General features: G+C 51.2%; 236 protein-coding genes, 5 tRNA genes, 12 pseudogenes, 1 riboswitch and 1 other annotated feature (2 of these 255 only partly in view). Of the genes and pseudogenes, 108 read left to right on the top strand and 145 right to left on the bottom strand.

Features of this window, described 5'->3' with window-relative positions:
* Together IEW70_RS06245 and IEW70_RS06240 are read right to left on the bottom strand one after the other, a co-directional pair.
* Nucleotides 1-926 carry the 5' portion of a benzoate-CoA ligase family protein gene (locus tag IEW70_RS06245; RefSeq protein WP_188647048.1) on the bottom strand. It extends 655 nt beyond the left edge of the window, so the window shows 926 of its 1,581 coding nt (coding positions 1-926); it begins with the start codon at nt 924-926; its stop codon lies off the left edge, out of view.
* A gap of 117 nt (nt 927-1,043) precedes the next feature.
* Nucleotides 1,044-1,844, bottom strand: a complete 801-nt coding sequence (locus IEW70_RS06240; RefSeq protein ID WP_188647047.1) for an enoyl-CoA hydratase/isomerase family protein — start codon at nt 1,842-1,844, stop codon at nt 1,044-1,046.
* 311 nt (nt 1,845-2,155) lie between these two features.
* Here IEW70_RS06240 and IEW70_RS06235 point away from each other — a divergent pair, with 311 nt between their 5' ends.
* From IEW70_RS06235 to mdcH, 26 genes are all read left to right on the top strand, one after another.
* Nucleotides 2,156-3,097 carry a Phenylacetic acid catabolic protein gene (locus IEW70_RS06235; RefSeq protein WP_188647046.1) on the top strand — a complete coding sequence of 314 codons (942 nt, stop codon included), beginning with the start codon at nt 2,156-2,158 and terminating at the stop codon, nt 3,095-3,097.
* Nucleotide 3,098: 1 nt separating this feature from the next.
* Nucleotides 3,099-3,422, top strand: a complete 324-nt coding sequence (locus IEW70_RS06230; RefSeq protein ID WP_188647045.1) for a metal-sulfur cluster assembly factor — start codon at nt 3,099-3,101, stop codon at nt 3,420-3,422.
* Nucleotides 3,422-3,634: an adenylyl-sulfate kinase gene (locus IEW70_RS18460; RefSeq protein ID WP_188647044.1), complete on the top strand. Its 213-nt coding sequence runs from the start codon at nt 3,422-3,424 to the stop codon at nt 3,632-3,634. The genes IEW70_RS06230 and IEW70_RS18460 overlap by 1 nt, the downstream gene beginning before the upstream one ends.
* A complete protein-coding gene (locus IEW70_RS06220; protein WP_229751846.1) occupies nt 3,634-4,272 on the top strand; it encodes a Phenylacetic acid catabolic protein in 639 nt (212 codons plus the stop codon). The genes IEW70_RS18460 and IEW70_RS06220 overlap by 1 nt, the downstream gene beginning before the upstream one ends.
* Complete coding sequence (locus IEW70_RS06215) at nt 4,262-4,441, top strand: PaaD-like zinc ribbon domain-containing protein (protein WP_188647042.1); 180 nt, start codon at nt 4,262-4,264, stop codon at nt 4,439-4,441. The genes IEW70_RS06220 and IEW70_RS06215 overlap by 11 nt, the downstream gene beginning before the upstream one ends.
* Nucleotides 4,442-4,576: 135 nt before the next feature.
* Entirely contained in the window at nt 4,577-6,076 is a 1,500-nt protein-coding gene (locus tag IEW70_RS06210; protein WP_188647041.1) for an aldehyde dehydrogenase family protein, read from the top strand.
* Between the two features lie 522 nt (nt 6,077-6,598).
* Nucleotides 6,599-6,784, top strand: coding sequence for a hypothetical protein (locus IEW70_RS18455; RefSeq protein ID WP_188647083.1), 186 nt, complete (start codon nt 6,599-6,601; stop codon nt 6,782-6,784).
* Nucleotides 6,785-6,818: 34 nt separating this feature from the next.
* Nucleotides 6,819-8,138, top strand: a complete 1,320-nt coding sequence (locus tag IEW70_RS06200; protein ID WP_188647040.1) for an MFS transporter — start codon at nt 6,819-6,821, stop codon at nt 8,136-8,138.
* 24 nt (nt 8,139-8,162) lie between these two features.
* Nucleotides 8,163-8,363: a hypothetical protein gene (locus tag IEW70_RS06195; RefSeq protein WP_188647039.1), complete on the top strand. Its 201-nt coding sequence runs from the start codon at nt 8,163-8,165 to the stop codon at nt 8,361-8,363.
* Nucleotides 8,364-8,741: 378 nt separating this feature from the next.
* Nucleotides 8,742-9,347, top strand: a complete 606-nt coding sequence (locus IEW70_RS06190; RefSeq protein WP_188647038.1) for a hypothetical protein — start codon at nt 8,742-8,744, stop codon at nt 9,345-9,347.
* 1,104 nt (nt 9,348-10,451) lie between these two features.
* Nucleotides 10,452-10,928, top strand: coding sequence for an Lrp/AsnC family transcriptional regulator (locus tag IEW70_RS06185; protein WP_229751845.1), 477 nt, complete (start codon nt 10,452-10,454; stop codon nt 10,926-10,928).
* A 31-nt stretch (nt 10,929-10,959) separates the two neighbouring features.
* Nucleotides 10,960-11,901, top strand: coding sequence for an ABC transporter permease (locus tag IEW70_RS06180; protein ID WP_188647037.1), 942 nt, complete (start codon nt 10,960-10,962; stop codon nt 11,899-11,901).
* Nucleotides 11,902-11,916: 15 nt separating this feature from the next.
* Nucleotides 11,917-12,822, top strand: coding sequence for an ABC transporter permease (locus IEW70_RS06175; RefSeq protein WP_188647036.1), 906 nt, complete (start codon nt 11,917-11,919; stop codon nt 12,820-12,822).
* Between the two features lie 23 nt (nt 12,823-12,845).
* The gene (locus tag IEW70_RS06170; protein WP_188647035.1) at nt 12,846-14,375 is read left to right on the top strand and encodes an ABC transporter substrate-binding protein; all 1,530 of its coding nucleotides are present in this window, start codon (nt 12,846-12,848) and stop codon (nt 14,373-14,375) included.
* A gap of 12 nt (nt 14,376-14,387) precedes the next feature.
* Nucleotides 14,388-15,392 (top strand): ABC transporter ATP-binding protein, encoded by a 1,005-nt coding sequence (locus tag IEW70_RS06165; protein WP_188647034.1) that lies wholly within the window; start codon nt 14,388-14,390, stop codon nt 15,390-15,392.
* On the top strand, nt 15,370-16,338 hold the full coding sequence (locus tag IEW70_RS06160; RefSeq protein ID WP_188647033.1) for an ABC transporter ATP-binding protein: 969 nt from the start codon (nt 15,370-15,372) through the stop codon (nt 16,336-16,338). Before IEW70_RS06165 ends, IEW70_RS06160 begins: the two co-directional genes overlap by 23 nt.
* On the top strand, nt 16,328-16,924 hold the full coding sequence (locus IEW70_RS06155; protein WP_188647032.1) for a chromate transporter: 597 nt from the start codon (nt 16,328-16,330) through the stop codon (nt 16,922-16,924). The genes IEW70_RS06160 and IEW70_RS06155 overlap by 11 nt, the downstream gene beginning before the upstream one ends.
* A complete protein-coding gene (locus tag IEW70_RS06150; RefSeq protein WP_188647031.1) occupies nt 16,921-17,451 on the top strand; it encodes a chromate transporter in 531 nt (176 codons plus the stop codon). Before IEW70_RS06155 ends, IEW70_RS06150 begins: the two co-directional genes overlap by 4 nt.
* A 41-nt stretch (nt 17,452-17,492) precedes the next feature.
* Complete coding sequence (locus IEW70_RS06145; RefSeq protein ID WP_188647030.1) at nt 17,493-19,100, top strand: gamma-glutamyltransferase family protein; 1,608 nt, start codon at nt 17,493-17,495, stop codon at nt 19,098-19,100.
* 240 nt (nt 19,101-19,340) lie between these two features.
* Nucleotides 19,341-19,997: a GntR family transcriptional regulator gene (locus IEW70_RS06140; protein WP_188647029.1), complete on the top strand. Its 657-nt coding sequence runs from the start codon at nt 19,341-19,343 to the stop codon at nt 19,995-19,997.
* Nucleotides 19,998-20,093: 96 nt separating this feature from the next.
* Nucleotides 20,094-21,749: a malonate decarboxylase subunit alpha gene (mdcA, locus tag IEW70_RS06135; RefSeq protein ID WP_188647028.1), complete on the top strand. Its 1,656-nt coding sequence runs from the start codon at nt 20,094-20,096 to the stop codon at nt 21,747-21,749.
* Complete coding sequence (locus tag IEW70_RS06130) at nt 21,749-22,645, top strand: triphosphoribosyl-dephospho-CoA synthase (RefSeq protein WP_188647027.1); 897 nt, start codon at nt 21,749-21,751, stop codon at nt 22,643-22,645. Before mdcA ends, IEW70_RS06130 begins: the two co-directional genes overlap by 1 nt.
* Nucleotides 22,646-22,670: 25 nt before the next feature.
* Nucleotides 22,671-22,964, top strand: a complete 294-nt coding sequence (locus IEW70_RS06125) for a malonate decarboxylase subunit delta (protein ID WP_188647026.1) — start codon at nt 22,671-22,673, stop codon at nt 22,962-22,964.
* Complete coding sequence (locus IEW70_RS06120) at nt 22,961-24,670, top strand: biotin-independent malonate decarboxylase subunit beta (RefSeq protein WP_229751844.1); 1,710 nt, start codon at nt 22,961-22,963, stop codon at nt 24,668-24,670. The genes IEW70_RS06125 and IEW70_RS06120 overlap by 4 nt, the downstream gene beginning before the upstream one ends.
* On the top strand, nt 24,661-25,296 hold the full coding sequence (locus IEW70_RS06115) for a malonate decarboxylase holo-ACP synthase (RefSeq protein WP_188647025.1): 636 nt from the start codon (nt 24,661-24,663) through the stop codon (nt 25,294-25,296). The genes IEW70_RS06120 and IEW70_RS06115 overlap by 10 nt, the downstream gene beginning before the upstream one ends.
* Entirely contained in the window at nt 25,296-26,213 is a 918-nt protein-coding gene (gene mdcH, locus IEW70_RS06110) for a malonate decarboxylase subunit epsilon (RefSeq protein WP_188647024.1), read from the top strand. Before IEW70_RS06115 ends, mdcH begins: the two co-directional genes overlap by 1 nt.
* Nucleotides 26,214-26,364: 151 nt before the next feature.
* Here the strand turns inward: mdcH and IEW70_RS06105 are convergent, their stop codons facing one another.
* Complete coding sequence (locus tag IEW70_RS06105) at nt 26,365-27,669, bottom strand: SLC13 family permease (RefSeq protein ID WP_188647023.1); 1,305 nt, start codon at nt 27,667-27,669, stop codon at nt 26,365-26,367.
* Between the two features lie 724 nt (nt 27,670-28,393).
* Between IEW70_RS06105 and IEW70_RS06100 the strand changes: the two are divergent.
* The 29 genes and pseudogenes from IEW70_RS06100 to IEW70_RS05965 form a co-directional block, all read left to right on the top strand.
* Nucleotides 28,394-28,726 (top strand): annotated as a pseudogene (locus tag IEW70_RS06100) (acyl-CoA dehydrogenase family protein); the annotation flags it as partial.
* Nucleotides 28,727-28,728: 2 nt separating this feature from the next.
* On the top strand, nt 28,729-29,727 hold the full coding sequence (locus tag IEW70_RS06095; protein WP_188647022.1) for a phosphotriesterase family protein: 999 nt from the start codon (nt 28,729-28,731) through the stop codon (nt 29,725-29,727).
* Between the two features lie 85 nt (nt 29,728-29,812).
* On the top strand, nt 29,813-29,938 hold the full coding sequence (locus IEW70_RS18450; protein WP_188647081.1) for an SDR family NAD(P)-dependent oxidoreductase: 126 nt from the start codon (nt 29,813-29,815) through the stop codon (nt 29,936-29,938).
* Between the two features lie 103 nt (nt 29,939-30,041).
* Nucleotides 30,042-30,379, top strand: a pseudogene (locus IEW70_RS18445) (SDR family NAD(P)-dependent oxidoreductase).
* A 95-nt stretch (nt 30,380-30,474) separates the two neighbouring features.
* Nucleotides 30,475-32,100 (top strand): long-chain-fatty-acid--CoA ligase, encoded by a 1,626-nt coding sequence (locus IEW70_RS06080; protein ID WP_229751856.1) that lies wholly within the window; start codon nt 30,475-30,477, stop codon nt 32,098-32,100.
* Between the two features lie 10 nt (nt 32,101-32,110).
* Nucleotides 32,111-32,875 (top strand): 2-phosphosulfolactate phosphatase, encoded by a 765-nt coding sequence (locus IEW70_RS06075; RefSeq protein ID WP_188647020.1) that lies wholly within the window; start codon nt 32,111-32,113, stop codon nt 32,873-32,875.
* Nucleotides 32,865-33,925, top strand: a pseudogene (locus IEW70_RS06070) (phosphotransferase family protein). Before IEW70_RS06075 ends, IEW70_RS06070 begins: the two are co-directional and overlap by 11 nt.
* Before the next feature lie 400 nt (nt 33,926-34,325).
* Entirely contained in the window at nt 34,326-35,729 is a 1,404-nt protein-coding gene (locus tag IEW70_RS06065; protein ID WP_188647019.1) for a sigma-54 interaction domain-containing protein, read from the top strand.
* A gap of 242 nt (nt 35,730-35,971) precedes the next feature.
* Nucleotides 35,972-37,660 carry a long-chain fatty acid--CoA ligase gene (locus IEW70_RS06060; RefSeq protein ID WP_188647018.1) on the top strand — a complete coding sequence of 563 codons (1,689 nt, stop codon included), beginning with the start codon at nt 35,972-35,974 and terminating at the stop codon, nt 37,658-37,660.
* A gap of 16 nt (nt 37,661-37,676) precedes the next feature.
* Nucleotides 37,677-38,909, top strand: coding sequence for an acyl-CoA dehydrogenase (locus tag IEW70_RS06055; protein ID WP_188647017.1), 1,233 nt, complete (start codon nt 37,677-37,679; stop codon nt 38,907-38,909).
* Between the two features lie 272 nt (nt 38,910-39,181).
* The gene (locus tag IEW70_RS06050) at nt 39,182-39,925 is read left to right on the top strand and encodes a 2-phosphosulfolactate phosphatase (RefSeq protein ID WP_188647016.1); all 744 of its coding nucleotides are present in this window, start codon (nt 39,182-39,184) and stop codon (nt 39,923-39,925) included.
* 201 nt (nt 39,926-40,126) lie between these two features.
* Nucleotides 40,127-41,200: a phosphotransferase family protein gene (locus IEW70_RS06045; RefSeq protein ID WP_188647015.1), complete on the top strand. Its 1,074-nt coding sequence runs from the start codon at nt 40,127-40,129 to the stop codon at nt 41,198-41,200.
* A gap of 287 nt (nt 41,201-41,487) precedes the next feature.
* On the top strand, nt 41,488-42,264 hold the full coding sequence (locus IEW70_RS06040) for an SDR family oxidoreductase (protein ID WP_188647014.1): 777 nt from the start codon (nt 41,488-41,490) through the stop codon (nt 42,262-42,264).
* Nucleotides 42,265-42,459: 195 nt separating this feature from the next.
* Nucleotides 42,460-42,630 (top strand): annotated as a pseudogene (locus IEW70_RS17810) (thiolase family protein); the annotation flags it as partial.
* 167 nt (nt 42,631-42,797) lie between these two features.
* Nucleotides 42,798-43,688, top strand: coding sequence for a 3-hydroxyacyl-CoA dehydrogenase family protein (locus IEW70_RS06035; RefSeq protein WP_188647013.1), 891 nt, complete (start codon nt 42,798-42,800; stop codon nt 43,686-43,688).
* Nucleotides 43,688-44,467 (top strand): enoyl-CoA hydratase, encoded by a 780-nt coding sequence (locus IEW70_RS06030; protein ID WP_188647012.1) that lies wholly within the window; start codon nt 43,688-43,690, stop codon nt 44,465-44,467. The genes IEW70_RS06035 and IEW70_RS06030 overlap by 1 nt, the downstream gene beginning before the upstream one ends.
* A 251-nt stretch (nt 44,468-44,718) precedes the next feature.
* Entirely contained in the window at nt 44,719-45,288 is a 570-nt protein-coding gene (locus tag IEW70_RS06025) for a TetR/AcrR family transcriptional regulator (protein ID WP_308423134.1), read from the top strand.
* 338 nt (nt 45,289-45,626) lie between these two features.
* Complete coding sequence (locus IEW70_RS06020) at nt 45,627-46,382, top strand: SDR family NAD(P)-dependent oxidoreductase (RefSeq protein WP_188647011.1); 756 nt, start codon at nt 45,627-45,629, stop codon at nt 46,380-46,382.
* Between the two features lie 20 nt (nt 46,383-46,402).
* Nucleotides 46,403-47,383, top strand: coding sequence for an NADPH:quinone oxidoreductase family protein (locus tag IEW70_RS06015; protein WP_188647010.1), 981 nt, complete (start codon nt 46,403-46,405; stop codon nt 47,381-47,383).
* Between the two features lie 130 nt (nt 47,384-47,513).
* Entirely contained in the window at nt 47,514-49,265 is a 1,752-nt protein-coding gene (locus IEW70_RS06010) for an AMP-binding protein (RefSeq protein WP_188647009.1), read from the top strand.
* Nucleotides 49,266-49,573: 308 nt separating this feature from the next.
* Nucleotides 49,574-50,448: pseudogene (locus IEW70_RS06005) on the top strand (branched-chain amino acid ABC transporter permease).
* Nucleotides 50,436-50,849 carry an ABC transporter permease subunit gene (locus IEW70_RS06000; RefSeq protein ID WP_188647008.1) on the top strand — a complete coding sequence of 138 codons (414 nt, stop codon included), beginning with the start codon at nt 50,436-50,438 and terminating at the stop codon, nt 50,847-50,849. The pseudogene IEW70_RS06005 and the gene IEW70_RS06000 overlap by 13 nt, the downstream one beginning before the upstream one ends.
* A pseudogene (locus IEW70_RS05995) lies at nt 50,749-51,438 on the top strand (acyl-CoA dehydrogenase family protein); the annotation flags it as partial. The gene IEW70_RS06000 and the pseudogene IEW70_RS05995, both read left to right, overlap by 101 nt.
* 100 nt (nt 51,439-51,538) lie before the next feature.
* On the top strand, nt 51,539-52,537 hold the full coding sequence (locus IEW70_RS05990; RefSeq protein WP_229751843.1) for an MBL fold metallo-hydrolase: 999 nt from the start codon (nt 51,539-51,541) through the stop codon (nt 52,535-52,537).
* Between the two features lie 47 nt (nt 52,538-52,584).
* The gene (locus tag IEW70_RS05985) at nt 52,585-52,887 is read left to right on the top strand and encodes a hypothetical protein (protein WP_188647007.1); all 303 of its coding nucleotides are present in this window, start codon (nt 52,585-52,587) and stop codon (nt 52,885-52,887) included.
* Entirely contained in the window at nt 52,850-54,115 is a 1,266-nt protein-coding gene (locus IEW70_RS05980) for a Gfo/Idh/MocA family protein (RefSeq protein ID WP_188647006.1), read from the top strand. Before IEW70_RS05985 ends, IEW70_RS05980 begins: the two co-directional genes overlap by 38 nt.
* Nucleotides 54,116-54,299: 184 nt before the next feature.
* A complete protein-coding gene (locus IEW70_RS05975) occupies nt 54,300-55,271 on the top strand; it encodes a heme-dependent oxidative N-demethylase family protein (RefSeq protein ID WP_188647005.1) in 972 nt (323 codons plus the stop codon).
* A complete protein-coding gene (locus IEW70_RS05970; RefSeq protein ID WP_188647004.1) occupies nt 55,255-55,773 on the top strand; it encodes a dimethylamine monooxygenase subunit DmmA family protein in 519 nt (172 codons plus the stop codon). Before IEW70_RS05975 ends, IEW70_RS05970 begins: the two co-directional genes overlap by 17 nt.
* Nucleotides 55,770-56,723: a PDR/VanB family oxidoreductase gene (locus IEW70_RS05965; RefSeq protein ID WP_188647003.1), complete on the top strand. Its 954-nt coding sequence runs from the start codon at nt 55,770-55,772 to the stop codon at nt 56,721-56,723. The genes IEW70_RS05970 and IEW70_RS05965 overlap by 4 nt, the downstream gene beginning before the upstream one ends.
* Before the next feature lie 356 nt (nt 56,724-57,079).
* Here IEW70_RS05965 and IEW70_RS05960 read toward each other — a convergent pair whose 3' ends face one another.
* Nucleotides 57,080-57,493, bottom strand: coding sequence for a YkvA family protein (locus IEW70_RS05960; protein WP_229751842.1), 414 nt, complete (start codon nt 57,491-57,493; stop codon nt 57,080-57,082).
* Nucleotides 57,494-57,608: 115 nt separating this feature from the next.
* On the opposite strand from IEW70_RS05960, the gene IEW70_RS05955 reads away from it, so the two are divergent.
* From IEW70_RS05955 to IEW70_RS05945, 3 genes are all read left to right on the top strand, one after another.
* Entirely contained in the window at nt 57,609-57,797 is a 189-nt protein-coding gene (locus IEW70_RS05955) for a hypothetical protein (RefSeq protein ID WP_188647002.1), read from the top strand.
* Nucleotides 57,798-58,140: 343 nt separating this feature from the next.
* Complete coding sequence (locus IEW70_RS05950; protein WP_188647001.1) at nt 58,141-59,208, top strand: Gfo/Idh/MocA family protein; 1,068 nt, start codon at nt 58,141-58,143, stop codon at nt 59,206-59,208.
* 56 nt (nt 59,209-59,264) lie between these two features.
* Entirely contained in the window at nt 59,265-60,404 is a 1,140-nt protein-coding gene (locus IEW70_RS05945) for a Gfo/Idh/MocA family protein (protein ID WP_188647000.1), read from the top strand.
* Nucleotides 60,405-60,456: 52 nt separating this feature from the next.
* On the opposite strand, the gene IEW70_RS05940 is transcribed toward IEW70_RS05945, so the two are convergent.
* From IEW70_RS05940 to IEW70_RS05930, 3 genes are all read right to left on the bottom strand, one after another.
* Entirely contained in the window at nt 60,457-60,930 is a 474-nt protein-coding gene (locus tag IEW70_RS05940; protein ID WP_188646999.1) for a FixH family protein, read from the bottom strand.
* Between the two features lie 183 nt (nt 60,931-61,113).
* The gene (locus IEW70_RS05935; RefSeq protein ID WP_188646998.1) at nt 61,114-61,686 is read right to left on the bottom strand and encodes a DUF2087 domain-containing protein; all 573 of its coding nucleotides are present in this window, start codon (nt 61,684-61,686) and stop codon (nt 61,114-61,116) included.
* Nucleotides 61,687-61,869: 183 nt separating this feature from the next.
* Complete coding sequence (locus IEW70_RS05930; protein WP_188646997.1) at nt 61,870-63,033, bottom strand: CapA family protein; 1,164 nt, start codon at nt 63,031-63,033, stop codon at nt 61,870-61,872.
* 158 nt (nt 63,034-63,191) lie between these two features.
* Between IEW70_RS05930 and asnS the strand changes: the two genes are divergently transcribed.
* The 5 genes from asnS to IEW70_RS05905 all read left to right on the top strand — a co-directional run bounded on the left by asnS (nt 63,192) and on the right by IEW70_RS05905 (nt 68,635).
* On the top strand, nt 63,192-64,481 hold the full coding sequence (gene asnS, locus IEW70_RS05925; protein ID WP_188646996.1) for an asparagine--tRNA ligase: 1,290 nt from the start codon (nt 63,192-63,194) through the stop codon (nt 64,479-64,481).
* Nucleotides 64,482-64,578: 97 nt separating this feature from the next.
* On the top strand, nt 64,579-65,304 hold the full coding sequence (locus tag IEW70_RS05920) for a DnaD domain-containing protein (RefSeq protein WP_229751841.1): 726 nt from the start codon (nt 64,579-64,581) through the stop codon (nt 65,302-65,304).
* A 238-nt stretch (nt 65,305-65,542) separates the two neighbouring features.
* A complete protein-coding gene (locus tag IEW70_RS05915; protein ID WP_188646995.1) occupies nt 65,543-66,850 on the top strand; it encodes an ammonium transporter in 1,308 nt (435 codons plus the stop codon).
* On the top strand, nt 66,850-67,914 hold the full coding sequence (locus IEW70_RS05910; protein WP_188646994.1) for a DUF294 nucleotidyltransferase-like domain-containing protein: 1,065 nt from the start codon (nt 66,850-66,852) through the stop codon (nt 67,912-67,914). The genes IEW70_RS05915 and IEW70_RS05910 overlap by 1 nt, the downstream gene beginning before the upstream one ends.
* 4 nt (nt 67,915-67,918) lie before the next feature.
* On the top strand, nt 67,919-68,635 hold the full coding sequence (locus IEW70_RS05905; protein ID WP_229751854.1) for an exonuclease domain-containing protein: 717 nt from the start codon (nt 67,919-67,921) through the stop codon (nt 68,633-68,635).
* A 76-nt stretch (nt 68,636-68,711) separates the two neighbouring features.
* Here the strand turns inward: IEW70_RS05905 and IEW70_RS05900 are convergent, their stop codons facing one another.
* The 3 genes from IEW70_RS05900 to IEW70_RS05890 all read right to left on the bottom strand — a co-directional run bounded on the left by IEW70_RS05900 (nt 68,712) and on the right by IEW70_RS05890 (nt 71,851).
* Nucleotides 68,712-70,070: a UDP-N-acetylmuramoyl-tripeptide--D-alanyl-D-alanine ligase gene (locus IEW70_RS05900; protein WP_188646992.1), complete on the bottom strand. Its 1,359-nt coding sequence runs from the start codon at nt 70,068-70,070 to the stop codon at nt 68,712-68,714.
* A gap of 348 nt (nt 70,071-70,418) precedes the next feature.
* Nucleotides 70,419-71,084: a TerC family protein gene (locus IEW70_RS05895; RefSeq protein WP_188646991.1), complete on the bottom strand. Its 666-nt coding sequence runs from the start codon at nt 71,082-71,084 to the stop codon at nt 70,419-70,421.
* A 335-nt stretch (nt 71,085-71,419) separates the two neighbouring features.
* Nucleotides 71,420-71,851, bottom strand: a complete 432-nt coding sequence (locus IEW70_RS05890; protein WP_188646990.1) for a GNAT family N-acetyltransferase — start codon at nt 71,849-71,851, stop codon at nt 71,420-71,422.
* A 730-nt stretch (nt 71,852-72,581) separates the two neighbouring features.
* Between IEW70_RS05890 and IEW70_RS05885 the strand changes: the two genes are divergently transcribed.
* Together IEW70_RS05885 and IEW70_RS05880 are read left to right on the top strand one after the other, a co-directional pair.
* Entirely contained in the window at nt 72,582-73,028 is a 447-nt protein-coding gene (locus IEW70_RS05885) for an SRPBCC family protein (protein WP_188646989.1), read from the top strand.
* 130 nt (nt 73,029-73,158) lie between these two features.
* Complete coding sequence (locus tag IEW70_RS05880; protein ID WP_188646988.1) at nt 73,159-73,722, top strand: GNAT family N-acetyltransferase; 564 nt, start codon at nt 73,159-73,161, stop codon at nt 73,720-73,722.
* A gap of 250 nt (nt 73,723-73,972) precedes the next feature.
* Here the strand turns inward: IEW70_RS05880 and IEW70_RS05875 are convergent, their stop codons facing one another.
* Entirely contained in the window at nt 73,973-74,737 is a 765-nt protein-coding gene (locus tag IEW70_RS05875) for a MerR family transcriptional regulator (RefSeq protein ID WP_188646987.1), read from the bottom strand.
* A 369-nt stretch (nt 74,738-75,106) separates the two neighbouring features.
* Here IEW70_RS05875 and IEW70_RS05870 point away from each other — a divergent pair, with 369 nt between their 5' ends.
* Nucleotides 75,107-75,718: a TetR/AcrR family transcriptional regulator gene (locus tag IEW70_RS05870; RefSeq protein ID WP_188646986.1), complete on the top strand. Its 612-nt coding sequence runs from the start codon at nt 75,107-75,109 to the stop codon at nt 75,716-75,718.
* Between the two features lie 22 nt (nt 75,719-75,740).
* Nucleotides 75,741-77,768: pseudogene (gene ppsA, locus IEW70_RS05865) on the top strand (phosphoenolpyruvate synthase); the annotation flags it as partial.
* Between the two features lie 141 nt (nt 77,769-77,909).
* Here ppsA and IEW70_RS05860 read toward each other — a convergent pair.
* A complete protein-coding gene (locus IEW70_RS05860) occupies nt 77,910-78,263 on the bottom strand; it encodes a transcriptional regulator (RefSeq protein WP_188646985.1) in 354 nt (117 codons plus the stop codon).
* A gap of 299 nt (nt 78,264-78,562) precedes the next feature.
* Nucleotides 78,563-78,745, bottom strand: coding sequence for a DUF896 domain-containing protein (locus tag IEW70_RS05855; RefSeq protein ID WP_188646984.1), 183 nt, complete (start codon nt 78,743-78,745; stop codon nt 78,563-78,565).
* A 76-nt stretch (nt 78,746-78,821) separates the two neighbouring features.
* On the opposite strand from IEW70_RS05855, the gene IEW70_RS05850 reads away from it, so the two are divergent.
* The 4 genes from IEW70_RS05850 to IEW70_RS05835 are packed head-to-tail and all read left to right on the top strand — an operon-like array spanning nt 78,822 to nt 81,544.
* The gene (locus IEW70_RS05850) at nt 78,822-79,484 is read left to right on the top strand and encodes a YneB family resolvase-like protein (protein WP_188646983.1); all 663 of its coding nucleotides are present in this window, start codon (nt 78,822-78,824) and stop codon (nt 79,482-79,484) included.
* Between the two features lie 23 nt (nt 79,485-79,507).
* Nucleotides 79,508-80,593, top strand: a complete 1,086-nt coding sequence (locus IEW70_RS05845) for a M42 family metallopeptidase (RefSeq protein WP_188646982.1) — start codon at nt 79,508-79,510, stop codon at nt 80,591-80,593.
* Between the two features lie 52 nt (nt 80,594-80,645).
* On the top strand, nt 80,646-80,951 hold the full coding sequence (locus tag IEW70_RS05840; protein ID WP_188646981.1) for a DUF3817 domain-containing protein: 306 nt from the start codon (nt 80,646-80,648) through the stop codon (nt 80,949-80,951).
* 20 nt (nt 80,952-80,971) lie between these two features.
* A complete protein-coding gene (locus tag IEW70_RS05835) occupies nt 80,972-81,544 on the top strand; it encodes a hypothetical protein (protein ID WP_188646980.1) in 573 nt (190 codons plus the stop codon).
* 95 nt (nt 81,545-81,639) lie between these two features.
* On the opposite strand, the gene IEW70_RS05830 is transcribed toward IEW70_RS05835, so the two are convergent.
* The 3 genes and pseudogenes from IEW70_RS05830 to asnB form a co-directional block, all read right to left on the bottom strand.
* Nucleotides 81,640-82,485, bottom strand: a complete 846-nt coding sequence (locus IEW70_RS05830) for a family 1 encapsulin nanocompartment shell protein (RefSeq protein WP_188646979.1) — start codon at nt 82,483-82,485, stop codon at nt 81,640-81,642.
* A gap of 17 nt (nt 82,486-82,502) precedes the next feature.
* A pseudogene (locus IEW70_RS18670) lies at nt 82,503-83,087 on the bottom strand (IMEF encapsulin system ferritin-like cargo protein).
* Nucleotides 83,088-83,216: 129 nt separating this feature from the next.
* Nucleotides 83,217-85,040, bottom strand: a complete 1,824-nt coding sequence (gene asnB, locus IEW70_RS05815; RefSeq protein WP_188646976.1) for an asparagine synthase (glutamine-hydrolyzing) — start codon at nt 85,038-85,040, stop codon at nt 83,217-83,219.
* A gap of 179 nt (nt 85,041-85,219) precedes the next feature.
* On the opposite strand from asnB, the gene IEW70_RS05810 reads away from it, so the two are divergent.
* From IEW70_RS05810 to fdhD, 5 genes are all read left to right on the top strand, one after another.
* Entirely contained in the window at nt 85,220-85,825 is a 606-nt protein-coding gene (locus IEW70_RS05810) for a TetR/AcrR family transcriptional regulator (protein WP_188646975.1), read from the top strand.
* Nucleotides 85,826-86,625: 800 nt separating this feature from the next.
* On the top strand, nt 86,626-89,598 hold the full coding sequence (fdhF, locus tag IEW70_RS05805; protein WP_373285914.1) for a formate dehydrogenase subunit alpha: 2,973 nt from the start codon (nt 86,626-86,628) through the stop codon (nt 89,596-89,598).
* Nucleotides 89,598-90,077, top strand: a complete 480-nt coding sequence (locus tag IEW70_RS05800) for a helical membrane plugin domain-containing protein (protein WP_188646973.1) — start codon at nt 89,598-89,600, stop codon at nt 90,075-90,077. The genes fdhF and IEW70_RS05800 overlap by 1 nt, the downstream gene beginning before the upstream one ends.
* A gap of 87 nt (nt 90,078-90,164) precedes the next feature.
* Nucleotides 90,165-90,518 carry a Na-translocating system protein MpsC family protein gene (locus IEW70_RS05795; protein WP_188646972.1) on the top strand — a complete coding sequence of 118 codons (354 nt, stop codon included), beginning with the start codon at nt 90,165-90,167 and terminating at the stop codon, nt 90,516-90,518.
* A gap of 32 nt (nt 90,519-90,550) precedes the next feature.
* Nucleotides 90,551-91,345, top strand: coding sequence for a formate dehydrogenase accessory sulfurtransferase FdhD (gene fdhD, locus IEW70_RS05790; RefSeq protein ID WP_188646971.1), 795 nt, complete (start codon nt 90,551-90,553; stop codon nt 91,343-91,345).
* A gap of 391 nt (nt 91,346-91,736) precedes the next feature.
* On the opposite strand, the gene IEW70_RS05785 is transcribed toward fdhD, so the two are convergent.
* Nucleotides 91,737-92,018 (bottom strand): hypothetical protein, encoded by a 282-nt coding sequence (locus IEW70_RS05785; protein WP_188646970.1) that lies wholly within the window; start codon nt 92,016-92,018, stop codon nt 91,737-91,739.
* A 254-nt stretch (nt 92,019-92,272) separates the two neighbouring features.
* Complete coding sequence (locus IEW70_RS05780) at nt 92,273-93,391, bottom strand: mandelate racemase/muconate lactonizing enzyme family protein (protein ID WP_188646969.1); 1,119 nt, start codon at nt 93,389-93,391, stop codon at nt 92,273-92,275.
* 98 nt (nt 93,392-93,489) lie between these two features.
* Here IEW70_RS05780 and IEW70_RS05775 point away from each other — a divergent pair, with 98 nt between their 5' ends.
* The 4 genes from IEW70_RS05775 to IEW70_RS17805 all read left to right on the top strand — a co-directional run bounded on the left by IEW70_RS05775 (nt 93,490) and on the right by IEW70_RS17805 (nt 94,891).
* Nucleotides 93,490-93,642: a hypothetical protein gene (locus IEW70_RS05775; protein ID WP_188647087.1), complete on the top strand. Its 153-nt coding sequence runs from the start codon at nt 93,490-93,492 to the stop codon at nt 93,640-93,642.
* Nucleotides 93,643-93,795: 153 nt separating this feature from the next.
* Nucleotides 93,796-94,572 carry an SDR family oxidoreductase gene (locus IEW70_RS05770; protein WP_188646968.1) on the top strand — a complete coding sequence of 259 codons (777 nt, stop codon included), beginning with the start codon at nt 93,796-93,798 and terminating at the stop codon, nt 94,570-94,572.
* Nucleotides 94,569-94,733: a MerR family transcriptional regulator gene (locus IEW70_RS18440; protein WP_373285913.1), complete on the top strand. Its 165-nt coding sequence runs from the start codon at nt 94,569-94,571 to the stop codon at nt 94,731-94,733. The genes IEW70_RS05770 and IEW70_RS18440 overlap by 4 nt, the downstream gene beginning before the upstream one ends.
* Nucleotides 94,697-94,891 (top strand): MerR family transcriptional regulator, encoded by a 195-nt coding sequence (locus tag IEW70_RS17805; protein WP_373285912.1) that lies wholly within the window; start codon nt 94,697-94,699, stop codon nt 94,889-94,891. Before IEW70_RS18440 ends, IEW70_RS17805 begins: the two co-directional genes overlap by 37 nt.
* A gap of 242 nt (nt 94,892-95,133) precedes the next feature.
* On the opposite strand, the gene IEW70_RS05760 is transcribed toward IEW70_RS17805, so the two are convergent.
* Complete coding sequence (locus tag IEW70_RS05760; RefSeq protein WP_188646967.1) at nt 95,134-95,469, bottom strand: hypothetical protein; 336 nt, start codon at nt 95,467-95,469, stop codon at nt 95,134-95,136.
* Nucleotides 95,470-95,820: 351 nt separating this feature from the next.
* On the opposite strand from IEW70_RS05760, the gene IEW70_RS05755 reads away from it, so the two are divergent.
* Nucleotides 95,821-96,087, top strand: coding sequence for a metal-sensitive transcriptional regulator (locus IEW70_RS05755; RefSeq protein WP_188646966.1), 267 nt, complete (start codon nt 95,821-95,823; stop codon nt 96,085-96,087).
* Between the two features lie 33 nt (nt 96,088-96,120).
* Here IEW70_RS05755 and IEW70_RS05750 read toward each other — a convergent pair whose 3' ends face one another.
* On the bottom strand, nt 96,121-96,678 hold the full coding sequence (locus tag IEW70_RS05750) for a helix-turn-helix domain-containing protein (RefSeq protein WP_188646965.1): 558 nt from the start codon (nt 96,676-96,678) through the stop codon (nt 96,121-96,123).
* Nucleotides 96,679-96,786: 108 nt separating this feature from the next.
* Between IEW70_RS05750 and IEW70_RS05745 the strand changes: the two genes are divergently transcribed.
* The 3 genes from IEW70_RS05745 to IEW70_RS05735 all read left to right on the top strand — a co-directional run bounded on the left by IEW70_RS05745 (nt 96,787) and on the right by IEW70_RS05735 (nt 98,859).
* On the top strand, nt 96,787-97,497 hold the full coding sequence (locus IEW70_RS05745; protein WP_188646964.1) for an AzlC family ABC transporter permease: 711 nt from the start codon (nt 96,787-96,789) through the stop codon (nt 97,495-97,497).
* Entirely contained in the window at nt 97,494-97,799 is a 306-nt protein-coding gene (locus tag IEW70_RS05740; protein ID WP_188646963.1) for an AzlD domain-containing protein, read from the top strand. Before IEW70_RS05745 ends, IEW70_RS05740 begins: the two co-directional genes overlap by 4 nt.
* Before the next feature lie 67 nt (nt 97,800-97,866).
* Nucleotides 97,867-98,859: a zinc-binding dehydrogenase gene (locus tag IEW70_RS05735; protein WP_188646962.1), complete on the top strand. Its 993-nt coding sequence runs from the start codon at nt 97,867-97,869 to the stop codon at nt 98,857-98,859.
* Nucleotides 98,860-99,471: 612 nt separating this feature from the next.
* Here the strand turns inward: IEW70_RS05735 and IEW70_RS05730 are convergent.
* The 3 genes from IEW70_RS05730 to IEW70_RS18430 all read right to left on the bottom strand — a co-directional run bounded on the left by IEW70_RS05730 (nt 99,472) and on the right by IEW70_RS18430 (nt 100,239).
* Nucleotides 99,472-99,627 (bottom strand): hypothetical protein, encoded by a 156-nt coding sequence (locus tag IEW70_RS05730; protein WP_188646961.1) that lies wholly within the window; start codon nt 99,625-99,627, stop codon nt 99,472-99,474.
* Nucleotides 99,628-99,694: 67 nt separating this feature from the next.
* A complete protein-coding gene (locus IEW70_RS18435; protein ID WP_188646960.1) occupies nt 99,695-99,901 on the bottom strand; it encodes a CGNR zinc finger domain-containing protein in 207 nt (68 codons plus the stop codon).
* Nucleotides 99,902-99,921: 20 nt separating this feature from the next.
* On the bottom strand, nt 99,922-100,239 hold the full coding sequence (locus tag IEW70_RS18430; RefSeq protein ID WP_373285920.1) for an ABATE domain-containing protein: 318 nt from the start codon (nt 100,237-100,239) through the stop codon (nt 99,922-99,924).
* A gap of 80 nt (nt 100,240-100,319) precedes the next feature.
* Between IEW70_RS18430 and IEW70_RS18085 the strand changes: the two genes are divergently transcribed.
* Together IEW70_RS18085 and IEW70_RS18080 are read left to right on the top strand one after the other, a co-directional pair.
* Complete coding sequence (locus IEW70_RS18085) at nt 100,320-101,225, top strand: MFS transporter (RefSeq protein WP_188646958.1); 906 nt, start codon at nt 100,320-100,322, stop codon at nt 101,223-101,225.
* Complete coding sequence (locus tag IEW70_RS18080) at nt 101,125-101,664, top strand: MFS transporter (protein ID WP_308423133.1); 540 nt, start codon at nt 101,125-101,127, stop codon at nt 101,662-101,664. The genes IEW70_RS18085 and IEW70_RS18080 overlap by 101 nt, the downstream gene beginning before the upstream one ends.
* Before the next feature lie 168 nt (nt 101,665-101,832).
* Here IEW70_RS18080 and IEW70_RS05705 read toward each other — a convergent pair whose 3' ends face one another.
* From IEW70_RS05705 to IEW70_RS05675, 7 genes are all read right to left on the bottom strand, one after another.
* The gene (locus IEW70_RS05705; RefSeq protein WP_188646956.1) at nt 101,833-102,780 is read right to left on the bottom strand and encodes a hypothetical protein; all 948 of its coding nucleotides are present in this window, start codon (nt 102,778-102,780) and stop codon (nt 101,833-101,835) included.
* 140 nt (nt 102,781-102,920) lie between these two features.
* The gene (locus IEW70_RS05700) at nt 102,921-103,082 is read right to left on the bottom strand and encodes a hypothetical protein (RefSeq protein ID WP_188647086.1); all 162 of its coding nucleotides are present in this window, start codon (nt 103,080-103,082) and stop codon (nt 102,921-102,923) included.
* A gap of 110 nt (nt 103,083-103,192) precedes the next feature.
* The gene (locus IEW70_RS05695) at nt 103,193-104,155 is read right to left on the bottom strand and encodes a site-specific integrase (protein ID WP_188646955.1); all 963 of its coding nucleotides are present in this window, start codon (nt 104,153-104,155) and stop codon (nt 103,193-103,195) included.
* An 88-nt stretch (nt 104,156-104,243) separates the two neighbouring features.
* Entirely contained in the window at nt 104,244-104,435 is a 192-nt protein-coding gene (locus IEW70_RS05690) for a hypothetical protein (protein ID WP_188646954.1), read from the bottom strand.
* A 12-nt stretch (nt 104,436-104,447) separates the two neighbouring features.
* Entirely contained in the window at nt 104,448-106,166 is a 1,719-nt protein-coding gene (locus tag IEW70_RS05685) for a M28 family peptidase (RefSeq protein WP_188646953.1), read from the bottom strand.
* Between the two features lie 41 nt (nt 106,167-106,207).
* Nucleotides 106,208-107,650: a YfcC family protein gene (locus tag IEW70_RS05680; protein WP_188646952.1), complete on the bottom strand. Its 1,443-nt coding sequence runs from the start codon at nt 107,648-107,650 to the stop codon at nt 106,208-106,210.
* Complete coding sequence (locus tag IEW70_RS05675) at nt 107,647-108,852, bottom strand: M20 family metallopeptidase (RefSeq protein WP_188646951.1); 1,206 nt, start codon at nt 108,850-108,852, stop codon at nt 107,647-107,649. Before IEW70_RS05675 ends, IEW70_RS05680 begins: the two co-directional genes overlap by 4 nt.
* 265 nt (nt 108,853-109,117) lie before the next feature.
* On the opposite strand from IEW70_RS05675, the pseudogene IEW70_RS18425 reads away from it, so the two are divergent.
* Together IEW70_RS18425 and IEW70_RS05665 are read left to right on the top strand one after the other, a co-directional pair.
* Nucleotides 109,118-109,312: pseudogene (locus IEW70_RS18425) on the top strand (IS5/IS1182 family transposase); the annotation flags it as partial.
* Between the two features lie 352 nt (nt 109,313-109,664).
* The gene (locus IEW70_RS05665) at nt 109,665-110,564 is read left to right on the top strand and encodes a LysR family transcriptional regulator (RefSeq protein WP_188646949.1); all 900 of its coding nucleotides are present in this window, start codon (nt 109,665-109,667) and stop codon (nt 110,562-110,564) included.
* A gap of 21 nt (nt 110,565-110,585) precedes the next feature.
* Here IEW70_RS05665 and IEW70_RS18420 read toward each other — a convergent pair whose 3' ends face one another.
* The 3 genes from IEW70_RS18420 to IEW70_RS05650 all read right to left on the bottom strand — a co-directional run bounded on the left by IEW70_RS18420 (nt 110,586) and on the right by IEW70_RS05650 (nt 112,466).
* Entirely contained in the window at nt 110,586-110,663 is a 78-nt protein-coding gene (locus IEW70_RS18420) for a sigma 54-interacting transcriptional regulator (RefSeq protein WP_188647076.1), read from the bottom strand.
* Between the two features lie 128 nt (nt 110,664-110,791).
* Nucleotides 110,792-111,007, bottom strand: coding sequence for a hypothetical protein (locus tag IEW70_RS05655; RefSeq protein WP_188646948.1), 216 nt, complete (start codon nt 111,005-111,007; stop codon nt 110,792-110,794).
* Between the two features lie 70 nt (nt 111,008-111,077).
* Nucleotides 111,078-112,466, bottom strand: coding sequence for an amino acid permease (locus IEW70_RS05650; protein WP_188647075.1), 1,389 nt, complete (start codon nt 112,464-112,466; stop codon nt 111,078-111,080).
* 494 nt (nt 112,467-112,960) lie between these two features.
* Between IEW70_RS05650 and IEW70_RS05645 the strand changes: the two genes are divergently transcribed.
* From IEW70_RS05645 to hemY, 4 genes are all read left to right on the top strand, one after another.
* Nucleotides 112,961-114,040: a tyrosine-type recombinase/integrase gene (locus IEW70_RS05645; protein WP_188646947.1), complete on the top strand. Its 1,080-nt coding sequence runs from the start codon at nt 112,961-112,963 to the stop codon at nt 114,038-114,040.
* A gap of 376 nt (nt 114,041-114,416) precedes the next feature.
* Nucleotides 114,417-115,454 (top strand): uroporphyrinogen decarboxylase, encoded by a 1,038-nt coding sequence (hemE, locus tag IEW70_RS05640; RefSeq protein WP_188646946.1) that lies wholly within the window; start codon nt 114,417-114,419, stop codon nt 115,452-115,454.
* A gap of 9 nt (nt 115,455-115,463) precedes the next feature.
* Nucleotides 115,464-116,405, top strand: coding sequence for a ferrochelatase (hemH, locus tag IEW70_RS05635; RefSeq protein ID WP_188646945.1), 942 nt, complete (start codon nt 115,464-115,466; stop codon nt 116,403-116,405).
* Nucleotides 116,357-117,811, top strand: a complete 1,455-nt coding sequence (gene hemY / locus IEW70_RS05630) for a protoporphyrinogen oxidase (protein WP_229751840.1) — start codon at nt 116,357-116,359, stop codon at nt 117,809-117,811. The genes hemH and hemY overlap by 49 nt, the downstream gene beginning before the upstream one ends.
* A gap of 776 nt (nt 117,812-118,587) precedes the next feature.
* On the opposite strand, the gene IEW70_RS17795 is transcribed toward hemY, so the two are convergent.
* Entirely contained in the window at nt 118,588-118,965 is a 378-nt protein-coding gene (locus IEW70_RS17795; protein WP_229751839.1) for a WGxxGxxG family protein, read from the bottom strand.
* A gap of 330 nt (nt 118,966-119,295) precedes the next feature.
* Nucleotides 119,296-120,378, bottom strand: a complete 1,083-nt coding sequence (locus IEW70_RS05620) for an NADH:flavin oxidoreductase/NADH oxidase (protein WP_188646944.1) — start codon at nt 120,376-120,378, stop codon at nt 119,296-119,298.
* Between the two features lie 764 nt (nt 120,379-121,142).
* Here IEW70_RS05620 and IEW70_RS05615 point away from each other — a divergent pair.
* On the top strand, nt 121,143-121,604 hold the full coding sequence (locus IEW70_RS05615; RefSeq protein ID WP_188646943.1) for a hypothetical protein: 462 nt from the start codon (nt 121,143-121,145) through the stop codon (nt 121,602-121,604).
* Between the two features lie 43 nt (nt 121,605-121,647).
* On the opposite strand, the gene IEW70_RS05610 is transcribed toward IEW70_RS05615, so the two are convergent.
* Nucleotides 121,648-121,914, bottom strand: a complete 267-nt coding sequence (locus IEW70_RS05610; protein WP_188646942.1) for a LysM peptidoglycan-binding domain-containing protein — start codon at nt 121,912-121,914, stop codon at nt 121,648-121,650.
* A 189-nt stretch (nt 121,915-122,103) separates the two neighbouring features.
* On the opposite strand from IEW70_RS05610, the gene lexA reads away from it, so the two are divergent.
* A complete protein-coding gene (gene lexA / locus IEW70_RS05605) occupies nt 122,104-122,730 on the top strand; it encodes a transcriptional repressor LexA (protein WP_188646941.1) in 627 nt (208 codons plus the stop codon).
* 245 nt (nt 122,731-122,975) lie between these two features.
* Here the strand turns inward: lexA and IEW70_RS05600 are convergent, their stop codons facing one another.
* The 8 genes from IEW70_RS05600 to IEW70_RS05565 all read right to left on the bottom strand — a co-directional run bounded on the left by IEW70_RS05600 (nt 122,976) and on the right by IEW70_RS05565 (nt 132,221).
* Nucleotides 122,976-124,154, bottom strand: coding sequence for a pyridoxal phosphate-dependent aminotransferase (locus tag IEW70_RS05600; protein WP_188646940.1), 1,179 nt, complete (start codon nt 124,152-124,154; stop codon nt 122,976-122,978).
* Between the two features lie 56 nt (nt 124,155-124,210).
* Entirely contained in the window at nt 124,211-125,410 is a 1,200-nt protein-coding gene (locus tag IEW70_RS05595) for an acetate/propionate family kinase (RefSeq protein ID WP_188646939.1), read from the bottom strand.
* Nucleotides 125,407-126,300, bottom strand: coding sequence for a 3-hydroxyacyl-CoA dehydrogenase family protein (locus tag IEW70_RS05590; protein WP_268234825.1), 894 nt, complete (start codon nt 126,298-126,300; stop codon nt 125,407-125,409). The genes IEW70_RS05595 and IEW70_RS05590 overlap by 4 nt, the downstream gene beginning before the upstream one ends.
* 40 nt (nt 126,301-126,340) lie before the next feature.
* A complete protein-coding gene (locus IEW70_RS05585; RefSeq protein ID WP_188646938.1) occupies nt 126,341-127,846 on the bottom strand; it encodes an AAA family ATPase in 1,506 nt (501 codons plus the stop codon).
* The gene (locus IEW70_RS05580; protein WP_188646937.1) at nt 127,839-128,369 is read right to left on the bottom strand and encodes a hypothetical protein; all 531 of its coding nucleotides are present in this window, start codon (nt 128,367-128,369) and stop codon (nt 127,839-127,841) included. The genes IEW70_RS05585 and IEW70_RS05580 overlap by 8 nt, the downstream gene beginning before the upstream one ends.
* Before the next feature lie 144 nt (nt 128,370-128,513).
* Nucleotides 128,514-129,179 carry a hypothetical protein gene (locus IEW70_RS05575; RefSeq protein ID WP_188646936.1) on the bottom strand — a complete coding sequence of 222 codons (666 nt, stop codon included), beginning with the start codon at nt 129,177-129,179 and terminating at the stop codon, nt 128,514-128,516.
* 650 nt (nt 129,180-129,829) lie between these two features.
* Nucleotides 129,830-130,867, bottom strand: coding sequence for a cytochrome d ubiquinol oxidase subunit II (locus IEW70_RS05570; protein WP_188646935.1), 1,038 nt, complete (start codon nt 130,865-130,867; stop codon nt 129,830-129,832).
* Entirely contained in the window at nt 130,851-132,221 is a 1,371-nt protein-coding gene (locus IEW70_RS05565) for a cytochrome ubiquinol oxidase subunit I (protein ID WP_188646934.1), read from the bottom strand. Before IEW70_RS05565 ends, IEW70_RS05570 begins: the two co-directional genes overlap by 17 nt.
* 247 nt (nt 132,222-132,468) lie before the next feature.
* On the opposite strand from IEW70_RS05565, the gene uvsE reads away from it, so the two are divergent.
* Complete coding sequence (gene uvsE, locus IEW70_RS05560) at nt 132,469-133,434, top strand: UV DNA damage repair endonuclease UvsE (protein ID WP_188646933.1); 966 nt, start codon at nt 132,469-132,471, stop codon at nt 133,432-133,434.
* A gap of 38 nt (nt 133,435-133,472) precedes the next feature.
* Here uvsE and IEW70_RS05555 read toward each other — a convergent pair whose 3' ends face one another.
* A complete protein-coding gene (locus IEW70_RS05555; RefSeq protein ID WP_229751838.1) occupies nt 133,473-133,763 on the bottom strand; it encodes an SPOR domain-containing protein in 291 nt (96 codons plus the stop codon).
* 473 nt (nt 133,764-134,236) lie between these two features.
* Here IEW70_RS05555 and IEW70_RS05550 point away from each other — a divergent pair, with 473 nt between their 5' ends.
* The gene (locus tag IEW70_RS05550; protein WP_188646932.1) at nt 134,237-134,437 is read left to right on the top strand and encodes a hypothetical protein; all 201 of its coding nucleotides are present in this window, start codon (nt 134,237-134,239) and stop codon (nt 134,435-134,437) included.
* A gap of 83 nt (nt 134,438-134,520) precedes the next feature.
* On the opposite strand, the gene IEW70_RS05545 is transcribed toward IEW70_RS05550, so the two are convergent.
* Together IEW70_RS05545 and ligD are read right to left on the bottom strand one after the other, a co-directional pair.
* Nucleotides 134,521-135,777: an amidohydrolase gene (locus tag IEW70_RS05545; protein ID WP_188647070.1), complete on the bottom strand. Its 1,257-nt coding sequence runs from the start codon at nt 135,775-135,777 to the stop codon at nt 134,521-134,523.
* Nucleotides 135,778-135,883: 106 nt separating this feature from the next.
* Nucleotides 135,884-136,783 (bottom strand): non-homologous end-joining DNA ligase, encoded by a 900-nt coding sequence (gene ligD, locus IEW70_RS05540; RefSeq protein WP_373285911.1) that lies wholly within the window; start codon nt 136,781-136,783, stop codon nt 135,884-135,886.
* A 107-nt stretch (nt 136,784-136,890) separates the two neighbouring features.
* Here ligD and IEW70_RS05535 point away from each other — a divergent pair, with 107 nt between their 5' ends.
* Entirely contained in the window at nt 136,891-137,139 is a 249-nt protein-coding gene (locus IEW70_RS05535) for a hypothetical protein (RefSeq protein WP_188646930.1), read from the top strand.
* Nucleotides 137,140-137,171: 32 nt separating this feature from the next.
* Here the strand turns inward: IEW70_RS05535 and IEW70_RS05530 are convergent, their stop codons facing one another.
* Nucleotides 137,172-138,077, bottom strand: a complete 906-nt coding sequence (locus IEW70_RS05530) for an ATP-dependent DNA ligase (protein ID WP_188646929.1) — start codon at nt 138,075-138,077, stop codon at nt 137,172-137,174.
* Between the two features lie 103 nt (nt 138,078-138,180).
* Entirely contained in the window at nt 138,181-138,480 is a 300-nt protein-coding gene (locus IEW70_RS05525; RefSeq protein ID WP_188646928.1) for an Mpo1-like protein, read from the bottom strand.
* 119 nt (nt 138,481-138,599) lie between these two features.
* On the opposite strand from IEW70_RS05525, the gene IEW70_RS05520 reads away from it, so the two are divergent.
* Complete coding sequence (locus tag IEW70_RS05520; RefSeq protein ID WP_188646927.1) at nt 138,600-138,923, top strand: hypothetical protein; 324 nt, start codon at nt 138,600-138,602, stop codon at nt 138,921-138,923.
* Nucleotides 138,924-138,935: 12 nt separating this feature from the next.
* On the opposite strand, the gene ku is transcribed toward IEW70_RS05520, so the two are convergent.
* The 11 genes from ku to IEW70_RS05465 all read right to left on the bottom strand — a co-directional run bounded on the left by ku (nt 138,936) and on the right by IEW70_RS05465 (nt 149,194).
* Entirely contained in the window at nt 138,936-139,736 is an 801-nt protein-coding gene (gene ku, locus IEW70_RS05515; RefSeq protein WP_188646926.1) for a non-homologous end joining protein Ku, read from the bottom strand.
* Between the two features lie 17 nt (nt 139,737-139,753).
* Nucleotides 139,754-141,133: a tetratricopeptide repeat protein gene (locus IEW70_RS05510; protein ID WP_188646925.1), complete on the bottom strand. Its 1,380-nt coding sequence runs from the start codon at nt 141,131-141,133 to the stop codon at nt 139,754-139,756.
* Nucleotides 141,134-141,283: 150 nt separating this feature from the next.
* Nucleotides 141,284-141,667 (bottom strand): aspartate 1-decarboxylase, encoded by a 384-nt coding sequence (gene panD / locus IEW70_RS05505; protein WP_188646924.1) that lies wholly within the window; start codon nt 141,665-141,667, stop codon nt 141,284-141,286.
* A complete protein-coding gene (panC, locus tag IEW70_RS05500) occupies nt 141,652-142,521 on the bottom strand; it encodes a pantoate--beta-alanine ligase (protein WP_188646923.1) in 870 nt (289 codons plus the stop codon). The genes panD and panC overlap by 16 nt, the downstream gene beginning before the upstream one ends.
* Complete coding sequence (gene panB, locus IEW70_RS05495) at nt 142,508-143,377, bottom strand: 3-methyl-2-oxobutanoate hydroxymethyltransferase (RefSeq protein WP_188646922.1); 870 nt, start codon at nt 143,375-143,377, stop codon at nt 142,508-142,510. Before panB ends, panC begins: the two co-directional genes overlap by 14 nt.
* Before the next feature lie 242 nt (nt 143,378-143,619).
* Nucleotides 143,620-144,591 (bottom strand): biotin--[acetyl-CoA-carboxylase] ligase, encoded by a 972-nt coding sequence (locus IEW70_RS05490; RefSeq protein WP_188646921.1) that lies wholly within the window; start codon nt 144,589-144,591, stop codon nt 143,620-143,622.
* A complete protein-coding gene (locus IEW70_RS05485) occupies nt 144,572-145,804 on the bottom strand; it encodes a CCA tRNA nucleotidyltransferase (protein ID WP_188646920.1) in 1,233 nt (410 codons plus the stop codon). Before IEW70_RS05485 ends, IEW70_RS05490 begins: the two co-directional genes overlap by 20 nt.
* 10 nt (nt 145,805-145,814) lie before the next feature.
* Nucleotides 145,815-146,936, bottom strand: a complete 1,122-nt coding sequence (gene bshA / locus IEW70_RS05480) for an N-acetyl-alpha-D-glucosaminyl L-malate synthase BshA (protein WP_188646919.1) — start codon at nt 146,934-146,936, stop codon at nt 145,815-145,817.
* Nucleotides 146,937-146,974: 38 nt separating this feature from the next.
* A complete protein-coding gene (gene bshB1 / locus IEW70_RS05475) occupies nt 146,975-147,673 on the bottom strand; it encodes a bacillithiol biosynthesis deacetylase BshB1 (protein WP_188646918.1) in 699 nt (232 codons plus the stop codon).
* Nucleotides 147,674-147,678: 5 nt separating this feature from the next.
* On the bottom strand, nt 147,679-148,101 hold the full coding sequence (mgsA, locus tag IEW70_RS05470) for a methylglyoxal synthase (RefSeq protein ID WP_188646917.1): 423 nt from the start codon (nt 148,099-148,101) through the stop codon (nt 147,679-147,681).
* A 259-nt stretch (nt 148,102-148,360) separates the two neighbouring features.
* Nucleotides 148,361-149,194 (bottom strand): hypothetical protein, encoded by an 834-nt coding sequence (locus IEW70_RS05465; RefSeq protein ID WP_188646916.1) that lies wholly within the window; start codon nt 149,192-149,194, stop codon nt 148,361-148,363.
* A gap of 391 nt (nt 149,195-149,585) precedes the next feature.
* On the opposite strand from IEW70_RS05465, the pseudogene IEW70_RS05460 reads away from it, so the two are divergent.
* Nucleotides 149,586-150,184 (top strand): annotated as a pseudogene (locus IEW70_RS05460) (LysE/ArgO family amino acid transporter).
* A gap of 132 nt (nt 150,185-150,316) precedes the next feature.
* Here the strand turns inward: IEW70_RS05460 and IEW70_RS05455 are convergent.
* The 5 genes from IEW70_RS05455 to IEW70_RS05435 form a co-directional block, all read right to left on the bottom strand.
* On the bottom strand, nt 150,317-151,318 hold the full coding sequence (locus IEW70_RS05455; protein ID WP_188646915.1) for an ornithine cyclodeaminase family protein: 1,002 nt from the start codon (nt 151,316-151,318) through the stop codon (nt 150,317-150,319).
* Nucleotides 151,319-151,354: 36 nt separating this feature from the next.
* On the bottom strand, nt 151,355-152,677 hold the full coding sequence (locus IEW70_RS05450) for an MFS transporter (RefSeq protein ID WP_188646914.1): 1,323 nt from the start codon (nt 152,675-152,677) through the stop codon (nt 151,355-151,357).
* 426 nt (nt 152,678-153,103) lie between these two features.
* Nucleotides 153,104-154,090, bottom strand: a complete 987-nt coding sequence (locus IEW70_RS05445; protein WP_188646913.1) for a 1-aminocyclopropane-1-carboxylate deaminase/D-cysteine desulfhydrase — start codon at nt 154,088-154,090, stop codon at nt 153,104-153,106.
* A gap of 13 nt (nt 154,091-154,103) precedes the next feature.
* Entirely contained in the window at nt 154,104-154,907 is an 804-nt protein-coding gene (gene dapB / locus IEW70_RS05440; RefSeq protein WP_188646912.1) for a 4-hydroxy-tetrahydrodipicolinate reductase, read from the bottom strand.
* A gap of 62 nt (nt 154,908-154,969) precedes the next feature.
* Nucleotides 154,970-155,284: a nucleotide pyrophosphohydrolase gene (locus IEW70_RS05435; protein WP_188647069.1), complete on the bottom strand. Its 315-nt coding sequence runs from the start codon at nt 155,282-155,284 to the stop codon at nt 154,970-154,972.
* A 244-nt stretch (nt 155,285-155,528) separates the two neighbouring features.
* On the opposite strand from IEW70_RS05435, the gene IEW70_RS05430 reads away from it, so the two are divergent.
* Nucleotides 155,529-156,386 (top strand): YitT family protein, encoded by an 858-nt coding sequence (locus IEW70_RS05430; RefSeq protein ID WP_188646911.1) that lies wholly within the window; start codon nt 155,529-155,531, stop codon nt 156,384-156,386.
* Here the strand turns inward: IEW70_RS05430 and IEW70_RS05425 are convergent.
* From IEW70_RS05425 to IEW70_RS05245, 36 genes and pseudogenes are all read right to left on the bottom strand, one after another.
* On the bottom strand, nt 156,352-157,194 hold the full coding sequence (locus IEW70_RS05425) for a sporulation protein YpjB (RefSeq protein WP_188646910.1): 843 nt from the start codon (nt 157,192-157,194) through the stop codon (nt 156,352-156,354). The genes IEW70_RS05430 and IEW70_RS05425 overlap by 35 nt on opposite strands.
* Before the next feature lie 162 nt (nt 157,195-157,356).
* The gene (locus tag IEW70_RS05420) at nt 157,357-157,971 is read right to left on the bottom strand and encodes a DUF1405 domain-containing protein (RefSeq protein WP_188646909.1); all 615 of its coding nucleotides are present in this window, start codon (nt 157,969-157,971) and stop codon (nt 157,357-157,359) included.
* Between the two features lie 76 nt (nt 157,972-158,047).
* The gene (locus IEW70_RS05415; protein WP_188646908.1) at nt 158,048-158,860 is read right to left on the bottom strand and encodes a menaquinol-cytochrome c reductase cytochrome b/c subunit; all 813 of its coding nucleotides are present in this window, start codon (nt 158,858-158,860) and stop codon (nt 158,048-158,050) included.
* Between the two features lie 27 nt (nt 158,861-158,887).
* Complete coding sequence (gene qcrB, locus IEW70_RS05410) at nt 158,888-159,559, bottom strand: menaquinol-cytochrome c reductase cytochrome b subunit (protein WP_188646907.1); 672 nt, start codon at nt 159,557-159,559, stop codon at nt 158,888-158,890.
* Nucleotides 159,560-159,564: 5 nt separating this feature from the next.
* Nucleotides 159,565-160,083, bottom strand: coding sequence for a Rieske (2Fe-2S) protein (locus IEW70_RS05405; RefSeq protein WP_188646906.1), 519 nt, complete (start codon nt 160,081-160,083; stop codon nt 159,565-159,567).
* 153 nt (nt 160,084-160,236) lie between these two features.
* Entirely contained in the window at nt 160,237-160,671 is a 435-nt protein-coding gene (locus IEW70_RS05400) for a DUF2487 family protein (RefSeq protein WP_188646905.1), read from the bottom strand.
* 53 nt (nt 160,672-160,724) lie between these two features.
* Nucleotides 160,725-161,282, bottom strand: coding sequence for a ReoY family proteolytic degradation factor (locus IEW70_RS05395; RefSeq protein WP_229751837.1), 558 nt, complete (start codon nt 161,280-161,282; stop codon nt 160,725-160,727).
* A gap of 123 nt (nt 161,283-161,405) precedes the next feature.
* On the bottom strand, nt 161,406-162,539 hold the full coding sequence (locus tag IEW70_RS05390) for a hypothetical protein (RefSeq protein WP_188646904.1): 1,134 nt from the start codon (nt 162,537-162,539) through the stop codon (nt 161,406-161,408).
* A 498-nt stretch (nt 162,540-163,037) separates the two neighbouring features.
* Nucleotides 163,038-163,448 carry a hypothetical protein gene (locus IEW70_RS05385; RefSeq protein ID WP_188646903.1) on the bottom strand — a complete coding sequence of 137 codons (411 nt, stop codon included), beginning with the start codon at nt 163,446-163,448 and terminating at the stop codon, nt 163,038-163,040.
* A gap of 71 nt (nt 163,449-163,519) precedes the next feature.
* Nucleotides 163,520-164,407 (bottom strand): annotated as a pseudogene (locus IEW70_RS17785) (amidase domain-containing protein).
* A gap of 585 nt (nt 164,408-164,992) precedes the next feature.
* The gene (locus IEW70_RS18415; protein ID WP_373285910.1) at nt 164,993-165,259 is read right to left on the bottom strand and encodes a zinc ribbon domain-containing protein; all 267 of its coding nucleotides are present in this window, start codon (nt 165,257-165,259) and stop codon (nt 164,993-164,995) included.
* Between the two features lie 44 nt (nt 165,260-165,303).
* Nucleotides 165,304-165,786: a hypothetical protein gene (locus IEW70_RS05365; protein ID WP_188646900.1), complete on the bottom strand. Its 483-nt coding sequence runs from the start codon at nt 165,784-165,786 to the stop codon at nt 165,304-165,306.
* A 186-nt stretch (nt 165,787-165,972) separates the two neighbouring features.
* Entirely contained in the window at nt 165,973-167,256 is a 1,284-nt protein-coding gene (gene aroA / locus IEW70_RS05360; protein WP_188646899.1) for a 3-phosphoshikimate 1-carboxyvinyltransferase, read from the bottom strand.
* A gap of 9 nt (nt 167,257-167,265) precedes the next feature.
* Entirely contained in the window at nt 167,266-168,393 is a 1,128-nt protein-coding gene (locus IEW70_RS05355; protein ID WP_188646898.1) for a prephenate dehydrogenase, read from the bottom strand.
* Nucleotides 168,390-169,499 carry a histidinol-phosphate transaminase gene (gene hisC, locus IEW70_RS05350; RefSeq protein ID WP_188646897.1) on the bottom strand — a complete coding sequence of 370 codons (1,110 nt, stop codon included), beginning with the start codon at nt 169,497-169,499 and terminating at the stop codon, nt 168,390-168,392. Before hisC ends, IEW70_RS05355 begins: the two co-directional genes overlap by 4 nt.
* Nucleotides 169,500-169,696: 197 nt before the next feature.
* A complete protein-coding gene (gene trpA, locus IEW70_RS05345; RefSeq protein WP_188646896.1) occupies nt 169,697-170,512 on the bottom strand; it encodes a tryptophan synthase subunit alpha in 816 nt (271 codons plus the stop codon).
* A complete protein-coding gene (gene trpB, locus IEW70_RS05340) occupies nt 170,499-171,725 on the bottom strand; it encodes a tryptophan synthase subunit beta (RefSeq protein WP_188646895.1) in 1,227 nt (408 codons plus the stop codon). The genes trpA and trpB overlap by 14 nt, the downstream gene beginning before the upstream one ends.
* Entirely contained in the window at nt 171,706-172,374 is a 669-nt protein-coding gene (locus tag IEW70_RS05335; RefSeq protein WP_188646894.1) for a phosphoribosylanthranilate isomerase, read from the bottom strand. Before IEW70_RS05335 ends, trpB begins: the two co-directional genes overlap by 20 nt.
* Nucleotides 172,359-173,156: an indole-3-glycerol phosphate synthase TrpC gene (gene trpC, locus IEW70_RS05330; protein WP_188646893.1), complete on the bottom strand. Its 798-nt coding sequence runs from the start codon at nt 173,154-173,156 to the stop codon at nt 172,359-172,361. The genes IEW70_RS05335 and trpC overlap by 16 nt, the downstream gene beginning before the upstream one ends.
* Nucleotides 173,146-174,180 (bottom strand): anthranilate phosphoribosyltransferase, encoded by a 1,035-nt coding sequence (gene trpD / locus IEW70_RS05325; protein WP_188646892.1) that lies wholly within the window; start codon nt 174,178-174,180, stop codon nt 173,146-173,148. The genes trpC and trpD overlap by 11 nt, the downstream gene beginning before the upstream one ends.
* A 17-nt stretch (nt 174,181-174,197) precedes the next feature.
* Nucleotides 174,198-175,718 (bottom strand): anthranilate synthase component I, encoded by a 1,521-nt coding sequence (trpE, locus tag IEW70_RS05320; protein ID WP_229751836.1) that lies wholly within the window; start codon nt 175,716-175,718, stop codon nt 174,198-174,200.
* A gap of 180 nt (nt 175,719-175,898) precedes the next feature.
* On the bottom strand, nt 175,899-176,303 hold the full coding sequence (aroH, locus tag IEW70_RS05315) for a chorismate mutase (RefSeq protein WP_188646890.1): 405 nt from the start codon (nt 176,301-176,303) through the stop codon (nt 175,899-175,901).
* Nucleotides 176,300-177,397 carry a 3-dehydroquinate synthase gene (gene aroB, locus IEW70_RS05310; RefSeq protein ID WP_188646889.1) on the bottom strand — a complete coding sequence of 366 codons (1,098 nt, stop codon included), beginning with the start codon at nt 177,395-177,397 and terminating at the stop codon, nt 176,300-176,302. Before aroB ends, aroH begins: the two co-directional genes overlap by 4 nt.
* Before the next feature lie 2 nt (nt 177,398-177,399).
* Nucleotides 177,400-178,563, bottom strand: a complete 1,164-nt coding sequence (gene aroC, locus IEW70_RS05305; RefSeq protein ID WP_188646888.1) for a chorismate synthase — start codon at nt 178,561-178,563, stop codon at nt 177,400-177,402.
* Between the two features lie 366 nt (nt 178,564-178,929).
* On the bottom strand, nt 178,930-179,376 hold the full coding sequence (gene ndk, locus IEW70_RS05300) for a nucleoside-diphosphate kinase (RefSeq protein ID WP_188646887.1): 447 nt from the start codon (nt 179,374-179,376) through the stop codon (nt 178,930-178,932).
* A 126-nt stretch (nt 179,377-179,502) separates the two neighbouring features.
* Nucleotides 179,503-180,474: a heptaprenyl diphosphate synthase component II gene (gene hepT, locus IEW70_RS05295; RefSeq protein WP_188646886.1), complete on the bottom strand. Its 972-nt coding sequence runs from the start codon at nt 180,472-180,474 to the stop codon at nt 179,503-179,505.
* 40 nt (nt 180,475-180,514) lie between these two features.
* Complete coding sequence (locus tag IEW70_RS05290) at nt 180,515-181,237, bottom strand: demethylmenaquinone methyltransferase (RefSeq protein ID WP_188646885.1); 723 nt, start codon at nt 181,235-181,237, stop codon at nt 180,515-180,517.
* Nucleotides 181,238-181,243: 6 nt separating this feature from the next.
* Nucleotides 181,244-181,984, bottom strand: a complete 741-nt coding sequence (locus IEW70_RS05285) for a heptaprenyl diphosphate synthase component 1 (RefSeq protein WP_188646884.1) — start codon at nt 181,982-181,984, stop codon at nt 181,244-181,246.
* A gap of 81 nt (nt 181,985-182,065) precedes the next feature.
* Complete coding sequence (locus tag IEW70_RS05280) at nt 182,066-182,578, bottom strand: hypothetical protein (protein WP_188646883.1); 513 nt, start codon at nt 182,576-182,578, stop codon at nt 182,066-182,068.
* A 61-nt stretch (nt 182,579-182,639) separates the two neighbouring features.
* Complete coding sequence (gene mtrB, locus IEW70_RS05275) at nt 182,640-182,861, bottom strand: trp RNA-binding attenuation protein MtrB (protein WP_188646882.1); 222 nt, start codon at nt 182,859-182,861, stop codon at nt 182,640-182,642.
* A 131-nt stretch (nt 182,862-182,992) separates the two neighbouring features.
* Nucleotides 182,993-183,069 (bottom strand) — tRNA-Pro (locus IEW70_RS05270).
* Nucleotides 183,070-183,172: 103 nt separating this feature from the next.
* The gene (gene folE / locus IEW70_RS05265; protein ID WP_188647067.1) at nt 183,173-183,736 is read right to left on the bottom strand and encodes a GTP cyclohydrolase I FolE; all 564 of its coding nucleotides are present in this window, start codon (nt 183,734-183,736) and stop codon (nt 183,173-183,175) included.
* Between the two features lie 193 nt (nt 183,737-183,929).
* The gene (gene hbs / locus IEW70_RS05260) at nt 183,930-184,208 is read right to left on the bottom strand and encodes a non-specific DNA-binding protein Hbs (RefSeq protein WP_188646881.1); all 279 of its coding nucleotides are present in this window, start codon (nt 184,206-184,208) and stop codon (nt 183,930-183,932) included.
* Between the two features lie 187 nt (nt 184,209-184,395).
* Entirely contained in the window at nt 184,396-185,874 is a 1,479-nt protein-coding gene (gene spoIVA / locus IEW70_RS05255; protein ID WP_188646880.1) for a stage IV sporulation protein A, read from the bottom strand.
* A gap of 351 nt (nt 185,875-186,225) precedes the next feature.
* Nucleotides 186,226-186,942, bottom strand: a complete 717-nt coding sequence (locus IEW70_RS05250) for a YphF family lipoprotein (RefSeq protein WP_188646879.1) — start codon at nt 186,940-186,942, stop codon at nt 186,226-186,228.
* A 16-nt stretch (nt 186,943-186,958) separates the two neighbouring features.
* Entirely contained in the window at nt 186,959-187,120 is a 162-nt protein-coding gene (locus IEW70_RS05245) for a hypothetical protein (protein ID WP_188646878.1), read from the bottom strand.
* A 331-nt stretch (nt 187,121-187,451) separates the two neighbouring features.
* On the opposite strand from IEW70_RS05245, the gene IEW70_RS05240 reads away from it, so the two are divergent.
* A complete protein-coding gene (locus IEW70_RS05240) occupies nt 187,452-187,763 on the top strand; it encodes a hypothetical protein (protein WP_188646877.1) in 312 nt (103 codons plus the stop codon).
* 154 nt (nt 187,764-187,917) lie between these two features.
* On the opposite strand, the gene IEW70_RS05235 is transcribed toward IEW70_RS05240, so the two are convergent.
* From IEW70_RS05235 to IEW70_RS05165, 15 genes and pseudogenes are all read right to left on the bottom strand, one after another.
* Complete coding sequence (locus tag IEW70_RS05235) at nt 187,918-188,949, bottom strand: NAD(P)H-dependent glycerol-3-phosphate dehydrogenase (RefSeq protein WP_188646876.1); 1,032 nt, start codon at nt 188,947-188,949, stop codon at nt 187,918-187,920.
* Nucleotides 188,950-188,960: 11 nt separating this feature from the next.
* On the bottom strand, nt 188,961-189,557 hold the full coding sequence (gene plsY / locus IEW70_RS05230; protein WP_188647066.1) for a glycerol-3-phosphate 1-O-acyltransferase PlsY: 597 nt from the start codon (nt 189,555-189,557) through the stop codon (nt 188,961-188,963).
* Nucleotides 189,558-189,591: 34 nt separating this feature from the next.
* Nucleotides 189,592-190,908 carry a ribosome biogenesis GTPase Der gene (der, locus tag IEW70_RS05225; protein ID WP_188646875.1) on the bottom strand — a complete coding sequence of 439 codons (1,317 nt, stop codon included), beginning with the start codon at nt 190,906-190,908 and terminating at the stop codon, nt 189,592-189,594.
* 96 nt (nt 190,909-191,004) lie between these two features.
* Complete coding sequence (locus tag IEW70_RS05220) at nt 191,005-191,460, bottom strand: DUF3189 family protein (RefSeq protein WP_188646874.1); 456 nt, start codon at nt 191,458-191,460, stop codon at nt 191,005-191,007.
* Entirely contained in the window at nt 191,461-191,829 is a 369-nt protein-coding gene (locus IEW70_RS05215) for a hypothetical protein (protein WP_188646873.1), read from the bottom strand.
* On the bottom strand, nt 191,826-192,023 hold the full coding sequence (locus IEW70_RS05210; protein WP_188646872.1) for a capping complex subunit for YIEGIA: 198 nt from the start codon (nt 192,021-192,023) through the stop codon (nt 191,826-191,828). Before IEW70_RS05210 ends, IEW70_RS05215 begins: the two co-directional genes overlap by 4 nt.
* Before the next feature lie 14 nt (nt 192,024-192,037).
* The gene (locus IEW70_RS05205; RefSeq protein ID WP_229751834.1) at nt 192,038-192,409 is read right to left on the bottom strand and encodes a YIEGIA domain-containing protein; all 372 of its coding nucleotides are present in this window, start codon (nt 192,407-192,409) and stop codon (nt 192,038-192,040) included.
* Nucleotides 192,410-192,549: 140 nt separating this feature from the next.
* Nucleotides 192,550-193,158: a YphA family membrane protein gene (locus tag IEW70_RS05200; protein ID WP_188646871.1), complete on the bottom strand. Its 609-nt coding sequence runs from the start codon at nt 193,156-193,158 to the stop codon at nt 192,550-192,552.
* Nucleotides 193,159-193,288: 130 nt separating this feature from the next.
* Nucleotides 193,289-194,440, bottom strand: a complete 1,152-nt coding sequence (gene rpsA, locus IEW70_RS05195) for a 30S ribosomal protein S1 (protein ID WP_188646870.1) — start codon at nt 194,438-194,440, stop codon at nt 193,289-193,291.
* Between the two features lie 73 nt (nt 194,441-194,513).
* Complete coding sequence (locus IEW70_RS05190) at nt 194,514-194,795, bottom strand: hypothetical protein (protein WP_188646869.1); 282 nt, start codon at nt 194,793-194,795, stop codon at nt 194,514-194,516.
* A complete protein-coding gene (locus tag IEW70_RS05185; RefSeq protein ID WP_188646868.1) occupies nt 194,792-195,382 on the bottom strand; it encodes a lysophospholipid acyltransferase family protein in 591 nt (196 codons plus the stop codon). The genes IEW70_RS05190 and IEW70_RS05185 overlap by 4 nt, the downstream gene beginning before the upstream one ends.
* A 3-nt stretch (nt 195,383-195,385) precedes the next feature.
* Entirely contained in the window at nt 195,386-196,066 is a 681-nt protein-coding gene (cmk, locus tag IEW70_RS05180; RefSeq protein WP_188646867.1) for a (d)CMP kinase, read from the bottom strand.
* A 281-nt stretch (nt 196,067-196,347) separates the two neighbouring features.
* Complete coding sequence (gene ypeB, locus IEW70_RS05175) at nt 196,348-197,694, bottom strand: germination protein YpeB (RefSeq protein ID WP_229751833.1); 1,347 nt, start codon at nt 197,692-197,694, stop codon at nt 196,348-196,350.
* 24 nt (nt 197,695-197,718) lie between these two features.
* Nucleotides 197,719-198,075, bottom strand: a pseudogene (locus IEW70_RS05170) (cell wall hydrolase); the annotation flags it as partial.
* Between the two features lie 235 nt (nt 198,076-198,310).
* Entirely contained in the window at nt 198,311-198,484 is a 174-nt protein-coding gene (locus IEW70_RS05165; RefSeq protein WP_188647085.1) for a hypothetical protein, read from the bottom strand.
* Nucleotides 198,485-198,604: 120 nt separating this feature from the next.
* On the opposite strand from IEW70_RS05165, the gene IEW70_RS05160 reads away from it, so the two are divergent.
* Entirely contained in the window at nt 198,605-199,606 is a 1,002-nt protein-coding gene (locus IEW70_RS05160; RefSeq protein ID WP_188646864.1) for an asparaginase, read from the top strand.
* A gap of 64 nt (nt 199,607-199,670) precedes the next feature.
* Here IEW70_RS05160 and IEW70_RS05155 read toward each other — a convergent pair whose 3' ends face one another.
* Nucleotides 199,671-200,636, bottom strand: a complete 966-nt coding sequence (locus IEW70_RS05155; protein WP_188646863.1) for a YpdA family putative bacillithiol disulfide reductase — start codon at nt 200,634-200,636, stop codon at nt 199,671-199,673.
* Between the two features lie 81 nt (nt 200,637-200,717).
* Nucleotides 200,718-202,001, bottom strand: a complete 1,284-nt coding sequence (locus IEW70_RS05150) for a Glu/Leu/Phe/Val family dehydrogenase (RefSeq protein ID WP_188646862.1) — start codon at nt 201,999-202,001, stop codon at nt 200,718-200,720.
* Nucleotides 202,002-202,134: 133 nt separating this feature from the next.
* On the opposite strand from IEW70_RS05150, the gene IEW70_RS05145 reads away from it, so the two are divergent.
* On the top strand, nt 202,135-202,836 hold the full coding sequence (locus IEW70_RS05145; protein ID WP_188646861.1) for a PIG-L deacetylase family protein: 702 nt from the start codon (nt 202,135-202,137) through the stop codon (nt 202,834-202,836).
* A 37-nt stretch (nt 202,837-202,873) separates the two neighbouring features.
* Here the strand turns inward: IEW70_RS05145 and IEW70_RS05140 are convergent, their stop codons facing one another.
* From IEW70_RS05140 to IEW70_RS05110, 7 genes are all read right to left on the bottom strand, one after another.
* Nucleotides 202,874-203,470 carry a genetic competence negative regulator gene (locus tag IEW70_RS05140; RefSeq protein WP_188646860.1) on the bottom strand — a complete coding sequence of 199 codons (597 nt, stop codon included), beginning with the start codon at nt 203,468-203,470 and terminating at the stop codon, nt 202,874-202,876.
* A 191-nt stretch (nt 203,471-203,661) separates the two neighbouring features.
* Nucleotides 203,662-203,735, bottom strand: a tRNA-Cys gene (locus IEW70_RS05135).
* A gap of 58 nt (nt 203,736-203,793) precedes the next feature.
* Nucleotides 203,794-203,870, bottom strand: a tRNA-Met gene (locus IEW70_RS05130).
* 15 nt (nt 203,871-203,885) lie between these two features.
* Nucleotides 203,886-203,978: transfer RNA gene (locus tag IEW70_RS05125), tRNA-Ser, on the bottom strand.
* Between the two features lie 14 nt (nt 203,979-203,992).
* Nucleotides 203,993-204,084, bottom strand: a tRNA-Ser gene (locus IEW70_RS05120).
* A gap of 44 nt (nt 204,085-204,128) precedes the next feature.
* Nucleotides 204,129-204,551 (bottom strand): hypothetical protein, encoded by a 423-nt coding sequence (locus tag IEW70_RS05115; RefSeq protein WP_188646859.1) that lies wholly within the window; start codon nt 204,549-204,551, stop codon nt 204,129-204,131.
* Nucleotides 204,552-204,583: 32 nt separating this feature from the next.
* Nucleotides 204,584-205,162: a CPBP family intramembrane glutamic endopeptidase gene (locus IEW70_RS05110; protein WP_188646858.1), complete on the bottom strand. Its 579-nt coding sequence runs from the start codon at nt 205,160-205,162 to the stop codon at nt 204,584-204,586.
* 140 nt (nt 205,163-205,302) lie between these two features.
* On the opposite strand from IEW70_RS05110, the gene IEW70_RS05105 reads away from it, so the two are divergent.
* Nucleotides 205,303-205,512 (top strand): ferredoxin, encoded by a 210-nt coding sequence (locus IEW70_RS05105; RefSeq protein ID WP_188646857.1) that lies wholly within the window; start codon nt 205,303-205,305, stop codon nt 205,510-205,512.
* A gap of 30 nt (nt 205,513-205,542) precedes the next feature.
* On the opposite strand, the gene IEW70_RS05100 is transcribed toward IEW70_RS05105, so the two are convergent.
* A complete protein-coding gene (locus tag IEW70_RS05100; RefSeq protein WP_188646856.1) occupies nt 205,543-205,872 on the bottom strand; it encodes a rhodanese-like domain-containing protein in 330 nt (109 codons plus the stop codon).
* A 200-nt stretch (nt 205,873-206,072) separates the two neighbouring features.
* Here IEW70_RS05100 and IEW70_RS05095 point away from each other — a divergent pair, with 200 nt between their 5' ends.
* Nucleotides 206,073-206,564, top strand: a complete 492-nt coding sequence (locus tag IEW70_RS05095; protein ID WP_188646855.1) for an inorganic diphosphatase — start codon at nt 206,073-206,075, stop codon at nt 206,562-206,564.
* Between the two features lie 47 nt (nt 206,565-206,611).
* Here the strand turns inward: IEW70_RS05095 and IEW70_RS05090 are convergent, their stop codons facing one another.
* The gene (locus IEW70_RS05090) at nt 206,612-208,756 is read right to left on the bottom strand and encodes an ATP-dependent helicase (protein WP_188646854.1); all 2,145 of its coding nucleotides are present in this window, start codon (nt 208,754-208,756) and stop codon (nt 206,612-206,614) included.
* Nucleotides 208,757-208,910: 154 nt separating this feature from the next.
* Nucleotides 208,911-209,139 (top strand) — a binding site (T-box leader).
* 61 nt (nt 209,140-209,200) lie between these two features.
* Between IEW70_RS05090 and IEW70_RS05085 the strand changes: the two genes are divergently transcribed.
* The 3 genes from IEW70_RS05085 to IEW70_RS05075 all read left to right on the top strand — a co-directional run bounded on the left by IEW70_RS05085 (nt 209,201) and on the right by IEW70_RS05075 (nt 212,789).
* Nucleotides 209,201-210,373, top strand: coding sequence for a pyridoxal-phosphate-dependent aminotransferase family protein (locus IEW70_RS05085; protein ID WP_188646853.1), 1,173 nt, complete (start codon nt 209,201-209,203; stop codon nt 210,371-210,373).
* The gene (serA, locus tag IEW70_RS05080) at nt 210,342-211,922 is read left to right on the top strand and encodes a phosphoglycerate dehydrogenase (protein WP_188646852.1); all 1,581 of its coding nucleotides are present in this window, start codon (nt 210,342-210,344) and stop codon (nt 211,920-211,922) included. Before IEW70_RS05085 ends, serA begins: the two co-directional genes overlap by 32 nt.
* A gap of 159 nt (nt 211,923-212,081) precedes the next feature.
* Nucleotides 212,082-212,789, top strand: a complete 708-nt coding sequence (locus IEW70_RS05075; protein ID WP_188646851.1) for an SDR family oxidoreductase — start codon at nt 212,082-212,084, stop codon at nt 212,787-212,789.
* Between the two features lie 35 nt (nt 212,790-212,824).
* Here the strand turns inward: IEW70_RS05075 and IEW70_RS05070 are convergent, their stop codons facing one another.
* From IEW70_RS05070 to IEW70_RS04985, 18 genes are all read right to left on the bottom strand, one after another.
* Nucleotides 212,825-214,636: an ATP-binding protein gene (locus IEW70_RS05070; RefSeq protein WP_188646850.1), complete on the bottom strand. Its 1,812-nt coding sequence runs from the start codon at nt 214,634-214,636 to the stop codon at nt 212,825-212,827.
* Nucleotides 214,633-215,349 (bottom strand): response regulator transcription factor, encoded by a 717-nt coding sequence (locus IEW70_RS05065; protein ID WP_188646849.1) that lies wholly within the window; start codon nt 215,347-215,349, stop codon nt 214,633-214,635. Before IEW70_RS05065 ends, IEW70_RS05070 begins: the two co-directional genes overlap by 4 nt.
* 71 nt (nt 215,350-215,420) lie before the next feature.
* On the bottom strand, nt 215,421-216,629 hold the full coding sequence (gene ccsB / locus IEW70_RS05060; protein ID WP_188646848.1) for a c-type cytochrome biogenesis protein CcsB: 1,209 nt from the start codon (nt 216,627-216,629) through the stop codon (nt 215,421-215,423).
* Nucleotides 216,629-218,221: a cytochrome c biogenesis protein ResB gene (locus IEW70_RS05055; RefSeq protein WP_188646847.1), complete on the bottom strand. Its 1,593-nt coding sequence runs from the start codon at nt 218,219-218,221 to the stop codon at nt 216,629-216,631. Before IEW70_RS05055 ends, ccsB begins: the two co-directional genes overlap by 1 nt.
* A gap of 90 nt (nt 218,222-218,311) precedes the next feature.
* A complete protein-coding gene (locus IEW70_RS05050; protein WP_188646846.1) occupies nt 218,312-219,040 on the bottom strand; it encodes a pseudouridine synthase in 729 nt (242 codons plus the stop codon).
* 412 nt (nt 219,041-219,452) lie between these two features.
* Nucleotides 219,453-219,986 carry a spore maturation protein gene (locus tag IEW70_RS05045; RefSeq protein ID WP_188646845.1) on the bottom strand — a complete coding sequence of 178 codons (534 nt, stop codon included), beginning with the start codon at nt 219,984-219,986 and terminating at the stop codon, nt 219,453-219,455.
* A gap of 33 nt (nt 219,987-220,019) precedes the next feature.
* Complete coding sequence (locus IEW70_RS05040; RefSeq protein WP_188646844.1) at nt 220,020-220,601, bottom strand: nucleoside recognition domain-containing protein; 582 nt, start codon at nt 220,599-220,601, stop codon at nt 220,020-220,022.
* Nucleotides 220,602-220,604: 3 nt separating this feature from the next.
* Nucleotides 220,605-221,741 carry a D-alanyl-D-alanine carboxypeptidase family protein gene (locus IEW70_RS05035; RefSeq protein ID WP_188646843.1) on the bottom strand — a complete coding sequence of 379 codons (1,137 nt, stop codon included), beginning with the start codon at nt 221,739-221,741 and terminating at the stop codon, nt 220,605-220,607.
* Nucleotides 221,742-221,843: 102 nt separating this feature from the next.
* A complete protein-coding gene (gene ytfJ, locus IEW70_RS05030) occupies nt 221,844-222,305 on the bottom strand; it encodes a GerW family sporulation protein (protein WP_188646842.1) in 462 nt (153 codons plus the stop codon).
* Complete coding sequence (locus IEW70_RS05025; RefSeq protein WP_188646841.1) at nt 222,275-222,943, bottom strand: DUF2953 domain-containing protein; 669 nt, start codon at nt 222,941-222,943, stop codon at nt 222,275-222,277. The genes ytfJ and IEW70_RS05025 overlap by 31 nt, the downstream gene beginning before the upstream one ends.
* Nucleotides 222,944-223,050: 107 nt before the next feature.
* Nucleotides 223,051-223,695 (bottom strand): SMC-Scp complex subunit ScpB, encoded by a 645-nt coding sequence (gene scpB, locus IEW70_RS05020; protein ID WP_188646840.1) that lies wholly within the window; start codon nt 223,693-223,695, stop codon nt 223,051-223,053.
* A complete protein-coding gene (locus tag IEW70_RS05015) occupies nt 223,685-224,458 on the bottom strand; it encodes a segregation and condensation protein A (protein ID WP_188646839.1) in 774 nt (257 codons plus the stop codon). Before IEW70_RS05015 ends, scpB begins: the two co-directional genes overlap by 11 nt.
* Nucleotides 224,459-224,482: 24 nt before the next feature.
* Nucleotides 224,483-224,965, bottom strand: coding sequence for a 6,7-dimethyl-8-ribityllumazine synthase (ribH, locus tag IEW70_RS05010; RefSeq protein ID WP_188647065.1), 483 nt, complete (start codon nt 224,963-224,965; stop codon nt 224,483-224,485).
* A 28-nt stretch (nt 224,966-224,993) separates the two neighbouring features.
* The gene (locus tag IEW70_RS05005) at nt 224,994-226,193 is read right to left on the bottom strand and encodes a bifunctional 3,4-dihydroxy-2-butanone-4-phosphate synthase/GTP cyclohydrolase II (RefSeq protein WP_188646838.1); all 1,200 of its coding nucleotides are present in this window, start codon (nt 226,191-226,193) and stop codon (nt 224,994-224,996) included.
* A gap of 13 nt (nt 226,194-226,206) precedes the next feature.
* Nucleotides 226,207-226,854 (bottom strand): riboflavin synthase, encoded by a 648-nt coding sequence (ribE, locus tag IEW70_RS05000; protein WP_188646837.1) that lies wholly within the window; start codon nt 226,852-226,854, stop codon nt 226,207-226,209.
* A 13-nt stretch (nt 226,855-226,867) separates the two neighbouring features.
* The gene (gene ribD / locus IEW70_RS04995; RefSeq protein WP_188646836.1) at nt 226,868-227,959 is read right to left on the bottom strand and encodes a bifunctional diaminohydroxyphosphoribosylaminopyrimidine deaminase/5-amino-6-(5-phosphoribosylamino)uracil reductase RibD; all 1,092 of its coding nucleotides are present in this window, start codon (nt 227,957-227,959) and stop codon (nt 226,868-226,870) included.
* Nucleotides 227,960-228,186: 227 nt separating this feature from the next.
* Nucleotides 228,187-228,321, bottom strand: a riboswitch (FMN riboswitch).
* A 62-nt stretch (nt 228,322-228,383) separates the two neighbouring features.
* On the bottom strand, nt 228,384-229,316 hold the full coding sequence (locus IEW70_RS04990; RefSeq protein WP_188646835.1) for a COX15/CtaA family protein: 933 nt from the start codon (nt 229,314-229,316) through the stop codon (nt 228,384-228,386).
* Between the two features lie 380 nt (nt 229,317-229,696).
* Nucleotides 229,697-230,686 carry the 3' portion of a murein hydrolase activator EnvC family protein gene (locus IEW70_RS04985; RefSeq protein ID WP_188646834.1) on the bottom strand. The gene runs 96 nt beyond the window's last position, so 990 of the gene's 1,086 nt are visible here — the last part of the coding sequence; its start codon lies off the right edge, out of view; its stop codon occupies nt 229,697-229,699.

Genomic DNA, 230,686 nt, shown 5'->3' with positions numbered 1-230,686 from the left:
TTCCATCCCTTCATTGTGGACGGGGGAAGGGGTTCCCCAGCGGAGACACAGATTCGCACGGAAGAAAGATCGTAGGGTTGATCGGTTTTTTCATCCAAATTCAGCATGGACTGATAAAGCGTGGGGACGCCAAAAAAAATCGTCGGTCTGTATTTTTCGATTGTTTGAAACACATTTTCCGGGATAGAACGCCCCGGCATTAAAATGGTGGCCCCCCCACATCCTAGAGGGAAGTAGGCACCGTTTCCCAAACCATAGGCAAAAAATAGTGGCGAAGCGGAAAATGTGAGGTCGTCCTGTGTTATCTCCAGAATGTTTTTTGCGTAGTGCTCGTAAGCATACTCCATGTCATGTTGCAAATGTATGATCCCTTTGGGATTACCGGTGCTTCCGGAGCTGAACAACCAAAAAGCGACGTCATCCGAAGAGGTGTGGGCCGGACTCAACTCGGTTGAGGATTGGTTGGACCACTCTTCATAGTTCACCTCCCCTTCCTCTGTTAGGCCGTCAATGACGATGACGTGATGCAAGTAGACAAACTGCTTTCGCAAGTGGCGAATCTTCGACCAAAGGTCTGAATGGGCAATTATAACTTTGGCTCGACTGTTGTTTAAGTAATATTCATAGTCCTTGGGATGCATCATAGTGTTGACAGGAACGGGAACGGCTCCAATTTTAATCGCGCCGAAAAAAGAAGCTATGAACTCGGGAGAATCATGGCAGAGGATGAGTACCCGGTTTTCCATTTCCACGCCTAAATCTCTTAAACCGTTGCCGGCTCTGTTGACCATTTCCTTAAGATCTTGGTAATTAATTTGACGTTTATGGTAGTAGATGGCCACTTTCTGGCCAAGTCCACGATCAACGTTATCATCGATGAATCGGGTAGCAGCATTGTAAGGTCTCCCGATTCCTCTTACATCCATTTGAACACCCCCTGTTTTGGTGGCGTGGAACCTGTGATAGCGCTTACAATATAAAATTTAGTAAAACCGGCTGTAATTCATATTCCTTACAGCCGGTTTTATTTGTCCTCTTTTCAGTCAGACACCCTTCCATTGCGGTTTCCGTTTTTCCTGGAATGCGCTCAGACCTTCTTTCGCATCCTCGGAGCGGAATAGCAGGTTTTGCAGTTCGCCTTCGTAGCGGATAGCCACATTCAGAGGCATTTCTTTCCCGTTCATAATTGAAAGTTTTATGTTAGAGACGGCGTACGTCGCACTGTTCACGATTTTTTCCGCGTACTGCCGTGTCTTTTCCCGTACCTGGCTTTGGGGGAATACTCGGTTGATTAGTCCGGCATCCAACGCTTCTTTAGGGGTGAGAAGTTGACCCATGATGTTCATGTCCAGGGCTTTCGAATAACCTACCAACCGAGACAAACGCTGAGTGCCACCGGTTCCTGCAAGGACCCCGAGAGTCACTTCGGGAAGACCGATTTTGCCTGCTTCGTCTCCCATAAATCGAAGATCGCAACCCATTGCCAGTTCGAGTCCTCCCCCGACGGTGTGTCCTTCCAGGCAGGCGATATAAATTTGGGGAGAACGGGCGATTTTGTCCAAGGTTTCGTTGCAGAATAAGCAGAACTGGGTTTTGGTGTGAGGGTCGGTAGATTTCAGGAAGTCGACATTAGCTCCTGCGGAAAAGAACTTGGGCGTATCACTGACCAAAATCACCACTTTGATCTCGTGGTCAAAACGAATGTCATCAATCGCGTCATTCAGTTCTCTGTAAAAATCGAGATCATACGTATTCGATTTGTTGATGCTGAAATGGATTTCCGCTATCCCGTTCTCTTTTTGCACCGTTACATACTTGGTACTAGCCGTTGTTGGGGAAGTCATAAAACGTTCCTCCTTAATGTTTTTTAAACTAACGTACTTAATACGTAATATACATATATGGGTTATGTTCATCAATGGTCAGAATATTATATTTAGTGTGATGATTATGCGATTATCGCCGCTATTCTCTCGGTTTCGTACGATTCCTTTATTTTAGGAGAAGGGAAGGAGTACTTAGGACCCAGATGAATTCGCTTTTTAAAAGATCACCCGATACTAAATCGTTTTAACTTGACAGAAAAGACGAGGTTATATATATTCCCTTATAAACACCAACGAAAATAAAACATAATAAAGAGGGAGGTTCAACCATGTCATTATCAGAAAAGAATGTATTGATTGAAAAGGTGCAAAAAGGGTTCGTTGTGGAAACGCTCGGAGACATGAATGAGGAATATCTAAAAGCTTTGAAACAGACTTTGGTAATTGTCGGGGATACAGAACTAATGAGTGTCCCGACATTGCTGACTGTCTATAAAGAAGCCCCCACTCTAAACAGCAAAATCACGGCCCTAGCCATTTTGCAGGACGAGATCGGTCACGCCCATATCGCTTATCGCTTGCTCGCCGATTTAGGAGTTGACACAGAGGAGCTGGTTTACCAACGGAAAGAAAACAAGTGGAAAAATCCCTATGCCTTTGATTTTCCTCTCTCCAACTGGGTGGAATTGGGCGTGTTCAATGCATTCTTTGACCGTGCGGGTTATACCCTTCTAGGCGATGCATTTGAATACACCTCATATGGCCCTTGGAAAAGGGCCTTAGTGAAAGTGGATAAAGAAGAGTTGTTCCACCTTCGAAACGGCGAGATCATTATGAGAAAAGCAATGGAGAAAGAAGAGACGAGAGAGCAATTGAAGCATGCGGTAGAGTGGATGTTTCCGATGGCACTAGAATTTTTTGGTGTAGCTGACGAACTAAAATCTCGCTCCGCCCAGCTTGACTATCGTCTCAAGGGAAAGTCGAATGATGAATTACGTCAGAAGTGGCTTTCAACAGCCGTTCCTTTTTGCGAATCAATCGGACTGAAAGTGCCAGCTCACTATGACAAAGAGAAAAACAAATATGTACTAGACTTTCCGTTTCCCTGCAAGTTTGATGTAAAAAACAAAAAATGGCTCTTTGATCAGCCGGATACCTGGGATAACATGATCGCCCGGTTTAAACAGCGCGGTCCGAAAAACAGAGAATTTGTGAAACGCATCCAACAGGGATATCACTACATGAAAGCCTTGCGAGAAGAGGTGGTTTGAGATGGGTTCTGACTACTTGCAGGAACAGCATTTATGGCAGGCACTGAAAGAGGTGAGCGATCCTGAGTTTCCGCTTAGCATCGTGGATATGGGTTTGATCTACGATGTACAGGTAGAGGGTGGAACTGTCAAAGTTAGAATGACCTTCACGTCAACGGCTTGTGCTTGTATGCAATGGATCGAACAAGATATCCGGGATCGATTGTTGAAAGAACCGGATGTGAAAGAAGTGGAGATCCAAGTAGTTTGGGATCCTCCCTGGACCAGTGATCGGTTGACGAAAGAGGGACGCGAAAAATTAGCGAAAGCGGGGGTAAGCGTGTAATGGAATACGATGTCTTCGCGCGGATCGACCGGGGGGAACGTCTCATGTGTATTGGTTCCGTCACGGCCCCAACAGATAATTTGGCCCGGTTTTATGCAAAGCATGTGTATGACGAAGAAAATTGGGTGGAACTGTGTGTGGTCGCTAGACAGCATATATGCTGGGAACGACTGCCGAAAGGGCTCTACGAAAAAGAGGAGGTTGGGGTGTAGTGGGACATCAGCTGGGGTTTCCATTGTTCCTGGAATTAGCTGAGTCGATAGCCGATAATAAGTTCGTTTTAGGAGATCGTCTTGTAGAAGTCGGATTCAGCGGTCCCACCCTGGAAGCGGCACTCTCAGCTATTGCAATGGCGCAAGGGGAATTGGGGCATGCGAGAACTTTGTATAACTGGACATCGAAACTGCAGGGAAAACCCATTCGGGACGTACGTAGTCAAACGGGAAAAGCGTTAAACAGCCTAGTAAAAATCGATAACTGGTTGGAATTGATTGCAAGTCTTTATACGGTAAATATCGCCCACGATCTTCTGCTGAATTCGGTTCTGAAGGCTCGGCCCGATGAAGCGGCGGCTTCGATCCGTAAATTGGTAGAAGAGCAAAAAGAGCATATGGTCTATTCCCGGGAATGGGTACAGCAGTTGTTGCAGGATGAAGGAGCAATTCCGGGTAAATTCTTGCAGGCTTTGTCCCAGGTGAGAGGTGAAGTGACGGATTGGCTTCGAGAGATCGATTGCACCCATGAACTGGTGGAAGTGAATTATTTAAAAGATACGGGGTTAGAGGAGAAATTCAACAAGGAGGTCAACCTCTGCTTGGGGGAACAAGGAGCTGCATCCCATGTCGGATGACCGTTCAAGCAAACCAGAATGTCCCTTCTGTCGTTCTATAGATGTTTCTCTGTATTCCCCGTTCGGGACAGCCCAACTGGTTCGCCAATACTACTGCCAATCCTGTCGCAGTGTGTTTGAAGCAGTGAAGTGGAAAAAACGGGACCGGGAAGGAACCGGTTACTCTTAATAAGTGATAAATCTCATTGATGGACGGTGAGTGGGTAAAAGATTCAGATTTGCCCCAGGGGAACCAGGAGCTGATGGATACCACACTGGGTTGGCGGTTTGTCAACCCGTGGCAGTCATAAAAGGAGGGTCTTCGATGTTAAAAGAAAAAGTGGCACTGCTCAAAGACGAATACAAGCTGTTGATTAACGGGGAACATGTGGATAGCTTATCTGGCGAAACCTTCAATACCTATAATCCTGCCACGGGAGAAATCCTGACCCAAGTGGCCAAGGCGACGCGGCAAGATGTCGACAAAGCGGTTGAAGCAGCACAGAAGGCCCTGGATGAGGGGAAATGGGCTCGCTGGCCGGCGGTCCGCCGGGGTCAGGTCCTGAATCGGATCGCGTCGATCATGCGAGAACGATTCGATGATCTTGTTAAGCTGGAAGTGGTCAACAGTGGGAAAGCTCTGTCTGCGGCGAAGGGCCAAGTGATGCAGGCAATCGAGGATTTTGAGATGTACGCCGGTGCAGTCTACACCTTGTCTGGGAGCACCAAGCCAGTACCGAAAGGTTTTTTCCACTACACAAAAAAAGAACCGGTTGGTGTATGCGCTCAGATCGTGCCATGGAATTATCCCCTCATGATGGCGGCATGGAAGCTGGCGCCGGCCCTGGCAGCGGGATGCACTATCATTTTGAAACCGGCCTCCCTAACTCCCATCACCGCATTAACCTTGGCGGATATCTGCCTTGAAGCGGGTGTCCCCGCCGGTGTGGTCAATGTGATCACTGGAAGCGGAGCCGATATCGGTTCTTACCTGGTGGAACACCCCGGAGTGGATAAAGTGGCTTTCACCGGGGAGACGACGACCGGGAAGGATATCATGGCCAAGGCTTCCGAAACTCTAAAGCGCGTCACCCTGGAACTTGGCGGAAAATCCCCTAATATTGTGTTTGAAGATGCCGATTTGGAAAGCGCAGTAGTCGGCTCGGTATTCGGGATCTACTACAACACTGGTCAATCTTGTGAAGCCCGCTCCCGCCTATTTGTTCACGAATCCATCTACGAAGAGTTCGTGGAAAAGTTCATAGAAAAAACAAAACAGCTGAAGTTGGGTGACCCCCTGAGTCCGGAAACCCATGTGGGAGCGATCATTTCGGCTGGTCAGCTAGATACGATTCACTCATACGTCGAGCTGGCAAAAGAGGAGGGGGCCCAGGTGGCCCTTGGAGGTCAGCGCCCGAAGGGTGCAGAATTTGAAAACGGCTATTGGTATCAGCCAACGGTGATTGTGGATGCAACCAATGATATGCGAGTAGCCCGGGAAGAGATCTTTGGTCCAGTTGTAGTGATTATAAAATTTAGCGACGAAAAAGAGGTCGTCCACCAGGCCAACGATTCCATCTATGGACTGGCTGCAGCGGTCTGGACACAGAACCATAGCCGGGCACACCGCATCACCGAACAGTTGAAAGCTGGAATCATAATGGTGAACAACCCGATCTCGACATTCCCGGGTCTTCCTTTTGGAGGGTATAAACAGTCTGGGTTTGGTCGCGAACTGGCCATCGAATCCCTCGACTTATATACAGAAACTAAGAGTGTGGTCTCTTATGTCGGTTCTAAATCGATAAATCCCTTCGGAATTTGATCAAACCGGACAATAATCAGTTATATAAAGAATGAACCATGGAAAAAGGGGGTAGGGGGGCTATCTCCTTCTTTCCATGGTTCATTTTGTTGAAAGCCGTCTGAAACGTAACATGGAAGGATTTTTGTGAAAAACAAGAAAAACCGCTCCAAACCCTGGTATAGCAGGCGAGGGCGGTTTTTGTATAAGGATTTATAACGCAACAAGATCGACGAAAGGTGAGGTCGTAACAAAACGAGGGAAATGTCGGGGAGGGAATGTATTCCCCAGGTTTTTTAGTTGACGATGAAAGAGAGATATGTTACATTTTTTTGAAATATAATTTTTAAAAAATACCGAATACTCGTAAATTTTTTATCGACAATCGACCCAAATAAATGAAAGGAGCTGATCAAAATGGTGGAATGAATCGGGGTAGACTTCATTATTCGGGGAGATGCCTCCAGACCTTGAGCACACTTTCAAAGCTTAGGAGGAGGATCACTGAGCATAGAATTGGTCACAAACATCGTGCTTCTGATCATGTTCGACATTGGCTCGGTCTTGCCGGTCAACCTCGGCCTCATACCATGGGTCATGTTTGGTCTGTGCACCATGCTCACCAGTGTTGGGACGTTAGGTCCTGCTGCTGCTGCGATCCTCGCCCCAATCGCGTTACGGTTTGCTACTAAGTTTTCTGTTTACAAAAAGAAAACTGCATTTATGTAAGCAAATTCAAAATTAGAAGTGAGGAGATGTGTCGATGAGTGGAAAATACCGTTATGTCATTATGACGATGATTGTGTTGATGACGATCATCAACTATGTTGACCGAGGCGCGATTTCTTATGCTCAAGCTTCCATTATCAAAGAATTTGGTTTGAACCCTAAGACTTGGGGAGAAATATTAGGGTATTTTGGGTACGGTTATATGTTCGGAGCCCTGTTTGGGGGTGCCCTTGCCGATAAAAAAGGACCTAAATTTGTTTGGTTGTTGGCGGGAACGGCTTGGTCTCTTTTTGAAATGGGAACGGCTTTTGCTGGCAATATCGGGTTAGCTCTTTTTGGTGGATCTGCTTTAGCGGGATTTGCATTGTTTCGTGTTCTATTTGGATTTGCTGAAGGCCCGTTGTTCTCTACCATCAATCGCACGAATGCAAACTGGGCAGCGCCAAAAGAAAGAGGATTCGTCACTTCTGTTGGGCTTTTGGGAACGCCCCTAGGAGCAATGTTAACCGCGCCAATCGCTGTTCTATTGTTATCGTTTGTGGATTGGAGGATGATGTTTATCATCCTAGGGTTCCTTGGTTTGATCTGGGTTGTGGTTTGGGCAAAGATGTTTACGAATCGTCCTGAAGACCACCCAAAGGTCTCGAAAGAAGAAATAGCGGAGATTCGAACCACCCAGGGCTTGTTGAAAACCGAAACCACCTTGGTGGAGGCTGAACAGGTTCACGTTCCCTGGTATTACTTTTTTAAAAATACTACGCTGGTCCTGAATGCAATCGGATATTTTTCTTTTCAATACGTCAACTTTTTGATTCTAACCTGGACTCCTAAATATTTGCAAGATACGTTTCATTTTGAGTTGGCATCTCTTTGGTATCTGGGGATGATCCCTTGGATCGGTGCTTGCTTTACCGGTCTGCTGGGCGGTAAGATTTCAGATGCCCTTCGCCGTAAAACAGGAAGTCTTCGAATCGCACGATCCGGTTTGGCTGTAGGCTCTTTGATGCTGACAGCTCTTTGCTTTATGTTAATCCCGACTGTGAACAGTGTGGGAGCAGTCCTTGCTCTCATGGCGATTGGAAATGCCTTTAACTTTTTGCCCAATTCCGTTTATTGGACGGTTATCATTGATACAGAACCATCAAAGGCGGGAACATTTGGTGGAGTCACTCACTTTATCACCAATATCGCAACAATTGTTGCTCCGACTTTAACGGGAGTCCTCGTAGCGAGCAGCGGATATACAGCCATGTTCGTTGCGGCTTCCGTTGCAGCTGGGATCGGGATGCTGGCCATGTTGTTTGTTAAACCTGGTAGATTCAAACAATTCACACAAAGGGAAATAGGAATCTGATTTTATATCGGGAGGAAGATCCATGTGTCATGCTTTGAACTGTTAGAGTTAAACATTACTGCCCTCTCAGCAAAAATTAAAAACAAACAGGTTTCACCTGTCGAAACTACGCATCAATTATTGACGAGAATCGAGAAATTAAACGAAAAAGATTCTCTTTATATTAAAGAGGAGAGGGCGGTTTTTCGTACCCCTAAAAAGCAAGTTTGGTATTATATGATTTAACAAATACATTCCATTCTGAGAAAGCCGCCGTTTTGGGCGGCTTTCTTCGTTTTTAACCCCTTGGTACGAACATAGCCTAACATACGCTAAAACGGTAAGATCCGATATACTAATCGTTGGTGCATATGACAAAGAACACGGCGGACGGATTAACTCCCACCGCGTCATGCCAAATTCTTAATGACGACTGAAACCATAGCTGGGGACACTCTTGAGCAGTATCTGGAATATCGTCAACCGGGTGGCCGATATAACAAGGAGAGCCATTACCAATCCCTGCAAATCGCTTGGTTCTTGGATGGTGGGTGGAAAGAGAGAGACTTATTAAAGGAGCGAATTGAATGGATTATAACGGGGATATCATCGGATTTCTCTCGTGTGAGGGAAGTCATCCAGCAAGAGCGAGAGCGACGGTTTGACGAGATGATTGAAAGGGTGCTCCTCTTTACCGAACGGGAGACCAACTTGCGTGAAAAAGTGAGAGCACGCCACCTGTTCTCCCGTTTGACAGAGGTTTCCTCTCAGGAGAACCTGACCGGGAGACAGGAGGAATTATTCCGGATCTGGTATGTGTTGGACTATCTGAACATCCAGGGTACACGAAACCTGGACCGGTTCCTCGCCAAGTACCGTTCCGAGTTGTCCGGAAAGGAGATAGAGCTGGTCGGTTCACTCCTGGCTTCTTATTTTTCCGTGTTCAAACGGAAAGGGGTGGGGGAGAATCCTGTGCTGGAAAGTGTTTCCATGGCTCACCTTCCCATCTGTTGGAGCTGGAAGACGGGTATCTCCCTGATGTGGAGTCTTCCTGTTACTTCCTTCGTCCGGTCAAGGTGGGACTCCATTATGTCTCTTTGGGCCCGGTGGTGCCTGTTACGGAAGAGAGGGTTGCCGGTATGGAAGGTTGGCTGCATCAGGTCCTTCCAACCGATCACCTTGGGGTCCTACCATGGCGGGTGGGGATGCAACATTGGGGAGTTGGGCTGATTCAATTTTTGAGCTGAGGTACTAGCGAAGCTGTCTTTAATCAGAGTGAACCTTGGACAAACCACCCACCTATTATTTTTCCTTGGGAACAGTGACCACATGAGCATGAATCTCTGGGATCCGATCCACTAACCTCGGGAAGTGAAGTAGGTTCCCCGCCATCACCAACGTAAAAAACTATTGGAACAAAGACCCAAAACCATACAGGTGCATAAGCTGTGGACATATGACAAAACTTTATATCTCCTTTCGAAAGATAAACGCAAGTATCCCCGTGTAAACCACGGGGATACTTGCGTCTTCAGAAACTAAAAGCGAAATATGGAGCCACTCTTTTTTGTATACATTCTTACCGGGCCGCCCATCCGACACCAGATGGAGGCCACTACCATCGGCTTTTTTGAGAAAAGGGAGGAATCGGTGGGTGGCCCAGTAACGCCAGAGAAATGGTGGACATGACCACGTCAAATGTAGTGGTCCCTCAATATTCGTGGACAGGATTTGGTACGTCCGGTGCTGGTGCGGTCACTCCGCCCAAGCGGTGTCGATAGCCAACAACAAATGAGGTAATTCCCTGATACCCGTGACGATGGGGATATGGTCTCCTGATGCCGGGTCCATCCTCGAAAAAAAACAACTGGAATTGATGATCATGGGACCCGTCATTGATCCGGATATTCGTGTTTTTGGTTTCGTCAATATAATCCCTCCCTTCAATGCTCAAATTTTCTCTTCCCTATCGGGTGTGGCTTAACGTCTTCATTCCTTTGCGATAATGATCGATTTGTTGGCAGACCCAATGACCTCCTCCTTGGTGTCAAATTTTAGTGGCAACAAGGCCAAATGTTTCTTCCTGCGTGATGGCCATAGAGTGATTTACATCGGTGAGTACGGTTGGTAACCGCGATCTCTGTTGCGGTTTCCCCGGTGACGAGCATTGCCCCCTTAGAAACAGCTGTAAATATTCCTCGATTTCATACTTGAAATCGAGGAATATTTTGTTTATTCTAATTTAAAGGAAAAATCGAAATAGAAATAAAAAAATCAATCGGATATCGTACTCAATCAAAGAAATCATTCCGAAATTATTCGAGGGGGGGTTTTGTGGAGGATATCAAGAACAATTCTTGGTGTCACGAATTGGACGAAATCGATCGTCAAATCGTGATCTTCCTGGAAAAGAACGCCCGGATGCCATTTACGAAAATTGCCGAAAAGTTGGGCGTTTCCGAACGGACCGTCCGCATTCGGGTTGCCCAGATGCAGGAAGACGGAATCTTAAGCTTGGTCGGTGTCGTGAACCCGATCAAAGTCGGCTTAAATGTGCAAACTTTTGTTCATTTATCCGTTCAACCCAACCGCATCGAAGAGGTGGTGTCTCAGCTGAAGGAGATGGAGGAGGTCCGGTGGATTGCCTTGACGACGGGGGAGTATCCGTTGATGTTGGATGTGCTGACCCGAGACTACGATGATCTGTCCGACTTTGTTATGAACAAGCTGAATAAAATCGAGGGGGTAGACCGGACGAACGTTGTTAACGTCTTGAAGAAAATGAAGAGCCGCTTCAATTTTATGCGGTAAAAGGAACGCTTTTTGGAAAGGAGGGGCATCGATGGCGAACTTGATTGTTCGTAGGCTGCTGCAACTTATCCCCCTTCTGCTCGGGATCTCTTTCATCGTCTTTATCTCACTCCATCTCGCGCCCGGGGACCCCGCCAGTATGATCGGGGGGCCGACCGCGACCAAGGAGGATCTCGCATCGATCCGGGAGGACCTCGGGTTGAACGATTCTCTCTTCACGCAATATCTCCGCTATATAGGCGGAGTTTTGCAGGGGGATTTGGGTTATTCGTACCAAACTCAGCAGTCTGTGACGGAAGCGATCATGATTCGTTTCCCCAATACGTTTAACCTCTCTGTCGCCAGTATCATAGTAGCTACGGTAATCGGCGTGGGAGCGGGGATTATATCCGCTATCAAGCAAAACACCTCGTTAGATGTCCTGAGTACGGTCGGGGCGCTAGCGGGGATCTCCATCCCTAATTTCTGGCTGGGAAGCATGCTGATTCTGTTGTTTGCGGTGTATTGGCAATGGTTTCCCGTGGCGGGTATAACATCGCCTCCCTGGACCATGCAGGGGATCAAAGAATTGGCATTGCCTGCTATCACTTTGGGTACGGGTTCGGCCGCCCTGATCGCTCGGATGACGCGCTCGGCCGTTTTGGAGGTGATCCGACAGGACTACATCCGGACAGCGAGAGCGAAGGGTGTTAGGGAAAAGAATGTCATCCTGCTCCACTGCATGCGTAATGCCATGATCCCGGTGATCACCGTCATCGGTTTGAATTTTGGATTCCTTCTCGGCGGGACGATCATTACGGAACAAGTCTTTGCCATCAACGGCGTTGGCAGGCTGCTGATCCAGGCGATCGCGGCACGGGATTACACTATGGTCCAGGGGGCGGTTCTCCTGATCGCGACGCTGTTCGTCCTGGTCAACCTACTGGTCGACATCCTGTACGCTCTGGTCGATCCACGGATCCGTTATGAATGAAGAAGGGGGAATAACATGGCGATGGATACCGCCGTATCAACCGGGGGTGTTCCGGTCGAGGCACCGAGCCCGGAGCAGCCTAAACGACTGGCGTCCACATGGAAACGAGTAATCAAAAACAGGTTGGCGCTCGTCGGGCTCATCATTATCGGCATGCAGGTGATCATGGCTGTTTTCGCGCCGCTGATCACCACCTATGATCCTGCGGTCCTGGATTTATCGGTTAAAGAGTTGCCCCCCGGTTCGAAAGGGCATTGGCTGGGAACCGACGAGTACGGCCGGGACATGTGGAGCCGCATCGTGTACGGTGCCCGCATTTCCCTGGTGATGGGCATCTCGTCGGTGGCATTGGGATTGATCGGGGGGGTGGCCCTAGGGCTCTTGGCGGGCTATTACCGCTGGCTGGACGGGCTGTTGATGCGGGTGGTGGACCTGATGTTTGCCTTTCCGGGGATTTTGTTGGCAATGTTGATTATCGCCATGCTGGGGACAAGCCTGGTCAACGTAGTGATCGCCATCAGTATTTGGTCGATACCCTCCTGTGCCCGCATTGTCAGAGGGAGCGTGCTGTCTCTTAAGAACCGGGAGTTTGTGATGGCCTTGCGTTCCATCGGGGCAAGCGATATCCGTATCATGTTAAAGCATATCCTGCCCAATTGTACGGCACCGATCATCGTTTTCGGAACCATGCGGATGGCGACGGCGATCCTGTCGACTTCCGCTCTCAGCTTCCTCGGTCTCGGCGCGCAGCCGCCGACGCCGGAATGGGGGGCGATGATCGCAGCCGGCCGCGACTTCATGTGGACTTCGCCCCATATGACGGTCATTCCCGGGATCGCCATCATGCTGGTCGTCTTTGCCTTCAATGTGTTGGGTGACGGATTGCGCGACGCGCTGGACCCCAACATGGAAACCCGTTGATCTTATATTAGGAGGGATTTGCCATGAAAAGAAAATGGCAAGGATGGGTCGCCCTTTTTCTTGCTTTGTCTTTGGTTACTGCCGGCTGTACGCCTCCTCCGCCTAATGCCGGCTCAGCCGGTAACCAAACGTTCGTCTATGCTTCGACGGCGGATGTCGTCGGTCTCTCTCCCATCAAAACCAACGATTCTGCGTCGGCCCGTGCCATCGATCAGATCTACGAAACTCTATTTGTCAGAGACCCCGAGACGATGGACATCAAACCAAAACTGGCCCGATCCTATGAAAACCCCGATCCCAATACATGGGTGATCCACCTAAGAAAGGGGATCCAATTCCACGACGGGATCCCTTTTAACGCCGAGGCCGTCAAATACACCTTCGATAAATTCCGCGATCCGAAGACCGCTGCCCCACGCGCCTCGCTGTTAAAACCGATCGACAAAGTGGAAGTAAAAGATCCATACACCGTTGTGATCCGAACGAAAAAGCCTTACGGTCCCATGCTGGCCGCACTGGCCCATTCCAATGCATCCATCGTCAGTCCGATAGCTGACAAGAAAGGCGATCTGATGAAAAAACCGGTGGGGACCGGCCCGTTCAAGTTCAAAAAGTGGGTCCAGGGGGACAAATTAACCTTGGAAGTCAACGAGAACTACTGGGATGGCAAGCCTCAGCTGAAAGAAGTGGAGTTTCGCGTCGTGCCGGAGGTTTCCACCGCAATCTCCCTGTTGGAGACGGGTGAGGTCCATTTGATCGATACGCTGCGGCCCGAGAACCTGGACCGTCTGAAGAACAGCAACAAAGTGAATGTAAAGACGAAGGAAGGGACTCCCGTCACCTATCTTGGTTTTAATATGAAAAAAGGGCCGGGGAAGGATTCGGATTTTCGCCGAGCCGTTGCCCATGCCATCAATCAGGAAGAACTTGTGGACGCCTTAAAAGGGGTGGCCCATCCTTCCAAGGGGATCATCGGACCCAAAGTGTTTGGATACAATCCGGAGATAGAAAAAGCAGGATATGATTACGACGTAAAAAAAGCGAAAGATCTCTTCAATAAAGCGGGAATGGACGGCAAGAGCGTAACGATCATGACAGCCAACACCAAAAATTACCCGAAGCTGGCGGAGTTGGTGCAGGGGCAGCTCGCTAAAGCGGGATTGAAAGCCGATATTCAAACCCTGGAATTCGGAGCTTACCTGGATCGGAATCGCAAGGGTGATTTTGAGATGGTGATCGGCGGATGGACCAACAGCACGGCGGACGGAAGCGAGCTTCTCTATCCCCAGTTGCACTCGGATAATATTGGGGCGACCAACGGTACCCAAACTTCGATACCGGAAGCGGATAAACGGATCAATCAATCCCGGACGACCACGGACAAAGAGAAGCGGCTAAAGGTGCTCCACGAAGCGAATAAACTGCTGGTCAAAGAAGCGCCTTGGGTGCCGCTATGTCACGACTTCATCGTAACGGCTACGACGAAAAACGTCCAAGGGTTGGAAGTCGATGCAACGGGACAGTGGACTCTCAAGAACGTCTCTTTGAAATAAGGTGGGATTTTGATGCAGGATCAGAATTCGGTATTGGAAGTGGAAGGATTGGGAGTCCGGTTCCGAACGGAGGAGGGGGATGTCCCCGCCGTCCAGGGGGCTTCCTTTTCCGTACAGCGGGGAGAAGTGCTCTGTATCGTCGGAGAATCCGGATGCGGCAAAAGTATCACTTCCTTATCCGTGATGGGGTTGTTGCCGGACTCCGCCAAAGCCGAAGGCTCTATCCGTTTTGACGGGAACGATCTACTCGCCATGAGCCAGGAAGAGATTCGGCAGATTCGTGGAAATGAGGTCTCGATGATCTTCCAGGAGCCAATGACCTCGCTGAACCCGGTGTTCACCGTCGGGTTCCAAGTGATGGAACCCCTTGTGATCCATCGGAAGCTGTCGAAAAGAGAAGCTTATGAAGAAGCGGTTCGGTTGCTGGAACAGGTGGGGATCCCCGACCCGCGCAAGCGGATGGAGCAGTACCCCCACGAGCTCTCCGGTGGGATGAGGCAGCGGGTGATGATCGCCATCGCCTTATCCTGCCAACCGAAGCTCCTGATCGCGGACGAACCGACCACGGCCTTGGATGTGACGATCCAGGCCCAGATCCTGGACCTCATCCTGAAATTGAAGGAAGAGACCGGGATGGGTGTGGTCCTCATCACCCATGATATGGGTGTCGTGGCGGAAACGGCAGACCGAGTGGTGGTCATGTACGCGGGCAAGGTCGTGGAGGAAGCCGATGCGGAGACGCTGTTTCAAGATCCGAAGCATCCCTATACAAAAGGGCTGCTTCGGTCGATGCCCAGCGTGGATGACGAAACCTATGCGCTGGAGCCGATTCCCGGTAAGCTGCCTAAGCCGGGGGAAATGCCACAGGGATGTCCCTTTCATCCCCGGTGTGATGATGCGATGGATCGCTGCCGAGTGGAATCGCCCAGAGTATTCACGGTTGGACCAGGTCACACGTCGCGCTGCTGGTTGGGAGAGGAGGAGAAACAAAACCATGCCGGAAAAAGTGTTGGCTAAACTGGAAAACGTCAAAAAATATTACCCGGTACGGCGCGGTCTGCTTAATCGGGTCGCCGGGCAGGTAAAAGCGGTGGACGGGGTGTCCCTCGTTCTCCACAACAGAGAAACCCTGGGTGTGGTCGGCGAGTCCGGGTGCGGGAAATCGACCCTCGGTCGCACGCTGCTCCGGTTGGAGAAACCCACAGAAGGCCGCCTTTATTTTAACGGCACGGATATTTCCTCACTTTCGGCCAGAGCCCTTCAACCCTTCCGGAACAAAATGCAGATGATTTTCCAGGATCCCTTTGCTTCCTTGAACCCCCGCCAACGGATTGGAGATGCTCTCGAGGAGCCGCTTGTGATTCACACTCAGCTGAATCGAGAGGAAAGGCGGGAACGGGTGATGGGGTTACTGGAGGAAGTGGGTCTGAGGAGGGACCATTACGACCGGCTGCCCCATGAGTTCAGTGGGGGACAGCGGCAGCGGATCGGAATTGCCCGCGCGCTGGCTTTAAACCCCTCCCTCATCGTTTGCGACGAACCTGTTTCCGCACTGGACGTTTCTGTCCAGGCGCAGGTCCTGAAACTACTTCAGTCGCTGCAGGAGAAGCATGGGTTGACTTATTTCTTCATTTCTCACGACCTGGGGGTGGTGCGCCATCTGTGTGACCGGGTATTGATCATGTACCTTGGTCAGACGATGGAGTTGGCGCCGGTCAAGGAGTTGTATAAGAACCCGGTCCATCCGTATACGGAAGCGCTCCTGTCAGCGATCCCGCGTCCGGTGCCGGGAAGGAAGCGGGAGAGGATCATCCTTAGCGGCGACTTGCCCAGTCCGGCGAAACCACCAAAGGGGTGCCCCTTCCACACCCGCTGCCCAGAGGCGATGACTGTCTGTAAAGAAATCCGGCCGGAGTGGAAAGAGGTCGCGCCGGGACACCAGGTGGCTTGCCATGTCCGATAAATCCGGTTCGAAGTGGAAGAAGGCGGTTCAGGTCTTTACTGCATTTTTCAAGGTGGGCATCCTTGGTTACGGGGGAGGTCCCTCTTCCATTCCCCTCGTCCACCAAGAGGTTGTGAAAAAGTACCGGTGGATGAATGATGGGGAATTTAGCGATGTGCTCGCTCTGGGCAACGCGTTGCCCGGACCCATTGCCACGAAAATGGCGGGCTATATCGGTTACCGAGTGCTGGGCATAACAGGATGCATCTTGGGAGTGCTGGCGATGGTGCTGCCGACGGTATTGCTGATGGTCCTTTTCCTCAGTTTGCTGTCGGCGTATAAGGCTTCCCCGAAAGTCCAAGGGATGACCGGGGCGGTCACCCCGGTGGTGGGGGTGATGCTGGCGGTGTTGGCCTACTCCTTTTTCAAAAAATCCTGGGAGAAGAAAGAAAAATCTGTAACCGTTACCGTGGGCCTGATCAGTGCTGCGGCAATCGGCCTCCTGGATATTCATCCAGCCGTGATCATCGGGGGTACGCTCTTGTTTGCCCTGTTTTCGAAAGAAAAGAAACCGGTTACCGGGGAGAAAGAAGGTAAAGCGTCGTGATTTATTGGAAGCTGTTTGTTGCCTTTTTTATTCCTGGAATTGTGGGGTACGGCGGAGGCCCCGCTTCTATCCCACTGATCCAGAATGAAGTGGTCAACCGCTACCATTGGATGACGTTGGAACAGTTCGGAGAGATTTTGGCCTTGGGCAACGCCTTGCCAGGTCCCATCGCCACCAAGATGGCGGGGTACATCGGATACGAGGTGGGCGGTTTTCTGGGGGCTATCGTGGCCCTGTTTGCCACCGTGGGTCCTTCGCTCCTGGCGATGATCCTCTTTTTGTCTCTGCTGTACCGTTACCGAAACTCCCCCAAGATCCAGAAGATGACCGCGATGATCCGGCCGGTGGTAGGAATTCTCCTGGCCGTGATTGCCTTTCAGTTTTTCCAAAGTTCTTGGGAGGATATTGGGATACTTCAGACCGTGGTTCTCATCCTAGTCAGTCTGTTGCTGCTGGAAAAGTGGAAGGTCCACCCGGCTTGGGTCATCTCCGGATCCCTCGTTTATGGCGTTCTGTTTTTAGCCTGAATACACGATTTTATATCTCGTAAAATATGGAGGCTGTTTCCATGAACTTCGATACGTTGCACAATCCCTACCCCTCCCAGAGGACGACTGTCTTTTCAAAGAGGGGGATGGTGGCGACCTCTCAGCCTTTGGCCGCCCAGGCCGGTTTGGATATGTTAAAAAAGGGTGGGAATGCCATCGATGCCGCTGTGGCTGCCGCGGCCAGCCTGACGGTGCTGGAGCCGACTTCCAACGGGATCGGCGGGGATGCTTTCTCTTTAGTATGGTACCAGGGGCGCCTGCACGGCTTAAACGCCAGCGGCCCGTCCCCGAAAAATATCACCTTGGAGAAGGTGAAGAGCAGGGGAGTTGACGCCATTCCCCCATACGGGTGGTTGCCGGTTACCGTCCCGGGTGCGCCGGCGGCTTGGGTGGAACTGTCGGAGAAGTTCGGCAAGCTCCCGCTGACACAGCTGTTGGAGCCGGCGATCCAATACGCGGAGGAGGGATACCCCCTCTCCCCGGTATTGAGCAAATTTTGGGGCAACGCCGTAGACAGGTACCGTCAGCTTCTGAAGGGGCCGGAGTTTGAACCGTGGTTCTCTACTTTCGCTCCCGGGGGAAGGGCGCCCCGTGCCGGAGAGGTGTGGCGTTCTCGGGATCACGCCGCCACGTTGCAGTCGATCGCGGAAAGCCGGGCTTCCTCTTTTTATCGTGGGGAGCTGGCCGAAAAAATCGCCTGGTTTGCCAAGCAGCACGGTGGTTTTCTAACCGAAGAAGACCTGGCAGCTTACACGCCGCAGTGGGTGAACCCGATTAAGGTGAACTACCGCGGGTATGACGTATGGGAGATCCCCCCCAACGGCCAGGGACTGGTAACGCTGATGGCGTTTAATATCTTGAAGGGCTTCGAATTCACGGAAAAAGAGTCGGAGTTGACCTATCACAGGCAGATGGAAGCCTTAAAGCTGGCTTTTACCGACGGGAAAAAATATATCACCGATTGGGATCACATGTCTGTTTCGGTAGAGGAGCTGCTGTCGGATACATACGCGGAGGAGCGGAGAAAAGAGATTGGCGATACGGCTCTCGTTCCCACTCCCGGCAAACCGCCCTCCGGGGGGACGGTTTACCTGGCGACGGCAGACGGCGCAGGGAACATGGTCTCCTTTATCCAGAGCAACTATATGGGCTTTGGGTCCGCGTTGGTGGTACCGGGGACCGGAATCAGCCTCCAGAACCGGGGACACACCTTTTCCCTCAACCCCGGGGAGGCCAACTGTCTAGCACCGGGTAAGAAGACCTACCACACGATCATTCCCGGGTTTTTGACCAAAGACGGCCAGCCCATCGGTCCCTTCGGCGTTATGGGTGGGTTTATGCAGCCCCAAGGTCATCTCCAGATAGTCATGAACACGGTGGACTTCGGTTTAAATCCGCAGGCCGCCCTGGACGCACCGCGGTGGCGATGGACCGAGGGAACAACGGTCGAAGTGGAACGCGGTGTTCCGGACAACATCGTCCAGTCCCTCATCCGGAAAGGACACGAGATCCGCGTGGCGGCGGAATCGGGCGGATTTGGCCGCGGACAGATCATATGGAGAAGCGAAGACGGAATCCTGGCAGGGGGGACGGAGCCCAGGGCCGACGGTTCCGTCGCCGCCTGGTAAACCGATTGGCTACACTCTTTGCAGGAGCTGTATTCTAAAACCGGTTCCCGAAAAAATCCCGATAACCCCGGTTGGATTCAGGAGTTTCGGGATTTTTTCGAACCATCAAATCATAAAATTGACTAAATATTAGTATGAAATCAAATATTATATCTTCACAATTAAACCAAGGTGTGCTATTGTCACAGTAGATAGTCGACAATCGACCATGATAAACGTGAAAAGACTAGGTGATTGGCAATGACCACGAAGATGCGGATAGACACTTCCCTTCCCAACCAAATCGCCAATTTTATTATTGAACAAATCGTAAATAACCAGTTTGGACCGGGTGAACAACTACGGGAAGGTGAATTGGCGGAACAATTCGGCACGAGCCGTGCTCCTGTCCGAGAAGCGTTTTATATCTTGGAAGTAGCCGGTCTGGTGGAGCGAAAGCCCCGCCGGGGGTCTTTTGTTAAAGAATACTCGAAGGCGGAATTGATTGACTTGCTTGAGTTACGCAACTTGATGGAACTGATGGCTTTGGAACGTTTCGACCTCAGGCGGTCGGCAACTCCCTTGCACGAAATGCAGAGGATCGTCGCCTCGATGCGGGAGCTTGTCGCACAAAGAGATAAGGCGGGATATTCCCACTTGAACCAGCAATTCCACGAATGCATCATCCGTTTTGCCGGCAGCAAGCTGATTGAAACGCATTATGACCGCCTGACTACACCGCTTCGTGTTTTGATTAAACTTTCCTGGGAGAACAACACCTTGGATCGATCGCTTGAAGATCACCAGCAAATTGTCGACGTCTTGCTTCGGGAAGATGCCGGGGAAGCCAAGCGGCTTTTGGATGCACACAATCGTGGGACCATTCACCGACTGGAGGTATACTTCCAGTCATCCTGATTCGGATCACCAGAACCCCTGAATGGAGGGTTTTCGCTGTTATTTTGATAGCGCTTCCAACTGGGGACCCATACAAAAGGAAAGGGGAGGCGTCGGATGTCCAATTTGACCCGGGACTTGCAACGCACGTGGACGAAACGGCGGGATGAAAAGGCGCGTCGACTTGCCAAAGTCGAACGCCTCGCGGAGGGTCGGGTTCTGCCGACCGAAAGTATCGTCGAAGCCCTTCAGGCGCTTCTTGCACCCGGTGACCGGGTGGTGCTGGAAGGAAACAACCAGAAACAGGCGACCTTCCTGTCGGCGGCCCTGAATCAGGTCGACCCAGCCAAAATCAACAACCTCCATATGCTCATGTCCAGTATTTCGAGACCCGAGCACCTCGACATTTTCGAGAGGGGGATAGCGAAAAAGGTCGACTTTTCCTACGCCGGGCCTCAAAGCCTCCGCGTAGCACAGATGCTGGAGGATGGAGTGCTCGATGTTGGTGCCATCCATACATACCTCGAGTTGTACGCGCGACTGTTCGTTGACCTCATCCCTACGGTGGCCCTCGTCGCTGCTGATAAGGCGGATGCGGCCGGTAACCTCTATACCGGTCCGAACACGGAGGAGACTCCGACCATCGTGGAGGCGACCGCATTCCGTGACGGAATTGTCATCGCCCAGGTCAATGAATTGGTCGATGAGTTGCCCCGGGTGGATATCCCGGCTTCCTGGGTCGACTTTGTCGTCGTCGCGGATAAACCCTACCAACTCGAACCGCTGTTCACCAGGGACCCCCGCCACATCACCGAGGTCCAGATTCTGATGGCGATGCTGGTTATTCGCGGGATCTACGAGCGTCACCAGGTGACTTCTCTCAACCATGGGGTCGGTTTTAACGCCGCGGCTATCGAATTGCTGCTTCCCACGTACGGCGAGTCACTCGGACTGCGCGGAAAGATATGCAGGCATTGGACTCTCAACCCGCACCCCACCCTCATCCCCGCGATCGAGAGCGGCTGGGTGGAAAGTATCCACTGCTTCGGGAGCGAAGTGGGAATGGAGGACTACATCGCAGCACGTCCGGATGTCTTCTTTACTGGACACGACGGCAGCCTGCGGTCCAACCGCTTGCTGTCGCAAGTGGCGGGTCAGTATGCCGTCGATCTCTTCATCGGGTCCACCTTGCAGATGGATGGTGACGGCAACTCCTCGACCGTTACGCTGGGGCGACTTGCCGGATTCGGCGGCGCCCCGAACATGGGGCACGACCCCCATGGCCGCCGGCACTCGACTCCTGCATGGCTCAGCCTGATTACTTCAGAAAGTCCGACCGTTCGTGGACGCAAGCTGGTCGTACAGATGGTCGAGACCTTCCAACGGGGAAATGCCCCGACGTTCGTGGAATCCCTGGACGCGATCCAGGTCGGTCGGGACGCGGTTCTGCCGGTCACCCCGGTCATGATTTACGGCGACGACGTCACCCACGTCGTCACAGAAGAGGGGATCGCTTATCTATACAAGGCACGCGACCGGACAGAGCGCCGTCAGGCACTGGTTGCGATCGCCGGGGTCACTCCGGTTGGGAGGCAACATGACCCTCGTCTCAACGGGCGATTACGCCGCGACGGACTGGTCGCCTTTCCGGAAGATCTCGGGATCCGTCGCACCGATGCCAAGCGTTCCCTGCTGGCGGCCAAGAGCATCGAAGACCTTGTGGACTGGTCCGGGGGACTGTACAAACCACCGGCGCATTTCCGCAGTTGGTGATGAGTGTGGAACGTCAGCCCTTGTGGAACGACGCTAAGGAATGCAGCGAACGGATCGCGAATTTGGCAGTGACTGCTCTCATCGACGAAGCCGGACTCACCCCGAAACCGGCCCTCGTCGACAGACACAGCTCCGGGGCCCACACCGACCTGGACTTTGGGCTGATGTGCCGCTCTGCACAAGTGCTGCGCGGCACCTTTGCCCAGATCGCCCTGGCGGCGTTCCGCCAAAGGCCCAGTCAGGTTCTCCGTGAACGACTCGCTGTGATCGGCCGCGACGGGGAGAAGGTGATGATGGCAGCGACCGGTGGCACCAATACCCATCGGGGGGCGATCTGGGCGCTCGGACTGCTCACCGCGGGGGCGGCGATGAGCGGGCCCGGGACATCCGCGCGACAGATCGCTGCGCTTGCAGGTGAGATCGCCCGTTATCCCGACCGGTTTTCACCCGAAAAGAGGTCATCCAAGGGTTATCGCGTGCGGCAGTACTACGGTGTTCCAGGGGCAATCGGCGAGGCCCGGCAGGGTTTTCCACATGTAGTCGATGTGGCTCTGCCGGCTCTGTACGCCGCCCGCAGCCGCGGCATTTTAGAACCCTTCGCAAGGCTTGATGCCCTGATGGCCATCATCGCCCGCCTCGATGACACTTGCTTGTTGCACCGCGGGGGTGCTGAAGCGTTGATGGCAGCCAAGGACGGCGCAAGGGCCGTCATCGTTGCCGGCGGAACATCCACCCGGTCCGGGTGGAATGCTCTTCACCGGTTAGACGCGGAGTTGGTAGCCCGGAACGCTTCGCCTGGCGGCAGTGCCGACCTACTCGCCGCCGCATTGTTTCTCGACAGCCTGGATCCTGTCGTCCAACGTGATGGCACGCTTGCCCGCGTGATCCGACCATGATCCGATATTTTGGAGGTGACCGGGTGTGGAAATATTGACCTTTGAATACACGGCGGCAAAGCCCCTGCCCCGCCGCGCGCATGTCGGCGTGGTCAGTTCCGGGGATTTAGAGATCCTGTTCGAGCCGTCGCCTGACCAGCGGACCCATGTTGTCGTCAGGACCCGGTTCGACGGGTACGGGGAAATATGGAAGGCGGTGCTGGACCGGTTCTTCGCACAACATGATGTCGCCGCAAAGATCGAGATCAACGACTTCGGGGCCACCCCTGGTGTCGTCTCGCTCCGGCTGGCACAAGGATTGGAGGTGAGCCGGTCTTGATTGCCAAAGTACCGCTCAAAACCAGCTTCATCGAACTCCGTGCGCGAGACCGTGCCGCAGCGATACTGGATACGGGTACCTTCCAGGAAATACTCGGCCCCTTTGATCGTTTGGAGTCGCCGCATTTGGCGCCACAGAATATCGTTCCGCAAAGCGATGACGGTGTCGTGGTTGCACAGGGGTTGATCGACGGCGAGTCAGCCGTCGTCATTGCGATCGAAGGCGCATTCCAGGGGGGTGGCATCGGCGAGGTGTCCGGTGCGAAGTTTGCCGGCGCCCTGGAACTGGCGTTGCGGGACAATGAGCACGGCAGGCGCACCCGTCCCGTTTTGCTCTTCGACACCGGCGGAGTGCGGTTACAGGAAGCTAACTACGGGCTGCTCGCCATCGCCGAAATCGGATCGGCCATGGTCGCCCTGCGCCGTTATGTCCCCGTCGTCGGTGTCATCCCCGGGATGGTGGGGTGTTTCGGCGGAATGTCCATCACAGCAGGCCTTTGCAGCACCCTGATCATGACCCGGGAAGGCCGGCTCGGGTTGAATGGCCCCGAAGTCATCGAGCAGGAGGCCGGGATCGGGGAATTCGATGCCAGCGACCGGCAACTGATTTGGAACACGGTCGGCGGGGCCCAACGCCATGCGACCGGTTTTGCAGACGTTCTGGTCGAGGATGACGTCACTGTCGTCACCGGGGCAGTGCAAGACGCCTTCCGTCGTGGAGTCCCCGCCGAACACCGCAGCGCGCAGGTGGATCGCTACCTTTCCCGACTTGCCGGAATCGACCTCAAACACCTTGACGGGCCGATGCTGCGCGAGCGGTGGGGGAAAGAAAGAGGCGAAGAGCCCGAGGAACTCCTCAAAAGCCCGGATGGGCAGGGGGGACAAACCGGAGAAAAAGGACCCGTGAGCAGGGGAAGGGTGTGGTTGGAAGCCCTGTGTGGAGGATCACAGCTACCGATGACCGGGTCGTCATCGGTGCTGTGTACCGATTCTACTTTGGGAGACGAGCGTGTTCGCTACATTTCGGTCGTGCCGGATCCGGACAACCGCTTCCCCCGGGCCCGCCAGGGCGAGGTGGGACTGAACGAAGGTTGGACGCTCGCACGAGTAGTCCGGGATGCGGTCGACGAAGATGTGGACGGGGAGCGCCGTGCCATTGTTGCCATTGTCGACGTACCCAGTCAGGCGTACGGATATCGCGAGGAACTGCTCGGGATTCATCAGGCATGCGCCGCGGCCGTAGATGCGTACGCGACAGCGAGACTTGCCGGACATCCGGTGGTCGCGCTCATTGTCGGAAACGCCATCTCGGGAGCCTTCCTGGCCCACGGTCTGCAGGCCAATCGGATCCTCGCGTTGGACGCTCCAGGCGTACAAGTGCAGGTCATGTCAAAGAAGTCGGCGGCAACAGTCACCCGCCGCAGCATCGCCGAGCTAGAAGAGATAGCGAAGAAAGTGCCGGGGGCTGCCTATGATATCCGATCGTTCGCTTCCCTGGGGGCGGTACATGGGCTCATGGGCGGCATCGATGCCGATGCTCCCGGGGACAAAGAGATTCAACGGATACTAAACGCGTTGTCCGACGCGATTGCTGCGGCCCGTTCCGGTCCACGGGATCTGAGCAACCGGCTCACTTCCGTTGAGGCCCGCACCGGTCGGTCCGCCTCGATCCTAGTGCGCGAGCGTATGACCGAGCAATGGAACTAGCCCCGCACGACCTGTTACGGATCCGGGACCGCAGCGGCCTTGTCTGCCGTTTACCGCGCCCCCTATGGGTTGACGAGACGCTTGATCGGGCACCGCTGGTTGTCGTCCGCCGCGCTCCGCTGGTTGACGGCATGGTGCCGGCAGGGGTTCGCGGGCGGACCCGGGACCTGCGGTTCGCCGCCTATATACCGACTCACGCGATCGTGGAACGGATCACCCCCGAGCAGCTAGCCGCCAAGAAGATATGGAGGACCTGTCCACGAACCCGTCAAATCGGGGCGTTGGGCGTACTGGAGTCGGTCGATGAGCTTTTGACCGCCCGCGGGCTCACTTGGGGTCCTACAGGCAGTGTCGGGTTCGAGCTCGCCAGCGGTGTGCCGACCGCCACTGCTACCAGCGACTTGGACCTCGTGATCCGGGTTACAAACCACCTCTCTGTCGAGATGGCCCGCCAGCTCGTCCAAGCGTTCACCCGGTTGCCCGTGCGCGTCGATGGTCAACTGGAAACCCCCGGTGGGGCGGTTTCACTAGCCGAATATGCACGCGGGGAACCACCGGTGCTGTTCCGGACCCGGACGGGTCCACGCTTGGTTAACACCCCCTGGATGGAGATGGGAGGGATTTGATGAGTGTCGCGTTCCTGTTTCCCGGCCAAGGCTCCCAACAGCCCGGCATGCTTCACGAGCTGCCGGATCATCCCGTGGTTAGCGGGACACTCGAAGAAGCGAGCGCGGTGCTCGATAAGGACGTCCTCTCCTTCGACACCGATTCCGCGCTATCATCCACCACTGCGGTGCAGATCGCTCTGCTTGTCGCTGGAGTTTCCACGGCTCGTGCGTTGAAGAGCGAAGGAGTGATGGCGGACATGGTCGCCGGCCACTCGGTCGGGGCGTTCGCTGCCGCCGTTATCGCCGGTGCGCTGGATTTCCGGGACGCGCTCTCACTGGTCAAACTGCGCGGCGAGCTAATGGAGAACGCTTTTCCACAAGGCTACGGGATGTCTGTCGTTATCGGGCTTGATGAACGGCGTTTGGCCCCGCTTATCGGGCAAGCCGGGGAGCCGGTGTTCATCGCCAACCTGAACGCGCCAGATCAGATCACGATCGCTGGCTCCATCCCTGGGATCGACGCGGTATTGGCCATGGCACGCGCCGCGGGTGCGTACAGGGCGGAGATCCTGCGCGTGAGCGTCCCATCCCATTGCCCGCTGCTTCAGCATGTATCCGGCCGGCTCGCCCGTGCCCTCGACGAAGTCCCCTTTCGCGAGCCGGCCGTTCCATATGGCGGCAACCGCAGGGCGCGCGCATTGCGGGATCCCGAAGCGATCCGGGAAGATCTCGCGATAAGTGTCTCTCACCCGGTTCGCTGGCATGAAGTCACAACGCTGTTCTTCGAACTTGGCGCCCGATTGTTCCTGGAGATGCCGCCCGGTCACGTACTCACTGATCTCGCCGCGGCCGCATTCCCCGCCGCCCGTTCCATCTCCATCACGAACAGCGGCCTCAACTCTGCGGTCATCCTTACCCGACGGGAGAAGGGCTAGACATGGTGATCGGTGGCGGGACACTGTACCTAATCGAGCTCGTGACCGGCACAAAAATCCCGTCCCTTCTACAGTAAGGGGCCGGGATTTTTCGGTGGGTTCCAGGCCGACTTTGTGAAACAGTGTGGTTCAGTTTGCACCAGGTCGGTGATCATATGATTCCGATCAACACGAATCCGAGCCAAGCGAGCCCTGGTCCGAGAACGACAACGATCGCGGAAACGAGCAAGAGCTGCCTGAAAAACACACGCTCTTTCACCCCTTGCACGTTCGCGAGCAGCAACGCCCCATTTGTGGAGAAGGGGCTTATGTCAACAATGCTGGAGGCAATAGCGATCGCTGAGACTACACCGATGGACGAAATGGTCGGGTCCTGCAGGATGGGAGCCGCGAGAGGGATGATGGCCGCCAGAAAACCTGTTGTCGAGGCAAAGGCCGAGACAACCCCTCCCACGTAGGACGCCGTAAGAGCTGCCATCACGGGGTTACCCACCCTGGCGATCAGCTCGGTTACGTAGTCAATGGTACCAGTTTCCTCCAGTACTCCCACGTATGTCACGATTCCCGTGATCAGAAGGATCACCGACCATGGCATGCGCCCGAGGACTCCGGCTTGCTTCCTGGGGGCGATCAGGGCCAGCGCCAAACCTACGGCGAACGCCGCAAAGCCAATATCTATGTCAAACCCAAGAGCCAGTACGACAAGGAGGCCTATGCCCGCGAGCGTGACACCTTTATACAGGGTCAACCCATCTTCTTGCCTTTCTGTACGGTCTCCGGAATTGTCATTCTTGTCCGCAGGGATGCCCTCCATTGTTGCCGCTACGTACATCTGAGAAGTGTCCTGCCTTTGCAGCAAGCGAAGCCCGCCGAGAACGACGAATATGACCAACGAAACCACTATGCTATAGAAAAAGGCGTTTACAAAGAGCAATCCCGGCGAATGGGGTAAATCTCTCGTTTGCATCACACCGTTGACGATCACGCCATAGGGATTCAGCGGCGAGAAGGAACCCGCAGTGGATCCCGTAACAACCAATATGCCCATCAGGAGAGGACTAATGTGGTATCGGGCAGCGAACCGTAACGCGATCGGGGCGAGGATCGCAACAGCAGCAGGACCCAACGTCCCAACGCTGGTGAGTAGGGTGCACAGACCGAACATGACCCATGGTATGAGGCCGAGGTTACCTCTGACCAAGCGAAGGCCCCAGCCAGTGATCAAGTCGACGGTTCCATTGTTCTGCACAATAGCGAATAAGTAGGTGACTCCTGCAAGAGTGACGAATAGATTCGCCGGAAATACGCTATAGATTTCGTCAACGCTCAGGCCGCTTACGAAGGTACCGACGAGAAATGCGGCGACAAAGCCCAAAACGCCGAGGTTGACCGGCAAGACCGAGCCAATAACGAACATGATCAGAAGCACGATGATGGTGACCAATTCTATGCTCATGTGATCCTCCTCCTAAGCTTTGAAAGTGTGCTTAAGGTCTGGGACATCTCAACAAATAATGAGGTCCACCCCGATTCATTCCATCATTATCCCTCCTTAATTTTAGTCGATTGTCGACAACTAATTTTTAAGAGTATTAACTATTTTCGGAATATAGATAAATGATAGCGTTTTCAAAAATGTAACATACCTCTCTTTCATCGTCAATTAAAAAACCCAGAAACGTTTTTTCTCAGGAGTTCCGGGCTATTGATCGGTATGTATCAGACAATATAAACCTTATATCTGACTTCAAGGTCAAGAGACAAATGAGCCCTTAGCAACGTATGATAAAAAGGCTCTTACAACTCAACAGATTCATTCCCGGCTTTTTCTGTATACTTTCTGATTCGTCTTCTATACGCCTTTTTTGCTAATACAATTCCTTCAGACTGTCGTTGCCGTATTAAGTTACTTGCTAGTTGGGACACTCCAGCCATATTACTGTATGGGTTCTCCGTAAACAAAATTTGTTTCTAAAAGAAACATCTGAGAGAAAGAAGCACAACACTGTCGTCTTTTCAGTTACTTCCGTCGACGGGGACCTTTTTGTGTACATTTAACACAATTTTCTGTTAATGTTCCTCCTGGAACGCTGTAAATAGACTGGCATTCATCTTGCTTATATATTTGGGTGAACGACAATGCAACGTCCTGAGAGAAGAGGAGGTGTGCATTCAAAGGGGAATGGATCGCTGATTCCCGTATCGAGATCGAACAAGCCCGCCTGTTGACGCTGAAAGCGGAAGACATGATGGATACCGTAGGCAACAAAGCAGGGAGAAGAAGATCGCCATGATCAAAGTAGTCGCTTCCAACATGGTTCTCAACGTCATCGATCGTGCCTTTCAGGCCTTCGGTGCCGTCGGTATAAGTGAAGATTTCCCCCTCGCCTACATGTGGGCCAATGCCCGCACCCTGCGCTTAGCCGACGGGCCCGAGGGTGCACCGCCGGGCTGTAGCTGTCTGGAGCTTAGTGTCGAGTGAAAAGGACAAATTCCAAAAAGGAGAGGGATGAACATGGAAAAAGTGGTGAACACCGTTCGTGGGCCGATCGCTACGGAGGAATTGGGAAAAACCTTGATCCATGAGCATTTTGCCTTCGGTTACCCCGGTTTTGACGGCGATGTGACCTTAGGAGGGGTCGATTGGGAGGCGGCCCTGCAGACGGGGATCGAGGTGGCCGAAAAGGCGAAAGCCCACGGCGTAAAGACGATCGTGGACGCCACCCCCAACGATTGTGGCCGGAACCCCGAATTATTAAAGGAGATTTCCGAGCGAACGGGGGTCAACATCGTCTGTTCCACCGGGTACTACTACGAAGGCGAAGGGGCACCCAACTACTTTAAGTTCCGCAATGTGGTATCGGATGCAGAGCAGGAAATCTACGAGATGTTTATCAGGGAGATCACCGAGGGGATCGGCAAAACCGGCATCAAGGCCGGCGTGATCAAGCTGGCCTCCAGCAAGAACGAGATCACCGATTATGAGAAGATGTTCTTCCGGGCGGCGGCCAAAGTGCAACGGGAGACGGGGGTGCCTCTCATCACCCACACTCAGGAAGGGACCATGGGACCGGAGCAGGCGGAGTTTCTGGTTGCCGAAGGAGCGGATCCCAGCCGCATCCTTATCGGCCACATGGACGGGAACACCGATGTGGGCTACCACATCCGCGTGTTGCAGACGGGCTGCTCCGTTGGTTTTGATCGCATGGGCATCCAAGGTTTCGTCGGGATGCCGATGGATTCCGAGAAGCTCGTCGTCCTGTTGGGGCTGATCAATGCAGGCTACGAGGAGCAGATCCTCCTTTCCCACGACACGGTGAACGTCTGGTTGGGCCGCCCCCCGGTCTGGCCGGAGCAGCTGGCCAAATTGTTGGAAAACTGGCATATCACCTACGTCTTTGACACCATCATTCCACAATTGAAGGAAAAAGGGGTCACCGAGGAGCAGATCGATCAGATTATGGTGAAAAACCCGGCGCGGATGTTCGGCGTCCACACCAAGGTGGAAGTGTAGCCGAAGCCTTCGACCCCCGTACCCGTGCGGAGGATCTTTCTCTATCCGTTGCAGAAAAAGCGAGGTTCAATCGATGCAGTAAAAAATTGTCACCGGTGGAGCGAAGGGGATCGGTAGGTCTGCCGCCAAAGAGCTGGCCCGGAAGGGAGCCAAGGTGGTTGTGGCGGATCTCGACCAGGTTCAACAGAGAGCGGACAGTGGCCGAGATTGAAGCCAAGGGGATCTGCCCGCTTCTTTCAGGCAGACACTTCTCTTTATGACAGCGTGAAGGCGTTGGTTCAGATACCCTCCACGCATTCGACAAGCTGGACATCATGTTCAAACGCCGGTTGTCGGCAACCGTAAACATTTTTCCCTATCATGCCAGCAAGGGCGCCGTGGTGATGATGACCAAAGCGGCGGCCTTAGAGCTGGCACCCTACAACATCCGCGTCGTGGCCATCGCTCTGGGGCTGGTGGATACGGAGAACGTCCAGTCGTGGAAACTGCGCTCCAAAGTTTGGAAAGCGGTGAAAAAGCGCAAATGCGCGGCAGGGCGGCAAAGCCCGGGGAAGTGGTTAAGGTGGTGGCTTTCCTCGCCAGCAATGACGCTTCCTTTGTCAACGGATCCGTCCTGTTTGTGGACGACGGAGCGGCCGTCTTTAAACGATGAAAACAGGAGGGATCAACATGTCTTCTCCTTACACGGACAAACCTTGGCTTGCGTCTTACGCACCTTATGTTCCTCAGGAGCTGCCTCTGCCGAGGATGAGCATGATCGGTTATTTCGAAGAGTCGGTGAAACGGTATCCCTACCGGGCCGCCGTCCACTATTTTGAACGCTCTATCTCCTATAAGGATCTGGATGGCATGGCGGAGGCTTTCGCCGTTCTCCTGGCAGAGTGGGGGGTGGGCAAAGGGGACCGGGTGGCTGTCTATATGCAGAACAACCCCCAGTTTCTTATCGCTCAGTACGGCGCCTGGAAGCGCGGCGCGATCATCGTTCCCCTCAATCCGATGCTCAAGGAAAAGGAGCTGGAGTACCACTTAAACGACTCCGGAGCAAAGGTTCTGGTCTGTCTGGAGTCCCTCTACGCCGTGGTGGCCGAGGAAGTGGTGGCGAAGACCAAGGTGGAACACGTGGTCACCACCAATGAGGTGGACTTGCTCCCGAAGGGGATGAAGGAGACCGTCAGCTTGCTCAAAAACTCTGATAAGCAGCGGTTTGCCGACACCACCGACATGATGGAGTCAGTGCAAAAGAGGTTAAACCGCCGGCTCCCCCGGGAGAAGGTCACCCCTGAGGATGTTGCCTACTTGGTGTACACCTCCGGCACTACGGGTCTTCCTAAGGGGGCGATGAGCCTGCACAAGAACATCGTCTTTAACGCCGAGGTGTACCGCACTTGGATGCAATTGGGAGACGAGGACTGCGTGTTGGGTATGGCTCCCTTGTTCCACATCACCGGCATCGTGGGCCATATCGCCGTGGCGGGCCTTGCCGGAATTCCCCTGGTGCTGTTCCATCGCTTTGACGTCAAGGAGATGCTGCGACTCGTCGAAAAGTGGCGGCCTACCTTCACTGTCGGCTCCATCACCGCCTATATCGCCCTTATGAACCACCCCGATGTTGAAAAGCACGATCTCTCCTCCCTGAAAAAATGCTACAGCGGCGGTGCTCCCATCGCCCCCAGCATCACCGAGCAGTTTATGGAGAAGTTCGGCATTTACATTCACAATATTTACGGGCTGACGGAGAGCAACTCCCCTACCCTCGTCGTGCCCTTCGGTGCCCGGGCGCCGGTGGATCCGGAGAGCGGAGCCCTGTCGGTGGGCATTCCCGTCCCCAACTGCGAAGCGAAGCTGGTGGACCTCGCAGACCCCTCCAAGGAGGTCGCTCCCAGGGAGACGGGAGAATTTGCTGTGCGGGGCCCGATGATCTTCGCCGGCTACTGGGAAAAACCCGCTGAGACGGAAAAAGCCTTCCACGACGGCTGGTTCCTCACCGGGGACGTGGTCAAGATGGATGAAAAGGGCTGGTTTTACGTCGTCGACCGGAAAAAGGACATGATCATCGCTTCCGGTTTCAAGGTGTGGCCCCGGGATGTGGAGGACGTCCTATATAAGCATCCCGCCGTGAAGGAGGCGGCGGTGGTCGGTGTTCCCCACCCCTACCGAGGGGAGACCGTGAGGGCTTACGTTTCTCTCAAGGAAGGGTTTGAGGTGACGGAGGAGGAGATGATCCAATTCTGCAAGGAGCGGATAGCGGATTACAAGTACCCCCGGGAGGTCGTCTTCCTGAAGGAATTGCCCAAGACCGCCACGGGCAAATTCCTGCGCCGGCAGCTTAGGGACCAGGCGAGGGAGGCAGCTTTGAAGCAGCAAGACGCGTAACAGGAGCTGAATGACTTCGACGAAGAAAATGCGTGTTTGGCTGAAAAAAGAAGAGATCGATGCCGCCAGGCTGACTGGGGCAATGGCTGTCGTCATGGATGCCCTCTTGGCGACAACGACGCTCCTTGCCATCGTGGAGGCTGGCGCTCGCAGGATCTTGCCCGCCGGCAGCCTGGAGGAGGCGCGCCGGTTGGCGGATGAGCTGGACTCCCCTCTTCTCCTGACCGGAGGAGAGGAGGGGGGCGTCTCTGTCGACGGGTTCGACTGCGGCCCCTTCCCCGATGAATATCCCGCGGAAAAAGTGAAGGGGAAAGATGTCATTTTTCTCACCACTAACGGCACACGGGCGATTCACCGAGCCAAAATAGCCGAGGAGCTGCTAATCGCCTGCCTTCGCAACGCTCCGGCGGTGGCCCGTTATCTGCAGGAGGTGGAGAAGGAATCCGTCTGGCTGATCTGCGCGGGCTCCCAGGGGCGGTTTTCCCTGGAGGATACCTTGTGTGCCGCAGTTATCTTGGCGGAGATGGACCTCACCGGGTGGGATTTGGACGATGCCAGCCTGGTGCTGCAGCAATGGGGCGTCAGCCACCGGGGAGACATCCCTTCCCTTTTGAATAAGGGGCGGGTGGGCCGGTGGTTTGAACAAGAAGGGCTGACCCATGTCCTCCGTTATACAGGGGAGGTAGGGGCCAGCGATACCTTGGTCGTCTTACAAGACGGGCTGCTTGCACCGCTACAGAGCAAAGTGGGTTGGAGGGAGGCGCATGGAAGATAAGACGATTCCCGTTCGGGAAGGGGAGGAATTTGACCGGGAAAAGGTGGCTTGTTTCTTAAGAGAACACATCGACAGTTTGGCGGATGTCCCCATGGAGGTGCGGCAGTATCCCACCGGGGCTTCCAACCTGACCTATTTTATCCGGATCGGGGAGTGGGAGGCGGTGCTGCGTCGCCCCCCTTGGGTCCGTTGCCGCCTAAGGCCCACGACATGGAGCGGGAGGCAATGCTCCTGGAAAAGCTCCATCCCGTTTTTTCCCTGGCGCCGAAGCCCTATGTCATCTGCCGGGATGCTTCCGTCTTGGGGGCAGTTTTCTATGTGATGGAACATCGGCGGGGTGTCGTCATCGATGATGCCTTCCCCCCAGGGGTGAAGCCGACACCGGATCTCTGCCGGCGGATTTCCGAGGCGACGGTGGACACCTTGGTGAAGCTCCATGATATCGATTGGCGGGAAGCGGGGTTGGCCTTCATGGGCCGCCCCATGGGATTTTTAGAGCGGCAAGTGAAAGGGTGGATTGCGCGGTACGACAAGGCGAAGACCGACGATATCCCGGAAGTGGAGCCTCTCGTCCGCTGGCTGTTGGAAAATGTGCCTGAGAGTCCCGCACCGACAGTGATCCACAACGATTTTAAGCTGAACAACATGCTGTGGGATCTGGAGGATGTGGCCAAGCCTTTGGCGGTGCTGGATTGGGAGATGACCACCATCGGGGACCCCCTCTTTGACCTGGCTGTGGCATTAGGCTACTGGGCACAGCCGGATGATTCCGAGGAGCTAATCCATGTACTGCCCACGGTGACACACTACCCCGGCTTTATCTCCCGGGAGGAATTTATAGAGCGATATGCCCAAAAGAGTGGCCGTGACCTCTCTTCTATGCACTTTTACATCCCCTTCGCCTATTTCAAAATGGCGGTGATCCTGCAGCAGATCTTCGCCCGCTGGAAAAGGGGACAGACGAAGGATAAGCGATTTGCCTCCTTCGGGGAGCGGGTGCGCCATCTGATCCGATACGCCGATGGCTTGGTTCGGGCGGGAAAACGGTAGACCGGCAACGGCGAATAAGTGTGCGCTATAGATGAGCGGGTCTTTGACATATTTGTAAATTGGACAGAAAGGAGCCTGATCCATGTTTTAAGACGATCTCTTTGAAAAAGAGGATCAGATTAATGACAACCTCTTACAGGCAGAGGTGTCGGCCCGAAAATTGATCGGTGGCATGCCGCAAGGGGAAAAGCTAAGGCGCGCAACGGATTGGCTCCGCCGCGCATTCATCCGTTCCAACCCGAAGGGAGCGTCCTACGCAAAAGCCACATCGCCGATATTGTATAAAGGGGAAAGGTTCCCATCCCCCCGACTGCCGAAGGAAAACGCCTAATGTTGACACTATTCAGAATGAATGAAAAAATAAAAAACAACAACTTATCAGCTCTTTCGGGGGTAAAAGATGGGCAAAAACCAGCAGGTTTTGCTAAAAAATTGGTTCAGCATCTTGGACCATTTGGATGAGATTTTCCTGTTTATCGGCAACGATACGGAGATTCTTCACGCCAACAGCGCCTATTCCCGACTGATCGGTGTTCCCAGGGACAAGGTGATCGGAAGGCGCTTATCCGACATCGAGCCCAAGGCGCGGATCATCGAGGTGCTGGAGTCGGAGCGGCCGGTCTATCACGATTACTCCTATATCGAATCCGTGGGCATGGATATCGTGGCCAATATTTTTCTCGTCTATGACGAAGGGGAAAAAGTGGGGGCGATCGGCATTTTTCGCCCAGTTTCCCTGTTCTCCGCCGATTTCTCCCTCCCTTCCGCCCCCGCATGGTGCAAAAATGAAAAGACGGCAAAGGGGGGAGACCCCTTCAGCCGTTTGGTCGGCGAGAGCAGGGAGCTGAAAAATGTGATTTACATCGCGAAAAAGGTGGCCCAGACGGACACCACCGTCCTCCTTAGAGGAGAGACCGGGGTAGGTAAAGAGGTGTTTGCCAAGGCGATTCACGAAGCCAGCCCCTTCTCTGACGGCCCCTTTATCGCTCTCAACATGGCATCCATCCCGGAGACCCTGATCGAATCGGAGCTTTTCGGCTATGAGGCCGGTGCATTCACCGGGGCACAAAAGGGTGGAAAACCCGGTTTGATTGAGTTGGCGGAGGGGGGGACGCTGTTTTTGGACGAAATCGGCGAAATCAGCCCCATGCTCCAATCCAAGCTGCTTCGAGTGCTCCAGGAGCGGGAAGTGATTCGGGTGGGGGGGATCAAGGCTTGCCCTGTCCGCTTCCGCCTCATCGCCGCCACCAACCGCGACCTGGAGTCCATGGTGGAAAACGGGAAGTTCCGCCCTGATTTTTATTACAGGATCAGCGTCATCCCTATCCATCTCCCGCCCCTTAGGGAACGTTCCTCCGATGTGCTCCTGTTAGCCGAGCAATTCAATCGGCAATTGGAGAAGCGCCACGGCCGGCAGAAAGCTTTCTCTCCGCGGGTCCTGGAAATGATCAAAAGGTATTCCTGGCCCGGCAACGTGCGGGAGCTGCAAAGCTGCATCGAGTATATGTACGTCCTCTCCGAAGGGCAGCTTCTGGATGTTCAGCACCTGCCGCAGCACATCTGGGAATCTGTCAAAGGCGGACAAGACGCCATTGGCGAGAGCGGAGAAGAATCCCCCGCCTCTTTTCCGAAAAGGGAAGTCTTCGCTAAAGCGAACCTGAAAGAGGTCGTGGAGCAGGTGGAGAAAGAGATGATCATCAAGGCCCTACGGGAATCCAGGACCAAGACGGAAGCCATCCAACGTCTGGGAATGAGCCGCAAGGGATTCTATATGAAGCTGAAAAAATATCAGCTCACCTTTTGAATGTATATAGAGGAAACAACTTTGTGTAAAAGTAATTTGAATAGTCATACATATCATGCTAAAATGAACATACTAACCGGTTGGTATATCCCGAAAATGAAGACGAAACCTATGCAAACTTTTCCGACTTGGACGGGTGATGGGCCTTCATGTTCCCTATTGGGTGGTATGTGTTCTTATGATGATCGGTGAATTTCGAGTTAACAAGTTAAATAGCACGAAACGGTTTTGGGGGGATTGTGATGACTGATCGTCATTTTGATTTTTGGCCGGACCGGATGCCTGTCACATTGGATATCCCCCGGACGACGGTCTGGGATAACCTGGCCGTGTCGGCACGGAGGTATCCGGACCGTACGGCAATCTATTACTATGGACAGCCCTTGTCATATCAGCTTTTGCTGGAGGAAGCGGAGGCATTGGCCGGTTTTCTGCAGCGTAAGCTCCATGTGTCCAAAGGGGATCGGGTTTTGCTGTTTTTACAAAATTCCCCTCAGTTTATCCTCTCTTTTTATGCGATCTTGCGGGCGGACGCGGTTGTGGTTCCGTTGAACCCGATGAACGTGACGGAGGAGCTCGCCTTTTACATCAAGGATTGCGAGCCGAAGGCCGCGATTGTCGGCCAGGAGCTGTACGACCGGATAGCACCCTTGAACGGAAGCGGTTCGCTGAATCACATCATCGTTGCCGCCTATTCGGACTACCTTCCTTCTTCTCCCGTCGTTCAGCCGCCGAAGGAAGTAGTCGCTCCTCGCGTTGCGATCAGGGATGACGGTGTCACCCTTTGGTCAGAAGCCCTTACCTCCGGGAATTTGCCGGGCCCTCACAACGCTCGGTCTGATGATCTGGCGGTGCTGCCCTATACCTCGGGAACGACGGGCAGACCAAAGGGTTGCCTGCACACCCACTACACCGTGCAGGCAACATTGGTGGGTGCCTCTACATGGGTGAATCTCACCCCCAATACCGTGGCCTTGACTACCTTGCCCCTGTTTCACGTCACGGGGATGCAGCACAGTATGAACGCGCCGATTTTTACCGGGGGTAGCATGGTATTGATGACCCGTTGGGACCGGGATACCGCCGCAGAGCTGATCCAAACCCACCGATGCACCCATTGGACCGGGATTAGCACGATGGTGGTCGATTTTCTGGCTAATCCCGACTTGGCGCAGGATGAGTGCGGATCCCTCCAGTTTGTCGGGGGAGGAGGTGCGCCTCTGCCTGAAGCGGTGGGAGAGGAGCTCTACCGGCGGACGGGATTGCGCTTTGTGGAAGGGTACGGTTTGAGCGAAACGATGTCCCAAACCCATATCAATCCCGTTCACCGACCCAAGCTGCAATGTCTGGGCATCCCATCCTTTGACGTGGACGCCTGCGTGGTGAATCCGGATACTTTGCAACGGCTGGGGCCCGGGGAGGAAGGGGAACTCCTGGTTCGCGGCCCGCAGGTTTTCAAAGGATACTGGAACCGACGGTCCGAGACGGAGGAAGCCTTTGTAAACCTCGACGACGGGGATCCCTTTTTCCGAACGGGGGACATCGCGAGAGTGGACGAAGAGGGATATTTTTTCATCGTGGACCGGCTCAAACGAATGATCAACGCGTCGGGGATGAAGGTGTGGCCGACGGAAGTGGAGAGCTTGTTGTATCAGCACCCGGCTGTCAAGCACGCATGTGTGATCGGTGTACCCGATGATCGGCGGGGTGAAACGGTCAAGGCGTTTATCGTCTTGAAGTCATCGGAACATGGCAAGGTCAGCGAAGAGGAGATCATCCGGTGGTCGAAGGAGCGGATGGCGGCCTACAAATATCCGCGGATCGTCCAGTTTATCGATCAGCTTCCGATGACGGGGAGCGGAAAAATCCTGTGGCGCAAGCTGCAGGACGAAGAGCGGCGTAACCGGAAACGGGCTGAAAAGATGCGCTAATGAAGGGGTGGTTCTCATGAATTTTGAATACTCGGAGAAAGTGAAAGAGCTGCGGGAGAAATTGTTGTCGTTTATGGAGGAGGTCGTGTACCCCAACGAAAGCGTCTATGCGCAGCAGTTGCAGGAGGGGACGGATCGGTGGTCGATTCCACCGGTGATGGAGGAGATGAAGGCGAAGGCGAAACAAGCAGGGCTTTGGAACCTGTTTCTGCCGGACAGCGAACGGGGCGGCGGGTTGACCAACCTGGAGTACGCCCCCCTTTGTGAAATCATGGGCCGATCCCCCATCGCACCCGAGGTGTTCAACTGTTCCGCTCCGGATACGGGGAATATGGAGGTGTTGGAACGGTACGGAACGGAAGAGCAGAAAGAACGATGGCTGAAACCCCTGCTCGAGGGAGAGATCCGCTCCTGTTTTTCCATGACGGAACCGGATGTCGCTTCTTCCGACGCGACCAACATGGAGGCGACCATCACGCCTGACGGGGACGAATACGTCGTCCACGGTCGCAAGTGGTGGTCCTCCGGAGCGGGGGATCCACGGTGCAAAGTGGCGATCGTCATGGGAAAAAGCAATCCGGATGCGCCCAGGCACGCCCAGCACTCGATGATTCTCGTTCCACTGGATACACCCCGGGTCCACGTCGAGCGGATGCTTCCGGTATTCGGCTATGACGATGCCCCCCATGGCCACGCGGAAATCATGTTCGATCAGGTTCGCGTGCCCAAGTCCAACATCATTTGGGGGGAAGGGAAAGGCTTTGCCATCGCACAGGGGCGCCTGGGACCTGGACGGATTCATCACTGCATGCGTCTGATTGGCGCGGCGGAGCGGGCGTTGGAATTGATGATCAGCCGCGTTAAGGAACGGGTCGCCTTTGGCAAGCCTTTGTCCGAGCAAGGGGTGATCCGGGAGTGGATCGCCGATTCCCGGATCGAGATCGAGCAAGCCCGCCTGTTGACGTTGAAAGCGGCTTACATGATGGATACGGTGGGGAACAAAGTCGCCAAGAAGGAAATTGCGATGATCAAAGTGGTCGCTCCCAACATGGCTCTGCGCGTGATCGACCGGGCGATCCAAGCCCACGGAGGTGGGGGAGTGAGTGAGGATTTCCCCTTGGCTTCCATGTGGGCCGGCGCGCGCACCCTCCGCCTCGCCGACGGCCCCGACGAAGTTCATCGCCGTTCCATCGCCAAACTGGAGTTGGCCGGCGAGACCGGGAGGGAAAGGATCTTCGCAGACAGGTGATGGTTTTTTCAGGGAACGGGAAGAGACCGGCTCCGGAGGGGAAAAGCTAGTGCCCCTTCTAAAAACCTTCCTTGTTTTTCCTTAGGGGGCACAGGGGTGGTTCTTCCGTTGGAGGTCTTGTCTTTGCATGGACCGAAGACGAAAGACCCCCCCGACCGCTCCCGTGACAATTCCTTCAAAACATCGATTATTAAGAAAAACAGAACCATTTTTATCAGATGGGGTACTGGTTTAAAACCAGTACCAGCGGATCGGGAGATGAATGGTGGAAGATGAAAAAACTGGTGGTCTTGATGCGAAAAGAGGAGATTGACTCGGAAGCGTTGTCCAGGAGCACGGCCGTGGTCATCGATGTCCTGCTGGCTACCACCACCCTTCACGCCATTGTGGAAGGCGGGGCCCGCCGCGTGTTTCCGGCGGGGAGTATGGAGGAGGCCATCAGACTGCGGGAGTCTTTGGCTTCGTCCTTGGTATTAACAGGGGGAGAAGAGGACGGGCTGTTGATCGACGGCTTCGATTGTGGTCCGTTTCCCGATGAATTCAGCCCGGAAAAAGTGGCGGGAAAGGATGTCGTCTTTTTGAGCACCAATGGCACCCGGGCCGTCGCGAAAGCCCGCTCGGCATCCCGGCTTCTCCTCGCCTGCCTGCGCAACGCGCCGTCGGTGGCCCGATATCTCCGGGCCGCGGACTCCGGCGACATTTATTTGATCTGCGCGGGGTCCAAAGGGCATATCTCCCTGGAAGATACCTTGTGCGCCGCCGCGATTCTGTCCCGGATGGACACCAGGGGCTGGAAGCTGAACGACGCGGCTTGGCTGGTGCGGGAGTTCGGCCGGACACAAAAGCAAAAGACCGAGGATATTCTCAAGGAGGCTCGGGTGGGCCGTTGGTTCATCAAAAACGGGAAAGCCGACCTCCTTCGCTACGTAGGGGAAATCGGGGCGAGCGACTCGCTGGTCGAGGTGAGGGACGGGAAGTTGCAGCCTCTCCGTCCCCATCCCCGGACCGAACCGTGAGAGGAAAACGATCCAAACCGAGTTTGATGGGAGAGAGGAGGGGACGATTTGCAGGCGAGGGACTAATGTTGTCCTTTGAGATCAACACGAACAACGTCTCTGAACGTTGATTGCGAAACGACCAAAGCGAGGCTTAAGATTCGTCCGTGGACGAAAGGACTTTGTTAACAGATGAAATCGTTGATGCGAGGTGAGTTGCCCATGTCCAAGCAAAAGGGAACCGAGACGATCCCCGTGCGCCCCGGGGAAGATTTTGACCGGGAGCGGTTGTCCCGCTACCTTCGGGAGCAGCTGGAGGACCTGCCGGAGGGGCCGTTGGAGGTGCGCCAGTTTCCCTCCGGGGCCTCCAACCTGACCTATCTCATCCGGGTCGGGGACTGGGAAGCGGTGCTGCGCCGCCCGCCGTTGGGACCTCTGCCTCCCAAAGCCCACGATATGGAGCGGGAGGCAACTTTGTTGGAGAAGCTGCACCCCGTCTACCCCCTGGCACCCAAGCCCTATCTTCTCTGCACCGATCCCGGGGTGCTGGGTTCTACTTTCTATGTGATGGAACGGAGAAAAGGAGTGGTATTGGACGGGGAATTTCCAGCCGGTGTCGATGTGACGGAGGATTTCTGTCGACGCCTATCGGAGACGATGGTGGAGACTCTGGTTCGATTGCACGCTCTCGACTGGAGAGAAGCTGGACTGGAATCATTCGGCCGTCCGGAGGGTTTTTTGGAACGGCAGGTGAGAGGTTGGGTCCATCGCTATGACAAGGCGAAAACCGATGACATTCCCCAAGTGGAACCCTTGACCCGCTGGCTGGCGGAACATATCCCTGCGAGTCCGGCTCCGACCATCATTCACAACGATTTCAAGTTGAACAATATGTTGTTGGACCCGGCTGATCTGTGCTCGCCGGTCGCCGTTGTGGATTGGGAGATGACGACCATCGGGGATCCTCTCTTTGACCTGGCCGTTACTCTGAGTTACTGGGTCCACTCGGATGACCCGGAGGAATTGCGGGATATTCTGCCCTCGGTGACCAAAAGGTCCGGCTTTATCTCCAGGGAGCGATTTATGGAGATGTACGCAGTCAGGAGCGGCCGGGACTTATCATCGATGCACTTTTACATGACCTTTGCCTATTTCAAGTTAGCGGTGATTGTCCAGCAGATTTACGCCCGCTGGAAAAAGGGGCAAACCCGGGACCCCCGCTTCGCCTCCTTCGGCGGACGCGTACGGGGCCTCATCCGGTATGCCGCCGATTGTACCTTAATGGGACGGGTTTAGGGATCGGGCTTAAGATAGGATGCAGACGGAAACATGGGGGATGAGGATGTTAGAAACGATCTGTTGTGAACAACGGGAAGGAAAAGCCACGATCCCCTTGAACCGGCCGAATCGGTGAACGCCTTCAACGAGCAGATACATGAGGAAGTATATGAGGCGGTTAACCGGGCTACGGAAGGCGATGAGGTACGCTGTGTTGTCTTTCGGGGAAGAGGGCGGAGTTCAGTAGTAGAGTCCTTGTTCTTTTTGGAGGGAGAAAGATAACGAACCCTGAAAGGATGGTTTCATTGAACATTCAGGATTTGTTTCGTCTGGACGGAAAAACGGCCATTGTCACCGGAGGGGGGAGAGGGTTGGGTCAGTATATGGCGGAAGCCCTGGCGGAGGCCGGGGCGAAGGTGGTTTTGTGTTCCCGGAAATTGGAGGCTTGCGAGCAGGTGAAAGATGGGATCGAAGCCAAAGGGGGAGAAGCCCTCGCCCTCGCCTGCGATGTCACCCGTCCCGAAGACGTGGAGCGGGTGGTGGCGACAACGGAGGAGAGCTTCGGCAGCGTGGACATCGTTGTCAACAACAGCGGGGCCACCTGGGGAGCGCCGCCGGAGGAAATGCCCGTTGACAAGTTCGAGCGGGTGATGGATGTCAACGTAAAAGGGGTCTTTTTGATGTCTCAGGCGGCGGGGAAACGAATGATCGCCCGGGGAAAGGGAGGAAGGATCATCAATATCGCCTCCGTTGCCGGGTTGGTCGGCGGCCACCCCGAATACATGCAAACCGTCGGCTACAATTCCAGCAAGGGGGCCGTCATCACCATGACCAAGGATCTGGCAACCAGCTGGGCCCGCTACGGGATCCAAGTGAACGCTATCGCTCCCGGCTGGTTTCCCAGCAAAATGTCGCGGCCGCTCCTGGAGAAGTTTGGGGAAAAGATGCTCTCCCACATTCCAATGGCTCGGTTTGGGCAGCCGGATGATATCAAGGGAATCGCCGTGTTCCTGGCTTCCCCTGCCGCCGCCTACATGACGGGGCAAGTCGTGGTGGTGGACGGCGGAGCGACGGCTTGGTGAGATCGTGTCGGATTTACAGGCGGGACCTTCCCCCGCCTGGTTTACAAAAAAGGGATTAGTTTGGCGCCGATAACCATAGGTCCGTTTGAATAGTTTGACATATAGTGGTAAAAATGAAAATACCAACCGGTTAGTATTTTTTGAAATGGACGCATAAACCCGTCTTTCTCCCCTCTATTATGCCGCCGAAGTGATCGACGTTCCAACCTGAAGCCGGAAATGATCGATGATGTCATCCTGGAATGTTCTCAGCGGCGGAGGGAATATCGCTCGTCTATCGGCTCTCAAGACGGGCTTGTCTTTGGAGATTCCCGACTGACGGTGGACCGGCAGTGCGGGTCGGGGATCAACGCGGAAAATCTAGCGGAGAAATATGGGATCAGCTGCGAAGAACCAAAGCGGTATACGAATTGAAGCGGATCTAGGCCCGCTATGCTTTGCTGACGGCCTGTATCAGGGGCGGCCAGGGGATCGCGACGATTTTGGAACGGGAATGAGAGACAAACCAATCATGACGGAAGGATGGATTCATTATGCATATCGACGATGTAAAAAACATCTGTGTGGTCGGCAGCGGTTCCATGGGACATCAAATTGCCATGTTGTGCGCTTTGGGAGGGTACAACACAACGGTACAGGACATCGATGAGGAATCTCTCCAAAGAGCAAAATCTACACTGGAAAAGCTGATGGATCGATGGGTTTCCAAAGGAAAGTTATCTGCTGAAGCCAAAGGTAAAGCCTTTAACCGATTAACCTTCACCACCCGTTTGGAGGAAGCCGCATCGGATGCCGACTTCGTGATTGAAGCCGTTGTGGAAAAGCTGGAGGTCAAGCGGGAGGTTTTTGCCCGTCTGGACGAAATCGCTCCCCGTCACGCCATCCTGGCGACGAACAGCTCCACCATTGTCAATTCACTGATCGCCGATACCACCCAGCGTCCGGAAAAGGTTTGCAACATGCATTTCTTCTATCCCGCCCTCGTCATGGATTGCGTCGAAGTGGTAATGAGCGAACAGACCTCCGAAGAGACGGCCCAGGTGGCCCTGGATTTATGCAAGAAAATCAACCGTACCGGCATATTGCTACGCAAGGAGATTTCGGGGTTTGTGGCCAACCGGATCCTGGGGGCTCTGACCGCGGAAGCGGTCAAGCTCTATGAACAGGGAATCGCGGATTTTAAAGATATCGACACGGTTTGCAGGAAGGCGCTGAACCATCCGATGGGTCCGTTTCAGATCATGGACCTCTCCGGGATCGATGTCGGGTATTACGTACAGCAGCAGCGTTACGCGGAGACCGGGGACCCCGCCGATAAACCGCCGGCGTGTGTCGAGGAAAAAGTGAAAGCCGGACACCTCGGTCGGAAGACGGGAAAAGGCTGGTACGACTATACCGACGAGCGGGAAAAGGAGCGGGTGTGATGGGCGAATTCGTCCGTTTTGAAAAGGAGGAGGGGATCGTCGTCGTTACGATCGACAATCCTCCAATGAACGTGTTGAGCAGTCAGGTTGTGAGTGAATTGGGAGAGATCTTTTCAATAATTGCCGAAGATCCGGAAGCGGTTGTCGTCATCCTGACTGGCGCGGGCAACCGGGCCTTTATGGCCGGTGCCGACATCAAAGAATTTCCGCAATTGATCGAAAGCGAAAACAAAAAAGAAGTCGTGATGAGGTCTCACCATGTTCAGAATCAAATCGATTTTTTGCCCAAGCCGACGATCGCCGTCCTGAACGGGATCACCTTCGGTGGAGGGTGTGAACTGGCCCTTACCTGCGACCTGCGGGTGGCCGAAGCCCATGCACAGATCGGGCTGCCGGAAATCAAACTGGGAATTTTTCCGGGCGGTGGGGGGACGCAGCGCCTGCCGCGGTTGATCGGCGAAGCCAAAGCCAAAGAACTGATGTATACGGGAGAACCGATATCCGCGGAAGAAGCGGAACGCATCGGATTAGTCAACCAAGTGCTTCCCAGCGGCGAAGGGATGGAGGCGGCACGCAAGCTCGCCAAAAAAATAGCTGGCTACTCCCTGCCGGCCCTGTCTCGGATCAAGCGGGCGGTCGATGAAGGAGCCGAACGAGGCTTGAAAGAGGGGATCGACCGGGAAGCGGATCTGTTTACGGAAGTGTTCCAAACAGAAGACGCTAAGGAAGGGGTTCAGGCGTTCATCGAAAAACGTGCCCCCCGATTTAAACACCGTTGAGGGAGGAAACCTCGGCGGGCGACGTTACAATATGACATGGGAATATGTCATTAGAGACATCGTTTCAAAAAGAAAACGATGTCTCTCACTTTTTGGTGATTTTCTCTTTTACAGGGATTGATGTCCATGCGAATTTTTTTCCCAACGAATTTCTATATAATAATTAGTCCAGATGACTGGATCTGTACTGTTTATTATTCTGAATCAGTATCAGGTGGATGGGCTGTTTTGAGGAGGAAGGGGTATGTTGGGTGAATGTGAAAAAGAAGATTGTGGAACAGAGTATTCAATTATTTGAAATGAAAGGGTTCAGCGAAACATCGATTCAGGATATAGTGGAAGCGCTGGGTGTCACAAAAGGGACTTTTTACTATTACTTTGATTCAAAAGAACAATTGTTAAAGGACATTCATTTGACGTATATCGATGATCTCTTAAAACTCCAGGAACAGATTATCGGAAATTCGGATATGAATTATAAAACCAAATTATTTGAAACCGTTAAACTGTTGATTACGCAAATCAAAGTAACCGGCCGCCCCGCAAGAGTTTTTCATAGGGAGATGATGCACCTGAAACCGGAGAGCGTTTCGATGGTGAAGCAAAAGAGAAAGATGTTTCGGCTGAACATGCAAAAGATCATCGAATCGGGGATTGAAAGCGGCGAATTTCGGAAGGATTTACGGGCGGACCTCGTCACCTTTGCCATTCTAGGAATGTGCAATTGGAGTTACAATTGGTTCGATCCAAACGGTCCCGTCACCGATGAAGAACTGGTTAAGACGTATATGGAGACCCTATTGAATGGAATTTCGAGTTAATGCAGATGGGGATCATGTTAAAGCCGGGCATCACCCGGCTTTAACATGACTTCTACTTTTTCCTCCGGATTACAGTGTGTCAGCCTGTTAATCGCAACCCTTGTTTTCATTTCGACCAGTGGGCAAAAATAGTTTGAATATACTTATAAATTGAAATATAATAAGAAATAGATACTAACCGGTTGGTATGTAAAACCGATGAGCCATGTTCCGAAGGATACTCCGATGGGACGTAACTTCCCCGCACGGGAATTAGCAGAACAGTCTCCATGCAGTAGGAGGAGCGGACTGATGTCGAAGTGATTGGATTTTTGGGATGAATGAAACGGGGGATGGAGATGAGGTTGGCGAACAAAGTGGCGATTGTAACCGGGGGCGGAAGCGGGATTGGCCGTGCGGCTGCGCAAAAATTTGCCCGTGAAGGGGCAAGGGTGGTGGTTGCGGATGTCAATCCCGAATCGGGAGCAGATACAGCCACCGCTATTAAAAAACAGGGAGGGGAAGCTGATTACATCGTCGTTGACACCTCCTCCTATGAAAGCGTTGAATCGCTTGTCCAGCAGACACTGGAACTTTACGGGAAATTGGATATCATGTTCAACAATGCAGGTGTCGTAGGTGAACGATATTCTGTCCATGAGATGCCGGTTGAAGAATATCACCGGACGGTGGCGGTGAATCAACATGGGGTATTTTACGGGATAAAGACCGCGGGAAACGCGATGAAAGAGAACGGAGGCGTAATCATCAACACAGCCTCCATCTATGGATTGATTGCCGATCGCAAACATTTTCCCTACCACGCCAGCAAAGGGGCGGTGATCATGATGACAAAATCAGCTGCCCTTGATTTGGCCCGCTTTAACATCCGGGTGGTCGGGATTGCACCCGGTCTGATCGAAACCGGCATTGTAAGTGGGTTGAGAAATAATCCGGATCTTTGGCACAAGATTGAACGGGCGCAGATGAGAGGCAAGGCGGGTACACCGGAGGAAGTGGCCAATGTGGCGGCCTTTCTGGCCAGCGACGAAGCTTCTTTTTTGAACGGCCATGTTTTTTGCGTGGATGACGGAGCGTCTTCATTCAAGCGTTAAAAAGTAAAGGGGGAAATATGATGCGGGCATGGCAGGTGAAAGAACTGGGTGACCCGAATAAGGCCTTACATCTGGTGGAGTTGTCCAAACCAAGCCCGGGTGCGGGAGAAGTATTGATCAAAGTTGAAGCTGTTGCTCTCAATTTTTTTGATATCTTGCAGTGCCAAGGTAAGTATCAGGAGAAGCCGCCGCTGCCGTTTACACCCGGGGCGGAGATCTCCGGAACGATTACCGCGGTTGGTGAGGGTGTTTCTCTGAAAGCGGGGCAGCGGGTGCTGGCCACGCCGCCATTGCCGCGCGGAGGTCTCGCAGAATGGGTCTCTGTACCGGAGGAATCTGTCTATCCCATTCCGGACTCGTTATCCTGGAATGAGGCTGCGTCGATGTTTATCACCTACCAGACCGCTTACTATGCTCTGCATCGATGCGCCGGAATACAGCCCGGCCAAGTGCTGTTGGTCCACGCCGGGGCCGGAGGAGTGGGGTCTGCCGCGATTCAATTGGGATTGGCGGCCGGGGCGCGGGTGATCGCCACCGCGGGGGGTCCGGAAAAAGTGAATATTTGCAAAGAACTGGGTGCCGAGGTGGCCATCGATTATCGTGCAGAGGATTTTGTACAGATCGTGAAGGAGCTCACGGAGGGCCGCGGAGCCCATGTGATTTTTGATCCGGTTGGTGGTGATACCTTCGATCGTTCCCGAAAATGTATCGCATTTGAAGGGCGGCTGCTCGTCATCGGCTTCGCCGGGGGCCGCATCGCGGATGCTCCGACGAACCACGTGCTGGTCAAGAATTATTCCGTGGTCGGGGTTCATTGGGGATTATTCCGCCGGCTGATGCCGGAACGGGTGGTGGAAGCCCATCGCGAGCTGATGGCCTTGTACGAACAAGGTGCCATCCGCCCTGTTCTATATAAGGAGTTTCCTTTTGAGGAACTGCCGCAAGCCCTGGACCTATTGGCGGATCGAAAGACATGGGGAAAACTGATCGTCAAACCGTAGACGGGTCACTTGCGAGAGGGTTGTTGGGGTATCCATTTCAATCAGTGGGGGTGATTGCGCCCGATCCTTTTGACGGACCTTCCCACGGACGGACCGGGGTCTGTCAAATTTGCCTGAGGGGTGAAGTGTGTTGAAGGAACAACAATACCTTAAACAGCTCCGCCAGTTGTGGGAAAAAAATTGGCCTTCCGAACTGCCGAAAGAGCCTCATTATCCCTTTGGAGAAGTCCAGTTGACGGAATATTTGCGAAAATGGGCGCAGATAAACCCCGATAAGCCGTGCATTATTTACTACGGGGCTGAGCTGACCTTTCAGGAGTTGGATGATTTAAGTGATCGGTTTGCGGCTTTTTTGTACGACAGAGGCTTGAAAAAGGGAGACCGGGTGGCGGTCTTTCTCCCCAACTGTCCTCAATATCACATCGTCTTTTACGGTGTCCTCAAGCTGGGCTGTATTCTGGTACCTGTCAATCCGATGTTTAAAGCGCAGGAGTTACTTTACGAACTGAACGACACGGAGGCAAAGGTGATTGTCACACTGGATCAGTTGTTTCCTATTGTTCAATCCGTCAAGGAGTGGACGCACCTGAGCGTGGTCTTGACTACCCATTTCGCCGATTATTTGCCGGAAGAGCCGGCTTTTACGGTACATGAATCCCTTTTGTCCCCGAAAACCCCCTGTCCCGATACGATGGACTTGCTGTCCCTCCTCGCTGAACAAGACTCGGGTTACCCGAGGATGGACGTCGGTCTCGACGATGTCGTCGCTCTCAACTACACCAGCGGAACGACCGGGTTTCCAAAAGGTTGTGCCCATACGCAACGGGATATGATTTATACGGCGGCGACTACGACTACCTTTGGATTGAATATCACTCCCGATGATATGGGGTTGGTTTATTGGCCCATTTTCTGGATAGCGGGTGAAGACACCGGTGTGATTGTACCGGTGTTCAGCGGTACCACGCACATTTTACTGGCGCGTTGGCACGCTCAATCCATGCTGGAAGCGATTGATCGCTACCGTCCCACGTTTACCTGCGGGATCGTCGATAACTTCGTCGAACTGATGGAGCATCCCGATGTGGACAAATACAATCTGCATTCCCTCAGAAGCACGACCGTCAGTTCCTTTATTAAAAAGCTGAATCCGGAGTATCGACGCCGTTGGCGGGAGCTGACCGGCAGTATCATGCGCGAAGCCGCTTACGGCATGACGGAGACCCACACCGTCGATACGTTTACCACCGGTCTCCAAGAAAATGACAGGGATCTTAAAAGCCGCCCGGTTTTTTGCGGCTTACCGATGCCTGAAACCGAATTGAAAATCGTGGATTTCGAGACTGACGACCTGGTTCCCCTGGGAGAAGAAGGGGAAATCGCGATCCGGACGCCTTCACTATTTAAGTTTTATTGGAACAAACCCGAATCGGAGCGGGCGTTGAGAGACGGCTGGCTATACACAGGGGATCTCGGTGTCCTTGACGAGGAGGGATTCTTGCACTTTCTGGGCCGAAAGAAGGAGATGTTGAAAGTGAAAGGTATGAGTGTCTTTCCTGCCGAAATCGAGGCTCTGATTTGCGGGCATGAGGCGATCGAAGCTTGCGGTGTCGTCGGGCGATCCCATCCGGAAAAAGGAGAGGAACCGGTGGCTTTTGTCCAATTGGTTTCGGGTTATAAAGGCAAACTGAGTGAAGTCGATCTGGAAAAATGGTGTCGCGAAAACATGGCCGGCTACAAGGTGCCGGTGATTCAAATCATCGAAGAGCTGCCGTTGACGGCAACCGGTAAAGTGAAGAAAGAAGAGTTGAAAAACAACTGGTTTATAGATCTTAGTCAACCATTGCCAAGCGTAAAAGAGGGGAGATCTGGTCTTGTCTGATAAGGTGTCCGGGGCGGTTATGTAAGGAGTGGTTGTTGCCGGAATATTGGCTGCGGTGATGGAAAAATAGGAGAATCCGGCTTAAACTTCGATGCAATAAAGACTTAAATCATACAACTTTGACTCCTATATAGAGCGCCTCTACTCAGGGCTTTTGATCCTGGTAAGTCTAATCTGAATTTTTCCGGGTTGGGATAAAAAAGTCACCTTGCGGCGGCTGTGGCTTGGCATCGTCATTGCAATATATTTTTGAAAGATTCAATCCTATGTGACTGGGGATTCGGCGATACAGGAGGAGGGGATGAAGCGTGGAGTTGTTTTTGCAACAGCTGTTAAACGGCTTGTCGACAGGGAGTGTCTACACTCTTGTGGCATTGGGTTTGACCATGGTGTTTGGCGTGTTGCACATACCCAACTTCGCCCATGGTGCCTTTTATATGATCGGTGCTTACGTTGCGCTCACGGTGATGACGATTTTTGGGGTCCATTACTGGATCGCCATGTTCGTTTCCATTCTCGTGATCGCGATGCTGGCGACCCTTGCTGAACGGCTTGTCTACCACCCGCTTCGGAATGCTTCGCCTCTGCAACATATGATCGCGGCCGTCGGTATTTTGTTGTTTTTGGAAGCGCTCGCACAGGTTTTGTGGGGGGCCGATTACCGCCGAATGGAAACGTCTTATGATGAAGTCGTCAATATTTTCGGGCTGACGGTGACCGAACAGAGGCTGCTGATTCTGATTGCCGCCGTCGTGATCATGACGATCCTTCATTGGTTCCTGCGGAAAACGATGATCGGTGCGGCGATTATCGCCATGGCGCAAAACCGGGAAGGAGCCTACTTGGTCGGGATCAACGCAAACGTGATCGCCGTCTTGACCTTTGCCATCTCGGGGGCCATGGCAGCGGCGGCCGCATCGCTGGCCTCCCCGATCACCCTCATTTTTCCGGCGATGGGCAATCTCGTGATCATGAAAGCATTTGTCATCATCATTATCGGTGGGATGGGGAGTATACCGGGGGCCATTCTGGGGGGTATATTTTAGGGTTGGCGGAGAGTTTTGGCGCTACTTATGTCTCCGGTGATTATAAAGACATGATCGCCTTCGCGCTGCTAGTGATCATCCTGACTGTCAAACCGACGGGCTTGTTTCCGGGGAGGGTACACGGATGGATTCAGTGATCAACAAAAGAAACGGCGTGGTTCTCGTTTTGATCATCGCGTTGCTACTGCCGTTGATTGTGCAGAACCAGTATGTACTGCACGTCATTACGCTGGCGTTTATTTGGGCCATTAGCATATACGGATACAACATGAACGTCGGTTACACAGGCTCTTTATCCCTTGCCCATGTCGGTTTTTTTGCCATTGGCGCTTACACACTCGGCCTGTTGACCGTGAAAGCTGGTTGGGATTTTTGGCTCGCCTTTGCGGCAGCGCTTGTGCTTCCCGCGCTGATCGGCTGGCTTATCGGATTGGTGCATCACCAACGGAAACGAAGCAGACTTCGCCATGGTTTTTGCTGTCACGGACAAAGAGAAAAAGGGTCACGGAGGGGTGACGTGTTTTCTCGTCGATCGTGATATGGGATGGAGGTCGGAATACATTCACACGATGGGAGAATGGGGTCCGGCTTCTCTCATTTTCGACAATGTCCGCGTGCCGGAAGAGAACATATTGGGGGAACTGCATGGCGGGTACCGACTCGGGTTGGAGTGGATCGGATTTCACCGGTGGATGGTTGGTGCCCGGGCAGTAGGCAGCGCGGAACGGTTGCTGCAGATGGCGATCGATTATTCCAAGCAGAGGATTACCTTCGGGCAACCGCTGGCGGAAAGACAGGCGATCCAATGGCAAATCGCCGATTCGGCCGTTGAGATCGAAGCGGCAAAGTGGTTGGTCTTCCATGCGGCGTGGATATTGGATCAAGGAGAGGACAACCGACACCTGGCTTCCATGGCCAAGTTATTCGGGGCGAACATGGGAAATCGCGTCGTAGACCGGGTGCTGCAAATCCATGGGGGAATGGGGTATACGAAAGAACTGCCTATTGAACGTTGGTACCGGGAAGCGCGGCTGTGGCGGATTTATGACGGTACCGACGAAATCCAGAGGATGATTATCGCCAGGAACCTTCTGAAAGGTCATGTCAAACTGGGGGATTTCATCTAATATGATGCCGGCTGATCGGTGATGAGAGGGGGATGCGATGCTTGTCCAGCTCATCCGGTATAAAAAATGAATGACTACCTACTAAAAGGGAGGTGAAGATTTGAAAAGCTACTTGCAAAGGGCTCGGGATATTATTACCTTTAAAGTTCCCACGCCCTTCCCCGTTGGACCGGTCAATGTTTATCTCATCGAAGACGATTTGTTGACATTGATTGATGCCGGGCCGAAATCGGAAGAGGCGTGGGCCGTATTTAAACATCAACTGAAAGATGCCGGGTACGTTCCGGCGGATATCGATCAGGTTGTATTAACGCACCACCACGTGGACCATGCGGGACTTTTGGACTACCTTGCGCAGGAGAGCGACATTAAAGTGCTGGGACATTGGCGGAACGAGCCGTGGATCAGCCGGAACCCCGCCTTTTTTGAAAATGGGCGGGCCTTTTTTGCGAAACTGTATCGAGCCTTCGGTATAGAGGAACGGTTTTTTCCCTATTTGGAAAAGATGTTTGACAGCATTTACCGATATGGCTGTCAAACTAGTCTGGACGTGGTGTTGAAAGACGGCGACCATCTGCGGGGCATGGCGGGCTGGCAGGTGATAGAGACGCCGGGACATGCACAAAGCCACATAGTCCTTTACCGCGAACGCGACCGATTGTTGATCGGCGGCGATCACCTACTCGCACACATCTCCTCCAACGCGATCACCGAGGCCCCGTACCCGGGGGAAGCGGAGCGCCCGAAGACGTTGCTCCAGTACCGGGAGTCCCTCACAAAATTGCTTCCTCTGAAATTATCGCGTGTGCTCCCCGGTCACGGGGAAGAGGTGGCTCATGTCAATCCACTGATTAACCGACGGTTGCATGAGCAGGATGAACGGGCTTCCGCGATTCGCGCTGTTTTGAAATCGGGTCCGCTTTCGGGCTTCGACATTTGCAAAAGATTGTTTCCCTCCAAGTACGAACGTGAACTGGCGCTGGTATTGTCGGAGACGCTCGGCCATCTCGATTTGCTCGAATCGATGGGAGAAGTGGAAGTGACGGAAGTAAACGGTGTCTATTGCTACTCGGCTGATGGACGGGATCAAAAAAGCTGAACCACCTACGGAAGTCTCGTCCCTGCCTTCACAGCGGGCTAAAGGCAGTGCCCGCAAATCTGAAGCATACATATTGTATCGGGATCACTTTCGGGGAAGTGGTTGGTTCGGATCCGGTAAAGAAGGAGGGGTATGGCAGTGTCTCCGACGGGATGCATTGCCCCGCCCGGGGCAGCGTGGTAAGTGAAGAAAACTCCATTCTAAAAAACGAGAAGAGGGATTACATGGTAAATGTGGTCAATACCGTTGGTGGCCCGATTGTTGCGGAGGAATTGGGAAAAACGATCAGACGAGTCAGGAGGAGGGAGTTCATTGAAACAGGTGAAGGCGATTGTATTGGGAGCGGGTGACCGGGGCACCCGGGCATATGCCCCGTATGCCCTTCAATTTCCACACGAACTGGGAATCGTGGGTGTAGCGGATCCCAACGAAGAACGGAGAAAGCAGTTTGCAGAACTCTATGGACTGAAGGTTACCCAGTGTTACGCTGACTGGGATGACCTGCTTCAACAGTCAAAAATGGCGGATGTAGCCATTATCACGACCCAGGATCAGTTGCACTATGAACCTACTATGCGCGCCCTGGAGAAGGGGTATCATGTGTTATTGGAGAAGCCGATGTCTCCAAATCCGCAGGAATGTATTCGGATGGAGCAAAAGGCAAGAAAAAAGGGGCGGCTGCTTACCATCTGTCATGTCCTGCGATATACTGCGTTCTGGTCAGGAATCAAGCGGGTGATCGACGGAGGAAACATCGGGGATGTCGTATCCATCCAGCTGAATGAAAATGTGGGGTTTTATCATTTTGCCCATAGTTTCGTCCGGGGCAATTGGAGACGTAAAGATCTCTCCAGTCCCATGATTTTGGCGAAGTCTTGTCATGATCTGGATATCCTCGCATGGCTGGTTGGTTTCCCCTGCGAACGGGTTAGCTCGTACGGTTCGTTGATGCACTTCCATGAGGAAAATGCACCGGCAGGCGCTCCCAAACGTTGTCTGGAGGGCTGCCTTGCAGAACAACAGTGTCCCTATTACGCTCCCCGATTCTATTTGGGTGAAGGAAAGAAGTGGGCCCAAAAAATAACGGAAGACTTTTCGGAAGAAGGCATTTTAAAAGCCCTTCGTACAGGTCCTTATGGTCGGTGTGTGTATCGAAGCGACAATGATGTCGTGGATCATCAGGTGGTGAACATGGAGTTTTCCAGTGGAGCAACGGCCATGTTGAGCATGTGCGGGTTCACTCATGACATCACCCGGATTGTACAAATCATGGGAACCAAAGGGGAAATCCGTGGGGATCTCATCAAAAACTGTTTCACGGTTTACGATTTCCTGACTCAGCAACAAAGCGAAGTTCGTGTACATTCTCCGGTGGACAGTCACGGGGGAGGAGACTTTGGAGCCATTCGTCAGTTTCTGCATGAGGTCCGTCACTATAACGGAACCGAAAGCCTCACCTCTGCGAAAGCATCTGTACAAAGCCATTTGATGGCTTTCGCGGCAGAGGAATCTCGCCTGAACAAAGGGAAATCCATCGAACTGCAAGAATATTATAGTCAGGTGATGCACATCCAATAAGATTGAGAGAAACCCCCACGCATTTCCGGCATCATCGGAGATAAAAACGGCGGATTGACCGATATTTGTTCCAACATACGTAAGGGGTAAAGGAGTCCTTCAGGGCTCCTTTTGATTGTGGATCACAACCGAGTTGACCCATGTTACACTTTTCAGTGAAATCTTTTTGGAAAGGAAGGGTTGGATGAACGACGCACTTTCGCGTTTTCCTTTTCCGTTCAAAAAAGGTACATACGATTATTATGCCAACAATTCCATACCGCTTCAGCCGCCGTACAGCATCGAGGTGACACCAGCGTATCAACATGAGATTCATCTGAAACGCCGTTTACTGAATAAGGCCCATTCGCGTTGTTACCAGTCCCTTTCCCACACTGAGGAGGCCCAGTGGGAAGTAGTGGAATTGGTACTGCATCATTTAACCGCTGCTTATCCAAAGGAGTTCCTGCTGCATAAAGAAAAAGATAATTGGACTTTCATCAATCAGCTGACGGGTGAGGAAGAGCGGTTTGTATTTGGTGATGCCGCCTCACTTCCGTTTGAGCCTTTGGATTTTGTCGGACGGCATGTTCAGGAAGATCTCATCCTGATGATGCAAAGAGATGCGGAGTTGTTTTTGGAAGCGGGGCAATTGTGTTTCCCTGGTAATTGGTCCCTGGTATTCAAGCTGGGAATGACGTTTCATGAAATTCACGAACCGATTCCAGGTTTTTTTGAAAGAGGAGCCGCAGATAAGATTCGAACGTTCCTCCTTCACATGGAAGCCGGCAGACCTTGGATGCGAAACAATTGGTCATTAACCGCAGGAAACTTTCTGGATACCTTTCCCGAGACGTATCACGAATGGGGAATCCATCGGCATCGGGTGACCGTGGACAATGCGGGTTCACTGATTCATTTGCGGGTGGAAGTTCAGAAGTTGTTTCGCCTTCCCGGAACACAAGGAATCTTGTTTACCATTCATACCCATATGCTACCGCTGAAACAGCTGGTCCGACAACGGGAATGGCTGCACCGTTTTACACAGGTGGTAACTCAGTTGCCGGATGAGATCGCCGATTATAAAGGAATCACACCTTATAAACAACCCTTGTTCGCGTATTTGCATAAACAAATGGAGGGGGAGAAAGAGGAGAAGAATGAAATCAGACAATGAGAAAATCGTAAACAAGTTTGTAATACAAACAAAAAGGCGAAAATTTACATTTGTACCCAACCGGCGCAAATCTATCATTTTAGCGGAAGAGACGAATTTGGAAGCGGTTGATGAGCTTTTAAGGGAGGTAAAGAATAGAGGAGCCGCTTATAGTTTGATCGATGCTGGGGAGAAGAAGGAGATTGCCGATTTATTCGCCCGCCAGAAAATCGGTACCTATTTGTATCTTGCCGGAACACCGCAAAGAATCAAGGAATGGACGGCAATGGCAGTAAAAGCGGGATTTACCGAAGAAGAGATGCAGATCGTGTGTTACGGGGCAGAAGAGCAGCGGTTGTTTTGCGCACACTGTCACCATATCCAAACCATCGGAAAAGAAGACGCTGTCCAATGTGCTCATTGCGGGATGCAGTTAGAGGTGAGCTCCCACTATTCCCGCCTTCATGATGCTTATTATGGATATATTCAGTTGCCTTGTTCGGACGGAGGGGAGAGTAGATGATTCACGGTACCCCTATTCAAACAGTGGTGAAGGAGATTGAGCAGGTAACCCCCCGAGTCAAGCGTTTCACCCTTGCGCCTGCGGATGGCAGGGAGCTGCCCCGGTTCAGCGGCGGAGCCCATATTCTCACCCGTGTAGGGGTCGGTGAACAGGTATGGCAGCGGCCCTATTCTTTATGCGGGGACCCTCACATCAGGGCGGTTTACCAGATCGCCATTCGGTTGCAGAAAAATTCCCTAGGAGGTTCCGTTTTTTGGCACCATCAAGTCCGGAAGGGACAGAAGGTAACGATCAGCTGGCCGCAAAATCATTTTCCCATGAGTCACCGGGCGAGGCATCATGTGTTTTTTGCAGCGGGTATCGGAATTACTCCCTTTCTTCCCATGATGGCGGATGCGGAAGAGAGAGGAGAGACGTTTGAGCTGCACTATGCGGCTCCCACCCGAGAGCAGTGTGCTTTTTATGATGAGATCCAAAGCAGGTATAAAGGGTGTTGCCGCTTTTATTTTTCACAGGAAGGAAAGCGCATGCGGCCGGATGTGATGAAGGATCAGTCTGTCGGCACCCATGTCTATTTCTGCGGACCGGCTGCCATGGTGGAAGCATACAGAAAAGCAGCTATCTCATACGGATACCCGCAAAAAAGTATTCACTACGAGCTTTTTATCCCTCCGGCAGTAGAAGATGCGAAACCCTTTGAGGTGGAATTGCGTCACAGCGGGAAAACGCTTCAGGTGCCGGCAGAGAAAACATTATTGGAGGTGTTGCTGAATTCCGGTGTGGAGGTCCCCTTTGCTTGCCGGATGGGGCGGTGCGGTACCTGTGCCGTTGGGGTGGCTGCAGGAGAGGTGAAGCACCGGGATGTGATTCTCAGCGACGAAGAGAAGAAGACGAAAATCGTAAGCTGTGTCTCTCGAAGCACCTCGACAAAGTTGGTGTTGGATTTTTGAGACTCCACACGCTGAAGCCGTGGGATTCTTGGGTAGTTAGCGCCCTCAGTCCTTTTCTGTTTCGGACAACTCCCAAGTTCAGGGCTGTCTCATCAGCCCATCCCATGCCGTTAGAAATGTACCCACATGGGCGGCGTACCTGCGACCAACGGAAGTGCCCGTGGTATTACCAGTACGCTAGTTCCTCTATCTTACTCTCATGGTTTTACCCAGTAGGAGAGATTGGTTCGCTACTGGAACCCCATACCATGGAGTTTACAAGGAACGAACCCACTACCCGTGGGATGAGCACCGCTCATACGTTCGATTATACCCGGTATTGGTTGCTCTTTCCACCCGAAAAGGGGTTTGAGTAACTATAAAGTGGGGTGTTCATGAGCCAGCTGCTGATAGACAATGTAGAGAAGGGCAAGGATGCCCAATATCCAGACGAGAAGAATAAGGACCCCCGCAATCCAATTCCGCGGCTTTTTCGCGAGCTGTGAATAAGCTTTCCGCCTGCTGTCCTCTAATACAGGTTCAGGGATCATCCGGATAGCAAGTGCAATTCCGAGAGGAATCAATATCAAATCATCGAGATACCCCAACAAGGGGATAAAGTCCGGGATAAGATCCACCGGGCTGAAGGCATACGCCACTACAACCACTGTCACGGCTTTGGCCCAAAAGGGTGTCCGGGGATCCTGACAGGCAAAGTATAAGGCAAACACTTCCCGCTTCATCTTTCTGGCCCATCTTTGCAAGGCTTTCATCTCCATGGTTCCTTTCATGCAGCATTCGTTCCACATTATACATGAGATACAGGGAGTGAAGGGCCAGGTATATATTCTACCTGCGTGGAAACAATGGAGATTGCCGATGCCTTTGTCGTTTGGAGGGTTTCTGATGGAAGGGATGATGTCTCACTTGGAGTGGTGGTTTGTCTATCAGGAATCGAGTCAACGGTGGAATTTGGTCAGTGTGGACAAGAACTTTTTCATGGGTGATTTGCAATTATACGATGCGGATACCGATGTGCCGCAGGTAATCAGCTGGGAAGAGTGGTATCAGCTGTACAAGTACCGGTTTGCGTGAAAACCTTCCCGAGTGGACCAGATGCCCGAAGAAACGAAGGAGCAGATCCTGAAGGATTTTGCATGTGGCCAAAACAGCCTCCGATACCTTGGCGATTAACAAACCGCCGCAGACACGGGAAGAACATCTGCTTCGCAAGTTGTGGTAGGCGGAGATGAACAGGAAGAAAACATCGCTTATTTCTGGTAAAAATGATGGCCGGGCATCATAAGACCGTAACACAACCAGCCACAGGGAGGGCTGGTTTTTTATTTTTGCTCTTGAAGAACGACCAGGTTCCTGCTAACGTAAAAATCGAAAACTTCAAACTGAAGGCAAGTGTTTATACGAGAGGATGAAACCGATGGGTACAAAGCTGAGAGTGGGCGTGATTGGAGCTGGCGGAATTGCCACCCAGGTGCATATGCCCAACTATCAACAATGCGAAGAAGCAGAGATTGTTGCAGTGGCAGACATCCATGAAGCGAAAGCACAAGCGGCAGCGGAAGAATTTCAGATTCCCCGTGTATACACGGATTACCGGGAGATGTTGGCTCACGAAGATTTGGATGCAGTGAGCGTCTGTACCCCGAATAAGTTTCACGCACCGGCGACGTTGGCGGCGCTGGAGGCGGGCTGCCATGTACTGTGTGAAAAGCCGCCGGCGATGACAACCGCGGAAGCGGAGGAGATGAGAGACACAGCACGCCGAACAGGAAAGCTTTTGACCTTCGGCCTACATTATCGTCAGAGCAGCGAAGTGTCCACGTTGAAACGGTTTGTCGACGAGGGAGAGCTGGGGAAAGTATATGCTTCCCGTGTTCATGCGGTGCGCCGCCGGGGCATTCCGGGTTGGGGTGTTTTTACCAACAAGGAGTTGCAGGGCGGAGGGCCCCTGATCGATATCGGGGTGCATATGCTGGATACGGCTTTGTATCTGATGGGGTATCCCCAGCCGACGACGGTGTTTGGAGTGACGTATCAAAAACTGGGCAATCGAAAAGGGGTCGGTCTGTTCGGGGAGTGGGACTGGCAAAATTATTCCGTTGAAGACATGGCACGCGGGATGATTACCTTCGAAAACGGAGCCTCTATTCTGCTGGAGTCGGCTTTTGCAGCGAATGTGCAGAAAGATGACGAAATGAACGTTTCTCTGATGGGAGAGCAGGGCGGTGCCGATGTTTTTCCCCTTCGCCTGTATCAAGAGAAGCATGGAGCATTGATCGATGTCACCCCGGCGTATTTGCCGGAAACGAATGCCCATAAAAATGTAGTCCATCGGTTTGTGAAAGCGTGCCAGGGACAAGCCCAGCCTTCTTTGTGCACGCCGGAACAGGGGGTAATTTTGCAGCAAATCATTGAAGCCCTGTACCGATCAGCGGAAGAGGGAGAGCCGGTAAAGGTGAGCGCCTTCAAGCCGTCTCGTGGATAACTTTCGAGGGGGTTGACTCTGGTCCTTTTTTTCATCTACGAAAGGAGGTTGTTTTCATGAAGATCGGTATTGTTGGAACCGGTTTCTCAGCACGTGCCCATGTGGAAGCGATTCGTCGCATTCCGGGCCTTGAGGTGGTTTCGGTGGTTTCTCGGTCCAAAGAGCGGGCGGAAGCGTTTGCCCGGAAGTTCGGCATTCCAAAAGCCCTAGACGGTGTGCAAGAGTTAATCGCTGATCAAGATGTGGATGCAGTGCACAATTGCACCCCCAACGACCGCCATTTTGTTGTGAATCGAGCGGTATTGGAAGGGGGGAAACCGCTGTTATCGGAAAAGCCCTTGGCCATGACTAGTGAAGAAACAGCGGAGCTGGCAGCATTGGCGGAACGCGCGGGAGTGGCGGCGGGAGTTTGCTTCAACTACCGCCATTATCCACTGGTGCGTCAGATGAAAGAGAGTATCCGGGCAAACGAGATCGGAAAGGTGCATTTGGTTCACGGCGGCTATCTGCAAGACTGGCTACTCTATGACACGGATTACAACTGGCGTCTCAGCCGGGAACAGGGAGGAGCTTCCCGGGCGATTGCGGATATCGGATCCCACTGGTGTGATACGGTCCAGTATGTGCTCGGCCAAAAAATCACTGAAGTGTTTGCCGATCTGAAAACCGTTCATCCTGTACGCTATCGGCCGCAGGAGGATGCGTCCACTTTCTCTTCTTCCAAGGAGATGGAGCAGAGTGAGGCAGTGGATATCGATACTGAGGATTGCGGCCATGTACTGGTGCACTTTTCCAATGGAGCGACCGGGGTTTTTACTGTTTCGCAAGTGAGTGCCGGCCGCAAGAACAAGCTCCACTTCGAGATCGCCGGACAACACGGGACCTTCGCCTGGGATCAGGAGCGACCCAACCAGCTGTGGATGGGGAAACGAGATGAGGCCAACCGCGTCCTGATGCGGGATCCGGCATTATTGCGGGCGGAAGCGGCAGAGATGGCCCATTATCCGGGTGGACATGAAGAAGGCTGGCCCGATGGATTGAAAAACCTGATTGCCAACTTTTATGCCGCAGTACGAGGAGAATCAAGCCAGGAAGTAGCTTCCTTTTCTGATGGACACGCAATCATGAAGATCATCGAGGCGATCCTGCAAAGTCATCAGACCCGGCAATGGGTCTCGATAGAAGGGGGGAAATGAGCTAGAACAAACCCGCCGTGTTTACGGCGGGTTACGGCGGGTTTCTGTGTACTTACTTCACTTCAACAGAGATCTCGTGGTGATCATGGATGTGATCTTTCTCCACGTGCAGTTTGACGTGATAGTTTCCTGCGGAGGGGAAGCGAAGGTTAGACGCGTAGATTCCTGCATCCGTTTCTTTCGCGTCGATATAGGTGTGCTTGGTTTGGTTATCTTTCCAAAATTCAAACTGGACATTTGCGTCTTTCAGCGGTTTCCCTTCCTGCTTCACTTGGGCGCTCCACTGAGTATTTTTTCCTGCGGTCGTTGAATCCGGCGTCTGTATGTTGATTTCCACGGAATGGGCATGTTCGCCATGATGCGCATGATGATCGGAAGCATGTTCATGATGCTGGTTTGTTTTCGGTTGCGTCTGTGAGGGTTCTTTCTGCTGCTCTTGATCCGGCGAACAGGCGGATGAAAAGGCGAGTACAGTGAAAGCCGTCAAGGATAAAAGCAGCATACGAATGGTTTTGGTCCCGTACACATCGATCGCTCCTCTGCAGCATGGCTAAATCATAGTGGCCGGGACGGTTGGCAGACCCTTCTGTTATATTCACGTAGTCGGGGTTGGAGAGATAGACGGGCAGCAAATCGGTCAGGTCTCTCTCATCCGCTTCCCGAATGATGAAGCGGGATGTGTGTAAAAGAAACATGGAAGTCAGCTCCTTTATCCTGGCATTTCAGACCACAACTCGGGCGGATTGGGCTGGTAGATACCTTTTTCCCGGTACATGAAGTGGTGAATGATGAGTTCCCGACGCAAAGTGGCGACATCTTCGTGGTATTTTTTTAATCGCTCATTGATGGTTTGTTCTGTGTAAGTTTCTCCGGGCGGGAATTCCCGCATCAAGTATTTGAGCACCATCCACCGTTTTTTTCGTTGTGCAGGGAGATGTTTCAGCTGTCCTTGCGGTGTGAAGAAGTGACGCACAATTTCCCATTCTTGCGAAGACTCTTTCATCGGACTCTCCCTCTCGACGTATTCCAGGATTGCGACGGCTTTACGCTGAAGGGCCGTTTTTTCCAAATGAAAGTAAATCGTGTTTTTCTCTCTCTTTTCCTTAACCAGCCCGGCTTCCCGCAATTTACTCATGTGGTGGGTGATGGTCGGTGGTTTTACCCCCAGCTTTCCTGCTAAAGCCTGGCCATGGAGGGGCGAGCGGGCGAGCAACGCCAGGATGCGTACACGTGTCGGGTCGGCAAGGGCTTTATGAAAAGAGACTAAGCGATCCAGTTGCATTTCGTTCCCCCTCTAATTCGATAAATAACTAATTAGATTATCATCTAATCTGAAAGCGGGGTCAAATGAAAATAAGTAAACAAGTTTGTAATACAAACCTCTTTCGATAAAAAATGCAAAGCACATATCTGCAAAAGATATGGCAAGGTAAGCAGAGAATACTCTTTTGAAGCCCTATTCGGCTTACTTTTCTTGAAAAATGGGAACCTCCTGATACCGATTGAGTACTTCCAGGGTGTTGCCGCGGGATCGGTCCATGGCGGCTTTGTTGATGCCGTGGCGGGAGGGAAGCCGGGCTTCAATGGTTTCTTTACTCCCTTGGAGGGGGAGAATGGAAAACTGCTTGTTTCCCGCTTTCAGGTATTTGTATGTGAAGGTCGGCAGGAAAGAAACGCCGTTTAGCCTGGTTTCCTTTCCCTTTTTTACGATGTCCAGATACAGCACGGCTCCGTCATTGGTGTAGGGCTTCTGCTGATCGGAGATAAAGTTGCCCAATGAGTAGGCAATCAGCTTGGTCTTGCCGTTGTGATTGATGGTTTGAAGGGGCTGCAATACATGGGGGTGGCTCCCAAGCACCACATCCGCTCCGGCCTTCAGCGTTTTGTTGGCGATATCTTTTTGCTCTTGGGAAGGCGTGCGGGCATACTCCTTGCCGAAATGGAATTGAACGACGATAAAGTCAGCGCCTTTCCTTTTGCTTTCTCGGATGTCCCTCTGAATATGGTTGAAATCGATCCTGTTCACCAGGTATTTCTTGTTACCGGGTACCGGAATTCCATTGGTCCCGTAGGTGTAAGCGGAAAAGGAAAAGCGAATGCCTGATTTGTCTACGATAACGGGTGTTTGCTGTTGCCTCTTCGGTGCTGTTCCAACCGGGTGGATCCCCCGTCGGCTCAGTTCTTGCCATGTATGCCGGACACCGGATATTCCGCCGTCCATGGCATGGTTATTGGCAGTGGAAAGAAGATCGAATCCGGCATGTTTCAGCGCATCGGCATAGGCAGCCGGTGAGCGGAACTTCGGGTACCCGGTATAGGGCGGGGCAGGGGCTAGGGTGGTTTCTAGGTTGCCGAGGGTAAGATCCGCTTGTTCCAAGTATGGGCGGATGTGCCGGAAAAAGGCGTCATACCGGTGGACACCATCTCCGGCTCGGATTTGCCTGTCATGCATCATGATGTCACCTACGGCAGCAATGCGCAGACGAATCGGTGCGGGTGCTTTTTGCTGTTGCTGAATACGGTTGCCGGAAGACAGCTGTGCGGGTTCGGATTCCATCGCCTGCAACTGTGAACCCGCAAGGAAGAGGATGAGTGCAAAAGCAGAAAGGATGGATCTGGAATTAGTCACCGGAATCACCTGCTTTTTGTCGGATTATCTTTAACATATCCAATCCGAGTCGGAAAAAGAAGGGATGAGATCATAAGTGCTTTTTCACCGCCGCGTTGACTGTCCATTCGGCACAAAGGTATAATGGACAAGTCATAAAAGGGATGGAGGGTTGAAGTTTGGTCACAACCATCAATAAAATCTCCGAGTATGTCGGACAAGAAGTAAAAATCGGCGCATGGCTTTATAATAAACGCTCCAGCGGTAAAATCCAGTTTCTCCAACTGCGGGACGGCACCGGGTTTATTCAAGGGGTGCTGGTGAAAAAGCAGGTAAGTCCGGAAGTATGGGAGCAGGCGCAAAACTTGACTCAGGAAAGTTCGCTCTACGTCACCGGGACGGTTCGACAAGATGACCGGGCGCCCAGTGGGTATGAGTTGGATGTTACCGATGTGGAACCGATCCAGGTGGCAGAAGAGTACCCCATTGCGTTGAAAGAGCACGGAGTGGAGTTTCTGATGGATCACCGTCACTTGTGGATCCGTTCACCACGGCAACGGGCGATCCTGAAGATCCGGGCAGAAATCATCCGGGCAATTCAAGATTGGCTCAACAATGAGAGCTTTACATTGGTGGATCCGCCGGTGTTGACACCGTCTTCCTGTGAAGGAACGACCAACCTCTTCCATACGAAATACTTTGATGAGGATGCTTTCCTCACCCAAAGTGGTCAGCTCTATATGGAGGCTGCTGCGATGGCGTTGGGCCGGGTCTACTCCTTCGGGCCGACGTTTCGCGCGGAAAAGTCCAAAACCCGCCGTCATTTGATCGAGTTTTGGATGATTGAACCGGAGATGGCCTTCTGTGCTCACGAGGAGAGCCTCAATATCCAGGAAAATCTGCTCTCTCATGTAGTACAGCATGTATTGAAGCATTGCGAAGCCGAATTGAAGCAGATTGGCCGGGACACGAAGCCGCTTGAAAATGTGACTGCTCCTTTCCCGCGCATTACGTACGATGAAGCGGTGGAGCTTCTCAATAAAGAGGGGATGGAGTTCAAGTGGGGTGAAGACTTCGGTGCTCCTCATGAAACGAAGATCGCGGAAAGCTTCGACAAGCCAGTCTTTATCACCCACTATCCGGTGGAAGTGAAGGCCTTTTATATGAAGCCGGACCCTGAGCGGCCGGAAGTGGCGTTGTGCGCCGACTTGATTGCCCCTGAGGGGTACGGGGAAATCATCGGCGGTAGTCAGCGGATCGACGATCCGGAATTGTTGAAACAACGCTTTGACGAACACAGGCTGCCGAAGGAAGCTTATGAATGGTACATGGATCTGCGCCGTTACGGTACGGTGCCGCATTCCGGTTTCGGATTGGGATTGGAACGGACGGTCGCCTGGATTTGCGGACTGGACCATGTGCGGGAAACGATCCCCTTCCCGCGGATGTTAAACCGCCTGTATCCGTGAAATAAGAAAAGCATCGGTGATTCACCGGTGCTTTCTCTTTTCAAGACTGTTTTTCATTGGACGAGGTTGATATAGTAGGGAAGAGAGGTGGATGGAAATGGATCGGAAAATGTCCCCCCACACTGCATTGGTACATCTGTTGGAACAGGGGTCGGTTGCCCTTCCCGTTATGCTGTTCACCGAATACAAGCGTTTGGGGCTGAGTGAAGGGGAAGTGATGCTCCTCTTGCACATTCTCATTTTCGCTGAAAAGGAAGGGACGCCGTTTCCGACGGTCAGTCAGTTGGAGGAGCGGATGAGCGTTTCTTCCGATCAGGTGGTTCGTTGGTTGCAGTCATTGGTCCGCGGCGGTTTTTTGCAGATCGAAGAGGCGGTGGAGCCGGGCGGCATCCGCAGCGAGCGCTACTCTTTATCCCCATTGCTGCAGCAATTGGCTGCTTCCTACCTCGAACGGGAAGTGAAGGCATCGACAGAAGAAACCGAAGAAGAGACTTATCAAACCTTATTCTCGCTGTTTGAACAGGAATTTGGACGTCCTTTGTCCCCGATGGAATGTGAGACGCTCACCCAGTGGCTGGATGAGGATGGTCATTCAGAAGAGTTGATCCTGGCGGCGTTGCGGGAAGCGGTGTTTTGCGGTAAGGTGAGTTTCCGTTATATCGACCGGATTTTATTGGAATGGCAGCGCAATCACATTCGCACGCCGGAAGAGGCAGTGGAACATTCCCGGCGTTTTCGACAGAAAGGCATACTCTATCAAGATAAGAAACTGGAAAAAAATACGGACTCGTTTTCGTTATACAATTGGGTGAACCAGAATTGACGGAAGCACTTGTGCTTTCGTCTATTTTTTCGTGTCATAGACATCGTGGATCTCTTCTTTGGACGCAAACCTGCCTACTATCATCCTCGGCGAAGATCGGACTTCGTCAGCAATCTCTTGCCCGTAAGGGCTCTTTTTTTGCGACAAGCGACCCGCCTTATTGTAAGAAAAGTTAACATATGTCTTTTCATATCCATATATGTATGGTATTATACCTTTAAATGTTAAGTAATATAACATGGAGGTGGCAGCTTTGGCGGTTTCTTTATCAGTGGATGCAGTATGGGTCATGCTTTGCGCAATCTTGGTCATTTTTATGCAAGCAGGGTTTGTCTTGTTGGAAACGGGTTCGACACGGATGAAGAATGCCGGACACGTGGCAGGCAAGCAGCTGCTGAGCTTTTCCGTAGCGGCACTGGCTTTTTGGGCTGTAGGATATGGATTCACTTTCGGGGAAGGCAATACATGGATCGGTTTGGAAGGATTTTTTCTGAAATTACCGACGGATCCGAAAAGTATTCCGCTGGAAGTGTCGTTTCTCTTTCAGCTCTCCTTCGTGGCTGTCTCTTTGGCAATCGCATGGGGAGGGTTTGCTGAACGGGCGAAGTTGAGTGTGTATGTGATTTTCGGTGCATTGTACACGGTGTTGATCTATCCGGCGGTAGGTCACTGGGTATGGGGAGCTGGCTGGTTGCATGAGTTGGGAAAACAAGACTTTGCCGGCTCCACGGTGGTTCATTTGCAGGGAGCAGTTGCGGCCTTTGTTGCCACTGTGATGTTGGGGCCGCGGATTGGAAAGTTCAATAAAAACGGCACCCCCAATCTGTTACCGGGGCACAATCAGGTGTACACCGTTCTGGGGGTGCTGATCATTTGGCTTGGATGGTTTGGATTTAACCCCGGCAGCACCTTGACGGCAAAAGACGGATTTTTCGGTTTTGTCGCTCTCACTACGAATCTGGCGGCGGCAGCTGGTTCCTTGACCGCCTTGGTTACGGTGCGTGTAATGACCGGAAAAGCAGACGTTACAATGATGCTCAATGGTGTGTTGGCCGCACTGGTAGCGATCACGGCTTCTTGCGCTTTCGTTGAGCCGTGGGCGGCAGTAGTGATCGGCGGCGTAGCAGGATCATTAGCGGTGTTTGCTGCGTATTCCTTCGAACGCAAAGGGATTGACGACCCGATCTACGCCTGTTCTGTGCACGGTGTCGCAGGAATCTGGGGCACGCTGTCCACGGGGATTTTCGCCTCCCCCCGCCTGGTGGAGAAAGTGGGTATCGGCGGTCCGGGATTGTTGTACGGAGGCGGGTTGAAGCAGTTGGGAGTGCAGGCATTGGGTGTGACAGCAGCTCTTCTGTATGTGGCTGTGGTTTCCTTTGTCATCCTGTGGGTCATGAAGAAAGCGATCGGTCTCCGTGTCACAGAGGAGGAAGAAGTGATGGGGCTGGATCTGAGCGAACACGGTGCTTATGGATATCCCGAACAGTTGCAGCCGCCTAAGGGAGCGATTGGGGAGCCATTGGCTGATACCGGAACGGAATCTTGATGAGCGGGATTCTGGATCGGGGGCTCTCGAAAGCCCGTCAAAGGGTGGAGGCAGGCCTGGACCTGAACGGCCTGAGAGAGATTCATCACAGTATGAGAGATGAAGCGATACAATGGCTGAAGGCGGGTTGCTCTCCCATCCAAGTGACGGAAGCTTTATCTCAGTGGCATGATTGGATTATGCAGCGGGTTATCCGCATGGCAGAAGAAAAGGAGCACGGGCCTCTTCCACGTTATTGTTGGCTCCTGTTGGGGAGCGGCGGAAGGAGAGAGGCGACTTTTTGGACCGATCAGGATCATGCATTGGTCTATGAAGCTGTAAATTCCGGGTCGGATGAGCGGTTTGCCCGATTGGCCGAAGAGGTGGCCCGCGGACTGGAACGGGCGGGGTACCCGCTATGTGAAGGAAATGTAATGGCCTCCAATCCGCGGTGGCGTGGAACGGTGGAGGAGTGGTCCAAACGGATCGATGCTTGGGTTGAGACCCCGTCTTTGGACCATACCCGGTTTTTGATGATTCTGGCTGATGGACGCCCTGTTTACGGAGCAGAGGAATTGGCTTTCCGTTTGCTGCGAAAAATGACGACGGGCATACAGCAAAATCCCGCCGCCCTCGGCAAAGAGGCGGAGCGAGCGGCTCACCAGCCGATTCCTTTGGGATGGTTTCATCATTTCTATCGGGAACGTTACGGTCCCTATGCCGGCTGTATCAATCTCAAAGCGGGAGGCTATCTGCAAATGCTGGAGGCAGTCCGGATCTGGGCCCTCCATCATGGATTGGATGCGGCTTCCACAAAGGAGAGGGTGGATCAGTTGGTGGCCAAGGGTCATTGGGAACAGGGCAAAGGAGAAGAGGTACTCCGTGCTTTTGATACCTTTCTGCAGTTTCGTCTGCGTCTGCATGCAGACCAAGAAAAACCCGCAGTAACCCCTCATCATTATTTAAATCCTACCGTGCTGTCACGGGATGAAAACAAGCAGCTGACAGATGCGATGAGGGCAGCGCGGCTGTTGCAGAAGGAGCTGCAACGAAATCGAAACCGGTGGAACAAGGGAGACAGTTGATGTGATGGATTGGAATCATCCCGTCCTGCGGTGGGTTCGCAAACGGGGGCTCTCTTTGGGAGGAGTCAACAGCGGAGATTGGAATCAGGAGGCCTTTATCCGTTCTACCATTAAAGATGCAAAAAATAGGATCGATCTCGCAACCCCGTTGAGAGAGACTCTTTTTGTAGTAGTGGACCTGGAAACCACAGGTTTTGATCCGGCAGGCGGGGATGAAATCATTGCCATTGGTGCAGTGAAAGTGAAGAATGGATCGATGCAGGATGCTAATCGCTTTCATACGCTCGTGCACCCCGGCTGTGAAATCCCCAGCCGGATCACCCGTCTCACCGGCATTTCCGATGTGGATGTGCAGGATGCTCCGTCGATTCGCACAGCGTTGGAGTCCTGGCTCCGTTTTGTCGGGAATGGAACCTTGGTTGCTTATGGAGCCCACCATGATCAAGCATTTATTCAGTCAGCCATGATGCGATGCTGGGGAACCCGCCTCAATCATCGGATGATCGATGCTTGGAGGGTGGCGCAATGCCTGCATCCGGAATGGCAGGAACACACGTTGGACTACGCCTTGGCGATGTATGATATCCCGATTCAGGGAAGGCACACAGCAGACGGCGATGCATGGATGACCGCCCGATTGTGGGAAGGGTTTATCCAGCGGTGTTCGGAGTTGAATCTGAAGATGTTGGAGGACTTGTATGCACGAATTGCCGCAATTTAACATACTAGTTTATATCACAAACAAAAACCGACTGTACACACATTCAACCAAATCAGTAAAAAACAACACCGGCGGCTCAGGTAGAGGGTAGCCGGTGTTTCAATTCCTCGATTAATTTTTCAAAACGGGATTTCCGGGATGCTTTAAAGTAGATCACCGAATGGCTGGGCAAACGATCCAGATACCTTAATAAGGCGGTACGGTTGGTGAAATGGTGAACGCAGGAACGAGTCATTCCGTTGGCAATGGCGGTTTCAGCAATGGTCCGCGCGAATTTTCCATAAGTGATCAGTTTGTAAAGCGGGAGTTTGGCGGCATATCGTCCTACCAGTCGATGGGCTGGGCGGGTGTATGAACCGAGTTCTAACATATCTCCCAGTACTGCGGTGATCGGGCGCTTTTTGGCAAAGTGACTGAGTACAGATAGTCCGGCTTTCGCCGCAGTAGGATTGGCATTCCAGGCATCATTGATAAAGAGGCTTTTGCCCGGACCTTGTATCAGTTGCAATCGCATTTTTGGAGGGGAAAAGCGAGCCAGGCCGGTCTGAATCTGCTCGGTGGTGCACCCCATGGCTCGAGCCATTCCAATAGCTGCCAAGGCGTTATAGACGTTGTGGGTGCCGAACGTTGGGATTGTAAACGTATACCGTTTCCGATCCAATCGGACATCAAACAACATGCCTCTTTGACCGAAACGGATATTCTCCCCGCGAATACTGGCAGGATTCTTGATTCCAAATGTGTGTAATTTGCCTTTGAAGCGCTTGGTGGAGAGACGGCGCGAGCGTTCACAGTCCGCATTGAGAAACAAGGTACCGCCCGGTTTCATTCCGTCGACCAGTTCCTGTTTGGCTTTGATTACCACATTCAGACCGCCCAAGCTTCCTGCATGAGCTTCGCCCACATTGGTTACGGCTCCTACATCCGGGGGAACGACTTGGCATTGGCGCCCGATATTGTTGAGGGAATTCATGCCCATTTCCAATACCAACAGTCGATGACCCGGCGACAAACGCAGCAGGTGGATGGGGAGTAGATTGTAGGTATTCAGATTGCCCAGCGTCTTCATCAAGGAAAATTTTTGTTTCAAAATGGAGGAGACCATTTCCGTTGTAGTGGACTTCCCCGCACTCCCTGTGATGCCAACTACTGGGGTGGGGAGTTGCCTCCGATTCCATAAAGCCAAACGCCATATGGCTTGATAGACATTAGATACGACAATAATTCCGGTTTCTCTGGGTATAGAGGAGGAGATCAGGCTTTTAGGGATGACGACGGCAGCGGGGCGGACGCGCTGGATCACGGCGAGTTGATCATTCCAGGATTTCGATTTGGAGTAAAAGTAAACATGGTCTTTCTTCAGGTGTTTCGGCTTCCCGATAATGGCTCCCTTGATAAGACGGCTGGAATGGCCGCGGACAAGGTTTCCGCCCATGATTCTGGCGCCTTTCATAAGGGTGACGAATTTCGTAAGAACCGCCTCCTCTGCGGGATACTATCCATCCGTGGGATACCCCCTTGGACGCATAATACATGTTTATTCGTGACAAAGGGTTTTGGCATCAGTTAGGTGCCCATATCTTGATTGAAAACACTTCCGAACACCGTACAAAGGCTCAGGGAATATACCTGAGCCTTTCCTTTGGAACCAACAAAGTGGATTGGCTGCTGCAAGTTGAATTTGGACGTTAATGGGGGCGCTTAAAGTTCTAGACTAACTTCGTGAACAGAAAAATGAAAAAGCCTGTTGCATATATGCAACAGGCTTTTTCTGGTATTAAAATTAGGTGGTTTTGTTCTTTTTCAAGTAACCTGCCAAAAGCACTCCGCCGATAATGAAGAGGATCAATCCCCATTTCAATACCGGGTTGTCTTCAAAAAAGGGCTTGGTGAATTTTTCATCCGTAATCATTTTCCCGGCAGTCCAAGCCAGCACAGCGGACCCGATATAGATGATGGATGGGTAGCGGTCAATCCATTTCAGGATAACGGTACTGCCCCATATAACTACCGGCACGCTGATCAATAAGCCGAGGATGACCAAAACATAATTGCTGTGAGCAGCTCCTGCGATGGCGAGAACGTTGTCAAGCCCCATAACGGCATCTGCAATGATAATGGTGCGGATGGCACCCCACATGGTGTCGCTGGCTTCTACGTCTTCATGATCTTTTTCTTCCACCAGCAGTTTATAAGCAATCCAGATCAGCAAAATGCCGCCAGCCAACAATAATCCTGGGATTTTCAACAACCAAACAACAGCCAGGGTAGCGGCTGCCCGAATAACGATGGCACCGACGGTTCCCCAAATAATGACCGGTTTTTGTTGATGACGCGGAAGATTTCTAGCTGCCATACCGATGACGATAGCGTTGTCACCAGCCAACACCAGGTCAATGATTACAATGGACAGTAAAGCTTGCCAAAACTCTAACGACAGTAAATCCATAGTCCCAACCTCGCTTCTCCATTATAGTATGTTTTTGACAAAAGAAAAAGACCCCTACCAAATAATGGTAAAGGTCTTGCTAACAACGTTAACGTTGCCAACAAAGCCGGGGAACATTCCCGTAATGACGACTTTGTTGTACAGCTACTCCCCTTTATCAAGGCAAAAAGGACCAATGCAATTGTAGTTTTATCATAATCCACCCCTCCATGACCGTCAAGTTAAATTTTTGAAAACAAGTTTGTATTACAGACCCATTCCCACCATGCTCGTCAGTTGCGATTTCCAGCCCAAATGATGTAACAGAGACGTATCATGTATTGGAATTTGCTTGCTTATAAGCTTTTACTTAAAATAAGCTTAGGTTCACCTTTATGATCGGTGTAAGTTCCTATAATATCAAACCCATGTTTTAAGTTAAGGATCAGCATGTTTCTCCATTTGTTTTTTGTTTTTGTCATGATTTCGGTGTATCCATTTTCTTTACACCATTGATGCTGTGTCCGCATAAGTGTAGAAGCTATACCTTTCCCTCGGTAAGCCGGGCTTACACCACCGATCCAGCTGTAAAACCGCCCTCGTTTTTCCTCATATCCGATTTTGTACCCAACAACGCACGCATCCTCCTCGGCGATTTGGATCAATGGAGATTCTTTTGTTTGAAGTACCTCCCAGGGGAGTGGTTGCTGAAAAATAGAATAGTGGAGGCTGCTTATCTCTTCCTTGACTTTTTGAGTCGGAAGTGTTTCAAATAAACAAAACTTCAAAGAGCTAAACCTCCTCTTCCGTTACCTGTTCTGGGATGAGATTCTTACACGGTTAAAAGCTTTTCGACATACTTAGCACCAAGTCCTTCAGCGTGATGAAAAATTGTATAACGCCTTTCCTTTAGTTTGTATATTTTCCGAAGTGCTGTGTGAAGTTTGGACACAAGTGATCCGATCAGAAAGGATTAGTGCTACTCATGAATCAGGTCCATACGGGATTGCAGTAGGGATTGACGGAGCGCTATGGTTACTGAGAACAAAGGATATCGAATCGGAAGAATGGTTCTCCTACATCAGATGCTGGACTCTTATTATCGTATCTGGAGCCAGCAGATAGGGAGGATAACAATAAAAGGTGAAATAACTGATTACTCGTTCCTCTTGCTAATTCAGGCCCGTTTGGAATAACAGGAGACCGGATGGTGCACTTTGGGTTTACGGAGTGGGGAAGCAACCAGATTAGCCGAATTGCGCTGGATGGAGAAATAACGGATCCAGTCAACCTGGAGTCTCCAAACATCTTCGGCTTCTTCACGAAACCGGCTTGGTTGAGGTTCGCCGAAGAGCGCAAAAACACGTGTACCAGTTACATGCCGAACCAATAGCAGAAAATCGATAATAGGCTTAAGCCGTATCGACAGTTCTGTTCCGACAGACTGGATGCTCTTGAAAAACTTCCAATCCAGACTTTACCTCAGTAGAGACGCCTGAAAAAGAAAGGATGATTTGGATGAACTCTGAATCACATGTCAATGTAAGGGTTACTCGTCAATTTAGCGTATCTCCTGAGCGAGTCTTCGACGCTTGGCTGGACCCTGTGATGATCGGCAAATGGATGTTCGGCCCTGCTTATCCTGAACGTGAAGAAGAAGTCGTGTGCATCTCTCTCGATCCGCGCGTGGGAGGCTCGTTCTCTTTCGTTGTGCGTCGACAAGGACAGGAAATTGACCACGTAGGGGAGTATCTTGAAATCGATCGGCCTCGCCGCCTCGTGTTCACCTGGGGGGTGGCGGGCGAGGAGGGAAGCAGTCGCGTGATCATCGACATCGTACCGCTGGAGAAGGGGTGCGAGCTCACCTTGACCCACGAATTGCACCAGGACTGGGCGGACTACGTGAGCCGAACCGAGAACGCCTGGACCAAGATGCTCGACGTGCTTGCCGCGACACTTAGCTAAGGGATGCAATATACCACCCGGGACCTTTAACGTACAGGGTACCGGGTGGTTATTGCATGAAATAAAGATGACAATCTACAAAAGTAAGTATTAAGCTAACGAGTGCAGGTTAGTCAAGGAGTGATTTTGGGTGTATAACATTGAGATAAGAAGACCACGAATTGAGGACACTAAAGAGCTAAATCAATTTTTTAGTACAGTCATTAAGGATACATTTGCTAGAGAAGGTTTATCGGAGTTGCTTGATGATATAGAAAATGAAATTGAAAATAAGAAACAATACTTGAAATGTGACTTTGATAGCAATGGGAAGAGTCGATATTTTTTGATATCTTCAGATAAAAATTGCAATAAAGTTATCGGTACAATTGAATATGGTCCTGCTAGTGAGCTGATTAATGTTTGCACAGATGGAGCATTGAAAGAGTTGTATGAGATAGGAACTGTATTTGTACATCCAGATTATCAAAGACGTGGTATAGGGACTTTACTTTTAAACGTAATGTTTCTTACCTTTCTGAATAGGGGAATCAAAGAATTTTGTCTGGATAGCGGATATAACAATACGCAGAAGATATGGAAGAAGAAATTTGGAGAGCCTGATTATTTGCTGAAGGATTATTGGGGTGAGGGGTGTGATCATATGATTTGGAGGAGATGCACTAATGATATGTCCATAATATTTAGTAGATGATTAAAGTTCGCTTTGAGAATATTTCATTGGCGACAAAATCGGGCTTCGCTACCTCCATCCCATGTATGAGAAACTCTAGGATCAGTCATGTGTAATGGAAAAGTCCCTGGAACATATCCAAGGACCTTATCACATCTTTATTCAATTCCGTCAAACTCTTGTTCCATAACATAGGTCATGTATTCCATAAGGTAGCGGACATTTTTCTTTTCTGTAGTAAACTACTGATGAAAATTCGATGGTGTTCACCTTATGATCTGTTTCCACCTGTATAGATGTGAATCGCGTCTCTCAGGAATTTGGTCATACCAGGCCGCTTTTCATAGTACGCCTTAAACCGTTCATCCTCTACATACATTTGGGCAAGGTTTGCGTGTGCTTCTTTGCTGTATTCGCTCCAGTAATACATCAGCCACTGCTTATGCAATTCAGCCGTTTTTTGAGCCAAGTCGCTGGCAGGATCACCGGTTTTGAACGCTTCGGCTAAAGTGGCGGTCACTTCATTCGCCAGACGCGCGGCCTCTTCAAACTCTTTTTGAGTCATGTTCTTCAGCTTTTCATTGGACTTATCAATGGCGTCGTCGCCATACTTCTCCCGAATCTCTTTCCCGTACTTTTTTTCGTTCTCATCAATCATCTGCTGCTTGAAACCTTCAAACTTCTCTTTATCGGTCATGATGATTCTCCCTTCCATTGAAGCAATTGTTTTTTCCACATTGGCGATCAGCACATCCAACCGCTTTCTTTTGTCGAGGAGTTGTTCACGGTGTTCCCGAAGAGCTTTGGCTCCGTCGTAGGAAGGGGAAGTGATGATTTCTTTAATCACCTCAAGACTGACTCCTAATTCCTTGTAAAACAGGATTTGCTGTAAACGGTCTACTTCCGCCTGACCATAGATCCGGTATCCCGACGAGTTGATTCTTGCCGGCTTCAGAATCCCGACCTCATCATAATACCGAAGCGTTCTGGCACTGATTCCCGCCAACTGGGCCAGCTTCTGCACGGTGTATTCCATGTGTTCACCTCCTGACACCATAACTGTACACCTTTACGCATACGTCAATGTCAATCCTTTTTTGGGGGAGTGTGCCCTTTTTTTAAGGGCAAACAAAAGCCGATTTCCCTTTAACAGGAAAATCGGTTCTCTTTCGGTAAAGGTAATGGGATCGGCCCCGAATTTCGTGAATCGTTAACCGTACCCCTCTAGGGGTTACCGAAAAAATTTGTACTTTAAGACGTTTGACGGCCATCTGTTCGGCTCATGGAGGGCGATGCACACATGAATTATTCAGTTACTCTCAAATAAAATATATTGACCGATTAGTCAGCATGAATTATAGTTATACTGACTTCATGGTCAGCATAATGAAAGGAGATACAGCCATTGCCTCTACAACTTTATGAAAAAGAACATATCTTGGACGCCTGTTTGGCTGTATTCGCCCATCACGGATATGAAAAGACCTCGACTGCGATGTTGGCAGAGGCGGCCGGCATATCTAAAGCCCTGATTTTTCATCATTTCAGGAGCAAGAAGGAATTGTATTTCTGTGTTTTGGATCGATGCATTGAAAAAATGAAGGCTGAACTTCGCTTTGACGATCTACCGGAATACGAGGACTTTTTTGAAGCCATAGACCGATTCAGCCGCATCAAACTTGATTACTGTAAAGAAAATCCCGAGGAGTACAAAGTGTTGACGGAAGCCTTTTATGCGACGCCGAAAGAACTGAAGGCGGATATTGAAGAAAAAATGGGTTCACTGATGGCCAACAGGAATAAGGTTTTGGAACGTTTGTTTGAGAAAGTCACTCTCAAAGAAGGTGTGGACCGCAGTCAGGCATTTGAACTGATCTGGATCATATTGAAACATTTGGAAGACAAGCTCTTAACGGAGGTAGCGGATAAAACCAACTTGGATGAAAAATATATGGAACGCATTATCGACGAGATGAACCGTTTTCTAGCCATGATCCGATATGGAATAGAACGGTAAATACAAAGGAGAGATATCGCGTGCCAACCGGAAGGTATTGTCCATCGATGCCAGCTTTGGACTTGGCGAGGCGCTCGTTTCCGGCTTGGTGTCTGCAGATAACTAAAAGGTTTGGGAGGGAGGGTTGTTGAGAAGACGATCTCCACCAGAAACTGGCCGTATATGCCTTACAAGAAGGGAGCACAGAGGAACGGGAGATCGATCTAGAGCGGCAGAACAGGCAGACGCTGACGGATGACCAGATTTTGCAGCTGGCCTGTATAGGTCGAAAAATCGAAGCCTATTTTGCCTGCCCCCAGGACATCGAATGGTGCCTTTTTGAGGATACGTTCTATATCGTGTAGAGTCGCCCGATCACCACTTTATACCCGATCCCCGACGTGGACGATGGGCGGAACCGTGTCTATATGTCGTTCGGCCATCAGCAGATGATGACAGATGCCATCAAACCATTGGGGATGTCCTTCCTTCGGTTTTTGTCGGATGATGTTCCAACGGTCTGTGCCGGTGGAAGGCTGTTTGTTGATCTCACCCACGATCTGGCTTCGCCCATCGTCCGAAGGATCGTACTCAGTACGATGGGTAAGAACGATCCTCTGATGAAGAACGCGATCTTGAGTTTAATGAAGCGAAAATCGTTTATGAAAACACTGCCTCGCGGCAAGAGGGTTTTCAGCATGGGTAGAAAGGGACTATCCTGGGCACTTCTTATTCATCCCACCCAGATCTACCGAAAAAACGACCCAGCGATCATTCAACAATTCATTTCCCGTAACAAGGCGTCCATCAAAGATCTGCAGCAGAAGGTCGCAAACGTATCCGGAGATGAGTTGTTTGCACTTATTTTACAAGACCATAAGCAATTAAAAGAACTCCTGTATGATCCACGGAGTTTGGGAGCGATCATGGTTGGGGTGTTCGCATCGAACTGGATCAATAAGAAAATGGAGAAATGGTTGGGAGAAAAGAACGCGGCCGATACGCTTTCCCAATCGGTAGCCAATAACGTTACACCTGAAATGGGTCTAGCCTTATTGGATGTAGCGGACGTGGTCCGGCAATATCCGGCGGTGATAGAATATTTTCATCATGCCAAGGATGGACCTTTTTTGAGGATCTGGCCCAACTGGAAGACGGCGATGCGGTCATCAAAGCCCTGAGAGCATACCTTGAAAAATACGGCATGCGTTGTCCCGGGGAAATTGATATCACCAAGCCCCGGTGGATTGAACAGCTAACCGCACTGATCCCCATGATTCTCAATAACATCAAAAATTTTGAACCGAATGCGCGCAGCGTCAAATTTGAGCAAGGACGATTGAGAGCCGAGCTGAAGAAGCAGGAGCTTTTAAGCCGCTTGAAGCAATTGCCGGGCGGCACACGAAAGGCCAAAAAAACAAAGAAGATGATCAGCGTTTTGCGCCATTTTATTGGCTATCGGGAATATCCCAAGTATGCCTTCATCAGACGTTACTACATTTATAAGCAGGCCCTGCTGGAGGAGGCAGCTAAGCTGGTACAAAAGGGTATCATCCGGGAGAAGGAGGATATCTACTATCTAACCTTTGAGGAATTTAGGGAGGCTGTTCGCACAGGCCGGCTGGATTACAGCATCATAACCGAGAGAAAAGAGGATTACTCGATCTATGAGAAGTTGACGCTCCCGCGGATTATGACATCCGAGGGAGAGGTCCTATTTGGCGAATACAGCACGAATAATATTCCTCAAGGGGCTTTGGCGGGCCTTCCCGTTTCATCCGGCATGGTCGAGGGCCGCGCACGTGTCGTTTTAAAGATGGAGGAAGCCAACATAGAGGATGGCGATATCCTGGTTACGGCATTTACTGATCCCAGCTGGACGCCGTTGTTTGTATCTGTCAAAGGCTTGGTGACGGAAGTAGGCGGGCTGATGACCCACGGTTCCGTCATTGCACGCGAATATGGTCTTCCGGCAGTCGTAGGGGTGGAAAACGCCACGAAACTGATCAAAGACGGACAGCGGATCCGTGTGACCGGAACAGAGGGGTATGTAGAACTGGTTGTAACTTAGAATGACCGCTAACGTACCGTTAGCGGTCATCCATCCCTGGGTTCTCCCACGAACAAGTCCGATAAGGTACAGAGTAACAGGGATAACCCATGTCCGCCAATGTCTGACCGTAGATATGTATAAAGAAAACCGGAACGCTCCTCATCGTACTTGGGGAGTGTCCCGGTTTTCTTTATGTGCGCCCTGGCGCTGGATCTCAGATTGAATCCGCTCTAAGTGCTCCCAGTGTTTCTGTACGGCTGCCCGACCTTCGGATGTAATCCGTATAGTGGTTTGGGGAATCTTTTTTCTCACAAAATGCTTATCGATAACCACAAGTCCAGCTTTTTCCAGTTTGGCCAGATGACAGGACATATTCCCCTTGGTCAATCCGGTCAATTCCTGCAAGAACAGGAATTCCGCCATGGTACACGCCGACAAGGCGGTTAATATCGAGAGTCGGGCGGGCTCGTGCACTAATTTGTCCAATTTGGCCAATTCTTTAAAAGGCAACAATGGCCATTCCACCTTCACATCGGAAAATTCAGCATCATTATACGATACAAATGGGTTCTAAGCAACAACTGGTTTGTAACAAAAACACAATCTACCTCCATATATAAAAAATGAATCTCCTTTACCAACGGATCATCGAAAGTCAACTAATTTTCCAACAAATCAAACCCTTGCACATCTGTGTTGAAGAAGGGGAGATACTGAATAGAGATAAACAATGCAAAAAAGCCAGCACAGTACCTGCTGGCTTTTTTGACAATATCACATCGCGGATTACTGGTTTATAATAAAAGAGCGGCTTATTTTTGTCTGTCTTCCACAAAGCGAATACGGTCCAGCTGATTTTTCACTTGACCGCGGATCGCTTTGAGGTATTGTTGCCGCAACTGTTGCTGCTCGAATTTTTCCTCCGGTGTCAAACCTTCGGCCTTTTGTTTGCGGGCCAGGTGATTGATCCGGTTGATCAGTTCAGTGGTGATCACGCCACATCCCTCCTCCTTTGAACACTTTAGCCGACACGGACCGTTTTGACAAGTCCTGAAGGAGGTGAACCGATGGATGAAGGGAGTCATCTATGCACGGGTAAGTACCAAACGAAACGAGCAGGAAACCAGTCTGGAACGCCAACAACAGTCCCTGCAAGAATGGGCGGTCTCACTTCCGTGTGAAGTCGTAGAAGTGATTGCCGAGCAACACAGCGGCTTTGATCTGAATCGCCCAGGGCTATATCAATTGCTAAAAATAGTCCGGGAAAAGAAAGCAGATACCGTCTTAATCCAGGATGACACCCGCCTGGGCAGGGGAGAGACCAAGCTGGCGATCATCCATCAGCTTTACCGCATGGGCTGCCGTATTTTCAGTCTACAGCACGAAGGGGAGCTGGAATTGGAGGCGGGCGAATCGACGGTTTTACATATCATAGCCAAAGTGGAAGAGTTACAGCGAAAGCTGATGCGACAAAAGATCAGCTGGGGAATGCAGCGGGCAATTCAAAATGGGTATCAGCCGCAGTATAACCTGAAAAACCAGGGCCAAGGAGGACGAGAGAAAAAAGAGGTGCCCATCGAGCAAATCGTGGCGTTGAAAGACAAGAAGTTGACCTTCGAGGAGATTGCAGCTACACTGCAAGGGTTCGGTTATCAGGTGTCCCGTGCGACGGTTCACCGTCGCTACCGGGAGTATCTCGCCGGATTAGAGCAAGAAGTAAAAATGGATACATAGCGATCAAAGGATGAGGTGATACGATGTCCATCAATTGGAAACGGATGGAGGAGTTGACCCAATTGCCCGGTGTGCCCGGAGCGGAAGGGGAAGTTCGGCAAGCTCTCCGAAAGCACATCATGCAGTACACTGAGGAAACCGTACAGGATCATTTGGGCAGTCTGTTCGGTGTGCTACGGGGCAAGGAAGACGGGCCGCGCATCCTGGTCGCCGGCCATATGGATGAGGTCGGATTTATGGTGACCCGCATTACAGATCAAGGCTTTCTCAAATTTCAGCCCTTGGGCGGATGGTGGAGTCAGGTGATGCTGGCCCAACGGGTGGAAGTAGTCACCCGCTCAGGCAAACGGATTCCGGGGGTGATCGGGTCGACACCGCCACATCTGCTTTCCCCCGATGCCCGCAAAAAGCCGGTGGAAGTAGAGCAGATGTTTATCGATGTGGGGGCTTCAGACCGAAAAGAGGTGGAAACCTTCGGGATCCGACCGGGAGACTCCATCGTTCCCGTCTGTCCCTTTGTAGAGATGGAAGGGGGCAAACGGTTGATGACGAAAGCGTGGGACAACCGTTTCGGCTGCGGCCTGGCATTGGAACTGCTGGAGGATTTGCACCAAGCGGAACATCCCAATGTGGTGTACGCCGGAGCAACCGTACAGGAAGAAGTGGGTTTGCGCGGGGCTGTCACTGCAGCCAACACGGTGGAACCGGATGTGTTTTTCGCAGTGGATGCTGGGCCTGCCGGAGATACACCGGGAGTTAAAGACGGCTTCGGAGAACTGGGTAAAGGCGTAGTGATTCGCCTTGTTGACCGGTCCATGGTTCCTCTGCCTGCAATGCGGGAGTTTCTGATTAAAACAGCGGAACAAGAAGAGATTCCGTACCAGTTTTTCGTGTCCCAAGGCGGTACGGATGCCGGTGCGGTCCATCGTACCGGAAAAGGAGTACCCTCTGCCGCCATCGGTATTTGTGCCCGGTATATCCACTCCCATGCCGCGGTGGTGGACAAAGGGGATATCGAAGCGGCAAAGGCTTTCTTAAGAGCATTGGTCAAGCGATTGGATACGGATACGGTGGCTATGTTAAAAGGAGATGAAGGCATATGTCGCTGAACCGAAGGGTAAGGTCGCTCTAGTGATATTTCAACCGTCTGGAGATGATATTATGTTGGACACCCCGATTGGGCGTTTGCGTATCATCGCCTTGATGGAAGGGATCTCCTTCCTCGTGCTTCTCGGAATCGCCATGCCTCTGAAATATTTTGCGGGACTGCCGGTGGCTGTCATGGTTGCCGGCTCGATTCATGGTCTGCTGTTTGTCCTGTATTTGGCCGCAGTCGCTCACGTAACCATCGTACACCGCTGGTCAATGATGCGCGTGCTTGGTGCGTTCATCGCATCCGTCATCCCCTTTGGCAACTTTGTTCTGGATGCACGGCTGCGCCAGGATCAGGAGATGATCTCTTCATAAAAAGTAGCAGATCCCACCCCTTGAATAAAGTGGATATTGAATGGGATAGAATACCAATTGATTATCTTTCTCAATTAATCTACAATACAAATGATAATGAGAAACGATATCAATGGGGTGGGTTGGCCATGCGCTATCAAATCAAAGGCCTGTCGGATATATGCACCGTTTTACTTAACCAGCGAAATCTGGGAGGAGCAGTGGAGGCGGAATTGATTCGCCTACGAACCGGTGAGGAATACCAGTACCCCGTCATTGTATCGTTGGAGCGAGCAGGTGACCAATTTTATTTGATAGGGCTTGTTACCTTTGAAGGAAAACACATGATCGTCCACACAGGAGAAGTGGGACAGATTCATCAGGTACGCCATGTTGATTTAAAGGATTTACATAATTCCGTTTATCGGCAACAACGCCAACAGGAATTGTTAAGGTATCTCGATCGGTTATGCGAAGTGAACAGCGGTTTTATTACCGATACATTTCGAAAGGAAGCTCTTCGTATTGTGGAGGATATCGGATGGGAAAACATTGAAGAACGGGAACATTTAAATTTTATCCGAAAAGACCTCCAAAAGCGACGGGTCTCGTAAGAACACAGGTTTTCCCATATAGAAAAATAAAACAGGCATCACTAGAAGCAATGCCCGATCCAAAGCGGAAATCGTTTATTTTCCGCTTCATTTTTTTATTGGGGGTCTTCCAGCGTGCAGACGGCTGTTGGTCGTTTAATCCGGGGGACGAGGGCTTCGTAAACCCGGAAATGGTGGTTCATGTCTTCGGAATCCAGGTAGGCCGTATCAAAGTCTTCTGCCACAGCCAAATCTAAATTCTGTTCTCCAGTCTCCACCAATACTCCGGCGTGCCCCTTGATTACAGGGGATTGGTAAACGCCGTCTGTCACCAGTTCCCTCACATGTTCGATTTCGAAGACGTGGGTTTCCGGATGGACCCGATGCAAAAGGGAGTACAGATAGGGAGACAATACCAAAGCATAGGGTCCGGAATGCCCGGATGAAAGCAGCTTGTTGCGTGCTTCAACAACATCTTGGAATGCGTTGCCCGCCTTCATCCAGTCCTCCCGGATCTGGGTGTGTCGCCCTTTCACATTCATCAATCCCGGGATATCCAAGGAATCCTCCCCGTTGAAGATCAGATCGTCTTCCTTTAAAGCCACGTAGGAAGCGGCATCGGCTGCTGCACTAAAATCAATGGGAGTATTCAATTTATCGGACAGATCCAGATCCCGCCAATACACGGTGAAGTCCTTATATAGTATCGGGATATTTAAGTTTACCCGGCGAGAGGGCTGCGTCGGGTTACTTGATTCTCCCGTCAAATCCAACTGGCCCGGTTTTGGAGCATCATAAATAAAATGGGGGACGCTTTGGATCCCAGCCCCCAAGGGACCGTACAGTGGAGTAAACCGGCGACCTACGAGCTGGCGTCGAGCTGTTTGAACCACTGTGGTTTCCAGTTCGGCCCAGTCGTCCGGGGAAAATGGAGCATCCTGGTATTTTTTCGTTTTGTCCATGCTATTTCATCCTCCGATTAAAGGGTAGATGACCGGTTGATCATATTGCCAACCGTAAAACGCCGTTTGGAATTGAAAGCAGTTATGGGTTCTGATTTACCTGGTTCAAGATCTTGGTTAAAGGCTTCGTTCAGCATCGAGACGATTTCTTTTACACGCTCATAATCCCGTTGGGAGATATCCCGCAGTTCCTTTAACGTTTGCACAATAGATTCATCGGGAAGCTCGAATTTGGCTAAATCCAAGTGCTCGATGAAATTATGTAAACCAAACTTTTCGAGGTTGATATCCTGCAGTAATAGCAAAAAGTCGCGGCGATCCATTTTCTACTCTCCTTTAAATCGAAGGTTCCCGACTGACCAGGGAGACAACTTTGAGTGTTGCACGGGGATATTCGAATCGACAAGCTTCTCTAGTCTGGGCAGAAGGGTTTCCAGGCGTTCCAGACGCTGTTCTTCTTCTTCGATGATATGGTGAAAATACAGTCGTTCCTTTTCAGTCGCTGCCTGCTCCACAACAGGTTCCAACATCTGCACGAAGGTCTCAATTGATGCTTTGGTACGTGAAAATATGGGATGCAATTCGGAAAAGACTTTATCCATTGTTCGTGTAACCCCTTTAAAAAGGATAGAAAACATTCTTTCCTTAACGTGTGTTTTTTATAACCTAAGAAACCAACCCCTGCTTAGGGGTTGGTTTCTAGGGGGCTTCGCGCGAAAAGGCCCATTAGGTTAGCGAATGGTAATGCCGTATTCTTTGATCCAAGTATTTACTTGAATGAGATACTCCAAAGCTTTTACAACTCGGCCAGGATCGAGATGTGTTTTCCCATCAATCACGGCTTGCAATTTCTTTTTATCGATCAGAGAGCAGACGGGAGAATTAGGATCAGCTAAGATATCCTTCATCCAGCGGCTGACCGCTTGGTAATAAACAGGGTTTTGCACTGTTGGATAGGCACTTTTTTTACGATAGAGCACATCGTCCGGTAAGTAGCCTTTCAGTGCACGCCGTAAAATCCCTTTTTCGATGTCGTCTACTTTTTTCACCCGGTAAGGCACATTCCAAAGGTACTCGACCAAACGGTAATCGCAGAACGGTACGCGGACTTCGAATCCGGTGTACATGCTGGTACGGTCCTTGCGGTCGAGCATGAATGGCAGGAACCGGGTGATGAAAAGATAAGACATTTCCCGTTGCCGCGCCTCGAGAGGGTCTTCCCCTTCAAGCGCGGGCACTTCGGCGATCGCTTCTTCATATCGTGCTTGTACATACTCCTCTGGACGCACGTGATTGAGAGTCTCTGGGGATAATAAATGAGTCAGATTCCCGGTGCTGCTCACTCGCCATGGAAATGTGCCTGCATTTAAGAACGCTTCCTGATGGAACCAAGGATATCCGCTAAACACTTCGTCTGCCGACTCACCAGACAAAGCGACCGTAGCGTCTTTTTTCATTTCGCGGAAAAGAAGATAAAGAGATGTTTCCATCTCTCCAATTCCCGGTAAGTCGCGCGCCCTTAGTGGAACGAGCAAGTTTTCAATCAGTTCTTCGGAATCCAATACAATGGTGTGATGCTCGGTTTTCACATAATCGGAGACCCGTTTGACCCACGGCGCATCGAGATCGAGGTGCAGTAAATCTTTTTGGAAGTCGTGGTCGCTGCCGACAAAGTCGATCGAATAGGTGTGAAGGGTCCGCCCCTCTTTCGCAAATTCTTTCCCGGCGATCGCCGTCAGACCGCTCGAGTCCAGTCCGCCGGAAAGCATAGTCACCACCGGCATGTCGGAGATGAGCTGCCGGCGCACGGTATCTTCTAAAATATCGCGAATTTTTGCTACTGTTGTCTCTACATCATCCGTATGGGGTTCACTTTTTAGATTCCAATAACGAGTCACCCGTTTCCCTTCGCGGGTGAACAGGATGGAATGGCCGGGACGAACCTCTTTGATCCCTTTGAATACACCAACCCCGGGTGTACGCATCGGCCCGTTCCCAAATATCTCTGCCAATCCCTCAGCATCAATTTCCGGTTTTACCTCAGGATGCGCTAAGATTGATTTCAACTCGGACGCAAACAGGATCATACTCCCGCGTTGGGTATAAAACAGCGGTTTGACACCCAAATGGTCCCGTCCCAAAAACAGTTTTTGTTTCGCCTCGTCCCAAATGGCAAAAGCGAAAATCCCATTCAGGTGCCTTACGCAATCTTCTCCCCATTCGAGATACGTATGCAGCAATACTTCGGTATCCGAATGGGTTTTAAACACATGACCACGTTCTTGCAGCTCTTTTTTCAGTTCGAGATAGTTATAAATCTCACCATTGTATATCATTGCATAACGACGATCTCCCTGCTGTACGATCATCGGTTGGAGACCGCCTTCCGGGTCGATCACAATCAAGCGGCGATGGGCCAAAGCCGCCCGGGGCGAAAACCAGAAACCTTCCGCATCGGGTCCGCGGTTTTGGATCGCTCGAGCCATATCTTTCAATATTTCCTTTTGACCAGAAAGGTCGTTTTCCCAATCGATCCAGCCGGCAATTCCACACATGTCTACCATCTCCTGTCGGTTATCAGCTTTATTGACAGTTCGTTTGTTAATCAACACATTGTTGATTATAATAGGATTAGGTAGGATTTCAACAAACAAATCCGCATAATCTGTTGATTACTCAACAAACAGGGAAGCATTGATTATAAATCCACTAAAAATTCATAGGAAGATGAAAGATGTCAAACAAACGGAAAAAACTAGATCCCAGGGTTGTTCGTACGCGCCAAATGCTAAGAAACGCTCTGATCGAACTCATCGGGGAAAAAGGATATGACTCGATCAGTGTACAAGATATCACACAGCGAGCTACTCTTAACCGAGCGACTTTTTATCTCCATTACCGCGATAAGGAAGATCTTTTAAACCAAAGTATCAAAGATATTTTGACGGAACTGGTCAAAGGGATGAAAAAAAGCCGCCTCATCGATGAAAACATAACCGATTCGAATGGAAATGTTATTCGTCCGCTTTCCGACTTGGTCTATGTCTTTGAACATGTAGCTCAGCACGAGCAGTTTTATAAAGTGATGCTCGGCAATAAAGGACAACAGCGATTTTTATTCCGCTTACTCGATGTATTTGTCGATGTATTAAATGAACGCCTCACACATAGCATGTCCAATGATATAAGGCCGGCCATTCCCAAAGAGATTCTCATCCAATATGCCGCTTCCGCCTATCTCGGTGTTATCGCTTGGTGGCTGAGAAACGATCTCCCTTACACTCCCGAATACATGGCCACTCAATTGACGCGCCTTAGAGTGCAACACATACAAACCTAGCCATCGTCAAGTATTGGGATGGGGTCGATGGGTCGAGAGAAGGGAAAACCGCAACGGTTTTATGAGTTGCAGAGAAGAAGACGGAGAAGAGCCGCCGTTTAGGAGCTGTATATAAAGGAGCAAGGAAGAGAGCTGGAGCCAGAGGAATATCTATTTAAGTCCCGGCGGGGATTTGTCAGGGGTGATATATCAGGCTTTTTCCTAGTTATACATCTGAATACCCTTCCTAGTCCCCTCCCGCAAAGGTGCTATCGAAGTCGATCTCGACGGTAAGCGCGTCTTTTTCCAAGATAGAGCTGGAACGTCATGTTGAAGCGGGAGAAGTGCCCGGATTGCCAACGCGACTTGAAAAAAGGCTGTTGACACCGGTTAACGGCCTTTTTTCATCCTATGGTCCCGGTTCCCGGCAGGTATCCCTTTCAATATTCCTTCCGGTTCATAGGATATTACGAGATGAAAGGGGGATCGCGATGTCTATCCTGTTAATCGGGTTCGGGATTTTTTTATTGTTTTTGCTGGTGATCGCGTTTATCTTCTTCGTTCTTTGAAGTGGAAAGTACGAGTATGGGACATTTGAAGGATCGTCCTTGTAGAGTTGATTGGTTTTCTCCAGTCGATTATAATAAAAGATATTTAAGGAAGTTCATTGACATGGGGTAACAACAAATTGCCCAATGATCCTGTTCTTCCTTTTAAGCTATGGCGGGATTGATGACTGGCATCGAGATATGCTTAGGAATTAACCCACCATAAAACAATCTGTGCCAAAAACGCACAAATTGTTTTATGGTGGGTTTTTTTTGTGTGAGAGGAGGTCCACAGTGAACCGAAAAATCGCATTTACAATCAATGGAATCGCGCATGAAGCGGAAGAAGGCACGAGGATTCTCGATTACCTTCTCAAACAAAACATAGAACATCCTCATATTTGTTATTCACCTGATTTAGGTCCCATCCAAACATGTGACACTTGCATGTGCGAGATCGATGGAAAAATTATGAGAGCCTGTTCGACGCACATTCAGGAAGGGATGAGCATTTTCACGTCGTCGGAACGGGCCAAACGGGCACAAAACGAAGCAATGGACAGGATTTTGGAAAATCATATGCTTTATTGCACGGTTTGTGATAACAACAACGGAAATTGCAGGATCCACAATACCGCAGAACTCCTCGAAATCGAACATCAAACGCGACCGTTTCGGGAGAAACCGTACGAAGTGGATATGTCCCACCCATTTTATCGCTACGATCCCGATCAATGCATCTTGTGCGGACGATGTGTGGAAGTGTGTCAGGATGTCCAGGTCAATGAAACGCTTTCCATTGATTGGGAGCGTAACATCCCCCGTGTCATCTGGGATAATGACGTGCCGATCAATGAATCTTCCTGTGTTTCTTGTGGACAGTGTATAACCGTGTGTCCGTGCAATGCACTGATGGAAAAATCGATGCTGGGTAATGCAGGCTTCATGACGGGTATGGATAAAGATCTGTTGAATCCCATGATTGATTTTGTAAAAAAAGTGGAGCCTAGTTATACTGGGATTTTTGCTGTTTCCGAAGTGGAAGCTGCGATGCGTCAAACCCGCATAAAGAAAACAAAAACCGTCTGTACATTCTGCGGTGTCGGCTGTTCCTTCAAGGTCTGGACAAAAGACCGCCAAATCTTGAAAATCGAGCCTGTAGAAGATGCTCCCGTCAACAGTATTTCCACTTGTATAAAAGGGAAATTTGGATGGGATTTTGTAAACAGCGAGGAGCGCATCACCACTCCGCTGATCCGGAAAGGCGATCAGTTTGTCCCCGCCACCTGGAAAGAAGCGCTCAGTTTGATCGCGGATAAGATGGGATCCATCAAAAAGAAAGAGGGCGGAGACGCAGTCGGGTTTATCTCTTCGTCCAAAATCACAAATGAAGAGAATTACCTGATGCAGAAGCTGGCCCGACAGGTATTTGGAACCAACAACGTTGACAACTGTTCCCGTTACTGCCAATCCCCCGCCACCGACGGGTTGCTGTCAACGGTGGGCTACGGTGGGGACGCGGGAACGATCCGGGACATTGCTGGAGCGGGCCTTGTCATCATTGTCGGTGCTAATCCGACAGAAGGCCATCCGGTACTAGCAACCCGGGTAAAACGAGCCAAAAAATTGAACGGTCAAAAATTGATTGTTGCAGACCTCCGTAAGCACGAAATGGCGGAGCGTGCCGATCTTTACTTACATCCGAAACAAGGTACGGATTTTGTATGGATCACCGCTGTTGCAAAATACATCATCGATCAAGGGTGGCATGATGAAGAATTTATCAAGGCCCGCGTAAACAACTATCAAGAATATCTCCAATTACTTCAACGTTATACACTTGAGTATGCGGAGAAAGTAACCGGCATTTCCAAAGAACAATTGATCGAAACAGCAAAAATGATTCATGAAGCGGACGGTACCTGCATCCTGTGGGGAATGGGCGTCACACAGAACACAGGCGGTTCCCATACCTCCGCCGCGATTTCCAACCTGCTGCTGATTACGGGCAACTACGGCCGTCCGGGGGCGGGTGCGTATCCGCTGCGCGGGCACAACAATGTACAAGGAGCCTGCGACATGGGCACTTTACCCGCATGGCTGCCTGGGTATCAACCCGTCACCAACGATGAGGACCGTGAAAAATTTGAACAGGCATACGGTGCATCTATTCCCGCACAGCCCGGCCTCGACAACATCCAGATGCTTGAAGCGATTGAGGAAGGCAAGCTGAAAGCAATGTATCTGGTCGGAGAAGATATGGCCTGGGTCGATTCCAACGCGAACCATGTCCATGAAATTCTGTCCAAACTCGATTTCTTTGTCGTGCAGGATGTATTTTTCACAAAGACAGCGCAATTTGCGGACGTTATTCTGCCGGCCGCTCCTTCCCTCGAAAAAGAAGGTACCTTCACCAACACGGAACGGCGTATACAACGTCTATATCAAGCCCTTGATCCGTTAGGGAGTTCGATGCCCGACTGGTGGATCATTCGGGAGATCGCCAAAGCGATGGGAGCCGATTGGGACTATGAGGGGCCCAGTGACATCATGGATGAGATCGCGAGCCTGTGTCCGAGCTTTGCAGGGGTTTCCTACGAACGCCTCTCGGGGTGGAACAGCTTGAATTGGCCCGTTCAGGAGGACGGGACCGACACTCCGCTTCTTTACAGTGAACAATTTAACTTCCCGGACGGAAAAGCCCGACTTTCCCTTGTAGATTATGTTCCGCCTGTCAATATGGCGGCAGAATTCGATTTGGTCTTAAATAACGGCCGCCTGCTGGAGCATTTCCATGAAGGAAACTTAACCAGCAAATCGGAGGGGATTCAGTATAAATTCCCCGAAGTGTTCGTGGAAGTATCCCGAAAACTGGCAAAAGAACGCGGCGTAAAAGACGGTTCCCTCGTTCGCCTCTTATCCCCCTACGGTCGGGTTAAAGTACGCGCGCTGGTGACCGATCGTGTTCACGGAAACGAACTGTACCTTCCCATGCACTCTGCCAGCCATCAGCATGCGGTCAACCTGCTGACAGGCAACGCGGTGGATGTCCGCACAAATACGCCAGCGTACAAGCAAGCGAGGGTTCGGATGGAGGTACTCGAGAAAGACGGCATCATCCCTTTGCCGAGGTACAACCCCCGGTATGCGACCCGGAACCCTCAAGTGGGTGTTCAGGTAGAGCGGAAATGGGCCCGTAAAGATTATGAACCAATCGCGGACGTAAATCTGGCAGGTGATCAATAATGGCAAAACCAATCACAAAGATCGAACAGCCCACTCTTACTGAAAAAGAAATGCAACAACGTTCACTTGAAAAAGTGATCAAAGATGTAGCCGACAACGCTGAAGGTATCCAACAGACGATTCAACTTCTTCAAGAACTCCACAATAGTGGAGTTCTTGAAGCTGTTAAAGCGTTGTTCGAAGCGAAAGAAAAAATAACAAAAATCGCCGTCGGGCAGCTTTTAAACCCTCCTGTAACTCGAGCTATCAACAACGTAATGGCTGCAGCCGAAGCACTGACAGAACTAGATCCGGAAATGACCAAAAAATTGACGGGCAGTGTGGTAAAGGGTCTGAAGAAAGCAGAAGAAGACATTGAAAATAACACCCAAGTGGGCATTCTCGATTTGTTGAAAGCTTTGAGAGACCCGGATATTAACCGTGCGATGGGGTTTAGCCTCCGTTTTTTAAAAGGAATGGGAGAAGGTTTGAAAGATTAATCTGGAAAGTTGGAGGCCCACCGTTGAGTTGTGATTTATTCCGAGGGAAGTATCCTTATGTTAATATTAATCTGAAGGGTGTATTTTATGAAAAGCTTAGAACATCAATTCAGTATGTTGGTTCGTGAAATACGTAAAAAATATGTCGGGAACGGGCCCAAAGAAATCAAAACTCGAATTATGGGTCCATGGGTAATCAGTGAAATGAAAGGGAATTTGACAAATGTAGAAGAGTTTATGATCCATTCGGAAAATGGAAAGAAGATGGTCCATGAAGCCCGAACCACATTAGTGAAAGATATTTATAAAGATAAGGAAGTCGTAACAAAACTTGAAGAGCTTGTAGACGCAAAACTTGTGACTATCTTTACGGACATCAATTTAGATCTTGATATCGCGATGACAGTTTATGTTTTTAATAAACCTATTGAGTCTAAATAACTACTTTGTAAACCTAATCGGTGGTGAGCCTTGTGCTTCAACCAATTCAATTATCACGACAAATTCTACGTTATGAAAAGGGTTACATCCATCAGTCCGAAGATACAGTCGTTACTGAGTATCCCATTACAATCATGCTAAACAATCAAGAGTTCGCAACAATGGTATGTACACCCGAACACATGGAAGATTTGGTCATTGGTTTTTTGGCATCGGAAGGTATCATCAGCAGTTACGAAGACATAAAACAAATCCGTATTATAGAAACAACCGGGAAAGCCTATGTAGATACCTTTAAGGTGAATAAATTTAACCAGATGTTTCATTCCAAGAGGTATGTTACCTCTTGTTGCGGAAAAAGCCGACAGAGTTTTTATTTCTACAGTGATGCCAAAACGGCAAACACATTTACTTCCGCCAAGGTGAAAATCTCATTTCAGGATTGCTTTCGATTGATGGAGTTAATGCAAAAATCCGCGACGACATTTCAAAACACAGGAGGAGTTCATAACACTGCACTTTGTGATCGCAATGGGATCGTTATATCAAGAATGGATATTGGACGGCATAACGCCCTCGATAAAATTTACGGGTATTGTTTGAAACATACCATTCCCATGAATGACAAAATCATTGTGTTCAGTGGGCGTATCTCTTCAGAAGTATTGTTGAAAGTTTCCAAAATCGGATGTGAGATTGTGTTATCTAAATCAGCGCCTACCGTACTGGCATTACAGTTAGCGGAAGAGTTGGGGATTACAACGGTAGGATTTATCCGAAATCATTCTTTAAATGTATACACACATACCGAGCGTATTCATAGTTGAGTGGTATGGTTGCCTAAGTTATTGACGATGAAGTCTAGCCGTTCCGAGTCCGGGACGGCCTTTTTGTGTAGCTCCTGAAAAGGAAAACATCCCTCAGGAAGTTCTAAAAGTGGGGTGTATGATGTCCAAGCTTTGCAATGACGGTTAAGTAAACAGCGCCTGCTGTCCAAGGACAGCAGGCGCTGTTTTTATACCCTGTTTTCATCATCGGTTCCCTGAGAATAAGAGATCGAAGTAGTCGATAGTTCTCGGATCCAGGATATAAGTACCATGGCCATCCCAACGGACACGATATCTAGGAAACCGATCATCAATAGTGGGCTTTCAGGAGCCACCATCACACCCAACATGGGTCCCATCAAGCCACCCATGAATCCCGCGAGCATACCGTCTAAAGAAGCCAAACGGTGAACGGGTCTCCCCGCGAGATAACCCATTGCCATACCCAGAGTAACAGAAATGTGGTGGGCCAAGTCATCTGAACCCACAAGATCCCCAGAAGCGTTCCAATGAGAACGCTGAGGATCATGGCCAACCCCATGGCGATCCACATCCCTGCCATGGAGGACAGAGCGTTACGGTGCCGATTGACCACAATGAGTACATACGTGTAGATAACGGCCACTAAAACAAAGCTACTCACATAGACCCCCAAAAACACACCCCCGTCCATTTTATTCTCCACCTAGATCTTATGTGGAGCAAGGGGGATTATGTTTTGAGTTCGGTTAAAAAAATACGTAACCATTTGCGATATAATCCTACTTCGGTAAAGATTATTAGTAATAAGAAGGGTTACGTGCTTGTGACTTGAACAGCGTTTTTCGGTTGGTATAATTTTCTTATCTTGAAAAATCCCCGGATATCCCCGCTCGGTGAGGAAAAAAAGAGGTGCATAATGGTGGAGAGGAGGAAGCCAGTTATTTTTTACGAAAACGACCTACCATCCCATTTCCACCGTTCCCACTCCCGGATATCCCAATCCACGCCAATCCCCACGCCTTCCGGAATCGGAATCACACCGTTTATCGGTTGGATCGGCCAACCTTGATTCCACGGACACTCCATCACGTCCCACTCGACGGGTTCTACCGTTTCTCCCTTCATTTTGCTCCAAGAACCGAGGCAGCTTTGGGCCAGGATGGCATACCAACCCGAAAGAAATCCGTCAAAGGTATGCGGAGATACGCGAATACCAAAACTACGCCCCATCTGCAGGGTATTGCGATACTCATTCATCCCGCCCATGTGAACGGGATCGGGTTGGATAAGATCCAATCCTTTCTTCCGTAAAAACGGCAAGAAGTCTTCCGGCTTGACCAGGTTTTCTCCCCCGGCCAGAGGAATGGAGCATCGGCTGGACACCTTTTCATAAGCTTTCACCTGAGCGAGGGGCATGGGTTCCTCCAGCCAGAGCCAATTGCCCCACCGGTCAAATACGGGATTCCACTGTATCGCAGTAGCTGCATCATAGCTTTGGTTGGCATCGACAGCGACCTGTACGCTACCATCCACCATTTCCATCAGGGACTGGATGTGCTCCTGATCTTCCGCCAGCGGTCTCCCCCCGATTTTCACTTTGATCTTCGAAAACCCCCGGGATACCGCTTGTTCTATATCCTTCAGGGACGCTTTCTTCCAATCGGGCTGTTCCCGATACGATTGAAAAGATGCATAGACCGGGATGGACGCATGCTGTTTTCCTCCCCAAAGATCACAGACCGATACACCTGCTTTATGGGCAAAGATTTCCGTTAGGGCCATACTGACACCCGCTGCAATGCGGCGGTTCCAGGTTTGGATGTAGGTTGTCATCTTCAGGTGTTCATTTGCTTTTTTTCCCAGGAGATAAGGGATGACCCGATCCCGAAACTCCCGTTCCAATCCGGGAAGCCATCCGGTACATTCTCCCCATCCTACCAGTCCCGATTGCGTCCGGATCCGAAAAAGATAACAGGAACGGTAGGTTTTATACCCATTGGCATCTCCATAGGGCCGGGGCAAAGAATAATAAAGCGGAAAGGTATCTATTTGCCGAATGATCATGTTGTCACAGCCTCTCATCTTGAACATGCGATGTATGATACTTTGAAAAAATACCTAATTGATAAACGAACTAAATGGAAAGGGGAGACACCCGTGATTTGGACAGAGTGGCCTTGGAACGCATGTTGATCCTGTTTGTCAGTTTGGCTTTTTTAATGATTTTCATCCAGGTGACGATGTATCATTACCGGCAAAACTTTCAAAGGATCGACCCACATGAAGAGTTGGTGGAAGCCTGGCGACAGGAGTAAGCAGTTCATACGGTCGGTCCGTCAATACGGTGGAACAGTACATTAACGATGTGAAACGGTTATTCAGAGCAGGCTTGTCATCCCCAAATATTTCTCTATACTGATAATTGTACAAAAAGAGGAAAAAAACTCATTTTGACCGAGGTGAACACGATGACTCAACGATGCTCCCGGATCGCCATCGTTACCGGCGCCACCCGCCGCAAAGGAATCGGTGCGGCGATCTGTCGGGCACTGGCTCAAGAAGGTACCGATATCTTTTTCACCCATTGGCATCCTTATGACCAACAGATGGCATGGGGAATAACGGAAGAAGAACCGCTCGCATTGGAAAGAGAGTTGCGCCAAGCCGGAATACGTGCAGAAAGTCTCTCCATCGACCTGTCCGATCCCGCCGCTCCCGCCCGTGTGTTGGATGAAGCGGAAAAGCGCTTGGGGACACCTGCCATCCTGGTAAATAACGCAGCTTATTCTCTGCGGGATATTCATTTTGATAAGCTGACCGCAGAGATTCTCGATGCCCACTATGCCGTAAATATGCGCGCAACACTCCTGCTCAGCAGTTTGTTTGCCCAAAGGTGTCCGACCGGGTGTGACGGCCGCATCATCGCGATGACCTCAGGCCAGTCGCTGGGACCGATGCCTGGAGAGCTGGCCTATATCGCCACCAAAGGAGCGATCGAAGCTTTCATCCGAACACTTGCAGTGGAAGTGGCTTCCAAGGGAATTACGGTTAACGCTGTTAATCCCGGCCCAACGGATACCGGCTGGATGGATGAGGTGATCAAAAAGGAGTTACTGCCCCGATTTCCGATGGGACGGGAAGGACGTCCGGAGGATGCAGCTCGTTTGATTGCCTTTTTAGCCCGAAAGGAAGCCGGATGGATCACAGGACAAGTCATCCATTCCGAAGGAGGGTTTATCCGATGAAAGAAATAAAAAAGGGCTTGAAGCTGAAGTTGCGTCACCTTTTATACGGGGGGCAAAGGAGGGACACCTTGAAACCGCTCACGTATAAAACCAGTCAGTTTGCTAATCAGGCTTCGGTAACGGTGTGGACACTCCGATACTACGACAAGGTCGGTCTTTAAAGCCGTCTTTTCGCACCGACACCGGCCACCGCCTGTATACGGAAAAGGACTTGTTCCGATTGGAACAAGTCCTCGTCTTGAGGTTTCTGGGTTTTTCTCTTCAAGAAATCCGGGCTTGCCTGACTGAAGGACCGCAGACACTGCAAGGTATTCTGTAGATGCTTAAGGCGTTAATTGAACTGACAATTCACAAAGTCTAGTAGTAACAAGGGTGACAACGATTCGTGGAATTTGGAGCCATTTTGGAAAAGAGTGTTAACATCATGCCAGTAATCATTTACTAGCCTACTTAAGGACTTTTACTTCCAGTAACACGTAGAAATCAACTCATTAACAGTCCGATTTTCTTACCAGTAACGTTAAACTCTGTTTTTGGTTCCACTGCTCCCTATAGACAGGCTTATCTTCCAATAAATAGGCAGTTTGCGGCTATTGTAACATTGCTGGTTTTACCCCTTTTTGGTCTAAACCAGCGCCACCCCAGCCATCCCAACAGTGCAGACACCCCAATAACCCCTGCCCATTCAACAGTACGATCTCGACTAGCTTCCTGTTGTACGGTTTTCTTAAATGTATCCCGGCGATTGACATTCATTTTTTGATACTTAACATCCTTATGATCCACATCGTACTCATCAGAATAGGCATAAGCTGCAAGGGATTGAGATTGAAATTCGATGATCAATGATGGAGAGCCGGAGAGAAGAAGGCAGGTAATCATGGTGATGTGGTTCATCTATAACGTTATAACACCCGACACTGTAACGATCAAAAAAAGGAGCGTAAATCACGCTCTTTTTTTGATTAATGGACAGTACATTCCTATAGTAAAAACGACGTTCGCGAAAGGGCTAAGGAAGTGCGGCTTTAGTGGACAACCGTGTCACAGAAGAGTATCATCATAGGAAGGAGTTGCTGCACCCAAGTTTCAGACAGCAATCCGAGAACAACCGGGGTTATTGGTAGATGTTCGGCAGCTCCACAATATGAACAGTTTATCACCTGGTGCGGGGCGGAATCCTGTACTGGCCGGACAGGGATATCCAACGGTAGAGTGAAGCAAGATAGGGAAAGGAGGCTGGCCGATATGGAATACCGTGACGATATGAAAAAAAGAATGCGTCGGATCGAAGGACAAGTCCGCGGTGTATTGCGGATGATGGAAGAGGGGAAAGACTGTAAAGAGGTCGTAGCACAGATGTCGGCTGTCCGGTCTGCAGTAGACCGCGCTATTGCCATTATTGTCGGCACCAACTTGGAGCACTGCATCCGTGAAGAGATCGCCAAAGGGGAAGAGGGCGATTCCGCCAAAGTGGTACAGGAAGCCATTCAGCTGCTCGTCAAAAGCAGATGACCACACGTGAAAGAGCCGTGGAAGGGCTCTTTTTTATTTGTAGTGAATCATCGTCAACAAGCGGCAATCCCGGTTCGTTTCGTTGATATATGTATGACTGACATTCGCGGTAAAGCGGATGCTTTCCCCTTTCTTCAATGTGTAGCTCATCTCCTCGATCTCAAGGATCATTTCTCCCTCCTCGATAAAGTTGTACTCTTCCACTCCCTCTAAATGAGGTGCCGACACATAGTGACACCCCGGCTTCAAAGTCAGCGCATAAATCTCAAAAGGATTCCCCGAAGCAAGAGAGAAGAGAGGCACCACCAACATGCGTCCCTCATCCTCTTTTAACGGTTCGATCGAGTCACGGTCTACCTTTTTAACTTCCGGATGGCGCTTTTCCAAAAACGTACTAAATGGTACACCCAACCCGGCTGCGATTTTCCATAAAGTACTAACAGTAGGATTGGACTCCCCCTTTTCAATTTGAGCCAGCATTGGTTTGCTGACTCCGGTAAGAGCGGCGGCATTATCCAAACTCATTTTTCTTTCGGAACGGATCCTTTTCAACGTACTGCCGATGAGACGATTCAGATCTTCTTTATTCATAGAACATCTCCTATTTTTTGTATTGATTTACTCCCGCCATTCGTTTAATCTGTATAATATATTTAACATATTTGTTCGTTATATACAACAAATCGGGGTGATGCGGATATGAAAGCAGTCGTTTCTCCGCCTGCACAGACTCCTTTTCGCAAAGGTCTTCAGGCAGGGGCAGGGGTTGCTGTAGGGTATTTTCCTGTTTCATTGACATTTGGGTTAACAGCGAAAAGTACCGGACTCGGACTGACAGAGTCGATGTTGATGTCCCTGCTGGTTTTCGCCGGTGCGTCGCAATTTCTTGCATTGAATATGATTGCAGCTCACGCCGGAGCCTGGGAAGTGATCTTTTCCGTCTTTGCGGTCAACTCCCGCCACTTTTTGATGAGCCTTGGACTCAGGGACAAAGTGGAAGAGGATCATCCCTGGAAAAAAGCGTTATACGCATTCGCCATCACCGATGAGACTTTTTCCGTTTCCGCCATGGAAAAAGGAAGGGTATCCACTGCTTTCTTATACGGTCTCTGCTTTCTATCATATATCATTTTCGCCGTCGGTACAGGATGCGGATACTTGATCGGTTCCATGTTGCCTCCTGAATTGGAAGCAGGGATGAACTTTGCGCTGTATGCTTTGTTCATCGGTTTGCTGGTCCCTGCCATGAAAACCAGTGTCAAGGTGTTATTGTTGGTCATCCTGTCCGGCATCACTCACTTTTTGTTGCTGCGATGTGGATTGGACAGCGGATGGTCTTTCATCAGCGCGGCTCTGTTGGCTTCGCTAATCACGGAAGGTTTTTCCCGATGGAGAGGTGTCAAAGCATGAATTCATCTTTGTACTGGATCATCTTCGGTATGGCAGTGGTTACTTATTTGCCCCGGATGGCACCGTTGGTTTTCATAAATGGAAAAGGGATCCCGAGCAGTTTGAAAAGGGTGATGGAAAATGTTCCTTACGCCTTATTGGGAGCGCTTTTATTCCCCGGCATCCTGCATATCAAGCCGGAAGATACGGGATTCGGTTTGGTCGGCGCGGTAACAGCCATCACTTTGGCTTACTTTGGCCGCCATCTCATTGTTCCTGTTCTGGGTTCCGTCTTGGCCCTCATACTGTATCAAATGATGTAAAGATGGAGGTTTGACAGACAGGACATAGTGGAACGAAGTGAATAACGACAACACAAGGGGGATGATCATGAACGCAGTTGTACATCATGGACCCGGCGGTTTTGACAGCTTGGACTTCCGGCAAATGGAGGAACGGGAACCCGGTCCGAATGAAGTAAAAGTGCGCTTGAGGTCCGCCGGTCTCAATCACCGGGATATTTGGATGCTGTTTCGCGAAAGAGAACACGAAGATCCGGTAATTCTCGGGTCGGACGGTGCCGGTATTGTCAAAGCTGTCGGCGAAAATGTCACAAATGTTGCGGAAGGCGACAAAGTGGTGATCAACCCCAGCCTGAACTGGCCCCGCCAAAGTGATGCACCGCCGAAAAACTTTGAGATCCTGGGTGTGCCTACTGCCGGGACGTTTGCGGAAAATATCGTGATTCCCGCAGAAAATGTGGAGAAAAAACCGGCGCATTTGAATTGGGAGGAAGCGGGAGTATTGCCTTTGGCTGCTCTGACGGCTTATCGGGCGCTGTTTACCCGGGCCAAAATCCAACCGGGCGAGCATGTACTGATTCCAGGGATCGGCAGCGGGGTTGCTACATATGCTCTCCAATTTGCCAAAGCTGTCGGCGCAAAGGTGACCGTCACTTCCCGAAGCAAAATGAAAAGAAATCGTGCGCTGGAATTGGGAGCGGATCACGCAATCGACAGTCATGGTGACTGGGAGGAAGCCATGAAAGGGGAGAAGGCGGATGTGGTTATTGAAAGCATCGGACCGGCGACTTTCTTGAAATCCCTGTCCCAGCTCCGCCCCGGGGGAAGAATGGTAACTTATGGCGCCACAACAGGAGATGAAGTCACCCTTCCGCTGAGGGAGTTTTTCTACGGCCAATTCAACTTGTTGGGAACAACCATGGGCAGTGCTGAGGAATTCCGTGCAATGCTGGACTTTGTCTGTAAACAGAAAATTCACCCGGTCATCGATAAAGTATATCCGTTGGCCGAAGCGGCGAAAGGTTTTCTCCGGATGGAGGAAGGAGAGCAATTTGGAAAAATATGTTTTATCACGGAGTAAACCAAACATACTGCGGCCCTTATACAGGGTCGCTTTTTCATATGACTGAAAACACGGCCAAGAGTGAATCCAGAACCATCATTTATGAGGGAGAGGAAAGATGGAGATGCACCCCGTTGATGATTGTGATTTTTCCCCGCTGAAAGAAGAACTCCATCATCAACTTCCATCGGTGAAGAAACCTTCGCAATGATCGTCCAATTATTTCCTGTTTATGTGCCCAACCGTTAGAAATACTCACATTACCATAAAATGGGCGTAATCAAACGTCGTATAAGGCCCCCGAAATCCCAACCGAAGGGTAGAGGTCCTATTGGGGGTACGATTCAATAGAACCCCTTTAGATTCGTTGTAATAGGCAGTCCCATAAAAAGTATAATTTTAAACTCATCCAAAACCTAAAAAAAGGAAAATAAACCGATAAAAGAAATCGAATCTGTATGACAACATGACACAAAATTTCTGTCTTGGTTTTTCATAATATCTCAAAACTCAAGTTAACTTTATCTAATGAGATATCACAGGGATAAATCCATAAAAACACCTTAGTATAACGTTACAAAATATTTGTTTTGGGAGGTTAAATGAAAACGCAAATAAACAAGCGGCTGATCAGCCTCTTTCAAAGCCTATGACCAAATTCCACTGCTCCATAAAAATCAAATCATTACGGTGCGTAAATAGCTTCAAAGCATTATCCCGTTCGATGAAGATGAACAGGTTGACCTTTCTCGCAGCCCAGCTGTCAGAACCGCTTTTCCAGTTCATCCAGCAGGCCTTTTCCCCCTCAATGGATGATCATTCTATCCGATCCACTTCCTTATTTCGTACCATTCTAAACACCCCTTTCCATACGCTTCCTTTCTCTGAATTTACGCACGTTCATCCGGTTGCCGCAAGTTCGGTGATCACACCAGCGTCGACTCCGGTTTCGGCTTTCGTCATAAAAAACCCAAAGACAGTATTGGTTTTCGCAGATTCGAATCCGATCAGGATCATGATGGATGAGTAAATCGGCAAAGGAAGAAACAATTTCGATCATGATCCAGTCCCAGTTCTTCTTTACAGGTATAAATTCGAACTGATATTGGTTTTTATAACAACCTTCCGATGGACGGACACCTTTTGTAAGTATTGATTGATTTGCTTTACATCTTCCTGGTTAAGCGAAATCTTATTTGTCAACTTCACAACGAGATCGTATAGCCAAGAGCGAAGCTCTTTTAGTTTTTTTAGCTCCACTTTGTTTGGCGACCTGTCGATAGTAATATTCCAGTTGGTAAGTTTGGCTTCCAGCCAACCCGGCTTATCCAATCGATCGACTAACGATTCGGTGTGTACCCCATCTCGCCATAAGCTGTTCAGAAAATCGATGAACAAAAAATTCAAAAAAACATCTACTCCTTGTTTGATTAGTAAAAATATGATAACTTTCTTTGTAAGCAGTATATATTATTTAGATGATTACAATCAAGATGACGAAAGGGCGGGTGATTGATTCGTGGGGGCTTTGTCCAATCGTTTCGGAGGATTGTAGGCGCAACTCCGACTTTATGAAACTGTGGGTCAGTGAAACGGTGTCACTGTTCGGTACACAGATCACCTTCGTGGCTCTTCCTCTAACGGCGGTCGTCTCGCTGCATGCAACAGCGACACAGATGGGTTTTTTGAATGCGTCTCAACATGTGCCGTACCTACTGGTGACTCTGTTTGCGGGAGTCTGGATTGACCGAACCCGTCGTCTTCCCATTATGATTGGGGCGAATATCGGCCGGGCTATATTGTTCGGTCTCATTCCGTTGAGCTTCTTCTTGGGTGTTCTCCAAATGGAGTCCCTCTACGTGATCGCCCTCCTGGCCGGTGTACTCACCGTTCTCTTCGATGTGGCGTATCAGTCTTATTTGTCTTCTTTGGTCAAACGTACGGAGTTGGTGGAAGGGAACAGTAAACTTCAGACCACCGCATCCATTGCTCAGGTCAGCGGACCGAGTCTGGGCGGTATACTGGTCAGCCTGCTAACAGCTCCTGTCGTTATTATTTTTGATTCCATTTCCTATATCATTTCCGCCTTTTCTCTCTCCTTGATCCGCAAGAGAGAACCGAAGACAGAATACCGGATGGAACGCGGGACAGTGTTTCGAGAAATGAAGGGTGGTTTTCGCCTCGTTTTGGTTAACCCTTATCTACGTGCGATCGCCGGGGAAGCAGCCACCTATAATCTTTTTTATACAGTGGTTTGGACGGTCATTTTTATTTTCATGACACGTGAACTGCAATTCGGACCCGGCCTGGTTCGTCGTGACAGCTCTAAGTATTGGGGCACTTCTGGGTTCTTTGACCGCCAGCTATTTTGGGAAACGCTTTGAGATCGGTCCTACTATAATCGGTTCAATGATCATCGGTTGCGGTGCTTACTCACTGATCCCCCTAGCCAGCGGTCCTGGTTACGCAGCCTTGTCAATAATGATCCTCTCCTTTTTTCTAATCGGGTTCGGTGTGGTTATATCCAACATCCATGTGATCAGCTTGCGTCAATCGATTACTCCTCAGCATTTACTGGGTCGTATGAATGCCAGTTACCGGTTCGTTGTCGCAGGTACGACTCCCATCGGCTCCCTCCTGGGCGGGTTACTCGGAGATATGATCGGTCTTCGCCCCACACTGTTGATTGGATCTGTTGGCACACTATGCGCACTATTGTGGATCCTTTTTTCTCCCATTTCCAAACTTCGTGAAATCCCGACACAAATGCAACAAGCGGAAGAAAAAAACAAAACGTCTGCCACACCGGATCATCCCGCTTAAGCAGAAATAAAGATCTGTTAAAGTATGACCTCCTTCTCCCTATTTCCCAAATAAGGGCAGAGAATGAGTTAATTCGGTACCATCTACCCAACAAAAAACAGAAAAATGACTTGAGCTTTGATTCTCAAGTCATTTTGTTGACTTAAAAACGCTTTACAGAACGATGAACTATTCTACATATCCATTTCGTAAATATGCCGTCCTAAAGTTTCCCAATCCATCAAAATAAACATCTGTCAGATGGGCCGGATCGACAGCCATTTCCCCTGCGTATACTGGGCCGTCATCATGATCATCCCATGCCCAGGCGGTATGAGCAGCATTATCTTTTCCGTTGTCCCCGAGGAATGTACCCCAGGCAGCAAATGTTTGGGGATCGTTCCGATGGCTCCACAGTCCTCCTATTGCAAAAGTATCCACCAAGCGATATTTCACGCTCCGGTCATTACCGGAGGAAGGCACTTCTCCTTCATACTTGTCCGGATAGTATACGACCCCGTCACCTCCCGGGAAATCAGCACCATCCCATGCTTTTAGGCCATGCCCTTTCGCTTCTTGGAAGGTGGCGGGTCGCGTATCATCCCCTGTTGTAATCATGCGCACGGCCCCATCTATATTTTCGTTGCCGCTGGTCAAGGGGCTTCCTACCGGTGTGTAAGAGTAAAAGTCCAGGTGCGACACCGTCACCATGCCTTCCAAATTCCCGTATGGGCTACCGTCCTTGCGCACCACCATCATAACGCCTTCCATGTCGTTTTCGTGGCTATCCAGACCAAAATCCGGATAATCCACCCAATCCCGCGGATGATAGAAGCTGTATACCAGGTACCAGTGTGTAGAAGTTTCGGTAACGGAGTAATAGACAGTGCCCTTCAGCCAATGGATATCGTCATCTTGGTGCTCCCAGTTGTTTTGCGTATTCCAATCCCCGTCATAATCGACTGCAGTCAAATAGTCCACATCCGCATCGGAATCATCCGTATCCTGATAATGGACCGGCGCCCATCGGTAAGCCAGATCCAAATCACTGGCCGCCTGGGCTTTTACAGGAAATCTGCAAAAAAACATAATGGAAACCAATAGGACAAACATACTCCCCAACCGAATTCCCTTCATTCAAATCCCCTCCTCGATCTTTGCTGTAAAAATTTCTGTACGAAGAGGGAGAATCCTTTGAATGGAAGATAAAGAATAGGTAGAGGAATGATAAACTGGAAATTTCACCTTTTAAAAAGCACCCCGTTTGGGGTGCTTGCCTACGTTGATTCATCTTCTTTTTTATTCACATATTCGGCGGGATAGGGTTCCTCTTCGATGGATTGGTTTTTGATCTGACTCAGCCTTCCATTTCGGTGTTCACCGCCGGGAACTTTCATTTCCCTTTGCCCATTGTTGTCTAACGCTTTCTTTTGGGACATGGATCCTGCCTCCTATGTATACGATTTGCCCTTAATCTGTCCCGATTGTGCTTTTATTATGATTCGTCCAACAGTCGGGTCCGGTCCAGAGTTCAGGGGAATCCGGATCCTTACAAACCAATATCCGAGAGGGCATTCTGATTAAACAACTCACCGTCCCGGATATATTTGCGTACCATATTGGTTGATTTGTGGCGGGTCTGCTTCATGATGGACCGTTCATCTTTCCCGGCCATAGCAGCAGATGTGGCCATCCCGGCGCGTAGGCTGTGACCGGAAAAGCGATGGGGATCCAACCCGATCGACTCTGCCGCTTTCTTGACGATCAGAGCAACGGATCGATCGGTCAGCCGTCGATTACGCACCTGGCCATGCCGATTGATCGGGCGGAAGATCGGCCCGGAATCAATACCGGATTCGGCCAGCCACTCTTCCAAAGCGCGAATGGGACAGGTCTCCGGACGGGAGCCGCGAGGAATGCCCACCTTCTCTCCTCTCCCATCCTGATCAGTTTTGGAGCGGCGCAACTGAATCACCATCCCCCGGGGAAGCATTTGGATATCTTCTTTGTCGATCGCTACGAGCTCTGATCTGCGAAAACCGCCGCCAAATCCCACCAACAAAAGCGCCCGATCCCGCTTTCCTGTGAGGGTGTCCGGCAAAGCATTCACCATCGACCGCAAATCTTCAATAAGAACGGGATCCTTTCCCTCTTGATACATCCCCTTGGCGCGGCGGATCCCGGCCCACACCGTTCGAACCATATAGCTGTTTGTCGGAGAGTCATATCCGGCCGCTTGGTGCGCCTGACTGATGGCAGAAATCCGGCGTTGTAATGTCGATGTTTTCCTCCGGTCTGCTAAATCTGCAAGATAGAGAGCAATCGTTTGAGGTTCGGCGGGTAAAGGGTTTAAGGACCGCTCCCGGCACCAGTCAGTAAAATCCTTCCAGTCTGCGCGGTAGCTCTTTGTGGTATTGGCCGCTTTGGACTGTTCTGTATACCTCCGAGCTTTTTCCAATACTTCATGTAACTCGGTGGAGAGTTCTCCGTTTTGTGATGTTAAGGAATTCATGTTTCACCTCTCCATAGTGTTCTATCTTTTATTAAATCACAGCAAGGAAAAGAAAACCAAGCCGCCATCGTATAGAGCACGATTAGGCCTACCCGGAATACGCAGAAGAAGGCAGCTCTATTGCATCTACCAAAGAAGCAGCGAAAGCTGACTCGCTTCCGCTGCTTCTTTGATCCACGCCCCTCAGGTTCTCCGATTTATTCATGATCTTTGAAAGGCTGTCAAGGATGTCTTCTTTTTTACCTGTATTGCGTGAGCGAACCTCTACGGTTTGTCCCAATTAGGACCTCCATTACGTATTTTCTAACCGTTCTATCAATGTGCGGATCTCCTGAACCACTCGATTCCGCTGCCTGACAAAATACGTCTTCCTGAACAAGAAGGTTTCGGGGGGAGTGTTGTTCCGATAGGTGTACTTCACCTGATGCAAGCCGGGGAACGGTCCGAATGGAAACGTATTGTCATAGTCATAAGGGCTTGAATAAGAGAACATGAGTCGATTCAAACTTCCCCCCAGCGTTTTAAGCAGACGATCGAATGCATCCTGCTGTAACGAGAGCCTTTCTTTATGCTTCTGCCACTTTTCGATAAGGGCATCAAAGGCCTGAAGAATTGGGCCAAAATTAAATTCCTCATCCGAATGCCGGTCCATTTCCCAAAGGAGTTGTTTTCCCTTTTCCAGAAAACGGAGGACCCGAATCGGTAAACACTTACTCTCTGCAAGGGCATGGATGAGTGCGACATGGAGTTTTGTATCCCGGTAGAGCAAATCCAGATCCACCTTGTCATACAAATCTTCCTCCGTATGCCACCACCATCCACCGGCGCAGCCGGGGCTGCATATCGGTGTGCCTTCCAGCGGTTCGTACTTAATTCCCAGATGAATAGGAATGTCCACACCCCAAAAAGATTGGTCGGCTCCTCTTGGAGGAAATGCCCATTTTCTCGGTTCCTCACCGGTAATCTCTACGTAAATATCTCGCAGAAATTCACGGTCTTCCATGCCGGTCGATCGAGGAACCATCTTTACCCCGCCCTGTGTTCCGGGGAAGTCGACGTTGATGTGGGCAACGCAGTTTTTGTTGAGGTCAAGCCAATGGTGATCACAATACCAGGCAGATCCCGCGTATCTCGCATTGGAGTGCCCCGGCCACCACGCGATTTTGATTCCACGTTTCAGTTGGCCCGCATAGGGAGCAAACACCTTGGCCACTTCCAAGCATAAGGCATTACCGACCGCATTGTCCGTTGCTCCCATATGCCACGAATCGTAATGGCCAGACAAGAGAATGTATTCGTCTGTTTCACCCGGAATCGTGGCCACAGGCAAGCTTACCGTTTTGATCCCCGTGCGCACTTCTGTTTTGACCAATACGGTGACCGATTGTTCCTCCACCTGCTCCAAAAGCCTTGTCCCATCCTGATGCGTCAGTCCGATCACGGGAATTTTCGGCAGAGTATGTGCTTTCTCAGGCGTAGGGGTTCCCCAGATTGGACCTACGGTATCCTCATGAATAAATGCCTCAGGAGTGGGCCAGATATGGATCAAGCCCTTTGCTCCCACCTGTTCCAGCTTCTGCACATAATCCTCGTAATAGTTCCAGGAAAGCACCACTTTGTCCGTCAGCTGCCGCAGCCATTCTTCCTCTTCCCGCGGACTGAGCGGTTCTCCCTTGCTGTACCGGTCGTACACCACTTCCCCGATGATCCCGTCCGGACAGTGCTTGCAGAATGAGCGCGCCTTCGCATGCAATGTATACGCTTCGGGAGCTTGTACCCGGACCTCCCCATGAATGGGGTCGCTGCAGTACATCTCCAGCCGGTGCCGCTTATGAGCGATTCCGTACTCGGACAGCTTCTCAATAATGAAATCAACGGCGCGTTCGGCTCCTGTCTCTCCCGTCAACCGATCCCACTGGCACAAAGTCCGCACATGCCTGTCCAACCGCCCGCGGTCAATGGCGCTTAGCAGCGAATCGCGCCGCGCGCGATCCGCTTCTGTTTTCCCCATGGTCCCGTCCCGCTCCTTTGCTTTTATATTCATTCTGCCGACTAGTAGGAGATCATATGGGCGATGATGACGAAAACAGCACCCGTGGTCACCCAGAGAATCATGAGTGGCCACATGAATTTCACCCATTGCTGGTAGGTGATTCCCGAAACGGCTAAGCTCCCCATCAATGCAGACGATGTCGGGAGAATCATGTTGGTGAATCCGTCCCCCATCTGGAATGCAAATACACTGGTTTGCCTCGTAACGCCGAGCAAATCAGACAAGGGCACCATTATCGGCATAGTGGTGGCAGCTAGTCCTGTACCAGAGGTGATGAATACGTTCATAATGGTTTGGAAGAAGTACATGCCGAGCACTTGGATCGAACCGGGCAAGTGGCCTACTGCATTGGACAAGACGAAAACGATGGTGTCAATCACGTTCCCTTGTTCCAACACAATCAGAATGGAGCGCGCGATCCCGATGATAAACGCACCGAAAGTAATGGCACTCGCCCCTTTGACGAATTCATTTGCAATCCGGCTCGGACCAAAGCCGGCACAAAAGCCGGACACCACACCCATGGTAAGGAACAGGGCGGACAATTCTTCCATCCACCATTCCTTTTTGGAAACGCCCCAAATCAGAAGTGCAAAGCTGGCCCCAATGGTCAAAACAGTTAAAATATGCTTTACTTGCAGTCCCGGGATCTGTGTCAGATCCATTTTCCTGTCGGTAGACTCCCCTTCCAGATTGTGGACAATGCTTTTCGCTGGGGCTTTTTTCACCCTTCGCGCATAACGGATCACGTACCAGCTGGTAATCACGAGTAGTACGAGCAACAGGAGCGCGCGCATCCACATTCCGGAGAACATCGGCACTTCAGCGATCACCTGAGCGATCCCAACGTTAAACGGATTCATCAACCCGGATGTAAAGCCGATCGAAGCGCCGAGCGAAACCATCGCCGTTCCCGTCAGTGCATCGTAACCAAGTGATCGAGCAATCGCAATTCCCAACGGGACAAACACCATCACTTCCGACGACATGCCCATCGTGAAACCGCCGACGGAGAATAGTGCCAAAAACACCGGTATAACCAGGATTCCCCGTTTGGAAAAGGTCCTCGCCACTCTGCCCGTGACTGCTTCAATGGTCCCGGTTGCCGTAATGACTTGAAACGCTCCGCCGATGATAAATACGAAGAAGACGATATCGCTTGCGTCAATCAGTCCCTTTACAATCGCCCTTGGGACTTCCACCAGGCTGATCGGGTTCGCTTCCACCGAATGATAGGAGTTGGGTACCACCAGCGTGTTTCCCGAAGCGGGGTCCTTTTCCCGTTCAAATTCGCCGGCAGGCACCAAATAGGTAAGCGCTGTTGCGATCAGGGTCAGGATCACCAACAGAACGAAGGTGTGAGGGATCTTGAAGTATCTGCGCCAAAAGGATGTCGGTCGGTCGGAACTGGGGACAACGGGATTGGGGGAATGTGCGCTCATGATATTACCTCCTCTGCTTGTTTTTTCTTCCAGTCCTCGAATTCATTGCGTACCTGGAGAAGCGCCTCCGGGTCAGCACACAGATCATACGCGGTCATCGCCAGCGCTTTGGCGGCACGGTTCATCCCGATCAACCCATCCTCTGAAGCAGTCGCCACCGCAAACTTCGAGGTATGGGTGCCAGCCTCGGTGATTTTGATGTACGGATGGATCGTAGCCGTCACTTGGCTCACGTTGCCGATATCGGAGGAACCAATTCCCCCTTTTTTTGGCGGTTCGCTCACTTCGATTCCCATCGCCTCCAGATTTCCCGCAAACAAAGAGGCGAGTGCCCGATTGTTGTTTCTCTCCGCATACACTAGGCCTTCCTTTATTTCTGTCCGTGCTCCCACCGCTTCGGAGGAATGTCGGACAGCGGTGTACACTTTTTCTGTCAGCTCACGCAATTCCCGAACGGTGGCTGCCCGGATGATAAACTTCGCTTCGCAGTAATCCGGCACGATATTGGGCGCATCTCCCCCTTTTGTAATAATGCCATGAATCCTCACGTCCTCTTTGCAAAATTGACGCAGAAAATTGATAGCAACAAACGCATTGATCATCGCATCCAGTGCGCTGATACCTTTTTCCGGCGCGGAAGAAGCATGGGCCTGCTTTCCATAGAAGCTAAAGGTAGCGTCGACACAAGCTAATGCACCGCGCAGCACCATCGTGCTTTTGTGCGGGTGGCACATCATCGCGGCATCCACGTTGTCGAAAACGCCCTGTTCGCACATGATGATTTTCCCGCCGCCATCCTCTTCGGCCGGTGTCCCGAGGACAACGATTCGTCCCGGTAGATCTGGGATTGCATCCTTCAGGGCCAAGGCCGCTCCTACAGCAGAGGTGCCGATCAGATTATGGCCACAGGCATGACCGATTTCCGGCAACGCATCGTACTCGGCGAGAAGCGCGATCGTCGGTCCGCCCGCTCTTCCCTCCCAGGTGGCACGGAAAGCTGTTTCAAGACCAGCTATGCCTCGTTCCACCTCAAATCCAGCCTCCTGAAGTGGTGCCGTCAGCCACTCTGCCGCTTTTTTCTCGTGGAAGCTGAGCTCCGGGTTTGCGTGAATGGTCAGGGCGATATCGCGCAGTTGGGCGTCCCGATCATCCACGGCCTGCTGAATTCGAAGTTTGTCCGGCGAAATGTGCTCCATACTCATGAGAAAGCCTCCCAATTGAATGTCCGAATATTTCGAAGTTTATATAAAGTTTAGTACACCTTCATTGTATGGTTTGTACTTCTATAAGTAAAATTAAAATATTTTAGATTTTAACCATAATTTTTTTATAGGTTATAAATGTAAGTTTAATACCGATTAGGAGGGGCGATTTGAATGTTTAACTTGCAAAAATTGGAGCGTACGAAAAGCGCGCACCGGAAAGAAAAACTAGGGGAAAAACCAACGCTGGACCTTCTACTTTGACGTCACCACCTGCCGAAGCTGTCCGTTGCGGGACGGGTGTTACCGGGAAGGAGCCAAGAGCAAAACCTACGGAATCCGTATCCTGTCCCCGGAACATGAAGAACAGATTGCATACATAAAGACCCAAGAGTACCGCGAACGAATCCGGGCAAGATCCCGGGTGGAACATAAGAATGCGGACTCAAACGGTTTTTAGGCCTGACCCGAGCGCGATCCTGGGGTCTGTTTGGGACGGCCAATGTCAAGCGAATGACTCAGCTTCTCGTGCCAAAGCCCTCTCCTGCTCATCCAGGTTTTTTAGGGGGCTTTTGATTCAGCTCTGTTTTCCACCAATTTGAGACCCACTTTTGCAGTGGTCTCTTAAAGGGCGTTTTTTTTCCATAACTGAAAGTATATAATTTTTGGGGCGTAAGTCCTTATATTTATTGTTAAAATCGTTTTAAGGATATTCTTTCGCGGTCCTTTATTGATCTTGGAAACCTTTTGTTATAAGTATGGGAAGAGAATCCGTCCGTCGGTTCAGAAAGAAGTTGAAAGGGGATATTCAAATGGACGAAAAGGACTGGCTGATGCTGCAATCACTCCATAAGGAAAAAAGCTTGACGCGAGCAGCGGAGCGTATGTATATGACGCAACCGGCTTTAACCTATCGCCTACAGCAGTTGGAGAAAAAGTTTGGAGTGCCACTTATTATGAAAAGAGGGAAACGTATCAAATTTACCCCAGAAGGAGAGTACTTGGTCACCTATGCCTACAAAATGCTGGCCGAGTTGCGTGATATAAAAGACCATATTGTAAATATGCAGGGGGAAGTGCAGGGAACACTGCGGATCGGTGCTTCCATCTACTTTGGCCAGCACGAACTCCCCTTGATTATCAAGAATTTTCCGAATCTGTATCCCAACGTGCAAATTCACGTGGATACCGGCTTCAGCTCGGAGATCTTTAACATGCTGCTGCAGGAAGAGATACAGGTGGGCATAATCCGGGGAGAGTTTCAATGGCTGGATCAAAAACACCTGATCCATGAGGAAAATATCTGCCTGGTATCCACAGAGGAGCTGGATCTGGAAGAGTTGCCGTCCTTGCCGCGGATCAATTATCGGGCACCCAAGCAGGCCTTGAAGCTGGGAGATCAGATGTCCTTTTCGCTGGGCCACGCTATCGACCAATGGTGGCATGAAAGATACCGGGAGCCACCCACGATCACCATGCAGGTGGACAGCTATGAAACTTGCAAGGAAATGGTGAAGTTGGGATTGGGGTATACCATCATTCCAAAAGCTTTTGTCAGACCGAATGAAGGCTTGCATACAGTTGATCTGACGCTGAAGGACGGCCAAACGATCAAGCGTAGGACGTGGATGCTATACAGGGAGGCAACCTTGCAGTTCACGGTGGTAGATCGGTTTGTGCAGTTCATGAAGGGCTACGATTTTCAGAAATGAACAGCTTACAGTGCCAAGAAGTTATAGAAGGACACGGGAGCTGACGTTATGGATATAGCGAGCCACCAGTTCTTTCCCCGTTCCACTTTCCCCGATCAGACAAACGGATGATCCACCGTTGTCTTAAGATTGTCAACAAAAGATGATATCACTTTTATATCAATTTATTTGGTCAGATTCTCCTTTATTTCGCTGGATTTAAAAAATAAAGGCCAGATTTCCCGGCCTTAGATCTTGTCAATTTCATTGAACTTCTTTTTTGTCCAGTGTAGGTCTCTCTCAATAGCAGGGATCCCATTGAATTCCACTTTTTTAAGATACCCCCACTCCTCTTCAAATCCTTTTACGTATCCAAAGAAAACAACATCTCCATCCTTCTCTTCTGCCTCCACTACGTACCACGTCCATCCTGCACCACTGATATCAAAGATCTTAGCAGTCATAATCTTCTCTTCTAAAGGTATTTCTTCTGCCTCATACAGTTTTGGTGTTTCCATGAGTCAATGGTTTTTTTCACTGATTGATAACCTTTTGCTCTTTCTGAACAACTTCTTTTTTCTGAACCACAACTTCCTCATGGTTCGAAGGGAACTTGTCCCGAAAGAAGAAATAGTAGACGACATAACAACCGATCATAAACGGAATACCGCAATACAGCGAGATACGCTGATCCGGGTCAAAAGCCAAACTTACCAGTACTGCCAGATTGACTATGAAAGCGAGGATCGGAACGAACGGATAAAGCGGGGTTCTGAATTTAAGATCCTCGACTTTGCCGCCTTGAGCCAGATACCGCCGACGGAAAAAGAACTGGGAGGCGGGAATCGACATCCATGTAACGACTGCTGACATACCTGCCATCGACAGAAGCCAAAGGTAAACCGTATCTTCTGCAAACTTATAGGTCAACAGGGACAGCATGGAAATGGCCATGGTGACGCAAAGAGCGTTAAACGGTACACCCCGCTTATTCACCTTTAAGAACCACGGGCTCGCCATGTTATTTTGCGCCAGCGAATACAACATCCGGGTCGTCGCATACAGACCGGAGTTGGCAACCGACAGAAGCGCCGTCAAGATGACGAAGTTCATGATATCCGCCGCATAAGGAATGCCGATCTGATCAAACACCAAGACGAAGGGGCTTTCCGTCACCCCGGCCTTCTTCCATGGAATCAACGCGGTCAGCACCGTCATTGCCAGTCCGAAGAATAAAATGGTGCGCCAGACCGTCTGGCGGATAGCCCGTGGGATCGTCTTAGCCGGACTTTGGGTCTCACCGGAGGCGACACCGATCAGTTCCGTTCCCTGGAAAGAAAAGTTGACGGCCAACAGGGTCAGCATCACAGCACCAACACCATTCGGGAACAGGCCATCCTCCGTGAAATGATGGAAGAAAGGAGCTGGATCCCCGTTTTTTAACGGGACCATCCCGAACATGGCCAAACCGCCCAGGACAATGAACACGATGATCGTCGAAACTTTAATGCTGGCAAACCAGAATTCCACTTCCCCAAAACTCTTGGCCGATAAAGCGTTTACAAAAAAGAGGATCGCACCAAATAGCAGGCACCAAACCCATATAGATACATCGGGGAACCAGCGTTTCATCAATATCCCGATGGAGATCAGCTCCAGCGTAACCGTCATCGCCCAATTGGACCAATACATCCACCCCACCGTAAAACCTGTCGCCGGTCCGATAAATCGGGTCGTATAATCCTGAAACGACCCCGATACAGGCATGGCGACCGCCAGTTCACCGAGGCAAAGCATAACCAAGTACATAACCAAGCCGCCGATCAGATAGGAGATGACCGCCCCAAAGGGACCTGCCTGTCCGATCGTAAACCCTGAGCTCAGGAAGAATCCGGTTCCAATAACTCCGCCAAGAGCGATCATAAACAAGTGTCGGCTCTTCAAGGAGCGCTGCAAGCCCTGATCCGATGAATGCAATGACAACACCTTCCTTCTTCTTGTTTCAGTCTTGGTTGTAAAAAGTCTAAATACATGATAAAGCTCAAACACTCAGATGTCAATGTAAATAGAATATTATATAATTTATTGATATTAAAATCAATACTTATACAAAGAAGTATTTATTTATACTTCGATGAGGCAAGCCCTCTCTCCTCTTTTGTCCAGAATCCGGGTTTATCAAGCGGAGAAACCCTCCTCTTCCTAACTTCCGATAATAGTACCGTATCGGAAGTTAGGATGCCAAGTTCTTGAATAACGAATATACGTTCGATCCAGAGTCGTCATAAACCGGCTTTAAGCCCCATTCCGCTTTTGCCTTTGTATTTTTGCCGAGTTTCTACCTATTATATATAGTATTTTCCTAGGTTCCGTGATATATCTATAATACGTAACAAAATCATCAGGGAGTGATCTTGTTGCAAGATACCTTCTTCTCCCGCCGCTTGCCGGAAAGTATCAACCGGATCATTCTCCGGTTTCCGGATGAAGTACAGGAATTTTTCCTGGAAATGATCTCTGCCGAGCGGTCTAAGCAGACCATCGCCAATTATGCATACGACTTCGCATTATTTTTCGACTACCTCGATACCAAAGGCAGCGATCTCCATCAGATTGATTCCCGCATGATCAAAAGCTTCTTCCGTCACATCGAAAATGGATATGAGCGGAAAGTCTGGGTCAAGGTACGTAAAAAAGACCCTGCTTCCGGTTTCATACACGAAGAATGGGTGGAACGTACCCACTATCGGGAAAACACCCGGGCGGGCAAACGGCGAAAGCAAGCCTCTCTTCGTTCATTGTTCCGTTTCCTGGTGAAAAACCGTGTGTTGGATCGGGATCCCATGGAAGAATATGAAGATGCTACTCTCCGATCCCGCAACCAAACCAAAGTCCCTGTATTTCTCACACGGGACGAAGCCTTGCGCCTAATCGAAGCAGTCGCTTCCTACCATCAAAAGAAAAAACGAAGTGCTTCATGGACAGAATACCGAGATCGGGCCATCCTCTTGCTGTTTCTCAATACCGGAATGCGGGTATCTGAACTGGTGGGGCTCAACATGAACAGTATCCAGCTGGACGGAGGGATCCTCCGGGTAGTGGTACTGGGCAAAGGCGGAAAAGAACGCATGCTGAAGTTAAACCAGACGGCCCGCTCTGCATTGGAAGCATATATGAAGCAGCGCCCCCGGGATGGAGTTCCCAAAGAGCACCAAGATGCTCTTTTCCTGAATAAAAACCGAACCCGCATGAGCAGAAAAGCCGTCTATGAAGCACTACGCAAATATGCCCGGGAAGCGAGCCTTCCGCCCAAAGCGGCCAACATTTCTCCCCACAAACTACGCCACACCTTGGCAACCTTGCTGTTGTCCAACGGAGAAAACTTGCGGGTGGTACAAGAGATTCTGGGTCATTCCAGCATCCAGACCACACAAATCTACACCCATGTGATCAACTCGGAAAAGGACGAAGCGTTGGATCGGCTGGGGTGGAGTTGAATACCCATTTTATGTAAAAAATAACAGATCCCTCTTGAAAAAAAGAGCCTCTTATTTCGTTTGTATGGGGCTCTTTTTTTCATCCGAAGGATTTCACCCCTGAGAAGAGATCTTCCTTTCTTTACCCCCTTTCCGTCCGTCTGATAGCACATTCCTTTTTCAGGAAGGAAAACAAGAATGTGTGTTCGATTTTCAAGGAGGAAAAGAGACTATCTCATTATTTTCGGCTATACTGTTAAGGGCTTGGGTGTTATTCTTCAGGGAGATTTCATGACAGTTTCACTCTTCCCCTGTCCAACGCTCTTGGAAAAGGATATGGTATTAATGAATAAAAAAAGAAGCAGCAATGGCCGGCTGTAGGAAAGGGGTATGACATATGACGAAACAAGGGTTTAATGATACATTTTTACGGGCGTGTCGTCAGGAATCTGTCCCTCATGTCCCGGTGTGGTACATGCGCCAGGCAGGAAGATATCAACCGGAATACCGTAAGATCCGGGAAAAGTACTCCTTTTTTGAGATGAGTGAGACCCCGGAAGTATGCGCGGAAGTAACCCGTTTGCCGGTAGAGCAGCTGGGAGTGGATGCAGCCATTCTCTTCGCGGATATTATGACTCCTCTCAAGCCGATCGGCGTGGATGTCGAGATACGTTCCGGCGTGGGACCGGTCATAGACAATCCCATTCGCAGCATCGAGGATGTCACCCAATTGAAAGCGCTCCACCCAGAAGAAGACGTCCCCTTTGTATTGGAAGCTGTCCGCCTGTTGCGGGATCAACTGCATGTCCCTCTTATCGGCTTTGCCGGCGCACCCTTTACGCTGGCCAGCTATATGATTGAAGGCGGTCCTTCGAAAAACTATCACAAAACCAAAGGATTTATGTACTCCCAACCCGAAGCATGGCAAGCGCTGATGGACAAGTTGGGAGAGATGACCGTTGCCTACTTGAAAGCGCAAATCGATGCAGGAGCCCAGGCGGTTCAAATTTTTGACTCTTGGGTAGGATCGTTGAATGCAGAAGATTATCGGGCCTATGTGGCACCGGTGATGCACACGATCTTTGGCCGACTCAAGGAACTCGCCGATGTGCCCACCATCTACTTCGGAATCGGCACCGGTCATCTGCTTCAAGAATGGAACCGGCTCCCAATGGATGTTATCGGGCTGGATTGGCGGACCTCCATCACTGAAGCGCGAAGAATGGGTATCGAAAAAACACTGCAAGGCAACCTGGACCCCTCCTTGTTGCTGGCTCCCTGGGAAATCATTGAAGCCAAGGCCAAAGCGATCCTGGATCAAGGCATGGAGCAACCCGGTTACATATTCAACCTGGGCCACGGCACCTATCCGGAGGTAGAAGTAGAAACGCTGCAGCGCCTGACTGCCTTTATCCATGAATACTCGCAACAGTGAGGTGACAATATGGCGGCCAAAACTGTGGGATTGTTGGTGATGGCATACGGCACACCCCGTAAACCGGAAGACATCGAACCCTACTATACCCATATCCGGCGGGGCCACCGCCCTCCGGAAGATCAGTTGCAAGACTTGAAAGACCGGTATGAGGCGATCGGCGGCATCTCTCCTTTGGCCAAAATTACCGAGGAACAGGCACAAAAACTGGAAGAGAGATTGAACGAGATGCATCAAGACCTCCGGTTCAAAAGCTATCTCGGCTTGAAGCATATCGATCCATTCATCGAGGATGCCGTCCAGCAAATGCATCAAGATGGGATCGAGGATGCCGTCAGCCTCGTATTGGCTCCTCACTACTCTACCTTCAGCGTCAAATCGTACAACGGGCGGGCGCATCAAGCAGCGGAGAAGTTGGGCGGTCCTCGGATTCATTCCGTAGACAGCTGGTACACCGAACCGAAGTTTATCGACTACTGGGCAAAACAACTACAACAAACCTTCCGCCAGATCCCCAAGGGGGAACGGGACCGGGCGGTTGTCATTTTTTCCGCCCACAGTTTGCCGGAAAAAATCTTGAAAGCAGGCGATCCCTATCCGCAGCAATTGGAGGAAACAGCCAAGCTGGTAGCGAAAGCGGCCGACATCCCCCATTATACAATCGGCTGGCAAAGCGCAGGGAATACGCCGGAACCCTGGCTCGGTCCGGATGTGCAGGATTTAACCCGGGATCTCTATCGGGAAAAAGGATATACCTCCTTTATCTATTGCCCCCTCGGGTTTGTGGCAGATCACCTGGAAGTGCTGTACGACAACGATGTTGAATGTAAAATGGTGACAGATGAGCTGGGTGTCCGCTATTATCGGCCGGAGATGCCCAATGCCAAACCGGAGTTTATCCAATGCCTGGCAGAAGTGGTGACAAAAAGATGGTCGGAAGTCAATCAATAAAAAAACGAATCGCTGTCATCGGCGGGGGCATTACAGGCCTTTCCGCCGCCTTTTATCTACAAAAAGCCTGTCGGGATCGCGGCATTTCTGCACAGATTTCCCTGTTTGAAGCAGAAACGCGGTTGGGCGGAAAAATTGACACGGAAGTTCACGATGGTTTTGTCATGGAGAAAGGGCCAGATTCTTTCTTGGCTCGGAAGCAGGCGGGTGTGCAACTCGTAAAAGAGTTGGGATTGGAGAATGATTTGGTCCGTAATCATACGGGACAAGCGTATATCCTACATCAAGGAAAACTGATCCCCATTCCCGAAGGGGCTGTCATGGGCATTCCCACCCGGCTTTCCCCCTTTGTGACGACGCCGCTCTTTTCCTTGACCGGTAAACTGCGGGCGGCGGGAGATCTGTTTCTCCCCCGCCACGCAACGGATACAGACCTTTCGGTCGGCCGTTTTTTCCGGGACCGGCTAGGGGATGAAGTGGTCAACCATCTGATTGAGCCTCTGTTGTCCGGGATCTATGCCGGGGACATCGATCAGCTCAGCCTGCAAGCCACTTTCCCCCAATTTGCTCAGATGGAGCAAAAATACCGGAGTTTGATCCTGGGACTTAAACAGACGCGCCCCCGTACCAAAGGGAATCAAAAGCCGTTGGGAATGTTTTTAACACTGAAAAAGGGATTGAAATCCCTGGTTGCTGCATTGGAACAACAGCTTCATGATGTATCCATCCAAAAAGGGATCCGATTGGGGCAAATCGTCCAGGAAAACACCGGGTATACAATAACTTTTCAAGATGGACATAAGGACCAAGCGGATCTGATTGTGATGGCTGTTCCCCATGCTGTAGTGGAGAAGGCTTTCCCTCGCCACGGCTTTCTGCAACACCGTCGGGATGTACCCTCCACTTCCGTTGCAACGGTACTGCTGGCTTATAATGAAGAGGCCGTCCGTATTCCTTATGAAGGGACCGGCTTTGTCGTGCCGCGCCGAGAGCCCGCCACGATCACTGCTTGTACTTGGACCCATAAAAAGTGGCCGCATACCGCTCCAAAAGGAAAAGCCTTACTTCGTTGCTATGTAGGTCGGGCGGGGGATGACGCCATAGTAGACGAACCGGATGATGTCATCATCAAACGAGTCACAAAGGACTTGCAACATGTCATGGGAATCCGTTCTTCACCGATTTTCAGCCGGATTACCCGCTGGAAACAAGCCATGCCGCAATATATCGTCGGGCATGCGGATTGGTTGCGCAGCCTCGAAACTCAACTCCGCACCCGTCTTCCCAGTGTGTTTCTCGCAGGCTCTTCCTACCGGGGAATCGGCTTGCCGGACTGTATTCAACAAGGAAAACAGGCAGCAGAACAAGTGATGCAGAGTCTTGATGAGACGTCTCCCCTCGGCTAAAGCACCCCAAGGGCACTTCCTGCGGGCGCCGGGAGCTTCTCGGATCAAAGAGGGGAGCCACCTACTCCTCTCCCCGAAGGCTCCATCCGGATTTAAAAAAGTTGAAGTTATTGTAGGGGCAAGATCGGAACCCTCTACCCTGACCCGATGAGGCCAAGGCCAGGCAAGACTCCGGAGAAGTCACCCGCATGAAAAGTTGGCGGATATGACTAAAAAATTGTGAAAAACCCCCATCAATGGTGATGGGGGTTTTTGTAAGAACCTCATTTTACAGAAAGTGCCGGCTGAAAGCCCGCGGTTTTCATCGTGGGTTGAAAGGCAGCGTTGCTTAACACCCCTTTTCGGGTGGAAAGAGCAACCAATACTGGGTATAATCGAACGTATGAGCGGTGCTCATCCCACGGGTAGTGGGTTCGTTCCTTGTAAACGTCATGGTATGGGGTTCCAGTAGCGAACCAATCTCTCCTACTGGGTAAAACCTTGAGAGTGAGATGGAGGAACTAGCGTACTGGTAACAGGTACGCCGCCCATGTGGGTACATTTCTAACTGCATGGGATGGGCTGATGAGACAGCCCTGAACTTGGGAGTTGTCCGAAACAGAAATGGACTGAGGGCGCTAACTACCCAAGAATCCCACGGCTTCAGCCGTGTGGAGTCTCAATGAGGATTAAGGTTTATTTAACACCGCCCTCTCACCTGGTTCACAAGGCTAGCCCCTTATTACGTTTTAAATTCTTGCCCTGGGTTTATGCACTTTGCTCTTTTTTTACCACTGTTATTTTTGAGGTTTTACCGGACGTCGGCGAAGTCCCAACAAACCTAACAAACCAAGAAGCCCGATCCACTCCCAGTTGGTATCATTGTTGTTAATGCCGGCATCTACGGTGTTTGATACATTTCGTTCGTTGTAGTTATAATATTGTTGCCGTTTTTGATTCAAGATCCGATCACTTCGATTATTATTCATCGGACCATTTCGGTCTACATCAATAGCAGCAACGGCTTGAGGGTACATGTGAAACGCTTGTATCCCCAATGAAAGTATCAGCGCTACCGTGATAGATACGATCCATTTTTGTGTAAACCTAACGCACTTCCACACCGAAAATACTTCGTCGTAGTGCATCGGTTCTTTCTGTTGGTTACCAGCCATATTTTGTCCTCCGTCTTAACAGATTTACACAACAACATTAGCAAGAGGAAAAAGATGCACCCGAATAGGGGAGCCCCCAAAGCGGGAGAAAAGAGTGTTCGCAATACAACTACTAGTGGGTTTAGGAATACAGATAAATTGCCCGATGAACGCTGGAAACATGCATGACAAGCGTTACTTTTGATATCCGTATGGACAGAATCACATGGTTTATACCCAGTTATCCATGGAGAATGTTCCTTGCGTCGTCATCGATCTTCCAAAAGGAGAAAATGCAAAAAAAGAAGCGGGAGGAAGCATTCCTCCCGCTTGATGTATTCCTTGGAGCCATTAATTCCAACCCCGCTCATATTGCGGCGGAACAGGAACCGCATCCCGTTGGTGAACCTGCTGGGACGCCCGGAGGGGCCAGTAGGGATCCCGCAACATCTCCCGGCCCAACAGAACGAGATCCGCCCTCCCGTTTCGAATGATATCGTCGGCCTGCATTCCATGGGTAATGAGTCCCACGGCGGCCGTGGCGATCTTTGCGGAATGCCGGATGGTCTCCGAAAAGGGAACCTGGTAGCCGGCTCCCACCGGAATGGGGGCCTTGGGGATGTTTCCTCCGGAACTGCAGTCGATCAGATCGACTCCCTCCTCCTTCAGCCGTTTGGCCAGGTCAACGGAATCTTCAAGGGTCCATCCCCCTTCCACCCAGTCGGAACAAGAGAGGCGAACGGTAAAAGGCAGCTCCTCCGGCCATTCCTTCCGCATGAGCCGGACGGTTTCCAGCACGAAGCGGATCCGGTTGTCGAAGCTGCCTCCATAACGGTCGGTTCGTTGGTTGGACAGCGGCGAATAGAAACTGTGAGCCAAATAACCGTGGGCGGCGTGAAATTCGATCCATTCAAATCCCGCTTCCCGGGCCCTTAAAGTGGCCAACCGAAATGATTCTTGAATGTCCGCAATTTCCTCGGGGCTCAGCTCCCTGGGGATACGGTGATTTTTGGAAAAAGGTGTGTTTCCAGGCCCCACCACTTCCCAGCCCCCGTCTTCGTCAGGAACCGCCACCCCGGAAACCCGTTGCTTCCAGGGGCTGTATGTAGAAGCTTTTCGTCCGGCATGGGCCAGCTGAATGCCGGGTACGGCCCCCTGTTTCCGGATGAAATCCGTGATCCGGCGGAAGGGTGGGATATGTTCATCCTTGTAAATACCCAAGTCTTCAGGAGAGATCCGTCCCCGGGCCTCTACGGCCGTCGCTTCGGCGATAATCAGTCCCGCTCCGCCGACGGCCCGAGAGCCCAGATGGACAAGGTGCCAATCGTTGGGAGTTCCGTCCTCGGCGCTGTACTGACACATCGGCGAAACCCCGATTCGGTTCCGCAGTGTGATTCCTTTCATAGAGAAAGGCGAAAACAAATGCTGGCTCATCTCTCATCCGCTCCTTATTTCGTTGATCGAAAGATCCATTTTATTATATCCCTCCATCATGAAATCGTCGATGCATCTTACAGGGGAGAGTACGGTAACCATTGATAAGCTTATTTTCGTTCTCCCCCGGAGAAGGAGGAAGGGCTGTTGATATATATTTTCCCTTTTTAAGGAGATAAACTTATGACTTGCTCCACACGGCTAATGCACCCCAGGGGCACTTCCTTCGGGCGCCGTGGGCTTCTCGGATCATTGGGTACGGCAACCCACTACCCTCTACCAAAGGCTACCTCCGAGCCTGAGAAATGCTGAGCCTCCATCGGCTACTTGACAGGAATCATTTTACGGCAGGACGGATTCCTCCTACCAACCTTATAACGTGCTTCCGCTCGTATCTTAAGATACCAAAAAATACTTGTCGGACTTACGAGAGGGTTTATACCCTCCCGGCCCGGCGCTCACTTTCATCCCAATCCTAAAGGGCTGGGTTTTCCCGCTCACTATCTATAATTATTCCGGACAGCTTTGAGTGGTTTTGAGGGTGGGTTGTACAATTTGAAAAGGCGTGTGGGGCGGAAAGTCGTCGTGATCGGTGCAAACGGATAAATCAAAAGGCACCTTGTTCAATTCTGGGTAAATGCGCCCACCAGGTGAGGTTCGTGATCTGCGAGAACCCGGAAATGGAGTAAAAAATCAAGCATCATATCTCTCCCCCCCTGTCCATATATATGTACTACCAGGGGTACATACCGGGAGGGAGACTCGTGAAATTCCAGTGGAAAAACAGCTTGCGAACAGCCACCATCTATCTGATCGTAGTGATCATCACGCTGGGCGGTCATACTTATTACCAAGCATATAAAACACAAGAATATGTGGATGAGTTTAAAGCGCTGAAGGGCCAGTCCGTTATAGGAGAGATATCGGATACATACAAATCCACCATTGAACATTATTCCAACTATAAACTGAACAAAGAAGCCAAACACAAGATTATTCGCAAACTAAACAAGCTGAGCGAAGAGCTGCGCAAAATCGACCTACAGATTAACTCCCGGGATGTCTACCATCAAATCGACTTCTCCTTCATCTATCATGACATCAAATTGGTAAACATCACGCTCTCAGATACCACCAAGGATGATATCGTTCCTGTCATAGTTTTACATGCCATGGAAGGGTTGGGAGAGATAAAAAAAGAGATCACCTATATCGAGTACAGATGACCGTCGCTTCAAAAGCCCACCAGCATATTGGCGGGCTTTTGATTTATTCGGGGTTTACTGGTATTTTCAAGGTCTGGCCTGGATGCAATTCGGTATTCTCCAACTGGTTGATCTCTCGAATCATAGTCATCACTTCGCGTACATCCTGCGAGGAATCCGTTTCCGCTTGGGCGATTTCCCACAAGGTGTCACCTGGATGAACTTTGATCACCTTAAGGGAGCCGAAATCTGCTTCGCCGCTTCCGTCAAATAAGAACCCCGTCAAAGAAAGAAATACAATAAGACCCGAGCACCACATTTTCCAATCCACAAGCTTCACCCTCATTTCTGTTTTTGTACAAGCTATGCCCTGTACAAACAGTTTATTCCAGAACATATGTTCCGTCAATCGGAATTTTCGAACCTATGTTTGTGTTTTTGTTTCCCATCGTGTATACTGGAGAAAATACGGATTGGGGAGCAGGTCTGCCTCACATAGGACCGAAAGGAGATGAATCCCTTGATAAAACTTTCCCAGCGGCAACAAGCGATCTTGGATTACATAAAAAAAGAGGTGCGCGAGAAGGGATATCCTCCCTCTGTGCGGGAAATCGGCGAAGCTGTAGGCTTGGCATCCAGCTCTACGGTGCACGGACATTTGGCCCGCCTTGAGAAAAAAGGACTTATTCGTCGTGATCCCACGAAACCCCGGGCCATTGAAATCTTACATGATGAATCGGAAACCGCTGCCCGGCCTGCCGCGGATTCTGTCATGGTGCCGCTAGTCGGGAAAGTGACGGCTGGTGAACCCATTACCGCTGTAGAAAATATCGAAGAGTATTTCCCCCTTCCCCGTAGACTAGTGGGTAATGATGAGTCTGTATTTTTGTTATTGGTACGGGGGGACAGTATGATCAACGCCGGCATTCTGGACGGTGACTATGTCATTGTGCGCCAGCAACAAACAGCAGAAAATGGTGATATCGTGGTCGCCATGACGCCGGACAACGAAGCAACGGTCAAGCGCTTTTACAAAGAACGCAACCACATTCGTTTGCAACCGGAAAATGACGAACTAGCCCCTATTTTGTTGCAGGAAGTTTCGATTCTGGGCAAAGTGATCGGCCTGTTTCGGGAAGTCATATAAACAAACCAGCCAACTGATGTTGGCTGGTTTTTCTGTCGGACGGACAATCCGGTTAAATCCTGAACCCGGATCGTGACCAGGGAATATTTGTTCTTATTCGTATATTACCTTAACCACAATAAGTTGAATTCCCTATTTCAGTGGCTGGAGGAGTGAAAATGGCAGATTAGCGCTTTGCATTAGCTATGTACTTTACAATAGAAACTCCTCCATCCGAGGATGGAGGAGTTATCTTCAATATCCAATCAGCCTTGAACAAACCGCTCAATCCGGTCCATTGCTTTTTCCAGTTGATCCATCGATGTGGCGTAGGAAATGCGCACGTGGCTGTCAAACCCGAAGGCGGAACCCGGCACCATCGCCACTTTCTCCTGTTCTAGCAACCCTTTCACCCAGTCATCTGTAGTGCCGTAGCCTTGCTTCTTCATCGCTTCGCTCACATTGGCGAACACATAGAATGCACCTTTCGGTGTCTCGCACCGGATCCCTTCGATCCGATTCAGGCGGCGCACCACATAATCCCTGCGATCTTTAAAAGCTTTGCGCATCGTGCGCACGGGTTCTTGCGAACCATCCAGGGCGGCCAGAGCCGCATATTGCGCCACCGAAGACGGGTTGGAGGTGCTGTGGCTGGACAGGCCTGTCATCGCTTTGATCACTTGGGCATTCCCTGCCGCATAACCGATCCTCCAGCCCGTCATGGAGTAGGTTTTGGATACCCCGTTGATAATGATCGTGTTTTCATAAAGGGCGTCACTTAGGCTGGCAATGCTGACATGCTGTTCCCCGTCGTCGTAGATGAGATGCTCATAAATTTCATCGGAAACGATCGTCAAACCGTGTTCCAGACAGACCTCGCCCAACGCCTGCAATTCTGCAGCCGAATAAAGGGAACCGGTCGGGTTGGAGGGGCTGTTCAACAAAAACGCCACTGTTTTATCCGTAACAGCACCACGCAGCTGTTCCGGAATCACTTTGAACGAACGGGATTCCTCTCCGTCGATGATCACCGGAACGCCGCCGGCCAGTTTCACTTGTTCGATGTAGCTGACCCAATACGGAGCCGGAATGATCACTTCATCACCGGGGTTGAGCAGCACCTGGAACAGATTGTACAGGGCGTGTTTGGCCCCGACTGTCACCGTAATCTGATCCGGCGTATAGCGGAGGCCGTTGTCTCGTTCAAACTTCTTGACAATCGCCTCTTTCAACTCCGTTATACCGCCGGCGGGGGTATATTTGGTATGGCCTTCGTGCATAGCCTTTTCCGCTGCTTCCAAGATATGATCCGGAGTATTGAAGTCTGGTTCACCGGCCCCCAGCACGATCACATCATGCCCTTGTTTCTTCAGTTCCTTGGCTGTGGCGGTAATGGCAATCGTTTTCGATGGTGTCAGCTGTTTGACCCGATCGGATAATTTCATCGATGATGGATCTCCTCTCACGCTTTTTACAGATCATTGTAACATAAACGGCGTGATTATGGTTGGTTCGCGATGCGTTGTGTCTCCCGGGCAATCATCAGCTCTTCGTCGGTGGGGATTACCATCACCGTCACCCTGGATTCCGGCGTGCTGATAATTTGCTCCCCCCGGGGCAAGTCAGCATTTTTCTCTTTGTCCAGCTCTACTCCGAGATAGGTAAGTTTACTGCATACCTTTTCCCGTACCAGCGAGGCATTTTCACCCACACCCGCGGTAAAGATGATCGTATCTACACCGTCCATAGCGGCGGCATAGGCACCGATCGTCTTGCGAATGCGGTATGTATACATGTCCAACGCCAGCCGGGCAGCTTGATCCCCGTTAAAAGTGGCCTCCACAATCTCCCGCATATCGGAGTGACCGGCTACTCCCTGCAATCCGCTGTGTTTGTTCATCATCGAGTTGACCTCAGCCAGGGTGAGCTCCTCTTTTGCCATGACAAAAGGAACAATCGCCGGATCGATATCCCCGCAACGGGTTCCCATCATCAACCCTTCCAGAGGAGTCATGCCCATACTGGTGTCGACAGATTTTCCGTTTTGGATCGCGGTACAGCTGGCTCCATTGCCGATGTGGCAGGAGATGATTTTCAACTCTTCCACGTCTTTGCCCAATACCTCTGCTGCTCTGCGGGATACATATTGATGAGAGGTACCATGGAAGCCATAACGACGTACCTTGTGCTTCCGGTACAACACCCAGGGCAACGCATACATATAGGCGTAATCGGGCATCGTTTGGTGGAATGCCGTATCAAAAACCGCCACATGTTTTGCATGAGGCAAATTGTGCTGTGCCGCATCGATCCCGAGCAAATTAGGCGGATTGTGCAGCGGAGCCAGATCCACGTTCTTTCGAATGGCTCGAATAGCATCGGAGTCGATCAGGACCGAGCTGGCGAAATCCTCGCCTCCGTGCACCACCCGGTGACCGACGGCATCCACTTCCTCCACGCTTTGCAAAACCCCCTGCTCTTTGTGAACCAGGAGGGCCAGCACTTTATTCAATCCTTCGCGGTGATCCAGGATTTCCGCTGTTTCCACCCAATCATCCTGCCCGGGTACTTTATGGGTCAGAATGGAGCTTTCCGAACCGATCCGCTCCACCAGGCCCTTGGCCAGGACCTGTTCAGTATCCATATTGAACAGCTGATATTTAATCGATGAACTGCCGCAGTTAATGACCAAAATCTTCATTGCAGCCGACCCTCCTTTTCGATCCGATCTCCATCCTCATCATAATGGAAAAAGCCTTCCCCGGTTTTTACTCCCAAGTGATTGGCGCGAACCATTTTTTTCAGCAGTGGAGAGGGACGAAATTTGGTATCCCCGTATTCCCGGAACAAGCGTTCCATCGAAGCCAGAACGGAATCCAACCCGAAGCGGTCGGCCATTTCCAATGGACCGTAGGGGAATTGGAAGCCACGTTTCATCGCTATGTCAATATCTTCCGCGGTGGCAACCCCTTCCATCAGCGTATTGATGGCTTCGTTGATGATCGTCACAATCAGACGGGTCGTCACAAAACCCGGAGATTCAAACACTTCCACGCCGGTTAACTCCAAACGGTCCAAGAAGGCTTTCATTTCATCCACAGTTTCCTGGGAAGTTTTCAGTCCGCGTACGATTTCCACCAAATCCAGCCGGGTGACCGGATGCAAAAAATGAAGGCCGATCACTTGATCCGGCCGCCGGGTGACTGCTGCCAATTCAGTCAAGCTCAGTGTCGAGGTGTTGCTGGCCAAAATCGTTTCCCGCGGGCACATACGATCGCACCGATCAAAGACCGACTTTTTCTCATCCAAGTCTTCCGTCACGGTTTCGATTACCAGATCCGCATGTTTTAACGGGGACTCATCAGCAGCAAAGTCGATCCGGCTCAGGATAGACTTTTTCTCCGCATGGGTAATTCCCCATTTGGACAACTGCTTGTCCAGACTCGTTTCGATTTGATGCTGAGCGTGATCGGCATGAATTTTTGTTTTTTCGATAATGGTAACTTCCAGTCCTTTTTTAGACAAAAGTTCGGCGATACCTTGTCCCATTGTACCGCCGCCGTAAACCACAACGTGTTGAATATTGGACAACGTTAATCCCCTTCCTGCAAAACCTGTTTCTATGCGGTGGTTATCCGCTGATGGACAACGGATCCTTACGGTGTTGCTGCAACAGCTTGCGGAACTGATCTCCCGACAGCACCTCTTCCTTCAACAACACTTGTAGACATTGCTGAAACACCTCGGAATGATGGGAAAGCAACTGTTCCGTTTCTTCGTATAACTCGCGGAGAATCTTAGAGGATTCTTGGTGCAAGATATCCTTGCTGATCAAATCCTTGTCGATAATCCCCAGATCCGACAGACCGGACTCGATCAGTGTGCGCGTATATCGGCTGGCTTGTTCGTAATCATTGCGGGCTCCTGTGGAACGGTTGCCGTATACTTGTTCTTCTGCAGCCGCTCCAGCCAGACAAACCAAGATTTGCTCCTCAATCTGCTTTCGGGTATACAAATATTTGTCTTCACCGGGATGGTGCCGCACGTACCCCAAAGCCTGCCCGCGGGGAGACAAGGCTACTTGGGAAACAGAACCGGGCCGTACCGCTTCCGATACGATCGCATGACCCAGCTCATGAATCGCCACACGTTCCCGCTCTTCCTGCGTCGCTTCCCGATCTGTCTTTTCGCCCATCATCACTTTGTCGATGGCTTGGGACAGATGTTTTTGGCCAATCTCCGGACTCCGGTCCCGCATGGCGTAAATGGCCGCCTCGTTGGTTAAACTTTCCAATTGAGCGCCGGAAAAACCGAAAGTCTCGTCCGCGATTTTTTCCAGATCCACATCGGAAGCGAGAGGTTTGTTTTCCGTATGCAGTTCGAGAATCATCATCCGGGCTTTTTTATCGGGTAAATCCACCGTAATATGCCTGTCAAACCGTCCGGGACGCAACAGAGCGGAGTCCAGCATATCTTTCCGGTTGGTTGCGGCAATCACCAGCACCTGCACTTCCTGATCCGATGTGATCCCGTCCATTTCCGTCAACAACTGGTTGAGCGTCTGATCATATTCGCGGTGTTGGGAACCTTCCCGTTGACCACCGATGACATCGATCTCATCAATAAAGACGATCGCACTGTTTTTCTGATTCCGCTTCGCCTGCTCCCGCGCTTCCTGAAACAGTTCCCGAATACGCTGGGCTCCCACACCTACGTACATTTCAACAAATTCACTTCCGGAGGTGGTCACAAACACGGAATCGGTATAGTGAGCAGCCGCTTTCGCCATCAGCGTTTTTCCCGTTCCCGGGGGACCGGACAGCAGAATCCCCTTGATGGGGCGAATGCCGTAGTTTTGAATTTGCTTGGGATGAATAAGAAAATCAAGTGCTTCTTTCAGCTCTTCTTTCGAACGTTGTTGCCCTCCGATGTTTTCAAAAGAGATATTGGGTACCGATTCTTTTCGGGACAGACGCCGCTTTTTCCCAAAGTTGAGTCCGCCGCCGCGGTGAACGGCGACCATGTAGACCAAGCCGCCGATCAGTCCGAGAGCCACAATAGGCAAAGGACTGTATCCGAGATACAGCAGGAATAGTAACAAAGCTGGTGTCATGCCGATAGTGATTGCTTTACCCATTATCCTTCACCTCGTGGCCCGGTTTATTCAAGGGAAGAACACGGTACAGCCAATAATGATCCCGGCGGAGCTCCACATAGAGGAATTGATCGTCCATCGTTACCCGGTAACGGATATTCCGTGGTTTGGCTGCCTGTTTTACTGCCTGAGGGATCCGGGTATACCGCTTGTGGGCGATTCCTTCCTCAATGCCAAACACCATCTCATCCCACGCATCGTTCAAAGCGGGAGCCGGACGGTCATGAACGACCAGATGCAGTTTGCGGTTACCCGCCAGCCGAGAAATGCTTTTTCGCAGGTTAACATAGTCTCGGGTCAAGGAAAAACCCGCTTCGGTTTTCAGGTGTATAGTGACACTGTCGGGTTGAACCGCCAGCTGTTGCAGCTCGACATGAGCATTTTTGGCCACCGCTTGCCGGATGGGCAGTTCAACTTCCCACCGTTGGTAACCAAAAAAGCCCCCAAATAATATTAACAGCGTGACAAACAGAGTCAACACCGCTACATTCCAGCGGACTCTCATGGATGCCACGCCCCCTTTCTACCTACGACATCCTCCCGTTTCCCTCTCAGTATATCACAAAATATATACCCACTTAGGTAAGGAATATAAAGGAATAAAAATAGCGGCATTGCTGCCGCTTCATGTAAACGCTGTCACCTTTTTCTATTGGAAGGTATATACCATTTCCGCTTTTTTGCCGTTCTCCCTCAACGGTACAATCTGTGCCTTCATCCGCGTTAGTTTATCCGGCGCCTGATACCAAAGTTGATAACGGACGCGGAAGTTTTGGGCCGCCCGATTGGCTGCCCCTGTCTTTTCAAAAGCCGCCCCCATCCATTTTCCTAACCTCTTTCCCACTTGATCGCTGTTGAGATCCACTTGGATTCCGGTTTCGTGTATGTTCTGGGCGGGAAGAGCTTTAACCCGCATCGCTGCACCCTCGATGAATCGAAAATGATCCTTGGGGGCCAATAGACCAAATTGGCGCTGGTTCATGGTTTCTTTGTTCTTGCCTTTTACTACCTGAATCGCTGTGCCGTCTTTTGTAATCGTCAAAGTTTCCTTTTGCTGTACCGCTTTTAACGTCCAATCAGTTCCTCTCTGCACCCCTTTAAACCGGCCTTGCCCAGGTAATTGCAAAGTAAATTTCCATTCCGGCTGACTCAAATGCTTTTCCATCCGTTTGGTGACCATCTCCGCAGTAACTTTCGGTTCTGGACGGGCAGCCTGGGAAGCCGGTTCACAGGCAGAAAGCAACAGTAGTAGTACCAACCATACCCGCCACTTCAGCATCTTCACTTCCGGTTCCTCCTTCCGGGTAAGGGCCATCCCCTAAGCATCCTACGAATACAAAGTGGGGATTATCACCGGAAAGGCAAAAAGCCCGCCATTACAGGTTAGCGGGCATACATGCAAAAATGTGCTCCCCATCCGGGGTTTTATCCCTATCAAACCTTGTTATTTCATCTTTTCCATTTAGGGGTGTTCCGTTATTCATCACCCTTTTCCGGGTTCTTGTTAGCACTTCGTTTGCAACCTGTTTGCAGTTACCGACCCCAAAAAAAAAATAGAACATATTTTTTCATGTGTATATGTATAACACTGTATAAAATGTATAAAAATTATAATTTTGTTATATATTTACTATTATTTTCCCCTCTAGTATTATCCAATACGTAATCACCGATTACATAGAAAGGAGTGCTTTATTGCAAAACGTGAGCAACTTAATCAGGAGGAAACAGCACAATGAAACGCTTTTTAGCTCTATCCGTATTTGCTCTTACGCTGTTGATCGGCTGTCCCGCTTTCACCTCACATACTTCTTTACTTCATCGGTGTCATTATATACCTATGGTTTTTTGCATAAAAAAAGCCGGGTTTTTCCCGGCTTGAGGCTGCTGACAAAGGTAGAAGGTCAGCAGCCTCAAGCACCTGATAGGGTGCTAAGAAACTTCGTTGAATCGTTTTTGCGAGTGTTATGTTTTCTCTCCTTCCAGATATCGCTTGTCCTTCATGAACAGGCGCCAATGGATCACAAAGCCTGGCAACAAAATCGCCAACCCGATGGTGAACACTTTTAACAGGGAGTAAAAAGTGTTGATCTGTGTGAACGCTTGATCAACGGTCAGATAGGGATAAACGATATACGGCAAGTGCGCTGCACCATAGGCAAAGGTAGCCAATGCGTACTGGATGACCACAAACACCATCGCCACACGCGGCCGTCCAACTTTTTGGTCTTTCGTTTTCCACCACAAGGACACGTAACCGATGAGAAAAGCGATGATGGACCACACATACCACATTTTGTACCGCAACAACCGATCCAACAGCCAGGCCGCTTCCGGTTCCAGGGTATAGAGGGCCAAAACAGCCACCAACAACGTAATCGGACCAAATAGGACCGCATATCGTTGGTACACCTCGTACGCGCTGTCATCATCCGACTCCCGCGCATAATCGGCCAAGAAAAGGGAAGACAAAAAGAGCTCCGACGACAAACCGAACAAAATGTACAGATAGATCGACGGACTGGTCAACCATTTGCCAAAGTACAATGCTGCCTGTCCCTGGATCATTTGCACAAATCCCCCCTGGGTGACGGGCAACGCACTGATCAACAGTGCGGGGATAAACAGAGCGGTCAACCCTGACACGATTTGCAACACCTTTCGGTACCGCTCCACCGAAAAGGCAAACACCATAAAAGCGCTGCGGACGGTAATCAAAAGCAAAATAATGCTGACCGGCACAATCAGCACGTTGCCCAACATATAGGCAGCCTTCGGGAAAAAGCCGATGGTCATCACGACCAGAAGCACCAGGATGGTATTGGTTACTTCCCAGGTCGGCGACAAAAAGCGGTTGGCGATTCTGCCCGCTTGCGTTTCCTGATTCGCATGTACCATCGCCCAAAAGCTGGCACCAAAATCAATCGATCCGGCCAAGCTGTATATGTAAAGCACAACCCAGACCGCCAGGATGGCAATGGATGGTTCAATGGGCTGTACCATGGGTATCGTCTCCTAACGTTTTGTTGGACTGGAATTCCAAAGCAATCGGGTTGCGTTTAAAGTAATGGGTGAGCACCAAGCAAACGAGAGCGCCAAGGAAAAGGTAAACCAGGACAAAAGCGACAAACAGCGCCCCCAAATATTGCGCTTTCGTCGCCGCCTCCGTCGTGGTCTGGATATGGTAGATCGTCCAGGGCTGGCGCCCACTACAGCTGAAAATCCAGCCGAATTCAATCCCCAGGATGGACAAGGGACCGGCCAGCAGCAAAAGATACAGCAACCATTTTGGCCATCCCGTTTGCCCGTTTCGTTTGCGCCACCACCACACCAGCAAGGCCATGGCTGCCAAACCCAGCAAGAGAAAGCCGATGGCAACCATGATATTGAACAGGGTATGGGAATAAGCCGGCGGCCACGTCCAGCGCGGGTACTCCTCCAGCCCCTTTACCACGGTATCGAAGCGGTCGCCCGCCAAAAAGCTGAGCAGATAAGGAACTTCAATTCCGCCGATGATTTGCTTCTTATCGTAATCCACATAACCGCCAATCGCCAGCGGCGCATAACGTTGCGTTTGAAACAAGCCTTCTGCCGCCGCCAATTTCTCCGGTGTGTTTCGATGCAATCCCTGCGCAGATTCATGACCCGACAAGGCGGTAAGGAAAGACATCGACACCGACACTACCAAAGACAATATCAACGCTTTGCTATGGATGGAACGTTCGGCTTGGCTGCCGGCCTTCAACAAGCGGTACGCCGCAACGGAAGCAATCACAAACGCGCCCGTCATCAACGCACTGACTACCACATGGTAGGCCGCCTCGTAAAAGCTGGGGTTAAAAAAGGCTTTCCACGGATCCACATCATAAATCGTCCCGTCGGGCTTGATTTTAAAGCCTGCCGGCGTATTCATCCACGTGTTGGCCGAGGTGATCAAAACGGCGGACGCGGTCGCCCCCAACGTAACCAAAAATACGGCAATTACCCGGTAAAGCGGACGTAAGCGGCCCGCGCCATAAACATAAATGGATAATGCCAACGCTTCCAAAAAGAAGGCAAAGATCTCGATTTGAAAGGGAACGGCAATCACTTGGCCGACAATGCGCATAAACCCGGGCCACAGCAAGGCCAGCTGCACTGCGACAATAGTCCCGCTAGGAATAGCCACTCCCAACAGGATGGCCATGCTTTTGGTCCAACGCTTGGCCATGATCCCATAATCCCGGTCTTTCTTCCAATAATGGATCCATTCGGTCACAAGGACCATGGCGGACAAACCGATCCCCAACGTGGCAAAAATGATATGGAAAGCCAGCGACGTACCAAAAAACGCCCGTGCCAGCGTTACTGTATCCATACGCAACGCTCCCTCAAGCAGATTGAAATATCAACCCTAGTGTCCGCTTAATAGAGGGTTCTTAAACATAGAAAATCGCAAAGGGCGTCCCCCGACACCCTTCATGCTTTCCCATACCTAAACATTATTTCGTTCTCTTTTTGCCGGGGGATCGGAACACCCAAGGATAACTTTTGAAGATGTTTGCCCGGTGAGCCCCCCAACATGTCGTCATCGTTTTTGGGCACCCTGTAAAAAGGTGAGGCAAATGATCGTACGCTTTGGGTTTGTGGCGATGAGCATGCAGGTAAAAAACGCGTCGCCCTCCAAAACCATGACGGAAAAAACCCTGAATCAAATCGGGAATCGCAAGCTGGCCGCCAAAAAAGTGGTTCGCCTGGCCAAAGAAAACCTGAATAACACGAAGAGAATTTTGTATCATGCGCTGGCCCACGACATCCGATTTTATCGTTTTTCTTCCCGCTTAATCCCTTTAGCTGCCCATCCCGCTTTTCAAAAGGTAGACTTTGTGCGTACGCTGGTGCCCCAGTTGCGGGAAATCGGGCAAATCGTCCGGGATAACGACATGCGGGTGGGCTTTCATCCCGAGCATTTTACGATCCTCAATTCCCCCCGCCCGGAAGTGATCCGTTCCTCCGTGAGAGACCTGATCCGCCACATCCGTATGTTACGTGCCATGGGGTTGGATGAGGCGTACAAATGCAATATTCACGTCGGCGGTGTGTACGGGGACAAAGAGGCTTCAACCGAGCGGTTTATTACTACCTTTCGTAAGTTGGACCCGCGCATTCAAGCCCATATCTGCCTGGAAAACGACGACACCACGTTCACCGCTCGCGAGACCTTGGAAATCGCACAAACAGTCGGGGTGCCGTGCGTTTTGGATTTGCATCACCATCGAATCAATAACAACAAGGAAACGTTGGAGGAATTATGGCCGCAAATTACCCAAACATGGGCCGAAGAAAAGTTTCCACCCAAAATTCATGTCTCTAGCCCCCGTAGTGAATCCAACCCCAAAGGTCACGCTGATTTTGTTCATTTGGACGATTTGGTGCCGTTTTTGCGTTTGGCCGCTGGGTACGGGGAACGCCTGGATATCATGATCGAGGCCAAACGAAAAGATGAGGCGTTGTTTCAACTGATGGAGGAATTGGCAAACGCGCCGCGCTTCAAACGGATCGACAAGGCGACGGTTAAAATAGAGCAATGAATAAATCGGAGAATGAAAAAAGCCGGGCTCTCCCGGCTTTACTTCTTATAAACATCAATGAAAGAGTCAAAGCCTTTTTTCTTCAACTCTTCCATGCGTTCTTCCGCGTTTTTCTTATTCTCAAAGGAACCTGTTACCACGCGGTAGAACACGCCGTCCCCATCCGGCTCCTGTTTCAGTTCGGGTTTCGGTTCGACTTTCTTCTGTTTAAATCCAAAAGCCTTAGCCAGCCCCCTAGCGTATGCTTTGGCAAGAACACGCAAGAAGCTGTCATTACCCAAAAGGACGGTTCCATGCACAATAAAGCGGCAGGTTCCAGCGCAGCCCACGGTTATGAATCCTACGCCTTGGAAGGGGCCAGCGCCTCAACAAAACGTTGGCGGGGCATTGTCCACAATGAAGTACCGGATATCACTGTATACTATGCCTTTCTTCGCGCTACTGAAAAGGCAGGTTTACCGCCTATCCGGTTGCATGATATCCGACATACTCACGCAACCATATTACTCAGAATACACCCTAAAATTGTATCTGCGGTTGGGACATTCAACGGTTTCCATGACGTTGGACATTTATTCCCACGTCATCCCGACAATGCAAAAAGAAGCCGTAGCCGCCCTAGATCGTCTCGTTGTGAAATGACTTTCGTCGCATGTTTGCAATCGGTTTGCAATCAGGGCGGCACGGAACCGCGAACCCCTGTAGTTTTGGGGTTTATTCATTGGAATATGACTTAAAATGTGTAAGACATATCACCTTTTACGGGGGTGATACTAATGCCTACACAGGAGGTGATGTATCGATGGATGCTTCCTTTCCCTCCCCGGACCTCAGTGATATGCTGCTCAGGCATTTCTCCGAGGAAGAACTGAAACGGATACAAGCCGCTGTTCAGACCGAAACCTGGATGACCCTGTCAACGCGTAACCGGGGCTGGAACGCGCGGGAAGCCGCAGAAGAAATACCTCTTCGTTTTCAACTGCATATTGATATGAAAGTCTAGCTCATTTTTATTTTGACTGAAATTTTCCTGCCTATACCCCCTACCAAACTTTCCCTGCCAATACGGCAGGCTTTCTTTTTCCGTTACCCTCGAATCTGATCAAAAACCACTTGCGCCTGATAACGAATCTTCTCTTCATCCAAAGTCAGACACTCACGGTTACGCATCACCGGGTCGCCATTTACATACACATCCTGCACATCATCCCGGCTGGCGGAATACGCCAACAATGAAACGAGGTCATGTTGAGGCTGCATATGAGGACCCGAGAGATCCACAGTGATGAAATCCGCTTTTTTCCCCGGTTCTAAGGTGCCGATTTCCTTTTCCAAGAAAAGGGCTTCGGCTCCGAATACCGTCCCCATCTGCAATGCCGTAAAAGCAGGCACTGCTTCCGGGTTGCGGGAAGCCCCTTTATGAATAAGCGCTGCCAATTGGACTTCTTCCAGCATATCCAGATTATTGTTGCTGGCCGCTCCATCAGTCCCGAGGGAAGGGCGAATGCCTTTTTGGAGCATCTCCGGTACGCGGGCGATGCCGCTTCCCAACTTTAGATTGCTGCCGGGATTGTGGGAAATTTTCACATCGTACTCCGCCAGAATGTCCAATTCTTCATCCGTTAAATGAACCGCATGCGCCACCAAGCAAGGCAGATCAAACACGCCGAGACGGCGAAGGTGCTCCACGGGACGGACCCCGTACTCCTTTACGTTCCAATCCACTTCTTTTTGAGTTTCCGACATGTGGGTATGAATGGGGAGATCCAGCTCTTTGGCGCTGGCCACAAATCGTTCAATATATGCGGGCGGGCAGGTATACGGGGCATGGGGGGCCATCATGGTTGTAATGCGGCCGTCCGCTTGCCGGTGCCAGTCCTTGGCGAAACGGACGGATTCCTCCCATTTGGCCTGCTGTTCCTCTTCTGAACCCAAACCGATCGAACCACGGCAGAGCCGTGCCCGAATCCCGGATTCCTTCACCACTTTGGCCACTTGATCCATGTGGTCGTACATATCGGCAAAACAAGTCGTCCCCCCTTTGATCATCTCCAGTACGGCCAAGGCGGTGCCCCAATACACCTGCTCATCGCCAAAGCGAGCTTCCATCGGCCACATTTTTTCTTCCAACCAGGTTTGCAGCGGCAGATCATCCGCATATCCCCGCAAAAGCGTCATTGCGGCGTGACCATGGGTATTCACCCACCCGGGCATCAACAACTTTCCGCTCATGTCGATCACTTCATCATACTCTGCTGCCCGGGGCGGTTGGTCCCCAATATATGTAATCCGATCTCCTTCTACAGCCATCGATTGATTCCTTAAAACCTCCCGCGAGGTCATCGTCAAGATGGAAGCGTTTGTAAACAGCCGTTTCACTCTGCATCTCTCTCCTCTCGCATCAGTCACAGTCCAAGATATCTCAAACCACTGCGCGTGACAAGGGGACTCACCCCTGTTGACGAACAAACCGGAGAATTTCCTTCAGCGAGTGACGGGTGTTCGGTCGGGAAACAGGGGCGAACAAGTCTCCCCATTGTTCCAACCGGGAATGGATCGTCTCCAAGGTGAATTGTTCCGGCTGTAAACCCGGCCGAAGCTCTTCCCATTGCAAAGGGGTGGACACTGTAGCATGAGCCCGGGCGCGTGTCGAATAGGGGGCGGTTAAGGATTTCCCCCGCCAATGCTGCAGATAATCGAAATAAACTTTATCTCCCCGCTGTTTTACACTCCGCTCCAGCGTGATCCGACGGGGATGTTTTTCGGCCAGATAACGGGCGATAAAGCGATTGATCATCCGGGTTTCCTCAAAGCTGTATTGGGGAGAAATCGGGACATAGATTTGCAGCCCCGTTGCTCCCGAGGTTTTGACCACACTGGTAAGCCCCATTTGATCCAATACCTCTTTGGTCCACAACGCCACTTCCATCACTGCGTCAAATCCTTCAACAGAAGGGTCCAAATCAAAGACAAGTTCTGTTGGACAGCCGGGATTATCTGCTCGATCAAAGGACACATGGAATTCCAGACACGCCAAGTTTGCCAGATACACCAGTGTCGGTACATCGTTCAACAGTATGTAAACAATATCCCCGTTTTTCGCTGTAGGGATCCAATCCGGAGCATGTTCCGGAATATTTTTTTGGTAAAAGAACTTGCCGTTTACTCCATCGGGATAACGAATCGTCGTAAGATACCGATTGCGGCAATACGGCAGGATATAAGGGGCTAACCGCGTCATATGCAAAATCCAATCCCATTTCGTCAAGGGTACATCGGGATATAAAATTTTGTCTGGATTGGAAATCAGAATTTCCCTTCCTTCCACCAATACCCGTCGTTTGTTCAATCGATCCACCTTCATTTTTCAAAAAATAACTGGGACAAATGACACTGATACCAGTCGATACATACATTGAAAATGTAGACGAATTACCCAATAGGAGGGAACTGTCGATGAGCAACCAAGAACAGAGTTCACAACCGCAGAACCTGCCGCAAGAAATGGAATTGCCTTATGCCGATTACGGCTATACCCCTTACTACTCGTATGAAGGGGCACCGCTGCAAACCAGCTTTGAGCCCGAAACCGAATATGGAGAGCTAGACGCCCAGACCAATATATTCTTTCCCCCATTCTTTCCCCCCTTCTTCCCGATTTTCCCCTTCTTTGGACCTCCGTTTTTTGGTCCCTTCTGGTGGTAAGGTCCTGTCCGGCTCTGCCGGACTTTTTCATTTTATGGCAACTCGAATCCGCGAATGGAAGGGGAACGCAAGGTGGCATCCGGTGTCCACTCCAGATACTGCACCTTCACAGGCAAAATCGGCTCCACCCAAGTAACCCCTTTCAGTAAAGGGGGGTTGATCACGGAAGGTTTGATCTTTCTTACTTGAGGCACCCATCGAGTAATTAACTCTCGTTCCCGGTCATTCAGCCCGGACCCCGCCCGCCCGATGTAAATCCACTGGCCGGCATCTTCCACTGCCAGCAACAGCGCATTTACCCATTTCCCCCGGAAAGTCACCCCTGCCACCCGGGCAGTAAGGTGGCGGAAATGCTTGATTTTTTGCCAAGTAGGATGTTTGCGTCCTACATAATAAAGACCTTTCTTCTCTTTAGAGACGATCCCTTCCCACCCTTTTTTCCTGGTTGCTTCCCATAAAGCGTAACCGTCCTCCACACTGTCACACAGTTGTATCGTGTCAGACGTCCGATCGGTAAAGAGAGGGGATAACCGGTCGATCCGTTGCGTCAACGGCTCGTCCAACACCCAATGGCCATCCATGAAAAGGAGATCAAATACCATATAGTGAACGGGGATGAAAGCGGCTAGGACCTTGCCGGCGCGAGAGACCGAGTCTCGTTTCATCACATGGAAAAAATCCGGCTTTCCTTCCCGGATGGCGATCACTTCTCCATCCAACACGACAGATTGTACGGGAAGCGTTTTAACCACAGATACCAGTTCCGGATACGTTGCTGTTTTCTCTCTCCCTTTCCGGTTGAACAATCGTACCTGCTCCCCGTTTTTGCAAGCCAGAAGGCGTACTCCGTCCCACTTTACCTGATACAATCGCTCGGGTGAGTCGTCGATTTCATGAGCTAAGACAGGTTCCATCGGCTTGACAGGAGTCGCTTCCATACGGTACACCTCCAGAGTGACCTCTTTTTTATCATGCCCGCCCCTCGAAATCCCAACAAAAAAACCTCCTTCCCTTTCGGAAGGAGACGGGATTTCTTCGCAATTACTTTTTCATCGTTGTACTCTCTCGCTTATCCATTCCCAGCACCCGTTTAATCAGCCACCACGGACCTATAATCAGAAAGAGGGGATTGGATAAAAAAGAGGGTTTTTTTCCCTCAAACATATGACCGACAAACTGAAACACCCATCCCAATACAAACAAGAACAAGGCCGTTTTCCAATCAAAGAAAAACCAGGGTAGCGAAACGACAATCATCGGAATGCCTAAAGCGTGGGTCAATTTGTTGATCGGATGTTGATGATCCTCCTGATACTTTTCCAGTAAATTCCGAAAACTCATGGTAAACTCCTCCTTACTTTAGCCTATTTCGATTCCGTCCCCATTATTTCATTCTCTCTGTCGTATTCCCTTCATCCACTCCATACACTTGTACAAAGAGACTCAGGGAGGAGCAAGCCATGTGGAGGATTTTTGAGCAGAAAGGCTGGATGTCTACTGTACTAGCAGTTGTCGTTTGTGTAAACATGATGTTAGTCGGCATGATCTGGGTTCGGGACCGTATTCCATTGCCCGAAGCTGTCCCTGCGCAGACCAAGCCGATCAAGCCCCAGCTGCGGGAAGAATATCGAATGGAGCCGGAGAGCGTTACACAGAAAGGAAAATGGCGGGTGGAACATTACCGGGAATACCGGGTTTTGACAGACCTGAATGGAAAACTCCTCAAAAAAGAACCGACGGATCAAACCGCTAACTTGCGTTATTGGGAAGACGGAAACAAATAAACCGCCAATGAATCACTTGGCGGCTTTTTTCCTGCGTCCTGTTTTGGCTTTGGACTGCTCCAAGCTGGCCTTCAACGCATCCATCAAGTCCACGATTTTTTCCGGTTCCGCTTCCGGTGCTTCCACGATCTCTTCGCCGGCGGCTTTCTTTTCAATGGCTTTCTCCACGGCAATCCGGTAATCATCCTGGTATTTTTCCGGATCAAACGAGGTGGTCAGATTTTCAATCAGTTGCTCTGCCATCTCCACTTCCTTTTTGGGCAGCTCCGTTTGAGCGGGTACATCGGGAACTTGTCCGGCATCCCTGACCTCATCGGGATAGAAGATGGTTTCCAATACGAGGGTGTTGTCATAAACCCGGACGACGGCCAGGGTTTGTTTCGAGCGGATCGTCACCTGGGCAACTCCAATCTTACCGGTGGCTTCCATGGCCTCCCGCAGCAAGGCATACGGCCGGTCGCCGTGATCTCCGGGGCCCAAATAATACGTGCGGTCGAAGTAAATCGGATCAATCTCCTTTAAATCTACAAAATCCAAAATCTCAATAGCTTTGCGGTTTTCCGGCATAATCGATTCCAATTCCTCTTTTTCCATCAGTACATATCGTCCCTCGCTGTATTCATATCCCTTGACGATCTCTTCCCAAGACACCTTCTCCTCACAGGAGGGACAGGTCCGTGTATACTGAACGGGGGTTTTGCATTTCTTGTGCAACAGGCGAAACTGGATACTTTTTTCCTTGATCGCGGAAAACATCTTCACCGGGATGTGTACCAGCCCGAAACTGATCGAACCTTTCCATACGGTATGCATGTGCCTCCCTCCTTTCCTCAATCTTGGTTTAGCGGAATCTGTTCCCAGCATTTGCGGGTTACGTCGGGCTCCCCCTTGAAGAAATGGCACAGCCCTTCATAAAAAAGAGGTTCTTTCCACTGGGGACAACAGGACTGCGCTTCACGGAAGTGCTGCAGCGCTTGTTCATACTCTCCCATTTCCAGCAAGACCCGTCCCAGCTGGTAATGACCCAATGACCTGGCCAATCCGCTGTCTCTATGCTGGATGACACGTTGTGCCGCCTCTTTTGCACCGGAATAATCGCCTTGAAAGGCAGACAGTCTGGATTGAATCACCCACCACAACGGGTGATTCAGCAACGTAGTCGGTATCTTTTTAAGTAGCTTTTTTGCTTCGTCCATCTGTCCATCCTGCATAGTAAACCATAGAAATGCAAACAGCAGATCAGGGTGATTCGGATCCAGGGCCAGTCCTTTTTTCAGCCACAAATACGCTTCTTCTCGTTTTCCGGCCGCCCACAAATTCCAACCCATTCCGTGATAGACGGAAATCCGCTTGGGATCACGCGCCGCCAATTTCCGATACCAGTGCAACGCTTGCTCGGGATCCCCTGCGTCTTCACAATCATGAGCGATACACTCCATGATCGACGGGCTGTTCGTCTTCTGATATACCGCTTGCCGCCAGTAGGCCAGACTTTCCCATTGTTTGGTTTGCTGAAAACAACACGAAAGATAGTACATGGATTCCCAGTCATCCGGATTTAACAGCAGTGAACGATAAAAAAAGGGGACCGCTTCGTGATAATCCTTCAGCCGGTAGTGGCACGCTCCCAAGTTAAACCATCCGTCAGGGTTCTCCGGAATCAGACTCAGGGATTTTTCAAAATGCGGAATGGCCCGTTCATCCTGCTCCATCATCACCTTGACACAGCCCATCATGTGATAGGCAAAAGCAACAAAATAGTCTGATTCAGCGGTGTCTGCCACCAGACGGAAGTGACGGTGGGCATCATCCATTTGTTTTTCCTGAAAATGACTCAGGGCAAGATATACACGACCCAACAAAAACTCCGGTTCTTCTTCCACCACTTGATGAAAGAAAGGCTTGGCTTCCCGGAACATCATCAATTGATAATACCCTTGTCCTTCCCTGAATGTCCGCACCAGACTGCTGTCCAGCCAAAACTCTTCCCCCACCTCTTCCTCCTCCATCGCCAAATCGGGGAAGTGATGGAGCATGCGGGCAATCGCTTCCTCAACTTCGGACCATGCGCTTAAAATCTCGTCGCAGGCAGAGGTCAATTGTTGAAACTCCTCGCGCAGATGACTCCGGTCCTCCTCCGATGAATGGGGATATTGCTCTTCAATTTGGTTCAATTGATTTTTTACTTGTTGGAGCCACTGCTGGAACATAAACAAATCCCCCCTGGGTAAAGAATCCCCATACATTTGGAGTATCTCCCCTGTACGGAAAACCATGCGAAGGAAAAAGTCGATCCGCAGGATGGCCAGACCATGACAAAAGGGACGGCTGAAAGAGCCAGTCCCTTTTGTCTGTCCGATTCACTTTACCGTTCCGTGTACCTCTTCCCCCAACATCTCCACAATCCGGTTGCCTTCTCCCATGATCGCCACTTTGGGCCGGTGCTTTCTGGCGTCTTCATCACTCATCATGGCATATGAAATGATAATCACCTGATCCCCCGGATGCACCAGGCGTGCCGCTGCTCCATTCAGGCAGATGACGCCGCTTCCCCGTTCACCGGGAATCACATAGGTTTCCAAGCGGGCCCCGTTATTGTTGTTGACGATCTGCACTTTCTCGTTGGGCAATATGTCTACCGCATCCAAAATATCCTCGTCAATCGTCACACTGCCTACATAGTAAAGGTTGGCTTCTGTCACCGTGGCTCGGTGAATCTTCCCCTTCATCATCGTGCGAAACATGCTGCTTCCTCCTTTCCGGGCAATACAACGTTGTCGATCAGACGCGTCTTCCCGAAAAATACTGCAACGGCGACGATCAAGGGACCGTGAAGATCTTCTGGCAGCTCCAATGCAGGGTATCGCAAAACCGAAACATAATCGATTACCGCGAGAGGCTGCGTTTCAATTCGATCCCGGATGAAGGCTTCCATTTCTGCCGCGGACGAGAAGGCTCCATCCCTCCATCGCTTCTCTGCCTCCTGTAGGCTTTGAAACAGAACCGTTGCTTGCCGCCGCTCTTCTTCCGACAGATACACATTGCGGGAACTGAGGGCTAATCCATCCGGTTCGCGCACAGTCGGGCAGACGATCACTTCCAGCGGAAAGTTGAGATCCTGCACCATTTGTTGGATCACCGCGGCTTGTTGGGCATCTTTTTGGCCAAAATATGCTCGGTCCGGCTCCACGATATGGAACAGCTTGGACACCACGGTAGTGACCCCGTCAAAGTGTCCCGGCCGCGAAGCCCCGCATAAACGTTCGGTGAGTCCGGCAACCGTGACCCGGGTTCGGATCGGGCGTGGATACATTTCGGCTGCAGACGGGGTAAACAATAGATCGGCTCCCACCTCTTCTGCCAACTGGGCATCCCGTTCCAGGTCCCGGGGATAGCGTTCAAAATCTTCATTGGGGCCAAATTGCAACGGGTTGACAAAGATGGACACCACTACGGTGTTACATTCCTGTTTTGCCCGGCGGATGAGGCTCAGATGGCCTTCATGCAAATATCCCATCGTCGGTACCAGACCGATCGCGTTGCTGCGATGCGGTTGCAGCTCTTTGCGCAGTTCCTGGATGGTTTCAATGATTTTCATCGCCAGACTCCTCTCCGCCATATAGACTTTCCAACACATCCGCGTTCATCGAAAAGGTGTGTTGCCGATCCGGAAAGCGTCTTTCCTTCACATCGAATACATAAGACTGAATGCCTTGCTGGATGGCCTCGCCAATGTGCCCGTAGGATTGAACAAAGGAAGGTCTGACCGTGCTTCCGATCTGCAGCACGTCATGATAAACCAATACTTGGCCGTCACAATATCTGCCGGCTCCGATCCCGATTACGGGGACCGGCAGGGATTTCGAGATGTGCCCGGCCAGTTCTTCCGGCACACATTCCAGAACCAATGCAAATACACCGGCTTTCACCAGTTTCTCCGCGTCGGCCAGCAGCCGGCGGGCGGAAGCCGCATCTCGGCCCTGCACCCGATAGCCGCCCAGCTGATGAACCGATTGCGGCGTTAATCCCAGATGGCCCATCACCGGTATTCCCGCATGAACACATGCCCGGATCGTCGGCAGCACCTCTTCGCCGCCCTCGATTTTGACAGCCCGGGCACCTGCCTCCTGCATCAACCGGCCAGCAGCACGCAAGGCTTCCTCCCGACCCAGGTGGGCGGTGAGAAAGGGCAAATCCGCCACGACCAGCGCCCGTTGTGCCCCGCGGCTGACTGCCTTGGTATGGTGAACCATGTCGTCGATAGTGACGGGAACCGTTGAATCGTAACCCAATACCACCATCCCCAAGGAATCGCCGACCAAGAGAATGTCGGTACCGGCTTCTTCCGCCAGGCGTGCCGACGGATAGTCATACGCGGTAATCATGGCGATGGGTTCGCCATCTTCTTTCATTTTGTGCAACATCCGGGTGGTCACCTGTTTTCGTTTTTCCATCTTGCAACCTCCTTGTGGTGTTCCCCGGGCAGAGGCAAAGAAAAAACACCCTCCCAGCCACATGGACCAGAAAGGCGTTGTGCATACACCAATCACCTCTGTCTCCGTCCCAAGGGCTCAGAGCAGATTTGTTCATCCTTCCATGAAATAAACAGAAAACGATGATCAGCTCAGGGCGTGCAACTCCCTTTGGATGTTGCCGCTTACTTTAGAGTATATGAAAAACGCTTCAAACGCAATGATCAGTCGATGTAGGAAGAGAATACCGGAAGAATGCCTTCCTCTGTCTCCAATAGCAAAGCACCTGTCGCATCCAGACCTTTGGCGATTCCGCGTTTTTCTCCGGAGGGAGTCCGGGCTGTGATCATTTTACCCAGCATCCCTGCGGATTCTTCCCACAAGATCCGGATCGGTTCAAATCCATGGGTAAGATACCCGTTATACCAGGTCTCCAGCTCTTTTAACATGGAGCAAATGAGCTGTGGACGGGAATATGTCTGTTTTCCCTCGATGGCCAAGGAGGTAGCTTTCTCCTTTAATTCCTTGGGGAAAAATTCTTCCGTCACATTGACGTTGATCCCCATACCCAGAACGATGTATTGGATCTGATCCTGTTCCCCCCGCAGTTCGGTTAAAATCCCGCACACTTTTTTCCCGTGAACCAACAGATCATTGGGCCATTTGATGCTTACCGGCAGCCCGGTTTCAGATTTCAAAGCCCGACTCAATGCGACGGAAGCCACCAACGTCAGCTGGGGAGCAAGGGGCAAGGGCAGCGACGGACGAAGGATCAAGCTCATCCAGATCCCTGAGCGGGGAGGCGAATGCCAGCTTCTCCCCATGCGCCCCCTTCCTTCTGTTTGCTCTTCTGCGATAACCACAGCGCCTTCGGGAGCGCCTTCCCTCGCCCACTCGTGAGCGAGGGCTTGGGTGGATGTTACTTGGGCCCGATACCGAAAATGTTGTCCAAAGGATCGAGTAGAAAGATGCGGTTGCAACTCTTCCGGCGCCACCCGATCCGGTCGATAGACGAGCCGATAGCCGCTTTTGGGGCGGGCTTCGATCTGATACCCTTCTTTCCTCAGTTCTTCGATGTGCTTCCACACGGCTGTTCGACTGCACTCCAAACGCTGGCTGATTTCCTCGCCGGAGAGAAAGTTCTCCCGATGGCGAATCAACAATTGCACCAATCCTTCACGAATACTGTTTCCCAAGCCGCTTTCCCTCCTTCAAAAGCGCTTCTCGTTCATTGGGCAGACGGCCCAGTGCCGCTGCAGTCATTAGTCTTTGCAGCACTTCCCCCACCCAGGGTCCAGGTGATATCCCAACCGCTTCTACCAACTGCTTTCCATCAATCGCCAGCTCATGGGAATGGTGAACAGGCATTTCTTTCGCCCACTTCTCTATCCGGAACATCTGTTCCTTCGCTGTGGAACAGTTCCACCCCTTTATCCAGCGGGACGTACGGCACGCCTGTTTCACGGTGGACAGTCCGTGTTGGAGGATCATTTGTTTCCCCTGGGTTTCTTCCAGTGGGAACGGCCATTTGCGAGCCAGTTCCAGCAGGGTCTGAATCCGGCTGGCCCTTTTCGTAGACAGGCGCAAGGAACGAAGCCGAGGCCATAGCTGATCGGACGGAATGGAAAACAAGCCCATCAAGAGAGCCCAGCGCACATCGGGATCCTTCTCTGCATCCAAGCCTTGAATCAAATCGGCCCTTGCTTGCGGCTTCTCCTCCCATTGTGAAAAAGGAGGAAGGTGACGGAAAAACCTGTTCCGGAACATTTGTTCCACCCCACGGGACGGCCAAGCCGTTCGCCACATTTTATCCAGCTCGCCGGTCACTCGTTCAACGGCAAGGTGACGCATCAGTGGAACACAAACGGCAAAAGCGGTTGCGGTATTGGGATGAATGCGAAAATCGAGTTGGGCTGCAAAGCGGACCGCGCGCAGCATGCGAAGGGCATCTTCCGTGAATCGCTGTACGGCATCTCCTACTGCCCGGATCCAGCCCGCTTGCAGATCCGCTTGTCCTCCAAACGGATCCACCAGCTGACCGTTCCGATCCTCCGCCATGGCATTGATGGTGAAATCCCGGCGTGCCAAATCTTTACGCAGGGAAGAGACAAAAGCAACCTGAGAAGGACGGCGATGATTCACATAGTTCCCTTCCGTTCGGTAGGTTGTCACTTCAATCATCTTTCCCTGATGCAAAACAGCCACCGTTCCATGTTGGATCCCGGTGGCCGCTGTTCGCGGAAACAACTCCTGCACCTCATTCGGATGAGCGTCCGTTGCCACATCATAATCCGCCGGTTGCAAACCCATCAGGCGGTCCCGTACACAACCACCCACCAAATAGGCTTCAAAGCCGGCTTGTTCCAGTTGATCCAGTACGTATAAAGCAGCAGGATCCATGTTCTGCATCCGACTCACCTCAACTTTGCTCAATCACACGTTGGTACAGTCGTTCATATTGGTCGGCAATTCGTTCTCCGCAAAACACATCTTTGGCACGCTGCAACCCGTTCTCTGAAAATCTTCGATACAGCTTCTCATCTGTCAGCAACCGGACAGCATTTGCAGCCATCTCTTCCACCTGGCCGATTTCCGACAGATATCCCGTTTTCCCGTGAATCACTACTTCCGGCAGCCCGCCGGCATTCGAAGCCACAGTCGGCACTCCGCACGCCATTGCTTCCAGAGCCACCAGACCAAAGCTTTCTTTCGCCGAAGGGAGTAACAGGAGATCGGCCATGGAGATCAACTTCGCTACTTCGTCCTGTTTGCCGAGGAAGGTTACTTTTTCGCTGATCCCCAGCTCCTCTGACAATTGAACGGCCAAAGACCAGTCGGGCCCCTCTCCGACCAGTAACAATCGTGACGGGATCTGCTCCTGTACTTTGTGAAAAATCCGGACCACATCTTGCACCCGCTTCACCGGACGGAAATTGGAGATGTGCAGCAATATCTTTTCCTCCGGATCCGCGTATTGATCCCGAATATCTGATACATCCCGCGGATAATAGACCCGTTGATCTACAAAATTATAGATCCGGTGAATAGGGCGACGAATGCAAAGCATTTCCTCGGTTTGACGAATCAAGTCTTCCGATACCGATGTAACCGCATCACTTTGATTGATCCCAAAACAAATAATATCCCGCAAGGAAGAGTCTTCCCCCAGCACCGTAATATCCGTTCCATGCAGGGTAGTGACCACTTTCAATTCGTCTCCTACCATTTGTTTGGCCAAATAGGCGCAAATCGCGTGGGGAACAGCGTAATGCACATGGATTAAATCCAAGTGGTGCATTTTTGCCACCTGAGCCATCCGGCTGGCCAGCGCCAGATCATACGGGGGATAACGAAAAACAGCGTACTGGTTTGCTTCCACTTCGTGGTAATGGATATTATGATGAAACCGTCCCAAGCGAAAGGGCATGTCGTATGTAATGAAATGAATCTGATGGCCGCGTTCCGCCATCAACTTGCCCAATTCCGTAGCGATTACACCCGATCCGCCGTGGGTCGGGTAGCAGGTAATTCCGATTCGCATTAGGGATGCCTCCCTTATCTTCTACCGAATTGACACGCTCAGAACACCAAATCCCGCAGAGCGAGCGGTTGACCGCTGACCAACCCTTCACCGTAAGCGGCTCCGATCTGGTGTCCCCATACTTGATCCCTGCCTTCAATCATGGCTAAATAAGAAGGCTGGTTTAAAGGAGTCGCCACTCTTCCGGGTCCGGGAACAAACTGGCTTTCAAAGGCCAAAATCGCTGCTCTCTTCTTGTCGTAAACGGTACTGATATCCACAATGACATCTGCTTTCCCGATGTTGTTGATGAAATAGTAGTACAGACGCTGGACCCGATGAGGTGCAACTTCTGGAACCTTTTTTCGAATGGCCGCATCGAACACAGCTTCCTTCACCAAACGGCTGCATGCAACATGATCGGGATGGCGATCCTCCCAATAAGGGGCCAACACGACTTTTGGCTGCAACCGACGGATCAAGCGGACCATCTCCTGGATCTGTTCCGCTGTGCCTGTCAAACCCCGATCGGGAAACCCCAAAGAATACCGGCCTGCCAATTGAAGAATGGCAGCCGCCTTCTTCCCTTCCCGCTTCCGTGTTTCCACATCGCCGTTGGAAGAGAGTTCTGCATATGTCAATTCACAGATGGCGGTTTTATAGCCCAGTGCCGCTTGCTTGGCCAAAATACCGCCCGCTCCAATTTCTACATCGTCAGGATGGGCTCCAAAGGCAAGAATATCAACGTGTTCACTCATTCATTTCACCCTTCTGGATTCTCAAACGTTTTTCCGGAAACGATTTCGCGCCAAGCAAAATCCCCTTGCTTGATGGAGCGAATCAGGACTTCGGCAGCAGCCAAATTGGTTGCCACCGGCACATTATGTACATCGGCCAATCGCAGCAATGCCAGAATATCCGGTTCATGGGGTTGAGCTGTCAAGGGATCCCGTAAAAAGACCATGCAATCGATTCGATTTTCCGCCAACAGTGCCCCGATTTGCTGGTCGCCACCAATCGGTCCCGACAAGAAGCGATGTACATCCAACCCGGTAGCGTTCATGATTTTCGTTCCTGTCGTTCCGGTTGCATACAAGGTATGCTCTTTGAGCAAGTCTTTATACGCAATCGCAAAGCGAACCATCTCTTCTTTTTTGTTGTCGTGGGCAATCAACGCAATGTGCATGTGGGATCACCTTCTTATAATCAAAATGATAATGTAATCGAAGAAAACCCCTGAAAAAACCCACCCGGTCTTTCTTGCCGCGTGGGTTTCAGTCTCTGTGATTGGTTTCATTATATTCTACATGTCTTTCGAAAATCAAGAAAACCCGCTGAAACGGGACTTCAGCTGGGTTTTGGTTCAAAGTAGTTTTTTAAGCGATATAGCTGTAGAGTACGTTTTAACATCGGCCTTGTTTACACGCAAAAAAGTCCGCTTCCCTCTAAGGATGGGAAAAGCGGACTTTTTTGTGTGGCTCGCCAGAAGATCCGGTCCCTTTTTTCATTTGTTGCATCATCTTTTGTTTCATCTGTTGCTGCATTTGTTGTTTCATCATCTGGAGCATCGGCATCATCATTTTTTTCATTTCTTTTTGCATGGCTGGATCTTTCATCAACTCCATCATGAAAGCAATCAACTGGGGACGAAGTTGAGGATCTTTCGCAATAGCCTTCAGCGTGGCTAGCTGAGAAGTCATCAACCGCTTTTTTTGGGTAGGATCCGTGGAGATCCGTTCCAGCACGTCCATATTGTAATCGAGTACCATCGGTGTAATCCCTGGAGTATTCAAAGCGTCATAATGCTCTAGAACTCCCTGTTTTAAAAGCGATAACCTCATTTTGTGATTGTTGAGGGCATCCTGGCGTGCGTGTTGTAAGGTCTGAAGCAGCTGGTTGCGCTTCGCCGGATCGGAAGCGATTTTTTTCAGAGTTAGGAGGTTGGTCTGGAGGTAACGTTCCTGCATCTTGTTGTCGTTGAGAGCCCGTTGGGTCATATCCATATTCAGATCCAACAGGTGGGGAGCGATCGCCGAGTCATTCAGCATACCTTTTTGTTCGCTTAAATTTTGGGCAAACATTTCCCTTCGTAGTTGACCGTCTGATTCTGCCGTCTCCTTTCTTCCTTGTAAAAAGGCGCGTTGGACCTGGGAATCCATCGCCATATCTTGTGTCATCTTTTTGACCTGTTCCTGTAGCGAGCCTTCTTGTTTCGATGTGCAGGAAGTCGTTAGAATCATCAGGACAGATAAAAAAACCGCAGATAATCGTTTGGACATTTTCATTCATCCCATTCACGTTCATGTCCCTAATATGTTGCAAAGGATCCTTGATATTTATTCAAGACATCTTTCGGATCAAAAAAACCTTTAGTAATTTAGAGCTTTATCTGATCATAATCGCAATAAAAACATATGTGTATCCGTTTACATCAGTTGTCAGTACATTAAGTAATATTTGAAAGTTTATAACCGATTCCCTTATAGTGAGGGAGGTAGGACTCGTTACCAATGGCTCACGATCCGAATAAAGATTGAGTGGTGTACAGGATTTTTTGCTTCTTTTCTCCAGGCTTTCCATCTGAATATAGGTGATATTAGAGGAAATTAGAGGAAATTAGTTCAGCCCCTCCATGTGAGGGGCTATCTCTTCAAGATTGGAGGAAAAAATATGCTAGCCTTTATTCATGGTTTTGTTTTGGCATTTGGTTTAATACTCCCACTTGGTGTCCAAAATGTGTTTATTTTTAATCAAGGGGCTGTACAGCCCCGTTTCTACAAGGCATTGCCTGCCATTTTGGCGGCGACGTTTTGTGATGCAACCCTTATCACCTTAACAGTAATGGGAGTTTCCGTTATGATTTTAACTGTAAGTTATTTAAAAATGTTTTATTGCTGATCGGAATTGTCTTTCTCATATATATGGGAGTTGTTACATGGCGTTCTCAAGATAATGCCAATCAGGAAATTTCGGATAGAATGACTGCGAAAAAACAGATTCTGTTTGCCTGTTCTGTTTCCTTGTTAAATCCTCATGCTATCCTGGACACAATTGGAGTTATTGGAGCAAGTTCCATTCAGTATCACGGTTCTGATAAATTTTGGTTTGCCTTTGCAGGAATCTTGGTATCCTTTTTTTGGTTTGTTTCGTTAGCTATTGCCGGAGGTTTACTTAAAAAATTAAAGTCGGGTGTAATTCCGGTTTTAAACAAAATTTCAGCTGTAATTATTTGGGGAAGTGCATTATTTCTCATCGTCAACTTTATATAGGAGGGACTAAGGTGCAAAGCGGACAGCTTGACTTTTCCGAGGAGGGAAAGAGGTGGAGACGGAAATCCGCCCCTTTGTCAATAACATGGGCCGGGTTCCGCCCCCGACCCTTATTTTCGATTCCTTTTTGAGTTACTCTGTCCTACACGGTCCGTCTATCCGGGTGTTCTTCTCCGACTGTTTGGTCTTTTCATAGATCAGCTGGGCTAAGGCAGCGTCCGGCAAAGAAAAGCCGACAGATTTGAACAGGGTGATTTCCTTTTCGCTCCTTCTTCCCGGACTCGTGCCCAGGACCAGATCTTTCAGTTCACCCTCAATCCAATCCCGGAAAAAGCGGCCTTCCTTCATGGGAATGAGGAAGTCCCCGGCTTCCTCCATCACGCCGGCCAGGGTGTCGGCGAAGATCCGGTCGCTTTTTTCCAGAGTTACCGAATCCACTTCCTGCATGTTGGGCCGGTAAGAACCGATGGCGCTCACATGAGTTCCCGGACGGAGGAGATGGCCGTCAAACACCGGAGTGGCGGAAGTGGTACTGCAGACGAGGATATCGGAGAGGGATGCGGTCTCGTCGGGATTTTCCATCACCCGGACCTCTTCAAGACTGGGGTACTCTTTTTGAAGTTTTTCCGACAGACGCCGGGCTTTTTCGGGACTTCGGTTGTATAGCATCACTTTCCGGATCGGCCGAACGACCATGATCGCCGCAATCTGGCCGGTGGACTGCGCCCCGCAGCCGATCACACCCAGGACCGAGGCGTCTTTTCGCGCCAGGTATTTAGCGGCCACCCCGCTTAAGGCCCCCGTCCGCATAACAGTAAGCCAGGCGGAATCGATAACGGCCAGGTGTTCACCGGTCTTTCCGTCGCTGAGCAGGGTGACCGATTGGATCGAAGGCCGCCCGTGGCGGGGATTATCGGGGAAAACACTGGCTACTTTGACCGCGGCGTAACGAGAGTCACCCAGATACGCCGGCATAAACAGGAAGGCCGCATCTTCCTCCGGAACCGGAATCGACGTTCGGGGAGGAGCTTTCGCCCGCTCCTCCGCCCAGTGGCGAATGGTTTCTTCGATGATCCGAATGCCTTCGGCCATCTGGAATAGTCGCCGGACCCTTTTTGCATCGATAAACAGCAAATGATCACTCCTTCAGTTACTCTCATTCATTCCGGCTCAGGTGAGCTCACTTCCCCGGGTTTCCTTGATCACCCAAATGGAGAGAAGGGAGATGGCTCCCGTGATGATAAGGTAAAATGCCAACGGTGTCCAAACACCTCCCGCCTGACGGACGAGGGCCGCGGCGATCATAGGTGCCGTTCCCCCGGCCAGGGCGGCTCCCAGCTGATACCCCAATGTCACGCCGGTGTAGCGGACACGGGTGGAGAAGACCTCCGAATATAGGGTGCCCAGCACCCCTGTCACTGCCGACCAGATGATTCCCAGGGCAAGCACACTGCCCAGTGTAAACAGAAGGGTCGACTTTGTTTCCACCAGATAAAAGTAAGGGAAGGCAACCAGTATAATTCCGACGGTTCCGCCGATGTAAACCGGTTTGCGGCCGATGCGGTCGGATAGGATACCCATTAGCGGAATCATCAGGCAGGAAACGAAGGTAGCGAGGGTGATGGCGTTTAACACGATGCTGTTGGAGTACCCCTGTTCCGCGGTGGCGTAGGAGATGATATAGGTCGAGAAAATATAGAAAGGTGCTGTTTCGACCACTTTCATCCCGGTGGATAGAAGGACCGACTTCCAGTGGTGGCGGAAGGTGTCAAGCAACGGCACCCTGGAGATATTGCCTTGTTTGAGGTTTTTTTGGAATGCCGGGGTTTCATCGATCCCCTTCCGAATCCAAAGGCCTACGACAACCAGGACGAAGCTCAGGATAAAGGGGATCCGCCAACCCCAGGAGAGAAAAAGTTTTTCCGGCATTAGGGAGACGAGGGTCATGGCCAATGTCCCGAGAAGCAATCCCAAGGGGACCCCCATTTGAGGCACGCTTCCGAAGAAGCCCCGGCGCCGGTTGGAGGAGTACTCCACGGCCAAAAGAACGGCACCGCCCCACTCCCCGCCGATCCCGATTCCCTGCACCACCCGCAGAAGGGTGAGCAGGATGGGGGCGGCGATGCCGATGGTCTCATAGCCGGGAAGAAGTCCGATTAGGACCGTGGCGATTCCCATGAGCATGAGGGTATAGATCAAGGTCTTCTTTCGGCCGATCCGGTCCCCGATATGACTGAACACCAGCCCCCCGAGGGGTCGGATAAAAAAGGGGATGCCGAAGGTGGCGTAAGACAAAAGCAGTGCGATAAACGGATCCATGCCGGTCGGAAAAAAGATTTTGCTGAAAACGAGAGCGGCAGCGATGCCATACAGGAAGAAGTCGTACCACTCGATCGCCGTTCCAGCCAGACTGGCGATCAATGCCCGTACGGGCAGCTTTTCCCCCGGGTGGGGACTGGGGGAGGGAGAAGTCGGCGTTTCCGTGGTGTTCATATTAACCCTCCTATATATATTTTCAAAAAACGCTATCTTCATAATATTATTTTTATTCGCTGAAGAAAAGAGGGGCTCGGTAAGGAATCTCAATTTTTCTCCGCATGACAAAGAAGCTGATTCCCTTCGGAAATCCAAAACTTGAAGGGAATGGATCTCCGTATATCATGAGTCTGAGGAAACGGTCGCGTTGCATCCCGGGAAAAGACATCTTGGTTTCCTCGGGACAAACTCCACCTTTTATGCTTTCGCTGGACTATGGGGAATTCCTTTACTTCGTGATGGTTTTGGGTTATCTAACGATCACGCCTCTCTTATACAACCATTGCCTTACGGATAGAACACCCTGACCCCGGACAACTGCCCAAATGGAAAAAGAACAAGCGGTCGCATCTGTTTGACCGCTTGTTTCCCTATTCTTTCTTCCTATGTCATCGATGCGGCATGGGTAAAGAGCGCCGGAGTCCCTCCAGTATGCCAAAACAGCACATGTTCTTCCGAACAATCTTGTTTGGCTGCTATATCGATCAACCCGGCCAACGCTTTTCCCGTGTAGATGGGATCGGTAAATATCCCTTCCGTCTGCGCCAACAATCGAATCGCTTCATTTCCATCCGGGGACGGGACTCCGTACTTTCGCCCGATATAGTCGTCGTGTAGTTCAGGAAGCCCTTCAGTCCAATCGGCTGTTTCTAGCCCTACATAGGGCAGAAGATCCCTGATCAGGCGGTATATCTCTTGTTCCAGCTCGTCTTTTTCCATCCATGCGCTGATCCCGGTCAACCGGGCCGGTGCAGGGTTCAACTGGTTTCCCACCCATAAACCCGCGATAGTGCCCCCACTGCCAACCGGTAGGACAATCCGGTCAAAGGAAGGCAGCCCTTCCTCTCGGACCTGTTGCCAACAGGACTCCCATGCCTTGACATACCCATAATCGCCTACTGGAGAAGATCCTCCCACCGGTATCACATAGGGTCGGTATCCCTCGCGGCGAGCTGCTTCCGCCTGTTCATGCATCGCTGTCAACAAATCTTCCGAGCCATAGACCCCCGTCAAAATCAAACGGGCATCCATTAACTGATCCAAGAGCAAATTCCCTTGAACCTGACCCAGCGTATTCCCGGCAAAACACAACCACACATCCAATCCTGCCCGACGGGCTGCGGCCGCCGTCAACCGGGCGTGGTTCGATTGAGGACTGCCTCCGGTGATAATCAGATCACACTTCTGACTCAACGCATCTGCCAACAAATACTCCAACTTCCGCAGTTTGTTGCCGCCAAAAGCAAATCCTGTGAGGTCATCCCGTTTGATCCAGCAGCTTTTCACCCCGATCTTTTCAGCAAACCGGGGGAGGGGCTGAATGGGAGTCTCCCCCCACAACAAAGAGTATTTACCGCTAGCCGGTTGCACTCCCTTCGCTCCTTTACAAGTCCAGGATATTCTCTAAACCGTAAACCAGACGATCCAACTCCATCACCTTTTCCACGGCCAACTTTACACCCGGCATAAACGATTCCCGGTTCAGCGAATCATGCCGCAACGTCAACATTTGACCGGAACCGCCGAACAGCACCTCCTGGTGCGCCACCAGCCCCGGCAACCGCACACTGTGAACACGAAATCCGTTCTTGTAAGCTCCCCGTGCTCCTTCCCAGGTTTCCTTTTCCTCGGGATGCCCTTGTTTCAGTTCTTCCCGTTCCTGGGCAATCAATTCGGCTGTCTTTACTGCAGTTCCGGATGGGGCATCCAGCTTCTGATCATGATGCATTTCGATAATTTCCACATGGGGCATATATTTTGCTGCTTTCGCCGCAAACACCATCATTAGGACCGCCCCAATGGCAAAGTTGGGAGCAATGATCGCTCCGACTCCCTTTTTTTTCGCCAGCTCTTGCAGCTCCTGAATTTCCTCTTCCGACAGACCCGAAGTGCCCACCACCGGACGGACTCCTGCATCTATCGCCAGTTCCATATTCTTTTTCACCACATCCGGAACCGTGAAATCCACCAATACATCCGGACGGTCTTTGGCCAGCACCTCATCCAGCGAATCCGTAAAGGTAACCCCGATCGGGCCGATTCCCGCTACTTCACCTACATCTTTTCCGTATTGCGAGCGGGAAATCCCGCGAACCAACGTCAGATTGTCGGATGACTGAATCATTTTGACCACTTCTTGTCCCATCCGTCCGTTAGCTCCAGCTACAGCTACTCGTATCTGTTTCATATATGAACGGCGTCTTGCGCCTTTCCCTCCTCGTTGCTCCCTATCTGGTTGGTATGTAAGATTCATTCCTCCACCCGGGTCCACCGGTCGGCATCCCGGGTATTGTATTTGTGCATCACACGATCAAAGGCATCCTCCAGGTCGATATGGAGCGAGTTGGCGAAGCAAATCAAAATAAACAGCATATCGCCCAACTCCATCTCCATGCTTTTCTCCTCTTCTTCGGCTTTTTTGGGCTTTTCCCCAAAGCGATGATTCACTTCCCGGGCCAACTCCCCCACTTCTTCTGTCATCCGAGCCAACATCGACAACGGATGAAAATACCCTTCCTTAAATTGAGAGATATATTTGTCCACCACTTGCTGCATCTGTTTCATTGTTTTTTCTTCCAATGAGCATCCCCCGCTTGTTCATTCAAACCTTCTATCATGGTAACCCAATCGATCCACATTGACAAACATCGCGACTCATTGCTCATCCCTGATCCCCCGGTTATAATATAGCGTAATGGCCGGAGCGAGATCCTGCTTCACATCGTTTTTCCCACTGCCATCCATCTTGGTATAGGAAGTGAATGGTTCACACAATCTAAAAAAAAGAAAAAGGGTAGGAGGCGAACCCATGATTCAGAAGCACGCCAAAAACATTGCCGCCATCTTTGTCGGTTCTTTTATTTTTGCCTTCGGGATCAACTATTTTGCCATTTCCAATCAACTCTCCGAAGGCGGTTTTACGGGTATTGCACTGATTTTCTACTATTTGTTCGGATGGTCACCAGGAGTTGTCATTCTTTCCCTCAATATCCCCCTCTTCTTTATCGGTTACAAAGTATTCGGCAAGCGCACCCTGATATATACCATCATTGGAACGGTCGCTGTCTCCCTTGGTCTGGAAATCACAAAAGGCTGGGGAGAGCCTATTCCGGGAGATCCGCTGTTGGCTGCACTATACACCGGCGTTTGTGTGGGACTGGGTCTCGGCTTGATTTTCCGTACCGGCGGAACTACCGGCGGTGTCGATATCATCGCCCGATTGGCCAACAAATACTTCGACTGGAGCATTGGCCGGGCGATGTTTCTCTTTGATCTAGGCGTTATCTCCGCATCCGCCTTTATCATCGGCCGGGAAAAAGCCATGTATACCGTCGTCGCCGTCTTTATCGGTGCACGTGTGATCGACTTTGTAGTCGAAGGATTGGATGCAGCGAAAGCCGCTACGATCATCTCCAACTCCGCTGTCGGCATTTCCAACAAAATCACCAGCGAAATGGATCGGGGCGTCACCCTTTTAAAAGGCCGGGGGGGCTACACAGGTACCGACCGGGAAGTGCTCTATGTGGTCTTAAGCCGAAACGAACTCCCCCGCCTGAAACAATTGGTTCACTCCGTCGACCCTTATGCCTTTGTTGTTGTGCACGATGTCCGTGACGTATTGGGAGAAGGTTTTACCTTCGATAAGACGGAACAGACCGACGGATAACCTGCGGTACCCGATATTTTCGCCAAGCTACATAAGAAAGAATCAACGCAATGCTTCCGCCAAGGCAAAGCGATGCCGGAATGATCGGCGGCGATGGCTCCACTGCAGCGAATGCCGCCTCCTCTTTGGTTCCATTGAACAGAGGGGGCAGCAATTTTTTCAGATGGGCCAGCCCTTGTTTCAGTGCAGGTCCGCGAACAGGATCCGATTGGGCTTCCCGGTCCAAAAAACGCAGCAATGAATGGATTTTTTGTACCGTTACCGGTTGATGCACCACATACAATGCAGGCTCCACCTGGCGGACGGACTTTGCCAAGGATAGATAACTGCGGTAGATTTCGTCCTTCTTCTTTTGTTGTACCGCTTTTTCCATCCGTTCAATATCCTTCTCCAAAATGGACTCATACTGATGCCACAAAGGTTCGTGTGGATGAGACAACGCATCAAATGCTAGCCAGAGCCGTTGAGTGGATTGATGCAATCCGGCAGGCTCGGGGACGATCCGGTTCAATTGCCGGTCGGCCTCAATCAGCGTCTCTGACAATGATTCAATCGCTTCCACCGATAAGTGCAGTTCCGACAGATCCGACTGAGAAAACCCTTCCGACAGGCGGCCCAATGTTTCACGCGCTCCCTCCAAATCTCCCTTCTCTACTTGAACCGACAGCTGCTTGGCCCAATCCGACCACTGCTCCCTGTCAGCCTGTGTTTCCGCTTGTGCGACGAAAGGTTGCATCAACCCGATGACCATCGATACCGCCAGCACCCATATCAGCATTCTCCCGCTTTGTATGATTTTTCGTGTCAAAGCTCTCTCCTCCCTCGGACCCGCGCTCTTATCTCCATCCTATGTTCTGCCTGTCCCAGCCATGCATATAGCCCGCACAAGCGGCGGGCTAAAGGTGGATGATAAGGTATGGAAGTGACGGGACTGTTGTTCCCTTCATCTCTATTGTCAATGGGATACCTCTCAATGAAGCATGCGAGGACGAATACAAATCAGCAGCCCGAACAGACCGAGGCTGATCCAGCTTAACCCGATAGTAAAAACAGCCACAATTCCTTCCTGTCCGGCCAGGGTACTGGGCAGCCAAGGATGAACGCCGACTCCGTAATCCATCCAATCATTCCATAATGTCCATAACCCGACTACCGTCAAGTGACGCCAATCAAATGTATACAGCCGGACATACAATACCCCTTCTAGCGCCATGCCCAGATGAGATATCATCAGCATCCAGTCGGTCCAATGAAGAGCATGAAAGAAGGAGCCTGCCGACATGGCAGCACCGGCCACAATCATCGCAACGGCCCAAATCCCGTATTTGAACAGGGTTACCGCAGCAAAAGCTTCCAGCAGCGGGGACCGTTTTCCCCATATGTACAGCAACAGTACCAACGTAAATGCTGCACTCGCCGTTGGACTGTCGGGAACAAACCAGAGATAGGCTGGCTCTGTCATCGCCAATTGATTTTTATACCAATAAAATCCATAGATAGAACCCAGTAAATTCACCACAAACAACAGGCGCAGAAAGACAGGATCATCCAGCCGGTGAATCAACGACCGCCACAAAAGTGTCAACGTGAACACCTCCTTTGCAGTCTATTATAAAAAAAACCTGACCGCTGGATGCAGCCAGGTTCTCTGGTTCTCTCTCTTAATGTTCAGTGGACTTTGGTTTTCCGGTCTTCTGCTTGGTTAGCCATTCTGCCAGCTTTCGTTTTTCTTCCGGTGTTCCTTGGAACATGCCGGCAGGCATCTGACCTTTCCCTGTATCCATGATATGTTGAATCTGTTCCGCACTATATGCGTCCCCGATCCCTTTCAGAGGCGGACCCGTGATCCCTTCCAGCTGCTCCCCGTGACAATTGACGCAAGCCTGGTTTTTGTAGATTTCGTAAGCGGGATCATTCTGGTCCACGATTTTGACATCTTCTTCAGAGCTTCCTTTAGGCAACGAAGCCAGCTGTTTCTCATGCTCGTCCTCTGCTTCCCATGTTAAAATGGCGATAGCCACCAAGCTAATCAGCATCAAACTCGTAGCCACCGGGCGTTTGAAAGGACGGCGCTCCTTGCTGCGATCCAGCCAGGGAGCCAGAAGGAGGGCGGTGAAAGCGATTCCAGGAACAATGACCGTACCCACAACTACAAAGGGGCCGGATGCCCATTTAAACTTCAGAAGCTGGTACAAGAAAAGGAAGTACCAGTCCGGAACCGGTAAGAAGCCCGTATTCGTCGGGTCGGCTTGCTCTCCCAATGGAGGCTCTTCCGCCATCACAAGCGCCAAGAAACCTACGAGGACTACGACGGCAACCATCCATTCCTTAAGCAGGAAGTTCGGAAAGAAAGGCTCCGTATTTCCAGGGTACTCGGAATAATCCTTGGGATACAGCTTTTTCTTGTTTTGAGGAACCCGGGAGTCCCCGACGTAATGAACCTCTTTGTCTTTTCCGTCGTGATTATGTGCCAAGTAACTCTCCCCCCTTACACTTTCAGCTTATAGCGGCCCAGAAATTCCTTGCTTCCGAATCAGGAAGAAGTGGGCACCCAAAAGGGCCAACAGGATGCCTGGCAGGAAGAAGACGTGCAAGGCGAAGAAACGCGCCAATGTCTGTGCCCCAACAACCTCTCCCCCTTGCAGGAATGAAGCGGCTGCATCCCCGATAATCGGAACACTCGCAGCGATTTCAATACCGACCTTGGTAGCAAAGTAGGCTTTGTTATCCCAAGGCAGCAGGTACCCTGTGAAACCGAGACCCAGCATCACGAAAAAGAGCAGCATCCCGATCACCCAGTTGAATTCCCGGGGGTGCTTGTAGGAACCTGTGAAGAACACCCGGAGGGTATGTAGGAACAACATCACGATGGATACACTGGCTCCCCAGTGATGCATTCCCCGGACAATCTGTCCGAATGCGATTTCATTTTGCAGATAATGAACACTCTTCCAAGCGTTCTCAATGTCCGGAACATAGTACATGGTCAAGAACATGCCTGAAAGGATCTGAATTACCACAATAAAAAACGTCAGCCCACCAAAGCAATAGATAAAAGCGGAGAAATGGTGAGCCGGGTTCACGTGCTCCGGGACTTCATGGTCCGCCACATCCCGCCACATCGGCGTGATGTCGATGCGCTTATCCAACCATTCATACATACTTTTCAGCATACGTGTCACGCCCCTCCTCGCGGTTTAACGGCACCTAACATCAAGCGGCCGTTTTCCACCTTGGTTTCATACATATCCAACGGGGCATTGGGCGGTGTACCCGGAACGTTTGTTCCGTCTTTGGTGTACAACCCGCCGTGACAGGGGCAATAATAGTGGTCTTTGTGCCCGCCGCCTTCCCATTTGACTGTACACCCCAAGTGCTTACAAATGGGAGATAAGGCCAAAATATCACTGCCAGTCTTCATCACCCAAGCCGTCGCTTTTTCACCGCCGGGCTTTTTGTACCATCCGTCTTTCCGCTGGATATGAAACTCCACGGATTTCGGCTGAGGACCAAATTCGTCTGCCGGGCCTACGTCGACGAACTTGGTATCCGATCCCTTTTGCAAGAGCGGATCGATGGCAAAGCGGACCATCGGGTACAATACACCGGAAGCGAGAAAGCCAGCCGTGCTCGCTATGGAGTAGGTAAGAAACCTACGGCGGGAGATACTCGGCTTCTGCTCTTTCTTTTCGCTCACGACTCGTCCGACCTCCCTCTATACGGGTTAAAACGTCAGAACCTTATTATTACTAGGACATATTCATGATAGCCAACGGTCTTATTCCGTGTCAAGAACAGGGAACAGCAACTTAATGTCTGCTTTCTATACTGTTTCCTAAAATACTTCCATTCATTCCCTTACAGCACGTTCCCACAAAGCAATAATGGAATCACATATACCGGCAGCCGTCTCATCCGGTTCCCCTTCATCCGGAATGGTCAGCAATGTTGTTGCACCTATCGAATTCACGGATGAAGACTCCAACACTCCTTCTGTCTGGAGTAAAAAAATATGGTGAAACCCGGATTCTTTCCAATCTTTCATAATACTTTTTAAATAAGGGAGAAACGCTTCCATTTCACCTGAAAAAGGCAACGGCGGCATCAGCAGCAATCGTCCCTTTAATTCCTCTTCCACCAATTCGGCCACTTTTACGGCCCGGGCGGCTGCCGAGCCAGTCAATTCCTTGTTGCGGACACTTACCGGAAAGATCGGTAAACACAACGAATCTACATAGGGGGCAATCGCTTTCCATTCCTCTTCTTTCATTCTTGTAAACCTCACACACGCTCCTCCTCACAAAAAAAGCTCGGTCTCTGCCGAGCATTATATCGAAGTTATTTTTTTACTTCCACGATTTTCAACCACTGTTCGGTTAATTGTAAGAATTGTTCTTCGTCTCCCTTTTCCAGAGCAGCATCGATTCGTCTGTACAAATCCTTCTTTCGAAAGTCACGAACCGCGTCATCCAGGACCATTTCCGCTATCAAACTGATCAGAGTGTCTTGAACGAGATCCTGTCTCTCCATAGGGTTGACCTCCAATACTGCAGCGTATTCCGGGCAACTGGTCCGCTCCTTAAACAGGAGAGAGATATACAGGTCTTCATGGGGGCATGTTCGGATATCGTAGAAGGCAGACTCGACGTCATTGCTGACTCGTTTATTCTTTGTGAACTTAAATGGGGTTGAACGGCTGCACCGGGTCGAAATGACCATTGTCTTGGGCAACTGACGGAGGTTGTCAACGAAATGGATACGTTTCAGAATCTGATCATCGGAACAAAGGTAATTGAGCAGCCAAGCAGCTTCACGTTTCTGCAACTCAAAACGCGTCAGGAACCACTGAATGAAGTCCCTTTTCTCCGAGACCGTGACACATTCGCTCACATCCATCCCCCCATCCCCCTTATACCGATCCGGTATGAATCGAAAATTATGATATTTTTTTATAACTATGATGTGAGTTTATATTTTTATTCCACAGGAACCAGCCGTTTTCCTTCTGAATATGGCGATTTATTGAGCAGGTGACACCTCTGTATAACGTTTGTCCAACGCCTTCTCGGAAAATCCGGAAACCCCAGTAATCCATGTATGTCCGATCTCATTCATCCGAATGACTTTTTCGCCGTTTTTTCTCTCTCCCAAACGAATCATCCCCAGATGCAGCATCATTTTCAACAACCGTTGCAGCAGACTTTTCTTATCCTCATAGTAAAAAGGATGCAGCCAACTTGATACGGCTTCTTCCACTTGGGATACCCCGATCCACTCATATCTGCACAACAGATCCACCCACTGGACAATCACCGCTACATGGGGAATGGGACGCCGATACAGACGGAGCCAAAAACGGTACAGTTCCCGATCTTCCCCCCGCTTTTTGTCTTCGATTTTCCCTACGCCTTCCTCGGTTAAACGCAAAACTCCTTCTTCCAGTAATTCCATGATGTAGCCTTTGTAATACGCATAATCATACAACAGTGAAAACCGATCCGGGTACTGATGATACCGCCGGCCAAAACCAAACCGCCACCCCTTCTTGTCCACCAGCTCCTCCGGGACCGCAAACATTTTAAAAATTTGCCGTTGATGCTGCTTATAGATGCCGCCTTCCGAGGTGAGTGGGATCTCCCCGTGGCGTAGATACTTGAGGAAGTGAATCAAATCTTGGATCATGTGTCCTTCTTCATCACGGTAAGCGAAGGGCTCATCCTTCTTCATCCCATCATTGATCCGATAAGGCTCCGCGAGCAGCTCCAAAAAACGGCGGCGCAAATCCGCCGGGATCTGAAAAAAGGTACGGTGCCGCTGCGTTACCCCCGGAAAAATCCAGCCACGCTGCATACCGGAAATCACCAGACGACGGGGACTTTCCTCCCCATCTCCCAGGGCGGTCTTCCCTTTTCCCAACAAATCCTCCTGGCTGAACAGATCGCGGGAGTCAAAACAGATTTGCTGCAAAAAGCGAAACTCTTCCGGTGACAATCCTTCCACCATAGTCGCCAGTTGCGATTTCCGGCCCAAATGATGTAACAGAGACGTAATCATGTCATTTTTGGAATGCTGGTCTGTGACACAGCCATAGTGGGCTGCAATTTTTTTCACCTGTTGGATATCCGCATAAGTGAGCAAGTCCGCAAAATTCATCGTTCTTCCTCCAAAACCGTCTGTTATTCAGCAGTTTGGACGAAACGGAGGAAAATTATCCTGTTGCGAAAGTTTCCCCGTGACCTCCCCATCTTTTTCGCGTTGCCTGTAGGCTTCGGTTTATTCTTTAAGCTTTTTTGTTTGTGTTGCAAACTTGTTTGAATTTATTAAATCTAAATATAAAAGCCAAGGGGTAGATGTAGCATCTATTACCTCTACCCCAAATAAAAAGCCCTTGCTTCACAAGCAAAAGCCTTGAAAGACGGGCTCACGCAGGTATCCTGCGTGGGTCCATTTTTTATATTTGACCCGGCAATGGATAAAAATGAAAGGTGTCTATTGTTGGTACGTAGATATCCATGAGCCAGAGTGAGCCAGAGAAAAGCCCTCCGTCAGGGCTTTTCTCTGAGGTTGCTGACAAACCCATACGCGGGCTCGGTCGAGATGGTTGGCCGTCTCCGATCTCTCGACTTCACCCACCCCGGTCTTCGTTCCCCTCTACCGGGAACGGTCCGATTGCACCCGGTCATAATACTTCAGCAACGATTCTCCCGCCGGTTCGACGGTGATGACCGTATCCCCGTCCCTGTCGTGTCCGATGAGGATCCGGTAATGACGGGAACCTTTGCTCGCGCGGATGACTTTGGGGGCGTGTTCCGAATATACCAGCCAGTCCTCTTCCACCAGCCGGACAATCTGGTTTCGATAGACCACGTGGGTCGGAAAATCGTCGGCATCGACGGTGTATGTCGCTTTTTCTCCGGTCGAACGGGAGGGATCGGGTACGGCGCTATCGGGCAAGGGGAGATTCCCCATTTTTTTTAGTTGGGTGAATTGGAAAGGAGTCTCCTGGTTGGAACAGCCCCACAAGAGAATCAATAGCAGAGGAAGCCACCAGATCCTTTTCATTCGATCAACACTCCTTCCACGAAATGAGCGAAGAGACGGGAACATGATTTCCCGTCTCCCTTCTTGCCGAATTATTTCGGGGGGACGTAAGGACCTTGACGATTGGCCTCATCCAGCTCCCACATATAAACAGTGTAACCTCTTTGGTTAAGCACATCGGAAATGTCGACATCTTTTTTGTCCGTCGTGTGCTGCGTCCTCTTTCTGACGATGCCATCCGCCACCGTGATTATCGCCGTATGGTCCACATCCGGGTCGTTGCTGAAGTTGATATTGATGACATCACCGATGTCTAAATTGAGGGGGTTGTCTGTCAATTTGGCTCGAACCTTCATATGTTGGAAAAAGTTATTGGCGCCTCCCCAGGTATGGGTGGGACCGAAGAACCACCAGTCCCTATAATATCAGTCGTATTCAGGCGGCAGCTGTCCCCCGTGCCATTCCACCATACCGCCCTTTTCCAGGGCTTGCGAGACGAAGTTGGTGCAATCGTTCCAGCATTCGGGATCTTCCTCGCTGCAGTCGTAGTACCAATAGTAAAAGCCGTATTCCTCGTTGTTGCGTCCGTCCCACCATTGATGGGCATAGTCCACGGCGGCTTTTCTATCATAGGGATAAATGGTCTGCTGGGGGATCGCCTTCCTCTTTTGCTGGTTTTTCATGATAGTTTGTCGATCCACATCGACGGGAAGCAGAGAGTGCAATTTTCGTCGTTCCTTGTCGCTCAGTCCTTTTCCCTGTTTGATTTTATCCTGAAATTTTTTGATCTGCTCGTTTTTCTTTATATTTTCATAACGATCGATGAACCGGACGAAATTGACTATCTCATCCTGGTCGTCCTTTGGCAATTCACCGGGTGCAGAGCCCAATTCAAAAACAAACGCCTGAAAGGCCGGATCGTCGATGTCCGCCTGGATGTTCTTTCCTTTTTTTGCCGCCAGTTCTTTGGTGACGGCCATGGCCTTGGCGTATTTGGCCTTTGCCGAACGGACTTCCGATGGTTTCGGTTCCGGATAGTACGAGATTTTCGGAAGTTTCTCGTGAGTGAGCGCCGTCTCGGGAGCCTTCGGCTTTTCAGCCGAAACCGTAGACATACCCGCCGGCAGGGCAAGGGTGACAAAAAGCGCGACCGCGATCAACCCATACACAAATCGTCTCAACTCGATTCCTCCTAGATTATAGCTCCATTCCCATTTACAAGTACATGTTGCCATGAGAATAACTGGAATACTATTTTAAAAATCGGACTTTTTCTGACAAAAATCGACATGATAAAACGATTGCAGTCCGGTTTCATCGTGGCAAGTTTTAAAAGTGGAGATTCCCGTAAGGTCAGAAATCAGTCGAAACCCCACAGCGCTGTAGCCGCAGGGTTTTTGAATATTCATATAGCAACCAACCGACGGAATTTGCTGACAAAAAGGAAATGACTATGGTACAGATAACTCTACTGTAAATAGTGAACTACTCGCCATTGAAATGGCGAGCTTCTCGTTTCATCTGGCGTGGCAACCCACATCCGTCCACGAAGGCTCGTTCCGAGCCTAGAAAAGTTGTAATTCAAGTTGGCCATAGACTTGGGGAACGTATCCAATCGCTTTATGTAGGATATTCCTTGCAGCGTTGACATCTCTGTCTGCTATATATCCGCATGAACATTTATGGATCCGTTCACTCAGTTTTTTCTTTCCAATCTGCCCACACTCGGAGCATGCCTGTGACGTATTGTGAGGGTCAACCAATTCCACATTCTTACCAGCCCATTCTGCCTTGTAAGACGTGAATTGGACGAGCTGTGACTTGCTCCACACGGCTAAAGCACCCCAGGGGCACTTCCTATGGGCGCCGTGGGGATTTACCGGCTTTGTTGAACGGATCGTGTCTGGGTTTGACGGTGAGTGTAAGAAGATTCTTTTACGTTAACCTTTCTTCCCAGCAAAAACAGGAGGTAACAGGCTGTGACGATGATCAGCGGTTCCACTTCCCTCCCGCCGGCAAACAAGCGGATCCCGTCTCCCAAAAGACCGGCCCACCCTTCCCTGATCAAGGGAAAAAACGTGCCGGAAAGCCAGTATGTACCGTGAACAGCGGCAAAAATCAAGGTGGCATTGGGATATGGCAAGGCGTGTTGATACTTGGCCGAGGAGCCCAGACCGATATATACGATTCCGGTGATGACGGCGACCATGAGTATCATCCATTCCGTCATCATCGATGTTGCATCTCCGTTTTGAAACAGTTTCCAGATCCAGAAGGGAAATACCCATTCTTTTAGTAACCAGACCATTGTCAGGACAAACGCCATTTCTACGGCAAATTGCCTCGATTCTTTGCGCATCCCATTCCCCTCCTCATTGGAGTTGTATTACGGAAGGGACAAAAAAAGAACCGCCCGTCAGAGAGCGGTTTGCACAACCGTGCATCATGGATAGGAGTGGAGAGAAACCATACTATGTGTTCATTATAAGCATGCTATTTTTCCAGGTCAACCCTCTTTCCGAATTTTCTGTTGGTATTTTGATACTCATAATTGTTGCAGCAACGCTTCAAAACCGGGAAAAGAAACATCGATCGCCTCGGCACGATGAACCTTGCATCCCCGGTCTGCAATCAGGCCTGCGATCGCCATCGCCATCCCTATGCGATGATCCCCGTGACTGTCACATTCACCGCCGGTCAAAGGAGAGGGACCGTGAATAATGAGTCCATCGTCTGTCTCCTCTACCCGGGCGCCCAACTTGCGCAACTCCTGGGCCGTCACAGCGATACGATTTGTTTCTTTCACCTTCAACTCCGCAGCATCTTTGATCACCGTCGTGCCTTCAGCCTGTGAAGCGATCACGGCCAAAATCGGAATTTCATCGATCAGCCGCGGGATGAGATCCCCGCCGATCTCCGTACTCTGAAGTTCACTGGATCTGACCGTGATATCTCCTACGGGCTCTCCGCACCATTCCCCCTTCTCTTCCACTTCCAACCGGGCACCCATAGCTTGCAAGGCATCGATAATCCCGGTGCGAGTGGGATTCAACCCTACATCGCGGATCGTCACCTTGCTGTCGGGTACCAGCAGCGCCGCCGCCATGATGAAGGCTGCAGAGGAAATATCTCCGGGGACACGGACTTCCTGGGCAACCAAGGACTGACCGCCCTGAACCGAAACAGCGTATCCCTCACGTTGCAGCTCTACACCAAATGCACGCAACATCCGCTCTGTATGATCCCGTGACAAGGAAGGCTCTGCAATTGTTGTCGTCCCTGCCGCTTGTAAACCGGCCAACAGCAAACAGGACTTCACCTGGGCACTGGCAACCGGACTCTCAAAGCGGATGCCTTGCAGATTACCGCCGCGCACCCCGAGTGGGGTAAACTTTCCATCGCGGCGGCCATCCACTCTTGCCCCCATCTGACGCAAGGGCTTCACCACGCGATCCATCGGGCGCCGTGCAATCGATTCATCCCCGATGACCGTGGACCAAAAAGGGCGCCCGGTCAAAATCCCCAGCATCAGCCGGATCGTCGTGCCGGAATTGCCGACATCCAGAAAAGACCCCGGTTCCCGCAATCCATCCCAGCCCTGTCCTTCCACCTGCAAAGACGTGGGAGAATGGGTGTGGATGGTGACACCCATTCGGCGAAAACATTCGATGGTGCTTAAACAGTCCGCACCCGGTAAGAACCCTTCGACCCTTGTCGTTCCCTTGGCAATGGCACCAAACATTACTGCCCGGTGCGAAATGGATTTATCTCCCGGTACCCGCACACTGCCGGTTAAACCCTTTCGTTTTTCCGTCTGAATGACTGCCATGGTTCCTCCTCACTTTTTCTCCTGATTCTCTTCTTCAATCAAAAACACTTCGTACCCCGACTGGCGCAGCCGGTTAACCGCCCGTTCCAGTTCTTCCCTGTCACGGAAGACCAACCGCAGAACTCCTTGGGTCGCTTCCCGATTTTCCATTACATGAAGATTGCTCAGGTTGCAACCGGCTTCACCGACCAAAGTCGCCACTTTCCCAATTTCACCGGGATGATCCGGCATATTGACATAGCAATCATATTCCTCGGTCAAAATTCCTTTTTTACGGTCGGGCAATTTGTCGCGCAGCGTTTTTGCATTTTGAAAAAACCATTCAATCCGCTCGCTGTCCCGGTGCTTTACAGCGGATTGGATTTCCTGCATATCCCGAATCCAATCATCCAGCAATTGCACAACGGCATCGCGATTGCTCAACAGGATATCCCGCCACATGAGCGGATGGCTTCCCGCCACCCGTGTCAGGTCCCGAAATCCGCCGGCAGCCAAGCGGAAGAACCATTCATTTTCCTCGTTATATCTACCCACTTGATTGACCAGTGCAGCTGCCACCACATGGGGAAGGTGGCTGATCGCACCTACCACCCGGTCGTGATGTTCCGGATCCATCAGCACCAGTTTGGCCCCCGTTGCCTTCTCCAGCAACCGGCTCAACCGCTGCACCTGAAATAACGAGGTTTCCTGGTGGGGCGTCAATACATAATAGGCGTTTTCAAACAGGTGCGGATCGGCGGCCTGTACTCCGGAGCGATGGGAGCCTGCCATCGGGTGTCCCCCGATAAAGGTCACGCCACGGGAAGAAAACACCATGCCGGCTTTGGTCACTACTCCTTTGGTACTGCCTACATCCGTAACGATGCAGTTTGATTTTAGGGGAAGTTCTGCCAGCTGTTCCATCAGACGCGGGGTGGTACCTACCGGAACCGCGATCACCACTAAATCCGCATTCGCTACAGCCGACTCCAGATTGGTATGCCCTTGATGGATCACACCGGCAGATTCCGCCCACTTGAGCGCACTTTCAGACACATCAAACCCGTATACTTCCAGACCCGCCTTCTCCTTCAAACCGAGTGCCAACGAACCGCCGATCAACCCGATTCCCAGTACGGCCGCCTTTCGAAATGTCAACGGGCAGCCTCCTTTGGGATCGGCTTTTCCAGCGCATAGGCCAAGGCTTGGAGAAAACGACGGTTTTGTTCTTCCGTACCGATCGTCACACGGATGTGGGTGGGATAACCGAGAGCGGAACCGGAACGGACGATCACTCCTTGCCGTAGCAGGACATCAAATACCTCTTGCGCCGGGCGCTGAGTATCCAGTAAGAGGAAGTTCCCTTGGGAGGGGAAATAGGATAAACCCCAATTCTCCAACTGGCGAACGATCTGATCCATTCCTTTCCGGTTTGCTTCCCGGCAATTGCAGACAAAGTCTTGGTCAGTCAAAGCTGTCCGCGCAGCCCGCTGGGCCAGTCGGTTGGTATTAAACGGCTCCCGCACTTTTTCCAATTCACGGGCCAGCTCTGGAGAAGCGATGCCATAACCGATGCGGAAAGCAGCCAGACCGTAGATTTTGGAGAATGTCCGCAGCACAATCAGTCTCGGATCGTCGGGGAGCAAGGACAGCGTATCCGGGTAGTCGGCATCCGTCACATATTCATAATAAGCTTCGTCGACCACAATCAACACATGGTCCGGAAGACGACTCAAAAACCGCGTCAGCTCGGTGTGGGAGATTACCGTTCCGGTGGGGTTGTTGGGGTTGCAGACCCAGACGATTTTCGTCTTCTCATTCACCGCTTCCACCATGGCGTCCAAATCATGTACCCCATTGACCAAGGGGACCTCCACCGCCTTAGCCCCTTCGACCACCGTCATCGTTTTGTAACGGGGGAACGTGATATCCGCCATCACCGCTTGATCTCCCGGTTCCAGATAAGCGCGGGCGATCATCTGGACAATCTCATCAGAACCGTTCCCGCAAACAATCCGGTCTGGGGAGGTTCCATAAAAATCAGCCAGCTCCAGACGCAAACCCCGGGCATCGCCTTCCGGGTACATGGCAAAAAACTCCCGTTCCTTCGCTAAAGACTCCCATACTTTCGGCGAACAACCGAAAGGATTTTCATTGGAGGCCAACTTAATCACTTCATCGAGCCCTAGTTCTCGTTTGACTTCTTCCAACAGCTTCCCCGGCTGATAGACCGGCAAGCCGTGCAATGTCGCTTTGGTTCGCATATCCTGGCTCCTCCCCGCGTTTTTCTCTCTATCTTACCGTTTTCTATGAAGAACGTAAACCGCTGCTTGCAATTGCATGCTTATCGTATCAAAAAACCGGGCATTCATCCCAAAAAACGACCAGCCTGGTGAGAGGCTGGTATCCGTTCATGTTCCAATCCTTTGACATTGACAAGAGAGGGAAAGGAGGCAGCGTGCTAGGACTTTACGGGAGCCGCCGGTATCAGCCCTCGCACAAAGCCGCGAATGGAATCCAATGCTGCAGCCCGTTTATCCTTATCCTGCAGCGCTTCCTGATGCAGGGCGATCTCTCGTACCAGCGCGCTCCCCACCACTGCTGCATCCGCATGGCGCAAAAAGTATTCCACGTGACTGCCTGCGGAGATGCCAAAGCCTACAGCCGTCGGTACCGGGCTCTCTTGACGGACCGTTTCCAAAAACTCCTCCACTCCTTGGGCGAAGTTTTGCCGTATTCCCGTGGTACCCAAAGAAGACACGCAATAGACAAAACCGCGGGCTCCCCGAACAATCTTGCGAATGCGTTCCTTTGATGTCGGGGCCACCAACGGGATCAAATAAACACCCTGCCGCGCCGCCAAATCGGCGAGCTCCTTTCCTTCTTCCCAAGGTAGGTCGGGAATGATCATCCCGTTGATACCGGCTGCCCGGGCTTCTTGCACCAAACGTTCCGGGCCAAACTGCAAAATCGGATTATAATAGGTGAAAAGGACCAACGGCAGTGTGATTCCCCGCTCTCGGGCCGTCCGGGCCAGCTCCAACACCTTTGTTAGGTTCATCCCTTGGCGGAGCGCCCGTTCAGAGGCTTCCTGAATCAACGGGCCGTCTGCCAACGGGTCGGAATAGGGAACACCCAGCTCCACTACGGAAGCGCCTTCCTCTTGCAGTAGGTGCAAAAGGTCCAGAGTCACCTGCGACGTCGGATCACCGGCCACCACAAACGGGATCAGACGTTGCCCCTCTTTTTGTTGAAATGCTTGATCAATCGGTTGCATCCCCGGATCCCTCCAATTCCCGGTGAATTGTCTCCACATCTTTATCTCCCCGGCCCGACAGGCAGATTACCACGATATCCTCCGGAGAACCCTCATGGGCGATCTTTACCGCTTCTGCCACTGCATGAGCCGATTCCAATGCGGGCAAAATCCCTTCCGTACGACACAGTAGCTGAACCGCCTCCAACGCTTCCCGGTCGGTGGCCGCGGTGTATCGGACACGGCCCGAATCTTTCAGATAAGCATGTTCCGGACCCACTCCCGGATAATCCAACCCCGCGGATACCGAATGCGCCGGCAGTACTTGACCATGCTCATCTTGCAACAGATAACTGAGCGATCCGTGAAGTACACCGGGAGCTCCTTTGCTCAACGTGGCGGCATGACGATCCGTGTCCAAGCCGGCCCCCGCTGCCTCTACTCCATGCAAACGGACATCCGCATCCTCCACAAAGGCGGCAAACATCCCGATCGCATTGCTGCCGCCTCCGACACACGCCACCACATCCGTCGGCAGCCGACCTTCTTTGAGCAGCAGCTGCGCCCGTGTCTCATCCCCGATCACCCGTTGGAACTGGCGCACCATCTCCGGATAGGGATGCGGGCCCACCGCGGAACCGATCAGATAAAATGTGTCTTCCACGTGGGAAACCCAGTGGCGGATCGCTTCATTGGTCGCATCTTTCAAGGTCCGGGTGCCCGAAGTGACCGGGATCACCTCCGCCCCCAACAACTGCATCCGAAACACATTCAACCGTTGACGGCGAACGTCTTCTTCTCCCATGAACACCTTGCATTCCATCCCCAGCAAGGCTGCCACCGTGGCCGACGCCACTCCGTGCTGCCCGGCCCCGGTTTCCGCGATCAACTTTTTCTTGCCCATCCGTTTGGCCAACAGACCTTGTCCCAAGGTATTGTTAATCTTGTGGGCTCCGGTGTGGTTCAGATCCTCCCGTTTTAAATAGATACGTGCTCCCCCGGCGTAACGAGTCAACCCCTCCGCCAGTGTGAGTGGGGTAGGGCGTCCCGAGTACTCGGCCAGTAAGCTTTTCAGCTCTTCTTGAAACTCCCTGTCGTCCATCGCCTCACGAAATCCATCCTCCAACTCCGTCAATGCATGCATCAAGGTTTCCGGTACAAATCTCCCGCCAAAAGAACCAAATCGCCCCGGCGTCTCCTTGTGCATCACCGCTTCACCCTGCTTGTTTGTCATAGTGCCTCACCCTCTCCACCAGTCTTCTCATTTTTTCCGGATCTTTCCGCCCTTCGGTTTCTATCCCGCTGGAAACGTCGATTCCTGCGGGTGCCGCCCTCAAAAGCTCTGCCACATTGTCCGGATGGATCCCGCCAGCCGTCCAAACCGGAATGCCTCGTTCCTCCCACGGCGCTCGCAAGTCAGGGATCCGATCCCATGCAAATCGCTTCCCGGTTCCTCCCTGGGTATTTCCAATGACCGTATCCAGCAACACCGCGTCTACTCCCGTCGCATAAGCTTCCACTATATCCACCCGCAAAGGCGTCTCCGCTCCCGGAGCCATATGCATCACCTTCACCACTTGGACCCCGAGCTCTTCTTTAGCCCACCGGCAAAACCCCGGCGTCTCCTCTCCGTGAAACTGAAGAACATCAAAGGATACCTGCTCCTGCCACCACTCTGCTTCCTGTTTTTCGGGATTCATCATGACACCGACGGATTTCACATGAGCGGGCAACGCATCCTTCAGCCGTTTCGCCGTCTCCGGATTTACCGTCCGTTTTCGGCCGGGCACCAAAATAAACCCGGCATAATCCACATCCAAATCCTGCAGCGGAAGCAGATCCTCCTCCCGCTGCATCCCGCACATCTTTATCTCGGTGCGCAACGGTATTCACCTTCCAGCAGGGACCGGACTCCCTCCTCCGGAGAGCCTTGTCGCATGAGATATTCACCGACGAGTACCCCGTCCACCCCCGCTCGGGCCAAGCGGTGAAAATCCGCCGCAGATAATACGCCGCTCTCCCCGATCACCGGAATGCCTTTCGGAACCCGTGGCAACACCGTCTCCGTCACAGCCAGATCCGTTTCAAAACTGTGCAAATCCCGGTTGTTGATCCCCAGCACGTCCGGATTGCCCGCCAAGGCGCGGGGCAACTCATCGGCGTTATGCACTTCGATCAATACTTCCATACCCAATGCATGGGCCTGATCACTCAGCTCCCGCATCGCTTCCTCTTCCAGCAACGCCGCAATCAGCAAAATGGCGTCCGCCCCGCGCAATCGGCTTTCCACCACTTGCAGCGGATGAATGATGAAATCTTTGCGCAACACCGGCAGGGAAACCGACTCCTTCACCTTTTCCAACGAGGTGATATCCCCTTTGAAGTAGGAGCGGTCCGTCAACACCGATACTGCATGGGCTCCGCCCTTTTCATAACCGAAAGCCACCGCTTGCGGATCCACCTGTTCCCGGATCACCCCTTTAGAGGGGGAGGCGGGCTTCACCTCCGCAATCAGGGCCGGAATTCCATTTCTTCGTTGGATATTCTTCGACAGGGAACGGCAGGCCGGAAGCTGCTCCAGGACTTCCTGCGGCGGCACCTTTAACTCTGCGGCCAGCTGAGCGACCTCTTTTTCTTTGGTTTCAGCGATTTTTTTAAGAAACATGATGAACCTCCTCCCGTTGGCGGCCCCGGTTTTTCATTTGTTCCAATTTGACTGCCGCGCTTCCCGCCATCACTGTCTGGCGTGCGATGTGCACCCCTTCCTGCAAGGTATCAGCTTGGCCCGCCACATAGATCACCGCCCCAGCATTGGCCAGTACCACATCTAGTTTCGGCCCCGGTTTGCCGTGTAAAATATCGCGAATAATCGCGGCATTTTCCGCTGCATTCCCTCCGGCCACATCTTCCGGCCGTGCCCGGGTCAAGCCCAGTTCTTCGGGAGAAATCCGGTAGGTCCGGACCTCCCCGTTATTCACTTCACTGACTTGCGTTTCAGCAGCGATCGAAATCTCATCGATCCCCTCCAATCCGGATACCACCAGCGCCCGTTGTGTGCCGAGCGCAGCCAGCGCCTTCGCCGTCGTCTCCGTCAGGCCGGGTTCATATACCCCGATCAACTGCCGTTTTACTTGCGCCGGATTGGCCAACGGACCCAACAGATTAAAGCAGGTGCGGAACCCCAGCTCTTTTCGTGTCGCCATCACATGTTTCATCGCCTGATGGAACAGCGGAGCAAAGAGAAAACAGATCCCGATCTTCGTCAAGGTCTCCCTCGCTTCCTCAGGTGTCAACTGAATCTCCACACCCAAAGCTTCCAATACATCTGCGCTTCCGCTTTTGCTGGAAACGGCCCGGTTACCGTGTTTCGCCACCGGAGTCCCGGCCGCTGCCGCTACAATCGCTGCGGCGGTGGAAATATTGAAGGTGCGCCCTCCGTCTCCTCCCGTACCGCAGGTATCCACTGCATCCACTTCCGGCAGGAAAACCCGGGTTGCTTTTTTCCGCATCGCTTCCGCCAGCCCGCTGATCTCCTCCGGCGTTTCCCCTTTCATACGCAAAGCTGTCAGCAGCGCCGCCGCCTGTGAGGAAGTGAACCGACCCTCCATCATGGCACACATCAACTCCACCGATTCTTCCCGGGTCAATGATGTGCCGGAAACCACCTTAGACAGATAATGTTGGATCATTTGGATCTCTCCCTCCCTCATCCTTGTACCGTCGAAAACATTTTTTCGGCCAATGTCAGCGCCCGCATCAAGCTTCGTGCTTTGTTTCGGGATTCTTCATACTCCAATTCCGGTACCGAATCTGCCACGATACCCCCGCCGGCCTGGATATAGGCGATGCCGTTCTTGAAGTGAATCGTCCGAATGGTAATCGCGGAGTCCAGATTGCCGGTAAAACTGAAATAACCGATCGATCCCGCATAAATCCCCCGGGGAGTGGGTTCCATCTCTGCAATCAGTTCCATCGCCCGCACTTTCGGCGAGCCGGAAACCGTTCCTGCCGGGAAACAAGAAGCAAAGGCATCTGCCGGTACAGCGTCTTCCCGCAGCTGCCCGCGTACGTGGGAAACCATGTGCATCACGTGAGAGTAGCGTTCCATCGTCATTTGCTCGGTTACCCGGACCGAGCCATATCGGCTAACACGCCCCACATCATTTCGTCCCAAATCCAGCAGCATCACATGTTCCGCTCGCTCCTTCTCATCCCGCAACAGCTCCTCTTCCAACTGCCGATCCTCCTCTTCCTTCCGGCCACGGGGACGGGTGCCGGCGATGGGGCGGGTCTCCACTTCTCCGTCCGTCACCCGGACGAGCAGTTCGGGAGAGGCTCCGACCACTTTCTCCTCGCCCAAGGACAGATAGTACATGTACGGCGAGGGATTCAACGCCCGCAGCACCCGATACACATCGAAGGGATCCGGCGGTGCATCCCAAGTCCACCGCTGGGACAAGACGATCTGATAAATATCTCCCCGCCGGATATGCTCCTTGGCCCGTTCCACCATCTGGCAATAAGCGGCTTTCTCCATATTCGATTGCACCCGTGAAAAATCGGCGGAAGCGTCAGCCATGGCGACGGACGGGAAAGGCCCTGTTTCTGCCGGTGTGCGACTTAATTCCGCAGCCCATCCTTCCAGAAAACCCGCCAGGGAATGATAGGCCGATCGCAGTGCCTCGTCCTCCACTGGTTTTGGCACATGGAGGTTGGCCACCAACATGATCTCTTTTTTCAAATGGTCAAAGATCAGCATACGGTCAGAAAAAAGAAAATACAGGTCCTCAAACGCCGTATCCCTTTCGCCCTGGTGCCGGGGCACCTTTTCAAAAGTGGTTACCGCCTCATATCCGGCATAGCCTACCGCTCCCCCTAAAAATGGCGGATAACCGGGATAACGCGGGGCCCGGTATCGTTCCAACAAACGGTGAAACTCCGCCAGCGGACGCTCGGATGAATACCGGCGAACGTTAGTCCCCTCTTGCACAGTAATCCTTTGCCCCTTGCTGCGAAAGATCAGAAAGGGATCGGTGCCGATAAACGAATACCGCCCCCACTTTTCCCCGCCTTCCGCACTTTCCAACAAAAAGGAGTAGTTGCGATTTTTCAGGCGGCGGTACAATCCAATCGGTGTTTCCGTATCAGCAAAAATCGTTTTGCACAGTGGAATGGTCGAATAGCTGCGGGACAATTCCCGCACGTGATCAAAGCGAGGATATAACACGTGTTCTCCCTCCCATGGAATCCCATTGGAGACGGAGAAAGGTGGAGAAACATGGGGAGGATATATAAAAAGCCAAGGCACAGCAGGCCTTGGCCGAATTCCGTACATGTTTTTCTCGGCTCTCCTCTGCTCTCACCTATCTCGTCTCAACTCTATGCTCAACTCTTACTCTCTGCTTATTCATACATTACTTGAGAATGCACTGTCTGTCAAATCTTCCCCTCCGGCCAAATCAGGACGAAGCTTTCGCGCCTCCTTGAGATAGGCGTGCCGGATCGCTCGGGGAGAAAGCTCCGTGTTGACCAGCATCAGCAGACGGATACAGCGGGCAAGCCCACCCGGTACGTCGATTTCCGTCGCACACATCAGAGGGACTGTTTCCCAGCCCGACATGGTGCGAATGGCTCGGGCGGGAAATGTGGCGTTCAGATCCGGACTCATTGTGATAAACACACTGGCGATATCGTCGGGGTCCACGTGGTTTAACCGAACCATCTCCTCCAGCAACTCCGCCGTTGCTGCCAAAATCTCATCCGCATCATTGTGTTCCACCGTGGTCGCTCCGCGGATCCCCCTCACTTTCATGTCGTTCCCTCCTTCAGCCGGTTCAACACACGGACAATCGCCTGCTCCTCTATATCCCGGTACAATTGAACCTCGCCGATGCTTCGGGGCAATACAAAGGCATAGCCTCCCTGACGCGCTTTCTTGTCCCGTTTCATATGTTCCAGAAGCAGCTCCTCATCCCATTGGCCCGACAGCGAAACCGGCAGGCGAAATTGCCGAAGCAACTCCCGCGTAAAACCGGAAACCTCCTGAGCGGTTCCCAACTCTTCACCCAGCATCGAAGCTGCCGCCATCCCGATGGCTACCGCTTCTCCATGCGTATATGTGCCGTATCCGGCCGCCGACTCCAGGGCATGGCCCAAAGTGTGGCCGTAATTTAAAATGGCGCGAAGGCCGGATTCTTTTTCATCTTGGGAAACGATCGCTGCTTTCACCTGACATCCTTGATAAATGGCATGGCCTACCTTCTCCGGATCCAAGTGCAGTAGGTCCGAGGCATTGGTATGAAGCCAGCGGGCAAAGGAGGCATCCCAAATCAACGCATGCTTGACCACTTCCGCGTAACCGGAGACCACTTCCCGTTCCGGCAGGCTCCGCAACGTCGATACGTCAAACACCACCATCTCCGGTTGATGAAACGCTCCAATCATATTTTTGCCTAAAGGGTGATTCACGCCCACCTTCCCGCCCACGCTGCTGTCATGGGCTAACAAAGTGGTCGGCAATTGCACAAAGGAGATCCCCCGCATGTAGGAAGCAGCCAGAAAGCCGGCCAAATCGCCCACGACACCGCCGCCCAGCGCCAGCACCACTCCGGCACGATCCAATCCGAAGCGGATGCACTCTTCCACCATGGCCTCTAAACGGCTCAAGCTTTTGGATGACTCCCCTGCCGGCACCGTAATCGTACCGACACGGTAACCGGCGGATTCCAGGTGTCCTTTTACCTCATCCATATACAGGGGGCCCACCTGGGTATCCGTCACCAGCATCAACGGACGATCCGGTTGAATTCCGCATTCCGTCAACAGTTGCGGCAGTTGAGGGTACAAACCTTCTCCGATATGGATGGGATAACTACGGTCCTTCAGATCCACCGTCAACGAACGCATCATTAAAACTCCTTCACTTCCTGCAGATACCGGTTCACTTCCCGGACCAACTCATCCGCTGTATCCGACGAAAACTTTTCCAACAAGGCGTTGGCCACTTCCCAGGCCACCACATTTTCCGCCACCACACTGGCAGCCGGGACTGCACAGTTATCGGAACGTTCGATGCTGGCTTCAAAAGGCTCTCTGGTGTCGATATCCACGCTTTTCAGCGGTTTGTACAACGTCGGAATCGGCTTCATCACCCCGCGCACAACGATCGGCTCTCCCGTGGTCATTCCGCCTTCAAATCCGCCCAGTCGGTTGGTACGACGATGATATCCTTTTTCTTCTGACCACAAAATCTCGTCATGGACTTGGGAGCCTTTCCGCTCCGCCGCCTCAAAACCAATGCCGATCTCCACCCCTTTGAAAGCCTGGATGCTCATTACGGCCTGAGCAATTCGCGCATCCAACTTCCGGTCCCAGTGTACGTGGCTTCCCAGACCCGGCGGTACGTTTTCCAACACCACTTCCACAACACCGCCCAAGGTGTCACCCTCTTTTTTCGTTTCGTCGATCAGTTCAATCATCCGTTTCTCCGCTTCCGGATCGAGGCAACGCACCGGGGAAGCTTCCGACCGCTTCGCAATCTCCTCCACACTCAAATCGGTCACCCGCTCGGCACCCACCGAGCCGATCCGCACCACATGACCGGCGATACGTATCCCGCACAGCTCCAGAATCTGCCGGGCGACAGCCCCTGCAGCCACACGTGCCGCTGTCTCCCGAGCACTGGAACGCTCCAGCACATCCCGCAGATCGCGATGCCCGTATTTCAAAGCACCGTTTAAATCGGCATGTCCGGGGCGAGGGCGGGACAGACGACGTTTCTCCGCTTTTTCTTCATCCGGATGGGGACTCATCACTTTCTTCCAGTGAGTCCAATCCTTGTTTTCGATCACCAGCGTCACTGGGGCTCCGGTGGTTTTTCCAAAGCGCACACCGGATAAAATCTGTACCTCGTCCGATTCAATCTGCATCCGACGACCGCGCCCGTATCCTCCCTGGCGGCGCTTCAATTGTTCATCCACTTTTTCTTTACTGAAGGGAAGTTGACTGGGCAACCCCTCGATGATCAAAGTCAACTGAGGTCCGTGTGATTCTCCTGCCGTCAAGTAACGCATCGATTCATCGTCCTCTCCAAGCTGGTTCGTCTCTGTTATAACGTGACTTTCATCCTTTAAAGAATGTTAGCAGTATCATAACATACCCAAACCGGATTGAGAACGTGCTGTTCTTAAGGCGGCTCAAAACTCTTCGAAATTTTCGCTGCCAAAGTGGTCAAGAATCTAAGTCCAAACGGCAGCCTGGTGGGTATCCAGATCGGCGAACGGAAATGGACCTTTGTCGATGGCTCTCTCCTTTTCCAGTACGTCTGTGGACGTTCTTCGCCATCTTATGATAGTGGTTTGTTTTGCAAACTAGTTTAAATTATCATTTGAATCAAAGCAAAAACACCCGGCTGCCGTGCCGGGTGTTTGGCTATCTGCTTAATAAACCCATTGATCCGTCAGTTTGTCAAAAGAAGCGATCTCTTCCGAAGAGAAAAAGAGGCCGATTTCCCGTTCCGCACTTTCCGGAGAGTCGGAACCATGGATTACGTTTTTGCCCACCGTTATACCGAAATCGCCGCGAATCGTGCCCGGGGCGGCATCCGCCGGGTTGGTTTTGCCCATCATTTGGCGGGCGGTGGCGATCACGTTTTCGCCTTCCCAGACCATTGCGAATACAGGGCCGGAAGTGATGAAGTCCACCAGTTCACCGAAGAATGGCCGCTCTTTGTGTTCAGCATAATGTTTTTCTGCCAGCTCTTGAGAGATCACCATCAGCTTGGCAGCCACCAGCTTGTACCCTTTCTTTTCGAATCGGGCGACGATTTCGCCGATCAAGCCGCGCTGGACACCGTCCGGTTTCACCATCAGAAATGTCTTTTCCATGAGTGGTTTCCTCCATCCAATCTCCTATGTATTTTTCCTCCCGCTTTCGAAAACGCATTCAAGCGGGTAACCATCGAAATTTTATCAAAAAAGGGGGCGCAAATCAAACGCTTTCACCGTCCATGTTCAGTAAGTCCGCCCCCCGATAAATTCGGCGATCAATCGGAAGGATTCCTTGGCTTTTCCGTCCGGCAACTCTTCCAAAACCGCCATCGCTTTGTCCAAATAGCGCCGGGCCATCTGCTGAGCGAACGCAATCCCCTCAGATTGACGGACGATTCCAATCACTTCATCTGCGGAAACCGCTGTTCCTTCCGTCGACAAATAGCGGCGAATCATCGTTTGTTGTGTTTCGGACCCTTCCCGCAAGGTATGAATCACGGGTAATGTCACATTCCCTTGCCGCAGGTCACTGCCGGCGGGTTTTCCCAGTTGTTGTTCATCTCCGATAAAGTCCAGCACGTCATCGGTGATCTGAAAGGCCATCCCCACAAAATAGCCATACAAGCGAAGCTTGCGGACCACCCATGCATCGGCTCCGCTGACTAAAGCTCCCAACTGGCAGCTGATTGCCATTAACAGAGCCGTCTTCCGCTTGATCCGGCGAAAATAGCGCAACAAACTTTGATCTCCGTTGTAGAAATCACGAATCTGTTCAATCTCGCCCCGGCACATTTCCACAATCGCGCGGGACAATACCCGATGCACCTCGGGCTCCCGCAATTGGGCCGCGATCGTCAACGACCGGGCGAAAATATAATCCCCCGTATACATGGCCACCCGGTTGTCCCACTTGGCTTTTACTGTGGGCCGTCCCCGACGCGTGGCCGCATCATCTATCACATCATCGTGCACCAATGTCGCCATGTGAATCAGTTCCAACGGAACAGCCACCCATTTTAAGCGGTGGATGTCATACTCCCCGAACTGTCCTGCAAGCAAAACGAAAACCGGCCGCATCCGTTTGCCCCCGGCTTCCAACAAATGAAGGGATGACTCATTGAGCAACCGGTGCTCCGACTGAACCGAACGGCTCAGCTCTTCCTCAATCACCCCGATATCGGATTGTAATGCATGATAAATATCCTGCAGCTTCATATCTTTTCACCCTGGTTGCAAACTGTCCGACACCTTTGCATCATTTTTTGTGTCCGATGTGTAATGCAGCAATTCCCCCGGTTAACGGGTATACCTCCACTCGGTTGAAACAACCGTCCCGCTCCATAATGGAAGCCAGTTCCTTGTAGTCGGGAAATGCAATCAAGGATTCCGGCAGCCAGCGATATTGTTCATAACGGTTGGCCAGCAATTTTCCTAACCAAGGAAGCAATCGTTGGAAATAAAAATAATAAATGCTTCGAAACAGCGGCCACGTGGGCTTGGACAACTCCAGAGACACCACTTTCCCACCCGGCTTCACCACCCGTGCCATCTCTTTCAACACATGACGATAATCCGGAACATTGCGCAAGGCAAATCCAATGGTCGCATAATCAAAAGTGTTGTCCGGAAAAGGAAGGGACATGGCGTTGCCCCGGATCAAGGAAACCTGCTGGGACAATCCCCGCCGATCCACTTTGCCCCGGCCTACTTCCAACATCTTTTCGCTGAAATCCAACCCCACAACGTTGCCGGTACCAGAGGCTTCCGCGATGGAGATCGCCCAATCACAGGTTCCGCAACACACATCGATCGCCGAATCCCCGGGCTGAACGGCCATTTTTTTCATGGCAAATTTCCGCCAGCTTTTGTGACGGCGAAAGCTTAAGATGGTGTTCATCCGGTCATAATCTTTGGCAATACTTTCAAACACCTGGTGAACAAACTCTTCCTTGGACTTTTGTTGCGCCTGTTGGCTCAATGATGCTCATCCCTCTCGAACCAGCGTTTCATCCATTCCGGCGGCAGTTTCCATGATCAATCCGTTTACTTCCCCGCATTCATCCAATGGCCGCATTTGTTTGGCGATCTGTACCGCCTCCATCGCCAAGGGTTGCAGCCAGCCTTCCGGAACCGTCAGCCACCGATGATGATCTCCCCGTTGGGCATAATACAGCGTCACCAGATGACCGGCGAGACGTTCCCAGGAATTCTCCTCTGCACCGGGCAATCGGCGGCAGAGCGCCGTCACCAAACCGGCGTGGATCCTGCGTATCAGTTGGATGCCCACCGAAGGAGACAAGGGTACCCCCTCCTGCTGCATCAGATACAAATCCATTTTCGCCTTATTGATATCACAAATGCCTTCGGACAGCCATTGGATGGCATCCACTTCACCAGTATCAGCCAACCCCCGATAAAAAAGGCTGCTAAAATAATCGCCCGCCAATACGGTCAATTGGCGGGAACGCATTCCGGCACGACCTGACTCTTTTTTGGTGGATACTTGATCATGGATATCCAGCCCCATCTTTACCAGCGCGGCCGTTACACAATAGCGATGAATCCGTTCCCCCGGCAAAGCATGCGACCGCAGCATCCAATACAGGACCCGCACAAAAAAAACGGGGATCTCCGGCCGCCGAATATGTTTTTCCATATAGGAATATCGTGATTGATCGGCGATTTCCGCTAAAATTTTTTGCAAGTCTTTCGACATGGACGTCATTTTGCGCCCCCCAAACCCACTCACACTCATACGATGAATTTCCATTTCAGTATAACACACTTTGATGGGAGCAACACTGAATCATTCCTCCGTCCCAAGGCCCCCGGATTGAAATGGCTCCAGTCGGAACACAGCTCTCAGAACTTCCTCCGGTTTTTTGGAGTCGTCTCGGAGCATGGCCCACCTTCTTACATCAGAAGGACGGGCTTTCACCACAAAACCCTGCCTTGTACCCGACTGCAAAGCCTCCAGCTGAAGGAGGCGCACATTATCCGCAGTGGAAAACACGTGCCGGATCAGTGCCAATGCATCGTGATACAAACGTTCCTTTTCATAGGAGACGATCCGCAACCGCAAAGAACGGTTGGGGGCATCCCAGTCCACCTGACTAAGATCGGCTTGCCAATCACGAGCTGTCAGCATATTCACCACATTGTCGGCAGTCAAATGGCCTCTCGATTCCTGTTGAAACGCAGGCAAATCCGCATCCTGCCTCTCCGAGCCGATCCACCCCGGAACGAGAGACAACAACGATGCGATGACAGCCGAACAACACACCGAGAGGGCGAGACGGACGGAAAGGTGCTGCAACATCGATTCCCCCTCAAACCTGTCTACCCTCATTGTATCGGTGTCTCCGGCGAAACATGCCTCTTTAATCTTCCGTGTTCATCGTCCCGAAGGGGGTCATGATCTCCGCTTTACCGCGGATTTTGACGGCAGAAGTATGCTCGGTGAACTGAACCATCATCACTTCTCCCTTATCCAACTTCTCGGAATGGTGAAAACGGGTATCTTTCCCGCGGGTAAGGCCGATCACATTCACCCCGTTTTCTTTTGCTTTGACCACAAAGTAATCTCCCCAATTATCTGTCATGGCCCAACCTCCTCGAAAAGCATATCGCAGTTATCTTCCACTATGGCGCAAAAACAAAACCCTGTCAATTTTTTCTGAGTCCGTTCGAACAGGCATGAAAAAAGGCTCTCCTGATCGGAGAGCCTTTGCTTTGGTCGGGCTAGCCGGATTTGAACCGACGACCTCTTGCGCCCCATGCAAGCGCGCTACCAAGCTGCGCCATAGCCCGACATAGTGCCTGACAAGCTGTAGCAGCGAAGCGACATGAATAAGTATATCGCGGCTATATCTAAGTGTCAAGGGTTATGTCGGGATTTTTTTGGCGACTTTTATCAGCGGCCGATTCCAATCAGACTTAATGCTTCCGCGCGGGCTGCTGCATCCTTTTCAAAAACACCGCGCACGGCCGATGTGACTGTCATCGATCCCGGCTTTTTTACACCGCGCATGGTCATGCACATATGCTCCGCCTCTACAACCACGATCACTCCGTGAGGTTTGAGACATTCTTCTATGGCATCCGCTACAGAATAGGTGATCCGTTCCTGCAGTTGGGGACGCCGGGCCACCGCTTCCACTGCGCGGGCCAGTTTGCTCAGTCCGGCCACCCGTCCGTTCCGCGGGATGTACCCCACATGAGCCCGCCCGTAAAATGGAACCAGGTGGTGTTCGCACATCGAGTAGAAGGGGATATCCTTCACCAACACCAATTCCTCATGATCTTCACTGAAAATGGTCGAAAAATATTGTCTCGGATCATCACGGAGACCCGCAAACACCTCTTCGTACATACGGGCGACCCGTTTCGGGGTATCCAAGAGACCTTCCCGATCCGGATCTTCCCCCACCGCTTCCAATATCATGCGTACTGCTTGCTCAATTTTTGCGTGATCCACTCCCACAACTTTCGCCTCCAATGATTACAAACCGCTCAGTGCGGATCAGACTCCCTGTGATTATACCACAAACCCTGCTGGACAACGGATAAAGAAAAAGACCCTGGAGGGTCTTTTTCATAACGGTTCAAATGAATCGCAAAAATCAAGGGCTCCCATACATGGATGAGAACTATGTAATGCCACCTGATCGTTACTTCTTGTTAACGTCCTCTTTCAAGGCTTTCCCCGGTTTAAACGCCGGAACCTTGCTGGCAGCGATTTGAATTTCTTCGCCGGTTTGCGGGTTGCGACCCTTACGGGCAGCACGTTCGCGCACTTCGAAGTTACCGAACCCGATCAGTTGCACTTTGTCACCGGAGCGAAGCGCTTCCGTGATGGACTCGAATACGGCGTCCACCGCTTGAGTCGCATCCTTTTTGGTCATGTTGGTTTTTTCAGCCACCTGGGCAATCAATTCGGTTTTGTTCACACTGTTCATCTCCCTTCTATAACAACATCTACCTCAATGGTTCACTGCTTTTAAGCATCTTATACGTGAGATCATCAGGTAGGACAAACCTATAGTAATACAGAAAACAGGGATAATTCAAGTGTAAACGTGATTTCCAAGCAAAAAAAGCACTCATTTTGAGCGCTTTTTTCATCCGGGGCAGAGCTTACAAGATGATGGCGATTAAACCGCCGGAACCCTCATTGATTATTCGTTCCAGGGTTTCTTGTAGTTTGTAGCGGGCATTCTCCGGCATCATGGACAGTTTGGCTTGAATGCCTTCCCTTACGATGGAATGAAGTGAGCGACCGAAAATGTCGGATTCCCAGATGCTCAAGGGATCGCTCTCAAAGTCCCGCATCAGATAATTGACCAACTCCTCACTTTGCCGCTCCGACCCAATGATGGGGGCAAATTCGGAGTGAACATTGACCCGGATCATGTGGATGGAGGGAGCCGTCGCCTTTAATCGGACGCCGAAACGGGGGCCCTGTTTGATCAACTCCGGTTCGTCCAGCGCCATCTCTTCCAGCGTCGGTGCTGCTATCCCGTAACCCGTGGTACGCACCATCTGAATCGCATCCGCTACCTTGTCGTATTCCCGCTTGGCGGTACTAAACTCCTGCATCAGCTCCAAGAGGTGATCCTTACCCCGGATCTCCACTCCCACCACTTCCGTCAGAATCTGATCATACAGCTCATCCGGGGCATACAGGTCAATTTCCGCCACCCCTTGCCCCATATCCATGCCGGAAAGTCCCGCCCGTTCGATATATTCATACTCGGCAAAATGACCGACGACTTGATCCACATCCCGCAACCGCCGAATATCTTTTACCGTTTCCCGCACGGAAGTTTCGAAGTTTTTCCGGAGCCAGTGCTCTTCATCCAGCACCATCACCCAACTGGGCAGATTTACGTTTACTTCATGAACCGGGAATTCGAACAATACTTCTTTCAAAACCGCGTATACTTCTTCTTCTCCCATTGTCACCACGCTCATGGCCAGCACCGGCGTGTCGTACTTTTCTTCCAATTCGGATTTCAACTGCTGAACATCTTCACTGTAAGGACGGGTGGAATTGAGAACCACGATAAACGGTTTTCCCACTTCCTTCAATTCTTCAACCACCCGCGCCTCTACCTCTTCATATTCATGGCGGGGAATATCGGTAATGGAACCGTCGGTAGTCACCAACACCCCCAAGGTGGAATGTTCCTGAATCACCTTCCGAGTGCCCACTTCCGCCGCTTCCTGGAAGGGGATCGGCTCTTCATACCAAGGGGTGTTGATCATCCGCGGGCCCGCTTCATCTTCATATCCCCGCGCTCCCGATATGGCATAGCCAACACAGTCCACCAGGCGCACATTGATATCAATCCCCTCGGTGACATGCAGTTTGACCGCCTGATTGGGAACAAATTTGGGTTCGATGGTTGTAATGGTTCTTCCCGCACCGCTTTGGGGAAGCTCATCCGTAGCCCGAATGCGCTCTGCTTCCTCTGAAATGTTAGGAATCACCACCTGTTCCATAAACCGCTTAATGAACGTGGACTTCCCGGTGCGTACCGCACCGACCACACCTAGATAAATGTCTCCTCCTGTCCTTTCCGCAATATCTTTAAAGATATCGACTTTTTGCACGAAAACCCCTCCTTAAAATACCGACCATCCATGTGTCGTCGGTGCGAAGGCAAAACTGCCGCCTTCCACGCTCTCCGTGGCTTTGGACACTATAAATATATGAGGACTTTTCCCCTTTATGATTCCTCTTGTGAGAAAAAAGAGAGACGTGTTCGAGCGTCGGACAAAGTTTCACTGATAAAAGGAGTATGCAAATAAGGCCCGTCTTATATCAGTCCAACAAAAAAACCGCTGACAGCGGTTAACTTGATAAAAAAAAACTCTTAAACGAAAAAGCTCTTCTAACCCGTTTCTCCCTCTCCGGCATCACGATGCGGTTTAATGGCGAGTACGTCGTACAAAGGCCGCGATTTACTTCTTCACAAACACCGGTTCTTTCTTTTCATAACGCATCGGAGGAGAGTACAACGGTACATAGGGATGATCTTCCATTAATACGTTACGGAGATCTTCTTTTTTATCCGGCTGTTTGTTTTTTTCCTGAATGTTACGCATCGCATCCATCCGGTAATCCAAGTGCAGACGGCCTTTTTCGTCGATCAGGACCGGAAGCTCGAAATCTGCGTGATAAGGACTGGGGATCACAACCGGTTCCATATCCATGGCTTGAAATGAGAGAGTATACATCTCCTTCCCCTGTTTTTTTCCTCGGGGCCACCGGCCTTCCGACGCATGAAAAGCGTTCACATCGCCCTGCAGATCGCGCATCTTTTCCATTAACCGGAGATCCATCACCCGAACCATCACTTCTTTGGCATAAGGATCGGGAATCACATAGACAAATGCCCCTCCGCTTTCAAAAGCTGTTGAAGGAATCTCCTTTATGTAAGGTTTTATCTTTTCAAAATCGACAACATACAGAGGATAATCGGGATCATCCAAGGATTTGCGCTTCAACGGGGGAACCTTTTGATGTTCCTTTTGATAACTTCTCACCGCATCCTCCGCCAATCGGACATGTCCCGGCAATTCATTGGACGCTTCCTGCTGGAACCGCTCTGCCGACCCGCAGGCCGCCGTCAGTAAGAGAAATCCCGCTAGGGCAGATATAGTCAACCAACGACGCATCATCACACCCCCTTCCTCACATCAACGCCCGCAAGCCGAACAAAAATGCAGGAATCAGCAACAAACCGGCAATGGCAGAAAACAGGATCCGCACCCATCCCTTCCCCACTTGACGGGTCCAGGCAATCATGAAATTGCTGATCAATAGGAGGACGATCGCTATCATGGAATCCATCATCTATCCATCATTCCTCATCTTCAATATATCTTCAGTATAGCAAATCCGCATTCGCCCACCAATCAACCAGGCGGATGTCCTATAACGAAACTCCTGTCTCCGCATACGATAGGGAGACAATAGCCCGAAAGGAAGGAGATGAACTATGAACCGCTCTCCTGTTTCTCCAGGCATACGGAGATCCCGTCCCTCCCGACCACGGAAAAGGGCCGCTGCTTCACAGCAACCAAACCTGAATACCCCTAACCTGGCCAATATTATAAGCAGTTTCCTTACTTTTCGTTCCACTGTAAAAGACCTTAGCACGTCTCTGCAACGGCTGGAAAACATCATGGACAACACATATCAGATGTTTGAGCTGGCTCACAGCTTTTTGGATAAGAAAAACAACCCTCGTCGGAGAAGATCCCCCTTGCGTCTGATCAAACCCTCCAATGAAGAAGAGATCCCCCGCCTCAACCTGCCTCCGCTGGAAAGAGAGCCTGGAATGAGCAACAGCCAGTACTCCCGTTTCCTTGAAGGGATCGATTTTGCTCAAGTGCTGAAACTGTTGCAGACACCGCTTGTTCAACAGATACTCTCCCGGATCATTCAAGGTGCCAGTACCTCCGATACCGCCATCCGCAGACAAAAACAGGGGTAACGCGAGATGCGTTACCCCTTTTTCTTGATTCCATTCCCAGCACCAGCACTGATCCCTGTTCCCTTTACTAAAAGCCCGATGTTTGGTCATGGAATCAGAAGATATTACAAGGTATGAAGCTAGCCTGCAGTTGGCAACAAGGAAAACGCCCACATTACACCCACGGTTTTGTTCCTGTCATCATTTCTTCCATCTCATCCGTTTTTCCCCGCGTCATCAGATCTTCCACCGCCAGACGAGGGGGCTTTTGATCGAACAGAACGGCGTGCAGCTGTTCAGTGATGGGCATATCCACTTCATACTGCCGGCACAGCTGGAAAGCAGCCTTGGTGGTTTTTACTCCTTCCACCACCATCCCCATCTGGTCTAATACCTCTTCCAATTGGAAACCCTGGCTCAACAGATTGCCAGCCCGCCAGTTCCGGCTATGCTTACTGGTACAGGTAACTACCAGATCGCCAACACCTGCCAAACCGGCAAAAGTGAGTGCTTGTGCTCCCATCGCCATGCCTAACCGGGCAATCTCTGTCAATCCCCGGGTAATGAGAGCCGCTTTTGCATTGTCGCCAAAGCCCAATCCATCGGATAAACCTGCTCCCAGAGCAATGATGTTTTTCAAAGAGCCCCCGATTTCCACTCCGACCAAGTCCGGATTCGTATAAACCCGGAAGAAACTGTTAATCAGAGCAGACTGTACCGCTTCTGCTGTCTCTCTGCGGCGCGCGGCCGCCACGACAGTAGTGGGACATTTGCGGATCACTTCTTCAGCGTGGCTGGGACCGGACAAAACCGCCAAGCGATCCTCTATTTCCGGCAATTCTTCCGTTAACACTTCGGAAATCCGCTTCAGAGAGTCCAGCTCAAACCCTTTGGCAGCATGGGCGACGATTGCTTCGGAGGGAAGAAAACGCGCTGCTTCCCGAGCCACTTCCCTCATTGTGTGTGACGGGACCACAAATAGCACCAACTGCTTGCCTGTTAATGCTTCCTGGATGGAAGTCGTTGCTTGCAATCCTTTCGGCAATTGAAAGCCCGGCAAATATCTTTTATTGGTGCCGGATTCTTTAATCTCCCGCACCGCTTCCTCTCTCCGTGCCCAAAGGGTGGTCTCCCAGCCATTTTCGGTAAGCACAGAGGCCAGAGCTGTTCCCCAGCTCCCAGCTCCCAAAACTGCTGCAGACTTCATCAGGCACCTCCTCAACGGGCTTTTCTTTCAGGCTTTTGAGAACCCAACTTACTTTCCGTCCCGCTCAACAGTCTGCGGATATTCTGGCTGTGACGTATAAAAGCCATCAGGGTGATGAGAAATGAGATGTAGATGTACTGTTGGGGATAATCCAAAATGGCGATCATCACCGGCAACAAGGCCGCGAATATCAACGAACCCAACGAAACAAAGCGTGTAAATATAATGGCCAGAATCGCGAAAATACCGGAAATAAGAGCAGCCTGGAAAGTGAGCGTCACCGTCACCCCAATGGTGGTAGCAATCCCTTTTCCGCCCCGAAAGCCTAAAAAGATCGGCCAGTTATGGCCAACAATCGAAGCTACACCCGATAGCAGCATGACAACCGGATCATGGGTCAGTATGTTTCCGACCCAAACAGCAGCCGTCCCTTTTAGCAGATCCAGTAAAAATACGGTGATAGCCGGCCATTTCCCCACCACACGAAGCATATTGGTGGCACCGGCGTTGCCGCTTCCATGCTGCCGGATATCATACCCTTTCAAGAGTCGCGTCAACAAATAGCTAAAACTGATGGAACCGAGGAGATAGCCAATTACGACGGCCAACCAAACCACGGATTCCCTCCCCCCTTTCTCTAACTTAACCCTTTTTCTTTCTGAGCAAAATACGCAACGGTGTTCCCTTGAAACCGAAGGCTTCCCGCAACTGATTTTCCAGATATCGAAGGTAACTGAAATGAATCAAGTCCGGATCGTTGACAAACAGTACAAACACAGGCGGTTTGACAGATACCTGGGTTCCATACTGAATGGAACCTTTTCTTCCTTTGGAGGAAGGAGGCGGTGTCACCATCACGGCATCCCGCAGCACTTCGTTCAACACCGAAGTCGGCACCCGCATCGCATGCTGTTCTGCCACTTCCTTCACCAATGGCAGTACCCGTTGCACCCGCTGGCCTGTTTTAGCGGAAATAAACACGATTGGCGCATAATCCAGGAAGGAAAATTGATCCCGGATTTCCTGTACGAAACGATTCATCGTCTTATCATCTTTTTCCACTGCATCCCATTTATTTACAGCAATAATGACCCCACGGCCAGACTCATGTGCAATTCCGGCCACCCGTTTATCCTGCTCAGCAATGCCCCGTTCCGCATCCAGTACGACAATAGCCACATCAGCCCGTTCAATCGCTTTCAGCGCACGGAGAACACTGTATTTTTCCGTCGATTCATACACTTTCCCCCGCTTGCGCATGCCGGCTGTGTCTACCAGTACATATTTTTGTCCTTGATAATCAAACGGGGTATCCACCGCGTCCCGGGTGGTTCCGGCTACGGGACTGACAATCACCCGCTCTTCGCCGAGAATTTTGTTCACCAAGGAGGACTTGCCGACGTTGGGTCGCCCGATCAATGCTACACGAATGGTATCTTCATCATATTCCTCTCCGACATCCTCCGGAAAATGGCGAACCACCGCATCCAACATATCACCTGTACCGGTTCCATGTAAGGAAGAGACGCCGATGGGTTCGTCGAATCCCAGCCGATAAAACTCATACAGGTCCTCATGATGCTTGATATGATCCATTTTGTTGACTACCAACACAACGGGCTTATTGGACCGGTGCAACATCCGGGCCACTTCTTCATCAGTCGCTGTGACCCCTTCCCGCCCATCTACTACAAACAATATCACATCCGCCTCTTCAATAGCTAATTCCGCTTGATGACGAATGTGTTCTACCACTTCATCCTGCTTTCCGAATTCCAAGCCGCCGGTATCAATCAAATGAAAAGGCTGCCCGTTCCATTCGGATTTGGAGTAGATACGATCACGGGTAATCCCCGGTTTATCTTCAACAATGGAAATCCGCTCTCCGGCCAACCGATTGAAGAGAGTGGATTTGCCCACATTGGGCCGCCCCACGATGGCTACCACTGGCAAACTCATCTTTTTTCGTCCTCTCCTTACTCACCGACTGTACATCGACGCAGTATATTCTATCACAACTCAGGGCGTAAGAGATACCCGTACCCCGACTCACATTCAGGACAGCTCTCGTTTGACGCCTTCCACCAACGCCAATAGACGGGGATAACTCTGCTGAATTCCCCAAGCAGCCAATGGACGGCCCACAGCCGTCCACCCGTACCGCCGAGAAAGTGCGCCTCCCACCTTCGTTAAGAGCGTGATGCAATTTAAGGCATGAACCAAACGCACATGTCCGGAAGAAATCGGCAAGTAATACACGATGGATTCAATCGCCCGCCTCCCTGTTTTCCAGTCCCTTCCCAAGCCTATAGTATACACTGTATTGCCAAATTCGTCCTGGCCTTTATAAAACAAGGTTCCCAATGTATCATTAGTGGCTTGATCAAAATCAGCTAATGACAAAATTTCCTGCCGCGAAGGAATCCGATGGGCCGGTAGCTTTCCCAAGTGAATGGCTGCCGCAATCACAGAGGAATGGGCACTGCCGTAACATTGATAAATAATGTTCATTCAACCCCATCCCTCCCTGCTGTTATGGACAAACCGACGGCTCCATTGTCTCCAGCAACGCACCCTGGGGAATCCTTTCTTTAAGGAAATCAGCTCCCATCGATCCGACGGTCCGCCCCACTCCTTGATTACATGGAACAAGCACCGCTTCATAATGTCCGGGTCTTTGGGTGCTCCGCAACAAAATAACTTTTCTCCCCGGGCGTTTTCGCCCACCAGCCAAACACGTCCCGGTGACTTCCAAAATAACGAGGACCGGCTCCATTCCGGTATATTCTTCAGCAAAACGACAGGACCGTAAACCTCTTTCAGCGCCTGTAACAGGGAAGCTGCACCATAATCTGGACTAATATAGATTCGCGCTTTCATTGGTGACGCACGATGATCATCGTTTCCTCATCCAATTGATGGGTCATCCCATCCAAAATTTTTTCCAGAGAAAAAGCAGTATGCTGCAATTCCTCATTGTCACTCGCTTGAAAGATCGGCACACCCCCCGCGACCTTCTCCTTGTTGGTGGAGATCACAGCTAGAATCGCTTGACCAATCGTAATACCCAGCATTACGATCCTCCCTTTCATTTGTTTTTCATCTGACTCTCCCGCCCCGGCAGCTTCAGGGGTTTGCGTACTGCACTTTCCAGGATGGGGACGCGTTCCACAATGGCGATCGCCTGATTTAAATCACGCTCTTGCGGCAGTAATAACACTCCCAGCCGACCATTCCTTAAATCCCGTTTGGAAAATCGGCACCAGCCCCGGCTCCCCCGTATCGCGAAAAACCCCGAGAATAGCTGAAGTATCATGCAAAATCGCTTGTCGCTGTCCACATTGGACAGTGTCACCCTTCCATTTTGGTTTTTCGGGCGGATCACAATGCCTTGCTCCAATATGAGCTCCCGAGTTTCTCTCAACCCCACATTCATCAGATAAATGTCATCTACATACAAGCCAATCAATCCGAGGGAAAGATGAATCACCTGTCAGGGAAAGATGAATCACCTGTCCATGAGGATAGCGGAACACCCTGGATAAGACCCAATAAAAACAGCCCAGGTATACATTTTTACCATACCAATTCACCTGATTTTCATTTAGTCATCCATTGGAGATTGCGCCATTTTGCCTGCAGGGCTGCCCATCCATACTCCTTTGCCATCACTACTGACCAAGCCATCCACATCATGTCGAAGAAAGATGAATCACCGATGATGTGAGGGATTTCGTGCTGATGAATCAGCAGGTGCATCCCTTCAGCAAAACTCACACCGCCGATCAGCACCAGCGTTTGCTGACCGAAACGGGGTGTGGACAGCAGAACCAGCCAAGCCAATAACAAAGGAAGCACCTGTTGAGAGGTGTAGGTGAGCAAAATGGGCTCACTCCTGTACATTTCTTGTAGAAGCAAAACTGTGGAGCCCATGAGCAAGATCATGGAAAAAATGTGAGCCCAATGCTGCCTCTCAGTTTTCTTTAAGATGTGCAAGCAGAAAAGCAAACATAACAACAATCCTGCATTCACATTTACACCGGAACGCAGAGGAAGGTCCACCCAGGTTAACGAAAGCAAAAGAAAGAGAGCTTGTCGCAAACGAACGGAAGGAGTGTCCAAATCTTTCCCCATCTTTTCCATCCATCCTGTTTGGAGCAAGATCAACAGACTTACATTTGCCAACAGAGAAAACAGTCCCGGATTCATACCTCGTCTCCTTTCACCGGACATCTGACATGTATTCCTACTTAGTATGGATTGTTTTGTCTGTATTGTTGGCAAACAAAAAAAGCCAACCGCTTTCGCGGTCGGCTTTCCTTATCATTCGAGCAACTCATTATTTCAACCGGCGCAGCTGATCACCGAATACGTCGCCCAGGGTCACGTTCATTCCGGCATTATTGTTTTGATCCAGATTTTTTAGCTCTTCACGGTGCTCATCTTGTTCTGCTTCTTTGATGCTCAAGCTGATCCGCTTTTGTTCCGGTTGCATGTCCAGCACTTTCACTTTGACTTCTTGTCCCTCTTCCAGCACTTCACCCGGGGTAGCGATATGCTTCCGGGAAATCTGGGAAATGTGCACCAAGCCTTCCACACCCGGGTACACTTCCACAAAAGCGCCGAAAGATACCAGACGTTTTACCGTACCGATTACGATATCTCCGTTAGAGATCTCTTCTGCCACCTTGTCCCAGGGACCCGGCTGGGTTTCCTTGATGCTGAGGCTGATCCGTTCGTTATCTTTATCTACCTTGAGCACTTTCACCTTTACTTGGTCTCCTTCGGACAGCACTTCAGAAGGGTGCTCCACCCGGTTCCAAGCAAGCTCGGACACGTGCACCAGACCGTCTACACCGCCGATGTCCACAAAGGCACCGAAGTCGGTAATGCGCTGCACGGTACCGTCCAGCACTTGTCCGGCTTCCAAATTTTCAAGGGTTTCTTGTTTTTTGCGTTCAGCTTCTTCATCCAGCACCGCCTTGCGGGACAGGATCAGTTTGTTTTTCTCCTGATCAATTTCCACGACTTTCAAGGTCAAAGTACGTCCTTTGTAGTCGGAAAAATCTTCCACGAAATGACGTTCCACGAGAGAAGCCGGAATAAAACCGCGAACGCCAAGGTCAACAACCAGGCCGCCTTTTACAACGTCAGCCACTTGCGCTTCCAGGGTTTCGCCGCTTTCAAATTTTTGTTGAAGGTCTTCCCATGCGCGCTCGGCATCCACAGCCTTTTTGGAAAGAACCAATTTGTCTTCTTCATCGTTGATCCGAAGTACTTTCAATTCCACTTCATCACCTTCTTGAAGTACATCGGAAGCTTTGTCCACATGGAGGCTGGAGAGCTCGGAAATTGGGATTACCCCTTCAAACTTATAGTTGACATCCACCAGAACCTGATTGTCATCCACTTTCACTACTTTCCCTTTCACGATGTCCCCACGGTTCAGGGGAGTCACTTCTGCCATTTCGGATTTCATTTCTTCCACCATCAGACAACCTCCTCATTTGACCTACAAGCTAACAGATTTATCTCTCCCCTTGCGGGGAACAGAACAAATGAAATTAAGAAATCCAACCCCTTAATTTCATTAATCCCAAAACCAACACAACACAGAGGGTGAGAACCGCTCCGGCCACCATCGCGAGACCCCATTTCCCCAGTTGGACCCCGAGAGCAAGGAGGATAAAGCTCAACAATAGAAGGCCTGCAAATCCTGCTTGCTTGCGGGGGCGTCGTAGTGCTTCTTTGCGGGAATAACCACACCCCCGTTCCACAGTAATCCGTCCGCGGTAACAAAAGAGAAGCAGGTAGGCTGTAAAGAGAATAGACAGCCATTTGATCATTTCCGCTCAGCCGCAATCATCGAAGCGATATCCCCCATAACCCGATCCGTCACCTGCTGGATCGTGTCGGAAGTTATTTTTTCTTTCAAGTAAGGTTCCATCGAGATCGGCGGACCAAACACGATTTGGATCTTACGGAACAAACGGTAAGGCCCGATAATGGCAACCGGAACAATCGGAGCCTTGCTTTTCAACGCCATGTAAGTGGCTCCGGTGTGAGCCTTCCCCAGTTCACCCGTCTTGGAACGGGTGCCCTCCGGGAATACCCCCAACACCTTTTGTTCAGCAAGAAGATCCAAAGCCGTTCGAAGTGCCCGCTTGTCTCCCGAACCCCGTTTGACGGGAAAAGCACCAAAGTTTCGAATAAGAAAAGATAGAAGCGGAATATGGAACAGCTCCTCTTTCGCCATAAAGTGAACCTTACGGCGAAGGGACGAGCCTACCAGCGGCGGATCCCAATTACTAATGTGATTGGCGCAAAGCAACACAGGCCCTTGTTTGGGAACATGCTGTGCCCCTTTGATCTCCCATCGGAAGAAAAAGGTGAATATGATGCGAAAAAAGAGCCGGAAAGTACGATATAACATAGTTTACTCCGCCTCGCCCACTTTGGTTCGACAAAGGTTTAAGATGGTTTGAATAACTTCTTCAAGGGACCGGTTGGTGGTGTCAACATGGACTGCATCTGATGCTGCCCGCAAGGGAGAATGTTCACGATTGGAATCCATTTCATCCCGACGGCGAATCTCTTCCCGCAACTGGTCGAGATCGACGGAATACCCTTTCCGTTTCATTTCCTTGAAGCGCCGTTGTGCCCGTTCCTCGATGGAAGCTGTCAAAAAGACCTTCACTTCTGCATCCGGCAATACGTGGGTTCCGATATCCCGGCCATCCATCACAACGCCTCCAGCGACCGCCATTTGACGCTGCTTTTCAACCAACGCTTGCCGGACTCCTGGCATACCGGCGACAGCTGAGACATTGGAAGTGACTTCCGGAGTCCGAATGTCCTCAGTTACCTTTTTACCATCCACCCACACATCCATCCCGTTTTGACCAGGTGTCAGCCGTATGTCCGCCTCCCGGGCTATGCGGGTGATTTCTTCTTCATTGTGCAAATCGGCTTGTTTCTGGAGCGCTTTCCATGTAACAGCGCGGTACATGGCGCCGGTGTCTACATAAGTCAACCCCAGATTTTCTGCCACTTGCCGGGCTACCGTACTTTTGCCGGCACCCGCTGGTCCATCGATTGCTACAGATAGTCGCTTCATCTTGTCCGCCTCCCAAAATAAAGCCGGGATAAACTACAACGAGCAGGCTCGGCCTGCTCGATGTGGATGAACGGTATTTGATTCATCTCGGTATCAAGGTAGATTCCCTACAGGAAACCCTGGCCAGCAACAGTCCGTAAAAAGTTATATGTGCATTATGTATTCCTTTGTAGAACCTGTTTTTAGGATATCACATTCAACGCAGCCTTGCAATGACTCAAATCATTTTTCTGACAAATCAACAAGCGTGAAAAGAGGCCGGTAAACACCGGCCCTTTTCATTATAATTTTTCCACATCGCCCTTTTTGACTTTCTCTACTAACTCCTCATCTCCGCTTTTGGCGTTTATTAAGACCCGGTACTGTGATTTCCCGAGGTGGCCGAGAAATTCGTAGCACAGCACTTCCCCGCCCTCATCCCCGAAAATGACGGCCAGATTGGTATCCTGTACTTTTAACCGGGGATTGACGTGTTTGCGGGCTTCCGCTTCGGTCAACGCCGGTCTCATGTTTCGTTTTTCCTTGTGGTTGAACACGTATTCTTTGGCTTGATACGCCGTAATCTCACCATTGTCCAATGCCACTTTCACAGAGACCGTTTCCGGGTAAATCAATACATTCCCGGACTTGCGAACAAAAGTGAATGCGGCCATGTTTCCCACTTCATCGTAAGAAGTCGCATCCATTTGAGGATATCCTAATCGATCCAAGAATTGAATCGCTTTCCCTTGGGCCTGTTCCAGCGTCAACCGCTGCTGTTTCACCGGACGGTCATACATCATCCAAATAACGTAGCCGCCTTTTTTGGTGACATCGGCATATACTTGATAACCGTTTTTATTTGTGAAACGGACGCTGTACGTTTGATAATCCCCTTTTTGGTTCGTGGTCACTTTCATATCCTTGGTGCTGGGCCGGTTTAATATATCGGCCACCTTCTCCTTCGCAAAAGCCGGGGATACTTCTGAACCGGCGAGTTGCGTATACTTTTGGCGTTGACGGGTTTGGAGGTTGTTAATAGTCGGACCCCAATCGACCTCGGAGTATCCTTCCGCCACTTTGTCTGCCTTTTTAAATCCGTCAATGATGGTGTTGTTCATCACTTTGTCTTCCGAGGCAAGGGCCAGTTCCACGTCCATCCAGCGCAGATTTCTGGTCAACACATCGGTCTGCACTTTTTGCAAATCCCTTTGAACGGTATTGGAACGGCTGTAAAGATCCCGCAGCGTATTCCATTCCCGCTTGGTTAAGGGCTCTTTATTCAGGTCCCTGACACCGACGTGGTAAGTGAAATCACCGATTTTACCCAAAAATTCCTCGGTCTTGTCAAAAGGCATCAAACTAAGGGGCAACTGACCGAGATCATTTTTGGCTGCATATGTCAGGCGCCATACATTGGTCATACTGGTGGACATTTGCCGGCGGGAATTAAGTGCCAGCGATTTCCCCAGCTCGTCCTGCAATTTGTCCATGTGAAAGTTTAAATCATGAAATGCCCGTTGATATTGATTTTCCGCCTTAATCAACAAATTGTTTTTGTCCTGGCTCTCTTGATATCCCCAGACCCCGGTTACTACTAAACCAACCAAGGCTACCGGGAAGAGAACAGCGGCGACTCGTCTATACACGACGGAATCACTCCTTTCCCTCATTTACCTGCAGAAAATGTGTTTACCGATTCTTTTCACCTGCGGCCGGCCCCAAATCCAGGAGGAGGTGGCCGTCGCCGGATTGAAATAGTATAGAGCGCCGATTACCGGATCCCATCCGTTAACCGCGTCCATCACTGCTTTTTTTGCCTTCTGATTGGGTGACATGTAAATCTGGCCATCCGATACTGCTGTAAATGCCCCCGGTTGAAAAATCACCCCGGATACGGTGTTGGGAAACTTCTCGCTCTCTAACCGGTTTAAGATGACTGCCGCAATGGCTACCTGACCGATGTAGGGCTCCCCGCGCGCCTCTCCGTAAACGGCATTCGCCATCAATTGCAAATCGTTGGCGGAAAAAGAATGATTGCTTTTCACCGCCTTTGTGGCGAAGGATTCATGGGAACCGCCGAGTGTGGGCAACAAGAACATGAAAAGAGAACCGATGAGGATTCGGCGCATCCATTGTCGGTGTCGGACCATTATCTCGCCTCCCTCGCGCTGATTTTCCTCATGGGTAGTTTGAACACCGGTTCCAGTATTTATGCAATCGATCCGCTTTCACAATAAAAAAAGCCGGACTTGATCCGGCTCATCACGGCAGCTTCTCCGAAGAGATGTCAAAATCCATGGTATTGTCGCACACACATTGTTTAAATCCTGTTTCCACTTTTCCTTTTTTCATGCGTCCTTTTAATATGTATCGTTCGCCGCATTGGTTGCAGCGAATACGTACCAGATAACTTCCCTTGTCCACCATATCACCCACTTTGGCTACTCTCCCAGTATATCCCGCCATCCTTCTTTTCAAACAGTTCCAATTGGTGCTTGCCGTGCGTTTGTCGTATGATAAGAAGGATGGATTTTTTAGTGAAAGGGAGGTACAGCCATGACTTCAGCTCCATCTTCCAAAGCAAACATCATAGTTGTCACCACCGGCGGAACCATCGCCATGGCTGAAGATCAACAGACCAAAAGTGTACGCCCTCTCTCGTCAGAAGCACTGCAAGCAGTCCTGCCGTACGTGTCGGACCACGCCAAAGTGCAGATGGATCATTACCTGAATATACCAAGCCCCCATATCACTCCGGACATCATGTTTCAAATCAGCCAGCGTGCAAAGGAATGGCTGGAACGTCCGGAGACCGACGGACTGGTCATCACCCACGGCACCGATACATTGGAGGAAACCGCCTATTATCTGGACTTGGTGCTGCACTTCGACAAGCCCATTGTTGTCACGGGTGCAATGCGCAGCCAAGGTGAATTGGGGGCAGACGGACCGGTAAACCTGGTGAATGCCATCCGAACGGCGGCTCATCCGCGCGCCAAGGGAAAAGGTGTGTTGGTCGTATTCAATGATGAAATCCATGCCGCACGTTGGGTGACCAAAACGCATACCAGCAACGTCGCTACCTTCCGCTCCCCTTCCCACGGTCCGGTAGGGTATGTGACGAAAAAAGATATCCTTTTTCACCAAAGCATTTCCAAGAAAGTCCAACTGCCTCATAAGCAACCCCGTGCCCGGGTTGATCTGATTAAAGCGGCTGCCGGGACCGATGATTGCTTCCTTCGCTGTGCGTTGGATTCGGGAGCTGAAGGAATTGTTCTGGAAGGGCTTGGCCAAGGCAATATTCCCCCTGCCATGTTACCGGGAGTCAAAGAAGCCCTCCGCCGCAATATCCCGATCGTACTTGTTTCCCGCTGCTACAACGGCATCGTACAAGATGTATACGGCTATGAAGGCGGGGGCAAAGAATTAAAAGAGCTCGGCGTTGTATTTTCCAACGGCCTCAACGGACAAAAAGCCCGGATTCAACTGATTGCCGCCCTCAATGTGTCCAAGGATCCCGAGGCGTTGCAGGAGTTTTTTGAGGATGGAATCATATAAAATACCTGGTTGGAATTCACACACGAAGAAAGTCTCCTGCTTCAGCGGGGACTTTCTCGTTTCCTTATTGTTTCGCAGCATGCTCCGCAATCCGATGTCCGTGAAAGCGGCCGTTTTCGATAAAGATCGAGTTGGCATCCAATCCGGCAGCGATTACTCCGGCAATATACAATCCGGGAACATTGGTTTCACAGGTATCCGGATCATGCACCGGCGCCCCGGTTTCCGAATCGATTTTCACTCCCAGCTTCTTCAGCATTTCCGTGTTGGGGCGATATCCCGTCATCGCAAACACTACATCATTGGGCAATGTGAAGGTTTTTCCTTCCTGTTCCAATACCACATGCTCCTCCGCGATTTCTTTCACTTCCGTATTCCAGTACATCTGGATCCAGCCTTTGTTGATCGCACTTTCAATCACCGGTTTCAGCCATGCCTTCACACTGTCCGTAAACGCGCCGCGGCGATAGACCATCGTAACATTGGCTCCTGCTCTCTGCAAATCCATCGCGTTAATCACGGCAGAATTCTTCCCTCCGATCACCAGGACGTTCATCCCGCTGTATGGATGAGCTTCCTTGTAATAGTGGTGCACTTTGGGAAGGTCTTCCCCAGGAATATTCAACCGATTGGGCGTATCATAGTAACCCGTGGCCACCACCAGTTTCTTTGTCTGATACTGCCGGGATTCCCCTTTGTGCTCGGAATACACCGTAAACACGTCACTATCCCGGTCAACCCGAGTCACTTTTTCATAGGTATGCACATTTAAATCATAGGCTTGCACTGCAGCGCGGTAATATTTTAATGCTTCCAACCGCGTCGGTTTTTCCCCTAAACTGATAAAAGGCAGCCCACCGATTTCCAGCAGCTCCGGTGTACTGAAAAACTGCATGAATGTGGGAAAATGATAAATGGAGTTAACAATGCATCCTTTTTCAATAACCAGCGGTTCCATCCCGCGCTTTTTGGCTTCAATAGCGGTAGACAGACCGCATGGACCGGCTCCGATGATGATCATTTCTTCCATACTGCATTACCTCCTTGGATCCAACAGAAAAACACCCGGATCAAATCAGGGTGTTTTATCTTTTTGAATGCGTTTTCTTTTTTATACCCACCCGCGGAAACGGGAAGCTTCCGCCATTTTGCGAACACCCACCATATAGGCGGCCAGACGCATGTCAATGTTGCGGGACTGGGACGTCTGATATACATTTTCAAAAGCTTTGACCATGATTTCTTCCAGCTTTTGTTCCACTTCTTCTTCCGACCAGTAGTAACCCTGATTGTTTTGCACCCACTCGAAGTAGGATACCGTCACCCCGCCGGCACTGGCCAAAACATCCGGCACCAGCAGAATCCCGCGCTCGTTCAAAATGCGGGTGGCATCCAATGTGGTCGGTCCGTTGGCGGCCTCTACCACAATGCTGGCTTTGATACGGTGGGCATTGGCGGCAGTAATCTGGTTTTCCACAGCTGCCGGTACCAAAATATCGCAATCCAGCTCCAACAGATCCTGGTTGGAAATCGTCTCTTTAAAGAGGTTGGTCACCGTGCCGAAGGAGTCACGGCGATCCAAGAGATAATCGATATCCAAACCGTTTTCATCATGCAGCGCACCATAAGCATCGGAGATGCCGATCACTTTGGCCCCGGCATCGCTCATGAATTTTGCCAAAAAGCTGCCGGCATTGCCAAATCCCTGAATGACAACCCGGGCACCTTCCAGGGAAATGTTTCGCTTTTTGGCAGCCTCCCGGATCATGATGGTAACCCCTTTGGCTGTAGCCGTTTCCCGTCCGTGGGAACCACCCAGTACCAGCGGCTTCCCTGTAATAAATCCGGGGGAGTCAAACTCCCGGATCCTGCTGTATTCATCCATCATCCAAGCCATAATCTGAGAGTTGGTAAACACATCCGGTGCCGGGATATCCTTGGTCGGACCAACAATCTGGCTGATCGCCCGCACATATCCGCGAGACAGCCGTTCCAATTCCCGGAAAGACATTTGCCGGGGATCACAGATGATACCGCCTTTACCGCCGCCATAGGGCAGGTCGACAATACCCGATTTCAGACTCATCCAGATTGAAAGCGCCTTCACTTCACTCTCAGTAACATCCGGATGAAAGCGAACCCCTCCCTTGGTGGGGCCGACAGCATCATTGTGTTGGGCACGAAACCCGGTAAAAACTTGAACGGAACCATCGTCCATCCGCACAGGAATCCGCACATGCATGACGCGGAGCGGCTCCTTCAAAAGTTCAAATACATGCTCGGGATACCCCAGTTTATCCAGCGCTTGCTTGATTACCGTTTGCGTGGATGCGAGTACATCGAGATTTTCTTGTGCTTCTAAGTTATCACGGCTTGCTTCGGACAGTTGTCCCATCCCTGACCACCTCAAAAAAGTAGTTCCCTATAAATCCATTACCAAGTATACAACACATTGTCCCGCGGTGAGAACACCATTTCTTATTTTGTGCCGGCGGGTATAATAGGATTGAACCAAAGGAGGAAGTCCCATGTCAAATAGAACGTTGTTATGGGTATTTGCCCATCCGGATGATGAAAGTTTTGCTTGTGGGGGTACCATTGCCCGCTATGCAGCAAATGGCTGGCGCACCGTCTTGTATTGTGCGACTCGCGGAGATGCAGGGAGCCCAGGTACGCCGCCGCTTTGCACCCCCGAACAGCTGGGAGATGTCCGTGCTGATGAACTGAGCCGTGCCGCTCGTGTGCTTGGATTGGACCGAGTAATCTTGCGGGACTATGGTGACGGTAGACTGACGCAGTATCCCCAGAACGAGTTAACGCGGGATATCCGCCAGGTGATCCGGGAAGAAAAGCCGGAAGTAGTCATTACCTTTCCAGCAGAGGGAATTTCCGGCCACCCTGACCACCGAGTCATCCATCAGGCGACGGTCAAGGCGGTTCAGGGGCTTAGCCAATGCGTACCCCGGCTGTATTTTGTCGTCATTCCCGGATCTGTGGGAAGAAAATCGGTTCCCTTTCCCACTCCGGATGATCAAGTAACCCATCAAATAGAGGTCAGCCCCTACCGGGAACAAATCATGCGGGCACTACAGCAACACCGTACCCAGCACCGCTCTATCGAACGCGTTTTTCCCGGCGTAATGCAAGGGGAATGGAAATCCTTGCGCACCCGGGAATATTACCAAGCCGCAAACCCTGCCAATGACACACCACCCGATCGATTGGCATAAAATGTAACAAACGACCGCGCACAGCGCGATCGTTTTTTCACGGAGCGAAATATTGAGTGATTTGCTTGACGGCATCTTTTTCCCAAATGGTTCTACCGTATTCCTGCAAAATATGTTCCGTTGTTGTAGAAGCTTCACCGAACTCCGCCAGGACGGCAATGGCTGCTTGCAGGGTTCTCAACTCATAGTCGGTGTCGAGCACCAGGTAGTAACGGTCGCGATATGCATACACCCTGCTCCCTTCCGGCAACATCGGTTTCAACCGGATCGCAGCCTGTACCAAATCCTCAAAATCATTCATGCAAAAAACCACTTGGTCACTCTCTTCCAGAGAGATTTCCAACTCATACATATCATCGTCGTCTAATTCGTCAAAATCAGAGGGATGGGGCGTTCGACCCCGGGTGACGACTACCACCATGCCTTGTGCTGGAAGGGCGAACACTTCCACCGCGACGGGGCCGGCAATCTCAAATCCCAACTCCTGATACGCTTGCTCCATCATATCATTGAACAGTTCATGCACCTTGGGAATGTCTCGCCACATGTCTTCTTTTTCAATCCCTCGCTCCATCAAGTCATCTAAAGACAAGAAGAAGCGAATTTTATCTCGGCTCAGACGCTCGACACGCATGGTTTACCCTCCCTCGCTGGAGACCCGCACACTACAGCGTATGAGGGTACAAATCGATACGTTACGCGGTCAGGTCTCCTTTTCTTTATATGGACCATCATACATGATCCTTTTCAATCCTGTCCATTTAACTATAAAAAAAGAACCCGTTGGCCTTAGGATGGCCGGGATTCCGAAGTTTTATCGATCGATGGAGGGGGCACCCGGATTTGAACCGGGGATGAGGGATTTGCAGTCCCTTGCCTTACCACTTGGCTATGCCCCCGTTTCGTTGTGCAACCCTATGGAAAAAGGGGACGTCTACACCACGCCCCATCGATATCTGGTGGCGGCGGAGGGCCTCGAACCCCCGACCTTACGGGTATGAACCGTACGCTCTAGCCAGCTGAGCTACGCCGCCGCACGAAATCCATAATGGCGGAGAGAGCGGGATTCGAACCCGCGCGGGGCAAAAATGCCCCCTAACGGTTTAGCAAACCGTCCCCTTCGGCCTCTTGGGTATCTCTCCGCGAACATACTTGATGGCGGAGAGGGAGGGATTCGAACCCTCGAGACGGTGGTGACCGCCTACACGATTTCCAATCGTGCTCCTTCGGCCTCTCGGACACCTCTCCAAAACCGACACATTGTAGATCATACCCTATCAAAATCGAACTTGTCAAGAGGATTCCCAATGGCTTTCTGCATAACCGCTCCGCTTCAAAGCCCTTCGCTTCTCCAGATAGCCCCAGCCTTCTTTCCCGCTGAATAAAAGAGTGAACACAGCAGCATGCCAAGGAACTTCAATAAAAAGATACAGGAGCACCGCCAAAGCAACTCCCAGCGGCCACAGCTCCTTCTGCCTGCGGCGGTGTTTCCAGGAAACCGGCAACCCGAGCAACCTGTTGAGAGATCTGCGTACGGCAGCTGCCATCCATCGAAAACTGACATAAAGGAGAAACAGGAATCCTGCATATTCGGGGGAGAGCGCCTTCCACAGAGTCCATTCCCAGGAGTTCCCTCCATGATCGGGAAAAAACAGGACAGCCGTTGCTGCCAGCAACCCGCTCCACACCGCCGTGACCCCAGATGTCCGATTCATGGATTCCACCTCCATGAATAGTATATGGCAGCTCATTCCTCGGTAATCTTGGCACCCGGCATTTTACCCAACCGAATGCAAACACCCAACACAAAATCCAGTAAAAAATGGGCCACCATCGCCGCCGTGAGAGAATGGGTCCATTCGGTGAGCCAGCCCAGTCCTAAACTGACCACGAACAACACTGTCACCATCACCCATTTCCGAAGATAACGAAAGTGAATCGCTGTAAACAACAAAGCGGAGCCAAAAACACCAAGCCAATATTGTACTGCTCCCCGAAAGAGAAGCTCTTCCGCCACGGCGACCAATGCCGTCACCACAGCAATGTGCCAGACCGGTAAATTCTGAAACAACAGCCGATTTAATCCGCCGTCATCCAGCCATTCCTCCGGCAGCCACCTGGCCAACAGCCAATCGATCAGCACCACAGCCAACCCCGCCAATGCGCCGATCCCCCAATCCTCTCCTTCCCTCCAGGTAAACAAGTGTTCATTTAACCGACCTTGCCACCATAATAACAGCACCGCAGTCAATAAAATCACTGCTTGCGATAGATACAAGTTGAGAAGCAACATGTTGCCGTTGAGACGCTGTACTCTGCCACCCATCAACACGTCTCCTTTCCCATCATTCCCGCTGGATTCTGTATCGATTGACTTGCAATTCCGAACCGGACACTCTAAAATGAGGGATGGATATGGACTGGTTTTCAGGATTTCACCATATGAGAGGAGATTGATTTAATCCGATGCGTACTTGGGTAGACAAAGACACTTGCATTGCTTGCGGAGCATGCGGTGCCACGGCACCGGATGTTTATGACTACGATGAAGACGGAATCGCTTACGTGATTCTGGATGATAACACGGGTACCGCAGAAGTGCCCGAAGAGCTTCATGAAGACGTGCGTGACGCCCAAGAGGGCTGCCCCACGGACTCCATCAAAGTTGAAGAATAACGGGAAAAAGCTGCCTCGTTTGAGGCAGCTTTATTCATTTCCGGAAGCGATTTCGTCCTCTTCCAAAAACAGACTGACTCTGGCCATACCACCCTCTACATTGACCGCATCAAACCCTTGCTCCGAAAGGTAGTTGCAAGCATAGACACTGCGAATCCCGTGGGCGCACAGGATATACATTTTTCGGTCCTTCGGCAGCTCGTTCAGTGTAAACGGCAAGGTCTGCAGGGGCATCAGCTTCGCCCCGTTCAGCCGGTACACTTCCCACTCTTCCGGTTCCCGCACATCGAGAATCATTTCTGAGCCATCCAGTCCTTCACGGTAAAGATTCGCAAAATCCTCTGCGGATATTTCCCTCACATAGCTCACCTTCTTCTATTCGCTGACAGACATTGTATTGTCAAAAGCCCGTTGTCAAAAATACTCGCGTTACTGACGTCATTGTATCATACCTGTTGTTCCATCCGGCGGATCAATTGTCCTTTATTGATTCCATGCACAAAAGGGAATACAATGGTCAGTGGGTGTTCCCATACATACGGAAGCAAGGAGGAACTGACATGGCCAAAAATGAACTGGTTGTGGACGCTTTTATCGAGATTCCCACGGGGAGCCAAAACAAATACGAATACGACAAAGAAGAGGGCGTATTCCGCCTGGATCGGGTTCTGTATTCCCCGATGCACTATCCGACCGAATACGGCTACTTGAACAACACCTTAGCTGAAGACGGCGACCCGCTGGACATTCTGGTGCTGACCACCTTCCCCACCTTCCCCGGGTGCGTAATCAAGTCCCGGGTGATCGGCGTCCTTCTGATGGCCGATGACAAAGGAAAAGATGAAAAACTGCTGGCTGTGCCGGTCGATGACCCCCGCTGGGACGGCGTGAACAGCCTGGAGGATGTTCCGGCACACACCTTGAAAGAGATCGAACACTTTTTCCAAGTATATAAAGACCTGGAAAACAAGGAAACCCGTATCGAAGGCTGGAAAGACGCCGACACGGCTGCCGAGTTGTATCGCGAATGCGTGCAGCGGTATAAGGGCTGATTTGCAAACACCCCCCGGAAAAACCGGGGGGTGTTTGATCTACAGCATCACCCCGGCTTCTTCTCAGGAAATTGTAAGAGTCCCAACTGCCGGGCCAATTCATAATGAAGGGAATGCACTCCTTGGGAAAAACGCACCGTAATCTTTCGGCCGGGGGCTACCCCTTGAAGCGGCTCCACCATGATCACTTCCCCCTCTCCCCATTTTCGGTGCAGAAAGCGATCTCCCGCTTGCACCGCTTCCCGGCTGAAACGCAGCTGCGGCTGATCGGAAGCGGCGGGCCGCTGGGGAAGGGACCCGCCGGAAGTCACCGGTGACGTCGGTTTCTCCCTGTTTGCCTCCTGCCCGTTAAACCCCAGCTCCGTCAAAAAAGGACTGGCACCTACCCGCTTTCCCTGGCGGGTCTGACTGACGGACAGGACCAGTTCTTTGCGCGCTCGGGTAATTCCGACATACAACAATCGCCGTTCTTCTTCCCACGCTTCCCTTTTTTTGCTCTCCGAAACCTGTAGGCTTCGATGATGGGGAATCACCATCGCATGCAATCCGATCAAAAATACCCGGTCAAATTCCAGCCCTTTTGCCTTGTGAAACGTCATCAATCGGACGCGCGGATGACGAGGATGCTCCCGCACCTTTTCCTCCACCTGCTCGATATGGCGCAAAAAAGCACCCGGATTGGCGAACGGTTCGGCAGCCAGCTCCAGTTCATCCACTGTCTCCCGATAAAAAGCCGCATCACCGCCCGTATCCTCCGCAAAAGAAGTTAAAAACCGGTCATAACCGATCCGGTCACGAATCCGGGAGATGGCTTCCCGAGCGGAAAATCCTTGGAGCTGACGCACTTCTTCCGCCATCCTGGCACACTTTTTGCGTTGATACGGTTCCAATCGATCCAAGTCGGAAAGGGTATCCAGCAAGCTTTTCCCTGTTTTCCGGGAAAGATGCCACAGCTCGTCCATCCAAGCCTCTCCGTATATGTACCGTTTGGGCTTATTAATCACCCGGACCAGCGCATCCAGATCATTTGGATTCTCCGCCAACCGGAGGTAAGCCAAGATATCTGCTACTTGCCATCGTCGGTAAAAGGAAGCATCTCCTGCGGACACCGTAAAGTCGATGTCTTCCCTTACCAAGGCATCGATCACCGCCCGTGCTTGGGTCGCCGTTCGGTATAACACGGCTGTTTCCATCCCATCTTGGAGGGAGTCCAAAATATAGCGGGCTTCCTCTTCTTCGTCCGCAGGCTCACACCACTTGGGTAAAATCCCTTGTTTGCCGGTGCCTTTCAACCGTTTCGGCTGTCGCAACCGGTTATGCCGGATCAATCGCTGCCCGGCATCGATAATTTCTTCTGTGGACCGATAATTGGTGCTTAATACCACTTTTCGGATATCCGGGTATACTTCTTCCAACCGAAGCATCAACCGGGGATCGCTCCCGCGAAATCCATAGATCGCCTGATCGTCATCCCCGACGGCAAACAAATGCCCCTTTTCACCCACCAAATCCAGCAAGGATTCAAATTGCAACGGATTGATATCCTGAAACTCATCCACCAGCACATGGTCGAACCGGGTACGCCAGGGATGTTTCGGCTCCTGAATGACCCGGTGAAAAGCCAGGAGAATATCATCGTAGTCCCAGAAGCCCCCTTCTTTTTTCCGCTCTTCATAGGCCAGGAACACGTTTCGAAAGCGAATATTTTTCTCCTTTTTCACCTTCATGCGGTCCGGCAGGATCCCTTTCCCCTTACAATAGCCGATCTGGCTCAGCATCCCGGCAACCGCCTCCTCATCTGCAGGTTGATCCATTTCCTGCAAAATCTGCCGAACCCATTCCCGTTGGCGGTTTTCTTGTAAGATCACAGGTATTCGGCCAGTTTCCCAGGGCAGCATCTGAAGAAAAATCGAGTGGAATGTTCCGATGGTGATCGCACGCAGTCGGCTGCCGAGATCACGGGCCAAGCGCTCTTTCATCTCCCTTGCGGCAGCCCGGGTAAATGTAACGACCATCATCCGGTCCGGCGATACCCCCTGATGGAGAAGAAAACCCACCCTGCGGGTCAATACCGTCGTCTTGCCGCTGCCCGGCCCGGCAAAAACCGCCGTGATGCGCGACATGGAGGTGACTGCCCGTACTTGATCCTCATTCAACCCTTCCGTCAGGGTTTCCAACTCCTTCGTAATCACCTCTATTCCCTTCCTTCTTCGGTGATTTCCGTTGAGCAAATGCGGTACCATGGTATCACAAACCCGTTCTCATTGGGGAGAATTTTTTATTGACACTGGAAAGAAACCCGTGGTAGAGTAATTAACAACATTCAGCCGATGCATTTTCATATCGCGATCGACGATGAAGGAGCCAAGTTTCAGCACGGTACCACAGAGAGCCGGTGGTTGGTGGAAACCGGTGTACCGACTGGAGCGGAGCACTCCCGAGTCATCCGTCTGAATAGGAGTAGGACGGATCGGTTAATCCGTTATCTTCGGGGTCTATGACCCCTAGAGGCATTGCACCGTGAGGTGCAGTGCAAATGAGGGTGGCAACGCGAACCGAGTCCTTCGTCCCTCACCGCCTGGCCGGTGGTGTGGGCGGAGGACTTTTTTTGATACAAAAAAGGAGGAGAGAAACGGATGATTCAAGACAAATTCCGGCTCCATACTCCGGGGCCGACACCTATTCCCCCCCGAGTCCAGCAAGCGATGAATCAGCCGATGATCGGTCACCGGGATCCGGATTGTTCCCGCTTGGTTCGGGATTTGAGCCTTCGTATGGGACTGGTTTTTGGCACCCAGGAACCGGTCTTACTCATGACCGGCAGCGGTACCTCGGCACTGGAAGCAGCTGCCGCCAACACCTTGTCCGCTGGAGACGAAGCGGTGGTAGTGGTCACCGGTGCTTTTGGGGACCGCTTCGCCAAGATCCTTCAGGCCCACCAGATCACGCTTCATCGCTTGGACATTCCGTGGGGCGAAGCTTGTCAACCGGAACAGCTGCGTTCGTTCTTGCAAGAGCGTCCGAAAGCCAAGGCGGTCTTTCTCACCTATTGTGAAACATCTACCGGTGTGCTGAATCCGATTCCCGAACTGTCCCAAGTCATTCACAGTCACTCCGATGCCCTGGTGATTGTCGATGGAGTCAGCTGCATTGGAGCTGTTCCCAGCCGGATGGACGTTTGGGGCGTGGATATTCTGGTGACAGGTTCCCAGAAAGCCCTCATGTTGCCGCCGGGCATGGCCTTTACTGCCGTCAGCCCCCGTGCCTGGGAAGCGATTGACAAAAACCCCCACCCGCGTTTTTATCTGGATTTGCGCAATTACAAAAACAGTTTGGAAAAGGATACGACGCCTTACACCCCGGCTGTCACGCTTCTCAGAGGATTGGAAGCCGTTTTGGATATGCTCGAGGAAGAAGGTTGGGAAAAGGTTATCCACCGACACAAGCTTATGAAAGAAATGACGCGAGCCGGTACGAGAGCGCTGGGACTTGACTTGATGACATCCGATGATGTCGCCTCCCCCACCGTTACCTCCATTTGGGGCAGCGACAAGTGGTCTTCGGAAGATCTGAGGAAAGCCTTGCGGCAACTTTCTGTCCGTGTCGCTGGAGGACAGCAGCACCTGAAAGGGAAGATCTTCCGCATCGGTCATATGGGTTATTGTGATCCGTTGGATGTTCTGACCGTATTGTCCGCATTGGAATTAGCACTCAAAAACATCGGGGTTCCTGTTGAAGCGGGAGCCGGCATTCAAGCAGCTGAGGAGGTATTTCATCGTGTATCGCATCCTGATTACCGACCCGCTTAGTGATCAAGGAATCGAAAAATTGTTAAAGGCGCCGGACGTGGAAGTGGTTCAAAAAACCAATCTGACGCCGGAGCAGTTGCTGGAAGAAATCGCCGAAGCAGACGCGCTGTTAGTTCGCAGCCAGACCAAAGTGACAGCGGAAGTCATCCAAGCCGGCAAAAAGCTGAAAGTGATCGGACGGGCGGGTGTGGGTGTCGACAACATCGACATTCCCGCTGCCACCAGCAAAGGGATCATTGTCGTCAACGCGCCGGACGGCAATACCATTTCCACAGCGGAACACACTTTTGCCATGATGATCTCTCTGGCCCGCAACATCCCTCAAGGCTATAAGTCCACCATCCAAGGAAAATGGAAACGGAAAAACTTTGTGGGTGTTGAATTGAACCACAAAACCCTGGGGATCGTCGGTCTGGGGCGGATTGGGACCGAAGTGGCGAAACGGGCCAAAGCCTTCAACATGAAAGTGATTGCCTTCGATCCTTATTTGACGGAAGAGCGCGCCCAAAAAATCGGAGTGCATAAAGGATCGGTCGATGATGTGATCACCCAGTCAGACTTTATCACTGTGCATACTCCTTTGACTAAAGAAACCCGTCATCTAATCAATGCCGAAGCTTTTGAGCGGATGAAACCCGGCGTGCGGATCATCAACTGTGCTCGCGGGGGAATCATCGATGAAGCGGCGCTGTATGAAGCCATCCAAAAGGGGAAAGTGGCCGGTGCCGCACTGGACGTTTTTGAAACCGAACCGCCGGGGGAACACCCTTTGTTTTCTTTGCCGCAAGTGATTGCCACCCCCCACTTGGGTGCATCCACCCGGGAAGCCCAGGAGAATGTAGCCCAGGATGTATCGGAAGAAATTCTCCACATATTGCGGGATCAGCCCTTTAAAAACGCCGTCAACCTCCCGTCCATCCCGGCGGATCTCCAAGAGAAGCTGAAACCTTATCAGGTATTGGCGGAAAAACTGGGCGGATTCGCTATTCAAGTTGCAAATGGCGCTCTGGATGAAATCACGATTACGTACTCCGGGGAATTGACCGAAATGGATCCTGCTCCTTTGACCCGGATCATCCTAAAAGGCGCTTTGTCCTGCTACCTCTCGGACATCAACTATGTGAATGCACCCTATCTGGCCAAAGAACGGGGCGTACGGGTGACTGAACAAAAAGTCTCCAAAAGCCACGGCTTTACCAACCTGATTACCGTGGAAACCAAAACCGATCAACAGGTGACGAAAGTCGCCGGTACCTTGTTGAACGGTTTGGGACCGCGCATCGTTCAAATCGACCGCTACTCTGTAGATGTCCAACCCGAAGGGCACCTGTTGCTGGTTCAGCACAATGACCGGCCGGGGGCGATCGGACGAGTGGGAACCATCTTGGGCAGCCACGATGTCAATATCGCCACGATGCAGGTCGGACGCAAAGATATCGGTGGCCATGCAATTATGATGCTCACGGTCGATAAGCCGGTAGAGGAAACTTTGCTGGATTCCCTGGAAGAGTTGGAAGAGATTGAAACGGTGACGGCGATCGATCTATAATACCCAGAAGCTCCCGCTCAAACACAGGCGGGAGCTTTGCTTATGAGAATTCGCTTCCTGTTCTCCGGACATGGGCCGCTGCTCTTCAGACGTTCTATCATTCTCTCTTCACCATGTGTTACCCTATCTATATCGACGCTGTAAAAGGAGGAAGCTGTTTTGGCAGATGTAACAGGATATACAGCCATCGTAACCGGGGCGAGCAAAGGGCTGGGCAAAGCAATCACCCTCCGTCTCGCCCAAGGAGGAGCCCGTGTCTTCGCCGCTGCCAGGAGTCAAGAAGCGTTGCAGAAACTGGCGAATGAGAATCCGGACCACATCCTACCCGTCACCTGTGATGTAACCCAGTCCGATCAGGTCCAGCATCTGATTCACACCGCAGTGAAGCAGGCCGGAAAACTGGACATCTTGATCAACAATGCCGGACTGGGTCACTTTGGCAAAGTGCAAGACCTGACGGAAGAAGAGTGGGATCAAATGATGGACGTTAATTTGAAGGGGGTCTTTCTTGCCTGCAAATATGCGATTCCTCACCTGATCCGACAAAAAGGACATATTGTCAACATCTCCAGTATCGCCGGAACCGTTACTTTCCCAAAAGGTGGCGGATATTGCGCGTCCAAGTTCGGTCTGATGGCATTGTCCGATGTGCTGACACAAGAACTGAAACAAAAAGAGGTGCGCGTGACCACCGTCTGCCCCGGCTCGATTCAGACGGAATTCTTCGGGGAAGCCGGTCCCAAACCCTACTACCTGCAACCGGAACAAGTGGCAGAGGCCGTCTACACGGCTGTTGCTGCTCCTAAGGAAGTGATTTTCAACCAGATCGTGATGCGGCCCCAAGTTCCACCGGAGCAGCAAAAGTAAAAAGGCCACGCACCTAAATGTGCGTGGCCTTTTTCTCACTCTGCTTCCCTTTCCGGCACCTTATGCGGTAAGCGCACTACAAACTTCGTGCCTTCCCCGATCTTGCTGGTGACGGATACACTGCCTTGATGGGCATCGATCAAGTGCTTCACAATCGCCAGACCCAGACCGGTACCCCCCTGTTTGCCCCGGGTACGTGCCTTGTCTGCTTTGTAGAAGCGTTCAAAAATGAAAGGCAAATCTTCTTCCGGAATACCGCTGCCGGTATCCTCCACTTCCAGCCGGAAGCCTTCCGGCTCTTCCGCTGCCCGCAACGTCACCTGGCCGGACTCCGGAGTGTGACGAATCGCGTTATCCACCAAATTGGTCAACACTTGCTCAACCTTGTCTTCATCCCACCACGCCTTGGAGAGCGGTTCCGCAATCTCCCCTTCCAGATGCACCCGTTGTTCGTGAGCGATATTCTGGAATTTGCGAAGGATGCGCCGGCATAAACGGACCACATCCACCTTCCCCGGTTCCAGCCGGATCCGGCCCGCCTCCATGCGAGCCAGATCCAGCAGTTCATGAACCAACCGACCCATCCGCATGGATTCATCATGAATAACTGTCGCAATCTCTTTTTGCTCTTCGGGCGTCTGGGCAATTCCATCCAACAACGCTTCACTGTAACCCTGTAACATGGAGATCGGCGTCCGCAGTTCATGGGAGACATTGGCCACAAAGTCTTTCCGCATCTTATCCAGGCGGCGCTCATCCGTCACATCCCGCAGCACCGTCACAGCCCCTCGTACCTGATCCCGCGCATACAAAGGGGCCATGACAAAGGCCCAGGTTCGTCCCTGCAACGTGATATCCCCGGTTTGTTCCTTTTCTTCTTCGATCACTGTGGTAAAAATCTCATACAGCGGCTGGGGAAGATCCTGGGAGTCCTCTTCCGGTTTGTCCCCATGCCACTCCTTCAACAACTTGTCTGCAGGGGGATTGGTCACAATCACCCGTCCCTGGGCATTCAGCGTAATCACGCCGTCAGCCATGCTGCGCAAAACGCTGGCCAACTGCTCCTTTTCCTGGGACAATGCATGAATCGATTCTTCCAGCTGAGCGGCCATCCGGTTAAACGCAAGTGCCAGATCCCCGATTTCATCCCGCTCGTGGGAGCGTACAGGCACACGGGTAGAAAACTGCCCCTTGGCCATTTTTTCCGCTGCCCGCTTCATTTGAATCAAGGGCTGCGTAATTCGTGTCGACAGAAAAAAGGCGAAAATCGTGGTCAAAACAATCCCGATCAATGCGGAATAATGGATCAGCTTTTTGATGGAACCTTCGCTCAACTGATCCTGGGTCTGATACAACACAATCGCGCCTTTTACCCGACCGTCGGGATCCTTTAACGGATAAGCGACCATCATAATCTCATCCTTGAACAGCGGAAAGGTCGACTCCCAGTTTTTGCCGACCATCACCTTGCCCCGAATCACCTGTTTTTGCCCTTGAAACACTTTGTCGATCGGGGTTTGCTCCAGAATATCCTGCCAAGGAATATCGGGCACATTAGGGGAAACCCCGATCGGTTCCACCGAACCGTCGGGGCCGAGGACGATCATGTAGGTATTGTATAAGTCCGCCACCTTCAACACGGTTTTGAGATATTCGGACTGATCCGTCCCCGTTTGCTGCAGTGTTTCTTGAATGTGTTGCCCCAAGGCTTCCAAGCTGTTCAACTGGGCCTCATAGTAGGTATCCATAATCTGCTCGCTCAGAAAAACACTGAGCACCAGCAGCACGATCGTCACCAGTCCGATGATGGTCAGCCACAACTTGCCGACCACACTGCGCAGGATCATTCTTTCGGCACCTCGAGTTTATATCCGACACCCCAAACCGTGTTGATCATTTTGGCGGCTTGCGGCGATGCCCGGTTCAATTTTTCCCGGAGACGTTTGATATGGGTATCCACCGTGCGGAGATCTCCGAAAAACTCATAGTTCCACACGTCCCGCAACAGCTCTTCCCGGGTAAACACCTTGTCCGGGCTCGATGCCAGGTAATGAAGGAGCTCGTACTCCTTGGGGGTCAGCGCGACCTCTTTCCCGCCTGCCCGCACTTCATGGGCATCGTGGTCAATGGTCAGCTCCGGAAACACGATCACATTGTGCGTTTCTGTCTCCGTCGATAAAAAGGCCGTCGCCGACGCCCGGCGCAGCACCGCTTTCACCCGGTGCACCAACTCGCGGGGGCTGAAGGGTTTGACCACGTAATCATCCGTTCCCGCTTCAAACCCTTCCACCCGGTTGCTCTCTTCCCCACGGGCGGTCAGCATAATAATCGGCGTCGCTTTTTTGTTGCGAATCTCCCGGCAGACTTCCAATCCATCCGTTCCCGGCAGCATCAAGTCCAGCAAGATCAAGTCGTAATCCTGCTCCAACGCTTTTTGAAGCGCCTCTTCTCCGTCTTCTGCTTCATCAATCCGATACCCCTCCCGCTCCAGGTACATACGGAGCAGGCGGCGAATCCGGTCTTCATCATCTACGACAAGAATGTGTTCCTGTTTAGCCAACGGACTCACCTCACTGACGACCAAAAGTTCACGATCTTTTCTATATCATACCATACCTTATCTGTTCCCAATCAGGAAGCATAGGAGTGAAGACCCGCGATGACCAGGTTGATCATGATCAGATTCAACATAATCACAATAAACCCGCCCACGGACATCCACGCCGATTTGAGCCCCTGCCAGCCTCGGGACAAACGAAGATGCAGATAGGCACTGTAAAAGAGCCAGGTAATCAACGCCCACGTCTCTTTGGGGTCCCATCCCCAGAAGCGGCCCCAGGCTTCATGGGCCCAGATCATGGCGAAAACCAAACCTCCCAAGGTGAAAATCGGATATCCGATAGCGATGGCCCGATAGCTGATTTCATCCACGGTTTCCAGATCCAAATGCTTTACCATCGGGTATAAGAGCTCGTATACCCGTTTGCGGATCAGTAAGCGGAGGACACCGTATAGGAGAAGCCCCGTCAGTGCGGACCACAACACCGAGTTGAATTTGCTGGCCGCCTTTTCCCCCTGCATCCAGGAAGGTGCTTCAAAGAGCGGACCTCGCCAGCCGAGGAACGGCTGTACCTGAAGAGCCTGACTATCTATCGGTGCCACGATGGGCGGCATGTCGTATTTTTGTACCACGGTCTGCCCTTCAAACACATGCTGGAAGGAAGCCTGATAACCGACGGCTCCAAAGGCAAAGGAAGCCAAAATAAAGCCGACGAACATCAACACGACGACCATGCACACTTCCAGCATGGTGGCTGTTCGGCTGTTTCGGTCCAATCCCACATACCGGATCAGGTAGATCAAACCGGCCACAAAACCGACCGCCAAGGCCCCCTCCCCCAGCGCCACGGTGGTAACATGAATGTGCAGCCAATAACTTTGCAAAGCCGGGATCAAGGGCTTCACTTCCCGGGGAAATACCGCCGCATAAGCCAGCATAATGACGGCCAGAGGCATGACAAATGCCCCCAAGGTCACGGTCCGGTACATGAAATAGATGACGATAAAGGCCACCACAATGGCGAAACACAGAAAAGCCGTAAATTCAAACATATTGCTGGTGGGAAAAAATCCGCTGATCAAAATGCGGGTCACCGTGAACGCCACTTGCAACACCGCTCCGGCCGAGGCAAAGAAGAGTCCCCGTTTTCCCCACCGAGCCAGGTGAACTTTTTCTCCATCCCTGGACTTTTTGCCGGTGATCGCTGTTACAAAGGCTACGGAAGATATGACATACAAAATAAAGGTGCCAAACAACAGATACTCCATCAGATGTACCATTATTGATTCCCCTGCCCTTCTTCAGGAGTAAAGGAGAGATGCAAGCCGCATTCCTTCGACACTTGCTCCAGCTCTCGGCGGATCCCGTACCAGTTTTTGTTGGTATGGGCGCCGATATAGAGCTGGTCTTCTGCCCAGCGGATCCAGACCCGGCGGTGGAACCAGAAGAAGCCCATGACCAAACCGATCATCGCTACAACCCCGCCGAACAAAATCACCGGCAAACTCTTTTCTGTGCGGAATTTCAATCCGGACACATTCACCGTTTCGATCTTTTCCAAGTCCATCGTGTAGCGGTTTTTTCGATTCAAATCATCCAGATTCGTACCGGCAATCATCCAGGATTTCTCCGGTTCATCCAGCTTGGGCGAATCTACCTCAAAAATAAACGCTGGACGATTGGGGTTTTCCGATTTTGTGGTGGGACGGTTGCCATCCATGATGAAATCCGGGAAATAGTCCAGGATGCGGACTGTCACGCCGTTCTTTAAGGCATAAGTCGGCTTGGGATCATATAAGTCAATCCGTATCGATCCCAACTTTTTCTTTGTTTTCTTGTCCTTCACCCCTAAACGAATCGCCTCTGCCTGATTGGGCTGGAAATCCGCCTGATACAAGAGGAGCCCCTTGTATTCCATCGGTTGGTTTACCACGATGGCATCCCGATGCACCGGTTTCAACCTGCCGGAAGCATTTTTTTCATACAGGATGGTGTCGGTTTCATACTTTTTTACCACCGGCGTTTGTTCTTCCAGCTTCTGCGGCATTTCTTGGGGGTCATACAATTCGATGTCCGCTTTCACATTCTTCACATAGAAAGGAGTCTCGGGAATTTTTTTGATCTGCCCTTCCCGTACATAAACAAACTCATCCATCGCCCAGCCAGGGAGCAACCGGAGCAGAACACCGAACAAAAACAGAATCAAGCCGATATGGATGACATAAGGTCCCCAGCGGCTGAACCTTCCTTTCTCCGCTAATAGGGAATCACCTTCCCGGCGTACGCGATACCCTTTCTTTTGCAGGACTTTCATCCATTTATCCAGTGCCGATTCCTTTTCTTTTTCCTTCGTCGACACAGTCTGATGAATTCTCTGTCGCAAGATGAATGAGATGTTTTTCTCCACCCGTTGATTTTTCAGCGCTTGATACAGCGGGATCACCCGGTCCAGACTGCACACCACCAAAGAAATGCCGATCATCGACAGAAGGGTGATAAACCACCAGGATTCGTACATACGGTGCAAACCCAGCTGGTAGTAGATGTCTCCGATCGTGCCGTATTTCTGTGGATAATACGCATCCGGCCGGTTGGAAGGAATGTATTGCTCCTGTGGAAGCAACGTACCCAAGACCGATGCCAACAAAGTAATGAGGATTAAATATACCGCCACCTTGACGGAAGAAAAAAAGTTCCATACCCTGTCAAACCACGTGGTGTTCTGGGTTTGAGAACGTCGTGCTTTCCCTTCATAGCGCATCTCCAAGGGCTGGCCCGACGATTCCGATTCATCCAACGGTTTTCCGCAGTACTCGCACAAAATGGTACCGACGGGGTTATTGTGGCCGCACTCGCACTTGGTATTTTCCATGAATGTCACCCCCGTTACGGTAAGCCGTTCGTTCCACCATCCAACATTATACCTCTCGTTCTTTTGGGCACCGAAGAAGTCGTATGAAAATTATTTGAAAGATGGGAACCGAAGCAATTGTTTCAAACGAGCCACTTCCGATTCCGTAAGCTCACGATAAGCCCCCGGACGCAAGGCTCCCAATCCCAAAAAGGCCACCCGTGTGCGAATCAAATGGCGAACCGGGTGGCCCACCGCCTCGCACATCCGTCGCACTTGCCGATTGCGCCCTTCGTGTATGATCAATTCCAAGACACTGGTATTTTTTTTTTGTTCCAACAGACGTACTTTTGCCGGGGCCGTTCGCCCATCCACCAAGGGGACTCCTTTTCGCAGGCGCTCCAGCTTATCTTCGTCAGGGTGTCCCTCTACGGTTGCTTTGTAGCACTTGTCCACCTCGTAGCGGGGATGTGCCAAGCGATGAGCCAACTCCCCGTCATTGGTCAGGATCAGCAAGCCTTCCGTATCATAATCCAACCGTCCCACCGGATACACCCGCTCCGGTATGTCCCGTATGTAATCCGTTATGGTTTTCCGCCCTTGGGGATCAGACAAACTCGTAATCACCCGTTTTGGTTTATAAAACAATAACACTCGTTGTTTTTCCAGGTGAACCCGCCGCCCCTCCACTTCAATTACATCCCGGGCCGGGTCCACTTTGACGCCGAGCTCCGTGACCACCTGGCCGTTGACGCGTACCTTCCCTTGTTGAATCCACTCTTCACTTTTGCGGCGCGATGCGATCCCCGCCCGTGCCATCACCTTTTGTAACCGCTCCATTTTTCCACCTCATTGTCCATCTTATCCATCCATGCAGGGATTCACAAGCGATTTACCCTGTGTGTCACAAAAAGAACAATAAAGAGCCCTCAACTGAGGGCTTCAGAAAGATAGCTTCTACTCTTTTGCCCGTCGCTCCCTTTCCGACGTCACAGATGTGATGCTGTCTGTTCCAACAGATTCAACGAGACGCGGCACCATGCGGAATGTACTCAAAAAGTACAAGTACCCACAGGGCACACGTCACGCCATGGTCGCAAGCTCCCAGGTCGCGCTATGTGCCGCTTTTTGTCTCGTCTCCTATCTTGTCGCTAAGTTCGTCGTCAAAAGTCGCTGCTCGGGCAAAAGAGTTCTTCGCTTATATCGAGAAACTTTGTCAGCACCTAAGGCCGCTTGCTATCAACAATAAAAGCTAGCTTCCAAACACCCAGGTCACCACCAGCCAAGAGGCGAGCATTCCCGCCAAATCCGCCATCAATCCCACTTTGATCGCATAGAGGGAGTTGCGGATTCCGACCGCTCCGAAATATACGGTCAGCACATACAAGGTAGTGTCGGTACTTCCCTGCATCGTCGCCCCCAACCGGCTGATGAAGGAATCGGGTCCGTAGGTCCGGAAGAGACTCTCTATATAGGCCAGCGACCCTGCTCCGGATATGGGACGGAGCAGGGCAAGGGGAACGGCTTCTTCCGGAAAGTGAACCACAGACCATAGCGGTTTCAGCAACCCGAGATAAAACTGCAACGCCCCCGTTTCCCGAAACACGGACACCGCCACCATCATGCCCACAAGATGGGGAATGATCTGGATGGCGGTGGGAAAACCGTCTTTTGCCCCGTCGACAAAACTTTCATACACCGGTACCTTTCGAAAAGCAGCATATAAAGGAATGAAAGCCAGCAAAGCTGGAAGCAGCCATTCAGACACGGCCATCATCCAGTCCATCCTGATCCCCCCTCTCCCGTATTTTCGATGAGATTAAGCGTTCAACCGCCGGCGGTACCATCGATCCAGAACAATGGCGGTCAGTGTTGAGCAGCAGGTGGCAAAGATGGTCGTACCGATAATCACTTCCGGCTGCACAGACCCGTACTCCATGCGCAAACCGATCATCGTTGTGGGAATCAGTGTGAGACTGGATGTATTCAATGCAAGCAGGGTACACATCGCCGGCGTCGCCGACTTCGGATCAGGATTCAGCTTTTGCAGTTCTTCCATTGCTTTTATCCCCATCGGAGTTGCGGCATTGCCCAGTCCAAACAAGTTGGCGCTCATATTGGATACAATGTATCCTAGTGCCGGATGGTCTTTCGGTACATCCGGGAACAGCAGACGGGCTGCCGGAGCCAACACCCGAGCCAACTTATCCAGCAGACCCGCATGCTGGGCAATGCGCATCATTCCCTGCCAAAACACCAGGATGCTGATCAAACCGAAGCATACCGCAACGCCTTCTTTGGCCCCCTTCAGCGCTGCTGCTGTCACGATGTCCATCTGTCCCTGCATCGCTGCGGCGATCACTCCGCTGATCAACATGAACAGCCAAATATAGTTGACCACCGGTTATCCCCCTCTCCCGACCATATAGGCCAGAACGGAGAGCCATTGTCCCAGCGCTGTATCTTCCGCCGGCTTCTTTTTGACTTCCAGGGGAACCGATCCAATGGGCTTGCCTTTGAGGTAAATCCGTGCCGTCCCCACTCGGGTCCCTTCTTTGCGGACTTTGGCCAATGGGTAGGTAATCATCGGCTTCACGGAGATCTCTTGTTCTTCTCCTGAACGCAAGGGATAACGAAACCCTTTGGTAGTCACCACCGCCAAAGCCGGTTGTTCATCTCCAGGAATATCTGCCATCACTTCTCCTTTATGAACCAAGGATTCCGGAGTAAACTCCCGGAAACCGTATTCGAGCAAAAACATGGAATCGTTCCAGTCATCCGGCGCATTCAGGGTTACGCAAGCCAACTGCCGGCCATCCCGGGTGGCAGAGGAGACCAGTGTGCGCTTGGACAGCTTGGTGTATCCCGTTTTCACACCATCCCCGCCGGGAAAGAGACGCAACATTTTGTTTTTGTTATACCATTTGCGGTGCCACTGCTCCCCCGGCCAGGGTACCGTCTTTACTTGTGTACCGACGATTTTCCGGAAAGTGGGATTTTTCAAAGCATACGCCGTCAGCTTCGCTACATCCCGAGCGGTGGAGTAGTGTTCCGGTGCATCCAGCCCGTGAGGATTTTCAAAATGAGTCCCTTCTAAGCCGAGATACTCCGCCTTTTCATTCATCATGTACACAAAGCCGTTTAAAGAACCTCCGATGTGCTCCGCGATCGCCACAGCCGCATCGTTCCCGGAACGGAGCATCAATCCGTACAACAGGTGCTCAAGCGGGATCTCTTCCCCTTCTTTCAGATAAATCGAGGAACCTTCCACTCCGGCTGCCCGGGGTCCCACTTTCACTTTTTCACCTAAGCGACCGTTTTCAATGGCGACGATCGCCGTCATGATTTTGGTCAAGCTGGCTATTCGCATTCGATTATCGGCATTTTTGGCAAACAACACGCGATTGGACTGGACGTCAACCAGCACCGCTGCTTGAGCGCTGAGGGAAGGAGGGCTCATCGGCTCGGATGCCTCTGCTGCCGGCAGCCAAACGGCTATCCATCCCATGCACAAGATGAGTATCATGACAGTTGCGCGCATGACCTCTCCACCTACCAGCTTGTTTTACAGACATATATATGCCTGTCTCCCGGGGTTATGAAAAAAAGAAAAAGCCGCTTCCGCGAAGCCGGCTTTGAGATGTCAAATATTCGTTTTGGGCTCGTCAAACCCCTTGTCTTTTTTGCCTAAACCCTTGATTTTTTCCATGACCCCAGGAGCCAAATCAATCAACCGGTCATACAAATGAGTAGACCCTTCCATGTTAAGAAGTTTAACCCCTTTTTCATTGACTACCAGGAAACCCACCGGCGTGATGGAAACCCCGCCCCCGCTCCCGCCTCCAAAAGGATGATTTTTCTTCCCTTTGGAATCCGGACGATTCCCTCCGGAATCATCAGGAGAGCCGCCATTCTGAGAAGATCCCGCACCCGTAAACTCGCTTCCACCGGCAGCAAATCCAAATCCGACACGGGAAACAGGAATGATTACACTACCATTGGGAGCTTCCACAGGATCGCCGACGATGGTATTCACATCCACCATTTCCTTGATGTTTTCCATCGCTGTTGTCATTAGCCCTTGAATTGGATGCTCTTCTGCCATGTCCGTTCATCCCCTTTCCATCGCATGTGTACCAACAGACAGATCAAAGCAAGCATAGCATGCCCGATGCGGAACCGAATTATACAGTCCAATTCCGTTTGCCACACTCTGTCGGTAAAGTGTGGTGTTACCTGCAAATCGGGCTTCGTTTTCCATCGGATATACGAACCGGCCACACCCACCAGCGTAGACTTGACGCCCCAGGCAATCCCCGTTAATACACCTGTATCGGCAGCATCCCCTGTTCCCAGCCGAGTGGTCCAAGTCAACCGTTCACAAGTGACCCGGCTCAAAAAACGACGGATGATCCGATACAGGTCTGCGACGCGTCTTCGAAGCCAACTCCACCGTTCTTTCGCCCGCTTGATATCCTGTAGTGTGATCCTCATCCGTTGCCGTTTTTTCAGACCAGGGATATTGGATGTCGTTTTTGTTTTAGCTTGCAAACTGTTTTCCGTATCCAGCAGAGGGACCTCATATTGAAACCGAATCAAACCGCCCAGCCACTTGACTCGGATAAAAACATGATCCTCCTTTTCCTTGCGCCGATAAGTCAAATGGACGCGCAAAGTGGTAAAAGGAATCAATAACAGCAAACCCACGAAGCAACCCGCTGCAATGGCCCATCCATAACCCATCCGTCCCGCCTCCTGCTTAATTTCATTGTCGGCAAAGAAGACGGACTTCATACATAACAATGAAAGAGAGGGATTTCACCGTGATGAAACCCCTCTCTTTTGCCGCTTTAACCCGCTTCGGAACCGGCTGCGGTCCCTTCTTCGTCTGTCCATTCCTCTTCCGACAGAGCCCCTTCCGGTTCTACGCCCAGCCGTTGGAACAACTCCTGCCGCTCCGCCTCCATCTCCGCCCAATTAAAGATGGAATCCGGAGCAGGCAGCTCCTCCAATGATTTCAGGCCGAAATACTCGAGAAATTCCCGGGTGGTTCCATACAAAATGGGACGACCAGCTCCGTCGGCACGGCCCACTTCCTTGATCAGCCCTTTTCGCTTTAACTGGGTCAGTGCTTTTTCCGATTTGACGCCACGGATCTCTTCCACATCCGCCCGAATAATCGGCTGGCGGTAAGCGATAATCGCCAACGTTTCCAAAGCAGCCCGGGAAAGTTGAGAACGCGTGGGAGATTGGGCCAACTTCTCATAATAAATCCGGTGTTCCGGCAAGGTGGTCAACTGATACACCTGAGCCACTTCGACGATTTGAATGCCGCGTCCTTGCTCTTTCCACTCCCGTTGCATCTCCTGAATCAGCTCTTTGATAACGGCCAGTTTCTCTTCCGTTGCCTCGGCGATTTCCGCGGGTTTCAAACCTTCCTCCCCCGCCGCAAACAACAACCCCTCAATGACAGCCTTTAACGTTTCACGCTTCAACAAGCGTTCCCTCCTCTCCCGGCGGCGCTTCGATCCGCATATCGTCAAACAATTGCTCTTGCCGGATCCACACCCGCTTGGTTTTTAACAACTCCAACAACGCAAGGAATGTCGTGATCACCCGTTCCCGGGTAATCCAGCGCGTCTGGAGCAACTGGGAAAAACGAAGAGAACCCCCGCTGGCATAAAGCAGCTTCGCAATCTCTTCCATGCGGTCGCTGACCGAGATTTCATCCCGAGTCAATTGGGCTGTGGAAGAGGTCTCTGCTTCTCGCCGGTTTCGCAACACCTCCACAAAAGCTTCCAGCAAATCATCCGGGGAAATACCTTCAACGGGATTGCTTTCTTTGGCATATGGTGTTAAATCCATCGGCGGACGGGTGTACACCTGGCTGCGAAACTCCTCCCGTTCCCTCAATACCTCGGACAACCGCTTGTATTTTTTGTATTCCAAAAGCCGCTGGACCAGTTCCTCCCGCGGATCCAGCACCTCTTCTTCGTCCATGTAGTCCATCAGGGGATCTTCGGGCTCGGGCCGGGGCAGAAGCATCCGGCTTTTAATCGCCAATAAGTGGGCCGCCATCAACAAAAATTCGCTGGCAATCTCCAATTCCAACTCCCGCATCGTCGACAAAACAGCCATATACTGTTCGGTAATGCGGGCGATGGGAATGTCACACACATCCACCTCCGCCCGATCGATTAGATGCAACAGAAGATCCAGCGGGCCTTCAAATGATTCCAGCTTGATTTGGACATCCACGGTCCCCTTCCTCCCTTGAGAGGATCAGCCCTGAAGGGATTCTTTCAGGGAGCGTTGCAGGTTGGCCATTTCCACAGCTGACAAAGCAGCTTCCCAACCTTTGTTGCCAGCTTTGGTGCCTGCCCGTTCAATCGCTTGCTCGATTGTATCCACCGTCAGCACTCCGAAAATCACCGGTATGCTGTGCTTTAGGCTGCAAGCAGAGATTCCCTTGGCTGCTTCATTGCACACATAGTCGAAGTGGGGGGTGGCACCGCGAATCACGGCACCCAGGGTGATCACAGCATCATATTTGCCCGAAGCCGCCATCTGATCGGCAATCAGCGGGATTTCAAATGCACCGGGGACCCATGCTACATCGATGTCCTTTTCATCCATACCATGTCGGATCAAAGCATCCTTGGCCCCTGCCAGCAGTTTTCCTGTAATAAACTCGTTGAAACGAGCCGCCACAATGCCGAAACGCAACCCCTGTGCTGTCAATTGACCTTCAAATACATTGGACATCATTTCATTTCCCCCTTCGATTTCTCCGTTAAAAGTGCAACATATGTCCCAATTTGCTTTTCTTCGTCCTCAGATACTTTTCGTTATCGGGGAGGGATGGCATTTGGATCGGAACGCGTTCCACCACTTCCAGACCATAGCCTTTCAACCCGGTGATTTTCCGGGGATTGTTTGTTAACAGGCGCATTTTTCGGACTCCCAAATCCCGCAGGATCTGTGCCCCGATCCCATAGTCCCGCAGATCTGGGGAAAAGCCCAGCTTCAGGTTGGCCTCGACGGTGTCCAGCCCTTCTTCCTGCAGTTTATACGCCTTCAATTTGTTTAGAAGGCCAATGCCCCGTCCTTCCTGACGCATGTAAAGGAGCACACCCGTCCCTTCCTGCTCGATCTGGGTCAGGGCTGCGTGGAGCTGCGGGCCGCAATCGCATCGGTGCGAGCCGAATACATCCCCTGTGAGACACTCGGAATGGACCCGGACCATCACCGGTTCTTCCGGGTCTATCTTCCCTTTTACCAGCGCGATATGTTCCTTGTGATCCACTTCGTTGCGGTATCCGTAAGCCGTAAATTCACCAAATTCCGTCGGCAGCCGCGTGGAAACCACCCGTTCCACCAGTTTGTCTTTCCGATTGCGATATTGAATCAGATCCTGGATGGTGATGATTTTCATATCATGCTGTTTGGCGATTTCCATCAGATCCGGCACCCGAGCCATCGAACCGTCCTCTTTGATCACTTCGCAAATTACCGCAGCCGGATAGGAACCGCACAAACGTGCGAGATCAACCCCCGCTTCCGTATGCCCTGCCCGGCGCAGAACCCCGCCTTTTTTGGCGATCAACGGAAAAATGTGGCCCGGACGGCGAAAGTCGCTGGGTTTGGCTTTTGGATCAATCAATGCCTGCACGGTGCGAGAGCGCTCCTGGGCAGAGATGCCGGTGGTCGTTTCGATATGGTCGATAGAAATCGTAAACGCCGTTCCATGGGTATCGGTGTTGTGCTGCACCATCGGCGGCAAATCCAGCTCCCGGGCCCGCTCCTCCGTAATCGGCGCACATACGAGTCCGCGCCCATGGGTGATCATAAAGTTGATCACATCGGGGGTGGCTTTCTCAGCCAACGCCACAAAATCCCCTTCGTTTTCCCGGTCTTCATCATCCACCACGATCACCACGTGCCCTTGCATCAATTCGTAAATGGCTTCTTCAATCGGATCAAAAGAGATCATCCGCTTCACCTCCTCAGTCAGCAAAGCCGAACCGCATCAATTGGTCTTTGGTAATACCTGTATTCGCGTGATTGTTCTTCTCCAACAGTTTGGCCACATACTTCCCAATCATGTCACATTCGATATTGACGGTGTCTCCAGGGTGCGTTTCTTTTAACGACGTCATCTCCAGCGTATGCGGGATGATAGAAACGCTGAAGGTGTTCTTCTCCACGGAAACCAATGTCAGACTGATTCCATTCACCGCCACAGAACCTTTGTCCACCATCAGGGAAGTTAACGATTCGGGTACGCGAATGCGAAACAGCACGGCGTTCTCATGGGGTGTACGGGAAACCACTTCTCCAATGCCGTCCACGTGTCCTTGCACAAAATGTCCGCCGAAGCGGTCACCGGCAGACATCGCCCGTTCCAAGTTTACAAGAGACCCGGGGGATAATCGGCCCAGGTTGGACTTTTTTATCGTTTCCGGCATGACGTCCACTGCAAAAAAGTCACTGCCGAAGGTGGTGACAGTCAAACAAACCCCGTTCACGGCGATACTGTCCCCAAGCTTCACATCCGCCAACACTTTTTTACAGGAGATGCTCATCCGCATCGCCAATCCCTGTCGTTCCACCTTGCGGAGACGTCCCACTTCTTCCACCAGTCCGGTAAACATCCCGATCCCTCCTCTACCGGGGGAGATACCCGCTCACACAGATGTCTTCCCCGAATCGCTCCACATGAATGTCATGCAATGAGAAAGCGTCGGCCATTTTGGCAAAACCGGGCCCTTCGACCGCCGTCGGGCTTTCCTTTCCTCCCAACAATTTGGGAGCGATAAATACAACCACTTTTTGCACCCACCCTTCCCGAAGCAGCGAAGCGTTCAACCGGCCACCGCACTCGGCCAACACCGACAGAATGCCTTTCCGGCCCAGGTCGGTAAATACAGCATCCAGATTCACATGGGGACCAGAGCTGGTACGAACCACCCGCACCCCTTTTTTTCGCAGGAGCTTTTCTTTCTCCGGATCCGCCTCATCAGTGCAATAGACCCATGTGGGCGCTTCCGAAACCTCTGTCACGGGTGTATCCAACGGAATCCGCAAACGACTGTCCAAAATGACCCGGATCGGATTGCTCCCCCCCTCCGGTAAACGCGTCGTCAAACGGGGACGATCCTTCAATACGGTGTTCACCCCCACCAATACCGCATCATGCCAATGACGCATCCGGTGTACCTGCAGCCGGGAAGCTTCACCGGTCACCCACCGGCTGTCACCAGTCGGGGCAGCCACCTTGCCATCCAGCGTTACCGCCGTCTTCAGCGTGACAAAGGGCCTGCCCGTGCGGCGGTGGTGAAAATACGCCTCGTTCAGGCGCAGGCACTCCTGTTCCAATACGCCCTCAACTACCTCGATCCCCGCCTCCTGCAACCGGCGAATTCCCTCACCGGCAACCCGGTGATCCGGATCCCGGGTGCCGACAATCACCCGGGAAACTCCGGAAGCGATCGTTTTTTCCGTACAAGGCGGCGTACGGCCGTAATGGTTGCACGGCTCCAGCGTGACGTAAAGAGTGCTCCCCTTCGCTTCATCACCGGCCATGTTTAACGCATGTACTTCCGCATGGGGCGTTCCGGCCTGAAGATGGGCACCTGTCCCCAGCAGGCGCCCATCTTTCACAACGACGGCCCCTACCATCGGATTGGGAGAGGTTTGACCTCTCGCGGATTCCGCCAGCGTAACCGCCAAACGCATCCAATGTTGATGGGCTTCCATATACGACTCCTCTTTCCACAGATAAAAGAAAAAGCCCTGATCCAATCAGGGCTTGGTTTGTGAAGAACAGAACAAGGTGGTGAATCAAATGGGCAGACCTCTCTCTATGACGTCTAGCCGGGGATGCCGTCATAAAAAGGCAGACTGCTCCCTGGGAATGCGGGTACGACAAAACAACGGCAATAATTACCAAAGATTGCCTACCCCGGTTTTCATCCATCCACCTGTTCATCCTTCTCCCATCCAGACTTTCACTGTCGGTCCCGGAGTTTCACCAGGTCCACCGCCAAAGGCGGGTCACGGACTGAGGCGCAAGCGCCATCACCGCCGGTCGGGAATTTCACCCAGCCCCGAAGGATGTACGAAACTATACACTTTTTCTACCGTCTTACAAGTTGAGTATACAAAAACACGCGAGAAAAGTCTATTTAACCGGCGACTCCACATGTTCATACCGGCGCCACGGAATCCCGGCCTGCATGCATAGGTAACACAAGGCTGCAAAAAAGGCGGAGATCAGGGTCGTGTGCAAAAGGGCAATCATCAGTTCCAGTTTGGTTAAGACGATCAGACCGCCGGTCAGCACTTGGGCTGCTGTCAACCAAAGGGAATGAAACGCACCCCGCCTTAAGTCCGCCCGATGTGGATAGTATTTTCGCACAGCGATATACAGCCACACCACAAACACGGTCATCGCCGCTGCAAACCAGCGGTGCAGCATTTGCACACCCGGCTGAGTCGTAAAGTCAGGCAGCCACACCCCGTCACACAACGGCCAAGAAGCGCATCCCAGGCTTGATCCGGTATGACGGACATACGCCCCGGTATAGACGACAAGATACGTAAATACCGTCAGCCCCCAAATGCCGGTCCGCACCCCTCGGGAAACAGCGGGTTTAGATTGGCTTGCCCCCGGATCCCGATCCAGCCGGAAGACCAATACCGCCAGCAAGGCTACACTGGCAAAAGAAACCAACGAGAAGCCGAAATGCAATGCCAACACTGCATCCGATTGGCCCCAGACAACAGCGGCAGCTCCCAACAGCCCCTGCAGCACGATGAAAAAGACACTGTTGAAAGCAAAAAATTTGACTGCTTTATTCTCCCGATATGCCCTCCAGGCCCAGACGGAGAGAATAACCACAATCAACCCCACCAGACCGGAAACAATCCGGTGACTGTATTCAATCATCGAAGCCAGTGTATGATAGGTGGGAAATACTTCACCGTTACAGAAGGGCCATGTATTGCCGCATCCTTCTCCGGATCCGGTTTTAGTCACCAGCGCACCCATTAATAAAATGATAAATGTACCCAGCGTCGCCAGCACGGATACACCTTTTAACCATGATCGCATCGACGAGCATACCCCCCTTTCTCTATTCGATTCCTCTCATATCATACCACAACCGTCCAATTATCCGTTTATTCTCCGGTTTTCGACACGAGATCTCCAAAAAAATCTCTAAAAAAAGCTCTTCTACCCGTCGCTCCCTCTTCGACGTCACAGACGCAATTCCGTCCGCTCCGAAACATAGCGTGACTTTGGAGCGGAGCGAGAAAAAGCACGACTTGTGCTCTTTGCGTGGGATGACCAAGGTGTGAGACAAAGGAAAAGCTTTGTCTGTCTCGCTTTTTGCCTCGGTCAATGGACGTCGTTCAAAGGTAGCTCCTTGGTAGAAGAGCTTTCTTTTTTTCGTAAATGGACGTTGTCAGCAGACTCGCATGCCGTCAGAACTATTCCATATAGGGAAGCGGATTGGTGTAATTCCCAGGACTTCCCCTGTGTACTTCGAAGTGCAAGTGCGGACCCGTGGATCGCCCATTATTGCCAACAGCCGCGATCTGCTGGCCTTTGCGGACCACATCCCCTACACTCACCCGTGCCTGGGTCGCCCACATGTGGGCATAGAGAGAGAAGATCCCGCCACCATGGTCGATCATGATGTAATATCCGTATCCGCAGCTGCATGATTGGGACCGAATCACTTTTCCGTTGGCAGCCGCATAAATCGGCGTTCCAATATCATTTCCGAAGTCGATCCCAGTATGGAACTCGCTTCCCCGATACCCGTAACCCGAAGTAATCGGGCCGTTCACCGGACGCATCAGCGGTCCTTGGTACGGGAAATTTCCAGACTTGAGGTTTTCCAGCCCCAACTCCTGAATTTCCTGCTTGGTGATCGATTCTTCATGCTCCAGATTTTTTAAGGCATCCTGGTTTTTCTGCATTTCCTTCATCAGCTTATTAAAAGCCTCTTGGGCTTTTTGGGCTTCTTTCTTCTGCTTTTTCTGCAGCTTTTCCAGCTCTGCCTTCGTTTTTAACACTTTATCACGGGCATCGTAATATTTTTTAACCACCTGATAATTTCGCTTCACAATCAGACGGAGAAACTCGAAGCGAGTCAAGAATTCATTGATCGAGCCGGCACTGAGCAGGGACTCCAGGTTAGCCGTCTGTCCGTTGATGTACATGGACCGGACTACTTTTTTGTATTCCCCTTCGGTCCGATCCACATCTTTCTGTGCTGCCTTCAAGTCTTTCTCGGTCTTCTCCAGGGCTTTTTCCGTCTTTTCCAAGGCTTTTTCCGCTTTGCTCAACACGGATTTTTTCTTTTCCACGTCTCTTTTGAGCGCAGCGATATCTTTTTTGACCTTGCCCTGCTCGGTTCGGTTATTATCCAGCTCTTTTTCCAGCTCTTCTTTGCTTTTGGCTTCTACCGACTG

The organism is Marinithermofilum abyssi (genome assembly GCF_014641195.1).
GTDB classification, from domain to species: Bacteria; Bacillota; Bacilli; order Thermoactinomycetales; family DSM-45169; genus Marinithermofilum; species Marinithermofilum abyssi.
Note: the sequence above shows the minus strand (reverse complement) of the source record. Positions and strands in the feature narration are given on the sequence as shown.

Excerpts from the sequence above, each read along its gene's own strand:
- IEW70_RS06240 (WP_188647047.1), bottom strand. The coding sequence starts at position 1,844 with ATGACTTCCCCAACAACGGCTAGTACCAAGTATGTAACGGTGCAAAAA.
- IEW70_RS06235 (WP_188647046.1), top strand. The coding sequence starts at position 2,156 with ATGTCATTATCAGAAAAGAATGTATTGATTGAAAAGGTGCAAAAAGGG.
- IEW70_RS06230 (WP_188647045.1), top strand. The coding sequence starts at position 3,099 with ATGGGTTCTGACTACTTGCAGGAACAGCATTTATGGCAGGCACTGAAA.
- IEW70_RS18460 (WP_188647044.1), top strand. The coding sequence starts at position 3,422 with ATGGAATACGATGTCTTCGCGCGGATCGACCGGGGGGAACGTCTCATG.
- IEW70_RS06215 (WP_188647042.1), top strand. The coding sequence starts at position 4,262 with ATGTCGGATGACCGTTCAAGCAAACCAGAATGTCCCTTCTGTCGTTCT.
- IEW70_RS06210 (WP_188647041.1), top strand. The coding sequence starts at position 4,577 with ATGTTAAAAGAAAAAGTGGCACTGCTCAAAGACGAATACAAGCTGTTG.
- IEW70_RS18455 (WP_188647083.1), top strand. The coding sequence starts at position 6,599 with ATGTTCGACATTGGCTCGGTCTTGCCGGTCAACCTCGGCCTCATACCA.
- IEW70_RS06200 (WP_188647040.1), top strand. The coding sequence starts at position 6,819 with ATGAGTGGAAAATACCGTTATGTCATTATGACGATGATTGTGTTGATG.
- IEW70_RS06180 (WP_188647037.1), top strand. The coding sequence starts at position 10,960 with ATGGCGAACTTGATTGTTCGTAGGCTGCTGCAACTTATCCCCCTTCTG.
- IEW70_RS06175 (WP_188647036.1), top strand. The coding sequence starts at position 11,917 with ATGGCGATGGATACCGCCGTATCAACCGGGGGTGTTCCGGTCGAGGCA.
- IEW70_RS06170 (WP_188647035.1), top strand. The coding sequence starts at position 12,846 with ATGAAAAGAAAATGGCAAGGATGGGTCGCCCTTTTTCTTGCTTTGTCT.
- IEW70_RS06165 (WP_188647034.1), top strand. The coding sequence starts at position 14,388 with ATGCAGGATCAGAATTCGGTATTGGAAGTGGAAGGATTGGGAGTCCGG.
- IEW70_RS06160 (WP_188647033.1), top strand. The coding sequence starts at position 15,370 with ATGCCGGAAAAAGTGTTGGCTAAACTGGAAAACGTCAAAAAATATTAC.
- IEW70_RS06155 (WP_188647032.1), top strand. The coding sequence starts at position 16,328 with ATGTCCGATAAATCCGGTTCGAAGTGGAAGAAGGCGGTTCAGGTCTTT.
- IEW70_RS06145 (WP_188647030.1), top strand. The coding sequence starts at position 17,493 with ATGAACTTCGATACGTTGCACAATCCCTACCCCTCCCAGAGGACGACT.
- IEW70_RS06140 (WP_188647029.1), top strand. The coding sequence starts at position 19,341 with ATGACCACGAAGATGCGGATAGACACTTCCCTTCCCAACCAAATCGCC.
- mdcA (WP_188647028.1), top strand. The coding sequence starts at position 20,094 with ATGTCCAATTTGACCCGGGACTTGCAACGCACGTGGACGAAACGGCGG.
- IEW70_RS06130 (WP_188647027.1), top strand. The coding sequence starts at position 21,749 with ATGAGTGTGGAACGTCAGCCCTTGTGGAACGACGCTAAGGAATGCAGC.
- IEW70_RS06115 (WP_188647025.1), top strand. The coding sequence starts at position 24,661 with ATGGAACTAGCCCCGCACGACCTGTTACGGATCCGGGACCGCAGCGGC.
- mdcH (WP_188647024.1), top strand. The coding sequence starts at position 25,296 with ATGAGTGTCGCGTTCCTGTTTCCCGGCCAAGGCTCCCAACAGCCCGGC.
- IEW70_RS06105 (WP_188647023.1), bottom strand. The coding sequence starts at position 27,669 with ATGAGCATAGAATTGGTCACCATCATCGTGCTTCTGATCATGTTCGTT.
- IEW70_RS06095 (WP_188647022.1), top strand. The coding sequence starts at position 28,729 with ATGGAAAAAGTGGTGAACACCGTTCGTGGGCCGATCGCTACGGAGGAA.
- IEW70_RS06080 (WP_229751856.1), top strand. The coding sequence starts at position 30,475 with ATGAGCATGATCGGTTATTTCGAAGAGTCGGTGAAACGGTATCCCTAC.
- IEW70_RS06075 (WP_188647020.1), top strand. The coding sequence starts at position 32,111 with ATGACTTCGACGAAGAAAATGCGTGTTTGGCTGAAAAAAGAAGAGATC.
- IEW70_RS06065 (WP_188647019.1), top strand. The coding sequence starts at position 34,326 with ATGGGCAAAAACCAGCAGGTTTTGCTAAAAAATTGGTTCAGCATCTTG.
- IEW70_RS06060 (WP_188647018.1), top strand. The coding sequence starts at position 35,972 with ATGACTGATCGTCATTTTGATTTTTGGCCGGACCGGATGCCTGTCACA.
- IEW70_RS06055 (WP_188647017.1), top strand. The coding sequence starts at position 37,677 with ATGAATTTTGAATACTCGGAGAAAGTGAAAGAGCTGCGGGAGAAATTG.
- IEW70_RS06050 (WP_188647016.1), top strand. The coding sequence starts at position 39,182 with ATGAAAAAACTGGTGGTCTTGATGCGAAAAGAGGAGATTGACTCGGAA.
- IEW70_RS06045 (WP_188647015.1), top strand. The coding sequence starts at position 40,127 with ATGTCCAAGCAAAAGGGAACCGAGACGATCCCCGTGCGCCCCGGGGAA.
- IEW70_RS06035 (WP_188647013.1), top strand. The coding sequence starts at position 42,798 with ATGCATATCGACGATGTAAAAAACATCTGTGTGGTCGGCAGCGGTTCC.
- IEW70_RS06030 (WP_188647012.1), top strand. The coding sequence starts at position 43,688 with ATGGGCGAATTCGTCCGTTTTGAAAAGGAGGAGGGGATCGTCGTCGTT.
- IEW70_RS06020 (WP_188647011.1), top strand. The coding sequence starts at position 45,627 with ATGAGGTTGGCGAACAAAGTGGCGATTGTAACCGGGGGCGGAAGCGGG.
- IEW70_RS06015 (WP_188647010.1), top strand. The coding sequence starts at position 46,403 with ATGCGGGCATGGCAGGTGAAAGAACTGGGTGACCCGAATAAGGCCTTA.
- IEW70_RS06000 (WP_188647008.1), top strand. The coding sequence starts at position 50,436 with ATGGATTCAGTGATCAACAAAAGAAACGGCGTGGTTCTCGTTTTGATC.
- IEW70_RS05975 (WP_188647005.1), top strand. The coding sequence starts at position 54,300 with ATGAACGACGCACTTTCGCGTTTTCCTTTTCCGTTCAAAAAAGGTACA.
- IEW70_RS05970 (WP_188647004.1), top strand. The coding sequence starts at position 55,255 with ATGAAATCAGACAATGAGAAAATCGTAAACAAGTTTGTAATACAAACA.
- IEW70_RS05965 (WP_188647003.1), top strand. The coding sequence starts at position 55,770 with ATGATTCACGGTACCCCTATTCAAACAGTGGTGAAGGAGATTGAGCAG.
- IEW70_RS05960 (WP_229751842.1), bottom strand. The coding sequence starts at position 57,493 with ATGAAAGGAACCATGGAGATGAAAGCCTTGCAAAGATGGGCCAGAAAG.
- IEW70_RS05955 (WP_188647002.1), top strand. The coding sequence starts at position 57,609 with ATGGAAGGGATGATGTCTCACTTGGAGTGGTGGTTTGTCTATCAGGAA.
- IEW70_RS05950 (WP_188647001.1), top strand. The coding sequence starts at position 58,141 with ATGGGTACAAAGCTGAGAGTGGGCGTGATTGGAGCTGGCGGAATTGCC.
- IEW70_RS05945 (WP_188647000.1), top strand. The coding sequence starts at position 59,265 with ATGAAGATCGGTATTGTTGGAACCGGTTTCTCAGCACGTGCCCATGTG.
- IEW70_RS05935 (WP_188646998.1), bottom strand. The coding sequence starts at position 61,686 with ATGCAACTGGATCGCTTAGTCTCTTTTCATAAAGCCCTTGCCGACCCG.
- IEW70_RS05920 (WP_229751841.1), top strand. The coding sequence starts at position 64,579 with ATGGATCGGAAAATGTCCCCCCACACTGCATTGGTACATCTGTTGGAA.
- IEW70_RS05915 (WP_188646995.1), top strand. The coding sequence starts at position 65,543 with ATGGAGGTGGCAGCTTTGGCGGTTTCTTTATCAGTGGATGCAGTATGG.
- IEW70_RS05910 (WP_188646994.1), top strand. The coding sequence starts at position 66,850 with ATGAGCGGGATTCTGGATCGGGGGCTCTCGAAAGCCCGTCAAAGGGTG.
- IEW70_RS05905 (WP_229751854.1), top strand. The coding sequence starts at position 67,919 with ATGGATTGGAATCATCCCGTCCTGCGGTGGGTTCGCAAACGGGGGCTC.
- IEW70_RS05900 (WP_188646992.1), bottom strand. The coding sequence starts at position 70,070 with ATGGGCGGAAACCTTGTCCGCGGCCATTCCAGCCGTCTTATCAAGGGA.
- IEW70_RS05895 (WP_188646991.1), bottom strand. The coding sequence starts at position 71,084 with ATGGATTTACTGTCGTTAGAGTTTTGGCAAGCTTTACTGTCCATTGTA.
- IEW70_RS05885 (WP_188646989.1), top strand. The coding sequence starts at position 72,582 with ATGAACTCTGAATCACATGTCAATGTAAGGGTTACTCGTCAATTTAGC.
- IEW70_RS05875 (WP_188646987.1), bottom strand. The coding sequence starts at position 74,737 with ATGGAATACACCGTGCAGAAGCTGGCCCAGTTGGCGGGAATCAGTGCC.
- IEW70_RS05850 (WP_188646983.1), top strand. The coding sequence starts at position 78,822 with ATGAAGGGAGTCATCTATGCACGGGTAAGTACCAAACGAAACGAGCAG.
- IEW70_RS05845 (WP_188646982.1), top strand. The coding sequence starts at position 79,508 with ATGTCCATCAATTGGAAACGGATGGAGGAGTTGACCCAATTGCCCGGT.
- IEW70_RS05840 (WP_188646981.1), top strand. The coding sequence starts at position 80,646 with ATGTTGGACACCCCGATTGGGCGTTTGCGTATCATCGCCTTGATGGAA.
- IEW70_RS05830 (WP_188646979.1), bottom strand. The coding sequence starts at position 82,485 with ATGGACAAAACGAAAAAATACCAGGATGCTCCATTTTCCCCGGACGAC.
- asnB (WP_188646976.1), bottom strand. The coding sequence starts at position 85,040 with ATGTGTGGAATTGCCGGCTGGATCGATTGGGAAAACGACCTTTCTGGT.
- IEW70_RS05810 (WP_188646975.1), top strand. The coding sequence starts at position 85,220 with ATGTCAAACAAACGGAAAAAACTAGATCCCAGGGTTGTTCGTACGCGC.
- IEW70_RS05800 (WP_188646973.1), top strand. The coding sequence starts at position 89,598 with ATGGCAAAACCAATCACAAAGATCGAACAGCCCACTCTTACTGAAAAA.
- IEW70_RS05795 (WP_188646972.1), top strand. The coding sequence starts at position 90,165 with ATGAAAAGCTTAGAACATCAATTCAGTATGTTGGTTCGTGAAATACGT.
- IEW70_RS05785 (WP_188646970.1), bottom strand. The coding sequence starts at position 92,018 with ATGGACGGGGGTGTGTTTTTGGGGGTCTATGTGAGTAGCTTTGTTTTA.
- IEW70_RS05780 (WP_188646969.1), bottom strand. The coding sequence starts at position 93,391 with ATGATCATTCGGCAAATAGATACCTTTCCGCTTTATTATTCTTTGCCC.
- IEW70_RS05770 (WP_188646968.1), top strand. The coding sequence starts at position 93,796 with ATGACTCAACGATGCTCCCGGATCGCCATCGTTACCGGCGCCACCCGC.
- IEW70_RS18440 (WP_373285913.1), top strand. The coding sequence starts at position 94,569 with ATGAAAGAAATAAAAAAGGGCTTGAAGCTGAAGTTGCGTCACCTTTTA.
- IEW70_RS05760 (WP_188646967.1), bottom strand. The coding sequence starts at position 95,469 with ATGAACCACATCACCATGATTACCTGCCTTCTTCTCTCCGGCTCTCCA.
- IEW70_RS05755 (WP_188646966.1), top strand. The coding sequence starts at position 95,821 with ATGGAATACCGTGACGATATGAAAAAAAGAATGCGTCGGATCGAAGGA.
- IEW70_RS05750 (WP_188646965.1), bottom strand. The coding sequence starts at position 96,678 with ATGAATAAAGAAGATCTGAATCGTCTCATCGGCAGTACGTTGAAAAGG.
- IEW70_RS05745 (WP_188646964.1), top strand. The coding sequence starts at position 96,787 with ATGAAAGCAGTCGTTTCTCCGCCTGCACAGACTCCTTTTCGCAAAGGT.
- IEW70_RS05740 (WP_188646963.1), top strand. The coding sequence starts at position 97,494 with ATGAATTCATCTTTGTACTGGATCATCTTCGGTATGGCAGTGGTTACT.
- IEW70_RS05735 (WP_188646962.1), top strand. The coding sequence starts at position 97,867 with ATGAACGCAGTTGTACATCATGGACCCGGCGGTTTTGACAGCTTGGAC.
- IEW70_RS05730 (WP_188646961.1), bottom strand. The coding sequence starts at position 99,627 with ATGAACTGGAAAAGCGGTTCTGACAGCTGGGCTGCGAGAAAGGTCAAC.
- IEW70_RS18435 (WP_188646960.1), bottom strand. The coding sequence starts at position 99,901 with ATGATCGAAATTGTTTCTTCCTTTGCCGATTTACTCATCCATCATGAT.
- IEW70_RS18085 (WP_188646958.1), top strand. The coding sequence starts at position 100,320 with ATGATTACAATCAAGATGACGAAAGGGCGGGTGATTGATTCGTGGGGG.
- IEW70_RS05705 (WP_188646956.1), bottom strand. The coding sequence starts at position 102,780 with ATGAAGGGAATTCGGTTGGGGAGTATGTTTGTCCTATTGGTTTCCATT.
- IEW70_RS05700 (WP_188647086.1), bottom strand. The coding sequence starts at position 103,082 with ATGTCCCAAAAGAAAGCGTTAGACAACAATGGGCAAAGGGAAATGAAA.
- IEW70_RS05695 (WP_188646955.1), bottom strand. The coding sequence starts at position 104,155 with ATGAATTCCTTAACATCACAAAACGGAGAACTCTCCACCGAGTTACAT.
- IEW70_RS05685 (WP_188646953.1), bottom strand. The coding sequence starts at position 106,166 with ATGGGGAAAACAGAAGCGGATCGCGCGCGGCGCGATTCGCTGCTAAGC.
- IEW70_RS05680 (WP_188646952.1), bottom strand. The coding sequence starts at position 107,650 with ATGAGCGCACATTCCCCCAATCCCGTTGTCCCCAGTTCCGACCGACCG.
- IEW70_RS05675 (WP_188646951.1), bottom strand. The coding sequence starts at position 108,852 with ATGAGTATGGAGCACATTTCGCCGGACAAACTTCGAATTCAGCAGGCC.
- IEW70_RS05665 (WP_188646949.1), top strand. The coding sequence starts at position 109,665 with ATGGACGAAAAGGACTGGCTGATGCTGCAATCACTCCATAAGGAAAAA.
- IEW70_RS05655 (WP_188646948.1), bottom strand. The coding sequence starts at position 111,007 with ATGACTGCTAAGATCTTTGATATCAGTGGTGCAGGATGGACGTGGTAC.
- IEW70_RS05650 (WP_188647075.1), bottom strand. The coding sequence starts at position 112,466 with ATGATCGCTCTTGGCGGAGTTATTGGAACCGGATTCTTCCTGAGCTCA.
- hemE (WP_188646946.1), top strand. The coding sequence starts at position 114,417 with ATGACGAAACAAGGGTTTAATGATACATTTTTACGGGCGTGTCGTCAG.
- hemH (WP_188646945.1), top strand. The coding sequence starts at position 115,464 with ATGGCGGCCAAAACTGTGGGATTGTTGGTGATGGCATACGGCACACCC.
- hemY (WP_229751840.1), top strand. The coding sequence starts at position 116,357 with ATGCCTGGCAGAAGTGGTGACAAAAAGATGGTCGGAAGTCAATCAATA.
- IEW70_RS17795 (WP_229751839.1), bottom strand. The coding sequence starts at position 118,965 with ATGGCTGGTAACCAACAGAAAGAACCGATGCACTACGACGAAGTATTT.
- IEW70_RS05620 (WP_188646944.1), bottom strand. The coding sequence starts at position 120,378 with ATGAGCCAGCATTTGTTTTCGCCTTTCTCTATGAAAGGAATCACACTG.
- IEW70_RS05600 (WP_188646940.1), bottom strand. The coding sequence starts at position 124,154 with ATGAAATTATCCGATCGGGTCAAACAGCTGACACCATCGAAAACGATT.
- IEW70_RS05595 (WP_188646939.1), bottom strand. The coding sequence starts at position 125,410 with ATGAAGATTTTGGTCATTAACTGCGGCAGTTCATCGATTAAATATCAG.
- IEW70_RS05585 (WP_188646938.1), bottom strand. The coding sequence starts at position 127,846 with ATGGGTAAAGCAATCACTATCGGCATGACACCAGCTTTGTTACTATTC.
- IEW70_RS05580 (WP_188646937.1), bottom strand. The coding sequence starts at position 128,369 with ATGAGAGTCCGCTGGAATGTAGCGGTGTTGACTCTGTTTGTCACGCTG.
- IEW70_RS05575 (WP_188646936.1), bottom strand. The coding sequence starts at position 129,179 with ATGGCCCTTACCCGGAAGGAGGAACCGGAAGTGAAGATGCTGAAGTGG.
- IEW70_RS05570 (WP_188646935.1), bottom strand. The coding sequence starts at position 130,867 with ATGGTACAGCCCATTGAACCATCCATTGCCATCCTGGCGGTCTGGGTT.
- IEW70_RS05565 (WP_188646934.1), bottom strand. The coding sequence starts at position 132,221 with ATGGATACAGTAACGCTGGCACGGGCGTTTTTTGGTACGTCGCTGGCT.
- uvsE (WP_188646933.1), top strand. The coding sequence starts at position 132,469 with ATGATCGTACGCTTTGGGTTTGTGGCGATGAGCATGCAGGTAAAAAAC.
- IEW70_RS05550 (WP_188646932.1), top strand. The coding sequence starts at position 134,237 with ATGGATGCTTCCTTTCCCTCCCCGGACCTCAGTGATATGCTGCTCAGG.
- IEW70_RS05545 (WP_188647070.1), bottom strand. The coding sequence starts at position 135,777 with ATGACCTCGCGGGAGGTTTTAAGGAATCAATCGATGGCTGTAGAAGGA.
- IEW70_RS05535 (WP_188646930.1), top strand. The coding sequence starts at position 136,891 with ATGAGCAACCAAGAACAGAGTTCACAACCGCAGAACCTGCCGCAAGAA.
- IEW70_RS05530 (WP_188646929.1), bottom strand. The coding sequence starts at position 138,077 with ATGGAAGCGACTCCTGTCAAGCCGATGGAACCTGTCTTAGCTCATGAA.
- IEW70_RS05525 (WP_188646928.1), bottom strand. The coding sequence starts at position 138,480 with ATGAGTTTTCGGAATTTACTGGAAAAGTATCAGGAGGATCATCAACAT.
- IEW70_RS05520 (WP_188646927.1), top strand. The coding sequence starts at position 138,600 with ATGTGGAGGATTTTTGAGCAGAAAGGCTGGATGTCTACTGTACTAGCA.
- ku (WP_188646926.1), bottom strand. The coding sequence starts at position 139,736 with ATGCATACCGTATGGAAAGGTTCGATCAGTTTCGGGCTGGTACACATC.
- IEW70_RS05510 (WP_188646925.1), bottom strand. The coding sequence starts at position 141,133 with ATGTTCCAGCAGTGGCTCCAACAAGTAAAAAATCAATTGAACCAAATT.
- panD (WP_188646924.1), bottom strand. The coding sequence starts at position 141,667 with ATGTTTCGCACGATGATGAAGGGGAAGATTCACCGAGCCACGGTGACA.
- panC (WP_188646923.1), bottom strand. The coding sequence starts at position 142,521 with ATGAAAATCATTGAAACCATCCAGGAACTGCGCAAAGAGCTGCAACCG.
- panB (WP_188646922.1), bottom strand. The coding sequence starts at position 143,377 with ATGGAAAAACGAAAACAGGTGACCACCCGGATGTTGCACAAAATGAAA.
- IEW70_RS05485 (WP_188646920.1), bottom strand. The coding sequence starts at position 145,804 with ATGCAGAACATGGATCCTGCTGCTTTATACGTACTGGATCAACTGGAA.
- bshA (WP_188646919.1), bottom strand. The coding sequence starts at position 146,936 with ATGCGAATCGGAATTACCTGCTACCCGACCCACGGCGGATCGGGTGTA.
- bshB1 (WP_188646918.1), bottom strand. The coding sequence starts at position 147,673 with ATGAGTGAACACGTTGATATTCTTGCCTTTGGAGCCCATCCTGACGAT.
- mgsA (WP_188646917.1), bottom strand. The coding sequence starts at position 148,101 with ATGCACATTGCGTTGATTGCCCACGACAACAAAAAAGAAGAGATGGTT.
- IEW70_RS05465 (WP_188646916.1), bottom strand. The coding sequence starts at position 149,194 with ATGTCCAAACGATTATCTGCGGTTTTTTTATCTGTCCTGATGATTCTA.
- IEW70_RS05450 (WP_188646914.1), bottom strand. The coding sequence starts at position 152,677 with ATGAACACCACGGAAACGCCGACTTCTCCCTCCCCCAGTCCCCACCCG.
- dapB (WP_188646912.1), bottom strand. The coding sequence starts at position 154,907 with ATGAAACAGATACGAGTAGCTGTAGCTGGAGCTAACGGACGGATGGGA.
- IEW70_RS05435 (WP_188647069.1), bottom strand. The coding sequence starts at position 155,284 with ATGAAACAGATGCAGCAAGTGGTGGACAAATATATCTCTCAATTTAAG.
- IEW70_RS05430 (WP_188646911.1), top strand. The coding sequence starts at position 155,529 with ATGATTCAGAAGCACGCCAAAAACATTGCCGCCATCTTTGTCGGTTCT.
- qcrB (WP_188646907.1), bottom strand. The coding sequence starts at position 159,559 with ATGCTGAAAAGTATGTATGAATGGTTGGATAAGCGCATCGACATCACG.
- IEW70_RS05395 (WP_229751837.1), bottom strand. The coding sequence starts at position 161,282 with ATGGATGTGAGCGAATGTGTCACGGTCTCGGAGAAAAGGGACTTCATT.
- IEW70_RS05390 (WP_188646904.1), bottom strand. The coding sequence starts at position 162,539 with ATGAATTTTGCGGACTTGCTCACTTATGCGGATATCCAACAGGTGAAA.
- IEW70_RS05385 (WP_188646903.1), bottom strand. The coding sequence starts at position 163,448 with ATGAAAAGGATCTGGTGGCTTCCTCTGCTATTGATTCTCTTGTGGGGC.
- IEW70_RS05365 (WP_188646900.1), bottom strand. The coding sequence starts at position 165,786 with ATGCGCAAAGAATCGAGGCAATTTGCCGTAGAAATGGCGTTTGTCCTG.
- aroA (WP_188646899.1), bottom strand. The coding sequence starts at position 167,256 with ATGGCAGTCATTCAGACGGAAAAACGAAAGGGTTTAACCGGCAGTGTG.
- hisC (WP_188646897.1), bottom strand. The coding sequence starts at position 169,499 with ATGCGAACCAAAGCGACATTGCACGGCTTGCCGGTCTATCAGCCGGGG.
- trpA (WP_188646896.1), bottom strand. The coding sequence starts at position 170,512 with ATGCAACCGATTGATCAAGCATTTCAACAAAAAGAGGGGCAACGTCTG.
- trpB (WP_188646895.1), bottom strand. The coding sequence starts at position 171,725 with ATGACAAACAAGCAGGGTGAAGCGGTGATGCACAAGGAGACGCCGGGG.
- trpC (WP_188646893.1), bottom strand. The coding sequence starts at position 173,156 with ATGTTTCTTAAAAAAATCGCTGAAACCAAAGAAAAAGAGGTCGCTCAG.
- trpD (WP_188646892.1), bottom strand. The coding sequence starts at position 174,180 with ATGATCCAACATTATCTGTCTAAGGTGGTTTCCGGCACATCATTGACC.
- aroH (WP_188646890.1), bottom strand. The coding sequence starts at position 176,303 with ATGAAAGTGAGGGGGATCCGCGGAGCGACCACGGTGGAACACAATGAT.
- aroB (WP_188646889.1), bottom strand. The coding sequence starts at position 177,397 with ATGCGTTCGTTGACGGTGGATCTGAAGGACCGTAGTTATCCCATCCAT.
- aroC (WP_188646888.1), bottom strand. The coding sequence starts at position 178,563 with ATGCGTTACTTGACGGCAGGAGAATCACACGGACCTCAGTTGACTTTG.
- ndk (WP_188646887.1), bottom strand. The coding sequence starts at position 179,376 with ATGGAAAAGACATTTCTGATGGTGAAACCGGACGGTGTCCAGCGCGGC.
- hepT (WP_188646886.1), bottom strand. The coding sequence starts at position 180,474 with ATGAAGCTGCAGGATATTTATCATGCATTACAATCCGATATCGGGGTG.
- IEW70_RS05285 (WP_188646884.1), bottom strand. The coding sequence starts at position 181,984 with ATGACGTCCATGTCGAAAGACTTGCAAAAAATTTTAGCGGAAATCGCC.
- IEW70_RS05280 (WP_188646883.1), bottom strand. The coding sequence starts at position 182,578 with ATGTTGCAGCACCTTTCCGTCCGTCTCGCCCTCTCGGTGTGTTGTTCG.
- mtrB (WP_188646882.1), bottom strand. The coding sequence starts at position 182,861 with ATGACAGATAATTGGGGAGATTACTTTGTGGTCAAAGCAAAAGAAAAC.
- IEW70_RS05250 (WP_188646879.1), bottom strand. The coding sequence starts at position 186,942 with ATGCGTCGTTGGTTGACTATATCTGCCCTAGCGGGATTTCTCTTACTG.
- IEW70_RS05245 (WP_188646878.1), bottom strand. The coding sequence starts at position 187,120 with ATGATGGATTCCATGATAGCGATCGTCCTCCTATTGATCAGCAATTTC.
- IEW70_RS05240 (WP_188646877.1), top strand. The coding sequence starts at position 187,452 with ATGGACAACACATATCAGATGTTTGAGCTGGCTCACAGCTTTTTGGAT.
- IEW70_RS05235 (WP_188646876.1), bottom strand. The coding sequence starts at position 188,949 with ATGAAGTCTGCAGCAGTTTTGGGAGCTGGGAGCTGGGGAACAGCTCTG.
- der (WP_188646875.1), bottom strand. The coding sequence starts at position 190,908 with ATGAGTTTGCCAGTGGTAGCCATCGTGGGGCGGCCCAATGTGGGCAAA.
- IEW70_RS05220 (WP_188646874.1), bottom strand. The coding sequence starts at position 191,460 with ATGAACATTATTTATCAATGTTACGGCAGTGCCCATTCCTCTGTGATT.
- IEW70_RS05215 (WP_188646873.1), bottom strand. The coding sequence starts at position 191,829 with ATGAAAGCGCGAATCTATATTAGTCCAGATTATGGTGCAGCTTCCCTG.
- IEW70_RS05210 (WP_188646872.1), bottom strand. The coding sequence starts at position 192,023 with ATGCTGGGTATTACGATTGGTCAAGCGATTCTAGCTGTGATCTCCACC.
- IEW70_RS05200 (WP_188646871.1), bottom strand. The coding sequence starts at position 193,158 with ATGAATCCGGGACTGTTTTCTCTGTTGGCAAATGTAAGTCTGTTGATC.
- rpsA (WP_188646870.1), bottom strand. The coding sequence starts at position 194,440 with ATGGTGGAAGAAATGAAATCCGAAATGGCAGAAGTGACTCCCCTGAAC.
- IEW70_RS05190 (WP_188646869.1), bottom strand. The coding sequence starts at position 194,795 with ATGATCAAATGGCTGTCTATTCTCTTTACAGCCTACCTGCTTCTCTTT.
- IEW70_RS05185 (WP_188646868.1), bottom strand. The coding sequence starts at position 195,382 with ATGTTATATCGTACTTTCCGGCTCTTTTTTCGCATCATATTCACCTTT.
- cmk (WP_188646867.1), bottom strand. The coding sequence starts at position 196,066 with ATGAAGCGACTATCTGTAGCAATCGATGGACCAGCGGGTGCCGGCAAA.
- IEW70_RS05160 (WP_188646864.1), top strand. The coding sequence starts at position 198,605 with ATGACTTCAGCTCCATCTTCCAAAGCAAACATCATAGTTGTCACCACC.
- IEW70_RS05155 (WP_188646863.1), bottom strand. The coding sequence starts at position 200,636 with ATGGAAGAAATGATCATCATCGGAGCCGGTCCATGCGGTCTGTCTACC.
- IEW70_RS05150 (WP_188646862.1), bottom strand. The coding sequence starts at position 202,001 with ATGGGACAACTGTCCGAAGCAAGCCGTGATAACTTAGAAGCACAAGAA.
- IEW70_RS05145 (WP_188646861.1), top strand. The coding sequence starts at position 202,135 with ATGTCAAATAGAACGTTGTTATGGGTATTTGCCCATCCGGATGATGAA.
- IEW70_RS05140 (WP_188646860.1), bottom strand. The coding sequence starts at position 203,470 with ATGCGTGTCGAGCGTCTGAGCCGAGATAAAATTCGCTTCTTCTTGTCT.
- IEW70_RS05115 (WP_188646859.1), bottom strand. The coding sequence starts at position 204,551 with ATGAATCGGACATCTGGGGTCACGGCGGTGTGGAGCGGGTTGCTGGCA.
- IEW70_RS05110 (WP_188646858.1), bottom strand. The coding sequence starts at position 205,162 with ATGGGTGGCAGAGTACAGCGTCTCAACGGCAACATGTTGCTTCTCAAC.
- IEW70_RS05105 (WP_188646857.1), top strand. The coding sequence starts at position 205,303 with ATGCGTACTTGGGTAGACAAAGACACTTGCATTGCTTGCGGAGCATGC.
- IEW70_RS05095 (WP_188646855.1), top strand. The coding sequence starts at position 206,073 with ATGGCCAAAAATGAACTGGTTGTGGACGCTTTTATCGAGATTCCCACG.
- IEW70_RS05085 (WP_188646853.1), top strand. The coding sequence starts at position 209,201 with ATGATTCAAGACAAATTCCGGCTCCATACTCCGGGGCCGACACCTATT.
- IEW70_RS05070 (WP_188646850.1), bottom strand. The coding sequence starts at position 214,636 with ATGATCCTGCGCAGTGTGGTCGGCAAGTTGTGGCTGACCATCATCGGA.
- ccsB (WP_188646848.1), bottom strand. The coding sequence starts at position 216,629 with ATGGTACATCTGATGGAGTATCTGTTGTTTGGCACCTTTATTTTGTAT.
- IEW70_RS05055 (WP_188646847.1), bottom strand. The coding sequence starts at position 218,221 with ATGGAAAATACCAAGTGCGAGTGCGGCCACAATAACCCCGTCGGTACC.
- IEW70_RS05050 (WP_188646846.1), bottom strand. The coding sequence starts at position 219,040 with ATGGAGCGGTTACAAAAGGTGATGGCACGGGCGGGGATCGCATCGCGC.
- IEW70_RS05045 (WP_188646845.1), bottom strand. The coding sequence starts at position 219,986 with ATGGACTGGATGATGGCCGTGTCTGAATGGCTGCTTCCAGCTTTGCTG.
- IEW70_RS05035 (WP_188646843.1), bottom strand. The coding sequence starts at position 221,741 with ATGCGCGCAACTGTCATGATACTCATCTTGTGCATGGGATGGATAGCC.
- ytfJ (WP_188646842.1), bottom strand. The coding sequence starts at position 222,305 with ATGGCAGAAGAGCATCCAATTCAAGGGCTAATGACAACAGCGATGGAA.
- IEW70_RS05025 (WP_188646841.1), bottom strand. The coding sequence starts at position 222,943 with ATGGGTTATGGATGGGCCATTGCAGCGGGTTGCTTCGTGGGTTTGCTG.
- ribH (WP_188647065.1), bottom strand. The coding sequence starts at position 224,965 with ATGTCCAATGTATTTGAAGGTCAATTGACAGCACAGGGGTTGCGTTTC.
- IEW70_RS05005 (WP_188646838.1), bottom strand. The coding sequence starts at position 226,193 with ATGATCTCTTTTGATCCGATTGAAGAAGCCATTTACGAATTGATGCAA.
- ribE (WP_188646837.1), bottom strand. The coding sequence starts at position 226,854 with ATGTTTACCGGACTGGTGGAAGAAGTGGGACGTCTCCGCAAGGTGGAA.
- ribD (WP_188646836.1), bottom strand. The coding sequence starts at position 227,959 with ATGGAAGCCCATCAACATTGGATGCGTTTGGCGGTTACGCTGGCGGAA.
- IEW70_RS04990 (WP_188646835.1), bottom strand. The coding sequence starts at position 229,316 with ATGCGATCATGGTTAAAAGGTGTATCCGTGCTGGCGACGCTGGGTACA.